The following is a 227,508-nucleotide window of genomic DNA, read 5'->3' on the forward strand; positions in this document are numbered from 1 at the left end:
TCGTGACGGTGCGGCAGCCGAGGAACGCATGGCCCCCCGGCCCCGTGTTGATCGCATACACGCACACATTGTGCTGACCAGGCGACATCGCGATCCGCTCCGCGAAACCGTGCTTCGGACCCGACGCCGGATAGAACGCACCCACATCGGTACGCTCCTTGTCCGCCATGTACGCCGCACTCGTGGAATCCACATACACGTGCACCGAAATCGGCTTCACGGTGTCAGGATCGATCGCCCACCCGCTCACCGTCGCCGCTCCCGTCTCCACGGTCACACCCTCGAAGTTCCCGAACGGCGCACGACCCAGATCCGGCTCCACCGGCGATGCAACGGTCACAGTCTTGCAGCCGAGCAGAGTGTGCCCACCCGCGCCCGTGTTGATCCCGTACGCGCACACGTCCGTCTTTCCCACGGGGAGCGCCACCTTCTCAGAGAAACCGTGCTTCGCTCCATAGGCCGGATACTTCGCTGCGATGTCGGTCCGATCCTTGTTCGCCGTGTACGCCTGACCGTTGGGGCCCACATAGAGGTGCACGACGATGGGCGAAGCAGTGTCGGGGTCGATCGCCCACCCGGTCGCCGTGGCCGTCGCACCGTCCACCGTCACACTCTCGAGTGCGCCGATGGGCGCTCGCCCCATCTCGGCTATGCCGGACACATCGACCTTCTGACATCCCAGCAGGACATTCGCTCCGGGGCCGCTGTTGATCCCGTACACGCAGACGTCATGCACTCCCGGAGCGGCCGGGACCTTCATCGAGAAGCCGTGCTTGTCACCGTACGGCGCGTATTTGGCATCCAGGCCACTGCGCTGCTGGTCCGCCGTGTACGCTGTGCCGACGGCATCCACGTAGACGTGCACCGTAGCGGGAGACGCCGTATCAGGATCGATCGCCCAGCCGGAGACCTCGACGCCATTGTCGACTGCCTTGGCTGGGTCGACGGCCCCGACCGGAGCGCCGCTCATCGCCTCCACGGTCTTGCAGAGGAAGAGCACGTTCGCCCCTGCGCCCACGTTGATACCGTAGACGCAGATATCGACGGGGCCAGGGCCAGGTGCCGGGACCTTCACGTCGAATCCGTGATTGGCGCCGACCTCGGGGTATGCAGCCCCGACGTCAGCGCGGTTCAGATCCGCCGTGAACGCGCTTCCCACCGGTCCGACGTACACGTGGACGGCGATCGGCGCGGTGGTGTTCCGGTCCGCGGCCCATCCGGAGACCTGGAACTGGCCAGGCAGCGCCTGGATGAGCTCGATGTTCCCAAACGGATTGTTCACTGCGCCCTGGGCCGATCCGAACCAGTCCGTGAAGTAGTTGTAGAAGTTCCTGTTGCCATAGGCGGAGCAGGCGTCGCCGTTCCCGTATCCCGCACGGAGAGCGGCCGCGTTCGGCTGATACGGCGTGTAGTAGTAGAGGGCCGACGTCGCCTTGTTGGCGACGTACACCGGCGAACTGCCGCAGTTGCGGTTCGGGTTATAGAGGATGTTCCAGGTGTTGCCTGGCGCGTAGTACGTGAAGTAGCGACCCTCCATGTAGATCTTCATCTGCCGCGCAGCACCGTAGATCTGGTAGAAGAAGCCGACGTAGGCGGGGTTGCAGGCGGCGTCGTCGGGGCACCCCTGGCCGAGTGCGATGTCATACCGCCACGCGCTGGGCCAGGTGTGCGTCACGAGACCCTGCTCCTTCTGGAGCATGACGATCAGCACCTGGGGGTTGATCCCGCACGACTGCGCCACCCGGTAGATGATCCGCGCCGCGCTCTCGTTCGCCGCTCCCGAGTACCCGTTGCAATAGGAATCGGCCGGTCTGCTCGACGAGGTGATGGAGAAGTCCTTCAGGCAGACGATCGGCCTGCCCTTCTCATCCGTCCCACCGAGACAGCGGCTGACCTTGCTGTTGAAGAACGATTGGATCTGTGCCTCGGTCATCGTGTTCTTGTCGGTGAACACGGCATCGCTGATCAGGTTGCCCGGATCGAACCCGTCGAGGGTCATCGGCTTGATACCCGACAGCGCCCCTGTCGTCGGCACGGACGCGGATGGCGCTGCGACCGCGGCCCCCGTGGGGACGAGCACTCCGAGCACGAGAGCGGCGACGGCGATGAGACTCGCCATGGTTCGTCGGGGCACGAAGAAGCGATGCGGACGCGGGGCCTGTCCAGTCATGCGCTCAAGTCTGACGGAAGATTCCCAGGAATGGGCATCTGACACGCATGATCACGCGGAACAGCAGCCCTCAGAGATCAGCGTGCAGTCCCCACACACGCTCGGCCGAGCTCGCCCAGGAGAAGGATCGCGATCGGTCGGCGCCGAGCACGCTGAGCCGTCTCGCACCCGAGCCGAGTGCATCTGCGACGGCATCCGGGATCTCCGACTCGGCCACAACAGCTCCCCCGTCGGCGATCACGTCGCGGTGCACGCCGCTGGCCACGGCGATGACGGGCACGCCGAGCGTCATCGCCTCGACGACGCGCCACGGCCAGGCGGTCTCATCGGCGGTCGCGACGAATGCGGCGGCACCCGCGAAGATCGCGGCTCGGTCCTCGACCGGGAGCGCTCCGCGGATGTGCGCGCGGGACTCTGACAGTCCTGCCGCAGCAGCCTGCTCCGCGAGACGCGGCTCTGAACCCTCTGGCGCGTCCAACACCACAGCGTCCGCGTCGACGGCGGCCGCCGCGGAGAATCCGGCCGTCAGCGACGAGGCCGTCCCCGTGAGCACGATGTACCGCGCGGGGAGCGAGAGCGCTGCGCGCCGTGCCGACGCATCGAGCGGGACGACGAGCGCCCGTGGGGCGGCTCCGGGGATGACCCGGATGCGATCACCGAGCTTGCTGAGCGCCGCGAGCCGCTCGGCGACCGCGTGCGAGGGGACGACGACGGCGTCCGCGTGCTTCACGGCCCTGCGCAGCATCCCCCGCTGCCAGGCGACCGTCGACTTCGACAGCGTCTCGGGCGCCTCCCAGGCGCGCAGATCCCACAGCGTCACCGTGGTCTGGTCGTTGTCGTGCACGCGATCGTGCCGGACGAGCGGAGCCATGAGGGATGCCGAGTGGATGAGGCCTCCGCCGACACCGGGCGCGAGTCCCATCTGCCACGACGCCGCGAGTTCACGGCGCGCGAGGCCGAGCGTGCGCACGTCGGCCATGCCGGCGATGGACACGGTCGATCCCGACGGCACGATCGCCTCCACCCCGCACCCGGAGGGCGCGGTCTCGACCAGACCGGCCGCGAGATCGAGCGCGGCGGCCGCGTGGTCGGCATCGGCGACGTGCACGAGCTGATCCAGAACCACACGCAGCCGAGCACCCATGCCCCCAGGGTAATCGCGGTGCCGCCGGGAACCTGGGAGCCCGGCCCGCATGGCCGCCGATTCCCGGCATCCACTCACGCGTACAGGCGCCTTCGTGCTTGAATGCTCGCATGAGCGACGGGCGTCTTCCGGTACGTCGCCGGTGGCTCCGTTGGACCATCGGCGTTCTCGTGACCCTCCTCCTCCTGGCCGTCGGCTGGGTGACCGTGCGGGGAATCGGGGCCGTGAACGACCTGCAGCAGGTCGCCGCCTCATCCGGTCAGCTGAAGAAGGCGATCGGCGACGGCGACCTCGAGAAGGCGGCGACCGTCTCCCAGCGCATCGCCCACCACGCCGGGTCCGCCCACGACCTCACCTCCGACCCGGTCTGGCATGCTTTCGGATTCGTCCCGTGGATCGGCCCCAACTTCACCGCGGTGAGCGACGTCGCGGAGATCGCCGATGACATCGCGACAGACGCGCTGAACCCCGTGCTGAAAGCGGCAGGGGATCTCGATCTCGCGAGTCTGGGGTTCTCGAACGGGACCATCGATCTGACGCCCTTCGCCAAGATCGAGCCGTCGCTCGCGGAAGCCGACGCGACGCTCGCCTCGGCCGTGACGAGGGCACGCCAGATCGACGCCGACGCGACGCTCCCTCCCCTCGCGGACGCGGTCCGCGAGCTGCGCACCACCGTCACGCAGGCGGCGACCGTCGTGGGGTCGCTGCACGGCGCGTCAGCGCTCCTGCCGAGCATGCTCGGCGGTGAAGGACCGCGAAACTACGTGATCGCGATGCAGAACAACGCCGAGGTCCGCTCCTCCGGAGGCATCATCGGCGCCATCGCGCTCCTGCACGCCGAGGGCGGGAGGATCACCCTGAGCCAGCAGGCGTCGACGCGCGACTTCCCCGCGCTCGATGCCTCGCTCTCCCTCAGCGAGTCGACCGTCGCACTGTTCGAGGATCGCCCGGGGCGCTACCTGCAGAACATCACCAACATCCCCGACTTCACCGAGGCCGCGCCGCTCATCGCCGCCCGCTGGCAGGGACGCTTCGGCACCACGGTGGACGGGGTGATCGCGGTCGACGCCGTCATGACGAAGAATCTCCTCGCCGTGACCGGTCCGATCACGTTCGGGCCCTTCACCGCCGACAAGGACAACGTCGTCAGCCTGCTGCTCTCCGAGATCTACGCCGCCGTGCCGGACCCCGCCGTGCAGGACGAGGTGTTCGCCCAGGCCGCGACCGCGCTGTTCGGCGCGGCGCTCTCGGGAGCGGCTCCGAAGGATCTCGTCGGAGCTCTCGCCACCTCCGCCGACCAGGGCCGGATCCGCGTGTGGAGCGCCCACGAGGACGAGGAGAGGATCCTCGCCTCATCGTCGCTGGGCGGGGCGCTCCCGGTCGACGGCCCCGACGGGACGTATGTCGGGGTGCTCTTCAACGACACCACCGGCGGCAAGATGGACTACTACACGGATGCCGAGATCACCACGTCGATCGGCTCGTGCCAGGGGCGTCCGACCACACGCGTGCAGGTGACGTGGACCAACGACGCGCCGGCGGATGCGGCGACAGCTCTGCCTCCTTATGTGACGGCGGACGGCTTCTACGGCGTCGCCGCAGGATCGGTGCGGACGCTGATCACCGTCTACGGGCCCGAGGGGGCGACACCATCGCGCATCGACCGCGACGGCAAGGATGACCCCGTGCAGACAGCCACCCTCGGCACGCGCTCCGCCGTGCAGCACGAGGTGCTCCTCGCACCCGGCGAGTCGACGACGATCACGGTCGAGTTCCAGGGCGACGGCGCGGGCGCGCGCCTCACCGAGGTGACCCACACCCCCCTCGTGAGGGACCCCGCGATCCATCGTGAGGAACTGCGCTGCGCCTCGTGACATTGCCATGCAGATGATGTAGTGTCGTCTGCACTGGGGAATATCTGGGCTCTATCATCCTGTCGTGGGGACAGGAAGGGCCCACGCAGTCGAATGCAGGGGTGTGTTCGGGTGCGATTCCGCGTGAATTTCTGGGGAGAATCATGCTGAAGAAACTGGCTGCCATCAGCCTTACCGTTGGCGCGCTCGTGCTCACCGCACCGGTCGCCGCCAATGCCGCAACGGCCGCGTCCGACTCGTACGCGAAGCCGCCGAGCGTGAGCGTCGACGATCCGATCGTCGACATCTGCGAGGTCTCGACCATCGTCTTCGGCGCCGGCTACTTCCAGCCGTCCGAGCACGTGGGCGTGTCGGTGTCCGGACTCAACGCCGCCGATTCGGCGGTCTCGGGCAACACCGCTGCCGCAGACGGCAGCCTCGTCCTGACGTTCCGTCCGCCGTCCAACGGCGAGGGCTCCTACGGAGTCTCGTTCTCCGGCTCGCGCTCGTACACCGCGACCATCACGGTCTCGCACGGGCACGATGCCGCAGCGAGCTGCGACCACGATCCGACGGTCGCATCCGCCGGCAGCGAGCTTCCGCTCACCGGTGGTATGGAGCTCGCTCTGACGGGCGGCAGCGTGTCGCCGTGGATCCTCGGCGGCGGAGCAGCAGCTCTCGTCGCAGGTGGAGCGCTCGTCGCTGTGGGAGTCTCCCGCCGCAAGAGCGCCTAGATCTGATCGCCGCCCTGTGCGGTGATCGACTGGACGACGGTGATCCCTCCCCCTCCGATCACCGTCGTCTGGTAAATCCGGTGGTTCACCGGAGGCCCACGACCGCCCCCTTCACTCTCAGGTGGCGGCCGTGGGCTTTTTCATGCCCGCGTGGCACGCGATGCTCCCACTGGTGTCCGTTGCGAAGGACGTCCTTCGGCATCCGCCGCCCCGGTTCTGACTCCGGTCACGTCGCCGACGAGTCGCCCGATGGCACGGCGCGGCATCGCCATCCACGGCGACGACGACGTGGACAGGTCCGATCGCGCAGTCACGGGCGTCGGTGCGTGACGTCGGGCCGCAGCCCGCGTCTCATGTCATGGGGCCGGCGTCGGGGTCTCCGTCGGCGGGTGCAGCGCATCCTGGATCATCTGGTGGATGTAGCCGAAGTCGATGCCCTTCTCGGGCACGCCGTTGTCAGGGGTCAGTTCGATCGTCCTGACCTGCTGCTCCTTCGCCTTCGTCATGAGATCGAAGAACTCGGGCAGCTTGTCCTGGGGCAGGTCGGTGTGCACCAGGGCGGTACCCGCTGCCGCGACCTCGTTGAAGCGCGTGAGCACGGTCTGCGGCGTGAACTGCGCCAGAATCGCCTCCTGCAGCTGTCGCTGCCGGAGCATGCGGTCCCAGTCGCTCGTCGTGTACCGCGAGCGGGCGTACCACTGGGCCGTATCGCCGTCCATGGTCTGCTCGCCCGGCTCGATCCAGCCGATGGCCCACGAGTCCACGTCGTGGGCGCCGGAACCGGGGGGCGGCCCGCCCTTCGGTAGACGCTCGGCGACGGTGATCTTCACTCCGCCCAGCGCATCCACGAGGTTCGCGAACCCCTTCATGTCGAGGAAGACGTAGTACGGGATCTTGATGCCGAGGATGCCCTCAGCCGCATCCTTCGTCGCCTCGATCTCGGGGTTGGAACCCTGCGCCGTCGCGTTCGGGTAGAGGCTCGCGCCCTCGTCCTTGCGGCACACCTGCACGGCGTTCGTGAGCTGGTTGATGCCGGGGCCCCATCCGCACTTCGAGTCGTTGTGCCCCTCGAAGTAGTTGCGGTAGTCGAAGCCGACGAGCTCCGGATCACGCATCGGGCTGTCTTCGGCGAAAGGGAAGTTCGGCATGTCTCGCGGGATGCCGGTGATGGTCACCGCACCGGTGGTCGCGTTCACCGAGACGACCGAGATGCTGTCGAAGCGCATCGAGTCGCGTCCTTCGCCGCTGTCGGCGCCGAGCAGGAGGATGTTGTAGTAGCCGTCGCTGGCGGGGAGACTCGGGCCGCTGCTGCCGAAGATGGTCGAGATCGTGCTGCGCACCGTGCCCACATAGGAGGCGGCCACACCGGTGACCGAGCCGACGAGCCCGAGCAGCAGCAGCGTGACGACGGGAAGCGCGAACTTCGACAGGCCCGGGATCTTCACGAGCCGCACGAGTCTCAGCGTGTCGAAGGTGAGGACGATCCACAGGATGACGTAGCCGACGAGCAGCACCTGCACCACGGTCAGGACGACAGCGGAGAACCATCCGGCGCCGATCGTGAGCCACAGCAGCGTGGGCCGCGCGAAGAGCGCGAGGCCTGCCGCGACGATGACCAGGAACCAGGCAGTGAGAGTGGCCCCCAGACCGAAGCGGCCCAGCCGTCGGCTGCCTGCCAGGAGCTGGGCGGATCCGGGCAGCAGGACGTTGAGAGCGACGAGCCACCAGCCGCGCTTGATCATGGTCCCGGAGTCGGACACGTCGGGATGCCGCAGCGGGCGCGTCTCGATCAGCGGACGCCCGACTGCACGCGGCGCGGCCAGCGTCACAGAGACTCCTTCAGCCGTTCGTTCTTGTCCTCGACCTGCGACTCGAGGTCACGCGCATAGGCCTCGACCCGATCCGCGAGGTCAGCATCAGACGTGCCGAGGATTCGGGCGGCGAGCAGTCCCGCGTTCTTCGCCCCTCCGATGGACACCGTGGCGACGGGGATGCCCGCCGGCATCTGCACGATCGACAGCAGCGAGTCCATGCCGTCGAGATAGGCGAGAGGCACGGGCACGCCGATCACCGGCAGCGGCGTCATCGACGCGAGCATCCCCGGCAGATGGGCGGCTCCCCCGGCTCCCGCGATGATGACGCGGAGACCACGGCCGCGGGCATCTCGCGCGTAGGACATGAGCTTGTCGGGGGTGCGGTGGGCGGAGACCACCTCCACCTCGTGCGGGATCCCGAAGTCGGTGAGCGCCTGAGAGGCGTCGCTCATCACCCGCCAGTCGGAGTCGGAGCCCATGACGACGCCGACGAGAGGAGCGGTGGAGGAGTGCAGTGGCTCAGTCACCAGATCAGGCTAAGGTCTCGCGCTGTGAGAACCCCCCAGCGGCACACCTCGACGCGCACTGTCGTCGAGCGGGCGACCGCTCAGATGAAGTGCGCCGCGGCGGCGCGCGCCACGTAGACCGCGTCGTCGAGATCGTCGCCCGACACGTTCACGTGACCCACCTTGCGCCCAGGGCGGGGCGCCTTGCCGTAGGTGTGGATCTTCGCCGACGGGTGCTCTGTCATGGCGGCGGCGAACCGCTCGTCGAGCGTCCCCTCGGAAGGGCCCCCGAGGAGGTTCACCATGACCGACCAGGCGGCCCTCGGCGAGGTGTCGCCGAGCGGAAGGTCCGCGACGGCACGCAGGTGCTGTTCGAACTGCCCGGTGACGGCGCCGTCCTGGCTCCAGTGCCCGCTGTTGTGCGGACGCATCGCGAGCTCGTTCACGAGGATGCGCTCGTCGTCGGTCTCGAACAGCTCGACAGCGAGCATCCCGGTCACTCCGAGGCCTTCGGCGATCGCACGCCCGATCTCCTCCGCCACCTGGACGAGCCTGTCGGGTGCGGCAGGCGCCGGAGCGATGACCTCGGCGCAGACGCCGTCGCGCTGCACGGTCTCGACGACCGGGTACGCGACGATCTGCCCGCCGGGTCGCCGAGCGACCTGCTGCGCGAGTTCACGGACGAAGCCGACGAGCTCCTCGACCAGCAGCGCCTCCCCCTCTGCCAGTGCATCGAACCAGTCCTGCGCCTCGTCGGCAGCGCGCACCACTCGTACGCCCTTGCCGTCGTAGCCGCCGCGCGGGGTCTTCACGACCCCCTTGCCGTCGTGGGCATCGAGGAAGGTCTTCAGCTCATCGGCATCCCGCACGGCCGCCCAGTCGGGCTGCGGCACGCCGAGCTCGGCCAGACGCGCCCGCATGACGAGCTTGTCCTGGGCGAACTGGAGGGCGTCGGGACCCGGGTGCACGGAGACGCCCTCCGCCACGAGAGCGCGGAGCACATCCTGCGGGACGTGTTCATGGTCGAAGGTGATCACATCGACGTCCTTCGCGAAGGCCCGCACCGCGTCCAGATCGCGGTAGTCGCCTACCGCTGTCGCGGCGAGCTGGGCGGACATGCCGTCGCCCTCAGCGAGCACCCGCAGGTCGAGCCCGAGCTCGACCGCCGGAGCGATCATCATCCTGGCCAGCTGGCCTCCGCCGATCACGCCTACACGCAGCGCCATGTGCCGCCTCCATTCGTCATGACCATTCTCCCGCACTGGTGCGGGAGCGGGTGACACGGTCTCTCAACCGACCGAGACCGCACGGCTTCGTCGGCGGCAGAGACGACTCAGATGCCGAAGGGCGTCTCGGCGCCGGACTGCGCGTCTCTGTGGGCGAGGATCTGACTGACCTCGATCTGGTCGGCCAGAGTCTCGTGGACCAGTGTGACGTTGGGCACGTTCGCCAGACGCAGCGGAGCGTCGACGCCGTTGGTGAGCGTGATCGTCCCTGCGCCCCACATGCGCTGCAGCACCCCGCGCCGAACGCCGATCGAGTATCCGCGTGCATGGGACATCTCGCGCCGGTTCCTGGACCCCACGCCGTTGTTGACGATCACCCTGCGCGTGGTCACCGTGACGGTCCGCGAGTGCCAGATCATGTAGGGGACGATGACCAGAAGAACGATGAACAGCCCCGCCGCCGTCAGCAGCATCCAGTCCTCGAAGGGCGCAGGGAGATTCCCGTAGAAGTACGCCGTGGCGCCGCACGCCGCGATCAGCACCAGCGCCGACCAGAACAGCCGTCGCGCCTGACCACGGAACTTCGCGATGAGGAGCTCTTCCGTGGGCACGCCGGGAGGCGGCATCGTCGGGCGGCCTCCGAGAGTCACGGGCTGGGTCACCCCTCCATTGTGCATGCACCGACTGACAACGGAGCCCGCACTCCGGGCGTGTCAGTCTCGGGCTGGGCGGACATGGACGACATCACCGGCCGAGACGGCGTGCTCGACGCCGTCCGCCAGGACCATGAGGCGCCCGTCCTCGTCGAGCGAGAGCGCGGTGCCCTGGAGGCTCCGATCGCCGGGGAGCGACACCGTCACCTCGGCGCCGATGGTCGCACAGCGAGCGCTCGCGGCGGAGTGGAGTCCGCTGGAGACGGCGTCTCCCGCGTCGATCAGCGCCGTGAGGAGCCGGTCGAGGCCGCGCAGATAGTCGGCGATCAACCGATCGGCATCGGCCTCCGCGCCGAGCACCGCGAACGATGTCGCGGTGGGGACGGGGAGATCGGATGCCGTCATCCCCGTGTTGACACCGGTTCCGACGATCACCGCCTCGGTCGTGGCTTCGGCGAGTATGCCGCAGACCTTGCCTCCGTCGACCAGGATGTCGTTCGGCCACTTCACGGCGACGTCGTGGCCGGGCAACTGCGCGGCGATCGCATCGGACATCGCCACCCCCGCCGCCAGAGGAATCCATCCCCTCGCCTCAGGACGCTGCGGAAGCTCGCGAAGGAGCACGGAGACGGCGATCGCCGCGCCAGGAGGGGCGATCCAGCTGCGGTCGAGGCGGCCCCTGCCCGCGGTCTGGCTCTCGGTCGCGATCACGGAGAGATGAGGCCAGCCTCCGGCATCCGCGGACCGAGCCCTCAGGTCGGCGTTCGTCGACCCCGTCTCGGAGAGGACGAGCAGCCGCGAGGCGACGGCTCCGGTGAGCGGGAGCTGCATGCTCATTCGTCCACGTCGTCTTCGTCGCCCTCTTCGTCGTCATCGTCCTCATCGGGGCGGACCGCACCCATCTCGTGGGCGTGCCAGCGCTCCCACTTCTGCATGAGCTGCTCGACGGCGGCGTGGAACTTCTCCGTGGCGACTCCCTGGGCGGTATCGCCGAAGTAGTGCTGCACCCACATGCGCAGACGCGCGATCGCCGCCTCGTCGGCGTGGACGCGCTCGACCTCGGCGACGATGTCTCGCGCGGCATCCGCGGTCAGCCACTCGCAGTCGGAGAGGTAGCCGTTCGTGTCGACGGACGCCTGCTCGTCGACCGGACGGGTGATCATGAGGGGCTTGCCCACAGCGAGGCGGTCGTAGACCATGGCGGAGATGTCGACGATCGCGACGTCGGCGGCTGCGAGTTGCCAGCCGAGCTCCGGGCCGTCGTCGTACACGTGCTGGGCTGTCGCGTCGGCGGCATTGGCCGCCGCGATCGCTGCGACGATGCGTCGATGCGCGGCGCCGTACCCGTCGTCGATGACGCCGCTCCGCGGGTGGGGGCGGTAGAGCACGCGATGACGGCCGGTGGCGAGCAGCGCGCCGACGAGAGCCTCACCGTGCGACGCGATCGAGCCGTAGTGCGCACTCGGGCGGTCGCCCTCCCAGGTCGGCGCGTAGAGCACGACCGTGCGCTCATCGGGCGTGTACGGCAGTGCCCCGGAGTAGTGATCCGCCTGCGGGCGCCCGATCTCGATCGTGCGCCGGTCGATGTCGTAGTCCCACAGCGTCCGGCTGAGTCGGTCTCTCGCCGCCTGCCCCGCGACGAACGCGTAGTCGTACGCCTTGTACTGGTTCGTCGTCATGTACATCTTGTCGGACTCGCCGTGGTTGATGAAGACGTGCCAGCGCCGGCCGTAGCGGAACATCTGGAAGTTGCGCGTGTTCTGATTCACGTACAGCACGATCCGGATGTCCTGATCGGCGATGTACCTCTCGAGGTCTCGCACCGTCGGCACGAAGGCGACGGGAGGAGCGTCTTCGTCGAGGAGCTTCTCGGCGCCCGTGGCGACCCGGGACAGCACGACGACGGGCCAGCGCTTCGCGAGCTCGGCCAGCGGACGGTACCACTGACGCATCTGGTACATGTTCACGGCGCCGTCTGCGAAGTACACGGCGACCTTGAAGTGCCCGGAAGGGTGTGGGCCGTCTTCTGCGAGGCGGCGACGCACGCGCTGCACGGCCGAGCGTGAGCGGAGTGCGCGTCTGAGCAGTCGGTAGGCCTTCTTCGCGTCGGACACTGCACCCATCCCTCCAGAGTACCGAGTCGGGGTCGCGCGCTCGGCTCCTCGGCGGCTCCCGAGAGGGATAGAGATGGTTCCGTTATCCGAGAATCCGGTTCCACGTCGATCCGCGGACGCGCCGACGTCACCGCCGCCCTCGGTCAGCGAACCCCCGATCGCGTCATGACATGATCATCATGTGCCTGACCACGTAACCACCGAGCATCCCGACGGGGTGTCCTTCGTCATGCCGGTGCTCAACGAGCGGGCCTACCTCGAGCACGCCGTGGCCTCCGTCCTGCAGCAGCAGCTCGACATCCCCGCCGAGCTCGTGCTCGCGCTCGGCCCCTCCACCGACGGGACGACGGAGCTCGCGCAGCGGCTCGCGAGTGAGGACTCCCGCGTCCGTCTCGTGGAGAACCCGGCAGCGCACATCCCGGTGGGACTGAATGCGGCCATCCGAGCCAGCAGGTACGCGACGATCATCAGAGTCGACGCGCACTCCGAGCTCTCCCCCGGCTATGCCGCCCGCGCCATCGACACGCTGGATCGCACCGACTCCGCGAACGTCGGCGGGGTCATGCACGCCGAAGGGCGCACGCCGTTCCAGAAGTCCGTGGCCCGCCTCTACAACTCCCCCGTCGGCCTCGGCGGCGGGGCCTATCACGGCGGATCGCAGGAGGGCGAAGCCGAATCCGCGTATCTCGGCGTCATGCGGCGATCGGTGCTCGAGGAGGTCGGTCTCTTCGACGAGTCGATCAGGCGGGGCGAGGACTGGGAGCTCAACCTCCGCATCCGCCAGGCCGGACACCGCGTGTGGTTCGATCCCGACCTGCCGGTGACCTACTGGCCGCGCGAGAGCTGGCTGCGACTGGCCCGGCAGTTCCGCGCCACCGGCGCGTGGCGCGGCGAGCTCGTGCGCAGGTTCGGTCGGCGCAACGGCATCCGCTTCTTCGCTCCGCCTGCGCTGGTGCTGCTCGTCGCCGTCGCCCTCGTCGTCGGCGTGCTGCAGGCGACCGGCGTCCTCTCCGGCATGGTGTCGCTCGTCGCATCTCTCGTCTATCTGCCCCTCGCGATCTACGTCCTGCTCGACGTCGCGGTCGCCTTCGCTCCCGGGGGCGGCGGTATCCGACAGCGACTCTGGACGCTGCTCGTCATGCCGACCATGCACCTCTCGTGGGGGCTCGGCTTCCTCGGCGGCGTGCTGCGCGGTGCGGGCGACACCGTGGACGCGTCACGGCTGGGCACGAGGAACACCCCGCTGCCCTGACACGGATCAGCGGGTGACGTAGCCCTGATCGAGGATGCGCGACACGACGCGCTCGGCGGCATGGCCGTCGTCCCTGGTGTTGAACTGGGCACGCCAGGCCGCGTACCGCTCCGCGTACGCGGACTCGTGCCCCTTGTCGGCGAGCGCGGCGGCCAGTTCCTCCTGGGTGTGGACCAGCGGCCCCGGCGCCCTCTCCTCGAGATCGAAGTAGAAGCCCCGGAGCTGACCCCGGTAGTGGTCGAGGTCGGGAACCAGGAAGTACATCGGCTTGCCCGTGACGCTGAAGTCGAACATGACCGAGGAGTAGTCGGTGATCAGCGCGTCGGCGGCGAGGAGGAGCTGCGACGTCTCGGGGAATCCGGTCACGTCGATGACCCGTGCTCCGGCGTGATCGCGTCCGGTGTCGATGGTGCGCGAGTGCCCTCGGACGAGCACGACGGCATCCGCCTGGGCGGCGAGGGCCTCGGGGTCGATGAAGTCGACCATCTCCCTGCGGTCGTCGCGCCAGGTGGGTGCGTAGAGGAGCACGCGCTCCCCCTCGGCGATCCCCAGGGCCGCGCGCACGGCCGCAGGATCGCCGGAGACGAGCGCGTCGTTGCGGGGGTAGCCCTCCACCCAGATCGGCCGACCGAAGAACGCGTAGGCCTTGCGGAGGATCCGCTCGGAGTAGGTGTTCTGAGCGAGCAGCACGTCCCAGCGGCGCGACTCCTTCACGACGGCCGCCATGCGCCGAGGGTCGAACCCGGGGCGATGCAGCGCCAGCCTCTTCAGCGGGGTGCCGTGCCATGTCTGGAGGACTCGCTGGCCCGCCTTACGGGCGAAGCGCCGACGCAGCCAGTCGTTCACCACCAGCAGACGTGCGGCCGCCCTGGCTCTCCACCACTCCGGGCTGCCTTCGACGACGGCGATAGCGCCGTCGGGAACCGCGACGGAGAGATCGACGACGCTCCAGTACCGAGCGACCCCCGGCGCCAGGGCGGCGAGCGCCCTGTCGATCGCCTGCGGGTTGCAGCCGACCGTCTTGCCGTAGAAGCTCTCGAAGAACACCGCGTTCTCGGTGCCGCCCGCCTGTGCCACGTAGCGCTCCTCGAGGGTCGACTGCCCTTCTGCGGTCTCGTAGACGGGATCGATCGGAGCGCCGATCGTCACTGCGGCCGCGTGCACCGCGATGCGGAGCCCCGCGAGCAGGGTCGACGGGATCTCCACGGCACCGAGGTCAGCGCCGTCGATCCGCAGCTCGTACTCGCCGCCCGGGAGCGGCAGAGCCGCGCCGCCCCATCTCGATGCGCGCAGCGGGAAGACCGCCTTCCAGGTCTTGCCGCCGCCGGTGAGGCGCGCGTCGACGCGCGCACGGGCGCCGAGGAGCGTCGCGCTCGCCGGGCGAGCGCCTGCACCCGAGATGATCAGCTCTTCGGCCGACTCATCGATCCGGGCCGTGGTCATACTGCTCCCTTCGGCGCGGGGACTCCCCGCGCGCGGATCACGTCGTAGACCCGCTGTGTGTTGCGTCCGTCGCGGAACGCATGCATCTGAGCGCTGAGCGTAGCGGAACGCACGGACCTCGCGGCGAACGTGCCCTCGTCGGACAGCAGCGGCTCCAGCTGCGCGATCAGCTCATCCCAGCTGCGCGCGAAGTCCTCCCCCGCGACCTCGGCGAAGCCTCCGTAGAACCCTCGGGTCCGTGCGTACTCCTCGGCATCCGGCGCGAGGAAGAGCACCGGGGTCGCGAGCAGCCCCACGTCGTAGGCGAGGGACGAGTAGTCGGTCACGAGCACGTCGACCGCGGGGAGTGCGGGGGTGACGTCGGCGAGGACGCCGGCCCCCAGCATCCGCACTCTCCTGCTGGGCAGAGGCGGTGCGTACCCGCCCTCCCCGAGCGGATGCGAGCGCACCAGCAGCACGGAATCGGTTCTCTCGAGGGTCCTGATGATGTCGATCCACTGCGCGGCGCTCGGCACTGCCGGATCTGCCGCGCCGTCGCGCCAGGTCGGGGCGTACAGGATCGTCCTGGCTGCGTCGGGCAGCTCGCCGACGGCGCTCACGAGCAGCGCGGATGCCGCGGCTCGACGCTCGTCGGGGGTCCCCGCAGAGAGCACGTCCACCCGGGGCTCGCCGGTGACGACGACCCGGGCGTCGCCGATCCCGAACGCGGACTCCAGCCGACCGCGCGAGCGATGCGACGCGGCGGGCAGCACGCGGATGCGCTGAGCGGCGCCGCGGTAGAGGATGCCGACCACCCGGCGCAGCAACGACGCTCCAGGGATGTTCGGCACCTGGGTCGTGGCCGGCGAGTCGAGCCCGATGCGCTTGAGCGGGATGCCGTGCCACAGCTGCACGACGAACGCCCCGGCGTTCGCATAGCGGTTCACGTCGCCGAGGCCGTGGGTGACCACGAGCACCCCGGCCCGCGCGGTGGCCCACCATCCGCGGAGTCCGCCCTTGGGAACCGTGCGGATGCCGAGCGCTGCCGCCTCGCGCTCTTCGCGCTCGGACGAGGTCAGCCACAGCGTGTCGTGCCCGTTCGCCTGCGCCAGCCGCTGCAGAGCCAGCGCGCCGTCGCCGATCCCGGCTCCGCAGCCGAAGACCCAGCGCCGACCGCGCGGCACGATCAGCGTGCCGATGCGGCCGGCGGCGTACAGCGGGATCCGGAGCAGCTTGGCCGCATTGCCGGAGCCGAAAGAGAAGGACGCCACCCCGCGAGCCTATCGCGCGGGTGGCGTCCTTCTCTGTGAGGCGGGGTGCTACTTGGCGAGCGTGCCGAGCGTGACGTCGGCCTCGTACTCCTTGCCTCCGCGGACGTAGGTGACCTTCGCGTCACTGCCGGCCGCCGCGGCCCGCACCTGGGCGGTGAGGTCGCTCGCGTTCGTGATCGGCACGCCGTTGAACGCGGTGACGATGTCATCGGCCTTCAGCCCCGCGGCACCCGCGGCACCGCCGTCGGTGACCTCGGCGATGTAGGCGCCCGCCTGAGTGGAGCCCTCGACCGATGCCGCGTCACGGACCGACGCGCCGAGGAGTCCGTGGGTCGCACTGCCGTCCGCGATGATCTCCTTCGAGACGCGCTCGGCGATGTTCGACGGGATGGCGAAACCGATGCCGATGGAACCGGACTCCTCGGAGCTGCCGGAGCTCGCGATCGCCACGTTGATGCCGATCAGCTGACCCTTGCTGTTCACCAGCGCACCGCCCGAGTTGCCGTGGTTGATCGCGGCATCCGTCTGGATCACGGCGATCGAGATCGACTCCGACGTCTGCTGGTTGGTGTTGCCCGGCAGGTCGAACTGGAACGGGCTCGACTGGCCGTCCTGAGGCGTCTGCTGATCCTGCGGCGCATCCTGCGACGACGAGTCCGGCAGAGCCGAGGACGCGATCTGGATGCTACGGTTCAGCGCGCTGACGATGCCGGTCGTGACCGAGTTCGACAGCCCGAGCGGGGCGCCGAGCGCGACCGCGGTGTCTCCGACGTTGAGCTTCGACGAGTCGGCGAACGTGATGGGCGTGAGACCCTTCGCGTCCTTCAGCTTCACGACCGCGAGGTCGTAGATGGGGTCGGTGCCGACGACGGTGGCGTCGTAGATGCGGCCGTCCGATGTCGTGACCCTGATCGTCGGGTCGGCGACGGCCCCGCCCAGGGTGACCACGTGCGTGTTCGTCAGGACATAGCCGTCGTCGCTGATGATGACGCCGGAGCCGCTGCCGGCCTCCTTGGAGCCGGCGACCTCGATCGTGACCACGGAGGGCAGCGCCTCGGTGGCGACGGCCGTGGTCTCGTTGACGGATCCGGGGTTGTTCACCGTGACGGTCTGCGGTCCCTCGGCCGATCCGGTCGAGGGGGTGCTGCCGAGCCCGGTGAAGATCGCGCCGCCTCCGAAGCCGGCGACGCCTCCCACGAGCGCGGCGGCCACGACGATCGCCGCGAACTTCACGCCGCTGCGCGGCTTCTGGTCCTTGGTCTTGGCGGCTCCGGCGGGGTCGCCCGTCGTGAACGCCTGAGGGGCGACGAGCGGGACGGTCGGCTGGGTGCCGTCGTGGATGCCGAACGCGGCTCCGGGCGAGGTCGCCCCGATCTGCGGCTGCGCCTGCTGGCCGCCGTAGAACGGGGGGGCCGTGGATGCCGCGGGGGGGTAGGGTCCTGCCTGCGCCGGCTGGCCGAACGGGGTCGGGACCGACGCCGCAGGGACGACCGGGGCCGACGGAGCGACGGGAGCCGTCTGCGCCGAGGTGAACGTCGAGGGGACCTCGTGTCCCTGTGCGACGGGGGCCGCCGGGGCGTCCACGACGGGCGTGGAGGCGACAGCGGGCGTGTCAGCTGCGGCATCCGACGTCGAACGGTCGACGAACGGGGCGGCATCGGTGGTCGGCACGGCGTCGTTCGACGGGAGTGCCGGGTTGTCCTGGGTGTTGTCTTCGTTCATGGTGTCTGCTCCTTCAGCAACGCCCCTTCAGAGTGCCGCCCGTGTCTGTGCGTTTCTTATGTCGAAGGTGAGTTTCACCTATGGCCTTAGCCTGTTCTTCATGAGTGTCATTCCCGGCGCATGGAGGCGCACGGCAGCGGGCGCAGGACTGCTCGCATCCGACGGAGGCGTCGCGCCCACCATCTTCGCAGAGATGTCTGGACTCGCGGCGAGAACAGGGGCCATCAACCTGGGCCAGGGCTTCCCCGATGAGGACGGTCCCGCCGAGGTACTGGAGGCGGCGAGAGCCGCGATCGCGAACGGCGCCAACCAGTATCCGCCCGGTCGCGGCGTGCCCGATCTGCTCGCGGCGATCAGCGAGCACCAGGAGCGCTTCTACGGGCTTCACGTAGACCCCGCGACCGAGGTGATCGTGACGGCGGGCGCGACGGAGGCGCTCACCGCGACCCTCCTCGCCCTCATCGACGGTCCCGACGACGAGGTCGTCGTCTTCGAGCCGTACTACGACTCCTATGCGGCCGCTGCCGCCCTCGCCGGCGCGAAGCTCGTGACGGTGCCGCTGCGGGCGCCGGACTTCCAGCCCGATCGGGATCAGCTGGCCGCAGCCGTCTCGGATCGCACGCGGATCATCCTCGTGAACGACCCGCACAACCCCACTGGGGCGGTCTTCGGCCCCGACGTGCTCGCCGACATCGTGCGCCTGGCGCACCGGCACGACGCGGTCATCGTGACCGACGAGGTGTACGAGCATCTCTCGTTCCACTCCCCGCACACCCCGATCGCGACGCTGCCGGGAGCGGCAGAGCGCACCCTCACGATCTCCTCGGCGGGCAAGACCTTCTCGACGACGGGATGGAAGATCGGCTGGGTGCACGGCCCCGCCGCGCTCATCACGGCCGTCCTCACCGTCAAGCAGTACCTCACCTACGTGAACGGGTCGCCGTTCCAGCCCGCTGTGGCCGTCGGACTCCGTCTGCCCGACTCCTCCTTCGCCGACGCCGCGGCGACGCTCGAGCGCAAGCACGCGATCCTCGGCGACGGTCTTCGTGCGGCGGGCTTCACGGTGCACGCGCCGCAGGGAGGCTACTTCACGGTGGCCGACGCGACGGCGCTGGGGGGAACGGATGCCGCGGCGTTCTGCCGTGCGCTTCCGGAGCGGGCGGGAGTCGCCGCCATCCCCCTCTCCGCATTCGTCTCCGAGGGGCGCCGTGGGGACTACACGGGCCTGGTCCGCTTCGCCGCGTGCAAGCGGGTCGAGGTCCTGGAAGAGGCCGCGAGGCGGCTGTCTGCGCTCGACGCCTGAGTCAGCGCGGCACCACCCGGTAGCGCCGGACCCGCAGTGACGGGTTCGCCGCCCGCACGCGGTCGATGGCGGAGCGCTCCACCGGGGCGACCGCGATCCCCTCCACGACGCCGACGCCCGCGAGCACCACGCCCTGGGGATCGATGATCTGCGAGTGTCCGACGCCGATCGGCGCAGGGTGGTCGGCGGCGATCACGTAGGCGGTGTTCTCGATCGCCCTCGCCGCGAGCAGCGTCGTCCAATGGTGCTCCTTGAGCGGGCCGCGCACCCACTCCGCCGGGACCACGATCGCGTCGACGCCTGCGTCCATGAGCGTCCGAGCCACCTCGGGGAAGCGCAGGTCGTAGCAGGTCATCAGCCCGAAGCGGATGCCGGCGACCTCGAAGGTCGCCGCCTCCCCCACGTCGCCGGCCTCCACCCAATCCGACTCGGTCTGGCCGAAGGCATCGTAGAGATGCTGCTTGCGGTACGTCGCGAGGACGCCGTCTCCGCGGACCGCGACGACCGTGTTGCGCACTCGCCCCTCGTCCGATGCCCGTTCCGCGAAGCCCGCCACGATCACCACGCCGTGGTCTGCGGCGAGAGCGGTGAGCGTCGAGACGAACTCTCCGTCGAGCTGCTCCGCGTTCTCCGCCAGCGAGGTGTCCATCGGCTCGACGAAGTAGCCGGAGTACTCGGGGAACACGACCAGCGCCGCTCCGCGGCGCGCGGCGTCCGCCGTCATCCGTGCGATCCGCTCGAGATTCTCTTCACGGACGGCCGTGGGCGCGAACTGGCATACGGCGATGGGCACGGCTGCGGTCTCGGACATGCACCCATCCTCCCGCATCCCGGGCCGAACAGCCGGAAAAGGCGAAGGCCCCCTGATCAGATTTCCCTGATCAGGGGGCCTTCTCTTGTTGCGGGGACAGGATTTGAACCTGCGACCTCCGGGTTATGAGCCCGGCGAGCTACCGAACTGCTCCACCCCGCGGCACAAGGGATAGCCTAACACGGATTCTGAGGGTGCGCGAATCGAGGCCGCGAGCACTCCCCCGAGACGCGAATGGGCGCCCCTCGCGGAGCGCCCATTCGTTCATCGGATCGGTGTCACTTGCCCGTGTCGCCATCCAGGGCGAGCAGGGTGTTGACGGCATCCGTCAGCCTCTTGTCGGCCTCGGCGAACGCGGTGAGGTCGCCGGCCTTCAGCGCGGCCTCACGGTCGGCGAGGGCCTGAGCCGCTGCCGAGAGAGCCTCGGCCTCCGCGTCCGACGGAGGAGGCGTCGTTCCGCCCTCGGCGGGAGGAGTCGTACCCCCTTCCTCCGGAGTGGTCGGCGTGACCTGCCCGTCACCACCCGCCGCCCCGGCCTCGCCGCCGAACAGGGCATCCAGCGCCGCTGTCAGCGTGTCCTCGAAGGCGACGTTGCCGCCGAAGGCGACCAGCACCTTCCGGAGCTTCGGAACCTGGGTGTTGTCGGCAGACTGCACGTAGACCGGCTGCACGTACAGCAGGCCGCCTCCGACCGGCAGCGTCAGCAGGTTGCCGTACGCGACCTCCGACTTTCCGATCGTCAGGACGTTCAGCTTCTCGGCGACGACCGGGTCGGAGTCGAAGGTGTTCTGCACCTGGCCAGGACCGGGCACGGTGGTGTCGTCGGTGATCTCGAGCAATCGCAGAGTGCCGTAGCCGTCCGCCCTCTTGCCCTTGTCGCCGCCGGCATCCGAGTCGACCGCCAGATAGCCCATCAGCACGTCTCGCGAGCTGCTCGACCCCGAGGAGGCGGGGATGAACGTGGAGAACATCGAGAACCGCGGCGAATCCTGCCCCGGCATCTTCATGCTCAGGTAGTACGGCGGCTGGAGCATCTCCTTGCTCCGCGGGTCCTTCGGAGTCTGCCAGCGGTTGTCGAGCTGCGCGAAGGAGCCTGCATCGTCGATGTGGTAGATCCCGAGGATGTCGCGCTGCACCTTGAACAGATCGGTCGGGTAGCGCACGTGGCTCATCAGGTCGCCGGACATCTCGCTGATCGGCTTCAGCGTGGACGGGTAGACCTTCTGCCAGGTCTGCAGCACCGGATCGCTCTTGTCCCACGCGTAGAGAGTCACGTGACCGTCGTACGCGTCGACCGTGGCCTTGACCGAGTTGCGGATGTAGTTGATCTCGTCGATCGCCAGCGACGGCGTCGGCGTGCTCGAGTCCGCGATCGCCTTGGAGAGGCTCACGCTGGTCGAGTACGGGTACGACGCGCTGGTCGTGTAGCCGTCGACGATCCACACCACGCGACCGTCCACGACGCTCGGGTACGGGTCGCTGTCGAGCTCGAGGTAGGGGGCGACCTTCTGCACGCGGGTCTTCGGGTCGCGGTCGTAGAGGATCTGCGACTTGTCGTTGACGAGGTTCGAGAACAGGATCTGCTCGGACTGGAACTTCAGCGCGTACAGCAGCTTCGTGAACGTGGAGCCGATCGCCGGCCCCCCGTTGCCGTCGAAGGTCGTCGTCGTGTTGGCATCGCCCTCTGCGCCGCGCGGGTAGTCGATCTCGACCGGGTCGGTGCCCTTGGGCGCGCCGACGATCGAGTACTCCGGCGAGTTCTCGCCGAAGTAGATCCGCGGCTCGTACTTCTCCGAGTCGGTGAGGTCTCCCGAGGTGGGCATGCCGCGCTCGATGAACACCGGCTCCCCCGATGCGGTGCGCTGGTTTCCCGCCATCGCGAGCAGCCCGTAGCCGTGGGTGTACACCGCGACGCGGTTGTTCCAGGTGTCGCTGTCGCCGAGGTTCGCCATGTCGAGATCGCGGACGGCGACCACCGTGTCCTGGGCGACGCCGTTGACCTGGTACCGGTCGACGTCGAGCGTCTGCGGGAACTGGTAGTAGTCGCGCGCCTGGTCCTGCTGGCGGATGACGTCGTTGACGATCTTCGGGTCGATGATGCGGATGGAGGCGGTGGTGTCGGCGTCCTCGCGGAGCTGGCCGGCCTCGGCATCCGTCTTCGCGGTGAAGGGGGTCACCTCGACGTCCGCGACGCCGTAGGCCTCCTTCGTGCCGTCGATGTTGCGCTGGTAGAACTGCGACTGGTACGCGTTCTGGTTCGGCTTGACCTGGAAGGTCGTGACGATCCACGGGTATCCGACGCCCACGACGAGAGACGCGACGAGCAGCAGCGCGGTGCCGGCGAGCGGGAAGCGCCAGCGTCCGATGATGGCGGTGACGAAGAACAGCACGGACACCACGGCCGCGACCACCGCGAGGATGGCGAGTCCGGGGATCGTCGCGTTGACGCCCGTATAGGCCGCTCCGGTGATGCGGTCGTCAGGAGCGACGAGGGTCTTGTACCGGTCGAGCCAGAGGCTCGCCGCCTGCACGAGCAGGTAGAGGCCCGCGATGACGGCGAGCTGGATGCGCGCGGGCTTGGAGATGCGCAGCTCGCCCTGGCCGATGCGCACGGAGCCGTAGAGGTACGACACCAGCGCGGTGACCAGGAGGCAGAGCAGGAGGACAGCCGAGACGAACGCGAGGAGGATCGTGTAGAACGGCATCGCGAACATGTAGAAGCCGGTGTCGAGGCCGAACTGCGGGTCGACCGCGTCGGTCGCCACGCCGTTCGCCCACAGCCACACGGTCTTCCACTGGCTGGCGGCGGAGAAGCCGGCGAACAGGCCGAAGAAGATCGGCATGCCCCACATCGCGAGGCGGCGGAGCGGTTCGATGACCTCCTGGTAGCGGTCGAGCTGAGAGCTCAGCCGCACGTAGACCGGTCGCAGCCGGTAGGCGAGCTGGATCGCGACGAACAGGGGCGCCGCCATGCCCAGGAAGCCGATGACGAACATGAGCACGGTAGCGAACCACTGCGTCGTCAGCACGGTCGTGAATCCCAGCTGGTCGAACCAGAGGAACTCGGTGTACAGCGACGCGAAGACGAAGAAGCCCGCGATCAGCGCGGCGATGATCACCAGCGAGATCCCGACGATTCGTCGTGAGGTTCGAGGCGTGGCCGGATTCGGAGAAGAGGTCGAGGTCACCGTCCCATCCTAGGCATGCCTTACTATGCGGCGGCTCTCTGTCCGATCACGGAGAGGTCACGAGCACTGCGCGATCACTTCGTGCAGGTGGGCAGGGAGTCGACGTCTCCCCCGTCGGCGATGACCTCGAGAGCGCTCAGCGATTCCTCCAGCGTCGAGGTGCTGATCACGGTCAGCCCCGACGGCACGTGGCCCACCACGTCGGCGCAGTTCGACTCGGGGGCCAGGAAGTAGTCGGCGCCGGCATCCCGCGCTCCGTAGAGCTTCTGACGGATGCCGCCGATCGGACCGACCGTGCCGGCGGCGTCGATCGTGCCCGTGCCGGCGACGTCCTTGCCGCCGTTGAGTTCGCCGGGGGTGAGCGTGTCGATGATCCCGAGCGCGAACATCATTCCGGCGCTCGGCCCTCCGACGTTGTCGAGCTGGATCGTCACGTCGATCGGGAAGTGGTACTCGGTGCGCAGCGAGACGCCGATCAGCCAGGTCGTGACGTCGCCCTCGGTGTGCTTCTGCGGAGTGACCTCCACCTGCTTCTCCTCGCCGCCTCTGAGCACGGTCAAGGAGACGGGGGCACCGGCGGCGTCCTGCACGGCCTTGCGCAGCTGCGTGATCGAGGTCACCTCGACGCCGCCGATGGCGCTGATCACGTCGTCGGCCTCGAGCACTCCGTCGGCGGGCGAGTCCGCCGCGGGCTCGACCACGGTCACCTGCGCGCCCGTGTCGTAGCCCAGCTCGCCGAGAGCCGCTGCCGTCGCCTCGTGCTGCGAATCGACCATCATCGCGGAGTTGCGCTCATCGCGCTGCTCGGTCGTGACGCCCTCGGGGAAGACGGAGTCGAGGGGCACGACCGCGCGCGAGGAGTCCGACCAGGCGAGTGCGAGCTCGAACCAGCTGGGCGTGCGCTCACGGTTGCCGACGACCTGGACGGTCGTGAGGTCGAGGCTGCCGGCGGTCTCGAAGGTCTCCGCGCCCTTGACGCTGATGAGCGGCACCTTCTCGCCGTCGGCTCCTGCGGCGGTCCCCAGCGTGTTGTACACCGGGCCGGGTCGCTGGATCACGTACGGCGAGGGCAGGAACGTGAGCACGGCGAGGGAGAGCAGTGCGACGATCAGCGCCCATACGCCCAGTCCGAGCTTCACAGACCGGGTTCGATCCACAGCAATCCTCCGTCGTTCGCGAGCGGCGTACAGCGAACGGGACCGTGCACCTGTCTCGGTGACTAGCGTAGATCCCACGGCTATAGGCGTGCTGAGAGGGCGAGCGAGATGTCAGACAACGATCCGACCCCCGAGGACTTCCAGGAGTTCCTCCGAAGAATGATGTCCGGCCAGGGCGGTGGAGACATCGACCCTGAGGAACTGCGCAACGCCCTCGGCGGCATGGAGGGTCTTCAGCTCGACCCGGCGATGATGCAGACGATCATGTCCCAGCTGCAGGGCGCCTTCAACGGCGACCCCTGGGAGAACGCGCTGCGTCAGGCCCTGCACATCGCGAACCGCGACGGCCTCGGCATCACCGACGGCTCCCGCACGTCTCTCGTCGACTCGTTCGCCCTGGCGAACCTGTGGCTCGGCGAGGTCACGACGATCTCCGAGCTGTCGGAGGCCCCCAGGGCCATGACCCGCGGCGAGTGGGTCGAGGCGACCCTGCCCGTGTGGAAGGAGATCGCCGACCCCGTGTCGACGAGCATCGCCGATGCGCTGACCGGCGCCCTCGACACCCAGGTCCCCGAGGAGATGCGCGGCATCGTGCAGGGCGCGGGAAAGCTCATGCGGGGTCTCGGCGGCTCGGTGTTCGCCGCGCAGTTCGGTCAGGTGCTGGGCAACCTGTCGCTCGAGGTCGTCTCCGGAGGGGACGTCGGCATCCCCGTGCTCCCTGCGGGGACGGCGGCGGTCATCCCGCAGAACCTCACCGCCTTCGGCGAGGGCCTGGAGATCCCCGAGGATCAGATCGCCCTGTACCTCGCCACGCGCGAGCTCGCCTACGCCCGCCTGTACCGGCACGCGAAGTGGCTGCACCTGCACGTCATGGCGCAGATCACCGATTTCGCCCGCGGAGTGTCCGTCGACATGGACGCCCTCGAAGACGTCGCCAGCCGCCTGGACCCGTCCAACCCCGAGGAGCTGCGGGCCGCCATCGAGGGCGGCGCACTGCTGCCCGCGCAGACGGAGGCGCAGCGCGAGGCTCTGGCCCGCCTGGAGAACCTCGTGGCGACGATCGACGGATGGGTCGACGTCGTCACGGCGCAGGCGACCTCACGGCTGCCCGACGGTGCGCGCATCGCCGAGGCGGCGCGGCGTCGTCGCGCGGTGGGCGGTCCCGCCGAGGACGCTCTCGGCGCCCTGGTCGGACTCAAGCTCCGTCCGCGCCGCCTTCGCGAGGCCTCCGCCATGTGGCAGGCGGTGACGGATGCCGTCGGAACGGCCGCCCGCGATGCGCTGTGGGACTACCCGGATCTCATGCCCACCGCCGAGGACATCGACGACCCGAGCGCCCTCGTGTCACGACTGCAGGCGCTCGCCCGCGGCGAGCAGCCAGAGGCCGACGAGTTCGACGAGGCGCTCGCACGCCTCCTCGACGGCGATGACTTCTCCGGCAGCGATCCGGATGCCGGTGCGGAAGACGACGAGCCCGGCCCCGGGGACGAACGACCCGTCTGACCGCCGGCGGATGCCTCCGCCACCCTCCACGGACGAGTTGTCCACCGATGAGTCCGGCCCGCCCCACGGCGGCGCCGGACTCTTCAGAATCGGGGCATGCCTCCGCTGACCTCGAAGACGATCACCCGCCTCGACCCCGCGCTGCCGCTGCTGTGGCGCGACGGGGAGACCCTGCAGTTCGGCGTCGACGGGGAAATCAGGGTGCGGGTCGACGCACCCTGGGTCGAGCTGCTTCTCGCGCGTATGGCGAACGGCTTCCGGCGCGTGTCGTTCGACGTCATCGCCCACGGTGCCGGTGCTCCCCACCGGCAGGCCAGAGCACTGCTGGCGCGGGTGGAACCGCTGCTCGTCGACGAGGAGGTCTCGTACCGAGCGGCCTGGGTCGAGAGCATCGATCACGTCGACGGACGCTCCGAGTACCGGATGAGGGAGGCTCTCGCCGACGAGGGCATCTCCCTGGGGCGCCGCGAGAGCCGTGAGGATGTCGGCGTGATCCTCGTGCAGGGTGCCGCCGCTGCGCTCCAGTTCGCCCGCTACCTGCGCGAGGACACGACGCACCTGCCGGTCGCGTTCGAGCGCGGCAGGACGACGGTGGGGCCCCTCGTGATCCCTGGACGGTCGGCCTGCTTGGCCTGCCGAGACGGCCACGAGCGCGATCGCGACCCCGCGTGGCCGCGGCTGCACACCCAGCTGATCGGTCGCGGCGCCGGCCCGATCTCCGCCGCACGTGTCGCGGAGGCCGCGACGCTGGCCGCCCGCCTGCTCTCCGACGCGGCGGAGGTGGGGACGTACGCGGAGGTCAGCGCGACGCGCGGCCGGTCGTGGCGCTCGGTGTCGTTTCACGAAGATTGCCGGTGCCGCGTGCCGTCGTCCCGATCTCCGCGAGGAACCTCGAGGGAGCCCGTTCACCTCGGCCGGCCGAGCGAGACCAGGACAGCGAGAGCGTTCGCGCGGCCCGCGTGACGCCGACGTACGCGAGTCGGCGCTCCTCGTCGATCGCCTCGAAGCCCGTCGCATACGAGATCGGCAGCGATCCCTCGGCCCAGCCCGCGAGGTGCACGTGGGGCCATTCGAGGCCCTTCGCGGCGTGCAGGGTCGACAGCGTCACCGTGCGCATGGTCGGCTCGTGCTGATCCTTGGCCCTGGCCATCAGCGCGTCGCTGAACCCGCGCAGCGTCGCGTCGGGGCCCGCCTCTTCCGCAAGACGGAGGATCGCACGCCTGGCCTCCCAGCCGTCGCGCTGCGCACCGCCCGCTGCGGGCGGCTCCTCCGTGAGGCCGAGCTCGCGCAGCACCCGCTGCACCCCGGCGAGGAAGGAGTGCTCGGTCGGGGCCACAGCGGCAGCACGGAGGGCGAGGATCGCCTGACGCACCTCGGGCATGTTGAAGAAGCGGGTGCCGCCGAGCACGCTCGTCGCGATGCCCTCCGCGGCGAGCGCCTGCTGGAGCACGGCGGACTGCGCGTGTGCGCGGTAGAGCACAGCGATGTCGGCAGGGGAAGCCCCCGCCTCGATCCGCGCGGAGATCGCCGCGGCGATGCCTGCCGCCTCCTCCCCCTCCGTGTCGAAGGCCGTGACCGTCGGCGGATCCGCGCTGAAAGAATCGCGCGCGGGGACCAGCTCGAGTGCGCCAGGACGCCCGTGCATGAGGGCGTTGGCGGCTTCGAGGATGGGCGCCTGCGATCGGTAGTTCGTCTCCAGGCGCACGACGGTGGCATCGGGATGACGGCGCTCGAACTCCAGGAGGAACCGCTGCTCGGCGCCAGCGAACGAGTAGATCGTCTGGCTCGCGTCGCCGACGACGCAGATGTCGCGCCGGTCTCCGAGCCACAGCTCCAGCAGCCGGTTCTGCAAGGGCGACACGTCCTGGTACTCGTCGACGGTGAAGTGCCGGTACTGCTCGTGCACGGACGCTGCGACCCGCGGCTCGGCCTCGAGCATCCCCGCACAGGCGAGGAGCACGTCCTCGAAGTCGAGCTGGTGACGTTCGTCCTTCAGCGTCTCGTAGGCCCGTTGCAGCTCGACCAGCTGCGTGGCGTCGACGCCGCTCACCGTGCGGCCGAGCGCGGCATGCTGGTCGATCGAGAGCATCGAGACCTTGCGCCACTCGATCTCCGACGCGATGTCCCTGAGCGTCGCCGTGCTGGGGCGCAGCCGCATGGCGTCGGCCGCCTGTCCGAGCATCCGGACCTTGTTGTCGATGATGCCCGGCGCGGGCGCTCCGGCGAGCGTGGGCCAGAAGAAGTTGAGCTGCGCGAGCGCGGCGGCGTGGAAGGTGCGCGCCGCGACGCCCTCGACGCCGAGGGCCCGCAGTCGGCCTCGCAGCTCGCCGGCGGCCTTCGCGGTGAAGGTCACGGCCATCACCCGCGAGGGCGAGTAGGCCCCGGTGTCGACGCCGTGCGCGATGCGGTGCGTGATCACGCGGGTCTTTCCCGTGCCGGCCCCGGCGAGCACCGCGACAGGGCCCCGCAGGACGGATGCCGCCTGCCTCTGCCGTTCGTCGAGTGCCTCCAGCGCGCTCACGCGCGCTCCTCGTACCAGGCGATGATCAGCGCGCGGGCGATGGAGGCCGGCCCCGGCAGGCCGACCGGCCCCTCTCCGGCGAGCGCGGAGCCGATCTCTGCGCGGGAGAACCAGCGCACGTCGATGATCTCCTCGCCGTCTGGACGTGCCGCGCTCTCGTCCACCACGACGGCGCGGAAGCCCAGCATGAGAGAACGAGGGAACGGCCACGGCTGCGAGGAGACGTAGCGCAGCGACGACAGCCGCACGCCGGACTCCTCCTCGATCTCCCGATGAACGGTGGACTCCAGCGACTCCCCCGCCTCGGTGAACCCCGCGAAGCAGGAGTACATGCGTCCGGCCCAGTTGGCGTTGGCGCCCAGCAGCAGCCGCTCGCCGTCAGCGCTCTCGACGGCGACGATCACGGCCGGATCGGTGCGCGGGAAGTGCTCGCGTCCGCACTGCAGGCACCGGCGGGACCAGCCAGCCTGACGCAGCTCGGTGCCTCCACCGCACGCGGGGCAGAAGGGCGCGTCGCGCAGCCATCCGCCGAGGGCGAGCGCCTCGATGAGGAGTTCGGTGTCGTCGGCGCCGAGTCTCGCACCGAGATCGCGGAGTCCCAGCCAGGTCTCGTCCGGCGCCGCGTCGATCGTGTCGGCCTCAGGCCCGAGAGCCGCGAGCAGGATGGCGGCGCCCTCAGAGCTGCGCCCCAGGAGAGCCCAGGTCGCATCCGCGATCGCCGACGGCGCGACGAGGAGCAGACCGTCGCGCTCGACGCGCACCCGCCCCTCACGCACGGCGACCACCCGGTTCGTCTCGTCCGCACGCAGTCTCTCGATGACGTCCGGCTCCGCGCGGAGATCGGCTGCGCGGTCGATGGGCGTGTGCGGAATGGTCATCGACTCCCTCTCTCACGGGCGTGGCGGGGGCGGAACAGCCCCTGAGCCGACCTACCCTGGGGGTATGGGACGCTCTCCTTTCACTCTAGCCGCGGCAGTGACGGCCGCACTGCCCGGAGCGGAGGTGACGGGCGCACGCGCTCTGACCGCCGATGGCGACGGACGGTTCGACTCCGCGGTCGCCTCGCTGCGCGACGGACGCGAGCTCGCGATCCGAGTCGCCGACGACGACGAGGCCGCGACGGAGCTGGCCGCCGAAGCCCTCGCGCTGCGCGCGCTGACCACCGGCGCCCGCGCGATGCTGCCGTTCCGCGCCCCCGAGTACATCGGCGAGACCCGTCTCGACGATGCCAGGGCGCTGGTGACCGAACTCCTCCCGGGTTTCCAGATCGAAGCAGCGCACGTCCCCGCCGGGCGCGGCGCTGCGGAGTCGATGGGCGCCGCGATCGCCGCTGTGCACGCCATGCCGACCTCGGTCGTGCGCGGCGCTGGACTCCTCACCCGCACCTCTCAGGAGAGCCGCGACGAGATCGAGCGGCTCGTCGATGCGGCGGCGGCGACCGGCCGTGTACCCGCGCGGCTGACGGTCCGCTGGCGTGAGGCTGTCGCCGACGACGATCTCTGGCGCTTCGAGTCCACCGTGACCCTCGGCGGCGTGCAGTCCACCTCCTTCCTCTTCGACGACGATGCGGAACGGGGACCCGAGGTCTCCGGCATCGTGGGGTGGCATGCCCTGTCCGTCGGAGACCCCGCCGTCGACCTGGCATGGCTCTCGACGGCGCCGGATGCCGCGGCCGATGTGCAGGCCGCCTACGCCCGCGCGGCCGACCGGACGCCGGATGCCGCACTGGAGGTCAGAGGGCGACTGCTCGCAGAGCTGGAGTTCGCCCGCTGGCTCGTGCACGGCGACTCCCTGCGACGCCCCGACATCGTCGACGACGCGGCCGCCCTTCTCGAGGCCCTGGCCGACGGCCTGCACGCCGATGACCTCACGGTGATCACGGCCCGCAACGAGGGCGTCGACTCCGCCATGGACGCGCTGGACCGCGTGCCCGAGAGCACGGTCGCCGCGGTCGACACCTCGATGCAGACCGATGCCTACAACCCCGACGAGCTCTGGCGCGATGAGGACCTCGACTCCGAGACATCGGAGGCCGCGCACCGTGCCGAGGTCGGCAGCCTGGAGACCGAGGACCTCTCCGCCGTGCGTTCGGTCTCGGCGCAGCCGGAGGACGAAGGACGAACCTCCACCGCCCCGCACGACACCGAAGTGCAGGGTGAGCGCGCCGCGACCGAGGCCGAGCCAGAGGACGAGGCTCAGCGTGCTGCGCGCGCCGCACTCCAGCGCTGGAAGAGCTCCGACTCCGAGTAGACGCGGTCGCCCCTGATCACCAGGTCGTCCGCCACGTAGTAGAGCGCGACGTCGATCTCCTCCAGAGGCACGCCGAATCGGCGATGGTAGGCCAGCCGGTACAGGGCGAGCTGCAGCATCCGCTCCTCGCGCTCCTCCGCCGTGCGCGGCGCCTTGCCCGTCTTCCAGTCGACGATCTCGATGCGGCCTCCGCGATCCTCGCGCCGGTACACCGCGTCCAGCTTGCAGATGACAATATGTCGTGGTTCCGTCGTGGGCGCCGAGCCCGAACCGGCGTCCGAGCGCTCACTGCTCCGCACACCCGACACACCTCGTGGTTCCGTCGTGGGCGCCGAGCCCGAACCGGCGTCCGAGCGCTCACTGCTCCGCACACCCGACGCACCTCGTGGTTCTGTCGTGGGCGCCGAGCCCGAACCGGCATCCGAGCGCTCACTGCTCCGCACACCCGACACACCACGTGGTTCTGTCGTGGGCGCCGAGCCCGAACCGGCATCCGAGCGCTCACTGCTCCGCACACCCGACACACCACGTGGTTCCGTCGAGGGCGCCGAGCCCGAACCGGCGCCCGAGCCCAGGGTGAAGTCGATCTCGATCTCGACGGCGATGGGCTGCAGCGCACCCCACTCGCTGCGTTCGAAGGTCTCCTGCAACGCCGTCAGATCGGCGGCATCCGCTGACGACACGTCTCCGGGCCCCGCCGCGGCATCGTCCTCATCCAGCTCCCAGAGCGCCTCGTCGACCCGCGTGCCGATCCCGACCAGCTCGCTCCGATGCTCGACCCACGCATGGAACAGGGTGCCGAGACGCGTCTGCCGGTACGGCCGTTCGGGCATCGGTCTGACGATCGACGACAGCGTACCCCCGAAGTCCGTCACGTAGTCCTTGAACTTCGACGCCGGCACGCGCGTCGGCGGCGCGGCATCCGTTCCCCGCAGTCGAGCGGCACGCTCCGCGAGCAGCCGCGCCAGTTCGGGCGTCGGCTCCGGGTCGCTCCCCGCGGCCGCGTGCACCGCGGTCGACGCGGCCTCGACGACCGGCCTCCTCGCCCCGAGAGGATCCAGCGGCCACGTGAGGGTGGCGCCCGGACCGTCGTACGGGTTGTCCTCCGGGTCGACGGGCTCGACCGGATCCGTTCCGAGCACCTGCATGGCCTCGAGCAGGTACGGGCTCGGATCACGCGGCTTCTTCTGCCCCGCCCAGTGCGCACCACTGAGCAGCAGATCGGTGCGCGCGCGGGTGACCGCCACGTAGGCGAGACGCCGTTCCTCCTGCTGCTGGTAGTCGCGGTACGCCGCCTTGAACACCGTGAGCGCTCCGGGGGCGTTCTTGCTGGCGCTGGTGAGCGAGGCGACGCCCGCCTTGAGCCTCTTCGCCGGGTCGTCCTCGCCGGCGACGGCCTCGTCCGGATCCCAGGTGAAGCGCGGCAGTGCGTCACGGTCGCCGCGCAGCGCGAACGGAACGACCCCGAAGCCGAACCACCCCGAAGTGTCGGTCGGCCGGCTGGGCAGCTCGTCGGCGACCAGCCGCACGACCGCGACGGCATCCCACTCCAGCCCCTTGGAGCCGTGGATCGTGAGCAGCTGCACCACACCGGGTTCCGGCGGCTCCGGCCGCGGCATCAGCTCGTCCGTGCTCTCGGCCTTGTCCAGCCAGGCCAGCAGGCTCCCGATGGTCCCCCGCTCGTCGGCCGCGAGGAACGCCCGCACCTCGTCGGCGAAGGCGCGCAGCTGCGTCGCCGCGACTCGAGCCGGTCCTCTGGTCTCGTTCGCGGCGAGCTCGATGTCGAGCCGCAGCTCGAGCTCGATGAGTCTGATCAACTCGGAGATCGGCTGCGATGACGCCCGGCGCAGCCGCTCGAGCATCTCCCCCGCCGCCCGGATACGTGAGCGGCCCTCGGCGCTGATGCCGTCCAGCATCCGGTAGTCGTCACGCACGGCCCGTACGACGTCGACCGCGTCGATGATCGAGATCGCCTCGTCGGCGCCGCGCGATGAGCGCAGACGGATGCGGACCTCCTCCGGGAGCGGCCCCATCGCGGTGTCGGTCTCGGAGAGACGGCGGCCGAGGTCGTAGAGGGCGGCCATGTCGGCGACGCCGACGCCGAACCGCGGCCCGGTGAGCAGGCGGATCAGCGCCGACCCCGCGGTCGGGTCGTGCACCACGCGAAGGGTCGAGACGACATCGACGACCTCGGGGGTCGAGAGCAGACCGCCGAGCCCGAGGATGCGATGCGGGATGCCGCGCGCCGCGAGAGCCGCGGCGAAGGTCTGCATGTGCTTCTTCGAGCGGAACAGGATCGCCCCGGTGTGCGGACGTCCGGCGGCATCCTGATCGTGCGCGGCCCGGCGGACGGCGAACCACGCGGCGACGTCGTCCGCCTCGCCGTCGACCGTGAACGCGAAGCGCACCTCGGCCCTGCCGTCTCCGGCGCCGGGCCGAGGGTCGAGCGGCGGGACGTCGAGCCCCGGGCGCTGCAGCGGCACCAGCACCTCGTTGGCGATGTCGAGGATCCGTCTGTCGTTGCGCCAGCTCGTCATCAGACTGTAGGTCTGCGCGCCGTGACCGCCGGAGAAGGCCCCGGAGAACGCGTACAGGTTGTCGGCGCTGGCGCCGCGCCATCCGTAGATCGACTGGTGCGGATCGCCCACCGCCATGACGGCGGAGTCCCGGAACAGCTCGGCGAGGAATCTGGTCTGGATCACCGAGGTGTCCTGATACTCGTCGAGCAGGACGACGCGGTGCTGCTCGCGGAGCTCCTCTCGCACGTCGGGCGCCGACTCGACGATGTCGTACGCGCCGCCGACCTGATCGGCGAAGTCCAGCACGCCGCGGCGCTCCTTCTCGGCGATGTAGTCGCGCACCAGACTGGCGAGCGTCGACAGGCTGAGCAGATTGGCCGTGGCCTTCCCGATGACGTCGTTGCTCGTGTAGGGCTCGAACGCACGGGCCTGTGCGACCGCGATGCGCACGGCCTCGTCGAGATCGACCCGATGATCGAGAACGTCGCCGGCGAGGCGCTGGACGGCGTCGATCACGGTGCCGACGGCGAACTCGATCTCCTCGAGCTCGGCCAGGTCGCTGCGCAGCACGACCTCGCGCGCCAGCATCCAGGATGCCGCCTGGCTGAGCATCGCGACGTCGGAGTCCCGACCGATGCGCGCGGCGTGCTCGCGCACGATGCCGTCGGCGAAGGCGTTGTACGTCGACACGCGAGGGCGGATCATCAGCTCCTCGGCCGTGCGCGGGGCGGCGGTGTCCCACCCCGTGCCGTACGACTCCGCGAGCTCGTCGAGCACGTGCCGGCGCACGAGCTCGCGCTGGCGACCAGCGACCGCCTCGTCGACGCGGCGGAGCGCGCCCGATGAGACGATCTCGGGGAGATGGGGCAGGAGACCCCGACGACCGTACTCGTCGATCACCGCGAGCCTGACGCCGATCCGCTCGGCGAGCTCTCCTGCCGCCTTGCGCGTGAACGTCAGCCCGAGGATCTCATCCCGGCGCACGTGACCGTTCGCGACGAGCCAGACGACGCGCCCCGACATGGTCTCGGTCTTGCCGCTGCCCGCGCCGGCGACGACGAGCGCGGGAGCGGGCGGCGCCTCGATCACGCGCTGCTGCGCAGCGGTGGGCGGTGGCTGCCCGAGCGCCGCGGCGATGTCGGTGGCGGAGAGGCCGAGGGTTCCGGGCCAGGTCGGGGTCATGCGCTCACCGCCGGAACGGTGTGGATGCGGCAGGGCTTGACCCTGTTGCCCTGTGTGTCGGCGCAGTGCGCTTCGACCTGAGCCGTGAAACTCGACGCGGACATGCCACGCGCGGCCTCGGACACCCGCAGGAGGAACGCCTCTCGTCCCTCGTCGTCGAGGGTGTGCTGATGCGCGATGCGGTAGTCGCTCTTGGCCAGCGTCTTCGACACGATGACGAGTCGCGCTCCGGCGAGCGCCGTGGGGTCGGCCCCGTCGATGAGGCCCTGTTGCACCGCGATCTGATAGGCCGCGAGCTGGGCGTGGGCGAGCACTCCGGAGTCGGACTCCGGGTCGTTCTTGCCGGTCTTGAGGTCGACGACGACCACCCTCTCCTTCTCCGCAGCCGCGGTGATCGGCTCCGAACCGCGCCCTCGGGCATGACCGTGGTCTCCGGAGCCGACGGGGTACGCCTCGACCCTGTCGATGAAGCCGTGGATGATCGCCTGCCCGCTCCGGTCCTCCCCAACCTCGTGCACGGCGTGCTCGTCGTCGACGTCGACGGCGAAGCGGAACTCCACCTCGCTCGCGATCGCCCGACCGCCGTCGGCGCGCACGTCGCCGAGATAGGCGTGCAGGCGATCCACGAGAAGATCGGCGCGTCTGCGCTCCTTGCGTCCGATCCACTCGGTCTCGAAGTCGAGCTCCGGCCAGTGCTCCTCCACGATCGCGCGCATCCGCTCGAGGTCTCCGTCCGGCACCTTTTCCATCGCCTCGTGCACGATCGTGCCGATTCCGGCCGTGGGGGGCATCACCGTGTCTCCGCCGAGCGCCGAGACCACCCAGTTCACGCCGCATTCCTCGAACGACTCCATCTTCGACGGCGACACCTTCGCCCCGTCGACGGCGAGATCCCGCAGCGGCGCGTCGGTCGTCGGCGGCGTCACCCCGTACCAGTCGGAGGGGTCTGCGCCGGGCACGCCCTCACGCGCCAGCACGGCGAGCTGCGCAGCGGCCTCGGCTCTCGCAGCGGGAGAGGACGAGGTCGTGAGGATCCGGCGATGACGCGCGACCAGTCCGCGAAGGGTGAGCGGATGCTCCGCCGACGCGTGCAGCTCCGGCGGATCGGGCTTCGGCAGGAACCCGAAGAAAGGGCTCGGCGTCAGGTCGTCGTCGTCGACCGCGGTGATCAGCAGCCGCGTGCGCGCTCGCGACACCGCGCGCACGAACAGCCTCAGCTCGTCGTGCAGGGCCGCACGCCGCCGATCGAGGACGCCAGGCTCGGGGACGACCACTCCGTCGCGCACCGCGGAGAGCGCATCGGCCAGCCGCCAGGTCTGCAGCATCCCTCCGCGCAGCCGCACGTTGGGCCAGATGCCGTCCTGCACACCGGCGACGACGACGGCGTCGAACTCGGTTCCCAGCGCCGTCGCGGGAGTCAGCAGCGTGACGCGACCCGGACGGTCGGGGCTCGACAGCGAGTCCTCAGGCACCTCGCTGTCGAGGATGTCGCGCACGAAGACGTCGGGCTTCTCGTTCGGCGTGCGCTCGACGAACCTCTTGGCCGCATCGAAGAGCGAGACCAGCGCGTCGAGCGCCCGCGCCGTCTCCGCCCCGGACGCCTGCAGCGCCATCTCCCGCCACGCGACCTGCAGACGCCGACCGTCGACGGCGCGTGCCTGGTCCCAGATCCGCCACAGCAGGTCATGGATCGTCTCGCCCCGCTCGGCCGCCGCCGACACCGCGGCGATCGTCTCCGCGAACCGCGAGGCGGTGCGCGACTCGGCCGCATCGATGAGGGTGAAGTGCGCGGGCGCGGCGAACGCCTGGCGCAGGAGCTCGCGCGCCGGAGTGGATCCGCCCTGTTCGAGTTCGATGTGCCGCAGCCGCGCACGCAGGCGACGGAGGCCGATGGCGTCCATCCCGCCGAACGGCGTGCGCAGCGCCTCCTCCAGCATCTGCGGAGTGCGCGCCTCGACGGGCGTGAGGGCGAGCCGCACCGCCTCGACGATGTCGCGCACGATGCTCTCGCTGCCCAGCGGACGCTGCACGCCGGCCGCTCTGGTCGGGATCTCACGCGCGGCGAGCTCGCCCTCGAGGGTCGTCACCTGACGGGTGTCGTGCGCGATGACCGCCATCCTGTCCCAGGGGATGCCGCCTGCGAGGTGCCAGTCGCGCATCACCCCGGCGATCCTGTCGAGCTCCTCGTAGGGCGACGGGGCGATGAACGTGCTCACCGCCTCGGTCGTCTCGTCCGCGCCGACGGGAGCGGGCGCGCGGCGGTGATCCACCCGGCCGGAGGCGCCGATGGCCTGCGTGACCGTGCGGGTCAGCGCGGTGAGCGCCGGCGCCTGCCGGTGCGGACCGTCGAGCACGTGCACGTCGCCCAGTGCGCCGGCGAGCCGAGCGAAGAGCTCGGGGCTGGCGCCCCGGAATGCGCCGGAGGAGATGTCGGGATCGCCGAACGCGAGCACGGCGATGTCCCTGCCTCGGAGCGCCTGGACGACGGCCACCCCGCCGCGGGTGAGCTCCTGCGCGTCGTCGATCAGCACCGCTCGCAGCGATGCGAGGGGGCCGAGGGTCACCGCGTCGGCGGTCCGCAGGATCTCCCCCGCCTCCGCGAGGAGGTCGGCGGCGTCGCGGTGGGCGGCCCTGGCGGCGTCGAGCACCGTGCGGTACTCCACGAGGAAGTCCGCCACGGCCGCCCAGGTCGGATCTCCGGCCGTTCTGAGCTCGTCCGGTGACGCGCCCATCTCGACGCACTCCGCGATGAGCGCGCGCAGCTCGGAGCGGAAGCCCTTCGACGCCCGCACCGACGGGCTGAGGGCGTCGGGCCACGAGATGTGCCCGTCCTCCTCGTCTCCGGCGAGCAGTTCGGCGATGAGCCGGTCCTGGTCGGCGCCCGTGAGCAGCGCCGGGGGCTCCTCGCCCGCCCTGACCATCGCCCCGCGAACGAGCTGGAACGCGAAGGATCCGAGCGACCGGGCCAGAGGACCCGGCGTGGCCTGGCCGATGCGCACCCCGATGCGGTCGCGGAGCGCGGTGGCCGCCTGACGACTCGGCGTGAGGACCAGCACCTCCTCCGGCCGCATCCCCTCGACGTCGAGCAGGTGCACGACGCGGTCGACGAGGGTGCGGGTCTTTCCCGTGCCGGGGGCGCCGATGATCACACCGGACGCCGCCGCAGCAGCGGCGACGACGGCTCGCTGCGCGGCATCCTGAGTCACGGATTCCACGCTACTGGGATGTCCGGACATCGGCCCTCTCGCCCGCGGTGGCGCCCGCGTGCGCTCACGGCGAAACCGGCGGCGCCCGCCGATCCCCGCGACCGCCGCCGGGGTAGAGTTGGGCACAGTCAGCAGCATCAACCACAGGGAGCACGCGTGGAAATCCGCATCGGCATCGTCAACACCGGCCGCGAACTGAACTTCGAGACCTCCGCCAGCGCCGACGAGGTGCGTGCCAAGGTCACCGCAGCCCTCGAGCAGAGCTCCACGCACCTCGACTTCGCAGACGTGAAGGGCAACTCCTACCTCGTCCCGACCGCGAACCTCGCCTACATCGAGCTGGGCACCGAAGAGTCGCGCCGCGTCGGCTTCGTCGCCTGACCCGCGATGTACATCCTCCTCGCACTCATCGGCGCGTGCGTGCTCGGCATCGCCGCGCACTACCTGATCGGCGGACGTGAGCTGCGCGGCGTCGCCGTCACCCCGGCGATCGCGACCGCAGTCGCCGCTCTGGTCTACACGGGTCTGCAGTGGGCCGGTGTCGGCGAAGGCAGCATCTGGCTGTGGCTGGCGAGCGTTCTCGGCTCCGCGGTGATCGCCGCCCTCGCGACGATCGTTCTCGTCCGCGTCCGCACCGGTCGGGACGCCGAGGCCAGGGCCGCGCTCGGCATCTGAACCGGTGGACAGACGCCGGACCCTCTTCCGGATCCGCCTCTGCATCGTCGTGATGATGCTGGGGCTGATCATCAGCGGCGTCACGGCGTTCCCGCTGCGCGAGGAGCTCGGACTCGCGTCGGGCATACTGCGCGACTCCCCCGTCGCCGCATGGTTCCCCGACGCCGTCGCCTGGGTCGAGCGGGTGTCGCAGGCGCTCGTCGACGTCGGCGACCGCTATCCGTTCATGTCGTACGGCACCGATTGGCTGGCGTTCGCGCACTTCGTCATCGCGGTCGTCTTCATCGGCCCGCTGATCGACCCCGTGCGCAACGTCTGGGTCATCCAGTTCGGCGTGATCGCCTGCGCCGGCATCATCCCGCTCGCGCTCATCGCCGGCGGGATCCGGGGCATCCCGCTCGGCTGGCAGCTCATCGACATGTCGTTCGGGGTGATCGGGGTGATCCCGATGGTCATCGCCTGGCGGCTCACCCGTCGGCTGGAGCGCGCCACGGGGTGACGGCACGACGACGACGTCGTCAGGACGCGAGGCCCATCGCGTCCATCCTGCGGGCGTGCGCGCCCATGAGCTCCGTGTAGACGGGCTCGATCCTCTCGTCGTCTGCGGCGGCGAGCCTCTCGGGGCGCAGCGCCGAGCGGCAGACCAGGATCGTGTCCCCGACGAGTCGTCTGGCCCACATCGACAGCAGCGAACGCCACTCCTCGTCGCTCTCGATCGTCTCCTGGATGATCGCGACGATCTCGTGGCGCGCGTCGTCCTCGCTGAGGATCGTCCGCACCTTCTCGCCGATGTCTCCGTAGCTCGACGCCAGCGCGAGGTAGAAGTCGTCCAGCATGCCCGCGGTGATGTAGACGGCCAGCATGGTCTCGCGAGGACGGGCGCCGATCGTCTTGCGACGGAACGCGTCGAGGTTCTCGCGGAACGGGAGCATGAGCTGCGTGGGATCCTCGCCGCGTTCGAAGATGAGGTCCACGATCGCCCGATGCTTCGTGAGGGTCGCCCCCGCGGCGCGGGACAGCGACTCCTTCTCGGAGAGCTCGGGGGTGGCGCGGATCAGACGGGTGAGCGTCTCGAAGTAGCCGAGCTGCAGGTAGGCCGCCTGCCCGAGGAAGCGATTCAATTCGGGGGCGAGCTCGGCGAAGTCGACGCGCGTCGCACCGCCCTGATCGCCCCTGCTGCGCAGCGCGAGGGTGCGACGAGGAGCCCTGCTCCGATTCCAGAACCAATTGACCACGGATGCTCCCCAACCGATCGACTACGGGATCACACTACTCGGGGAGAAGCCATCCCGAGGGTCGGAGCACGCCTCGGGTAGGCTGGTCCCGTCCCCGCCGTCGGAGCGGGGCCCCGCGCCTGTGGCACAAGAGACGGCGTGGATCCGTGACGAGGCGACTCTCCATGTCGCCGGACAGGCATCTGAACACAGTGACAACTTTCTCTGATCTAGGAATCGATCAGGACATCGTCGACGCACTCGCCGCAAAGGGCATCGTCGACGCGTTCCCCATCCAGGAGCAGACCATTCCGCTCGGCCTCCCCGGCCAGGACATCATCGGACAGGCGAAGACCGGAACGGGCAAGACCTTCGGCTTCGGCATCCCCGTCGTCCAGCGACTCGGCCAGAACCCCGAGCACGGCGTCAAGGCGCTCATCGTGGTGCCCACCCGCGAGCTCGCGGTGCAGGTGTACGAGGACATCGATCTGCTCACCAGCAACCGCTCGACCAGCGTCGTGGCCATCTACGGCGGCAAGGCCTACGAGGGTCAGATCGACCAGCTCAAGGCCGGCGCGCAGATCGTGGTCGGCACCCCCGGTCGACTCATCGACCTCGCGGGCCAGCGCCTCCTCGACCTGTCGAACGCGACCGAGGTCGTGCTCGACGAGGCCGACAAGATGCTCGACCTCGGCTTCCTCGCCGACATCGAGAAGATCTTCCAGAAGGTCCCGGCGGTGCGGCACACGCAGCTGTTCTCGGCGACCATGCCCGGGCCGATCGTCGCTCTCGCGCGCCGGTTCATGAACAACCCGATCCACATCCGCGCCACCGATCCCGACGAGGGCCTCACCCAGGCCAACATCAAGCACCTCGTCTACCGCGCGCACTCGCTCGACAAGGACGAGGTCATCGCCCGCATCCTCCAGGCCGAGGGCCGCGGCAAGACCGTGATCTTCACCCGCACCAAGCGTGCGGCGCAGCGTCTGGTCGACGAGCTGGGCGACCGCGGCTTCAACGTCGGCGGCGTGCACGGCGACATGGGTCAGGATCAGCGCGAGCGCTCGATGGCGGCGTTCAAGGCCGGGAAGAAGGACGTGCTCGTCGCGACCGACGTCGCCGCCCGTGGCATCGACGTCGACGACGTGACCCACGTCATCAACCACACGATCCCCGATGAGGACAAGACGTACCTGCACCGCGCCGGTCGTACCGGTCGCGCGGGCAAGACCGGTATCGCGGTCACCTTCGTCGACTGGGAGGACCTGCACAAGTGGGCCCTCATCAACCGGGCGCTCGAGTTCGGTCAGCCGGAACCCGTCGAGACGTACTCGTCGAGCCCGCACCTCTACAGCGACCTCGACATCCCCGCCGGCACCAAGGGCCGCCTGGTGACGGCCCCCAAGGCCGAGAAGCCGGCACGGGCTCCGCGCCCCGAGCGCGCAGCGGATGCCGCGGCCGAGGGCACCGACGAAGGAGGCACCCGCCGCCGCCGTCGTCGCCGCGGCGGTTCCGCGGCCGTCGGGTCGACCTTCGCCGAGGGCGCGACGGAGTCGTCGTCATCCGCGTCCGACTCCGGTCAGGCCGCCGATCGCGGCGCCGAGGGCGCCGGAACTCACGACGGCGCAGGCAAGGAGCATCACGACGGCAAGCCGGCACCCGCTCGTCGCCGCCGTCGCCGCCGCGGTGGTTCCGGTGGAACCGGAGCAGCGCCGGTCACCGGCGCCTGAACGATCTCAGAAGGGGCGGATGCTGCGGCATCCGCCCCTTCGTCGTTCTCCACAGGCCCCGCCGGCGGCGCAGGGGGATACACCCAGGTGACCATCACCACCGAGATGATCATCAGCAGGAACCATGAGCTGAGCTTGCTCAACGACACCGGTTGCCAGGACTCGACCTGATCGGGATAGGCCCAGGCGCCTGCCCAGGTGCCGATGTTCTCCGCGATGTAGATGAAGGCGGAGACGCCCGCGAACACGGCGATCAGGGGAAGTCGCAGTGTGCGACGCCACACGCGCGCATGCATGATCGTCGGCGACCAGAGCAGCACGATGCACACGACGAGCACCCAGCGCAGATCCCAGAACCAGTGGTGGGTGAAGAAGTTCGCGTAGATCGCGACGGCGAGGACCGTCGTCAGCCAGCGGCGGGGGTAACGCGTGAATCCCAGATCGAACAGGCGGTGCACTCTCACCATGTACGACCCCACCGCCGCGTACATGAAGCCGCTGAAGAGGGGAACGCCGCCGATGCGAAGAATCCCGTCCGCGGCATACGCCCATGACCCGACGTCCGTCTTGAAGAGCTCCATCGCGGTGCCGGTCAGGTGGAACAGCACGATCACCCAGAGCTCGCGGCCCGTTTCGAGACGGAACGCGAGCATGGCGATCTGGATCGCCACCGCGGTGAGGGTCAGCGCGTCGTTCCTGGCGAGCGCCGCGTCATCCGGGTACCAGAGCCGTGCGGCGACGATCGCCAGCAGGAGCGCCGCCCCGAAGACGCATGCCCACGCCTGCTTGAGCACGAACACCGAGAACTCGACGACCCCCGCACGGAAGCCGTCGATCGGGGCGCCCTGGAGGATGCGGTGAGCGACCGCGTCGATGCGCTGCTCGAGTGATGTCGCCCGTTGCATGTGTCGAACAGTAGGGGCCGTGCTCGACAAGCGGCCGGGAGAATCCCGACAGGACGCCCAGATTCACGGGTAGCGCGGTGTGGTACCCGTTGCGCGGGCGATGAGCCGCGCCACCATCTCGTCGGAGGTGGTGTTCTCCCCCGGCCGGTTCGGCTTGCCGGTGCCGTGGTAGTCGCTCGACCCGGTCACGATGAGGTCATGAGCTGCGGCGATCTCGTGCAGCATCCTTTTGCCTGCGGCCGTGTTCTCCCGATGATCGATCTCGAAGCCGCCGAGCCCCGCGCCGATCAGACGCTCGATGTAGGGAACGGGCATCATCCGATCTCGTCCGGACGTCACGGGATGCGCGATGATCGCGACCCCTCCCGCCTCCGTGATGAGCCGCACGGCGGTGAGCGGGTCCGGCGCGTAGTGCGGCTCGTAATAGCCCTCCCGCGGGTGCAGGATGCCGTCGAACGCCTCCGTGCGGTCCCGCACGATGCCGCGGGCGACCAGGGCGTCGGCGATGTGCGGCCGCCCCACCGTCGCGTCCGCCGTGGTCTGCGCGAGCACGTCGTCCCAGTGCAGGTCGTAGTCGCGGCCGATGCTGCGGACGATCCTCTCCGCACGGCCGATCCGGTCGTCGCGGATGCGATCGGTCTCGGCGCGGAGGGCCGGATCCGCCGGGTCGAACAGGTAGCCGAGGACATGCACGCTGCGCCACTCGTGCTTGGCCGACAGCTCCATCCCCGGGATGAAGGTCATTCCCAGCGCGACGGCGGCGTCGCCGGCCTCCTGCCACCCGGTCGTGCGGTCGTGATCGGTGAGGGCCGCGGTCCGGACGCCATGGGCGTGGGCCTGTCGCATGACCTCCGCTGGCGCCTCCGTGCCGTCCGACTGATTCGAGTGGAGGTGCAGGTCGGCGGGACCGGCGAACGATGAGGCCATCCTCCGAGCGTACCGAGCCGCGACGGCCCGAGGCTCGCGCCGCGGCAGGGACTTCCCAGACACGGCTCATAGGCTGGGAGGGATGCTTCGACTACTGGGGATCCTGTTCACCGTGCTGCTCGCGATCGCGACGGCGATCGCCGTGTGGCCGCAGTTCTTCCGTCTCGAGCAGACCTTCCCGTTCGCGCAGATCGTCGCCGCTCGCGGCGTCGTGCTCGGGGCGCTGCTGCTCATCGCCGTGCTCTCGCTGCTGCTCCTGTTCGCGCGGCCGCTGCGGGGATTCGCGGCGTCCGTCCTCATCGTCGCGCTGCTGGGCGCCGGCGCGACCGGAGCGATCGGCATGAGCCGGGGCTTCGGCGGCGACACCCTCCCCGCCGCGACGGAGTCGAGCGTGCGGGTCCTGAGCTGGAACACCGCGGGCGAGGTCGTCCCGGCGGAGACGATCGCACGGCAGATCCTCGACAGCGGGGCCGACGTCGTCGCCCTCCCCGAGACCACGGAGGCCGTCGGAGAGCAGATCGCGATCATGCTGCGCGCGCAGGGGCATCCGATGTGGGTGCACAACGTGCAGTACAAGCCCGACGTCGTCGACGGCCCGAAGTCGTGGCAGACGACGGTCCTGGTCTCCCCCGACATGGGCGAGTACTCGGTGATCGAGTCGTCGACAGACGGCACCAGCAACACGGCACAGGTGCCGAGCGTCGTCCTCATGCCCATCGACGGCACAGGGCCGACCATCGTCGCCGTGCATGCGGTCGCTCCGCGCAGGGAGGAGATGGGCCAGTGGCGCAGCGATCTGCAGTGGATCGCCGATCAGTGCCCGCAGGGCGACGTCATCCTCGCCGGCGACTTCAACGCCACGATCGACCACATGGCATCCCTCGGCGCAGGCGGAGGAGACCTGGGCTACTGCCGGGACGCCGCGTCGCGCACCGGCAACGGCTTCAGCGGCACCTGGCCCAGCTCGCTCCCCGAACTGCTGAGCGCGCCCATCGACCACGTCATGGCGTCGCAGAACTGGACGCCCACCGGATCGTCGATCATCGGCGACGCCGCAGGGAGCGATCATCGCGGTCTCGTCGTGCAGCTCGAGCCCGCCGGCTGAGCCGAGACGAATCGCCGCTCTGCACAGCCGAGCGCCCTCGGCCACGAGACGAATCGTCTGCGCCTCCTTCCGGTGACCCGTGCGGCGCGACGAAACAGCCCGCGCAGTGACAGACTTGAGGGATGAACACCGGAGAACGCGACACGATCGCCGAGACCAGCGCCGAGACCGTCGTCGAGAACAGCACCACGAACCGCAAGCAGCCGTTCCCGCAGGGCTTCCTCGACACTATCTCCACCGGATGGGCCGAGCGCCCCGAATCGTTGCCGACCGCGCGGGCGCAAGCTCCGTACGCGGCCGCTCGCCGTGCGGCCGTGTCCGCGGCGTTCCCCGGGAAGCGCCTCGTGATCCCCGCAGGATCCCTCAAGCAGCGCAGCAACGACACGGACTACGTGTTCCGCGCGCACTCCGCGTTCGCGCACCTCACCGGGTGGGCGTCCGACTCCGAGCCCGACTCGGTGCTCGTCTTCGAGCCGACGGATGCCGGCCACGACATCACCCTGTACTTCCGTGAGCGCGCCGACCGCACGACGACGGAGTTCTACGCCGACGCCACGATCGGCGAGTTCTGGATCGGCCCCCGACCGGCCCTCGCCGGTGTCGCCGCCGATCTCGGCATCGCGACCGATCACCTGGACGCGTTCGCCGCCGGAGCGGACGACCTCACGCTCGGCGATTCCGACGAGCTCGACCGCTTCGTCTCCGAGCTCCGCCTCATCAAGGACGAGTTCGAGATCGCCGAGATGCGCCGAGCGGTCGAGATCACGGCGAACGGCTTCGACGACATCATCCGTGCACTCCCCCAGGCCACCGCTCACGCCCGCGGCGAGCGCGTCGTGGAGGGCGTCTTCCACCGCCGTGCGCGCGAGGACGGCAATGGCGAGGGCTACGACACGATCGCCGCATCCGGACCCCACGCCTGCTACCTGCACTGGACCCGCAACGACGGAGCCGTCGTGCCGGGAGACCTGATCCTCGTCGACGCCGGAGTCGAAGCCGACAGCCTCTACACGGCGGACATCACCCGCACGCTGCCCGTCTCCGGAACCTTCAGCGAGGTGCAGCGCCGCGTGTATGAGACGGTGCGCGAGGCGGCCGACGCCGCCTTCGCCGCCGCGCAGATCGGCGTGCCGTTCCGCGAGGTGCACGGCGCGGCCATGAAGGTCATCGCCGCCCGCACCGCCGAGTGGGGCCTGCTCCCCGTGACCGCCGAAGAGGCGCTGGACGCGGATGCCGGTGGCCAGCACCGCCGCTACATGGTCCACGGCACCTCGCACCACCTCGGCATCGACGTGCACGACTGCGCCCAGGCCCGCCGCGAGATGTACTACGACGGCATCCTGGCGCCGGGCATGGTCTTCACGATCGAGCCCGGCCTGTACTTCCAGATCGACGATCTCACGGTGCCCGCCGAGTACCGCGGCATCGGCGCGCGCATCGAGGACGACATCCTCATGACGGAGGACGGACCCGTCAACCTCTCCGCCGACATCCCCCGCACCGCCGACGAGATCGAGGCATGGATCGCGCGCGTCCAGGCCTGAGCACCTGCACCGCACGCGGAAGACCGCCCGGGTTCCGGATGATTCGCGAGAATCTGTCCGGAACCCGGGCGGTCTTCCGCATATCGGAATGGGGTCGGCGACCGGATGCCGTGCGCACAGGACCCTCGAGCGCAGAGGTGGTGGGACTGGTCATTCGGACGGTAGGATGCCCGGATGCTCAGGGCGCCTCGGCGACGATCTCGACCTTGAACCCCGCGGCGTTCTCGATCCATCCGGCGTAGTGGTCGGGACCGCCCGCGTGCGGGTAGCGGTCGGAGTAGAGCGGGGTCCAGCCGCGCCCAGGGGCCTCTCGCATGACGGCATCCACCTCCGCTCTCGTCCCGCCGAGGAAGGCGAGGTGGTTCACTCCCGAGCGGCGCCGGTCGTGCGCGGCATCCGCAAGGTTCGGTGAGGTCGTCAGGGTGATGTAGGCGCCGCCGTCTCCCCAGCTGGCTCCCCCCGGCCACTGCGCCGTCACGGCATAGCCGAGCCGTTCGAGCAGCCACCCCCACGAGGAGATCGCTCCGTCGAGGTCGTCGACCCAGACTTCGATGTGATGCAGTCCGCTCATCGCCGCCTCCTGATCATCGGTGCTCCGCCCCTCAGGCATGCTAGCTCCCCGCGAAGCCCCTCCGAGATCCGGAAGACACCCCGAGATCCGGAGAGATCGGCACGGATCTGCCGGAACCGGGGCGAAGCGCCGCAGTTCAGCCGGGAATCGGACGTCCCGACCCGCGCCAGCACCCCACCCCAGGCCCCGGTCACCAGGCCCCGGAGATCCCTGACCTCCGTCAGACGCTGACCGGCGCCCCGCGTCGGGCGAGCGCCGCGGCCATCTGCTCCACGGCCTGCACGATGATCGGGCGCGGCGTGGCCAGGATGAATCGTAGGAATCCGTCACCCGGCGCCCCGCACGCGATGCCGTCGGTGAGCGCGACCCCCGCGTGCTCGCGGAAGAAGTCGGCGGGCGACCCGTCGATGCCGAGACCGCGCGCATCCAGCCAGGCGATGTAGCTCCCCTCCGCAAGGGTGTAGCCGATCTCGGGGATCTGTGCGGCGAGCAGCTCGCCCAGCAGTCGACGGTTCCCGTCGAGGTAGGCGTGCGTGTCGGCGAGCCACTCCCGCCCGTCGTCGTAGGCCGCGGTGTTCGCGATGATCCCGGGGTTGCTCGCGAGCAGTTCGTTGCGCGTCACGACGGGTGTGGCCCAGACGGCGGCATCCGCGTCGTTGCTGAGGACCACCTGCGCGGCTTTCAGACCGGGCAGGTTCCACGCCTTCGACGCGCTCGTCGACGTGATGGTGTGGTTCGCGGCGGCCTCGCTGATGCTCGCGTACGGGATGTGCACGTGCGGCGCGAACACCAGCGGGGCATGGATCTCGTCGGAGAACACGCGTCCGCCGTGCCGCTCCACGATCTCCGAGATCGCCAGCAGCTCCTCACGCGTGAACACGCGCCCCACGGGGTTGTACGGGTTGCACAGGATGAGCATCCCGCCGCCGTCGGCGAAGGCCCTGTCCAGTCCGTCGAGGTCGAACACGTACCTGCCATCCTGAACCAGCAGCGGGACCTCGATGATCTCGCGGTCGTGCATCGGCGGGATCTTCAGGAACGGCATGTACGCCGGGGTCGGCAGGATGATCTTCGACCCGGGCGCGGTGAAGTGATCGATCGTGGCGCGCATCGCGATGAGCACGTCGCCGACCGGGCGGATGCGCTCTGCGGGGACCTTCCAGCCGTAGGAATCGTCGAGGAAGCGCGCGCACGCGCCCGCCATCGCGTCGACGAGGGCGGGAGTGGGATACCCGACGAGGGCCCCGACCGACCCGGTCAGCGCGTCGCTGATCGCGGGCGCGACACCGAAGTCCATCTCGGCGATGAACGCGCCGATGGCGTCAGGATAGGTCGACCACTTGAAGCTGCCGGTCTGCCGGAGCTGGTCGATGCCGATCGCGTCGTAAGCGTGTGAGGTGCCCATACGCCTCCATGCTCTCAGCGCCCCGCGAACTCCGATACGAATGTGACCAATGATGACCCGATATCGGATGCCTCGCGCCGGTGACCCTTGATCTCGAAGGTGTGCCCGCCGCCCTCGATCCAGACGACGCGCGCGTCCTGACAGGTCGCGACCACCTCGTCGAACTGCGACACCGGCTGGATGAAGGGATCGTTCGTCCCCTCGATGAACAGCTGGGGAACCGCGATAGCCGGCAGATGCTCCGCGCGCGGCTTCTCCGGCTTGCCCGGCGCGTGCAGCGGGTACCCGAGGTAGACGAGACCGTCCACCGTCATCCCTTCCGCGACCGCCATCGACGCCATCCGTCCGCCGTAGGACTTGCCCGCAGCCCAGATCGCCGCCTCGGGGTCCGCCGATCGCGCGAAGGCGACCACCGCGTTCCAGGTCGCGATCGCATGAGCGGCAGGACCGGGCATCCGCCGCCCCTGCTCGACGTAGGGGAAGTTGAAGCGCAGCGTGGAGAATCCCCGCTCGTGCATCCCGGAGGCGAAACCGGTCAGGAACGGATGGTCCTTGCCCGTGCCTGCACCGTGCGCGATGACGACCGTCGCCCCGTTCGTGCCCTGATCCCAGTCGGCCGTCACGGTCGTGGCCCCGGTCGGCAGCTCGACCTCGATCGCGACCGTCACGAGGCCGCGCTCACTGCTTCGGCTCGGCCTGCTCGCCGTCCTGCTGCACGGGAGCCTCGGACGCATCACCCTCGCTCTGCGGCGCCGCGACGGACTCATCCGCGGGTGCGGCCGCTGCCGACTCCGCGGCGGGTGCGGCATCGGCGGGGGCCGCGTCCTGCGGCACCGGGTCGGCGGGCCGCGGCGGGATCACCGGCGCGGCGGACGCCGCGGGGGCCGCACCGGCGACCGGGATCCGCTCGCCGTACCTGGGCGGCTCGTCGAGGTTCACCGGGGGTCGAGCGACGGTCGTCTGACGCACGGCGCCGAGGACCTTGCGCGCCTTGGCGACGGATGCCGGCAGCACGGTGACCTCGTAGTGGTCGGCCGCGAACTGGGTGACGCTCGCGAAGTCGCGCCGGCGGCGGACGATCGCATAGGTCACCAGACTGAGCAGCATCCCGAGTGCGACGCCGATGAAGACGAAGCCGACGAAGAGCTGGATCGGCACGTCGGGGTTGCCGAGCACGAGGATCGCGGAGAGGAAGAGTCCGATGAGCACGCCGTTGATCGCCCCCGAGCGTGCGGCTGCGGCGTAGCCGAGGCGGCCGGTGATGCGCTCGACGGTGCGGACGCTCTGGCCGATGATGGCGATGTCGCGCGCCGGCACCTCCTCGGCGATGAGTTTCGACACCGTCTTCTGCGCGCTCTCGTAGTCGCGCACCGAGGCGACGACCTCGCCGGTGTCGTTGCTGCCTGCCGGACGGTTCAACATGCTCATCCGGCCATTGTTCCATGCCCCTCTGGGCGCTGGCTCTGCGCGGCGAACCGGGGCCGCTCACACGGAGGCGCGCACTACGCTGGACGGGTGAGCACACAACGGGTATTCGCCGCGCGCCTGGCAGGCTGCGCCGTCTTCGACCCCGTGGGCGACCGGCTCGGCAAAGTCCGTGACGTCGTCATCGTGTACCGAAGTACCGCCGCCCCGCGCGTGATCGGTCTCGTGGTGGAGATCCCCGGCCGCAGGCAGGTGTTCCTCTCGATCGGACGCGTCACCTCGATCCGCGCCGGCCAGGTCATCAGCACCGGCCTCATCAACGTGCGCCGGTTCTCCCCGCGCGCCGGCGAGGTGCGCGTGCTCGCCGAGCTGCTGGGCAGACGCGTCAGCCTCGTCGACGGCAGCGGCACCGCCGTGATCGAGGACGTCGCGATCGAACCGAACCGCCTCGGCGAGTGGGCCATCAGCCAGCTGTTCCTCCGCAGGCCGAAGACCAGCGCCTCGCCCTTCGCGAAGGGGCCGACCACGTTCGCCGCCTGGAGCGAGGTGTCGGAGGAACGCGCACCCGGCGAGTCCCAGTCGGCGGAGCAGCTGGTCGCCTCGTACTCCGAGCTGCACGCGGCCGACCTCGCCTCGACGCTGCTCGACCTGCCTCAGCAGCGTCTGATCGAGGTGGCGGAGGAGCTCTCCGACGACCGCCTCGCCGACGCCCTCGAGGAGATGCCCGAAGACGATCAGGTCGACATCCTCGATCGTCTGGGCGACGAGCGCGCCGCCGACGTCCTCGACGAGATGGAGCCCGACGACGCGGCCGACCTCCTCGCTCAGCTCCCGCCCGAGCGTCTGGAGCACCTGCTGGCCCTGATGGAGCCGGAGGAGGCCGAGGACGTCAGGATGCTGCTGCGCTACGGCCCCGACACGGCGGGCGGTCTGATGACCCCCGAGCCGATCATCCTCTCGGCCGACGCGACGGTCGCCGAAGCGCTCGCGCTGATCCGACGTCACGAGCTGCACCCCGCCCTCGCCGCCGCGGTGTTCGTGACCCTCCCGCCGTTCGAGACGCCCACCGGGCGCCTGCTCGGCGTCGTGCACTTCCAGCGCATGCTGCGCTATCCCCCGCACGAGCGCCTCGGCGCGATCGTCGACGACAGCCTCGAACCCGTCCCCGTCACGGCGTCCGCCGCCGAGGTGGCCAGGATGCTCGCCAGCTACGACCTCGTGTCGCTTCCGGTCATCGACGCCGCCCACCGCCTCGTCGGAGCGATCAGCGTCGACGACGTGCTCGACTACCTGCTGCCCGACGACTGGCGCACGCACGACGACGACGAGCAGCCCGCGAAGGAGGTGCGCTGATGGCGAAGAACAACGCCAGGCTCGACGCCCCGCTCGGCCGCGGCGCGGTTCGCCAGAAGCCCGTCTCGCGCGACCGCTTCGGCCGCTTCACCGAATGGATCGCGCGGGCGATGGGCACACCCGCGTTCCTGCTGCTCCTGAGCCTGTTCTGCGTGCTCTGGATCGGCTGGAACACTCTGATGCCCGACAGTGTCCGCTTCGACGACGCCGCACTCGGGTTCACCGCGCTGACCCTGATGCTGTCTCTGCAGGCCTCCTACGCGGCTCCGCTCATCCTGCTCGCGCAGAACCGACAGGACGACCGGGACCGCGTGCAGATCGAGCAGGACCGGCAGCGCGCCGAGCGCAACCTCGCCGACACCGAGTACCTCGCCCGCGAGATCGTCGCGCTGCGCATGTCGCTCGAGGAGCGCAACGCGCAGGCCGTCACGCGCGACGTGCTCCGTCAGGAGCTGAAGGCGCTGCTCGCCGAGCTCGAAGACGCCCCAGACAAGAAGTCATGACCTCCGCCGACGCGATCCGCTCGGCGGTCTCGGCGGTCACCGACCCCGAGCTCCGCCGCCCGATCGGCGACCTCGACATGGTGCGCGACATCTCGCTCGACGGCAGGAGGGCGCACGTCGCCATCGTGCTCACGATCGTGGGCTGCCCCGCCGCAGCGCGGATCGAGTCGGACGTGCGGGCGGCCGCGGCATCCGTCCCCGGCGTCGACGAGGTCGACGTCGAGGTGGGCGTCATGACACCGGCGGAGCGCAAGGCCCTCACCGAGAAGCTCCGCGACGGCAGGCCCGCGAGGCAGATGCCGTTCGGCCCCGACTCCCTGACCAGGGTCATCCTCGTCTCCAGCGGCAAGGGCGGGGTGGGAAAGTCCACCATGACCGCGAACCTCGCCGTGGCCCTCGCCGAGCAGGGGCTCGCCGTCGGACTGGTCGACGCCGATGTGCACGGCTTCTCGATCCCCGGGCTGCTCGGCATCCCCGCCGGCACGCAGCCGACCCGCATCGACGACCTCATGCTCCCCCCTGTGGCGCACGGGGTGAAGACGATCTCGATCGGCATGTTCCTCCGCGACGGAGAGGCCGTGGTCGCCTGGCGCGGACCGATGCTGCACCGCACGGTGCAGCAGTTCCTCACCGACGTCTTCTTCGGCGATCTCGACATCCTGCTGATCGACATGCCCCCCGGTACGGGCGACATCGCGATCTCGATCGGGCAGATCCTGCCCCACGCCGAGGTCCTCGTGGTCACCACACCGCAGGCGGCGGCATCCGACGTCGCCATCCGCAGCGGCCTCGTCGCACGCCAGACCGGACAGCGCGTGATCGGCGTCGTCGAGAACATGGCGGCGTTCACGCTGCCGGACGGCTCCGTGATCGACCTGTTCGGCTCCGGAGGAGGCGCTGCGGTCGCCGATGCCCTCTCGACCGACGGCCAGGTCCCGCTGCTCGCCAGCATCCCGCTCAGCCCTGCGCTGAGGGTCGGCGGCGACGAGGGCGTCCCCGTCGTGATCGGCGATCCGGCGGACGCCGCGGCCATCGCCATCCGCGACCTCGCCCGCTCGCTCACGGAGCAGGGACGCGGACTCGCCGGGCGCTCGCTGCCGATGCGGGTGAGCTGACGAATGAACGGATCCCTCACGGTCGACGAGAGCCTGCTGCGCCGCATGGCACGCGACGCGTCCATCTACTCGCTCACCCGTCCCTGGGCGCTCGTGATGTGGGCGGCCCTCGTCGCGGCCCTGATCACCAGCATCCTGAACCTCGACGCCGCAGGAAGCGGCGCAGGGGCGCTCACCGCCTGGATGCCGGTCGCCGTGACCCTGCTCGGCCTCTACGCCGTCTGGCTGACCGTGGCGTCCGCACGCCGGGCCGTGCGCGCGGCGATGGCCCCGGGGACGGACGTATGGGTGTCCGTCGGCGACGATGCGCTGAGGATCGGCGCCGCCACCCGCACCTCGACGGTGCCGTATGCCGAGTTCCAGAGCGTCCGCGCCGGACGGGACGCCGTGCTGCTGAAGCTGCGCAAGGCGTCAGTGGTCACCGCCGTGCCCCGCGCGCTCCTCACCGACGAGGACATCGCGACCCTCCGCGCGAAGATCGGCTGAGTCAGCGGCGCGCCCTGCGTCGGTCGCGCAGCCGCCGCAGCGGGATGACGATGACGACCAGCACCGCGAAGAGCGGGCAGACGACGGCGCCGAACGCGAGCAGCGTGCCGACCGCGAAGTCGTTCGAACCGGTGCGGCCGAGCCCGATGCTCCCCGAGCCGAACGTGTCTCCCGCGACGAGGTACTCGCCCCCGTAGGTGTCGAGGGAGTCGACGCAGCTCACCCTGTGCGTACCGGCATCCGCGGCGGTGAACTGCGCGAACTGCTCGAAACCCGGCCGCGGATTCATCCACCACACCGTGTCGTCCCAGGTGAGCGCTGGGGGGCCGTGCTGCGTCACGGGGTCTCCATCCGGAGACACGACGGAGCAGTCCACGGTGCCGAACACGACGGACTGCCCGCTCCCCCAGAGGCCTGCGGATTCGCCGGCGGCGAGTTCCACCGTCATGCTGTCGCCCACCGGAGTCGGAACAGCCTCGCCGACGGACCGGGCGATGGGCAGAACCCAGAGCATCCAGATCAGCACACCCGTGATCGCGCACAGCGCCGCCGCGGCGAACGCGACCTGATCCCTGTGCCTCTGCTGCGTCGACCCGTCGCTCACGTGGCTTCGACGTCGAACGGCGGAAGGCTCGTGCGCGAGAACTCCGGCCTCTCGATCGGCGAACGCGGTGCGGCGGGGGTCGGCTCCGCGAGCGCCGCGGATGCCGCAGCCGCCGGGGCGGGACCGTCGTCGAACAGCGCGTCGCGGATGATGCGGCGCGGGTCGTACTGGCGCGGGTCGAGCTTGCGCCAGTCGACGTCGTCGATCTCCGGACCCATCTCCTCGCGCACCCGCGACTTGGTGTCGCGCAGCATCTCGCCGCCGCGACGGACCAGTTTCGCGAACGCCTCGGCGTAGCGGGGCAGGCGGTCAGGACCCACGATGAGAACCGCGATCAGCCCGATCAGCAGAATCTTCTCGAACGAGATCCCGAGTTGCATCTGTCCAGGCTACCGCCGCGCCTGCCTCTTCGATGCACGCCGACCGCATACCCTGGGAGAAGTCACACCTCAGGCGGGAGAACCAGGGCTATGAGCGAGCACGACGCGAACGCGCGTTTCCTCCGCGAATCCATCGTGGAGCCGACATCCATCGCCCGCGCCCGCGCACACGCGGTCGAGCTCGGCGCCGCGCCCATCAGCGCAGCGGTCGGCTCGCAGATCGCCGTGCTCGCCGCGGCCACCGGCGCCCGGTCGATCGTCGAGATCGGGACGGGAGCGGGAGTCTCCGGGCTCTGGCTGCTGCGCGGAGCCCCTCAGGCGGTGCTCACGTCGATCGACAACGAGCCGGAGCACCTCGCCGCGGCGCGTCAGGCGTTCGCCGACGCGCGCATCCCTGCGACCAAGGCGCGATTCATCACCGGACGCGCGGCGGACGTGCTCCCCCGCATGAACGAGGCCTCCTACGACATCGTCCTCGTCGATGCCGACGCGGAGAACGTCATCGACTACGTCGAGCACGGCCTGCGCCTGGTCAGGACGGGCGGCATGGTGCTCGTCCCGCGGATCCTCGCCGGAGGTCGCGTCGCCGACCCCGTGCAGCGCGACGAGGTCACCTCGGCGTACCGCTCGCTCGTCCAGGAGACCCAGGAATCCTCTGCGGTGCTGGCGACGGTCTCTCCCGCGGGCGAGGGTCTGCTGCAGCTCATCAGCATCGAAGCCGACTGAGGCACTCCCGCCGCGCGAGCCTCTTTCCTGCGCGAGACGTCGCCCATCGCGGGTCGCAATGCGCTGAACCCGCCGTTTCCAACGGTTCGACGCGCCGCGCCGCACTCGCGCTGCCCCGAGACGAGGAAGAGGGCGACGGATCCGAAGATCCGTCGCCCTCTTCTCAGAGTTCGAAGTGTGTCAGGCCGGCGTCACGACTGCGGCGAGCACGTCGTGAAGCTCCTTCGCCTCAGCATCGTTCACGGAGACGACAAGGCGTCCGCCTCCCTCGAGCGGGACACGCACGATGATGAGTCGTCCTTCTTTCACGGCCTCCATAGGTCCGTCTCCGGTCCTTGGCTTCATCGCTGCCATCGTGGCTCCTTTTCCTCGGTGGTATGCAATCAGTTTATCGGGTGTCACCGAGCTCGGGATGTCGCCTGTGAAGAAATGCATCAATCATTTACATTCACGGCACCTGCCAGAAGGTGTTCCCGAGCGCGTAGACGTAGTGGATCCAGGCCCATTGACCGGCGAGACAGGCGAGGAGAACCGCCAGACGCCACAGCCGGGATCGCGGTACCGCCACCGCTCCCCACAGCGGGCTCAGCGGGAGAAGCAGCCGGAACGTGCTCGACTGCGGGAAGAAGACCGCGAGGAGATACAGCAGGTAGCTGGCGCTCCAGAGCCTCAGATCGGCGCCCAGCACGCGCACACTGCGCGAGTAGAGGAGCACGATGCCGGCCGCCACCACGAGAAGCGCCAGAGCGATCGGACCCCAGGACTGCGGCATCCCCCACTGCCCGAACCAGAACTGGGATGCCTGAACCCACCCCTCGAAGGGGATGAAGCCCTCGACGCCGCCGATGATCCAGTTCGCGCGCCAGGCGAGTTCGGTCGCGAGATAGGCTCCGGGATCTCCCGTGGCGATGCCCGCGATCACCTGCCAGGCGAAGCCGCATGCCGTCGCGAGGGCGCCCGCCGCGACGATGTGAAGGATCTCCCTGCTCGGCAGCGGGTCGCTCCGGCGATGGATCCACCGCAGGATGCCGTGCAGGCCGAGGTAGAGCGCGAAGGCGAGCACCCCGGGTCGGGTGAAGGCCATCAGCGGGATCAGCAGATACAGCTGCGCATATCGTCGGCGGGCGACAGCGTCGAGCGACAGGAACAGAAGCAGGAGGAACAGCGTCTCGGCGTATCCCACCTGGAACATCGCGGCGATCGGTCCCGCCGCGAAGAAGATCACAGCCCAGGTCGCGGCCGAACGACCGATCCTGTCGCGCAGCAGACGGTGCAGCACGAGGCACGCGAAGTACCCGGCCACCAGCGAGATCAGGAAGGCCCCTGCTCCCCAGGACCCGAACGGAAGGCCCACGATCTTCGCCGCATATGCGTACAGGGGCATGAACGCCCAGGTGTTCTCCGCGACACCGCCGGAATCGGTGAGCGGCAGCGTCGTCGGGTATCCGAAGTCGGCGACCGACCAGTACCACTGCGCATCCCAGCCGAGCACGAAGGTCCCGAGTCCCGGCTGTGCCCCGAAGCGCGACAGAGACGTGGACTGGGTCGCGGCGATGATCAGGAAGGCGGTCGTGACCAGGCGCGCGACCACATAGATCACGGCGATGCGCGCCGCATGCGGGACGTGCGCCCAGCGGCGCGCCGCGATCAGTGCGAGGTGAGCCATGCGCGCAGTCCGCGCTCGACGGCGTCGATCTGGGCGAGCGGCACCCGCTCCTCGTCGTGGTGGGCGAGGTGCGGATCCCCCGGTCCGTAGTTCACGGCAGGGATGCCGAGAGCCGAGAACCGGGCGACGTCGGTCCAGCCGTACTTCGGCTGCGGCACCGCGCCGACCGCCTCGACGAACTGCTTCGCGATCGGTGCGTCCAGACCGGGACGCGCACCTTCGGCGGCATCCGTGATCTCGACGTCGAACCCGGCGAGCACGCTGCGGATGTGCTCCTCGGCCTCAGCGGCCGATGCGCTCGGCGCGAACCGGTAGTTGACCTCGACCTCGCACGCGTCGGGGATGACGTTGCCGGCGACGCCCCCGGCGATGCGCACCGCGCTGAGGCTCTCCCGGTACAGCAGCCCCTCGACCTCGACCTCCCGTGCCCGGTACTCGGCGAGACGGGAGAGGATCGGCGCGGCCTTGTGGATCGCGTTCTCGCCGATCCACGCTCTCGCCGCGTGGGCGCGGACGCCGTGGGTGCGCACGACGGCGCGCAGCGTGCCGTTGCATCCGCCCTCGACCTCGCCGTTCGACGGCTCACCCAGGATCGCGAAGTCGGCGGCGAAGAGCTCGGGGCGATCGGCGGCGAGCAGCGCCAAGCCGTTCTTCGACGCCTCGACCTCCTCGTTGTCGTACCACATCCACGTGATGTCGACGACGGGATCGGACAGCTCGGCGGCGAGCTTCAACTGCACGGCCGTGCCCGCCTTCATGTCGACGGTGCCCCTGCCCCACAGGTAGGGCTGCCCGTCGATCTCGATGTCCTTCGTCGGAACGTTCCCGTTGATCGGCACGGTGTCGATGTGGCCGGCGATCGCCACGCGCTGCGCGCGACCGAGATCGGTGCGGGCGACGATCGTGTTGCCGTGGCGGATCACCTCGAGGTGTCCGTACGCGGAGATCGCCGCCTCGATCTCATCGGCGAGGGTCTTCTCATCGCCCGAGACGCTGGGGATGTCGCAGATCGCGCGAGTGAGTTCGACGGAGGACGCGGTCAGATCGAGCACCATGTCACCAGCCTACTCAGCGCGGCATCTGCGAGAACTCCGAGCGACACATGCGAGAACCGCTCGGCCGATGGACGCTACCGTTGAAGGCATGACTGACGCGCGCACGGTATGGGGTACTGGTCTCACGACGATCGCCGGAGACGGCACCGTTCTGGACGCCTGGTTCCCCGAGGTCGGCACGGGGACGCCGGATGCCGGCGACACCGCGGCCGGACTGATCACTTTCGAGGCGCTGGCGGGTCCGGACGAGCGTCGCAACGTGACCGTCGAGACCGTTCACCTCGTGATCGACCTCGATGCGGCGCCGACCTCGACGGCCGATGCCTACCTGCGCCTGCATGCCCTCTCGCACCTCGTGGTGCGCCCGAACGAGCTCAACCTCGACGGCATCTTCGCCCATCTCCCGAACGTCGCTTGGACCAACGCCGGTCCCGTGCACCCCGACGACGCCAACCGGCTGCGTCCGCTGCTGCAGCGCGCGGGCATCCAGGTCGCCGGGCTCGACAAGTTCCCGCGTCTGACCGACTACGTGCAGCCCGCAGGCGTCCGCATCGCAGATGCCTCCCGCGTGCGCCTCGGCGCGCACCTCTCCCCCGGCACCACCGTGATGCACGAGGGCTTCGTGAACTTCAACGCGGGCACTCTCGGCGCATCGATGGTCGAGGGACGCATCTCGCAGGGCGTCGTCGTCGGCGACGGCAGCGACATCGGCGGAGGCGCGTCGATCATGGGCACGCTCTCCGGCGGCGGCGCGCACCGCGTCTCGATCGGTGCGCGCACCCTGCTCGGTGCGAACGCCGGCATCGGAATCTCCCTCGGCGACGACTGCGTGGTCGAGGCGGGTCTCTACGTCACCGCCGGCACGAAGATCGTCCTCGTCGACGGTCCCGTGACCGCCGACGGCACGAAGAAGACCGTCAAGGGCGCCGACCTCTCCGGTCAGGACGGCCTCCTCTTCCGGCGCAACTCGCTGAGCGGGGCGGTCGAGGCCGTACGCCGCACCGGCGTCGGCGTCACGCTCAACGAGGCCCTGCACGCCTGAAACTCGACGCCCGAGACGACGCGACGCGCTGATACGGCGCGCGCTCAGCTCACGCCGCCCGGTCACTGATAGACTGGGCGGCGTTGCTCGTACCGCCAGTCGAGCGACGTCGTCGTCGTAACGGGGTCTCCGAGGACCGAAGCGAGCAGAGATCTGCTCCCACAACCAGCAATCAGCCTGGCCTTTTCGAACGGCGAACCGATGCGCTGTCTGCGCCGTCGCCCACCTCATACCCACCTTTATCAGGCTCGCCGTCATACGTGCGCCCTACGGAGCTTTCTCTATGTCTTCTTTCCTTGATCTCGGCGTGCCCGCCGAGCTCGCCGCCGTTCTCGCCGCCTCCGGCAAGACCGAGGCGTTCGCCATTCAGCGCGACACCCTTCCCGACTCCCTCGCCGGACGCGACCTGCTCGGCCGCGGACGCACGGGCAGCGGCAAGACCATCGCCTTCGCCCTGCCCCTCGTCGCCCGCCTCGCCGCCTCCGGCGGCAAGCGCCGCTCCGGCCTCCCGCGCGGTCTGGTGCTCGCACCTACCCGCGAGCTCGCCACCCAGATCGCCGCGACCGTCGCCCCGCTCGCCGAGGCCGCCGGCCTCTCCGTCACGACCGTCTTCGGCGGCGTCAGCCAGCGTCCGCAGGAGCAGGCGCTGCGTGGCGGCGTCGACATCGTCGTGGCCTGCCCCGGCCGCCTCGAAGACCTCATGAAGCAGCAGGTCGTGCGCCTCAGCGCGATCGAGGTCACCGTGCTCGACGAGGCCGACCACATGGCCGACCTCGGCTTCCTGCCCGGTGTCACCCGCATCCTCCAGGCGACGCCCGCCGGTGGACAGCGCCTGCTGTTCAGCGCCACGCTGGACCGGGGCATCGACAGCCTCGCCCGCCGCTTCCTCTCGAACCCGGTCAGCCACGAGGTCGACGAGGAGAGCGTGCCGGTCGGCGAGATGACGCACCGCGTGCTCGTCGTCGACTCCACCGAGAACAAGACCACGCTCGTGCGCGACCTCGCGTCGGGCACCGGCCGTCGCATCCTCTTCACCCGCACCAAGCACCAGGCGAAGAAGCTCGCCAAGCAGCTCACCGCCGCGGGCATCCCCGCGGTCGATCTGCACGGAAACCTGTCGCAGAACGCGCGTGAGCGCAACCTGGGCGCGTTCTCCTCCGACCCGGATGACGGCGGCGTGCGCGTGCTCGTCGCGACCGATGTCGCCGCACGCGGCGTGCACGTCGACAACGTCGACCTGGTCGTCCACGTCGACCCGCCCATGGAGCACAAGGCGTACCTGCATCGCTCAGGCCGCACGGCTCGCGCCGGCGCCGCGGGCACCGTCGTGACGGTCGTGCTGCCCGAGCAGCGCCGTGACGTGAAGGACCTCCTGCGCAAGGCCGCGATCACGGCCCCGCTCGAGGAGCTCACGACGGCCGCCGTCACCGAGCTCGTCCCGGAGCGCGCGCCGCATGTGCGCCCCGCACCGGTGCAGCAGCAGCGCCAGGCGCCGAAGCAGCGCCCGGCCGGCGGTGAGAAGAGCGGGGCGGCGAACCCGCCCGCCCGTCGCCGTCGTCGCAGCTCAGGCAGCGGCGCGGGTGGCCAGGGCCAGCCCGCCGGCGCCCGCCAGGGCGGCCAGCGCCAGTCGCAGGGCGGCCAGCGCCGCGGCGGCGCGCCCCGTCAGGGTCGCTGACCCGCACCCTTCCGCATCGACGCCCCATCTGGCCGTCGACGCCCCGCCTGACAGACGTCAGCGCGATGGGGCGTCGATGCGCAGGTGGGGCGTCGGCGTCTGCCCGGGAAAGGGGCACGGGCAGGGCTGTGTCAGTGCTGTACGGCCGCGAGGACGGCCGGGTCCGAGCATCCGGTCACGAACCCGGCGAGCCTGCGCCTGATCTCGAAGCCGAGGACGCGGGCGCCGATCCACTCGGCCACGGGAGCCAGCCAGCGGGGCCGGCAGGAGAAGTTGTACTTCCAGACCGCGAGCGTCCCCTCCGGGACCTCGGTGAAGCGCCATCCGCCTCCGAGCTTCTCGAAGAACCACGGACCGCGCTCCATCACCATGCCGACGTTGGTCGGCGGAGCGTAGGAGACGTAGCGGCTCACCATGCCGAAGCCGAAGCGCTGGCGAGTGAAAGTCCGCACGCCCTTGGCTGCGGCATCCGCTCCGTCGAGGAGATGCTGCTCGCTGATGAAGCGATCCCAGCGTCGCCGGACGGATCCCGTCGTCTGCGACACCGCGAATGCCGTCGCAGGATCGACCGGAACGATCGCCTCCGCGCTGACGACAGGCATCGCGGCCGGAGCCTCAGCGGGTCTGGAACGTGCGCTCGGGAGACCCTGTGTAGAGCTGCTGCGGGCGACCGATCTTCGTCTGCGGGTCGAGCTGGAGCTCGCGCCACTGCGCGAGCCATCCGGGAAGGCGGCCGATCGCGAACAGCACGGTGAACATCCGCGTCGGGAAGCCCATCGCCTTGTAGATCACGCCCGTGTAGAAGTCGACGTTCGGGTAGAGACGCCGCTCCTTGAAGTAGTCGTCGGCGAGGGCGATCTCCTCGAGCTCCTGCGCCAGGTCGAGCAGCGGATCGGTCACGCCGAGCTCGGCGAGAACCTCGCCGGCGGCCTCCTTGACGAGCTTCGCGCGCGGGTCGTAGTTCTTGTAGACCCGGTGCCCGAAGCCCATCAGCTTCACGCCCTCTTCCTTGTTCTTCACCCGGTCGACGAAGCGCGACACGCTCTGGCCGGAGTCGCGGATCTGGCCGAGCATGGTGAGGACGGCCTCGTTCGCTCCGCCGTGCAGCGGGCCGGACAGGGCCTGGATGCCGGCGGAGATCGAGGCGAACTGGTTCGCTCCGGTCGATCCGACGAGGCGGACGGTCGAGGTCGATGCGTTCTGCTCGTGGTCCTCGTGGAGGATGAGCAGCAGCTCGAGGGCCTTCGACATGACCGGGTTGACCTGGTACTCCTCGGAGTGCACCCCGAAGTTGAGCTTGAGGAAGTTCTCGACGAAGCCGAGCGAGTTGTCGGGGTAGAGGAACGCCTGCCCGACGCTCTTCTTGTGCGCGTACGCCGCGATCACGGGCAGCTTGGCGAGCATGCGGACCATGTTCAGCTCGACGTGCTCGGGGTTGTGCGGATCGGTCTGACCTTCGTAGTAGGTCGAGAGGGCGGCCACCGCCGAGGACAGCACGGACATCGGGTGCGCGGTGTGCGGCAGCGCGGAGAAGAAGCGCTTGAGGTCCTCGTGCAGAAGGGTGTGGCGACGGATCTTCTCGTCGAACTCCGCGAGCTCGGATGCCGAGGGGAGCTCGCCGTAGATGAGCAGCCAGGCGACCTCGAGATAGCTGGTCTGCCCCGCGAGCTGCTCGATCGGGTAGCCGCGATAGCGCAGGATGCCCTTGTCGCCGTCGATGAAGGTGATGGCGGACTTCGTGGACGCGGTGTTGACGAATCCGTAGTCGAGTCCGGTGTAGCCCGTCTGGCGGGTCAGGGTCGAGAAATCGATGCTGTCGTGTCCTGCGGTGCCTCGCACCACGGGGAATTCTGCGGTGGTCTCACCGATCGTCAGCTTCGCCGTAGCCTGCTGCTCTGCCCCTGCGCTCACGCGGGCCTCCTCAAGGGTGTTGATCAAGCCGGAAGTGGCGATGTCACGGCGCACAGCGCCAGGTCGGGTCACGACCGAATCGCCTTTACAGCCTAGTAGCCGCCATGACCAACTGTGACATCCGCCAAAAGGACAGCGGACTTCGAGGGAGAACCTACAGATTCTCACCATTCAGGCGACGAGCGGCCTCCAGGATGCGATCCGTCGGAGCCGTCAGCGCCAGCCGGATGTGATCACCGGAGTGGGCGCCGTAGAACGGACCGGGGCCGGCGAGGATGCCGAGACCGGCCAGGCGGTCCATGCTCTCCCAGGCGTCACGCCCCTCGGTCGCCCAGAGGTACAGACCCGCCTCGGATCCGTCGACGCGGAAGCCTGCGGCCACCAGCGCCGGACGAAGCGCGTCACGACGGGTGCGGTACAGCTCCTTCTGCAAGCGGACGTGCTCCTCATCGCCCAGAGCCACGGCCATGGCGTGCTGCACCGGCGCCGGCGGCATGAGACCGAGATGCTTGCGGGCGGTGAGCAGCTCCCCCACGATGCGCGCGCATCCGGCAACGAAGGCCGCTCGGTACCCCGCGAGATTGGACTGCTTGCTCAGGGAGTAGACGCTGAGCAGATTCGCCCGGCTTCCCCCCGTCACACGAGGGTCGAGGATCGAGGGGATCGGCTCGCTCGCCCAGCGTCCGTCCCAGCCGAGCTCCGCGTAGCACTCGTCGCTGGCGAGAACGGCGCCCAGCTCGCGCGCGCGCTCGACGGCGACGCGCAGCTCCTCGACCGTCCAGGTGCGGCCGTCGGGGTTGCCCGGGGAGTTGATCCAGATGAGTTTCGCGCCCTCGGGCCATTCCGCGGGGTCGTCGAGGGCGACAGGGGTCGCTCCGGCCACCCGGGCGCCCACCTCATACGTCGGGTACGCGATGCGCGGATGCACGACGATGTCGCCGTCGCCGAGTCCGAGCAGCGTCGGCAGCAGAGCCACCAGCTCCTTGGAGCCGATCGTCGGGAGGACGTTCGCGACGGTCAGGTCGCTCACTCCGCGGCGTCGGGAGTACCAGTCGACGATCGCCTCGCGCAGCGCGGGGGTGCCGACGGTCTGCGGGTAGGCGTGCGCGTCCGTGGCCTCCGCCAACGCCCTGCGCACGATCTCGGGCGTCGGATCGACCGGGGATCCGATGGAGAGGTCGACGATGCCGCGCGGATGCTGCGCTGCCCTGTCGCGGTAAGGGACGACCGCATCCCAGGGGTAGTCAGCCAGGTCGCGGACGCTCACCGGCTACTCGCCCTGCGGCGGGAGCGCCGAGATGATGGGGTGATCGTGCGCGATGACGCCGACCTTGGCGGCGCCGCCGGGCGAGCCGATCTCGTCGAAGAACTCGACGTTGGCCTTGTAGTAGTCCTGCCACTCCTCGGGGAGGTCGTCCTCGTAGTAGATCGCCTCCACGGGGCACACCGGCTCGCAGGCGCCGCAGTCCACGCACTCGTCGGGGTGGATGTACAGCGAGCGTTCACCCTCGTAGATGCAGTCAACGGGGCACTCGTCGATGCAGGCACGATCCTTCACATCGACGCACGGAAGGGCGATCACATACGTCACGAGATCAGTCTACGCGCGCGCGTCCGCCTCAGGCGCCGGCGCGGCCGCCTCGGTGCGCACCGGGAGGCGCCGGAAAGAGGGCCACGCCACGGTGAGCAGCACCAGACCGGCGACGATGTAGATCCACACCTGTCCGGCGGGCGTGTTCTGGACGACCACGGATCCGCCGGGGCCGACGCCGGAGATCAGCATCAGCATCCCGACCATCCCGAGTCCGGCCGCGACCGTGGCCGCACGGTCATGCGTGAGGGCGCGGATGCCGATCAGGATCGATCCGCAGGCGATCGTGCCGATGATGATCCCGATCGGGACGGGACCCCACATCACGCTGTGGGCGATGGTCCCGGCGACGCCGAAGACACCGCCGACCATCGCCGCGGCGATCCACGACACGATCTTCGAGAGCCACTTCACCCCTCGATCCTACGCGCGCACCCTATGGACGCACGGGGGCGGCTCAGGCGGCGAGGCCCGTGAGGCGCAGCAGCGCGGCGACGAGCGCCGCCGCGAACACCACGACGAGGAACGACTGCCGCAACCACAGCAGCCCGGCGGCGACCAGGAGCGCGGGCACCCGCGCGTCGACGACGACCGCCTGCCCGGCTCCCAGCGTCTGGACCGCGACAAGGGCGGCGAGCAGGGCGACCGTGAGCAGATCGGAGATGCGAGCGGGACGCGGCTCCTCGAGCACCCGGGGAGGCACCAGATACCCCACGGCCTTCAGAGAGAGGCAGATGATGGCGGCGAGCAGGATCGCGCCCCACAGGCTCATGTGCCGGCCTCCGTGCGCGGGGCAGGCGCGCTGAACCAGTTGAACCAGCCGACCAGGATCGCGACGAGGGCGGCGACCAGCACGGGGAGCCCCGGCATGATGAACGGGGTGAGGGATGCCGCGACCACGGCCGCGGCAGCACCGACCGCGATGGCCTGACGCTGCTTCAGCCGGGGCCACAGGAGCGCGAGGAATGCGGCGGCCGCCGCGGCATCCAGCCCCCACCCCCGGGGATCGCCGAGAACGTCGCCGACGAGCGCGCCGATGAGAGTGGTGACGTTCCAGCCGGCGAAGATGCCGATGCCCGTCACCCAGAACCCGATCCGTCGCAGCCGAGGATCGCTCTGCGAGATCGCGACGGCGGTCGATTCGTCGATCGTGAAGTGCGCGGCCGAGGCGCGATGCATCGCTCCCCCGCCGATGATCGGCGACATCCGCATGCCGTAGGCGACGTTGCGCACACCCAGCAGTGCGGCCGAGGCGACTGCGGACGGCAGGGCGGCGAGTCCGCCGGCGGCGAAGACCCCGACGAAGGCGAACTGCGAGCCGCCGGTGAACATCAGCAGGCTCAGCACACAGGCCTGCCAGACATCGAGGCCTGCCGCCACCGCGAGGGCTCCGAACGAGATGCCGTAGGCGCTGGTCGCGAGCACGACCCCGAGCGCCTCCCGCCACACCTCGCGCTCGGCGCTCACGGAGACACCGTTCGATTCGATGAACACATGAACATCATTCTGAACACGCCGGGGTGCATAGTCAAGCGAACGATCGTTTGACATGATGAACACATGGAAGATCTGCGCACCCGCATCGCACGGACCCTGCGTCGAGAGCGGGAGGCCGCGGCGATCTCCGTCTCCGAGCTCGCACGTCGTGCCGGCGTATCGAAGGCCACGGTGTCGCAGCTCGAGAGCGGGGCGGGCAATCCGAGCGTCGAGACGCTGTGGGCGCTCGGAGTGGCGCTCGGGGTGCCGTTCGCCGTGCTCGTCGACCAGCAGTCGCACGCTCCCACCCTGATCCGCGCCGACGACCTCGCCGGGGTGCCGTCATCGGCGGCCGCCTACAGCGCGACGCTGCTCTCGGCGAGCCCGCCCGGTGCGCGCCGGGACATCTACCTGATCAAGGCCGAACCCGGAGACGCAAGGAGGTCCGACCCGCACCACCCCGGCACCATCGAGCACGTCGTCCTCATGACGGGTCGAGCACAGGTCGGGCCGGCCGAGGACCCCGTGCTCCTGAACCCCGGCGACTACCTCACCTACCCCGGTGACGCCCCGCACGTCTTCGAAGCGGTCACCGCGGGCACCAGCGCCGTCCTCATCTCCGAGCTGCGCTGACCCCCGAGTCGTCGCGAAGGGCGGGTGCCTGCACGAGGCACCCGCCCTTCGCGGCGGCAAGCGTGGTTCACGCGAGGCCCGCGACTTGCGATCAGTACCAGTTGGTGGCCTGGGAGTGACCCCAGGCGCTGCACGGAGTGCCGTACACGGAGGAGATGTAGCCGAGACCCCAGGCGATCTGCGTGGCGGCGTTGGTCTGCCAGTCGGAGCCCGCGGAGGCCATCTTGCTCCCGGGTAGGGCCTGCGGGATGCCCGTGGCGCCCGACGGGTTGTGGGCCTGGTAGTTCCAGCTCGACTCCTTGTTCCACAGCGAGCTGAGGCAGGAGAACTGGTCCGCTCCCCAGCCGTACTGGCTCGCGGCCATCGACTGGGCAGTGGCCTTCGCCCCGTCAGGGGTGTTCGCCGCTGCGAGGGCCGCTGCCGCCGCGGCTGCCTGCTCCGCTGCCGCGCGGGCCGCATCCTCCGCAGCCTTCTTCGCCTGGGCCGCAGAGAACGCGGACTGCAGGCTGGCCGTTGCGGCGACGACCTCGTCCGTCTCCTGGACGAGGTCGGCCGAGCGCACGGCGAGGATCATCGGCGGCATGACGTCGCGCTCCTTGAGCGCGTCGATGCCGTCCCGGAGCTCGCTCGTGTCGACGGTCGCATCGATCGGACCGACATCGAGACCCGACGACACGACGTCGGCCGCGAGATTCTCGGCCGCGGTCACGGCACCTCGCGCCTCCACGAGCGACGTGGAGGCCTCGTCGGCGATCTTCGCCAGCGGCACGGTGCCGGCCACCAGCTGGGCCGCTGCCGGGGCCGGTGCGCCGTTCTCGGCTCCGGCCGCCGATGCGGAGGTGAACCCCACCGTCAGGGCGATCCCGAGGATCGCGGCGGTCGCGGCGCCGAAGAGCAGGGTCGGGCGACGAGAGGTGACGGCGGCTCGGGCGGATGCCGCTGCGGCGGCGCGCTGAAGCGCACGGGTGTTCTGAAGCATGAAGAGGTCGACTTTCGGGTCGTCGTACGCCATCGCAGGAGACTCATCGGGAGCTCGTCCCAGGCGCAAGTCTTCGAGTCTGTACGCGCTTCCTGAACGAAAAATCTGTCCGACCTGGACAATTCATGAGAAAAGGGCCCCGTACGCGCCATCTCGGCGGTACGGGGCCCTTTCGTGGAGGTGCTGGCTAGCGACCTCGCAGGCTATTCTCAGGCGTTCGCGTCCTGACGCTTGAGACGAGAGGTCTCACGGCCGCGCACGGTCTGGTCGAGGATCACCTTGCGGATGCGAACGCTCTCCGGAGTCACCTCGACGCATTCGTCGTCACGCGCGAACTCCAGGCTCTCCTCGAGGGTCAGCAGACGCGGAGGCGTCATCGACTCGAAGTTGTCGGCGTTCGCCGAGCGCATGTTGGTGAGCTTCTTCTCCTTGGTGATGTTCACGTCCATGTCGTCTGCACGCGAGTTCTCACCGATGACCATGCCCTCGTAGACCTCCTGCGTGGGCTGCACGAAGAAGGACATGCGCTCCTGCAGCGCGATCATCGCGAACGGCGTCACGACGCCCTGACGGTCGGCGACGATCGAGCCGTTCTGGCGCGTGGTGATCTGTCCGGCCCACGGCTCGTACCCGTGCGAGATCGCGTTCGCGATGCCGGTGCCGCGGGTCGTGGTGAGGAACTCGCTGCGGAAGCCGATGAGGCCGCGCGACGGGACGATGAACTCCATGCGTACCCAGCCGGTGCCGTGGTTGGTCATGTTCTCCATGCGGCCCTTGCGGTTCGCGAGGAGCTGCGTGATCGCACCGAGGTGCTCTTCCGGCGTGTCGATCGTGAGGTGCTCGAACGGCTCGTAGGTCTTGCCGTCGATCTTCTTGGTGACCACCTGCGGCTTGCCGACGGTGAGCTCGAAGCCCTCGCGGCGCATGTTCTCGACGAGGATGGCGAGGGCCAGCTCTCCGCGACCCTGAACCTCCCACGCGTCGGGGCGGCCGATGTCGACGACCTTCAGCGAGACGTTGCCGATCAGCTCCTTGTCGAGGCGGTCCTTCACCATGCGAGCGGTGAGCTTGTGCCCCTTGACCTTGCCCATGAGCGGCGACGTGTTCGTGCCGATGGTCATGGAGATGGCGGGGTCGTCGACCGTGATCGCCGGGAGAGGACGGACGTCATCCGGGTCGGCGATGGTCTCGCCGATGGTGATGTTCTCGAAGCCGGCGATGGCGACGATGTCGCCGGGGCCCGCGGACTCGGCCGGGTAGCGCTCGAGGGCGCGGGTCTTCAGCAGCTCGGTGATGCGGGCGTTGCTGGTGGTGCCGTCGGCGCGCACCCAGGCGACCGTCTGGCCCTTCTTGAGCGTGCCGTTGAAGACGCGCAGGAGGGCGAGGCGGCCGAGGAACGGGCTGGAGTCGAGGTTGGTGACCCAGGCCTGCAGCGGAGCCTCGTCGTCGTACGCCGGAGCCGGCACGTGCTCGAGGATCGCCTCGAACAGCGGCTCGAGGTCGTCGTTGTCGGGCAGCGAGCCGTCGGCGGGACGGTTCTGCGACGCGGCGCCGGCACGACCGGACGCGTACACGACCGGCACGTCGAGCAGGGCGTCGACGTCGAGGTCGGGCACGTCGTCGACGAGGTCGGATGCCAGACCCAGCAGCAGGTCGTGCGCCTCCTCCTCGACCTCCGCGATGCGGGCGTCGGGGCGGTCGGTCTTGTTGACCAGGAGGATGACGGGGAGCTTGGACTCGAGAGCCTTGCGCAGGACGAAGCGGGTCTGCGGCAGCGGTCCCTCGCTCGCGTCGACGAGCAGCACGACGCCGTCGACCATGGACAGGCCGCGCTCGACCTCGCCGCCGAAGTCGGCGTGGCCGGGGGTGTCGATCACGTTGATCGTGATCTCCTTGCCGTCGGCGTGCTTGCCCTTGTACGTGATCGCCGTGTTCTTGGCGAGGATCGTGATGCCCTTCTCACGCTCGAGGTCGTTGGAGTCCATCGCGCGTTCCTCGACGTGCGAGTGCTCGCCGAACGAGCCCGTCTGGCGGAGCATCGCGTCGACGAGGGTGGTCTTGCCGTGGTCGACGTGAGCGACGATTGCGACGTTGCGGAGGTCTGAACGGAGGGCGTGCGCCATGCAGGAATCCTAAGAAGGTGGTGGGAAACGCCGGGAACCCGACGTTCCAGGATACCGTATGCGCGCAGCCGGTTCCTGAGCGCAGGTCGTACGATCGGGTGCGTGACCAGCGTCGACCCGTCCCACACCCCCTCTCGCGCCCGCATCTGGTGGGAGATCGCCATCGTGCTCGGCCTCGGTCTCGGCCAGTCCGCGGTCTACGCGGTCGTGCAGCTGGCCTACCGGCTGACCGACTCCACTCCCCTCGCGGATCAGACGGCGACGCTCAACCCCTCGCGAAGCGACCGTGAGGTCTTCGACCTCGTCTACCAGGTCCTGTCGATCGGATTCTCGCTGGTCCCCGTGATCCTGGTGTGCTTCCTGCTCTGGCAGAGCTCGCGCCCGCATCTGGGTCGGCTCGGCCTCGACGGCACCCGGATCGGACGGGATGCCGGGCGCGGCATCCTGCTCGTGGTGGCGATCGGCGTCCCCGGTCTCGCTCTGTACATCGTCGGGCGCGCGAGCGGACTCTTCGTCGCCGTCGACCCCGGAGGGCTCGACGCCTACTGGTGGACGGTCCCCGTTCTGCTTCTCTCCGCCGCGCGAGCGGCGCTGCAGGAGGAGTTCGTCGTGCTCGGCTACCTCTTCGCTCGGCTGAAGCAGCTCGACTGGGGACCGTGGACGATCATCCTGGCGACCTCGGCCCTGCGCGCCAGCTACCACCTTTACCAGGGGCCGGGCGCCTTCATCGGCAACTTCGCGATGGGCCTGCTGTTCGGCTGGCTGTTCCAGCGCACCGGGCGCCTGCTGCCGTTCCTCGTGGCGCATTTCGCCATCGATGCGACCGTCTTCGTCGGCTACCCCTGGGCGGCCGCCACCTGGCCCGCGCTGTTCGGCCTTCCCGGCTGAGCTCGGGCGTCAGGAGTTCGCGATGAGGACCGATGCGACGACCCAGACGACGATCACTCCGAGGGCGAAGAGCGCCCGCAGGTCCCAGGACCGGACGATCGGAGCATCCGCTTCGAAGGATGCGGTGCGCCACAGCGCGGTGATGTCGGCGAGGTCGTGCTCGCCGCCGCGGGGCGGCGTGGGGTCGTCTTCGCGCATCCTGCTGCGCCGCGGACGGGATCGTGCAGGACCGCCGTAGCAGGAGGTCTTGCTCCCGTCCTCGAAGGTGAACTCGAGCTGCCAGCGCAGATCGATGTCCTTCACACGACTCCAGCCGAACGAGGTGCGCCGCAGCATGTTCTGCACGGAGGCGCCGCGATCGTCGACCTGCACGCGGGACACGAAGCTGATCTCGTACAGGACCCACAGCGCCAGCAGCACCCAGGGTGCGAGCAGCGCCGCTTGCGCCCAGCCTGCGCGGACGACGGCGTCGCCGAGCAGGAAGAGCGCGATCAGCCCCGCGAGGACGAGGGTCACGGGCCCGGAGAGCGGACGGAAGGTCCGCCCGCTCTCCGAACCCGAGGGTGGGTTCGCCGTCACTGACCGGCCAACGGGATGGAGGCGCCGGGGATCGCGTGCAGCAGCTTCTCGGTGTACTCCTGCTGCGGGTTCGCGAAGATCTCGTCGACGGTGCCCTGCTCGACGATGCGACCGCGCTCCATGACGCAGACGAGGTCGCTCGACACACGCACGACCGCGAGGTCGTGGGTGATGAACAGGTAGGTGAGATCCAGCTCCGACTGCAGCTCGGCGAGCAGCTTCAGGATCTGGTCCTGCACCAGCACATCGAGTGCCGAGACGGCCTCGTCGAGCACGACGATGTCGGGCTTGAGCGCCAGCGCGCGGGCGATGGCCACGCGCTGACGCTGACCGCCGGACAACTCGTTCGGATAGCGCGTGATCAGCGCCTGCGGCAGCGAGACCTGATCGAGCAGCTCGAGCACCCGCTCACGTCGGGACGCGGCGTCCCCGATGCGATGGATGTCGAGCGGCTCCGCGATCGTGTTGCCGATGTTGCGCAGCGGGTCCATCGACCCGTAGGGGTCCTGGAACACCGGCTGCATCCGACGACGGAGCGCGAAGGCCTGCGCGGCCGAGAACTTCGACACGTCCTGGCCGTCGACCTCGATCATGCCGCTCGTCGGCTCCTCGAGCTTGAGCACCATCTTCGCGACGGTGGACTTGCCCGAACCGGACTCGCCGACGAGCGCGAGCGTCTTGCCCCGGGGGATCTCGAACGAGACGTCGTCGACCGCACGGAAGGGCTCGCTGCGGAGCAGACCCTGACGGATCTTGTAGTCCTTCGTGAGCCCCGCGACCCGAACCGTCGGCGGGATCGCCGACAGGTCAGCCAGCGTCTCGATCCCGCGATCCTCGACCTGGGCCTGGATGCGCTGGGACGCGACGCTGGGCGCCGCGGCGACGAGCCGCTTCGTGTACGGGTGCTGCGGATTCTGCAGGATGTCCAGGCTCGGACCCGACTCGACGATGTTGCCGTTGTTCATCACGATGATCGTCGAGGCCCGCTCAGCGGCGAGTCCGAGATCGTGGGTGATGAGCAGCACCGCCGTGTCGCGCTCCTCGGTCAGCGAGGCCATGTGATCCAGGATCACCCGCTGCACCGTCACATCCAGAGCCGAGGTCGGCTCGTCTGCGATGAGCAGCTTCGGGTCGGCCGCGAGGCCGATCCCGATGAGCGCTCGCTGGCGCATGCCCCCGGAGAACTGGTGCGGGTACTGGTGCAGTCGGTTCGCGGCATCCGCGAGCCCCGCCTGCTGCAGCACCTCGATCGCACGATCCTTGACCTGCTGGCGCCCCTGGGCGAGGCCGTTGGCCCTGATCGCCTCCTTGACCTGGAAGCCGATGCTCCACACCGGGTTCAGGCTGGCCATCGGGTCCTGTGGGACGAAGCCGATGTCACGGCCTCTGACCTGCTCGATCTCCTCACGGCCGAGGGTCGTCAGCTCACGTCCGGAGAGCGTCACCGATCCCTCGGTGATCCGCCCGGTCCCCGGCAGCAGGTTCACGATCGCGGTGGCGGTCGTGGACTTTCCTGACCCCGACTCCCCCACGATCGCGACGGTCTCGCCGGGGTGGATGTCGAGGTCGATCCCGTGGAGGACCTCGCGCATCCCGTCCTGGCCCTTGAACGCCACCTTCAGTCCGCGAACGCTGAGGATCGGCGGCACGCCTTCCTTGCGGGTCATCGGCTCGCCCTCGCTCTCGGGTCGAGGGCGTCTCGGATGAGCTCGCCCAGCATGATGAACGCGAGCACGGTCACCGTGAGCGCGATCGACGGATAGATCAGCGACATCGGGGCGATGCGCAGCGAGGACTGCGCCTTGCTGATGTCCGCACCCCACGACATGATCCCGTCTCCGAGCCCCACACCGAGGAACGTCAGCGTCGCCTCGGCCACGATCGCCGCCGCGAGCGACAGCGTCGTGAGAACGAGCAGCGGTGCGATCGCGTTCGGGATGACGTGGCCGAGCAGGATGCGGAAGCGGGAGAGCCCGAGCGCGGTGGATGCCGTGACGAACTCCGCTTGCCTCACCCTGAGGATCTCGGCTCTCACGACACGTGCCGTGGACGCCCACGCGAACCCGCCGATGGCGAGGGCGAGGGTGAACACGTTGCGGTACTGCGAGAACACCGTCATCACGATGACGGCCGCGAGCACGTAGGGGATCGAGAAGAAGATGTCGCCGATGCGCGAGAGCAGCGCGTCGAGCCATCCGCCGTAGTAACCGGCGAGGGCGCCCATGATGAGCCCGATGCCGGAGCCGATGATGGTCGACAGCAGACCGACGCTCAGTGACGTGCGCGCCCCCCAGACGATGCGGGCGTAGATGTCGCATCCCTGGAAGGTGAAGCCGAGCGGGTGCCCGGCGGTCGGACCCTCGTTCGAGTTCGCCAACTGGCAGTTGTCGTTCGGCGGGGTCTGCGTGAACAGCGTCGGCCACACCGCCATGAGCAGCACGAGGGCGACGACGGCCAGCGAGATCCAGAACAGCGGACGACGACGCAGGTCGCGCCATCCATCGCGCCAGAGGCTCGCGGGCTTTCCGGACACACGGACTGCGTCCGTGGCGGGCGCCGGCCCGGCGACCGGCGCGATGTAGTGCGAAGAGTTATCGACTGACATAGCGAATCCTCGGGTCGAGAAGTCCGTAGAGCAGGTCCACGACCAGGTTCACCAGGACGTAGATGATGACGAACACGGTCACGAAGGAGACGATGGTTGGCCCCTCGTGCTTGAGCGTCGCGTGGAAGAGGGTGTTGCCGACGCCGGGGATGTTGAAGATGAACTCCGTGACGGTGGCCCCGACCAGCAGCACGCCGAAGTTGGTCGCGGAGTTGGTTATCACCGGGATCAACGAGTTGCGCAGGACGTGCACGGGGATCACTCGACGGCGAGAGAGCCCCTTGCTGTACGCCGTGCGGACCCATTCCTGGTTGAGCGTATCGAGCACCGACCCGCGCATGAGCCTCATGCTCGTCGCGAACAGGCTGAGACCGAGCACGATCGCGGGGAGCCAGAGGTCTCCCCAGTCGTTCTCACCACCGACCGTCGCTTTGAACCACCCCAGCTTGATCGCCAGGAAGTACTGGGCGAGGAACGCCACGACGAAGATCGGCATGGAGAGGAATACCAGCGAGACGATCAGGGCGCCGTGGTCGAAGAGCTTGCCCTTGCGCAGCGCCGAGAACGTGCCGACGACGATCGCGAGGGTGAACTCGATCCCGATCGCCATGATCGCGAGCCGACCGGTGACGGGGAGAGTGCGGGCGAGGACTTCATTCACGGACTGGCCGGAGAAGGTCGTGCCCATGTCTCCCTTGAAGACACCGACGATGTAGTAGTAGTACTGCACCAGGAACGGCTGATCCAGGTGGTACTGCGCGCGGATCGCATCGATCAGCGCCTGTGCCGGAGGCTTGTCGCCGAAGAGCGCGGCGATGGGATCCCCTGGCATCAGGAAGACGAGGGCGTAGATCAGCAGAGTGGACCCGAAGAACACGGGGATCAGCTGAAGCAGGCGCCGGATGATGTACGAGAGCATCGTTCTCCTTTCGTGGAGGTGACGTACCCATAGGACAAGCCACGAGGCGGCGACGTTGAACGTCGCCGCCTCGCGGCCTATTCTCCCATGGGATTACTTCGTCTTGGTGATCTCGTAGTAGAGCGGCACCGAGTTCCAGCCGAAGGTGACGTTCTTCACCGACTCGCCGTAACCGCCGGAGACGTTCGAGTACCACAGCGGGATCGCGGGCAGGTCCTTCAGGAGGATCTCCTGAGCCTCCTGGTAGTCCTTGATCGCGTCAGCGGCGTCGCTGGACGAAGCGCCCTTCTTGAGCAGCGCGTCGAAGTCGGGATTCGCGTAGTCGCCGTCGTTCGAGGAAGCGCCGGTCGAGTACAGCGGGAACAGGAAGTTGTACAGACCCGGGTAGTCGGCCTGCCATCCGGAGCGGTTGGCCGTCTGGATCGTGCGCTTGCCGTCGGCGCCGCGCTCGTTGACCGTGGCGCGCAGGGTCGCGAAGTCGACGAACGGAGCACCGGAGGCCTCGATGCCGAGCGTGTTCTTGATCGAGTTCGAAACGGCGTCGACCCATGCCTGGTGCGAGCTGTCCGAGTTGTACGCGATCTGGAAGGTGCCCGACCACGGCGAGATCTTGTCGGCCTCGGCCCACAGCTTCTTCGCCTCGTCAGGGTTGTACTTCAGCACGTCGGCGCCCTTGAGGGAGTCGCTCCAGCCGTCGAGCACCGGCGAGGTGAAGTCGCTGGCGGGCGTGCGGGTGTCGTTGAAGATCTTGTCGGTGATCTCTTCACGGTTGATCGACATCGAGATGGCGGCGCGACGCAGCTGTCCCTCTTCGCCCGAGAAGTGCGCGATCTGCTCGCCGATGGTGAACGACTGGAAGATCGCGGCCGGCTGGTTGACGGCACGCTCGCCCAGCTCGTCCTGGAACGTGGCGATCGCGGTGTCCGGGATGGCGTCGATCACGTCGAGCTCGCCCGAGAGGAGGTCGGCGTATGCGGCGTCGAGGGAGGAGTAGAACGTGAGCGTGAGCCCGCCGTTCTCGACCGTGCGGTCACCCTTGTAGTCGTCGTTCTTGACGAGCGCGATGCTGACGTCGTGCTGCCACGCGCCCTCGCCGTCGAGCTTGTACGGGCCGTTGCCGATCGGGTTCTCGCCGAACTTCGCCATGTCGTCGAAGGCGACGTCGGGAAGCGGGTAGTACGCCGAGTAGCCGAGGCGCGTCGCGAAGTCCGCAGCGACCGGGCTCGTGAGCTCGATCGTAAACGTGTAGTCGTCGACCTTCTTGAGGCCGGTGAGCTCGGAGTCCTCAGCGTCGCTGAAGCCCACGATGTCGCTGAACCAGGACTGGTTGAGCTGCTTGTTCGAGAACAGGGCGCCGTAGTTCCACGCCTTGATGAAGTTGTCGGCCTTGACCTCGGTGCCGTCCGTGAACTTCTGGCCCTTCTTGAGGGTCACGGTGAGCTGCTCGGGGCTGTCGACCTTGATGTCGTCGGCCATGTCGTTGACCAGCGCGCCCTTGCCGTCGTAGTACGCCAGGCCCGCGAAGATCGCGTCGAGGATCTTGCCGCCGCCGACCTCGTTGGTGTTGGTCGGGATGAGCGGGTTCTCCGGCTCCGAGCCGTTCGCCGTGATGATGGCCGTCGACGAGCCGGACGAGTCGCCCTTGTCGGTCTTGTCCGATCCGCCAGACGCGCAGCCCGCGAGCGCCAGAGCGCTAGTCGCGAACAGCGCGATGCCCGCAAGGGCGATCTTGTTGCGCTTCACTTTATGTCCTCCTGTGGACGATTCATCAGGCTGCGCACGCGTCATCGAGTGCGCAGGGATATCTGAGCGTAACCCGGGGCGCGGCATCCGGTCGCACCAAGTGAATGAACCGTTACTGACTTGCGATCATCTGGATACATCCCCGTCACATGACGACACCGCGGGACACAGCAGAACGGCGCCGTGCTCCCCTCGCGGGTCAGGCACGGCGCCGTTCGGCGTCAGACGGTGCGGGTCAGGCGAAGGCCTCCACCGGCGGGCAGGCGCACACGAGGTTGCGGTCGCCGTACGCCTGGTCGATGCGGCGCACCGGCGGCCAGTACTTGCCGGCGACGAGCGCGTGCACCGGGTATGCGGCCTCCTCGCGGGTGTACGCGTGGGTCCACTCCCCCGAGATCAGCGAGACCGCGGTGTGCGGCGCGTGCACGAGCGGGTTGTCGTCGGCGGGCCAGCGCCCGGCGGCCACGGCATCCGCCTCGGCCTTGATCATGATCATCGCCTCGATGAAGCGCTCGATCTCGCCCAGGTCCTCCGACTCCGTCGGCTCGACCATGAGGGTGCCCGCGACGGGGAACGACATGGTCGGCGCGTGGAAGCCGTAGTCGATGAGCCGCTTGGCGACGTCGTCGACGCTGATGCCCGTGGCCTCCTTGAGGGGGCGCAGGTCGAGGATGCACTCGTGTGCGACCCGGCCGTTCTCCCCCGTGTAGAGCACCGGGTAGTGCTCTCCCAGGCGCGCGGCGATGTAGTTCGCCGACAGCACGGCCGCAGCGGTCGCATCGCGGAGACCGGCGGAGCCCATCATGCGCACGTACGCCCAGGAGATCGGCAGGACACCGGCCGATCCGTAGGGAGCGCCCGACACCGGACCGCCCTCGAACACGAAGCCGCCCGCATGCTCCGCGCGCTGCGCGAGCGGGTGCGACGGCAGGAACGGAGCGAGATGCGCCTTGGCCGCGACGGGTCCGACACCGGGGCCGCCGCCGCCGTGCGGGATCGCGAACGTCTTGTGCAGGTTGAGGTGCGAGACGTCTCCGCCGAGATCGCCGAACCGCGCGTAGCCGAGCAGAGCATTCAGGTTGGCGCCGTCGACGTACACCTGGCCGCCGGCCTCGTGCACAGCCGAGGTGATCTCCACCACGTCGTGCTCGTACACGCCGTGCGTCGACGGGTACGTGATCATCAGCGCCGAGAGCTCCGCGGCGTGTGCGGCGATCTTGGCGCGCAGGTCGGCGAGGTCGACGTTGCCCAGCTCGTCGCACGCGACGACGACGACCTTCATGCCGGCGAGAACGGCGGATGCCGCATTCGTGCCGTGCGCGGACGACGGGATCAGGCACACGGTGCGCTGGTCATCGCCGTTGGCGAGGTGGTAGCCGCGGATCGCGAGGAGTCCGGCGAGCTCGCCCTGAGACCCCGCGTTGGGCTGCAGCGACACCGCGTCGTAGCCGGTGACCTCGGCCAGCCAGCCCTCGAGCTGCGTGATGAGGTCGAGGTAGCCCCCGACGTCGGACAGCGGCGCGAAGGGGTGGATGCCGGCGAACTCGGGCCACGTGATGGCGGCCATCTCCGTGGCCGCGTTGAGCTTCATCGTGCACGAACCGAGCGGGATCATGCCGCGATCGAGCGCGTAGTCGCGGTCGGCGAGACTCTTGAGGTACCGCATCATGGCCGTCTCGCTGCGGTGCGCGTGGAACACCGGGTGCGTGAGGTACTCGTCCTTGCGCAGCTGCCCCTCGGGGAGGCGGCCGTGATCGGATGCGGCGATGTAGCCGAAGGACCGGCCGCTCCCCGCCGCGAAGAATCCCGCGACCCGATCGAGATCGGTGAACGTGGTCGTCTCGTCGACCGAGACGCCGACGGTGTCGCCGTCGACCTCGTGCACGAGGTAGCCCGACTCGTGCGCGAGCGCCGCGATCTCCGAGGCGCGCCCGGGGACGCGGACCCTGAGCGTGTCGAAGAACGCCTCGTGTTCGAGATCGAGACCGAGCTCGATGAGCCACGTCGCGAGCGCGTCCGCCTTGCGGGCGACGTCGGCGGCGATCGCGCGCAGCCCGTCGGGGCCGTGGTAGACGGCGTACATCGACGCCATCACGGCGAGGAGCACCTGCGCCGTGCAGATGTTGCTCGTGGCCTTCTCGCGGCGGATGTGCTGCTCACGGGTCTGCAGCGACAGGCGGTAGGCCGGCTTGCCGTCGGCATCCACCGACACGCCGACGAGGCGACCCGGCAGCTGACGCTCGAGGCCCGCGCGCACCGCCATGTAGCCGGCGTGCGGTCCGCCGAAGCCCATCGGCACTCCGAAGCGCTGCGTCGTGCCGACCGCGACATCGGCGCCGAGCGAGCCCGGCGAGGCGATGAGCGTGAGGGCGAGCAGGTCGGCGGCGACGACGGCCAGACCGCCGGCGAGGTGCGCGGCGTCGATCACAGCGCTCGGATCCCACACGCGACCGGAGGCGGCGGGGTACTGCACGAACACGCCGAACAGCTCGTCCGGCAGCTCCTCCCCCGCGGCGAGGTCGACGGTCACGAGCTCGATGCCGACGGCATCCGCCCTCGTCTTCAGCAGCGACTTGGTCTGCGGGAAGGCGTCGGCGTCGACGACGAAGACGTTCGAGCCCGACTTCGAGGCGCGACGGGCGAGCAGCATGCCCTCGACCACGGCCGTCGACTCGTCGAGCATCGACGCGTTGGCGGTGGTGAGGCCGGTGAGCTCGGAGACCATCGTCTGGAAGTTGATGAGCGCCTCGAGACGCCCCTGGGAGATCTCGGGCTGGTACGGCGTGTAGGCCGTGTACCACGAGGGGTTCTCGAGCACGTTGCGCTGGATCACGCTGGGCGTGATCGTGCCGTAGTACCCGAGGCCGATCATCGGCCGGTTCACCGTGTTGCGCGATGCGAGAGCACGCAGCTCGGCGAGAGCCTCGGTCTCGCTCGCGGCGCGCGGGATCACGCTCTCGCCGCGCGCAGGAGTGAAGATCGATGCGGGGACGGCCTGGCGCATCAACGCCTCGACGGGGCTCCCGCCATCGAGCGCGGACTCGACGCCCAGCGCATCGAGCATGATGCGCTGAGCGGATGCCGGGGTTCCGATGTGACGATCGGCGAAGGAGACCACTGGTCGATCAGCCCTCCGTGTGCGCGACGTAGGCGTCGCGGTCGAGCAGTCCGTCGAGCGCGCCGTCGGCGACCTCGACCCTGACGAGCCATGCGTCCTCGAAGGGCGAGGAGTTCAGCAGGGCCGGGTCGTCGACGACGGCCTGATTGATCTCCGTGATCGTGCCGGCGACGGGTGCGTAGAGCTCGGAGACGGACTTCGTCGACTCCGCTTCGCCGAACACGGCGCCGCGGGCGAACGTCGTGCCGACGGCCGGGAGCTCCACGAACACGATGTCGCCGAGGGCATCAGCGGCGAAGTCGGTGATGCCGACGGTCGCCACGGAGCCGTCGAGGGCGACCCACTCGTGCTCTTCGCTGTACTTGAGTGCGGTGAGATCGGTCATTTGGTCCTCCGGTAGAAAGGCAGGGCGGTCACGGTCGCGGGGATCCTGGTCCCCCGCACATCCAGGAATACTGCTGTTCCCTCTTCCGCGGAAGAAGGAGCGACGAAAGCCATCGCGATCGGGTGGCCGAGCGTCGGGCTGAGGGCGCCGCTGGTGATCTCGCCGAGCGGCGATCCGTCCTCGGTGACGACGGCGTATCCGGCACGGCCCGCGCGCTTGCCCTCGGCGGTCAGACCGACGAGCACGGGGGCGCCCGCTGCGGCATCCACGCCGTCCTTGCCGACGAAGCTCTCCTTGGCGGTGACGACCACGCGGCCGAGACCCGCCTGGGCCGGCTTGGTGTCGAGGGTGAGCTCATGCCCGTAGAGCGGCATGCCCGCCTCGAGACGCAGCGTGTCGCGGGCCGCGAGGCCTGCGGGGACGAGCCCGTGCGGCGCGCCGGCGGCGAGCACCGCGTCCCACAGAGCCGTGGCGTCGGGGCCCGCGACGAGAAGTTCGAAGCCGTCCTCACCGGTGTAGCCGGTGCGAGCGAGGAGGACGGCCGCGCCGTTGAAGGTGGCGCTCGCCCAGGCGTAGTACTTCTGCTCCGCCCAGGGCACGGAGACGTCGTCGATGCCCTCGGTCGCGGCGAGGATGCTCTCGGCGGCAGGTCCCTGCACGGCGATGAGCGCATAGGCGTCGGAGACGTCTTCGACGACGACCTCGTGTCCGGCGACCCGCTCCCGCAGCGCCGCACGCACGGCGTCGCGGTTGCCGGCGTTGGAGATGATGAGGAAGTCATCCTCGCCCAGCCGGTAGACGATGACGTCGTCGATGATGCCGCCGGTCTCGGCGAGCAGCAGCGAGTACTTCGCCTTGCCGATCGCGAGCGCCGAGAGACGTCCGGCCAGCGCGTAGTCGAGATACTCGGCCGCACCGGCGCCGACGATCGTGAACTCGGCCATGTGCGAGATGTCGAAGATCCCGGCGGCCTCGCGAACGGCGTGGTGCTCGGCCAGATCGGACGTGTAGCGCACCGGCATCTGCCAGCCGCCGAAGTCGGTGAACGATGCCCCGAGCGCCTCGTGGCGCTCGCGGAGCGGTGTGTAGCGGGGGTCGGACATGGAGTTCTCCCGGGCTGGAACGGGCGGAACGGCGGCATCGCCGTTCCTCGGAACTCCCCCTCTGTCATGGGCCTGAGAGCTTCACCCGTGGGGGCTTTCACCGTCGGCGGATCGCGAGATCGCTTTTCAGAGTGGCCGGACTCGCGCGGTACGCGTACCTGAGAGATTGGCGGGGAGGCTTGCTCCTTCGGTGCCCGGCTGCGTTCGCCGGGGCTCTCCCGCGTGGGTCATACGGCCTGTGTTCGGTTGTGGGTTCAGTCTAGCGGCTCCGAGGGGTCCGCTCCCGTCGCACTTTGCGTCGCGCGGAGTGGTCCGGGCGAGGAAGAGTGCGACGGGAGCGGATGCCGTCAGCTCAGGCTGCGCCGACGACGCGCGAGGAGCACTCCGCCGAGCGCGAGCAGGGCGGCTCCGGCCGACATCGCGATGACGGGCACGGTCGCGCCGGTCGCCGCGAGGCCGTCCCCTGCGGTGTCCGCCCCGGGGACGACGACGGTTCCCCCGCCGGGGCCGACCGGGGCGTACGCTGCCGCCGCCGCGGCGAGCTCGGCCGCTGCGGCATCGATCGACGACTGCGGCACGTTCAGCCGCGTCGACAGCGCACGCGCCGCCTCGTCCGCGGTCCGCAGGCGCCGAGCCGCGGCACGGTCGTCGCCCACAGCCGAGGCGACGCTCTTCCTCGTCGACTCGATGGTCGCCGCGAGCACGGACCGATCGACGGCCACCAGCTGAGCCTGCAGCAGGCCGTCGAGTCGGCCGATCTCCGCCGTGGCGGCATCCACCTCGTCCTGGGTGCTGGCCGCTCGGGCGTCAACCGGAGCGAGGATGCCGAACTGCACCCGCAGCGCGACGATCAGGTCGCGAGCGGTCGCGGCATCCGATACCGCGAACCCGAAGTCGTCCCGCTCCGGAGCAGTGACGTCTCCGAGCACCCGTTCGACGCGGGAGACGAGCGGTTCCGCTGCCGCGATGGCCGCGTCGAAGCCGGTGCGATCGAGTGCGCCCGCCGTGAAGCGGAAGACCCGCGGGGCGCTCGCGTTCGCGTAGGAGTCGTAGGCGACGACCGTCGCCTCGTACTCGGCGCCGAGGGTCAGAGTGCGGTCGATCGCACCGCCGACCTTGCCGCCGGCGCGCAGAGCGAGCGGGATCCGCAGCACCGCGGGCCGCGGGGACTGGGTGTACTGGGCGTTGATCCGGTCTCCGGCGGAGAGGAACTCGGCCGTGCTTCCGGTCGCCAGGTTCCTCAGCGTCACGGCGTAACTCTTGACGTACTGGTCGTCGGCGGCCTGGGGCAGGTTCAGCACCAGGCCTGTCGCCGTCGTGCGGACGGTCGGCTGCGCAGCTGCTCCCCACGCGGGTGCGGTCGTGTTGCGATTCGCCGCGGTGTAGATGAAGCGCTCCTTGACGGCCGCGGGGGTGGCGCCGCGCCCGATCACCCAGGTGGGCCCCGCGATGGTGCCCGTCGAGGCGAAGGGCGGGTTCTTCTGGAAGCCCCATCTGCCCTGATCGTCGTAGGTGCGCCCCTCATCGGCCGCGTAGTTGATGCGGTCGATCTCGACGCGATCCGCGTAGACCTCGACGAGCACGGACTGCGCCGAGGGGATCGTGTACTCCTTGGCGAGCCCCGCACCGAAGGACTGGTACATCGTGTCGGTCTCCTCGTACGACATCGAGCCGTCGTTCACCGATGTGAACGCGTCCTGATGGATCGAGCGCTCATCGGTGATGTTCAGGTGCGAGTGCCCGGAGAAGAACACCACCTGGGGGAAGTCGGACAGGTTGGACTTCAGCCCGGGGTTGGACGACTGCGCGCCGTCCCACACGGTTCCGGGGAGCGGACGATGGCCGAAGACGAACACCGGCGAGCCCTGGGTCGCCGGGTCGGCGCTGATCGCGCTCAGACGCCCGTAGAGCCACGACGCCTGGGTCGCGTTCCACGCCTCCGTGTTCACGACGAACGCGGGGAAGCCGCCGATCTCCGTCTCGTAGTAGCCGGCTCCCGTGTGCGGGAACCAGTCGCGCGGGTACTGCCCCGCCATGCGGTCGACGAGGTCGTCATGATTGCCGAAGCTCATCAGCACGCGGGTGTCGCTCATCCCGGTGCGCGCGAGATTCTGCTCGAGCATCGCGCGGGGGAAGCGGTGATCGGCGGCCGTGTCGTGGTTGTTGTCGTTGATCTGGTCGCCGTTGGAGATGATCGCGTCGGGGTGCGGAGCGATGCGCTGCAGCGCGTCGAAGTACGTCTGCCACTTGGCGACGAGGTCGGGCGCGTCGGAGGAGAGGTGGATGTCGCTCATCACGGCGAACTGGGCGAGCGGCTCCTCCGCTGTCTTGATGACGTATCCGCGGCTGAGCGGAGCGCTCTGCGCGGCGCCCGCGAAGGCGACCGCCGTGAGGGTCGCGGATGCGGACACCTCGACCGGTCCGACATACAGTGCGCTGGATGCCGTCGGCTCCGTACCGTCGAGCGTGTAGCGGATCGTCGTGCCGGGCTCCGCCGTCAGCGTCACGAGTTGTGTGCCGATGTGGCGGCCGGCCGGCAGATCGGCGCTCGGCGCGCCGACGGCGGCGACGGATACGGCAGACGCGGACGCCGCCCCGGTGAGAGCGGGGAGGCCCGCGAAGAGCACCGCTCCCCCCAGGGCGAGGACGGCAAGACGGCGGGTGGGCATGGCGCTCCGTTCGATCGGGGTCGCCCCGCGGGGGCGGGACACGATCGACGGTGCCGGTATCAGGGCAACGACTTGTATATACAGCTTGAACGAACGCTGAATACATCGGCATACTCGTCGCCGTCAGGACGCGAATACCCCGACTCCCCGGTGAACAGGAGGTCACGGCATGCCGCACGGTGGCGGCAGTCGGATCCGACCACCGCCACCACGTCGAGCTCAGCCCTTGACGGCTCCGGCGACGAGACCGCTCGTCATCCGGCCCTGCACGATCACGAAGAAGATGATCACCGGGATCGCCACGATCGCGGACGCCGCCATCACCTGGCCCCAGTCGATCGCCTGCGTCGCACTCTGCTGCACGAAACCCCGCAGCCACAGCGGGAGCGTGCGGTTGTTCTCCATGATCACGAGCGCCACCGTGAACTCGTTCCAGCACTGCAGGAAGGCGAAGACCCCGGAGGCGACCAGCCCCGGCGCCAGCAGCGGAAGCGTGATCCGCATGAACGCCTGGGTGCGGCTCAGCCCGTCGATCATGGCCGCCTCCTCGAGCTCTGCCGGCACGCCGACCACGAACCCTCTCAGCATCCAGATCGTGAACGGCACGACGGCCGCGACGTACAGGATGCTGAGCCCGAAGACGTTGCTCAGCAGCCCCATCGCGGACATCATCTTGTACTGCGCGATGAACAGCCCTTCGGCGGGGAGCATCTGGATGAGCAGGATCGTGACGATGAAGCTCACCCTCCCCCGGAACCGGAACCGGCTGATCGCGATGGACGCGAGGAACGCGAACACGAGACAGACCGCGACCGAGAGCAGCGTCACCCCGACGCTCACTCCGAGGGCGGCGAAGAAGGAGGGGGTGAGCACCCGCTCGAAGTTCTTCAGACTCCCCCCGATGGGGAAGAAGGTCGGCGTCGCCACCTCCAACGTCACCGAGGACAGCATGGAGGAGTTCACCATCCAGTACACCGGGAACGCCCACATGACGGCGAGCACGAGCGCGAGGATGCTGAGCAGCCACACGCCCGGCCGGAACCGACGGCGCCTGCGCACGGCCACCCGAGACGGCGAGACGGCGACGCCCGATTCGGCGCGTCGCTCCGCGACCGCTGTCATCATGATGTCTCCTCCTTGATGAGGCTGCGCACGTAGAACCAGCTCAGCGCGATCGTGATCGCGAGCACGAAGATCGACATCGCCGCCCCCGCGCCGTAGTCGAATCCGGCCACGCCGGTCTTGTAGATGTAGGTGCCGAGCAGGTCGTAGTCGGTGGACTTCGGCCCGGCGTCCTGCAGGAGGGTGATCTGCGCGAACACCCGGAGATCCCAGATCAGGTTCAGCAACAGCACGATCGCGATGACGGGCTTGAGCACGGGGAACATCACGTAGCGGAACCGCTGCCACGCGCCGGCGCCGTCGAGCTGGCTCGCCTCGAGCACCTCTCCGCTGACCTGGGTCAGACCGGCGTAGGCCGAGAAGGCGACGAACGGGACGGACATCCAGATGATGATGATCCCGGCGACCATGAAGAACAGCGCCGGAGTCGTGCCGATCCAGTTGAACTGTCCGACGTCGACCCCCGGGATGAGGTTCAGCAGGTAGTTGACGACGCCGCGGCGCCGGTCGAACAGCCAGATCCACACAGTCATGGCCGCGATCACGGGCATGGCCCAGGCCAGCAGGAGTGCGATCTGCAGGATGAAGCGGACGGCGGCGGGCACCTTCGTCATGAGGAGCGCCATGAGGACGCCCACGACCACGGTGATCGCCGCGGTGACGATGCAGAAGACGACCGAGCGCAGCGTCACCTCCCAGAACGTGGCATTCTGCGCGATGGAGATGTAGTTGGCGAACCAGACGAAGTCCGGGGCCTTGCCGCCCAGCTGCTGGAGCGCCCCGTACTTCTGGAACGAGGTGATGATCTGCCAGACGACGGGGTAGCCCATGCCGAGGAGGAGGACGAGCGACGCTCCGAGGATCAGGACGTAGGGGGCCCAGTTCCGGCGGCGCGCCGGGGGGACGTCGACGGATGCCGTCGACGGAGAAGGTGCGGTGAGGGTCATGAGATCACGAATCCGAGGATCAGAATGCGGCGGGGCTGGACCGAAGTCCAGCCCCGCCGCAGGCGTCAGCCGTTGATGATCGCATCGATCTTGGCGTCGTACTCCTTCGCCAAGGCCTTCACGTCGCCGCCCTCGGCGATCTTGCCGAAGAACTCCTCGAGGATCTTCTGCCCCTCGACCGCCGCCCAGCCGGGCGCCGCCGGGGTGAGCTTCGAGTTCAGCGCGGAGTCGACCAGAGCCTTCGCGAACTGGTCGTCGCCGAGGTCGCCGACGAAGTCGGTGTTGGCCGGACCGAGGCCGTTCTTGGCCAGCAGCTTCTGGTAGTCGTCGGAGAAGATGATGCGCAGCAGCTCCTTGGCGCCGGCCTGCTTCGTGCTCTTCGCCGAGATGGCGATGTTGGATCCGCCCGCGAACACGGGTGCGGGCTCGCCCGCCGTCGTGCCGGGAAGCGGGAAGACGCCGAAGACCTCGTCGTTCCACTCGCGCTTCTCGTTGCCCTTGTCGTCGTCGCCGACGTAGTCGCCGATCGACCAGTGCGCCCATCCCGGAGCGATGATGGTCGCGGCAGAGGGCGCCGCGCCGTCCTTGTCGTTGTTGATGTTGACCCACGGGGTCGAGTCATCCTCGGTCGCCGGCGCGTTCGAGGCGTCCTCGAACAGGGTCTGGAACTGCTCGAGTCCGGTGATCGTCTTGGCGTCGGAGAGCGTCGAGACCCACTTGTCGCCGTCCTTCTTCGCCAGCTCGCCGCCGTTCGCGAACACCCACGACACGCCGTTGCGCCAGTCCTGACCGCCGATGTAGAACCCGGACTGTCCGGGCGTCTTGAGCTTCGCGACGTCGGCGTTGAACTCCTCGAGCGTGGTGGGGACCTCGAGACCCGCGGCCTGCCAGATGTCCTTGCGGTAGGTGACGTAGCGCGAGCCGAAGTAGTAGGGCAGCGCGTACTGCTTGCCGTCGACCTCGCCGACCTCGACGAAGGAGTGGAGCAGCTTGTCGCCGCCGAGGTCCTCGTAGATCGGGCTCAGGTCGGAGAAGGCGCCGGCCGTGGTGAAGGTCGGCGACCACGTGTTGCCGATCTCGGTGACGTCGGGGGTGTTCTTCGCGTCGGGGAGCTGGTTCGTCAGCTTCGTGAGGGCGTCGGTCCAGTCCTGCTGCTGGATCTTCAGCGTGCCGCCGGTCGCCTGCTTGTACTGGTCGACGAGGTACTCGCGCGCCTCGTCCGGCGTGTCACCGCCCATGACCCAGAACGTGATGTCCTGGCCTTTGGCTCCCTCGGCATCGAAGCCGGCTGGAGCATCGCCGGAGGGCGTGTCTCCCCCGCCGGCGCAGCCGGTCAGGGTGAGGGCGAGAGCCGAGGCCCCCGCGAGAGCGGTGAGCGCGAGTCTGCGCTTCCCATTTCGGATCATTCTGGTGTTTCCTCTCGGTGCTGCACTGCAGGAGGGATCTCCGGATGGAGTCGAACCCCGGGTGAGGTCCATTGAACAAACCGCGAAAGGTTTGTTAGGACAGCAACCTAACAAACCCTGCTCGGGGTGACAACCCTCGACGCCGACCGGAGGTAACGTTTCGGCCTCGACCCTCGAATCCGTCATGATTCCCCCCTAAAGGTCGAAAGGACACTAAGATCGACAGCGGAGGTTAAGGTAACTATGACTCAAAGCATCCGCGTGGCGGTCTCGACCGTCATCCTCACGCTGCGGCGCGCGGAGTCGGGCGCCGCCGTGCTCGCCCTTCCGCTCGTGCTGCGGACGCGCGAGCCCTTCGCGGACCAGTGGGCGCTCCCCGGCGGATGGCTCACGGCAGCGGAGTCCCCCGTCGATGCATCCGCCCGCACACTCGCCGAGACGACGGGCCTCTCTCCGAGCTACCTCGAGCAGCTCTACGCGTTCGGAGCGGTCGACCGCTCCCCCACCAGGGTCGTCTCCCTCGTCTACTGGGCGCTGTTGCGACAGGACGACGTCGATGCCCAGATCGCCGCTCACCGCGCCTCGGGTCTCGCCCCCGAGAACGTGCGCTGGTTCGAGATCGACGCCCTGCCCGAGCTGGCTTTCGACCACGCGAAGATCATCGAGTACGCGCTCTGGCGACTCCGCAACAAGGTCGGCTACAGCCGCGTCGCCCACGGATTCCTCCCCGCCGAGTTCACCCTCGCCGATCTGCGCGAGGCGTACGAGGCGATCCTCGGCAGGTCCCTCGACCCGGCGAACTTCCGTCGCCAGGTCGAGGCCTCAGGCAACCTGCTCCCCACCGACCGCTTCCGCACCGGAAGTCACCGCCCCGCACGTCTCTACCGCTACAACACCGATGTCGCGCTGGCCGATCGCGGCCCGCTCGGCCCCGAGGAAACGAGCATCCGATGAGCATCACCTTCATCCCCGTCACCCGCCTCGACCCGTCGGTCGACCACCAGCTCCAGGAGATCGTGAGCGGGGCGTCCACAGACGCCACCTGCAGCACCGATCTCGCGGCCGGCCCCTGGGACTTCGACACCCGTCCCGGCTACGGCCCCGGCTCCTCGATGGGCGACGTGATCCCCACCGGCGCGCCCCGGCAGGGTGAACTGCCGGTCGAGTACCGCGAAGCGGACGAAGACGAGCTCGACGCCCGCATCCGCGTCGCGAAGGAGACGCTGGGAGACCGGGTCGTCGTGCTCGGCCACTTCTACCAGCGCGAGGAGGTCGTGCGCCACGCCGACTACGTGGGCGACTCGTTCCAGCTCGCCACCGCCGCGAAGGGCCGGACGGATGCCGAGGCGATCGTCTTCTGCGGCGTGCACTTCATGGCCGAGACCGCCGACCTGCTCTCCACACCCGACCAGGCCGTCATCCTGCCGAACCTCGCCGCCGGGTGCTCCATGGCCGACATGGCCGACATCGACCAGGTCGAGGACTGCTGGGAGCAGCTCGCCGAGATCTACGGCGACATGGACGCGGTCGACGACGACGGGCGCGTCCCGGTGATCCCCGTCACGTACATGAACTCCTCTGCGGCGATCAAGGGCTTCGTCGGCCGTCATGGCGGCATCGTGTGCACCTCGTCGAACGCGGCGACTGTGCTGGAGTGGGCGTTCGAGCGCGGGAGGCGCGTGCTGTTCTTCCCCGATCAGCACCTCGGCCGCAACACCGCCAAGGCGATGGGCGTTCCGCTGGATCGGATGCCGATGTGGAATCCGCGCAGGGTGCTCGGCGGCTCGACCGCCGACGAGCTGGCCGATGCGCAGGTCATCCTGTGGCACGGGTTCTGCTCCGTGCACCGCCGGTTCACCGTCGCGCAGATCGACCAGGCCCGCGCCGAGCACCCCGGTGTGCGCGTGATCGTGCACCCCGAGTGCCCGATGGAGGTCGTCGACGCCGCCGACGAGGCCGGTTCCACCGACTACATCCGCAAGGCGATCGAGGCGGCGACCGAGCCCACGACCTTCGCCGTCGGCACCGAGATCAACCTGGTGCGGCGCTTGGCGGCCCAGTATCCGCAGCACGAGATCTTCTGCCTCGACCCTGTCGTGTGCCCGTGCTCGACGATGTACCGCATCCACCCCGGCTATCTGGCCTGGGTGCTGGAGGAGCTCGTCGCCGGACGCACGCCCAACCGGATCACGGTGTCTGACGATGTGGCGGCTCCCGCCCGTGTGGCGCTCGAACGGATGCTCGCGGCGAAGCCCCCGGTCGCGGCGGGCGTGAGATGAACGTCATCGTCGTCGGCTCGGGCATCGCCGGGCTGACCGCGGCGCTGCACGCGCACGAGGCCGGGCATCGGGTCTCGCTCGTGACCAAGGGGGCGCTCGGCGACGGCTGCACCGGGTTCGCGCAGGGCGGGGTCGCGGGCGTCTACGGACCTGAGGATTCGGCCGCTCGGCACGCCGCCGACACGATGGCCGCGGGCGCGGGGCTGTCGGATGCCGCCGCCGTCGACGTGCTCGTCGACGGCGCGGCCGCGCGCATCGCCGAGCTGATCGCACGCGGCGTCGCGTTCGACCGCGCACCCGACGGGCGGCTCCTGCTCGGACGGGAGGCCGCGCACAGCCATGCGCGCATCGTCCACGCGGGCGGAGACGCCACGGGCGCCGCGATCTCCCTGGCACTGGTCGCCGCGGTGCGGCGCACGAGCATCGACGTCACGGAGCACGCCTTCCTCGTCGACCTCCTGATGCGCGACGGATCGGTGCGCGGCATCCGCACTCTCGTCGACGGACGTCTGGCGGAGCGCGAGGCGGATGCCGTCGTCCTCGCGACCGGAGGAGCCGGGCACCTCTACGCGCACACGACGAACCCGCTCGGAACCACCGGCGACGGGATCGCCGCGGCGCTCCGGGCCGGCGCCGCGGTCGCCGATCTGGAGTTCGTGCAGTTCCACCCCACGATCCTCGTGTCGGAGCCCGCTTTCCTCGTCTCCGAGGCCGTGCGCGGTGAGGGCGCGACACTGATCGACGACGAGGGCCGCCGCTTCGTGTTCGACACGCACCCCGACGGCGAACTCGCGCCCCGCGACGTGGTCTCTCGCGCGATCGCCAGGCAGGCGGCGGCGCAGGGTTCCCCGGTCCGGCTGGACGCGACCATGCTGGGCGCGGCACGGCTGGCGGAGCGCTTCCCCACCATCGACCGGGTGACCCGCGAGCGAGGATTCGACTGGGCAGGAGGGCCGATCCCCGTGACCCCGGCCGCCCACTACCTGATGGGCGGCGTCGTCACGGATCTCGACGGCCGGACGACCCTTCCCGGACTCTTCGCCATCGGAGAGACCGCGCGCACCGGTGTGCACGGCGCCAACCGCCTCGCGAGCAACTCGCTGCTGGAGGGCGCCGTCTTCGGGGCCAGGGCAGCCGCGGCTCTCTCGAACCCGCACCCGCCGTTCCGGTCGCGAAACCGGTCGGCTTCCCCGCTCCTCGCCGACCAGGTTCGCGACCGCAGCGACCAGGTTCGCCACCGGGGCGGTCACGAGAGCTTCACCCGCGCGGCGCTCCAGCGGCTCATGTGGGACGGCGTGGGCCTCCTCCGCACAGAGGACGGGCTCGCGCGCGCCATCGACGTCATCCTGGCCTGGCAGGCGGATGCCGTCGCCCCCGCCACCGTCGCCGAGCACGAGGACGCGAATCTCCTCCTCCTCGCCGCCGAGACGGCCTCCGCCGCACGGAACCGCACCGCGAGCGTCGGCGCCCACTACCTCGAAGCCCCTCGTCTGGAGAGAGTCTGATGCTCACCGCAGCCACCGTCACCCGTGTCGTCGCCGCCGCTCTCGACGAGGACGCCCCCTGGGGCGACCTCACCAGCACGACCCTGCTACCAGCCGACGCGACGGCGACAGCCGACCTCGTCGCGCGCGAGAGCGGGGTGTTCAGCGGCGGCGAGGTCTTCACCGCCGCGTTCGCCCTCACCGACCCGTCCCTCGTCATCGACGTGCACGTCGGCGACGGCGACGAGTTCCGCCCCGGAGATGTCCTCGCCTCCGTCACGGGATCCGCACGGAGCATCCTCACCGCCGAGCGCATCGCACTGAACTTCACGCAGCGCATGAGCGGCATCGCGACTCTCACGGCGGCATACGTCCGCGTCGTGGAGGGAACCGGCGTCCGCATCGCCGACACGCGCAAGACGACACCGGGACTCCGCGCGTTCGAGCGGCACGCCGTGGTCTCGGGCGGCGGCCGCAACCACCGGTTCTCCCTGTCGGACGCCGTGATGGCGAAGGACAACCACCTCGCCGTGCTGCAGCGCGCGGGCGGCGACCTCGCCGGGAGGCTTCGCGACGCCTTCGCGCACCTCCCCCACACGACGCACATCGTGGTCGAGGTCGACCGGCTCGATCAGATCCCGGCCGTGCTCGACGGCGGCGCCCACACCGTGCTGCTGGACAACTTCTCGCTCGACGACCTGCGGGCGGGCGTCGCGCTCATCGGCGATCGCGCACAGGTCGAGGCCTCCGGCGGTGTCAGCCTCGACACCGTCGCGGCCATCGCGGCCACCGGCGTCGACGTGATCTCCGTCGGCGCCCTGACGCACTCCGCCCGCGCCCTCGACCTCGGACTGGACGTCAGGATCGACTGATGCTGTACCTGGATCACGCCGCCACCTCGCCGGTGCGACCGGAGGTGCTCGAGGCGATGCGCCCGTACCTGACCGGGGTCTTCGGCAATCCCTCGAGCCACCACACGGTCGGCGAGGCCGCGGCGAGCGCGCTCGACGACGCCCGCCGACGCGTGGCGCAGGTGCTCGGTATGCGCACGGGAGACGTCGTCTTCACGAGCGGCGGCACCGAGGCGAACAACCTCGCGCTCAAGGGGATCGTGCTCCCCTCCCCGCGGAGGCATCTGGTCGTCTCCCCCATCGAGCACGAATCGATCCTCGAGTCGGCCGACTACCTGCGCCGCTTCCACGGCATCGAGGTGACCTCCCCTGCCGTCGACTCGGCAGGGCGGATCACGCCGGATGCCGTCGCCGCCGTGCTCCGCGACGACACCGCGCTGGTCGCTCTCGGCCACGCGAACAACGAGATCGGCACGGTGCAGGACGTCCTCGCGATCGCGGCCGTGGTCGACCAGGCCGGCGCCGTGCTGCACGTCGACGCCGTGCAGTCCGTCGGGTGGCTGCCGCTCGACGGTCTCGGTGCGGGCTCCATCGCGATCGCCGGCCACAAGCTCGGCGCCCCGAAGGGCATCGGAGCGATGGCCGTGCGCGGACGGATCCCGCTGGAGCCGCTGCTGCACGGCGGCGGACAGGAGCGCGGGCGCCGCTCCGGCACCGAGAACGTCGCGGGCGCGGTGGCTCTGGCGACCGCCCTGGAACTCGCCGACGCGGAGCGCTCCGAGGTCACGGCCGGAGTCGGTGCATTCACGCGGCGCTTCATCGCCGGAGTGCTCGCCTCCGTTCCGCAGGCCGCTCTGACCGGAGACCCGGTGCACCGGCTTCCCGGCACCGCGAGCTTCACCTTCGCCGGGGTCAGCGGAGAGGCGGTGCTGCTGGAGCTGGAGCGCCGCGGAGTCGTGTCGTCGAGCGGTTCGGCCTGCGCCGCCGGAAGCGACGACCCCTCGCACGTGCTGCTGGCCTGCGGCATCGCGCCCGAGGTCGCGCAGACCTCGGTGCGCTTCACGTTCGGGCGAGAGGCTCTCCCCGACGATGCCGCAGAGCAGCTCGCGGCTCTCGTCGCGGAGTCCGTGCGCTCCGTCACCGGTCGCTGAGCCGCCTCCGGCCCATCCGCTCGCCATAGACTCGGCTGGTGACTGCATCCGCTCCGCTCGTGACCGTGATCGTCCCCGGGCGCGACATCGCCGCGTTCGCTCCGGCCGCTCTCGACTCCCTGCGTGCGCAGACGGAATCACGGTGGCGGGCGATCCTGATCGACGACGGATCGACCGACGAGACCGCGGCGATCTTCGCGGATGCCGCCTCCTCAGACCCGCGATTCCGGATGCTCCGGCATGAGGCCTCTCTCGGCCTCGGCGCCGCACGGAACGTCGGGCTGTCCCTCGTCGACACCGAGTATCTCGGGTTCCTCGACGGTGACGACGAACTCGCCCCCACCGCTCTCGCGCGACTCACCGGCACGCTCGCGGAGACGGGGAGCGACTTCGCGGCCGCTGCCTACGTGCGCTCGCGCTTCGACGGCGAGCGCTACGTCGCCGGGCGCGTGCAGCCGTGGGTCTCCGCCGCGACCGACCCCGCACGCCTCGGCACGACGATCGTCGAGCACCCGCGGGCATCCGCGAACATCGTCGCCTGGTCGAAGGTGAGCCGCGCCGCGTTCTGGGCCGATCTGCGCTTCCCCGAGGGCGTCGCCTACGAGGATCAGATCGTCGCGCAGCAGATGTACACGCGCGCCCGTGCCTTCGACGTGATCCCCGACGCCGTCGTGCGCTGGCGGCTCCGCGCCGACGGCTCCTCGATCACGCAGGGAAAGGCGCAGCTGCCCGTCCTGCTCGACTACCTCACCGCGCTGCGCGGGGGCATCCGGGTTCTGCGCGATGCCGGGGCCCACGCCGCGGTCACGGCTAGACTCGAGCTCATCCTCACCATGGACGTGCCGCCGCTCCAGGAGATCGCCGGCGCCCATCCGGACCCCGCGTACGCTGCGGCGGTCTCGGCGTTCATCGCCGAACTGCGGTCACTGCCCGAGTTCGCAGACGCCCACCCCGACCCCGACCTCGTCGCCGCGCTCGCCTGGTGACGCCGGTCCACCCCGGGAAGACGCAGACCGTCACTCCTCGTACGGCGTGTCACGCCGTGGACACGCCGCCCAGCCGCTGAACGATCCGCGTCTTCCCACCTCAGGAGACACATGAACACCTATCTCGACTCCCTCTTCGGCCTCGACGGCCGCACCGCCATCGTCACCGGCGGCAGCTCCGGCATCGGCCGGGGCATCGCCACCGCGCTCGCTGGAGCGGGTGCCGCGACCGTCATCGTGGCCCGCGGGGCCGACCGCGTCGAGCAGACCGTGCGCGAGCTCGCCGACGCCGGCGGCCGCGCCGCCGGCGTGGTCGGCGATCTGAGCACTCGCGCCGGCATCCGCGCGGTCGCCGAGGCCGCCGCCGAACCCTTCGGCGAACCGGACGTCCTCGTGAACTCCGCGGGGATCAACATCCGTCCGACCTTCGCCGACATCACCGAGGAGGACTGGGACGCGACCATGACCGTGAACGCCCTCGCTCCGTTCCTGCTCGGCCAGCGCTACGGGGTCGGCATGGCCGAGCGCGGCTACGGACGCCTCATCCACATCAGCTCGCAGCAGGCGCATCGCGCCTTCGTCGGCAGCGGCATCTACGGCGTCTCCAAGGGAGCTGTGGAGTCGCTCATGCGCTCGGAGGCGGAGGCGTGGGGCGGCACCGGGGTCACCAGCAACACCCTCGTGCCCGGTTTCGTGCTCACGCCCCTCAACGCGCGGCTGCAGGAGGACCCTGTGCAGATCGCCGCCCTCGCATCGCGGACCATGATCGGCCGCAACGGCCTCCCCTCCGACTTCGCGGCGGCGGCGGTCTTCCTCGCCGGCGCGGGTTCGGCCTATGTCACCGGGCACTCGCTGTTCGTCGACGGCGGTCTCTCGGTGCACTGAGCGCCGCTACGCCTCGTTCGGATACACCCGCTCCTCGGCGATCGTCGCGTCGAGGAGCGGGACCGGAGAGGTGAGCGCGGCGACGGCATCCTCCCCCGCCGAATCCGCCGGCGCCCTGTCTGCACGACGATCGGCGAACGCGGCGGCGAGCCCTCCGGTGACGGACTGCTCGACCTCCGTCTCGGTGTCGAGCACCAGCGAGGCGGCGACCTGCTGCGCAGCGAGCTCGGCGTACAGCCCGCCGAGGGCGAGCAGCTCCGCGTGGGTGCCGGACTCCACGATGCGCCCCGCCTCGAGCACGTGGATGACGTCGGCCCCCATCACCGTCGACAGCCGGTGGGCGATCGTGAGCGTGGTGCGGCCCTTGGCCGCTTCGTCGAGAGCCTCCTGCACGACGCGCTCCGACACCGTGTCGAGCGCTGAGGTCGCCTCGTCGAGCAGGAGCACCGGCGGATCCTTCAGCAGCACCCTGGCGATGGCGATGCGCTGCTTCTCGCCGCCGGAGAGCCGGTACCCGCGCTCGCCGACGATCGTGTCGTAGCCGTTCTCGAAGCCGGAGATGATGTGGTGGATGTTGGCCGCGGTGCACGCCGCGACGAGCTCGTCCTCCGTGGCGTCGGGCTTCGCGTAGAGCAGGTTCTCGCGGATCGTCGCGTGGAAGAGGTAGGTCTCCTGCGAGACGATGCCCACCTGGTCGATGATCGACTCCTGCGTCAGGGTGCGGACATCGGCTCCGGCGAACAGCACGGCGCCGCCGTGCGCCTCATACAGCCGCGGTGCGAGGTAGAGGATCGTGGTCTTGCCCGCACCGGACGGGCCGACGAAGGCGACGTGCTTTCCCGGCTCGGCGACGAAGGACACGCCCTGAAGCGTCGGACGCGCATCGGGGGCGGCATCCGGATACCAGAAGACGACGTCGGCGAACTCGATCCGGCCCCGCGGCCCTGGGGCCTCGGCGACCGTGATCGCCCCCGGTGCATCCTGGATCTCCGGCACGAGGTCGAGGTACTCGAAGATGCGCGCGAAGAGGGCGGACGAGGTCTGCAGATCGAGGGAGACCCGCATGAGCCCCATCAGCGGCATCAGCAGGCGCGCCTGCACTGTGGTGAACGCCACGACCGTTCCGGCGGTGATGGCACCGGTGCCCCCGGCGATCAGATAGCCCGAGACGAGGTAGATGATCGCCGGGACGGATGACATCAGCACCTGGACGACCGCGAAGAAGCCCTGACCGCTCATCGCCCGTCGCACCTGCAGCATCACCTGGTTGCGGTTCTCGGCCTGATAGCGAGCGGACTCGGTGCGCTGCCTGTTGAAGGACTTGGAGAGGAGGATCCCCGAGACGCTCAGCGTCTCCTGCGTGATCGAGGTGAGCTCCGACAGCGACTCCTGCGTCTCGCCCGCGATGCGCGCCCGCAGCTGGCCGACGCGGCGCTGGACCAGGATGAGGAACGGCATCATCACGACGGCGATGAGCGTCAGCCGCCAGTCGATGAGGATCATTGCGACGAGGGACGCCACGACCGTCACCGTGTTGCCGAGGATGCTGGTGACGGTGTTCGTCAGCACTCCGGAGACGCCGCCGACGTCGTTCTGCAGCCGCGACTGGATCACGCCCGTCTTGGTGCGCGTGAAGAACCCGAGCTCCATCGCCTGCAGGTGCTCGAACAGCTTCACCCGCAGATCGCCGGTCACGCTGTTGCCGACGGTCGACGTCAGCCACGTCTGCGCGACGCCGAGCACCGCCGACAGCAGGAACAGCCCGATCGTCGCGAGCACGAGCCACAGCAGCAGATCGAGCTGCGGTCCGCCGCCGGACACCGGGAACAGCGCGTCGTCGAAGATCCGCTGCACGAGGAGCGGAGGGACGACGGCGATGGCGGCGCCGACGATCACGAGCGAGGCCGTGAAGCCGATGCGCCAGAGGTAGGGGTGGAAGAGGGCGATCACCCGCGAGCCGAGCCCCTCGATGCGGGGAGCGGCGGCGTTGATGCGCCGCTGCGCCGCCGCGTCGACCCCGTGGAATCCTCCGCGCTGGCCGCCGCCCATGCCCATGCTCATCACGCCAGCGTACCCAGCCCCGCCGACACCGGCTCCGCATCCGCTGAGGGCGGATTCCTGTGAGTTCGGAATGAAATGTCCGAGGCAGCCGTTACGCTGAGTGACTCTCGTGCACTCGCACGCTTCCCCCTTTCCTCGATGCCTTCTGGAGGCCGCCCATGTCTGCCGTCGATACCGGCTCCATCTCGACGACCCCGGCCCCCTCGACAGGCCTGATCCCGCGCAGGGACATGCGCGTGATCTGGGTCCTGCTGACGGCCGCGTTCGTCACGATCCTCAACGAGACCACGATGGGCATGGCGATCCCGCATCTCATCGACGACCTCGGGATCACCCCGATCGCCGCGCAGTGGGTCACCAGCGCCTTCATGCTGACGATGGCCGTCGTCATCCCGACGACCGGCTTCCTGCTGCAGCGCTTCACGACCCGCCAGGTGTTCCTGGCCGCCCTCGCGCTGTTCTCCGCCGGCACCCTGCTCGCCGCGTTCGCGCTGGGGTTCGAGATGCTGCTGGTCGCGCGTGTGGTGCAGGCGGGCGGCACCGCGATGATGATGCCGCTGCTCATGACCACGATGATGAACCTCGTGCCGAACGAGTCGCGCGGCCGCATGATGGGCCGCGTGAGCATCGTGATCTCACTGGCTCCGTCGATCGGTCCGACGATGTCGGGCTTCCTACTCGACCACTTCGGCTGGCGCTCGATCTTCGTCGTCGTGCTGCCGATCGCACTGGTCGCGATGTTCGTCGGATGGCGTTGGCTGACCAACGTCGGCGAGACGACGAACGCACCGCTCGACGTGCTCTCGATCATCCTGTCGGCCTTCGGCTTCGGCGGCATCGTCTACGGTCTCAGCCAGATCGGCGCCCTCGGCGAAGGCGGGGCCAACCCGGCGCCGCTGGTGATCGCCCTGGTCGTCGGCGTCATCGCACTGGGTGCGTTCCTGTGGCGTCAGGTGATCCTGCAGCGCAAGGACGATGCGCTGCTCGATCTGCGCGTCTTCCGCTCGCTCGGCTTCTCGCTGTCCATGGCGCAGATGTTCCTGCTCTCGCTGGCGTTCTTCGGAACCATCACGCTCGTCCCGCTCTACCTGCAGAAGGCGCTCATGCTGCCGACCACCGAGGCCGGCCTCATCATCCTCCCCGGCGCCCTGGCGATGGGCCTGCTCGGACCGATCATCGGCCGCATCTACGATGCGCGCGGCACACGGATCCTGCTGATCCCCGGTGCGATCCTCGCCGCGGCGACGCTGTGGTTCTACACGACCCTCAGCACGACCACCCCGGTGTGGGTGGTGCTGCTCTCGCAGATCACGCTGTCGATCGGTCTCGCGCTGTCGTTCACTCCGCTGTTCACGGCATCCCTCGCCTCGCTCACGCCGAAGTTCTACTCCTACGGGAGCGCCGTGATCGGCACCGTGCAGCAGGTCGCCGGCGCAGCGGGCATCGCGGTCATGGTCGCGGTGTACACCGTGGTCGTGAACGCGAACGGCGGATCCGACGTCCCGGCGGCTGTCGCCTCCGGGTCGCAGGTCGCATTCCTCATCGGCGCGGTCATCGCCACGCTCACCGTGGTGGGCGCGTTCTTCATCCGCAAGCCGGAAGACGACGGCAGCACCCCGCAGCACGCCGGACACTGACCGGCGAGGCGTCTGCCGCTACTCGGCCTTCTCCACAGGGGGCGCCGGGAAGTGGCAGACGCCGCCGCTGCAGTAACCCGCGGCGTCGTCGCCGAGCAGGTTGAGGGTACCGAGAAGAGAGTGGAGCGTCTCAGGCGCATCCGCGCCGACGCCGTCCCCCTGTGTCGTCGTCATCCTTCGATGGTACGCCTGCTGCGCGGGGATGGCTCCGTCTTCGACGCCCCTCCGCACTGAATCGGAGCACACGACGCGCCCGGGACGAGGAGGCGACGAGACCGCCAGCGGATCGACAGGGCTCACCCCCTACGGTTGAGGGATGCTCAGGTCACTCGTCGCCCGCCTCTTCTGGGTGTTCAGCCGCTGGACGCTCGCCTCGGAGCCGGCGCCGACACGGCCCACCGTGCTCATCGGCGCTCCGCACACCTCCAACTGGGACTTCGTGCTGATGCTCGCCATCGCGTGGCGCCTCGGCATCGACGTGCACTGGCTGGGCAAGAAGAGCCTCTTCCGCGGCTGGCGCGGGCCGATCATGCGTGGGATCGGCGGCATCCCCGTCGACCGGGCCGATCCTGCGAGGGTCGTGAACGACGTGGTGAGCCAGGTCAACGACGGCGCCGTCTTCGGGCTCGTCGTCACCCCGGACGGGACCCGCGGCGGCAACGAGTACTGGAAGAGCGGCTTCTACCGCATCGCCGTCCAGACGGGGATGCCGGTGACGCTCGGCTTCGTCGACCGCACGACGATGACCACGGGGCTGGGCCCGACGATCGACCTCACCGGAGACGTCGCCGCCGACATGGACCGCATCCGCGCGTTCTACGCCGACAAGGCAGGGGTCCGCCCCGAGCGCCGCACCGAGCCGCGGCTTCGCGAAGAGGGCTCCGCGCCCACGACGCTCTAGACGGCTCACTGCGCGCCCCGCGAGACTGGGGTCATGAGCACTGATCCCGAGGTGGACGACCTCGCCGACGGACGCGACGAGACACCCAACGAGCGCGCCGATCGCAACTGGGACGAGCTGATGCAGGAGCTGCGGGTCATGCAGACCGGCACGCAGATCCTCACCGGCTTCCTGCTCGCCGTCGCGTTCCAGCAGCGCTTCACCGAGATGGACGCCGCACAGCACGTGCTGTACATCGCGCTCGTCGCCCTCGCCGCCGTCGCGACCCTGCTCTCGCTGACCCCGGTCGGCATGCATCGCGCCCTGTTCGGCCGGAGGCGCAAGCCCGAGCTGGTGCGGATCGCCGCGCGCATCGTGACTCTCGACCTCTTCGTGATCGGTCTCCTCACCGTGGGCGTGACGACGCTGATCGTCGACTTCACCGTCGGCAGGTCGGCCGGTGCGCTCACCCTCGTCTGCTCCGTGGCGCTCGTCGGAGCGCTGTGGGCGGGGCTGTGGCGGATGCTCGCCGCTCGTCGGGCGGGCTGAGGTGTGAGGACCCTCCGAATCCGCGATCGAGGGTTGCAGCATCCCATCGGGTGAGGAAGCGTGGCCCGGACATGTCGTGACCTCGGCATGCCCCAACCGGAAAGGAGAGCACCCATGCTCACCCTCACCGACAACGCCACCGCGATCGTGACGACCCTGGTCAGCCGTCAGAGCGACGCGGCCGATGCGGGTCTCCGCATCCACTCCACCGCCTCCGAGACAGCAGGCGGCGCGCGACTGGCCGTGCAGGTCACCGCGCATCCAGAGCCCAGCGATCACGTCCTCGAGGCGTCCGGGGTGCGGCTCTTCATCGACGAGCCCGCGTCGGCGGTGCTCGATGACAAGATCCTCGATGCGGGAGTCGACGAGGCGGGATCCGTCTCGTTCACGGTGCTCCCCCAGACCGTCTGACCTCGCGGTCGGAACAGCGGATGCCGCGGCCCCCCGGGTCGCGGCATCCGTGCTGTCCGGCGGCGGTGGAACGGTTCCGGTCAGATCACGCCGTCGATCCGGAGCGGCGCCCGACACGCGGCGCGGGACGGCTGATCCGGATCAGCCGAGTCCGACGACGAGGTTGATGATCGACGCGAGGATGACGGTGCCGAACAGGTAGCCGAGCACGGTCTGCGCGATCACGACCCGGCGGAACTCGTTGCGGGTGAGGTTCGTGTCGGACACCTGGTACGTCATCCCCAGCCCGACGGAGAAGTAGACGAAGTCGGTGTACTCCGGGTCCTCCTCCTGGTTGAAGTCGATCCCTCCCACCGGCTCGGAGTAGTACATTCGGGCGTACCTCAGCACGTACTCGGTGTGGATGAGCGCCCAGGATGCGGCGACGCTGAGCACGGCGATGCCCGCGAGCAGATACTCCTCGACGCCCGGGGTCTTCTGCGCCTGCACGAGCACGACGAGCACGGCGCCCAGGCTGACGAGGCTCCCGAGGATCGAGATCAGTCGCGCCACTCGGCGACCGGGGGCCTCCAGCGTCGCGTGCGCCCTCGTGTCGGCGGCATCCATCCTCCAGATGAGCAGCAGCACCCAGATCACGTTCGTCAGTGCGAAGACGCCCCACCCGGTCAGGATGCCCGCGGCGACGCCCAGCAACGGCCCCACGGCGATACCTGCGGCGAGTCCGCCGATGATCGAGAGGAGAGCGCGCAGGCGGACGAATGCGCGCGCCGAGGGTGTGGCCATGCCTGGATGCTATCGGGCGAGCCGCATGGCGGGTCGGAGTGCATCGGCGATCCGGCGCGACCCGGACGACGGGGTGCCGGTCACAGCTCGGTGACCCGGCCCTCCTCGACGCGCCAGCGGCGGTCGGTCCGCACGGTGTCGAGCATCCGTCGATCGTGGGTGACGAGCAGCAGGGTGCCCTCATACGAGTCGAGGGCCTGCTCCAGCTGCTCGATGGCCGCGAGATCGAGGTGGTTCGTCGGCTCGTCGAGCACGAGCAGGTTGGTGCCGCGCGCCTGCAGGAGCGCGAGCCCCGCACGCGTGCGCTCTCCGGGCGACAGCTCGTCGACCGGCCGGTTGACATGGTCGGCCCTGAGTCCGAACTTCGCGAGCAGGGTGCGCACCTCGCCGGTCGCGTACTCCGGCACCAAGTCCTCGAATGCTCCCGCGAGCGGTCGGGCCCCGGCGAGGAGGGAGCGCGCCTGGTCGATCTCGCCGATCTGCACGCTCGCCCCGAGGCTCGCGGTGCCTTCATCGGGGAGCTGCTGGCCGAGCAGCGCGCGCAGCAGGGTGGACTTGCCCGCACCGTTGGGTCCGGTGATGCCGATGCGCTCCCCCGCGTTCACCTGGAGCGACACCGGGCCGAGGGTGAAGGAGCCCTGACGGAGAATCGCGGCGCTCAGGGTCGACACGACCGCGCTCGATCGCGGTGCGGCGGCGATGCTGAACTCGAGCTGCCACTCCTTGCGCGGTTCCTCGACCTCCTCCAGCCGGGCGATCCTGCTCTCCATCTGACGCACCTTCTGCGCCTGCTTCTCGCTCGACTCGGTGGAGGCCTTGCGGCGGATCTTGTCGTTGTCCGGCGATTTCCTCATGGCGTTTCGCACACCCTGGCTCGACCATTCCCGCTGCGTGCGCGCGCGGGACACGAGGTCGGCCTTCTTCTCCGCGAACTCGTCGTACTTCTCGCGCAGGTGCCGACGCACGGTCGCCCGCTCCTCCAGGTACGCGTCGTAGCCGCCGCTGTACACGCGGTTCGTGCCCTGCGCGAGGTCGAGCTCCAGCACGCGCGTCACACAGCGGGAGAGGAACTCGCGGTCGTGGCTGACGAGCACCACTCCACCGCGGAGTCCGCGCACGAACGTCTCCAGACGCTCCAGACCGTCGAGGTCGAGGTCGTTGGTGGGCTCATCGAGCAGCACGATGTCGAATCGCGAGAGGAGGAGGGCGGCGAGCCCCACTCTCGCCGCCTGCCCTCCGGACAGGGAGGTCATCAGCGCGTCCCCGGCGGCGTCGCCGAGGTCGAGTCCCAGTTCGGCGAGCACGGCGGGGACGCGCTCCTCGAGGTCCGCGGCTCCGCTCGCCAGCCAGCGGTCGAGCGCCGCCGAGTAGACATCGGCCGGGTCTGCTCCCGGGCGCGCGAGCGAGGGGTCGCCGAGAGCGGCGGCTGCGGCATCCATCTCCGCCGTCGCGGTCGCGCACCCCGTGCGGCGCGCGATGTACGCCGACACCGTCTCCCCCGCGATGCGCTCGTGCTCCTGCGGCAGCCAGCCGACGAACGCGTCGGCCGGCGCCAGTGCGATGCTCCCCGCCTGAGGTTCGTCGAGCCCGGCGAGCAGGCGGAGGAGGGTGGACTTTCCCGCGCCGTTCGCGCCCACCACGCCGACCACGTCGCCGGGAGCGACGGTGAGATCGAGGGAGTCGAAGAGGGTGCGGTGACCGTACCCTCCGGCCAGGTCCTGGGCCACCAGTGTCGCGGTCATCAGACAATCCTGTCATCGACGCAGGTCGGCGGATGACACGGCGTCCCGCTCACTCGCGCTGCCGGCTGTGGTCCTTCAGGTCGGGTGCCGATCGCAGGATGTCGGCGATCTCCTCCTCCGGCCTCGGAGCGACGTTCTCGTCGATCTCCAGCTCCGGGACGGTCGGCTCGCCTGGCGCGGGGACATGCCCGTGAGGGGCATGCTCATCGTGGTCGGGCACGGCTGCTCCTTCGGTCGGTGACACGCACAGCGTACGCCGACCGCGTCGCTGCGGCACCGTCGCGACGCGTACGCTGGGGAGTCGACCGCGATCCTCGCGGGAAAGGAACGGCTCTCCGTGAACATCACCCAGCTTCGACGTTTCGTCGCCGTCGCCGAGGAGCTGCACTTCCCCCGCGCCGCAGAGTCCCTCGGCATCCCGCTCGCCGCGCTCTACTCGACGATCGAGAAGCTGGAGGACGAGGTGGGGCATCCTCTCGTCACGCGTGGAGGCGAGACGAAGGTCACCCCCGCCGGGCTGCTCCTGCTCGATGAGGCGAGGGAGCGGATCGCCGCGGAGCCGGCTCCCGCCGCGAAGCCTGCCGCCCCGGCCGGCGGCAAGGCCAAGGCCTCCAAGGGCAGGGGCCGCGCACCGGTGGTCAAGGGTCAGCCCAAGCCCTACAAGAAGCGCCAGGGGCGCTGACGCTCGCTAGCGCAGCGCGGGCGCGATCAGCATAGGGCGAACTCAGTCCCAGTCGAGGTACTCCTCGATGACCACGGCGGTCTCGATCGGGTGGTGCATCGGGAAGAGGTGGTCTCCGCCGATGGTCTTGATGCTCGACCGGTCGGGGATCGTCGAGTGCAGGCGCTCGGCGTTCGCCGGCGGGTTCACGTCGTCATCGGTTCCCTGCACGATGAGCACGGGGATCGCCGGCGCGATCTCGACGTCGGCCTCCTCGACGCCGAGCAGCAGGAGGCCGTTCGCGCGGTCGGGGTGCGCCGCGACGAGTGCGCGCGCCACAGTGCCGCCGAAGCCGTGCCCGCCGATCCACGTGTCCTGAAGACCCACATGATCGATGACGGCGAGAGCATCCTCGACGCGCTCCTCGAACGAGGCGCCGGCCGTGTCGGCCCTGTGTCCGATGCGCAGCACGTGGAACCCTGCCTCCTCGGCGAGGTAGTGCGCGACGACGCCGAGGACATCGGCGGCGAGGCCGTGCTCCTGGATCAACACGAGCTTGACCGGACCGTCTCCCTCATCGACGAAGGGGATCGCGCGTCCGTCGGGCTCGAAGATCTGGGTGTCGGTCATCTGCGTGTGGCTCCTCGTACGTCGGCAGGGGTCCCCTCCAGCGTACGCGAGGCGTACCGGCGTCGCGCCCAGCGACCCCATCCGAACGAGGAGTCACCGTAGTGATAGGCGTAGCCGAGTGACCCGACCACCACCACCGGCAGGAGCACCGGCGCGAGGGCCAACGAGGATTCCGTGTGCACGATCGCTTCTCCCGGATCGCGCTCCCCCGGTCGATACTGCGCATGCACCGAACCGTCGGGGCCCACTGCCCCGTCGAGCTCGACATCGTCGAGACGCAGTGACCCGTCGTCGCTCGTCCAGGTGCCGATGCTCTGACACCCTCGGTAGGTCGGCGCGCACGACTCCTCGACGAAGATTCCATTGTGGACCGGCGCGAACGACATGCCGATCCAGTGCACCCAGAGAAGGACGAACACTCCCGCAGCCGCGACGAAGAACGCGATGACGATCATCCTTCCCAGCTGAGCCACAGCACCCGTGATCCCGCGACGCCGGCGCACGCGTACGCGCGGTGTCGACGGGATGGAGGGGTCGGAACTCTGCGACGCTGCCAGGCCGGCCGCCGGCGCATGAGCGTGGGCAGTCCGCCCGAGTGTTCGCGACAGGACAGCGATGATGATGCCGAGGAGGAGACAGAGGACGTTGGCGCTGACCGCGAGTTCCATGAGGGGCGAGAACGATCCGTCGTTGCGAAACCACAGCACCACGGGCGCGAGGACCGTTCCGGCCACAAGGCAGACCATCGTGAGCCACGAGACTCGCGGACCGCCCCACCCGAGAAGCATGCGGACTATCACGATCGCCATCACCGTGCAGACGGCCGTCACGAGCACGAGGACTGCCTCGGTGGCCCCGTCGACCGGCACGACGCCACGCCTGGAGAGTCCCAGCGCCGCGAGGCCCGCGAGCAGGGGCAGCATCGGCACGATTGTCTCGAGCACCTCACTGGGCACATTGCTCCGCCGGAGCGGAGGATGCATCTCCGCGCGCCACTGGCGCCGTGTGCGCGTCATCACTCCGTGACCTCGTCCGCGGAGGGTGAACGGCTCGTGCACGCGCGAGGACAGGGGCGAGACACCGTCGAGGAGAGCGCGACCACGGGCATGCACTCAGCCTGGAGGCGCGACATCAGCGTCGCCGGCTGCACGGGTTCTCGCCTTCTGCTCCGATCGTGATGATGCATGCAGGCTCGATCGCTCCTTCTCGGTCTCATCGTCGTATGCGTCGCCATCATCGTCGCGCAGGTACGCCGTCCCATACACGTCGCAACCGAGGATCGCGAGCTGTCCGATGAGATCAGCGGTCAGCACGAATCCGCCCTGTGCGCTGTCGGAGTCCCCCGACCACCACAGGACGGTCTCCGCATCCTTCTGCACCTCGGCGATGGCACCGCCCCTCGGGACGAGCAGTGCGACGAGAGCCGACAAGGCCGCGAGGCCCGACTTGTCGCGTTCGTCCACGTTGTCGACGTCGGAGCGGACGCTGACGGACCAGAACGTGCGCTGATGGTGCGGGCTCTGCTGCCTCAGCCTGCTTCCCGGGGGTGGAACGGGCTTCTCGTCTCCTACGTCGTGCGACCTGGACGGAAGCATCCCCAGCAGGTCGCTGATCTCCGCGACTGAACGTCGACCGCCGTAGATCGAGAACGTCGCGCGGTCATCTCTGATCATCATTCCCCCCTCAGCGCTAGGCATACGACCTCGGGTGCGGTTGCACTATCCCGCTCTTCACGATCGGCCGTTCCACGACACTAGCGTCGGTCGTGAGATGTTGACGCCACCCCTTACTCGCCTCAGATCCGAGGAAGAAGTCCACACCTCCGCGCCCCTACCTCCTGCGGCGAGTAGGCGAGACTCTCCGCCACAGCGCAAGCTGCACCGGGATTCCCACTGCGCACGCGAGTGAGATCGCGAAGAGCAAAAGCGATCCCCATCGGTTCTCTGCGTCCGCCTCGGCCGTGCGCACCACGGGCGGGTCATTCGCGTTGAACACATCGGTAGCGCGATAGTAGGCGTCCACCGTGCCGTCGTCGCCAGGCTTCCCATCCAACACTGCGGACTCGAACGCGAGGTCTCCGGTGTCGCTGACCCACTTTCCGATACTCCGGCACAGTGAGCTCCGCGGTTTCGGTTCGCAGCGGTCTTCAGAGAACGTTCCCCATTGGACAGGCTCGGAACGATCCATCGTCATGGAGATCGCGACGAAGAACGTCGACACCGCGACCAGGCCGAGGACGGCGATGGCGAAGGCGCGCCTCAGCGCCTGCCACACGCAGCCACATCCCTGTTCGTCGAGCGGGAGCTCCACGCAGCCTGAGCCGCCGTCACCCCCACGGTCCCAGCCCGGCGCGAACGCCGCCGCCCAGAATCGATCCACGCGAAGCGGTCGTCCTCCAGCACGTCGCTCCGTGTCAGAGGGACGTAGATGTCGACGCGGGGGTCTGCCATGTGGTCAGTATGGCAGCCGGATCGGCGAGTGGCGCCGCCGCGCTCAGCTCCTGCGCGAAGCAGGACGCGCCTCGGCCGATGAAGCACTTCTCCTCGCCCGGGCTTAGAGCACGCGCCCATCCGCCTGATCCGGCTGGCACCGGGGGCAACGCTGCGCGGATGCTCCTCCGAAGACGTGGTCGACGATCGTGGTGCCGCACACAGGGCATGCCAGTCCGCCGCGCCCGTGAACGGACATGGCTTGGATCTTGGCGGGTTTGAGGGCGTCCGGAGGCAGCCCCCGGCGGTCGGCGAGCGCTCCGCGCATGATATCGACGGTGGCGGCGAACAGTCTCTCTCTGGCCTCGGAATCCAGCACCGCAGCGTGCACGACCGGAGAGAGGCGCGCCCGGTGCAGGATCTCATCGGAGTACGCGTTGCCGATTCCCGCGATGGACGTCTGCTCCTGCAGCAGCGCCTTGATCTGCTTCTTGCGGGTGCCGAGTGCGCGCTCGAAGCCCTCGAGGGAGAAGTCGACTGAGAGCGGGTCCGGGCCGAGCGCCGCGATGCCCGCGACGTCCGAAGGGGCGTCCACGATCGCAGCTGTGACAGCGAGGAAGTCGCCCGCGTCGACGATCCGCATCACTGCACCGTCATCGAGGGTGACTCTTGCGGCCTCCGGAACGGGCTCGTCGACGGCGACATCTCCTGCCGCCTTCCACCGGATCCAGCCGTTGCGGCCGAACCCGATGATCATCCACCCCGCCGAGGTGTCGATCCCGAGATGCTTCCCAAAGCGCCGCAGACCGGAGATCCGCGCGCCGATGAGCGACGCAGGCGGGCGTTCGCGAGTCTTGACGATGCGGAACTCGCCGATGTCGATCTCAGCGATGACACAGTCTCGGACCCGCTCATCGAGGAACTCGACGAGCGCCTGCACCTCTGGAGATTCCGGCATGCGTCCATCGTGGCACCGGCATCCGACATACGGCGAGGCCCATCGACGCTGACGGCGGTCGATCCCTCAGGGCGATGGCGTCAGCCCACACGGGATACGACTCGCCGCGAGTACTCAGTTGTTGAAGCGGAACTCCACGACGTCGCCGTCCTGCATGACGTAGTCCTTGCCTTCGAGGCGGGCCTTGCCCTTGGCGCGGGCCTCGATGACCGACCCCGTCTCGACGAGGTCGTCGAACGAGACGATCTCCGCCTTGATGAAGCCCTTCTCGAAGTCGGTGTGGATGACTCCGGCGGCCTGCGGGGCCTTCCAGCCCTTGCCGATGGTCCAGGCGCGCGCTTCCTTGGGACCCGCCGTCAGGTACGTCTGCAGGCCGAGGGTGTCGAAGCCGATGCGGGCGAGCTGGTCGAGACCCGACTCGTCCTGTCCCGTCGAGGCCAGCAGCTCGGCGGCATCCTCGGGGTCGAGGTCGATGAGCTCGGACTCGATCTTCGCGTCCAGGAAGATCGCCTTCGCGGGGGCGACCAGCGCGGCCAGCTCCTCCTTGCGAGCTGCGTCCGTCAGCACGCCCTCGTCGACGTTGAAGACGAAGATGACGGGCTTCGAGGTCAGCAGGCCGAGCTCGCGGATCGGGGCGAGATCGAGGCCGGACACCGAGAGCAGCACGCCGCGCTCGAGAGCTTCCTTCGCCGCCTGCGCGGTCTCGAGCACGATCGGCTCGATCTTCTTGCCGCGGACTTCCTTCTCGTAGCGGGTGATCGCCCTGTCCACGGTCTCGAGGTCGGCGAGCATGAGCTCCGCGTTGATCGTCTCCATGTCGGACGCCGGGTTCACCGCGCCGTCCACGTGCACGACGTCGTCATCGGCGAAGCCGCGGACGACCTGGGCGATCGCGTCGGCCTCGCGGATGTTCGCGAGGAACTTGTTGCCCAGACCCTCGCCCTCGCTCGCGCCCCGGACGATGCCGGCGATGTCGACGAACGACACCGCGGCGGGGAGGATGCGCTCACTGCCGAAGATCTCCGCGAGCTTGTCGAGACGCGAGTCGGGCAGGTTCACCACACCGACGTTGGGCTCGATCGTCGCGAACGGATAGTTCGCCGCGAGCACGTCGTTCTTGGTGAGAGCGTTGAAGAGGGTGGACTTGCCGACGTTGGGCAGGCCGACGATTCCGATTGTAAGAGCCACGGAAGTCGAGTCTACCGGGGGCGGATGCCGCGAACCTGCGCCCGGTAGACGCCCTCCCGGATCCGGATCTCCGCTCGAGATCCGGAAGGTTCGCGCGCGACGATCCGGATCCCGGTCGGCTGGCCGGGTCTCGGAGCCCCCAGTCGGCAGGATCCCGGTCGGCTGGCCGGGTCTCGGAGCCCCCAGTCGGCAGGATCCCGGCGGCCTCAGCTTCTGATCGCGCGGAACGCCCGCGTCACGTACGGCAGATCGATCACGGCATCCCCGTGGAGTCCCAGCTCGTCGAACAGGGCGTCCATCTCGCCGTGGACACGCGCCTTCTCCTCATCGGATGCCGTGATGATGTAGCTGCGCGACGAGGCCATGCTGTGCAGCTGCTCCCGGGTGATGGGCCGCACCCATTCCCAGGTCTCCTCCTCGAGCTCCCCGAAGGGCATTGCGATAGAGGGGCCTCCCTCGGCCATCATGATCTCGGCGTTGCTGCCGTGCATGATCTCGGTGAGACGACGCACCCAGTCGGCGCGCTCGTCGCGAAGGTTCCAGATCAGCCCCAGCACTCCCCCGGACTTCACGACGCGCCCGACCTCTGCGGAGGCCGTCACGGGGTCGACCCAGTGCCACGCCTGGCCGAGAACGACGGCGTCGAGCCCCGCATCCGGCAGCGGCAGGGACTCGGCGGTGCCCACGAAGGTCGGCACGCCGGGCACGGCATCGCGCAGGGCGGAGAGCATCGCAGGATCCGGGTCGATCGCCACGATCTCGGCATCCGGGGCCGCGGCGAGCACTCGGGTGAGCTTGCCCGTGCCCGCCCCGACGTCGGCGATGCGCGTGGAGCCCGCGGGCATCGGCTCGAGCATCCAGGCGACCGCCTCGAACGGATAGTCGGGTCTCCCCGCCTCGTAGTTCCCCGCCTCTGCTCCGAACGACGTCGCCATATCCTCAGCCATATCGCCAGCCTACGGCGAGTCTTCCGGACCCGCTCGGAGGGCGGGGTGAAAGTGGAGAGGTGCCCCTGGACTTCACCGCGATCGACTTCGAGACGGCGAACTCCAGCCCCGCCTCGGCCTGCTCCGTCGGACTCGTCCGCGTTCGCGACGGCCGCGTCGTCGCCACCGCGGGCTGGCTGATCCAACCGCCCGCAGGCCACGACGAGTTCCAGGAGTGGAACGTCAAGATCCACGGCATCCGTCCCCACGACGTGCGGGATGCCGCCACCTGGTCCGAGCAGTTCGACCGCCTGTGCGCGTTCGCCGGCGCCGACGTGCTGGTCGCGCACAACGCCGGATTCGATCTGAACGTGCTGCGCCGCGCCTCGGAGGCGACGGGCGAGATCTGCCCGCCGTACCGCTCGCTGTGCAGCCTGCAGGTGGCGCGGAAGACGTACGAGCTCGACTCCTACCGTCTGCCCAAGGCCGCTGCCGCCGCAGGTTTCTCGGAGTTCTCGCACCACGATGCGCTGGCCGATGCCCGGGCCTGCGCAGAGATCGTGATCGACTCCGCCCGACGTGCCGAGGTGTCGGACGTGTTCGGTCTCGCCAGGGCTCTGGGGCTCCGCGTCACGGAGCCCGTCGCCGCAGCGGAGGAACGCGCCGTCGCCTGACATCCCGCCGATGTCAGTGGTCGAGGGCATCATCGGATCCATGGATCCTCTGACGATCGTCCTCCTCCTCATCGCCCTCGCGGCCGGTGCCGCCCTGGGCTGGTACCTGCGCGCGGGCCGAGGAGCGGCCGAGCTGGCCAGAGCGCAGGCCGAGCTCGCCGCCGCGCGCGACGACCGCGACCGACAGTACGACCTGTATCGGGATGCTGTCGAGCACGCCCGTGAGGAGCAGCGGGCCGAGGCGATCCGCGTGCAGCAGCAGAATGCCGTCCTGACGGCGCTCGCACCCGTGCGCGAGAGCCTCCAGCAGATGCAGCACAAGGTCGCGACGATCGAGCAGGAGCGCCATGCGCAGTTCGGGTCGCTCGCCGAACAGCTGCGTCGCGCGCAGGAGTCCGATGAGGCGCTGCGCGCGACGACCGAGTCGCTCGCCGGAGCGCTGAAGTCGACGGCGACCAGGGGCGTGTGGGGTGAGACGCAGCTGCGGCGCGTCGTCGAGGCCGCGGGCCTCACCCGGCACGTCGACTTCGATCTGCAGTCGACCATCTCCTCGGATCGCGGCGTCGGCCGGCCCGACATGGTGATCAGGCTCGCGGGTGGCGCGTCGATCCCCGTCGACGCGAAGGTCCCCCTCGACGCCTATCTCGAGGCATCGGCGCTGCCGGCGGGCGATGCGTACGAGGCGGAGCGGCGCATGCTCATGCAGAAGCACGTGAAAGCGGTGCGCGCACACATCGACGCGCTCACCAAGAAGGCCTACTGGTCGGGCCTCGAGTCGAGTCCCGAGTTCGTGATCTGCTTCCTGCCGAGCGAGTCGCTGCTCGCCGCGGCGATCGACGAGGATCCGACACTGCTCGACTACGCGTTCAGCCGCCGGGTGGCGCTGGCCTCGCCCGTCAATCTCTGGGCTGTGCTCAAGACGGTCGCCTACACCTGGACCCAGCAGGAGGTGTCGACCGAGGCTCGCACTCTGCTCGCCCTCGGCACGCAGCTGTACGACCGCCTCGGCGTGCTGGCCGGCCATGCCGACGACCTCCGCCGCGCCCTGGAGCGAACGGTCGACAGCTACAACCGCTTCGCCGGGTCGCTGGAGAACCGCGTGCTCGTGACGGCCCGGCAGTTCCCCGGCATCGACTCGTCGGCGCTCGACGCGTCGCCGCAGGTGATCGGAGGCAGCGCGCGCCGATTCACAGCGGCCGAGCTCGTCAGCGACGTGGATGCCGTCGAGCCCGTGCGGGCCGAGCTGGGCGACGTGCGTCAGCGGCTCGAAGGCGACTGAGGTCGTCGAGACGACCGAATCCGACCGGAGTCCGCTCCGATCAGAGACCGCTCCGATCAGAGACCTGATCAGACGACGCCAGGTACCTCATCAGGCGACGCCAGGTACCTCATTAGGCGACGCCAGAGACCTGATCAGGCGACGCCAGAGACCTGATCAGGCGACGCCAGCAGCTAGATCAGGCGACGCCGGGGACGCCCGAGAGCAGGAGGATCACCAGTCCGCTGGTGGCGAGGAACGCGCCGATCATCCACCAGGCGCTGACCTCGTGTCCCTCGTCTCGACGCACGCGGAAGAGCACATCGGCACGCCGTGCCGGGTCGACCGCGTGGACCGTGGCGGCGGAGGCGGCTGCAGCCTTGGCTGCCGCGTCGATCTCGTCGACGTTCACCCGGAGGATGCGCCCGGTGTTCGTCGTGACGAACTTGGTCGGCGCGGCCTTCGAATCGCTCGTGTGCTGCGTTGCCATCTGCTTCGCCCTCCTGTGTCTGCGGTGCCTGCGGCTCCGTCGACGGTGAGAAACCCAGAGACAATTGTCACACGACGCGCACGGAAACCACGGCTCAGCGCTCCGGGCAGGGGTTCCGTCTCGATAACGATGCCGCGCGCACCGCAGCTCTCACGATGCCGCGCGTCGCCGTCAGCGCAGGATCAGAGCCACTTCGAGACGAGGTGCTCCGAGGCGATCCGCCGCAGGGTGCCCGATGCGCCGCGCAGCACGACGCTCTCGGTGTAGATGTAACCGCCCTCGCGACGCACACCCGCGACGAGCTGACCGTCGGTCACGCCCGTCGCCACGAAGATTGTATTGTCCCCCCGGACGAGGTCGTCGGCCTCATAGACCTTGTCCATGTCGAGACCGGCGTCGATGCCGCGCTGACGCTCGTCGTCATCACGAGGCCACAGGCGGCCCTGGATGTGACCGCCGAGCGCCTTGATCGCGCACGCGGTCACGATGCCCTCGGGGCTGCCGCCGACGCCGACGCACATGTCGGTGCGCGCGCCGTGGCGTGCGGCGTTGATGCCGCCCGCGACATCGCCGTCGCTCATCAGACGGGTGCCGGCTCCGGCATCCCTGATCTCCTGGATGAGCTGCTCGTGGCGCGGACGGTTCAGCACGGAGACGACGATCTCGTCGACCGGCTTGCCCAGCGCGGCCGAGAGACGACGGATGTTCTCGCCGATCGGGAGGCGGATGTCGACGACGCCGACGCCCGCGGGACCGGTGACGAGCTTGTCCATGTAGAAGACGCTGGACGCGTCGAGCATCGTTCCACGGTCGGACACGGCGATCACCGACAGCGCGTTCTGGCGGCCGGCTGCTGTCAGGGAGGTGCCGTCGATCGGGTCGACCGCGATGTCGCAGAGCGGCCCGGTGCCCGTGCCGACGACCTCGCCGTTGAAGAGCATCGGGGCGTTGTCCTTCTCGCCCTCGCCGATGACGACCTGCCCCTGGAAGGCGACGGTTCCGAGGAAGGCGCGCATGGCGTCGACGGCCGCACCGTCGGCGGCCTCCTTCGCGCCACGGCCGATGAACGGCACCGCACGGATCGCGGCCGCCTCGGTCGCGCGCACCAGCTCCATTGCGAGGTTGCGGTCGGGACGAAGAGGGCTCAGATCACCAGTCAGACTCACCATGCGGCAAGAGTAGCCAGAATCCCGGTGGCAATCGCCTCCTTTCGGGCGAAATCGCATGAAGGAATCGTGATTCTTAACCGTGCGGCAGAGAGTCCCCCTCCGGAGCGTCATCCCGACGGCATCCCCTCCCCTTCCCGGCTAGAGTGACTGCTGTCCCGGCTCACCTATCGCAGGAGTTCTCATGCCCGTCGCCACCCCGGACCAGTACGCAGAAATGCTCGACCGCGCGAAGGCCGGCGGCTTCGCGTACCCCGCATTCAACGTCTCGAGCTCGCAGACGATCAACTCCGTCCTCCAGGGCCTGACCGAGGCCGGTTCCGACGGCATCATCCAGGTCACCACGGGCGGCGCCGACTACTTCGCCGGCCACACGGTCAAGGCCCGCGCCACCGGTGCTCTCGCCTTCGCCCGGTACGCGACCGAGGTCGCCAAGAACTACCCCGTCACCGTCGCGCTGCACACCGACCACTGCCCGAAGGACGCCCTCGCCGGCTTCGTCGAGCCGCTGATCGCCGCTTCCGAAGAAGAGGTGAAGGCCGGCCGCAACCCGATCTTCCAGTCGCACATGTGGGACGGCTCGGCCGTTCCCCTCGCGGAGAACATCGAGATCGCCAAGGACCTCCTCCCCCGCATGAAGGCGATCAACGCCATCCTCGAGGTCGAGATCGGCGTCGTCGGCGGCGAGGAGGACGGCGTGCAGCACGAGGGCTCGAACGAAGCCCTCTACACGACCTTCGCCGACGTCGACCAGGCCGTCCAGGCCCTGGGCCTCGGCGAGCAGGGCCGCTACATCGCCGCCCTCACCTTCGGCAACGTGCACGGCGTGTACAAGCCGGGCGGCGTGAAGCTGCGCCCGGAGCTCCTCGGCGAGATCCAGGCCGAGGTCGCCGCGAAGTACAACACGGCTGCCAAGCCCCTCGACCTCGTCTTCCACGGCGGCTCCGGCTCAACCGACGAGGAGATCGCCCTCGCGGTCGCCAACGGCGTCATCAAGATGAACATCGACACCGACACGCAGTACGCGTACACGCGTGCGATCGCCGACTACATGTTCAAGAACTACGACGGCGTCCTGAAGGTCGACGGCGAGGTCGGTAACAAGAAGCTGTACGACCCGCGCGCCTGGGGCAAGATCGCGGAGACCGCGATGGCCGCCCGCGTCGTCGAGTCGACCCGTCAGCTCGGCTCCTACGGACAGTCGAAGAGCTGACAGACGAGCATCGTCACGGAGAATGCCCCGGCCGGGAACGGCCGGGGCATTCTCCGTCTGAGCGGGGTTCTTCCCGGACAGCGGCGAGCCCCGCCGTCGGCGGCGCCGCGCACGGGCTGCGGGTCACGGACCCCGGTAGATGTCCAGGATGCTCGGGGCGTCATCGGGGCGGTGGACCACGACGATCTCGTCGCCGGCCTCGATCCTGCCGTTCTTCACCACGCGGAGGTAGGGACCGAGACGACGCGCATCCGAGAAGCGCTTCACCCAGCCGCGTTCGGCATCGCCGCCAACGCGGCGGGCGAACGTCTGGCACGGCGTGCGCGGCATGGTGACCTCGACGATCACGGTCGAGCCGATCCGCCACTGCTCGCCCACCAGGGCCGCGTTCACATCGATGCCCTCGACCCGCAGGTTCTCCCCGAACCACCCAGGAGGAGTGTCGCGTCCGAGCTCGGCCGCCCAGTAGGCGGCATCCTCCTCGGAGTACGCGTACAGCGCCTTGTCCGGTCCGCCGTGATGTCTGCGATCGGCCTGCACGTCGGCGTAGACGCCGTAGGAGCCGACCTTCACCGGCCCCTCGACCGCCCTCTTGTCGATCGCGGTGATCCCGACGGTGCCGACATCCGGTAGCAGCTGATGGACAGCGCAGACGGCGACGAGACGACTCATCGCGTCGTCATGCTCTCGAGGTACGCGATGAACGCCGGGTCTCCCATCAGGGGGATCGCCGCGAAGACGGAGGTCACCAGCAGCGTCACCGCGGCGCCGACGAGCGGCACCCACCAGGTGAGCTTGCCCTGGCGCAGCCTCCGCAGCGAGATCACGGCGGTGAGGCACCATCCGATGACGAGCACGATCGCGGCGACCGTGCCCCAGATCCTGCCCTGGTCGTAGTTCGTGAACTCCCCGTCGATCCCCATCATCTTCATGACCTCGGTCATGACCCTGCCGAAGTCGAGGTACGACAGGCCTGCGGTGATGACGTTGACGAGGCCGTAGGCGAGCAGCACGACGGTCGCGAACCGGTCGACGGGGCGACGGGGCGCTGCTGCGGGCGCGGCCTCGGAGACGACAGGAGCGACGGGCTCGACGGACTCGACCTCGCCCAGCGGCGGGAGGCCGGCGGCTCTGCGCTGTTCTTCCGGAGTCGCGAGTTCGCCGTACTGTGGCCGCTGATCGATCATCACGCCATGCTAACCGCCCTGGCCCGGAGCGGCGTCCAGGCGGAGACGAGCGCTGCTCCCCTGGCGCCGTGCCGCGAGAAAAGGCCCTGAACATGATGGCGGCCCCGGCGGAGTGGGGACTCCTCGGGGCCGCGGACTCAGAGCACTGGGGACGCTCTTCATCCAAGTGGGCTGCAGAACGCTGGGGACGTTCCACCTCCTGTAGCGTCGTTGCACTGACGACTACAACTCTGATCATAGGAAAGCGCATGCCATTGCGCTAGATGCAGTTCTTCAAATAGTGAACCGACGGTCAGATACTGAACTCCGCGCCCGGGCCGCCACCGTCCAGAGCATCTGCTCCGAGCTGGAGCGAGAGCCGTCTCGCGGCCCGCCGCAGCGCGGTCACCAGCGTCATGTCGACGACCGCGAGCTCCGAGGGCAGCGAGATCGCCAGAGAAGCCGTGACGTTCGGCGCGATGACCGGGACGGCGACGCACGTGGCGCCGATCGCGTACTCCTCGCGGTCGACCGCGAACCCGGGTGAGTGCTCCAGCTGGGCGAGGAGCGTCGCACGGTCGCTGATGGTTCGCGGCGTGAGCTCCTCCAGTCGGTGCCTGGCGAGGTAGTCTGCACGCTGCTCCTCCGACAGATCGGCCAGGATCTGCTTGCCCAGCGCCGTCGCGTGCGCGCTCGACTGCAGCCCGACCCACAGTTCGACCCGGGGGTTCTGCACTGCATCGACGATGTCGACGAGGTGCATCTCCCCGTCGGCGTAGCGGGAGAGGTACGCCGTCGCACCGACCTCCTCGGTCACGTCTCGCAGCGCCGCGCGGACCCTGGCGAGGAACACGCCCCTGGCGTCGAGCTCCGTCTGGAAGGCGGGGAACCGACTCCCCAGCACGAGCCCGTCGGGCTCGCTGGACAGATAACCCTCGTGCACCAGGGTGCGGACCAGGTTGTACGTGGTACCCGGCGTGAGGCCGGTGATCGCGGCGAGCATCTTCGCCGGGAGAGGACGGGGCGAGTTCGCGACGATGTCGACGAGGCGAAGGGCGCGCTGCACCGAGCCGATGAGGGTGGGTTCCGCCTCCGCGGCGCTCACTCCTATGCGCCCCCGGAGGCCCGCCCGCCGAGGGCGCGCGCGTCGCGCTGCCCCGTGGCGTCCTGCCTCAGCTCCTTGGGCAGCGAGAACATGAGGTCCTCCTCAGCCGTGCGCACCTCTTCGACGTCGTGGTAGCCGGCGCCGTCGAGAGCATCCAGCACCTCGCGCACGAGCACCTCGGGCACGGATGCTCCGCTGGTCACGCCGACCGTGGCGACGCCGTCGAGCCACTCCTGCTTGACCTCCTCCGCGTAGTCCACGCGGTAGGCGGCCTTGGCGCCGTACTCGAGCGCGACCTCGACGAGACGTACCGAGTTCGACGAGTTCGAGGAGCCGACCACGATCACGAGGTCGGCGTTCGCCGCGACCTTCTTGATCGCGACCTGACGGTTCTGCGTGGCGTAGCAGATGTCATCGGACGGCGGGTTGTGCAGCTCGGGGAAGCGCAGACGGAGTCGGTTCACCGTCTCCATCGTCTCGTCGACGGAGAGCGTGGTCTGCGACAGCCAGACGACCTTCGACGGATCCTTGACCTGGACGGTGTCGGCTTCCTCCGGGGAGTTCACGACCGTGACGTGCTCGGGAGCCTCGCCCGCCGTGCCCTCGACCTCTTCATGCCCCTCGTGCCCGATGAGCAGGATCTCGAAGTCGTCCCGTGCGAAGCGCACGGCCTCGCGGTGCACCTTGGTCACCAGGGGGCAGGTCGCGTCGATCGCGTGGAGTCCTCGATCCGACGCCGCGTTCACCACTGCCGGCGAGACGCCGTGGGCGCTGAAGACGACGTGTGCGCCCTCAGGCACCTCGTCGACCTCTTCGACGAAGATCGCCCCCTTGGCCTCCAGCTCGGTGACGACGTGGATGTTGTGCACGATCTGCTTGCGCACGTAGACCGGCGCCCCGTAGCGCTCCAGCGCCTTCTCCACCGCCACCACCGCACGATCGACGCCGGCGCAGTAGCCGCGGGGTGCGGCGAGCAGAACCCGCTTCTGTCCCTGGACCGGGTTATCCTGAAGCCGCCCGGCCGCCGCACGCACTCGTGGGATACGCGGGGCAGGCAGATGCACGGCAGTCGAAGTCACTCTGGAATTCTACCGCCGCAAAGCTGGACAGAGCCGGGTAGGACGGGAGCACATGACGGTCTTCGAAGCCGAGACGGCGCCGGGCGAGGCGCCGCCCGCCGATGCTGTCGCGCCGCGCGATTCGACGGCGGACGCTCCGACCTCGGTCGCGCGGCTGAATGCGACCATCCGCGACTTCGTCGCCAGGTGGAACACGGTCTGGGTCGAAGGCGAGATCACCTCCTGGAACGTGCGTGCGGGCAACGTGTTCGCCCGCCTCAAGGACACGCGCTCGGATGCCCAGATCTCGATCAGGATCTGGTCGAGCGTGCGCGCGCGCATCCCTAACGACCTCGGCGTCGGCGATCACGTCGTCGCCGCGGTGAAGTCCGACTACTTCGTCAAGAGCGGCGACTTCAGCTTCGCCGTCTCGGCCATGAAGCACGTCGGCCTCGGCGATCAACTCGAGCGCCTGGAGAAGCTGCGCGCTCAGCTGCGTCAGGAGGGCCTGTTCGACGTCGCGCGGAAGAAGCGCCTCCCCTTCCTCCCGCACGTGATCGGACTCATCACCGGCGAGCGCTCGGATGCCGAGAAGGATGTGCATCGCAACGCCGAGCTGCGGTGGCCGCAGGTGCGGTTCCGCACCGAGTACGCCGCCGTGCAGGGTGACCGCTGCGTACCCGACACTCTCGCCGCACTCGCCCGGCTGGATGCCGACCCCGAGGTCGACGTCATCATCATCGCCCGCGGGGGCGGCGATCCGCAGACCCTGCTCGGCTTCAGCGACGAGCGCCTCGTGCGCGCCGTGGCCGCTGCATCCACTCCGATCGTGAGCGCGATCGGTCACGAGAACGACCATCCCCTGCTCGACGACGTCGCCGACCTGCGAGCCTCCACTCCGACGGACGCGGCGAAGCGCGTGGTGCCCGATGTGGGAGAGCAGCGCGCGCTCATCGGGCAGCTGCGTTCACGCGCGACGACCCGGCTCACGCAGCGCATCGGCCATGACATCGCGCAGCTGCAGCAGCTGCGGTCGCGCCCGGCGCTGCGCTCCCCCGATCCGATCATCGACAACCGCGCTCAGGAGCTGTGGCTGCTGCAGTCCAGGGGACGCGACACGATCTCCCGCCAGCTCGACGCCGCAGGACGGAAGACCAGCGAGCTGCGTGCCTCCCTGCGCGCACTCTCGCCCGCGGCGACGTTGGCCCGCGGCTACGCGATCGCCCACCTCGACGGCGGTGTGATCCTGCGCGACGCCGCCGACGCCCCCGCGGGCACTCCGCTGACGATCACCGTCGACCGGGGATCGGTCGCCGCGGTGTCCGACGGCGAGATCTCCGAAGCACCCTGACGACGACCGGGCCCGAGGGGAGTGTCCTCGGGCACCGCGTAGGATGGTGGGGTGAGCGCGCAGAACGACACCCCGGTTGAGACGCTGTCGTTCGAGGCCGCACGCGACGAGCTCGTGAGGGTCGTCTCCGAACTCGAGCAGGGCGCACCGACCCTCGAGCAGTCACTGGCCCTGTGGGAGCGCGGCGAAGCTCTCGCCGCCCGCTGCGAGGAGTGGCTGCTGGGCGCGAAGCGCCGCCTGGACGCCGCCCGTGCCACGGCATCCGAAGAGGACGAATCGTGAACAAGCCCGCCCCCATCGTCGCCGAGCTCGGACGCCCGGAGACTCCCGAGGAGACCGCGGCGCGCAAGGCAGAGTCCAGCAGGGCCTACCGCTCCAGCCAGAACGTGCGCAGCCTGGTCGCCGCCCTCATCGTGACGCTGGCGGTCGTCGCCGTCATCGTCTTCGCGGTACCGCGGGGCGAGCCGGCATCCGCCCCCAAGGTCGACATCGCCGGTATCGCCGCCGATGTGGAATCCACCATGAAGCGCCCCGTCATCCTCCCCGATACCGGCACCTTCTGGCGCGTCAACGCGGCGGAGCTGACCAGCGGATCCACGGTCGTGTGGGACGTCACTCTCGCTCCGAAGGGCGACGAGGAGCGCGGATACATCAAGATCGCGCAGGCCTTCGACGCCGAGTCCAGCTGGGCCCCGCAGCGTCTGAACGGCACGGCTCCCACAGACACCACCACGATCGGCGGTGTCGAGTGGGATGTCTACCGGGTCGGCGACGCCGGTGCGAAGCAGAACATCACCTACGCGATCGGCACCCAGGCCGGATCCGACTACGTGCTCCTGTACGGGTCACGCTCGGCCGATTCGACGGCCGAGCTCGCCGAATCCCTCATCCCGCAGATCCACGCCCTCTCGGAGGCCTCATGACCACGGCTCTCACCCCCGCCGCCGCCTGGAAGCAGATGCAGGAGGGCAACCAGCGCTTCGTCGCCGACGAGCCCCGCCATCCCAACCAGGACGTCGCTCGGAGGAAGGACCTGGCCGCGGCGCAGAACCCGGTGGCTACCCTCTTCGGATGCTCGGACTCCCGCCTCGCGGCCGAGATCATCTTCGACCTCGGCCTCGGCGACCTGTTCGTCGTGCGCAATGCGGGCCAGGTCATCGGCGAGTCGATCGTCGCGAGCCTGGAGTATGCGGTGGCCGTGCTGAACGTGCCCCTGATCGTGGTCCTCGCGCACGACTCCTGCGGTGCGGTGCGGGCGGCGATCGACGGCACCGCCATCGACGCCGCTCCCCTGCCTCCGCACATCTGGAAGCTCATCGCCCCGATCGTCCCCGCAGCCCGCAAGGTGCTCGTCGAGAACGGCGGCACCACGGTCGCCGACATCGACTCGGAACTGGTCGGCCGGGAGCACCTGCGCAACACCGTCAGCGACCTGCTGCAGTCGTCGGAGCTCATCTCCAACGCCGTCGCAGAGGGCCGCCTGGGCATCGTCGGCGCCAACTACCGACTGGCCGAGGGCACCGCCGTCCCGGTCATCACCGTCGGCATCGACGCCACAGACCCCCGATAGAAGCACCAGACACACATCCAGGGGAACGACCCCGAAACCAAGGAGGGTTCGGAATGACCGACACCGACCAGCGCAGCGGCGAGAACTCGCAGGGCTACCGCATCGAGCACGACACCATGGGCGAGGTGCGGGTGCCCGTGAACGCGCTCTACGGTGCGCAGACCCAGCGAGCCGTGGAGAACTTCCCGATCTCGGGCAAGGGCCTGGAGTCGACGCAGATCGCCGCCCTCGCGCGCATCAAGAAGGCCGCAGCCCTCGCCAACAAGGAGCTCGGCACGCTCGACGGCGCCATCGCCGACGCGATCGCCCAGGCCGCGGACCAGGTCGCCGCCGGCATCCACGACGGCGAGTTCCCGGTCGACACCTACCAGACCGGCTCCGGCACGTCGTCGAACATGAACATGAACGAGGTGCTCGCGACCCTCGCGACGCGCATCCTCGGCGCGACCGTGCACCCCAACGACCACGTGAACGCGTCGCAGTCCTCGAACGACGTTTTCCCGACGTCCGTGCACATCGCCGTCACCCAGGCGCTCATCGACACGCTCATCCCCGCACTCGACCACCTCGCCGTGGCTCTCGAGGCCAAGGCCGAGCTGTGGAAGGACGCCGTCAAGTCCGGCCGCACGCACCTCATGGACGCCACGCCCGTGACGCTCGGCCAGGAGTTCGGTGGCTACGCGCGTCAGATCCGCCTCGGCATCGAGCGCGTGCAGTCTGCTCTCCCCCGCGTCGCGGAGGTCCCGCTCGGCGGCACCGCTGTCGGCACCGGCATCAACACGCCGCTCGGATTCCCGCAGAAGGTCATCGCGCTGCTCGCGGCCGAGACCGAGCTGCCCATCACCGAGGCGAAGGACCACTTCGAGGCGCAGGCCAACCGCGACGGCCTCGTCGAGGCATCCGGCGCCCTGCGCACCATCGCGGTCTCGCTGACCAAGATCAACAACGACCTGCGCTGGATGGGCTCCGGCCCCAACACCGGTCTGGGCGAGCTGCACATCCCCGACCTGCAGCCCGGCTCCTCGATCATGCCCGGCAAGGTCAACCCGGTCGTCCCGGAGGCCGTGCTCATGGTGTGCGCCAGGGTCATCGGCAACGACGCGACCGTGGCCTGGGCCGGCGCCTCCGGCTCGTTCGAGCTGAACGTCGCGATCCCAGTCATGGGCACGGCGCTGCTCGAGTCGATCCGCCTCCTCTCGAACGCCTCGCGCGTGCTCGCCGACAAGACCGTCGACGGCCTGCAGGCGAACCTGGAGCGCGCGGCGGCGTTCGCCGGCATGAGCCCGTCGATCGTGACGCCGCTCAACAAGCTCATCGGCTACGAGGCCGCGGCGAAGATCGCGAAGCACTCGGTCGCCAAGGGCATCACGGTGCGCGACGCCGTGATCGACCTCGGCTACGTCGAGCGCGGAGAGCTCACCCTCGAGCAGCTCGACGAGAAGCTCGATCTGCTGAGCATGACGCACGCCGGCTGAGCCGGTCGTCGAAAGACGGATGCCGCGGGGACCTGGTCCCCGCGGCATCCGTCTTTCTGCGTCTGTCAGCTGAGCTCGCTGCCTTCCAGCAGCTCGGTCACGAGTGCGGCGATCGCCGAGCGCTCGGAGCGGGTCAGGGTGACGTGGGCGAACAGGTCGTGCCCCTTGAGCGTCTCGATGACGCTGGCGATGCCGTCGTGACGGCCCACGCGCAGGTTGTCTCGCTGTCCGACGTCGTGGGTCAGGATGACCCGCGAGTTCTGACCCATGCGGCTCAGGACGGTCAGCAGCACGTTGCGCTCCAGGGACTGCGCCTCGTCGACGATCACGAACGCGTCGTGCAGCGAGCGCCCGCGGATGTGCGTCAGCGGGAGCACCTCGAGGATGCCGCGCTCGACGACCTCCTCCATGACGTTGCCCGAGACGACGGAACCGAGGGTGTCGAACACCGCCTGGCCCCACGGTCCCATCTTCTCGTCGCGGTCGCCCGGGAGGTACCCCAGATCCTGCCCGCCGACGGCGAACAGCGGCCGGAAGACGATGATCTTCTTCTGCTGCTGGCGCTCCAGCACGGCCTCCAGCCCGGCGCAGAGCGCCAGGGCCGACTTGCCGGTGCCCGCACGTCCGCCGAGGGAGACGATGCCGATGTCGGGGTCGAGCAGGAGGTCGATCGCGATGCGCTGCTCGGCGGAGCGGCCGTGCATGCCGAAGATGTCCCGATCGCCGCGGACGAGCCGGTACTCGCCGTCGCGGGTGACCCGCCCGAGCGCGGATCCCCGCTCCGAGTGGATGATGAGGCCGGTGTTGACCGGCAGCCCCCTGGCGTCTTCGCTGAGGCCGACCTCGCTCTCGTAGAGGTCGCTGATCTCGTCTCCGGAGAGGTCGAGGGTCGTGATTCCCGTCCATCCGGAGTCGACGGCCTGCTCGGCGAGGTACTCTTCGGCGCGCAGGCCGAGCGATGCCGCCTTCACGCGCATGGGGAGGTCCTTCGACACGATCGTGACGTCCTGCCCGTCTGCGGCGAGGTGCATGGCCACGGAGAGGATGCGGGTGTCGTTGTCGCTCAGCCGGATCCCGGCGGGGAGCACCGATGAGTCGGTGTTGGCGAGCTCGACGCGGAGCGTACCGCCGTCGCCCACCTCGACCGGGAAGTCGAGTCGTCCGTGCTCGACCCGCAGATCGTCGAGGTGGCGCAGCGCCTGACGGGCGAAGTAGCCGATCTCGGGGTCGTGGCGCTTGCCTTCCAGTTCGCTGATCACGACCACCGGGAGAACGACGGAGTGTTCGGCGAAGCGGAAGAACGCCTGCGGATCGCTCAGCAGCACGGACGTGTCGAGCACGTAGGTGCGGAGGTCCTGATCAGGGCCCTGCGGCGACGCCCCTCGCGTCGTCTTGCGGGTGGACTGCTGCTGCGCGGTGCCTGTGGGCTGCTGCGCTGTACGTGAGGTCACGACCACTCCCGACCCGGGGATTCCCGGCTTTGCGAACGAGTCGACCAGGGGGTCACGAGTCGAGAACCTGAGGCCGACCCGACCGGGCGCCTTGCCCGATGCCTAGAAGGTACGACCAGGCGCGGACATTTCCGCGCGACGACACGCCATCGATTCGTTACGCGCTGATGAACGTCTCGTTGCCGAAGGATGCCAGGGTGTCGTCGAGGAGATGCAGGGTCGCGTCGTCCGTCCCGGCGTGCGGGGCCAGACGCACCGATGCGCCGCGGGCGGTGACGACGAGCCCGGCGTTCGCGAACGCCGCCGCGAGCCGCGCGGGTTCCTCGGGCGCCAGCGTCACGATCCCCGCGCGGGCGGTGCGCTCACGGGGAGAGCTCACCGCGATGCCGTGCCGGTCGGCGATCTCCAGGACCGCATCGACCCGCTCCGCGAGGCGCTCCTCGATCGACGAGACGCCGGCGTCGCGCACATCGCGGACGCCGATCGCCAGCCGCCCGGCCGCCAGCGTGTCCGGACGGCTGACCGTGTACGCCTGCCCCGACGCCGCCGGCCCCGGCAGCTCGTCGATGACGAGTCCGGATGCCGCGGTGCCGGTGATCCCGCTGAGGACGGGAACGATGCGCTCCCGCGCCCGCGCGGAGAACCACGCGAAGCCGGTGCCGCGTCCCGCCCTGAGCCATTTGTATCCGTGACCGACGACGACGTCGGCCGCCGCATAGTCGGCCTCCACGAGGCCGAAGGACTGCACGGCGTCGAGGATCAGCAGACGGTCGGGTCCGATCAGCTCGCGCAGGGCGGCGATGTCGACTCTGTAGCCCGTGCGGAAGTCGACGTGACTCACCGCGACCGCCGACACCTCGTCGTCGAGCGCTCCGGCGACGGCATCCGGGGTCACGCGCCCGTCCTCCGGGGAGATCCATCGCGGCACGAGGGTGCCGTGAGAGGCCTGGGCCGCGCGCTCGAGCGTGAGGCTGACGCTCGGGAACTCCCCTGTCGCCGCGACGACCGCGCCCGAGAGTCCGTACAGCGCCTGCATGAGACCGTGCGTCGACGAGCCCTGCAGGGTCACGTCGGCGGCGTCTGCGCCGAGGAGCTCGGCGACGAGCTCCTGCGCCTGCCCGAGGCGCTCTTCCACCAGAGCGAGAGACGACGGACGTCCGCTGCCGAGCAGATCGGCGTCGGCGAAGACCTCCTCGCGAACCGAGGGTGACAGCGGCCCGAAGGCCGCCCAGTTCAGATAGCCGGGTTCGGCGTCGAAGGTCGCGAGGTAGTCGTCGAAAGTGCTCACCGCGTCATTCTGGCACGCCGGATCAGCGGCCGAAGCGGCGGTCGCGGTCGGCGTAATCGCGGATCGCGCGGAGGAAGTCGACCTGGCGCAGGTCAGGGCCGAGAGCCTCCACGAAATAGAACTCGCTGTGCGCGCTCTGCCAGAGCAGGAAGTCGCTCAGCCGCTGCTCACCGCTCGTGCGGATCACGAGGTCGGGGTCGGGCTGGCCACCCGTGTAGAGGTGCTCGCCGATCATCTCCGGGGTGAGGTGGGCCGCGAGGTCCTCCATCGTCCCGCCGGAGGCCTCGTGCTTCACCAGGATGCTGCGCACGGCGTCGACGATCTCGTTGCGTCCGCCGTAGCCGACAGCGAGGTTCACGTGGAGCCCGGTGTGGTCACGCGTGCGCTCCTCGGCATCCGCCAGCACCCGTGCGAGCTCCTTCGGGAGGATGTCGGAGCGCCCGACGTGCTTGACCCGCCAGTTGCCCTCGCGGGAGAGCGCCTCGGCGAGCTCCGCGATGATCTCGATCAGGTCGGCGAGCTCCGCGGAGTCGCGCTTGCGGAGGTTGTCGCTCGAGAGGAGGTACAGCGAGACCACCCGGATACCGAGCTCATCGCACCAGCCGAGGAACTCCCGCATCTTGGCGGCGCCGGCGCGGTGGCCCTCCGCCGGCGTCGTGTAGCCCAGCTGTCTCGCCCACCGACGGTTGCCGTCGATCATCATGGCGACGTGGTGCGGCATGGACGCGCGGTTCAGGTGGCGGCGCAGTCGGCTGGTGTAGAGCCGGTACAGCGGACCTCGCCCCTGACTCTCCCGTGACATCACTCCCCTACGCTACCGCGCCGGAGGGCCCTGAGCCGGAGCGGAAGCTGTGGATATGTACGCCTCACGGCATGCGGCCCGGCCTAGAGTGAGCACGTGAGCACACCCGAGCCCTCGCTTCCCGACGTCCCGCAGCTGCCGCTCCTCGACGCGGCGGCGAAGGACGCCGCGGTCGAGATCAAGCCGACCTGGCGCGGCTGGATCCACGCCGGCGTCTTCCCGATCGCGATCGTCGCGGGCATCGTCCTCATCGCGCTCACGGTCGGAACTCCCGGCAAGTGGGCATCCGCGGTGTTCATGGCGACCTCGCTGCTGCTGTTCGGCAACTCGGCGCTGTACCACCGCTTCAATTGGCGCCCCGCCGTCAAGATCATCCTCAAGCGCATCGATCACGTGAACATCGTGCTGCTGATCTCCGGGACGTACACTCCGCTCGCCGTGCTCGCACTCCCCCCGGAGAAGGGCACGCTGCTGCTCGTGTTCGTGTGGAGCGGCGCACTGCTCGTCATCCTGTTCCGGGTGTTCTGGCTCAATGCCCCCCGCTGGCTCTATGTGGCGCTCTACCTGGCGCTGGGCTGGGCCGCGGTGATGTACATGGGCGATCTGTTCCGCGCGAATGTCGCGATGGTGGTGCTGGTGATCGTCGGAGGACTGCTCTACACGGTCGGCGCGGTCATCTACGCGATGAAGAAGCCCAACCCGTGGCCGGGGCGCTTCGGCTTCCACGAGATCTTCCACGTGTGCACGGTGCTCGCGTTCCTGTGCCACTGGGCGGCGTGCCTGCTCATCGCGCTGGCCCCGCTGAGCCCCTCGCTGGGCATCCCTGGCTGATCGCCCGGAGGGGCCGTTCTCAGCGCCTCAGCGGATCGTCGTCGCCCTCGTCGACGATCGGGAGGTCGGCGTCGGTCTCGGTGGCCCTGTCGGCCGCGAGCGCAGCCTCTTCGGCATCCAGCTCCTCCCTGACCTCCTCGCGGTACCGCACCCGCCGGATGCGGCGGTTCATGTCGAGGATGAGCAGGATCACCGCGATGAGGATGATCACGACCGCGGCGAAGCCGACGAAGCCGGGGGTGACCAACTCCGGCTTCACCGTCATCGTGGGCGTCGGCATCGGGGTGTCGGTCAGAGCGAGCATGTGTCGGCCTTTCATGCGCAGGTCGCATAACCTGGAACCACCAGCCTAACGACCGGAAGACCCCACCCGTGACGACCGCACAAGAGCTCGACGAACGCTATGGCCGCACCCGCAGGAAGCGGATGCCGTGGATCATCGCGATCGTCGTCGCCGTCCTCGCGGTCGGCGCGTTCGGATGGATGACCGCTGTGCGCGAGATGCAGTCGGTGGATGCCGACGATCTGGGCTTCGACCTCGTCGACCAGCACAGCGTGAACGTGCGGTTCCAGCTCACCGGAGTGCAGGGGAAAGCCGTCACGTGCATCGTCGAGGCGCTCGACGAGGAGTTCGGCGTCGTGGGCTGGAAGGTCGTGGAGATCCCCGCAGGGGACGACCATTCCCAGGCGCTGTCCGCCACCGTGCCGACCGTGTCGAAGGCCACCACAGGTTTGGTGAACACCTGCTGGGTCGCCTAGACTCGACGCAGACAGACGACGCCCTGGCACCGTGCCGGGGCGTCTTGGCATATCCCCCGCAGGTGCGGCCGGGATACCGAACGAAGGAGCTTCGTCATGTCTACCGATGCTCAGGTTCCCTTCCTCACGCAGGAAGCATACGACCGGCTCGTCGCTGAGCTGGAGCACCTGTCCACCACCGGCCGCGACGAGATCGCCAAGCGCATCGAGGCCGCACGCGAAGAGGGCGATCTCAAGGAGAACGGCGGGTACCACGCCGCCAAAGACGAGCAGGGCAAGCAGGAGGCGCGCATCCGCACGCTGGAGAGCCTCCTCAAGACCGCGAAGGTCGGCGAGGCTCCCGCGAGCCGCGGCATCGTCGAGCCGGGCACGGTCGTCACCGCGATCGTCGCCGGCGGCGAAGAGGTCTTCCTCCTCGGCAGCCGTGAGATCGCGGTGGGCAGCGACCTCGACGTGTACAGCGAGGCGAGCCCCCTCGGACAGGCGATCCTCGGCCTCAAGGTCGGCGAGAAGTCGTCCTACGAGGCGCCGAACGGCCGATCGATCTCGGTCGAGATCGTGGACGTCGAGACCTACACGGGCTGATCGCGTCCCGCATCACACGAAGAAGCCCCGTCCTCACGGACGGGGCTTCTTCGTGTGATGCGCTCAGTCGGGGACGACGATGGGCTCGAAGCCCGCACGGCGCAGCGTGTCGAGCGTGTGCTCGGAGTGCTCCGCGCCACGCGTCTCGACGCTGAGCTCGAGGAACACCTCGCTGATCTGCAGGCCGTGCCCGTGCCGGGTGTGCATCGCCTCGATGACGTTGGCTCCGGCCTCGGCGATGAGCTCCGACACGCGGGCGAGCTGACCGGGCCGGTCGGGCAGAGGAATGCGGATGGTGAGGTACCGACCGGATGCCGCGAGCCCGTGCGACACGACGCGCTGCAGCAGCAGCGGATCGATGTTGCCCCCGGAGATCACCGCCATGGTCGTGCCGGTCGCCGTGACCTTGCCGGCGAGGATCGCGGCCACTCCTGCGGCTCCGGCGGGCTCCGCGACGACCTTCGCCTGCTCGAGCAGCACGAGGATCGCACGCGCCAGGTCGTCATCCGTGACGGTCACCACCTCGTCGACGAGGTCCTTGATGATGTCGAACGGGATCGCCCCTGGGCGCGCCACGAGGATGCCGTCGGCGATCGTGGGCCGTGTCTCGATGTCGACGGGGTGTCCGGCCACGAGCGACGGCGGGATCGCGGCCGCGTTCTCGGCCTGGACGCCGATGATGCGCACCGTGCGTCCGAGCTCGGCGGCACGGGCCTTGACCGCGGCGGCGACGCCGGCGATCAGCCCGCCCCCACCGATGCCGAGGAGGATGGTGTCGACCTCGGGAGCGTCTTCGAGGAGCTCGAGTCCGAGCGTGCCCTGGCCGATCACGATGTCACGGTGGTCGAAGGGGTGGATCAGCACGGCGCCGGTGCGTTCGGCGAACTCCGCCGCGAGACGGAGCGAGGTCGCGACCGTCTCCCCCTCCAGCACGACGTCAGCACCGTAGCCCCTGGTCGCGAGCAGCTTGGGGACCGGAACCCCCAGGGGCATGAAGATCGTGGCGGGGATGCCGAGCGACTGCGCGGCCAGAGCGACGCCCTGGGCGTGATTGCCGGCGGATGCCGCCACGACGCCGCGTGCGCGCTCCTCAGGGCTCAGCCGCGACAGCCGGTAGGCGGCCCCGCGGATCTTGAAGGATCCGGTGCGCTGCAGGTTCTCCATCTTCAGCAGCACCGGCGCGCCCAGAATGTCCGACAGCGCACGGGACGGCAGCGTCGGCGTGTGCGAAATCACCTCAGCCAGGCTCTGAGCCGCGTGCTCGAACTCGGTCAGGCTGGGGACTGCGCTCATCGATTGCTCCTTCTCCGCTGCCGCGGGACTGTACTCCAGATAAGGTCCGCATCGGGCTGGGCGCCGGTGCGCCAGGATCCGGTGCTGACGGTGACGGCCGCGACGTTGACGAACGCCGCGAGGGGAACCGCGAACAGCGCCCCGGGGATGCCGCCGATCATCGACCCGCCGGCGACGACGAGCACGACCGCGAGCGGGTGCACCTTCACCGCGGAGCCCATCATGATCGGCTGCAGGATGTGACCCTCGACCTGCTGGACGAGGAGCACGACGCCGAGCATCGCCAGGGCGATCCACGGTCCGTTGTAGACGAGGGCGAGCAGGACGGCGATCGCACCCGTGACGACCGCTCCGACGATCGGCACGAACGAGCCGAGGAACACCAGCACGGCGACGGGGATCGCGAGCGGGACGCCGAGCAGCAGCGCGCCGAGCCCGATACCCACGGCGTCGATGGCGGCGACGAAGAGCTGCGTGCGGGCGTAGTTGACGATCGTCGCCCACCCGTTGCGGGCGGCGCCGTCCGCGGCGGGGCGAGCGGCCCGCGGGAACAGCCGCAGCGTCCACTTCCAGATGCCCCCGCCGTCGGCGAGCAGGCAGATCAGGATGAACAGTGCCAGCACGGCACCGGTGACGACGTGCGCGGCGGTCGTGCCGACCGTGAGCGCGCCGTTGAGAAGCAGGTCGGCCTGGTCGTTGAAGAAGCCGCCGGCCTTGTCGAGATAGCCGTCGATCTCTTTCTGCGTGAGGTTGAGTGGATCGCCCATCAGGAACTTCTGGAGATCATCGACCGCCTGGGAGCTGCGGTCCTGCACGTCCTGCAGCTGGGCTTTGATCTGCCAGACCACCAGCGTGATGAGGGCCGCGACGATGCCGAGAGTGCCCACGAGCGAGACGGTCACCGCCGCCCAGCGGGGGAACCCCTTGCGCAGCATCCATTCGAACGCCGGCCAGAGCAGGGCGGTGACGAGGATGCCGACCATGAGCGGGATCACCAGGAGCTTCAGCTGGATGACGATCCAGATGAACCCGGCGACCACGGCCGCGATCAGCAGGATGCGCCAGGCGAAGCCCGCCGTGATGCGCAACCCGATCGGGACGGCCTCATCGGCCTCTGTGGTGACTGTGCGGTCGGTCGAGACCGGGCGCGGGCGGAAGAGATCCCTCAGCCTCGGACGCTGCTCTTCACTCATCGCCCAAGTCTACGGGGATCACGCGCCGACGAACGTCGGAGCGGCCGGTGTCGGCGCCCGGCGTTACGCTGGCGACGTGACAGACACCCTCAGCGCCGCCCAGGCCAGACGGATCGCTCTCGCCGCGCAGGGCTTCACGCGCTCGCGCCCGGCATCCGTCTCCGCCCGCCACCTGCACACCGTCATGGGGCGGCTCGGCGCGCTGCAGATCGACTCGGTCAACGTGTTCGCACGGTCGCACTACATGCCGCTGTTCTCGCGCCTCGGGGCGTACGATCCGGCGCTGCTCGATCGGGTCTTCCTGTCTCGCACGACCCACTACGTCGAGTACCTCGCTCACGAGGCCACCTTCATGCCGATCGAGGACTGGCCGCTGTGGCGCTTCCGGCGCGAGTACTTCCGGAAGCGGCTCTCGAACCCCGATTCCTGGGCTGCCGGCAATGCCCGAACGCTCGCGTGGGTGCAGGACGAGCTGCGGGCACGCGGTCCGCTGCGGCCAGCTGACATCAGGGCCGACGCTCCGCGCGAACGCGGCACCTGGTGGGACTGGGACGAGGTGAAGCTCGCCCTCGAGCACCTCTGGCGCACCGGCGACGTCGCCATCAGCGGTCGCAAGGGCTTCGAGCGCACCTACGCGCTGGCCGAGCAGGTCGTACCAGCGGGCATCCTGTCGCAGGAGATCGCGGTGTCCGATGCGATCCGCGAGCTCACGCGTCGCGCCGCCCGCTCCTCGGGAATCGCGACGGCGTCCGACCTCGCCGACTACTACCGCATCCGTGATCGGTCCGCGATCAGCACCGCGATCGCCGACCTGACGGATGCCGGTGAGCTGGTGCCCGTGCACGTGAAGGGGTGGGAGCGGCAGGGGCGCCCGCTCCCCGCGTGGCGCCATGCCGACGCCGTTCTGCCGCGGCGGGTGGATGCCGCGGCGCTGCTGACGCCGTTCGACCCGGTCGTGTGGTTCCGGGACAGGGCTCTGCGGGCGTTCGACCTCGACTACCGGATCGAGATCTATGTGCCGGCCGAGAAACGACGCTTCGGGTACTACTCCCTGCCCGTGCTCGTCGGAGACAGGATCGTCGCTCGCGTCGATCTCAAGGCCGATCGCGCCGCCTCGACGCTGCAGGTGCAGTCGGCCTGGTGGGAGCCGCAGGCCCGGCCAGCGGAAGACGCGGAGCGCATCGCGGCCGAGCTCGCCCTCGCTGCCGCATGGCAGGGCCTGGAGCACGTGTCGGTGTCGGGCTGGGGAACCGCCGCCGACGCCCTGCACAGGGAACTCGATGCGAGACGTGACGCCTCGGTGACGCGCCACGTGCACGCCAGGGAGAGCGCTGCGTGAGCAGACGTGCGGGGTGGATCATCGGCGCCGTGGTCGCGATGCTGGTGATCGCGGCCGCGGCGGCGTGGATCTGGCTGGCGACGAGCGCTCCGCCCGCCGCTCGCCCCACCCCGAGCGCTGCGGCGACCACTGCCGCCCCTGCCGCCGAGCGGGCCCAGGCCGCGCTCGACGGCCTGCTCACGGCGTGCGCCGACAGCACGGCGAGCGAGCCACCGGAGCACTGCGGCATCCGCATCCCCTGGGGCACCGAGTTCTCCACGGTGAGCAGCATCCGCTATCGCGTCGAGAAGCTGCCCGCGCTCGTGCTGGACGGAGACTCCTTCACGGCGAGCGGCGGAGCGCTCGTCGCAACGGTCAGCGGAACCGGGCAGGACGGTGCCGCGCGCACCGAGACCTATCGCACAGACGACTGGGCGGTGCGCGGCGACGCGAAGGTCACCGACAGCGCCGTCGACCTCTCCGTGTGGTGAGGCGTCGGATGCCGCACGGCACCGCATCTGGTGAGCCGTCAGATCCGGCGGGACAACACCGCCCCGTGAAGCGCCACAGTCTGGCGAGGCGTCAGATCCCAGCGAGGCGTCAGAACTGCACGCGCGGAGGCTCGGAGATCGCTCCGCTGTCGGCCACCTCGAAGAACTCGCGCTCGGTGAAGCCGAGGCCTTTGGCGAAGAGGTTGTTCGGGAACACCTTGATCTTGGTGTTCAGCTCGCGCACCCCGCCGTTGTAGAAGCGTCGCGCGGCCTGGATCTTGTCTTCCGTGTCGACGAGCGACTGCTGCACCTGGAGGAAGTTCTGGCTGGCCTGCAGCTGCGGGTACGCCTCGGCGACCGCGAACAGGCTGCGCAGCGCCTGCTGCAGGTGGCCTTCGGCGATGCCGGCTTCGCCCGGTCCGCCCGCCGACAGCGTCTCCGCACGCGCACGGGTGACGTTCTCGAAGACGGCCTTCTCGTGAGACGCGTAGCCCTTGACGGTCTCGATGAGGTTGGGGATGAGATCCGCGCGTCTCTTGAGCTGCACCGTGATGCCGCTCCAGGCCTCATCGACGCGGACGTTGAGCTGCACCAGCGAGTTGTACGTCGCCCAGAGATAGATTCCGATGAGCAGAACCAGACCGACGATGATCAGTACCGGTACGAGCCATTCCATCAGAGCCCCACCCTTCCTCGTTTTGTCCCCATCCTATCGACGCTCTCTGCGCGTCGACTGGGTACGCCGCGCGGTGGGGTCAGGCGCCGAGCACGCGGTCGAGGTAGCGGTTGGCGAAGCGCCGCTCGGGGTCGAGGCGGTCACGCAGTGCCGTGAAGTCGTTGAATCGCGGGTAGCTCTCGCGCAGCTGATCCGCGGTGCGCGTGTGCAGCTTGCCCCAGTGCGGACGCCCTCCGTACTCGACCATGATCTGCTCGACCGCCTCGAAGTACGGGGTCGGGTCGGCGCGCCAGTAGCGGTGCACGGCGATGTAGCCGGACGCGCGTCCGTGGGCGGTCGACAGCCAGCGGTCGTCCTCCTGGGCGAAGCGCACCTCGATGGGGAACTCGATCCGCCATCCGCGCTCCCGGATCAGCTCCTGCACGGCACGGAAGGCCGGAACCACGTTCTCGACCGGCAGCGCGTACTCCATCTCGCGGAAGCGCACCGTGCGGCTCTGCGTGAGCACGCGGTGCGAGAGATCGGTGTACGTGCGGTCGCCCGTGAGCTTCACCGCGAGCCTGCTGAACGGCGGCGTGATCGAGGGCACGGCCTGACCGGCCGCGCAGACCACGCGGTACACGCCGTTGGAGAGCAGGGTCTCGTCGATCCACCGCCCGACGGGAGGGAGCGGCTCACGGCGCGTCGACTCGGGAAGCCGCGTCTGCCTCTTGGTGAGGGCGACGTCCGTGTGCGGGAACCAGTAGAACTCGAAGTGATCGGATGAGGCGGCGCGCTCGTCGATCGTGGCGAGCACGTCGTCCAGCGGAGCCGGCTCGTCGATCGCGGTCATGACGAACGCGGGCACGCACTGCAGCGTGACCTCGACGAGGATGCCGAGTGCGCCGAGCCCGAGGGCCACGGCGGGGAGCATCTCGGCGTTCTGCTGCTCGTCGATGCGGAGGAACTCTCCGGCGGCGGTGATCATCGTGACGCCGACCACCTGGGTGGCGAGTCCGCCGTATCCGACGCCGGTTCCATGGGTGCCGGTCGAGATGGCTCCGGAGATCGACTGCCGGTCGATGTCCCCCAGGTTCTGCATCGCGAGCCCGTAGGGCGCGAGCAGCGCGGGAATCCGGTGCAGTCTGGTGCCCGCGAGCAGCGTAACGCGACCGGTCGCGGCATCCGCCGACACCAGTCCTTGCAGGTCGTCGAGCTCCAGCAGCACCCCGGGAGCGACGGCGATGCCGGTGAAGCTGTGGCCTGCCCCCACCGCCTTCACCGTCAGGCCCTGCGAGACCGCAGCGGTGACCGCGCGCTGCACACCCTCGGGAGAGCGCGGACGCTCCACTCTGAGGGGCTTCACGGATGCCGAGCGCGCCCAGTTCTGCCAGGTGCCGCCGATTCTCGTCACAGGAACGCCTTTCCCTCTCCCCGGTACGTGGGCAGCTCGTCGATGATCTCGTCGCCGGAGACGAGGTGGTACGCGTCGATGCGCTCCGCGGCTTCTCCGCTCTTGGAGTGGCGGAACCAGACGCGGTCGCCGACGCCGAGAGTCGTCGCCGCTCTCCCCTGCAACGGTGTCTGCACCTCTCCCGCGGCCTCGCGCGGCATCGTGCGCAGACCCTCCGGCCACACGGGAAGCGGCTGGCGGGACGCCACGGGCGGCCCGGAGGCGATCCATCCGCCGCCCAGCACGGTCGCGATGTCGGCGGTCGGTCTGCGCACCACGTCGAACGCGAAGGCTGCCGCCGGGGCAGGGCGGAAGGAGCGGTACCCGTCGAACAGGTGCCCGCCGAGCAGACCGCTGCCCGCACTCGCCTCCGTGAGCGACTCGTCGCTGCCCGTGAACTCGAGTGAGCCGGTGCCGCCGCCGTTGAGGAACTCGAGCGGCGCGATGGGAGCGGTCGCGGCGACGATCTCCGCCCTGCGCTCGCGGAGCTCCGATCGGGACCGCGCCTGCACCGCGCGGATGAGCGGAGCATCCGGCCCTGCGGCGTCTCCCTGACCGGCGATCTGCGCGTCGTACATCTGCAGCCCCACGAGCCGGAAGCCCGGACGGGCGACGACCTTGCGAGCGAACGCGGCGACCTCGCCGGCGGTGAACAGTCCGGAGCGGCGCACGCCGATGTGCCCGAGCAGCGGTGAGCGCAGCGAAGCGTCGACGTCGATCGCGACCCTGATCTCCGGACGGCTCCCGGGTCCTGCGACGCTGTCGATGACATCGAGGTGCACCGGGTCGTCGATCATGAGGGTGATGCGCGCGGCGGCCTGCTCGTCGGCGAACAGCCGCTGCAGCGCCGCGCGGTCGACGGTCGGATAGCCGAGGACGATGTCGTCGTGCGTGTCGGCGAGCCAGAGAGCCTCCGGCAGCGTGAACGCCAGGATCCCGTGGAACCCCGGAAGCGCCAGCACCGCGTCGAGAACCGCGCGCACGCGCACCGACTTCGAGGCGACGCGGATCGGCAGACCGCCCGAGCGCACGAGGAGATCGAGCGCGTTGTGGCGCAGTGCCTCTCGGTCGATCACGGCGACGGGCGCCGGCAGATGTCCGGTGGCCGCGGAGAGCCGTGGCCAGTATCGGGCGGGTTCCTCCCACTCGGGCGCGACCGGTGTGGGGCTCAGTTCTTCGGTGAGGTCGAGCACTCCCCCACCCTACGGCTTCTCGGACTCGGATTCACAGAATCGGGAACCCGGTCGCACCCCGGTCGCGCTTGTAGGCTGGCGACGGGCCCCCGTAGCCCAATGGCAGAGGCAGGCGACTTAAAATCGCTTCAGTGTCGGTTCGAGTCCGACCGGGGGTACCACCGGATCGCTCAGATCGGGAGCGGCGTTCCCGTGAGCCCCTCGGCTGCCGCCACCAGTCTCGCCGCGACGTCCAGATCACGGGCGCTGCGGGGTATCCGGACACGCGTCGTCGGACCCACCAGACCGAGTGCACCGCCGGGACCGTAGTAGGCCCCCTGCTCCGCCGAAGGATCAGCCGCCGCGAAGAGCAGAGGCTCTGCACCGGTCTCCACGGACTGCGATGGCAGGATCGTGCGGCGGATCGGCGGCAGCTGCTCGGCCCGTCCGAGATTACGTCCGGCGGTCTGGAGGTTGGTGCGGGTGTAGCCGGGGTGGGCGATCGTGGACAGCAGAGGCAGTCCCCCGCGCGTCGCGATGGCCGCGAGGTGCCTGCCGAAGTAGAGATCGGCGAGCTTGGACTGGGCGTAAGCGGCCGTCCGGCTGTACCTCCTCTCCCACTGCAGATCTCCGAATCGGATCCGCCCGAAGTTCGCAGTGCCGCTGGACATCGTTGCAACCCGGGGCGACTCGGATGCGAGCAGAACCGGCATCAGCAGCGCCGTGAGCGCGAACGGGCCGAGGAAGTTGGTGCCGAACTGGAGCTCGAACCCGTCGGCGGTCGTCATCCTCTGCGGCGGAATCATGACCCCGGCGTTGTTGACCAGAGTGTGCACAGGGCGATCCTCCGAGCGGATTCCGTCGGCGAAAGCCCGGATGCTGCGGAGGTCCGCGAGGTCGAGCCGACGCACCTCGACGTCTGCGTCCGGGTGACTCCTGAGGATTTCGGCTTTCGCAGCCTCTCCCTTCTCCAGGGACCTCACGGCCATGATCACCTCGGCTCCGGCCACCGCGAGTCGCGCGGCCGCCTCTCTGCCGGTGCCGCTGTTCGAGCCGGTTACGACGATGCGTCGTCCGGTCTGATCGGGAACGGTGTACATGTCAGCCTTCTCCTGGAGATAATAGGACCAGTGGTCTGTTCAGAACAGTAACGGACCACCGGTCTGTTATCAAGGGAATGTTCATGTCAGAGCCCACGAGATTCGCCCGAGCCCGTACTGAGCAGCAGCGGGAGGAACGACGCGAGAGCATCCTCGACACCGCCGCCACCCTGCTGCAGGATTCGCGGATCGCCGAGCTGACCCTGAACGAGCTCGCGAGGCGCGTCGGTCTCGCCAAGTCCAACGTCCTCCGATACTTCGAATCCCGTGAGGCAGTGCTGCTGGAGCTCATGGCGCGCGAGTACGACGCATGGCTGGACGTCCTCGACCGCGAACTCGACTCCACAGCGACGGCCGATGTCGACAGGGTCGCCGAGGCGGTCGCTCGTACGGCGTCCGAACGTCCGCTCCTGTGCGAGCTCCTCTCGAACGCCTCGATCGTGCTCGAGCACAACGTGTCGGCCGACGTCGCAGCCGCATACAAGCGGGGTGCGCTCGCGGGGGCGATCCGCCTCGGCTCCCTGCTCACCGGCGCCCCCGCAGATGAGCGGTCCGCCCTGCTCGCCGGCGCCGTGAACCTCGCGGTAGGCGGCGTCTGGGGAATGTGCCGTCCGTCCCGCGGCATGCTCGCCGCCTACGAGGTACATCCTGAGCTCGCCGCCTACCGCCTCGACCTCCGCACGACGCTCCAGGAGCTCGTCGCCACGCTCCTCACGGGGGCGGCATCACGCCGTTCGCGCTGACCCGCGACCGGAGCGATCCCGCCCGATCGGCACGATGTTGGGCTTCCCCGTGATGGGATCGGGCACCACCACACAAGGCAGCCCGAAGATCTCCTCCACGAGTTCTGCGGTCACGATCTCCGACGGCGCCCCCTCCGCGACCACCGCGCCGTCTTTCATGGCGATCAGGTGGGTCGCATAGCGCGCCGCGTGATTGAGATCATGCAGGACGGCAACCAGAGTGCTCCCCCGCTCGTGCAGATCGGTGAACAGCTCGAGCAGCTCGATCTGATGAGCGATGTCGAGGAAGGTCGTCGGTTCGTCCAGGAGCAGCAGCGGCGTCTGCTGTGCGAGCGCCATGGCGACCCACACGCGCTGACGCTGGCCACCGGAGAGCTCGTCGACGAGCCGGCCGGCGAGGTCGTCGACCTCCGTCGCCTCCATCGCCTCGGCGACTGCATGCTCGTCTTCCTGGGACCACGGCCGGAGCAGCGACTGATGCGGATAGCGACCGCGCGCCACGAGATCGGCCACGCGGATGCCGTCGGGGGCGAGGGAACTCTGCGGCAGGAGCCCCACACGCCGTGCGACCTCTTTCGCCCGGTACTCGTGGATCGATTTCCCGTCCAGGACGACGGCGCCCGCGCTCGGTGCGATCAGCCGTGACAGCGCCCGCAGCAGCGTGGACTTGCCGCAGGCGTTCGGCCCGACGATGACCGTGAACGAATCGTCCGGGACCTCGACCGACAGGTCGGTGGAGATCACACGGCGGTCGTACCCGATCGTCACCCTCGAGGCGTGAAGACGACTGTACCGGGATGCGTTCATCGACGCGCTCCTTCCTTGATGAGCAGCCAGGCGAAGTAGCTTCCGCCCACGACGACGGTGACCAGCCCGACGGTGATGTCGAGCCGCTGCCCGATCACGTCGGCGGCGAGCAGGAGCACCGCACCCATGATGCCCGCGCTGACGAGGTCGAGACCCGGTGTGCGCGCCACGCGCCGAGCGAGCTGCGGCGCCACGAGGGCGATGAACGCGATGGGCCCCGCAGCCGCGGTGACCACCGCGGTGAGCGCGACCCCGAGGACCGTCATGGTCAGTCGGGTGCGTTCGACATCGATCCCAAGCGCCCTGGCCGCATCGTCGCCGAGCTCGAGCTGGGCGAATCCGCGCCGCGTGACGGCGACGAGCGGCAGGAGGGCGGCGAGCACCACCGCGAAGGGCACCAGCTGCTCGTACCCGAGGCCGGAGAACGACCCGAAGCCCCATGCGATCGCGGCGCGCGCCTGCTGGGCTCCGGTGCTGATCAGCAGGTAGCTGTTGATCCCGACAAGGAACGCGGAGACCCCGATGCCGACGATGATGAACCGGAACCCCTGGACGCCCCGACGATACGCGAGCAGGTACACGAGCAGTGCCGTGAGGACACCTCCGAGGACCGCTCCCATGGAGATCAGCGTGTACGACACGCTGCCGAACACGAGCATGACGATGAGGGCTCCCGTATAGGAGCCGGCGTCGAAACCGATGACGTCGGGACTGCCGAGCGGGTTGCGCGTGAGGGATTGGAAGATCGCCCCGCTGATCCCGAGAGCGAGGCCGCCGAGCACAGCGAACAGCACCCGGGGAAGCCTCCACTCGATGACGAGCTTCCGGACGTTCTCCTCGCCTCCGCCGAAGAACGCGGAGAGCACCTGCGAGAGATCGAGTCGATAGGTGCCGATCGCGAGTGCCACGGCTCCGAGCACGAGCAGCAGGACGAGGAGGACGGTGCGCACGACGACCGTACGCAGCTCGACTCGCCAGACCGCCTCTCCGACACGGACGGAGAGCACGCGAGGCGGATCAAGAGCGACTGCCGATCTCACAGCCCGCTCACCCGCTTCCTGCGAGCGAGGAGGATCAGAACCGGAGCGCCAAGAACGGCCGTCACGATGCTCACCTGCAGCTCGCCCGTGGGGAGGACGATACGCCCGACCACGTCGGAGAGCAGCAGCATGCTGGGCGCGACGATCGCCGAGTAGAGGATGATCCATCGCTGATCGGGACCGGTGAACCAGCGGACCGCGTGCGGCACCATGAGGCCGACGAACGCGATGGGGCCCGCGAGCGCGGTCGCTCCGCCCGCGAGGATCGTGACGCCGACGATCGAGAGCACCCGGGTGCGAACGAGCCCTGCCCCCAGCGTGCGCCCGAGGTCGTCGCCGAGCGCGATCGCGTTGAGCGGGCGGGCGAGCAGGAACGACATCACCAGCCCGACCACAAGGAACGGGCCGATGATCACGACCGCACTGTCATCGCGTCCACCCAGACTTCCCATCCCCCAGAAGCGGAGCATGCTGAACACCTCCATGTTCTTCAGCATGATGATGGAGGTCACCCCGCTGAGCACGGCGCCGATCGCGACTCCGGCGAGTGTCATCCGCCCGGCAGAGGGCCCGCCTCGCCCCGCCGCTCCGATCAGGTACACGATGAGAGTCACCAGGAGAGCACCCGCGAGGGCGAACCACACATAGGCCTGGGGCCCGCGCACCCCGAAGAGGCCGACACCGATCGTCACCGCGAACGTCGCTCCGGCGTTCACCCCGAGGATTCCAGGATCGGCGAGAGGATTGCGGGTGAACGCCTGGATCAGGGCGCCGCACACACCGAGCGCCGGCCCGACGACCAGGCCGACGATCGTGCGCGGAAGGCGAGCGTCGCGCACGATCGCCTGCGCATCGGATCCGTCGAAATCGAACAGCGCCGCGATCACGGTGCCAGGGGCGAGCGCCTTGGCACCGACCATCAGGCTCAGGAGAACGGCGACGCCGAGCACCAGCACTGCGACCACCACACCGCCGGCGCGCGCCGCCGCACCTCGGGACGTCGTGAGACGCTCCGTCTCACGCTCCGACACCATCGTCATCCGGTCAGTTCGATGCGGGGAGGGCGTCGGCGAGCGCGTCGGCGACGTCATCGATCGTCGAGGGGATGCTCAGGACGCTCGGCGCCGTTGTCGCCCAGGCGAGACGCTGATCGGTGAAGAAGTAGTAGGAACCGGCGGCGATCGGCGCCCAGCGCGAGACGAGCGGGTCGGAGATCGTGTGCTCGACGTCGTCGGTCGTGTTGGCCCATCCGATGTGGAACTGCGAGTCGATGTCGCCGAGCTTCTCGAGGCTGACGTCGGCGTAGAACTCCTTGGTGGTGCCTGACAGATCGGCCACGTCAGGGGAGCCGGTGAAGCCCAGCTGTTCGATGAGAGGGACGCGAGGATCGCGAGGCAGGTAGAGTCCCAGCGAGGTCTCCCCCTCTCCGAGGAACCATCCGTAGCTGAAGACGACTCCACGGAACTCCGGGTGCGCCTCGGCCGCGGCGGCGATCGCTGCGTCCGCGTCGTCGAGGAGCTTCTGCGCCTCGTCCTCCTTGTCGAGCACCGTGCCGATCGTGAGCGTGAGGTCCTCTCGATCCGAGGCCCAGGTCGATGTCGCGAACGCGATGGTCGGCGCGATCTCGCTCAGTCGCTTGTAGTCGGTCTCACTGATCCCCGAGTGGTTGGCGAGGATCACGTCGGGGGCGAGCGCGAGGATCTGCTCGAAGTCGTACTCACCGGCGTCCGTGAACTCGATGATCTCGGGGAGCTCGCCGCCGAGATCATCGACCCTGTCGGCGAACCAGGGGAGGTAGGCGTCGACGTTTCCCCAGCTGAAATCCTCGACGCCGACCGGCACCTCGCCCAGAGCGGCGACGACATCCTGCGAGTACCAGCCGAGCGTGACGATGCGCTCGGGTTTCGACGCGATCTCGGTCTCGCCATAGGCATGCTGGACCTCGACCGGATACGCGCCGGACGCCTGCTGCGCGGTCCCGCCATCGGTGTCCTGCGCCGCCGCGCAGGAAGCCAGCGACGAGGCGACGACGGTGAGCGCGATGAGCGCGATGGCCGCGCGCGAGGCGCGCCGGAACGGACGGGACATGGGACTCCTCGGGTGGAATGCACAGGTGACGAGCCCCAAACATAGTGAAGGCTTACCTAAATCGCTACCATCATGAAAAGACATGGATCATCGCATTCATCGCACGCGTTGTCCGTTGAGTATTATTCGAAGCCTGGATCTGCGTTGGAGAACGAACGACTGTGCCTGGTAGGACATACGAGAATCTCGCCGCGTACCGAGAGACGGTGCTCCCCGATCAGTACTTCGAGCCGCATACTCACGACGCCGATCAACTGGCATGGATCCCGGGCGGAGTCCGGGTCAGCGTCGGAGACTCCCAGTGGCATCTGCACGGCGACCATCTCGCGTGGATCCCCGCTCTGTCCGAGCACGAGATGCAGATGGCAGGGGTCGAGGAGATGTTCAGCCTGTACCTCGACCCGTCTCTTCGAGCACCGCAGGAGCGCTGGAGCCGCCCTCTGGTCCTCCCCGCCGACCCGATCGTCACCGCGATCGTGGAGAGTCTCTGTACGAGGGACGTCGATCAGGCGCGGCTGGATGCATCGATCACCCTGCTCCGCGAGGTCCTCTCGTCGACGACGGAGACCTATGATGCACTCGCCGTACCAGCCGAACCGCGCGCCCGCAGAATCGCGGAGACGATCCTCGACGACCCGCAGGACGGGAGAGAACTCGAGGCCTGGGCCGCAGAGTTCGGAGTCAGCACCAAGACCCTGCTGCGTGCCTTCGTCGCGGACTCCGGCCTCACCTTCAGCCAGTGGCGCACCCGTGCTCGCATCTACGCCTCCGAGCGCCTCCTGAGCGATGGTCATTCGGTGCAGGAGACATCCGAGCTCATCGGGTACTCGACCGCCACCGGCTTCATAAAGTCGTTCCGTCAGGTGTTCGGATCGACGCCGGCCGCGTACATCAGAGCGAAGCGTCGTGTACGAGGAATTCCTGTCACACGACGCCTACCGTCCTGACGATACGACGGCGATCAGCCCTGCGTCGGACGTCGGCGAAGACGACGAACGCCCCGAATCCTGATGGATCGGGGCGTTCGTCCGCTCGCGCCTACTTCACTGCGGCGGGCTCGGCCTTCTTGTCTTCGGTCTTCTTGGGCTCGGCCGTCGCGACCGGAGCCTTCGCGGCGGCTGCATCGGCCGCCGGACGCAATCGCTTCAGTGTCGGTTCGAGTCCGACCGGGGGTACTCTCGCTCCCTCGCAGCGTCGAGCACGGCAGCATCGGCGAACGCCGCGGTCTGGGCTCTCGACTCCCGGACCCTGCGGAGGACCAGCACGATGAGCGCCACGGCGATCGCGGCGTACACGACGTAGTCGAGGTATCCGAGGTAGCTCTCGAGCTTCTCGTGCTGCGTGCCGAGGGCGGCTCCGACGCCGATGAGCATCGCATTCCAGAGGCCGCTGCCGACGATCGTGTACACGCTGAAGCGCACCAGCCCCATGCGCGAGGCACCGGCCGGTATCGAGATCAGGCTCCGGATGCCGGGGACCATCCGGCCGACCAGGACCGTCCACCCGCCGCTGCGCGCGAACCAGTGCACGCCGCGGTCGAGGTCGGATCTGCTGACCAGTCGCGTCGCCGCGAGGAATCGCACGGCACGCTCCATCCCGATCGCGCGTCCGAGTCCATAGAGCAGCAGAGCGCCGATCCACGACGCGAGCGTGCTCCAGAAGATGAGCCAGCCGAGGTGCAGTTCGCCGCTCTGGCTCAGGTATCCCGCAAACGGCAGGATCACCTCGCTCGGGATGGGAGGGATCAGCACCTCCACGAACACCAGCACCCCCACCCCGACGTCTCCGAGGGCGGTAAGGACATCGGCGGCGAAACCGGTCAGTCCGGTGAAACCGTGTTCGGCGGCTGTCGCGACGGCAGCGGCGGGGCTCATCAAGGGCTCGTCTCTGTCAGGGGCTGTGCGGATATCGGAGAAGGCTCGGCGGAGTCATCCGTTCGGGCGTTCATCTGCCGAACAGGTCGCCGATACCCGGGATGCCGAGGTTCCCCAGCTGCTCTCCCCACCCCGAGGCCGTCTCACCGAGACCGGATACCATGTCCCCGACCGAGCCTGCGACGTCCTCCGCGCCGCCCGTGAGCGACTCGACATCGAACCCGCCCACGAGCGCCTCGACGTCCAGACCGGCGGCGAGCGACTCGAAGTCGACGCCGAAGCCCGCCGCCTGGTCCAGGAGCGGAGCCGCGACGGTGCTGAGCACGGCGCCACCGGCGACCACCCCGAGCACGCCGACCGCAGCGCCTCCCGCGAGCGCCGCGCCCCCGGCGCCCCCACCGCGGACACGCGAGAGGAGCCCGCGCATGCGGCCGGGGTTCATGGCCTCCGCGCGGCCGGCAGCGCGCGACAGATCCTCCGACGAGGAGGAGCGCGGACGCTCGCCCGGCGGGAGCTCCTCGCGCATCCGCGCGGCGACATGCTCGCGCTGCTGCGGGGTCAGCCGCGCGAAGGCGTCGCGGTGGATCCTCTCGACCTGCTCGGGGTCGGCCGTGCGGAGAAGGTAGTCGTAGCGGGCGATCGCCGCTCGATCCGACTCGGAGACCGAGGCCGCAGAACGCGCCCGCCCGGAGGTCGTCGGCGCGCCGGCCGGCGGGGGCGAGTACCGGTCGGCGGACGCTGGACGCGCCTCCTGGGGTGCGGGCCGATGGGAGGAGGGCTCGGACGACCCTCGCACGACGTCGGCGGCCCGACGCCCCAGGTCGCCCCACTCGGTCGAGCGGGACGCACCGCCGTATTCACCGCGTGTCGAACCGGTGGTCTTGTCGAGGGCCTCCGTGGCCAGGCCGAGGAGACGGGAGAGCTTTCCCATGGTGATCCCTTCGTGGAGCGAAGCGGACCGGCGGGGAGCCACCACGTCGGGACGACGGCAGGGGGTACCACGGCGGTCCGCCAGGCGGACGCCAAGGTCTCCTCCACCCTCACGGGCCGGCGGGCCGGGACACGATGACATGTCCGTAGTGACGACTGCGCCGCAGACGGGAGTACTCCCCTTGCTCTCCCGAGACTATCCGGCGGAGTTATGCGTCTCCTCCGAGGCACGCACGAACGCGAAAGGCCCTCCCCGAGCGGGAAGGGACTTTCGTTGCGAGACGAGGCGGACTACTTGGCGGCGACCTTCTCGGCGGCGGGCTTCTTCGCAGCGGCCTTCTTCGCCGGAGCCTTCTCGGCGACCTCGGCCTTGTCTGCAGCGGCCTTGTCTGCTGCGGATGCCTTGGCGGCCGGCGCAGTCTTCGCGGCGGCCGGAGCGGCTGCATCAGCCGCCGGACGCGGACGAGCGGCGAACTCCTCGAAGACGTAGCGCGGGTTCTGGACCGTCTCGAGGTTCACGAGGTCACGACCCAGCCACAGGTTGTTCCACCAGCCCCAGAGGACCCGCCACTTGCGCTCCCACGTGGGCATCGCGAGACCGTGGTAGCCGCGGTGCGCGACCCACGCCACGAAGCCCTTGAGGGCGAGCTTGCCGGACTGGAAGACGCCGTTGTAGAGACCGAGGCCGGCGACGGCGCCCAGGTTCTTGTGGAAGTACTCCTTCGGGTCCTCTCCGCGCAGCACGGCGACGAGGTTCTTCGCGAGGAGCTTGGCCTGGCGCACGGCGTGCTGGGCGTTCGGCACGCAGAAGCCGCCGACGCCACCACCGGACAGGTCGGGAACGGCCGAGACGTCACCGGCGGCCCAGGCGCCTTCGACGAAGGCCTCCGGGGTTCCGACGCGCAGGTCGGCGCGGGTCTGGATGCGACCGCGCTCCTCGACGGGAAGGTCTCCGCCGCGCACGACGGTCGGGTTGGCCATGACGCCGGCGGTCCAGACGATGACGTCGGTCGGGATGACCTCGCCCGTCGAGAGCTCGACGTTGCCGTCGATCGCGCTCGTGAGCTGCGTGTCGAGGTGCACGTTGGCACCGCGCTTGGCGAGGTCCTTGAGCACCCACTCGCTCGTCTGCAGCGAGACCTCGGGCATGATGCGACCCATCGCCTCGATGAGGTGGAAGTGCGTGTCGTCGAAGCTCAGCTGCGGGTACTTGCCCACCAGAGACGAGGCCAGCGAACGGAGCTCTGCGAACACCTCGATGCCGGCGAAGCCGCCGCCGACGACGACGACCGTGAGGAGACGGTCGCGCTCGGGCCCTGCGGGCAGCGACGCGGCCTTGTCGAAGTTGGACATCACGCGGTCGCGGATCGCGACGGCCTCTTCGATCGTCTTGAGGCCGATCGCGTTGTCGGCGATGCCGGGGATCGGGAACGTGCGCGACACGGCGCCCGCGGTGACGACGATCTGGTCGTACGCGAACTCGTACGGCTCGCCGAGCGGCGGGGTGATCGTGGCGACCTTGTTGGCGTGGTCGATGTTCGTCACCTTGGCGGTGAGGACGTTCGTGCGCTTCAGGTGACGACGGTGCGCGACGACCGAGTGGCGTGCCTCGATCGAGCCCGCGGCGACCTCGGGGAGGAACGGCTGGTACGTCATGTACGGCAGCGGGTCGACCATGGTCACGTCGGCTTCGCCCTTGCGAAGGTGCTTCTCCAGCTTCCACGCCGTGTAGAAGCCTGCGTAGCCGCCGCCGACGATCAGAATCTTGGGCACAGTGCTGTTCTGAGGCACAGGGGGACAACTCCTCGGAGTCAGGAATGTGGCGTGCGAGCGCGCGCCGATCGGATGCGCCGGGCAGCTGCGGTGACGCCAAGCGCTATCAGGATACCAGGGACTGTGAGCGCGACGAGCGGCAGGGTACCGTAGCGCAGTGAATCGGCGCTGGGAAGCAGCGGAGAACCCGGTTCCGTCGGCGAATCCGCCGCCGGAAGAGGCGGCACGGCGACCGGCGTGGAGGTGGGAACCGGGGCGGGCTGGGTCTGCGCGCGACGGAACAGCTTGACCCATCCGGCGAGGTCGCCCATGGGGTTCTCGGTGACGGAGGGGACGTCGGCGGTGACCGCGCCCTCGGCGTTCAGGAGTCCGTATCCGTAGAGGGGGTCGGGAGCCTTCGTCATGCCGGGAGCGGGAACCGCCGTCTTGATGATGCGGTTGATGACGTTGGCCGCGGACATGTCGGGATGCGCGGATCGGACGAGCGCGGCGACGCCGGCGACGATCGGAGCGGCGCCGCTGGTGCCGCTCCACGAGGCGAGCGTGCCGTCCGCCGACATGCCGATCAGGCCCTCGCTGGGCGCGGCGACGCCGATCGTGATGCCCTGGGTCGACGCCTCGACGCTCGCCGAGCCGGTCTGGTCGACGCCGCCGACCGTCAGCACCCCTGGGATGGTCGCGGGTGCGCCGATGATGTTGGTGCCGCTCCCCCGGTTGCCCGCGGCGACGACCACCACCACGTCATGCTCGAACGCGTAGAGGAATGCGTCGTCCCAGCTCCGGTCCCAGTCCAGCGTGTTCGTCGTGAACGAGAGGTTGATCACGTCGGCCCCGTTGTCGACCGCCCAGCGCATCGCCTTGGCGACCTGCTCGGTGAACGGGACGGATGCCGATGCGCCGAAGCCGACGGAGATCGAGAGGAGCTTCGCCTCGGGCGCGACGCCGATCATGCCCTTTCCGTCAGGGGCTCCGCGCCCCGCGGCGAGGGAGGCGACCCAGGACCCGTGGTTGCCGTCGATCGCGCCGATCGGGGTCCGTCCGTCCGGGGTCCCGCTGCCCGACACGTCGGTGCCGCCCGCGACGGCGCCGTCGAAGATGCCGGGGACCTTGCCGATGCCGGTGTCGATCACCGCGATCGTCGCGCCGGAGCCGCGGGTCGTCTGCCAGGCCTCGCGGATGCGTGCGCCGTCGAGCCAGTACTCGGTCGCCCGTACGGGATCCGAGGGGTCGTCGGGAACGGGCGCGGGCGTCGCCGCCGCTCCGGCGAGCAGGACGGATGCCGCGATCACCGCAACCGCGACGGCGCTGCGCAGCATCCGGCGTCGGCTCATGCCACGGGTTCCTCGCGCACGGCGGCCCCCGGGTCGTCGCACCGGCAGTTCTGCGGAGACCAGGTCGAGCGGGCGAGCGCCTCGTCGCCGATGGGGTTCACGCCGGGGCCCGCCGCGAGAGCGTGACCCGCGAGCGCATGCAGGCACTTGACCCTCGTGGGCATGCCGCCGGCGGAGATGCCGTCGATCTCCGGCACGTCGCCGAACTGCGCGCGATCGGCGAGATACGCCTGGTGCGCCGTCAGATACGCGGCGGCGATGTCGTCGTCTTCGGAGAGGAGCGCGGCGAGCTCCGGCATCACCTGCGTGGCCTCGAGCGTCGACATCGCGGCCGTCGCCGCGGGGTGCGTCAGATAGTAGAACGTGGGGAACGGGGTGCCGTCCGGCAGCCGCGGAGTGGTGGCGACCACGGTCGGGTTGCCGCAGGCGCAGCGGGCGGCGATGCCGACGACGCCGCGCGCGGGGCGTCCCAGCTGTGCGGACACCACGGCGAGCTCGGCGGGCGTGGGTGCGGGGAACGGCGGGGTGGTCACCCCACCAGCGTAGGGGAGGCCGCCGGGAGGATGCTCGGAGCGACCTGCTCCGGGCGCGTCACTGAGCGGGGACGGCCGTCTGGCTGAGTCCGGCGGCCGTCAGGGTGCGCAGCATCTGCGGCATCCAGTCGGCCGGATCCTCCTCGAGCGTGTCGCTCACCGGCTTCTGCTCCTGTGGCAGCGCCGCGGGGTCGAGGTCGTTGTCGATGAGGTACACGATCTCGCCCGGCTTGACGTAGTACAGCCGCTCTCGGGCCTGCGTGGTGATGTAGGCCGGGTCGGTCCAGCGATCGCGCTCCGCCTCGAGAGAGGAGATCTTCTCCTGCGAGACCTGGATCGACGACTCCAGGGCGGCGATCTTCTGACGCTGGTCGATGAAGGTGCCGAGAGTCGGCACGAGCACCCAGGCGCCGAGGACGACCAGGGAGAGCATGATCACCGAGAAGGCGGACAGCCGGATGCCGGAGGCCCATTCCCTGACGTCGACGCTGCGACCCGCTGCGCCCCCTGTCGAAGAGGAGGTCCGCGCGGAGGGCTTCTTCCGAGGGCTTGGTGCCGTCCGCTGCGCGGAGGTCGACGGCCGCGGAGACGGAGAAGGGGGAGCCGGACGTCTCGCCAAGGCTCCCCCTCTCGTCTGCCGCCTCAGGGCGGCATGGTCAATCGTGCGTGCGCGTCAGCCGATCAGGCCGAGAACCGCGGGAACGCCGAGCGACCCGCGAAGACCGCGGCGTCGCCGAGCTCCTCTTCGATACGCAGAAGCTGATTGTACTTCGCGACGCGCTCGGAACGAGCAGGCGCACCCGTCTTGATCTGACCGGCGTTCGTGGCGACCGCGAGGTCGGCGATCGTGGTGTCCTCGGTCTCGCCGGAGCGGTGCGAGAGCATCGCCGTGTAGCCGGAGCGCTGCGCGAGGCTGACCGCGTCGAACGTCTCGGTCAGGGTGCCGATCTGGTTCACCTTGACGAGCAGCGAGTTGGCGACGCCGCGCTTGATGCCGTCGGCGAGGCGCTGCGGGTTGGTGACGAACAGGTCGTCGCCGACCAGCTGCACCTTCGAGCCGAGCGCGTCGGTGAGGAGCTTCCAGTTGTCCCAGTCGTCCTCGGCGAGAGCATCCTCGATCGTGACGATCGGGAAGTCGTTGACCAGGCCCTGGTAGTACTCGATCAGCTCGGGGCCGGTCCAGTCCTTGTTGTCGAGACGGTACACGCCGTCGGAGAAGAACTCCGTGGCGGCCACGTCGAGGCCGAGGGCGATGTCCTTGCCCGGGGTGAAGCCGGCCTTCTCGATCGCCTTGATGAGGAACTCGAGGCCCTCGCGGTTGCTGGGGAGGTCGGGGGCGAAGCCGCCCTCGTCGCCGAGGCCGGTCGCGTAGCCAGCGGCCTTCAGCTCGCTGCGGAGCACGTGGTAGGTCTCGACGCCCCAGCGCAGCGACTCGGAGTAGGTCTCGGCGCCGATCGGGGCGAGGAAGAACTCCTGCATGTCGATGCCGTTGTCGGCGTGCTCGCCGCCGTTGATGACGTTGAACAGCGGAACGGGCAGCACGTGCGCGTTCGGGCCGCCCAGGTAGCGGAACAGCGGCAGGTCGGCGGAGTCGGCCGCGGCCTTGGCGACCGCGAGGCTCACGCCGAGGATCGCGTTCGCGCCGGTGCGCTGCTTGTTCTCGGTGCCGTCGGTCTCGTTGAGGATCTCGTCGACGATGCGCTGCTCGCTCGCCTCGACGCCCTCGATGGCCGGGCCCAGCTCGTCGATGACGGCGGAGACGGCCTTCAGGACGCCCTTGCCCCCGTAGCGGGACTTGTCGCCGTCGCGGAGCTCGTACGCCTCGAACGCGCCGGTGGATGCGCCCGAGGGGACAGCCGCCCGCTGGACGACGCCGTCGTCGAGGAGCACCTCCACCTCGACGGTCGGGTTTCCGCGCGAGTCGAGAATCTCGCGTGCGCCTACAGCCTCGATCAGTGCCACAGAAGTGCTCCTTGTTCAGAAAAGGGGTTTGTGGTGGAGCGACGTCGATCCGTGGCCAGTCTAGCCGTGCCGAAAGTCACCGCACGAGAGCGATGGCCACCCCGTCCCAGCCCTTGACGCCGACCGTCTGCAGCGCGGTCGCGTCGAACCGGGGGTCCTCCCCCAGCATCCGCAGTCCCTCCCGCGTCCCGACGACCTTCGGATCGGTCGCGTCCTCGCGGACGATCTCGCCCTCGCGCCCGATGTTGTCGAGCACGATCACGGTGCCGGGGTGGCCGAGTCTCGCGGCCCAGTCGAGGTAGATCGTGTTCGACTCCTTGTCGGCGTCGATGAACACGAGGTCGAAGCCGCCGACGAGGGTGGGCAGCACGTCGACTCCCCTGCCGATGCGGATGTCCACGCGCTCGCCGACCCCCGCGGCGTCGATGCTTGCCCTGGCCACGGCGGCGTTGTCCGCCTCGGCCTCGATCGTCACGACGCGCCCCTCCGCGCCGACCGCTCGCGCCAGCCAGATCGTGGAGTACCCGCCGAGGGTGCCGATCTCGAGCACGCGCCTCGCGCCGCTCATGCGTGCGAGCAGATTCAGCAGCTTGCCCCCGACCGGTGCGACCTCGATCTCGGGGAGGCCCGCCGCGTGCTGAGCGTCCAGCGCCGCGTCCAGGCCGGGATCATGACCGACCAGGGTGTCGGCGAGGAAGACATCGGCAGCGGCCCAGGCCGAGGGTGTGGAGTCCATGCCCTCAGCCAACCCCGCGCCGCGAGTCCGGTCAAGGGGCGTCCGGCAGCGGCGGCGCCGCGGCCTCGGCCGGACGCGCGGGAGCGGCGAGCTCCGGCTGCACGCGGAACTGCCCCGTGAGCGCGAGCACCGCGACGATCACCGCGACGACGATCCACCCAGCGACGCCGAGCGGACCGGCCAGCGCCATGTCGGGCTGAGTCGCCGCGACGAGCACGATGAGTCCGGCAGCGGCGTTGAGAGAGCCGTGGGCGATGACGGCGGGCCAGACCGAGGCCGAGCGCAACCGCAGCCAGCCGAGCAGGATGCCCCAGGCCACGCAGCCCCCGACCATGAAGAGGACCCCGGTGACGTCCGTGCGGCCGAAGTTGTAGCCGAGCAGGATGACCGGGCTGTGCCAGAGACCCCAGATCGCACCGCTCAGAAGGAGCGCGGGCCAGGTTCCCATCGGCCGGAGCGCGGGCACCAGCCATCCGCGCCAGCCGAGCTCCTCGCCGAACGCGAAGACGCTGTTCAGGATGGCGCCGACGGGGATCATGGCGATCTGCGCGGCGACGACCACCCCGACCGGAGGCAGTGGCGTCCCCGGCGGCAGAGCGCTCTCGAGCTGCGCGGCGAACCCGGAGAACGCGAAGTCGAGCTGGACGAAGCCGAGCGCCGCGGAGAGCAGGATGCTGAGGGCCACGATGATCGCCGGGGCGAGCCAGCCGAGCACGATGAGCCAGACGACGCGCTTCGCCGGGCGCAGCGGCCAGAGGCCGAGGAACCGCAGCCGTCCGCCTCTCGGCGGCACGCGCATCGCGAACACGACGATGAGAGCGGCGATGGTCGGGGTGAGCATCATCACCGGGAGCAGCACTCCGGAGAGGGGCTCGGCGAGTCCGTCGCCGAGCCACAGCGGCAGGCACACCAGCCAGGCCAGCGCACAGGCCAGGACGGTGAAGGCGATGACGGCAGCCCACGGCACGCGGCCAGCCCGAGGTGCGATCCGGTCGGTCATGATGCCGTGTCCCCTGTTCTGTCACCCCGCGGCGTCGCGGCTCCTCGTTCGACGTAGGCCTGCAGCAGCGCCGCGGCCTCCTCGGCGCCGTCGATCGTGACGATGAACGGCCGCTTGTCGCGTCGGCTGATCTCGATGGCCGCCCCGCGGCGCATGACGATGCCCGTCCTGCCGTCCACCGCGATGCGCCAGCCCCAGCCGCCGAACTCGCCGAAGGGCGAGATGTCGACGGCGCGGGCCGACTCGATCTCTCGGAGGGGGATGCTGATCCGCGGCCAGCCGACAAGCGCCCTGGCGGAGAAACCCTCCGGCGTGACCCGCACGCGGAAGGCGGTGGCTGTGGCCATCGCGATCACGATGACGACCAGGGAGAGCGCGACCACCCACCCGCCTTCGACACCCGTGCCGAGCATGAACGCGGCGAGTACGGCGATGCCGAGCAGCAGCACGGAGACGGCGATGAGCGCGACGCGCGGCATCGAGGCCGTGCCGAGCCACACGACCCGCTCCCCGTCTGCGACGTGGACGGCGTGGCGGGGCTCGAGCGTGCGGCCCTGTTCGGCGCGCACGCGGGGCTGAACCGCCCAGGCGACCGCGCCGACGACGAGCAGCGCGGCGAAGGACAGCGCCATGACTCCCCCGATGCCCGGCGTCTTCGCCGCATCGGCGAGGCCGCGCTGCATTCCGAGCGATCCGAGGCTCATGCCGGCGGCGAACGCGGCCATGCCTGCGGCGAGCGCACCCATCAGCCTGGCGGCGCCGCCCCAGTGCGCCCCGACGGCGGAGAGCGTCGTCACGGCCATGAGCACGGGCAGCGCGAGTCCGATCCCGAGCAGCAGCCAGAGGTACGTCGTCGGAGGGCCGAACCCGTCCGCGCCGCTGACGCCCCAGTGCGTCACGACCGGGTCGGGCAACGAGGGCAGCCACGCGATCACCACGACGGCCGCCGCAGCGGTCAGCACGACGGGAACGAGCACGGCGACGAGGAAGAACGTCAGACGCGCGCGCCGGAGCAGCGTCGGGGGCGTGCGGGTCAGGTCGTGGGTGGTCATGGCGAGACCTCCTGGTTCTCGTCGGGAGTGCGGTGATCGGTGCGATCACCACGGTGCGAGTGCACGATGCCGGCGAGCGTCTCGGCGGAGACGCCGAGTGCGGCGGCCCTGCGCACGAGGACGTCGATGTCGTGGGCGAGTTCGGCGAGCGGGGCGGCGGACGCGGCGATCACGGCGCCCCGGCCACGGCGGAGATCGATGAGGCCCTCATCGCGCAGCCGCTGGTAGGCGTGGAGCACGGTGTGCTGATTGATCTCCAGCGCACCCGCCACATCGCGCGCCGGCGGCAGGCGATCACCGGGGGCGAGGGCGCCGGAGAGGATGTCGGCGCGGATCGATGCCGCGACCTGGTCGTACAGGGGCCGCGCGCTGTCCGCATCGACTCTGAGCAGCATCTCTCACCTCCCTCTATCGTGTTCTAGTAATTCTAGGAGAACTAGAACAACTGTGGCAACCCTCCAGAGAGCTTTGTGCCAACTCGGACCCTCGTCCAGACTGACGTCATGCGCATCACTCCTCGCCGTCTCGCACTGGGCATGAGCCTGTGGATCCCGAACCTCTTCAGCGGCATCCGCATCCGCCGATTCAGCGAGGACTGGACGCACGCCACGGTCGAGCTGCACGTGAACGTGTTCACCCGCAACTACGTCAAGACCGCGTTCGGCGGGTCGATGTCGGCGATGACCGACCCCTACTTCTTCATGCTCGTGATGCACCAGCTCGGCCGCGACTACGTCGTGTGGGACACCCGCGGCGAGATCGAGTTCCTCAAGCCGGGTCGCGGGGTGCTCACCGCCGAGTTCGAGGTGTCGAGGAAGCACGCGGAGGAGATCCGCGAGAAGGCGAAGGGCGGCGCGAAGGTGCTCGAGTGGTTCGAGACCGTCATCACCGACCGCGAGGGCGACGTCGTCGCCAGGGTCCGCCGCGAGGTCTACATCCGCGAGAAGAAGCGGGTCACCGCGGCGCGTTCCTGACGCCCTCGCCCGCCGCCGACGCCGCAGGGACCAGCGTGGAGGCGCGGGCCACCAGCGTCGGAGCCAGCCGCACCGTCTCATGCGACGCGGTCGCGCCCGAGACGAGCCCGAGCACGAGCTCGAGCGCCGTCCGCCCGCTCTCCTCGAACGGCTGCCGCACGGTCGTCAGCCCGAGCGCCGCGGCCACCTCGCCGTCGTCGTAGCCGACCACCGCCAGGCGGTCGTGCTCCGGCCGCGCACGCTGCGCGCTCAGGATCGCGGCGGCGAACTGGTCGTGGTTCGCGACGATCGCCGTGGCATCGGCGGCGAGCGCCGCCCGGAAGACGCGGTCGTCGATCGACGCCGGGTGGGAGACGGCGAGTCTGGTCACCGCCACGTGCTCTTCGAGGCCGTCGATGCGCAGCATCCCCGCCGAGACGTAGGCCTCGGACCGCTGCGGCTCGTGCACGAACAGGACCCGACGATGGCCGAGCTCCGCGAGGTGACGGCCGATCTGCGCGCCTCCGTCGCGGTCGTCCACGAGCACGACGGGTCCGCCCACATCGGCGCGCGTGGGGACGACGTCGACGTACACGACGGGGATGCGCGCCGCGCGACTCGCACGCCTCGCCGCACCTCCGAGCGGCACGCCCATCACCACGAGCCCCGACACGTCGGTGCGGGTGGGCAGGACGTCGAGCAGCGGCTCGTCGGCGGATGCCGCGGAGTCGAGGTCGTACGGGATGATGTCGACCGCGGCATCCCTGGCCCGCCGCAGCATGCCGGACAGCCTGCGCAGATACGAGGGATAGGTCGTGAACGGCGCGGCGACGGCGATCCGGGCGGCGCCCACCCGGCGCCCGGCCGTCATCCGATAGCCGAGGGCGGTGGCGGCCGCGACGATGCGCTCCCTGGTCTCCGGACGCACCCGGTGCGGGGCGCTGACAGCGAGCGACACGGTCGAGATGCTCACCCCGGCCCGCTCGGCGACGTCGTAGATCGTGACCCGTCCAGGGCGTGCGCGCATGTTCCGGCCTCCGCACTTCATCGAAGTTCTTCGATTCCTCAGACTAGTCCGCAGCCGTCGAAGGAGATGCCCGATGCCGAGAAGCCCCCGCTACCGCAGACCGACGCTCGACAGCGCCGTCGCCGCGTACGAGAAGAGGATCGCTCCCCTGCTCGCGCCCGAACCGGCCGATCCCTCCGGGCGCCGACGGGTCGCCCAGGAGAACGACACGGCGGTGAGCGCGGCGCTGGGGATCGAGCCGATCGCCGTGGCGACGGAGGACAGCACCGTCTCCGTGGACGAGCACCCCGACGTGCGGGTGCGCGTGTACTGGCCGGGCTCCGTGCCCGCGCCGCGGGGTGCGGGACTGCCGATCCTCGTGTACTTCTACGGCGGGGGCTTCACGATCGCCGGCATCGACTGGGTGTCGTGGGACGCGCGGTTCCGCCAGCGTGCACGGGATGCCGGGATCATCATCGTGGCGGCGGACTACTCCCACGCGCCGGAGCAGCGCTTCCCCGCGCAGCCCGAGCAGTGCTGGAGCGCCTTCGAATGGGCGTACGCGCACGCTGAGGAGCTGGGCGGGTCGCGGGAACGTCTCGCGGTGGGCGGCGCGTCGTCCGGCGGCGACCTCGCGGCAGCCGTGACCCTCATGAACCGCGACCGCGAGAACAGGCCGATCGCGATGCAGGTGCTGGAGAACCCCGCGCTCGACCTCACGATCGGCCACGCGGACATGCGTGGCATCAGCGCGGGGATGCCGGGCGTGATCGTGCGCACGGCCGGACAGGCCCTCGTGCGGCAGTACGTCGGCGACGACCGCGCACTGGCCCGGCACCCGTACGCGTCCCCGCTGCTCGCCGACAGCCATGAGGGTCTCCCGCCCGCGCTCATCCTGACCTCCGAGCTGGATCCGCTCCGCGGTGACGGAGAGGCCTACGCGCGTGCGCTCTCCGCCGCCGACGTCCCGGTGACGGCGATCCGGTTCATCGGACAGACCCACGGATCCCTGGGGTCCACGGGGTACGTGCCGGCCGCGGATGCCGCGCACCGCATCCTCGTCGGGGAGCTGCGCACCCTGCATGATCGGGGGCGCGCATGACCGGATCCGAGCACGGCATCCCTCCGCTCGCGGCCGCCGTCCGGGAGTGGATCCGTCGCGCCGAGGAGCTCTCCGCCGCGATCCCCGGCCTCGACTCCGACGACCCCGCCGCGCGACGCCTCGCCGCGTGGGAGCTCAGCGACCTGCTCGCGCTCGAGTTCACCGAGCCCGCCGGAGACGGCGTGCGCGTCGACGAGACGATGGTGGCCGGCGGTGACGGGCTTCTCCGTGCACGCCGGTTCCGCCCGGAGAGCGCGAGCGGACTCCTGCCGACCATGCTCTGGCTGCACGGCGGCGGCTGGGTGGGCGGGACCATCGACGAGATCGTCAACGAACGGCTCTGCGCCGACCGCGCTCTCCGCTCGGGAGTGCAGCTCGTCTCCCTCGAGTACCGTCTCGCGCCCGAGCATCCGTTCCCCGCCGCGGTGGAGGATGCGGTCGCCGCGCTCGCCGATCTGCGCATCCGCGCCGACGAACTCGGCATCGACCCCTCCCGGCTCGGCATCGGCGGCAACTCGGCGGGAGCGACGATCGCGGCGTCGACGGCGCTGCGCGAACGGGACGCAGGGCGCGCGCTGCACCATCAGACCCTCGAGGTGCTGCCGGCCACCCTGCGGCCGACCGGCGGCTCCTTCACGAGATACCGCCGCGCCTCTGGGATGGAGGGCGCAGAGGTCCTCGCCGACGTCTACCGAGCCGGGGTGCCCTTCGCCGAGGCCTCCCCCCTCGAAGCGGCCGACCATCGGGGCCTGCCCCCTGCGCTGATCCTCGTCGCGGAGTTCGACCCGCTCCGCGACGGCGCCGTCGCCTACGCCGAGGCGCTGCGCGCCGCCGGGGTCCCCGTCACGCTCCGCATCGGCGAGGGGCATGTGCACGGCTCCCCCGGTGTCACCCGATGGCAGGGAGCACGCGACTGGCGCGATGCGCTCACCGCCGAACTCGCCGCCGCCTACGCGCCGCTCTCCGTCTCAACCACCGCCCGACCCTGACCCGACCTGACCCGACCCCTCACCCGCTCTGGAGACGATGATGTCCACCCACGCAGTCGACCCCGTGTTCCCCTCCCCTCCCGTCCCCCCGCTCGCGGAGGACGCCATCCCCGGCGAGCGCCAGACCCTCTGGTTCTGGATCGCCTTCGTGCTCACCTGGCTCGCGACCGGCATCGCCCAGGGCGTGGCCGGCGTCGCCGTGCCGCAGCTGCTGAAGGAGTGGAATCCCGACCAGGCGACGGGCGACCTCAGCATCGTGCTGACGGTCGGCGGCGCGGCGATCCTCGTCACGACCCCGATCTTCGGACGCCTCAGCGACCGCTCCATGTCGCGGCTCGGCATCCGCCGCCCGTGGATCCTCTACGGCGTGCTCGTCGCGGCCGTCGGCTACATCGTCCAGGCCTTCGCGACCTCGCTGTTCCTGCTGGGCCTCGGAGTCGTCCTCGTTCTCATCGGCTGGGGCGCCGTGTCCATGACCGTGCACACCCTGTTCGCCGATCAGATCCGCCGCCGGATCCGCGCGATCATGTCGGCGGTCACCGGGGCCGCGACGACGATCGGCATCCTCGGCGGCGTCGCGCTGGCCGGCGCGGTCGCCGGCACCGGTCAGGTCGGCATGTTCCTGATCCCCGGCGGGCTCGCGTCCGTGCTCGCGATCGCGCTGTTCTTCGCCCTGCGCGACCTGCACCGCACCGTTCCCGCCCCGCCGATGGACTGGCGCGGCGTGCGGGAGACGTTCTGGCTGAGTCCGCGTCGTTACCCGGACTTCGCGTGGGCCTGGGTCTGCCGCTTCTTCATGACCGCCTCGATCGTGTCTGTCACGAGCTACCTCTACCTCACGATCTCCAGCCGTTTCGGCATAGACGACCCCGCCGAGATCGCGGGCGTGCAGACCCAGGCGACGGCCGCCTTCACCCTCATGAACCTCGTGATGGCGTTCGTGTTCGGCGTGATCTCCGATCGCACGGGTCGGCGCAAGCCGACGGTCGTGATCGGCGCGCTGACCAGCGCGGTGGGTCTCGTGTTCGCCGTCTCGTTCGGGGACATCGCGTTCTTCCTCATCGGTATCGCGATCGTCGGCGCGGGGCAGGGCGCGTACATCGCGGCCGACGTCGCCCTGATGACGGAGTGCCTGCCGTCGACGGAGGACGCGGGCAAGGACCTCGGCATCGTCGCGCTCGCCTACCTGCTCCCCGGTATCCTCGTGCCCGTGTTCGGTTTCTTCGTGACGCGCATCGGCTCCCCCACAGGGGAGAACTTCGTGGCCCTCTATGTCGGCGCCGTCGCGATGGCGCTCCTCGCCGCGTTCGCGGTCACCCGGGTGAAGGCGGTGCGATGAGCGGTCACGGGCGGATGCCGCGCGCGGCGCGCGGCGAGTACCGCCGCCTCCGCGCGGCCTCGGACATGCCGCCGGCGACGCACCCCGACGTCCATCGCGACATCGACATCCCGGTCGTCGCCGACTACGGGGTCGAGCTCCTCACCGACCACTGGTGGGCCGACGGCGCCGGCGATCGGACACTGCTCATCCGCACGCCCTACGGCCGGGACGGCGCCGCGGGGGTCGCCCGCTTCATCGCCGAGCGCGGGCACCACGTCGTGGTCCAGAGCTGCCGGGGCACCTTCGGCTCCGGGGGCCGCTTCACCCCCCTGCACGACGAGGTCGCCGACGGCCAGTCCACGATGCGGTGGCTGCGCGCGCAGCCCTGGTCGAGAGGGCGCGTGCACTCCTGGGGCGGCAGCTACTTCGGCGTGACGCAGTGGGCGTACTGCGATGGAGACCTCCGCCCCGACGCCATGGGCATCGCCGTCTCGGCACGACGCTTCGACGACGCGATCCTCTACCCCGGAGGCGGATTCTCGATCGACACGCCGCTCACCTGGGCCTATGCCCTCGGCATCCAGGAGCGCCCCCTGCTCGCGCGCCTCTGGGCGCTGCTGCGCGCGCGGAGGGCCTTCGCACGCGGTGCGCTCACCGTGCCACCGCGCGATGCGGTCCGCGTCGCTCTCGGCGAGGACCCGCCGTTCTTCCGCGACTGGGTCGAGCACAGCGACGCCGGCGACCCGTGGTGGGAGCCGATGCACTTCGCCTCGGACCCGCAGACGGTGCCGCCGGTCACGCTGATGGCCGGGTGGCAGGATCTCTTCCTCGTCGGCCAGCTGCACGACCATGCGGCGCTGACGGATGCCGGGGTCCCCGTTCGGCTCGTCGTGGGCGACTGGATCCACGGTGCACCGGAGACCACGGTGCTCGGGGTGCGCGAGGCGCTGCGACAGTTCGAGGGCACGGGAACGACCACGGGAGCCCGGGTGGAGATCAGCGGGGGCGGCGGATGGCGCGAGCTCGCCTCCTGGCCCCCTCACTGCACACCGCAGCGGCTCGAGCTGACCGGAGACGGCGGGCTCGCCGCCGCCGACGCGACCCGGGTCCCGACCACGATGTCGTACCGCTACGACCCGTCCGATCCGACTCCGGACGCCGGTGGTCGCACGCTCAACCCGTTCGGGGCCGGCCGTCGCGAGCAGCGTCGACGCGAGGCCCGCGACGATGTGCTGGTCTTCACCGGCGAACTCCTCGCCGAGCCGCTCACCGTGATCGGAGAGCCGTCGATCGAGCTGACGCTGTCATCGTCGAATCCGCGGGCCGACCTCTTCGTGCGGCTGTGCGAGGTCGACGCGAAGGGCGCTTCGCTGGCGATCACCGACGGCTACGTCCGGCTCGCCCCGGAGTCCGACTCCGGGACGGCGGCGGGTGAGCCACGGCGCATCCGACTCCCCCTCGCCCCTCTCGCGCACCGTTTCGCCGCGGGGCATCGCCTGCGCGTGCAGGTCTCGTCGGGCGCCCACCCCCTGCACCTGCGCAACCCGGGCACCGACGACCCCGTGCGCGATCACTCGCGACTCGTCCCGAGCACGCAGACGCTCGCGCTCGGCGGCGACTCCCCCGCCGTCCTCTCCCTCCCCCTCGTCGTCGAGGAGGACACCGATCGTTCACCGGTCCGTGGCACGATGACGGAGTGCCCCTCGCCCGCCGCCTGACCCTCCGCGACGCCGTCGCCATCGGCCTCGGGTCGATGATCGGCGCCGGTGTCTTCTCGGTGTGGGGACCGGCATCCGCGGCCGCCGGGGGCGGACTGCTCATCGCGCTCGCGATCGCCGCCTTCGTCGCGTTCTGCAACGCCACGGCATCCGCCCAGCTCGCCGCCGCGCACCCTGTCGCCGGCGGCGCGTACGCGTACGCGCGCGCCGAGATCGGTCCGTGGTGGGGCTTCGTCGCCGGCTGGGGCTTCGTGATCGGCAAGATCGCGAGCTGCGCGGCGATGGCGATGACGTTCGCGGCGTACGCGGCTCCGGAGGGCTGGCGGGTGCCCGTCGCCGTCCTCGCCGTCGGCGCCCTGTGCGCGGTGAACTGCCTCGGCGTCACCCGGACGGCCCTGGTCACCCGCATCCTCGTCGTCGTCTCGCTGCTCGGCCTCGCGGTCGTCGTCGCGGCCGGGTTCTCGTCCGCACCGACAGCCGCCCCGGTTCCGCTCCCCGACGCGACCGCCTACGGGGTGCTGCAGGGCGCCGGGCTGCTGTTCTTCGCCTTCGCAGGGTACGCGCGCATCGCGACCATGGGCGAGGAGGTCGTCGACCCGGCTCGCACGATCCCCCGCGCCATCGTGCTCGCCCTCGGCGGAGCCGTGCTCGTCTACGCGCTGGTCGCCGTCGTGACGCTGCTGGTGCTCGGAGCGGATGCCGCGACGACGGCCGCCCCGCTCGCTGAGATCGTCTCCCGATCCGGCTGGGACGGCGCGGTGCCACTCGTGCGGGTCGCCGCGGCGACGGCCTCCCTCGGCGCGCTCCTCGCGCTCCTCACCGGCATCGGGCGCACGACCCTCGCGATGGCCAGGGAGGCGGACCTGCCGCGATTCCTGTCGGCGGTCGACGAGCGCTGGCACGTCCCCCGGCGGGCGGAGATCGTCGTCGGGGCGGTCGTGATCGTCATCGTGCTCGTCGCCGACCTCCGCGGGGCGATCGGCTTCTCCTCGTTCGGGGTGCTCCTGTACTACCTGATCGCGAACGCCGCGGCGTTCCGGCAGCACGGCGCAGCTCGACGCTATCCGCGCTGGCTGCAGGTCGCCGGCGCGCTGGGCTGCCTCGTCCTCGTGAACTCCCTGCCGGTCGTGGCCTCGCTCATCGGCACGGGCGTCGTGCTCGTCGGCGTCGGATACCGGATGCTGCGGCTGCGGCTCGCCCGCGCCTGATCAGTCCGCCGCATCGGCCCGGTACGTGCGCGGGGCGATCCCGAGCACGCTGCGGAAGTCACGGGTGAGGTGCGCGTGATCGGCGTATCCGAGCTCGGCGGCGAGTGCTGCCAGATCCGCACCGGGGTCGACCCGCAGTCGCTCGGCGGCGTCCTGCAGCCTCCTCCGGCGGATCATCGCCGCGGGAGAGAGTCCGACGTAGCGGTGCGCGAGACGTTGCAGGGTGCGCACGGACACCGCGAGACGTGTCGCCGCCTCCTCCGGCGAGGTCGCCGCGCTCTCGCCCAGGAGCACGTCGACGAGGGCGTTCGCCTGCAGGGCCACGTCTCCCGGCTCCCCCACGTGCGCGGCGATCCACGCGGAGAACGCGTCGACCGCCCGCTCGCGATGCCCCTCCCCCGACGACATCGCCGCGACGACGGCGGCGCGCAGCTCCGGCTCGTCGAGGATCCACTCCCCGTCGACCAGGGACGACGGATCGTCGACGAGCGCCGCGACCGCGGCCGGCCGCAGCATCGCTCCGACCGCCCAGCTCGTGCCGCGGAGGTCGCGGTGCGAGGAGCGCGTCGTCGCCCCGGAGAGGGTGACGGCGTCGGGCTCGACCACGAGATTGAGGGCCGGGTATCCGACGACCTCCTGCCGTGAGGACCGCCCCGGCTCGACGTCCCACTCGGGGACCCAGAACCACACCACGAGCTCGCGCGCGGCATCCGTCGGAGGCAGCCGGTGGAACTGCGGCAGCCTCGCCGGATAGAGCACGCCGCGCGTGGGATTCACCATCGCCCCAGCGTACGGTCCACCGCCGACACGGCACCCGTCGAGGTTGTCGCGGATGTTCAAGCCCGCGGCGTCCTCCCCTTCCTACGCTGTCCCCATGACGAACAGCACACCTGCCGGCGCGACCGGCGAGCACACGACAGACGGGCGCCCGCACGGCGCGACCTCGCTGACCCCCTTCCTCGCGATCGCCGGGGCGAAGGAGGCGATTGACTTCTACCGCGACGTGTTCGGCGCGCGTGTGATCGACGTGACGGAGTTCGGCGGGGTGGTCGCCCACGCCGACCTCGACTTCGGCGCAGGGCACCTGCAGCTGGGAGAGCCGAGCCCCGATTACCACCTCGTCCCCGCCCCCGCCGGGGAGGACGACTGCTACTCGATGGGCCTGTACGTGCCCGACGTCGACGCGGTCGTCGAGCGCGCCGTGGCCGCGGGCGCCGTCGTGCGCGAGGCGCCGTCGGACTTCGTGTCCGGAGACCGGTTCGCGAGCATCCGCGACCCCTTCGGCGTGCGCTGGTCGGTGATGACGCGGGTGGAGGACATCTCCGAGGAGGAGAGCGCGCGCCGCGTCGCCGAGTGGGCGGCGTCGTTCAGCGCCGCACCGGCGGAGTGAGCCGCTCGACGGAACGGCACAGGACGGGCAGCAGCGCCTCGGCCGTTCGACGGTAGCCCAGAGCGCTGGGGTGGAACCGGTCGAGGCTGAACATCTCCTCCGGCTCGTCGAGGAACATCGGTCCGACCGCGCGGCGCAGGTCGACGGCCTCTGCCCCCGCCTGCGCCGCCGTCTCGGCCTGCACCTCCGCCAGACGGCGGGACATGCTCGCGGCGAGGCGGCGCAGCGGCTGCGGGACCGCGCGCAGGGCGCCGAGGTCCGGGCAGGTCCCGACGACGACCTCGGCACCCTGGGCGCGGAGTCTCCGGATCGCGTCGTCGAGGTGCTGGGCGGAGACGGACGTCGGGATGCGATGGGTGACGTCGTTGCCGCCGACCACGATCACCGCGACGTGCGGCCGATACCCCTCCGGCACGGCGTCGAGCTGGGAGGCGAGATCGGGCGACTCCGCGCCGACGACCGCGACCGTGCGCAGTCGGACGGGACGGTGCATCCGCGCCGCCAGCCCCTTCGCGAGCCGGCCCCCGAGCGTCTGCTTGCGTCGCTCCGCGCCGAGACCGGCGGCCAGGGAGTCGCCGAGCAGCAGCAGCTCGATCGGCTCGCCCTCGAACGCGCGACGCCAGACGCGGTCCGCGTCGAGCGACTCCTCGCCGAGCGGTTTGCCGATCCGACGGCGGGCGATCGCCGCCTGCCTCGTCAGCAGAAGGCGGATGCCGAAGACGGATGCCGTCGCACCGATCCCGAGCGCGGCGAGGAGACGATAGCGGCCCACGCCACGATTCGACCCGACCGCCGTGAACGCCGGGTGAACGGGTGGCCCGAGACCGTCCGCGGAGCCGATGTCGTGGCAGGAGACGAGCGTGTCGACGCGCTCCGCTCGCTCGACGACCGGCGTCACCCGGTCGTCGAGCGAGGAGCGCAGCGACGAGACGACACGCCCCGCACCCGCTCAGCTGAGCGGCTTGAGCTCCAGCTCCGCCGCACCGGGGGTGACGGTCGCGAAGGCGGTGTAGCCGTCGGCGGCCGAGCGCTCGAGCAGCGCCTTGAGGTTCTTCGTGCGGCGCTCCAACCGCACGCGCGCGCCGTCGGCGACGAGCGCGGCCTTGTGCGCGACGAGCTCCGCGACCGGCACGTCGGCGTCGTGGATGAGCACCACGGCCCGTGCCGCGGCATCCGCGTCGGCGGTCACGAGGTCGACGAGCCGCTCGAAGCCGAGCGAGAACCCGACGGCCGCGACCTGCTGGCCGAGGAAGCGCCCGATCATGCCGTCGTAGCGCCCGCCTCCGCCCAGCGAGTAGTCCACGGAGGGGTGCGCCAGCTCGAAGATCGTGCCGGTGTAGTAGCCCATGCCCCGGACGAGGAACGGATCGAAGACGAGCGGGATGTCGGTGCGGCCGGTGCCGGCGGCGACGGCCTCTCCGATGCCGACGAGGTGCGCGACGATCTCCTCCGGCGCGTCCTCCGGGAGGGCTTTGCGGATCTGCCGCTCGCCGAACGGGTTGTACTCCATCGTCTGCGGACGCCGCAGGAACGCCTCGAAGGCGTCCACCGCCTGCGCCGCGGCGCCGCGCTCGCGGAGCTCCGCGGCCACGCCGTCCGGACCGATCTTGTCGAGCTTGTCGATCGTGATCAGCACCCCCGGACGCTCCTCGGCGCCGAAGCCGAAGGTCTCCAGCATCCAGTCGAGCACCCGCCGGTCGTTGATGCGCACGGTCGCGCCTTCGAGTCCCAGCGCGTCCAGCGCGTCGAGCGAGGCCACCATGAGCTCCGCCTCGGCCCGCGAGGACTCGTCGCCCATGATGTCGATGTCGCACTGCACGAACTGGCGGTAGCGACCCTTCTGCGGACGCTCGGCGCGCCACACAGGGCCGATCTGGATCGAGCGGAAGACGCCGGGCAGCTGACCGCGGTTGCTCGCGTAGAAGCGGGCCAGCGGAACGGTGAGGTCGTAGCGGAGCCCGAGGTCGGCGAGGGCCGCCGTGTCGTCGGCCGCCTCGCGGATCGCCTCCGCGTCGAGTCCCCGGCGCAGGACGTTGTAGGCGAGCTTCTCGTTGTCGCCGCCGATGCCCGCATGCAGACGCGAGTACTCCTCGAGGGCCGGGGTCTCGATCTCGTCGAAGCCGTGCGCGCGATAGCGGTCGCGGATGACGGAGAGGACGCGCTCGCGGCGCGCCTTGTCGGCGGGGAGGATGTCGCGCATGCCGCGCGGCGGGTTCACAGTAGCCACGCCTCCATCTTTCCAGGTTGACGGAGCGACTCGATGACTCAGCGGTCGGACTCGGCGGCGCGGACCTCGTCTTCGAGAGCTCGGAGGCGCTCGCGGAGCGCCCGTTCGGCATCCCACCCGCTGTCGCGCGCGAGCGCCACGAGCGAGAGGAGCGCGTCGCCCAGCTCGGCCTCGGACGCCGGGGTCTGCGCGGGCTCCGGCACCACGGCGCCGACGCCATCGGCGCGGCCGACGACCTTCTGCGCCAGCGCGAGAGCCGGCATGCCGCGGGGGATGCCGTCGAGCACGCTCCGCCTGGTGCGCTTCTCGGCGGCCTTCGCGGCGTTCCAGTGCACCAGCACCTCCTCCGGCGTCTCGGCCGTCTCACCGGCGAAGACATGAGGATGCCGCCGCACCATCTTCTCGTTGAGCGTGCGGGCGACGTCGTCCACGTCGAAGGGGTCGTCCGGGTCCTGCGCGGCGATCGCCGAGTGGAACAGCACCTGCCAGAGCAGGTCGCCCAGCTCCTCACGAAGATCGGCGCGCGATCCGCTCTCGACGGCGTCGATCACCTCGTGCGACTCCTCGATCAGGTACGGCACGAGGTCGCGGTGGGTGATCCGCTGCGACCACACGCACCGCTCGCGCACGGCCCGCATGGTCTCGGCGACCTCGCGCAGCGGGTCCTGGTCGGCAGTCGTCATGCGGGCTCCTTCGTGGTCATGAGGACGCGGCGGACACGCGACGGTACCAGCCGGAGCGCAGGGACACCACGACCGCCGAGAGCAGGAGGGCGATGAGCGAGCCGACGAGCACGCCCAGGATCGCCTGATCGCGGATGCCGTCGTCCGCCGCGAAGGCGAGGTTCGCGAGCAGCAGCGACACGGTGAAGCCGATGCCGCCCAGCGCGCCGGCCGCGAGCAGGTCGGCGAACGGGAGGGCGGGTGCGGCGCCGCGCGGACGGATGCGCATGGCGATCCAGCCGAAGAGGGAGATGCCCACGATCTTGCCGACGGGAAGCGCGATCACGATGCCCCAGAACGCCGGCGACAGCTCGGTCGGAGACACCGCCGGGATCACCACGAACGCCGCGACGAAGGCGAAGAGCGGCAGGATCGCACCGTTCACGGTCGGCTCGAGGGCGTGGCGCACGCGCCCCGCAGGAACCGGGGCCATCACGAGCCCCAGCAGCACGCCGGCGATCGTGGCGTGGATGCCGGACGCGGCGACGAGTCCCCAGGCCATGATGCCGACCACGGCCATCGCCAGCGCGATCGCCGGATGCCCCGTAGCGTGCAGCAGTCGGCTCAGCGCCCAGAAGGCGACCACCGCGACCACGGCGAGCACGAGCAGCAGCCATTGCACATCGTGCGCGAACAGCACCGCGATGAAGATGATGCCGATGATGTCGTCGAGGATCGCGAGGGCGAGGAGGAACACCCGCACGCCCGACGGCAGCCCTCGACCGAACATCGCGAGGACGCCGAGGGCGAAGGCGATGTCGGTCGCCGTCGGCACGGGCCAGCCCGATGCGGTGCTCGCGTCGCCGGCGATCAGGAGGTAGACGATGATCGGGACCAGCACGCCTCCTGTAGCGGCGATCGCGGGCTGGAGCGCCTTGCGCGGGGAGTCGAGCTCGCCGTGCGTGAGCTCGTGTCGCAGCTCGATCGCGACGACGAGGAAGAAGACGGCGAGCAGCCCGTCCGACACCCAGTGCGCGATGGAGAGATCGAGCGCGGTGCCGGGCACGGCGATGTGGATGTCCAGGACGGCGGCGATCCCGTCGTGCGTGGGCAGGTTGGCGAGCAGGATCCCGAGGCCCGCTGCGATCAGCAGGAGGACGGCGGGGAACTGCTGACCGCGGAGGGGGTTCGCCGAGATGCGCATTCCCACCATGCTACGTGCGGCCGCGTCCGCAGCGGCCGCACGAGACGCGGGGACCGATCGGACCGGCGCCGTTCATGAAGAGTTCGTTACGACGCGTCATGCGGGCGGAGCACCCTTCCGCTCCCGGCTACTCTCGAAGGGTGACCCCCGCACAGTCTTTTCCCGAGCCCACGAACACCGAAGCGATCCGCGTCATCGGCCGGTTCGAAGCAGGCCGCGGCATCCCGGACGCCATGCGATCCGACGTGAGGATGCTGGGCGCGCTGCTCGGCCAGGTGCTGCGCGAAGCCGGAGGTGACGACCTGTTCGAGGATGTCGAGCGCCTCCGTCTCGCCACCATCCAGGCGTACGACGAGGAGACCCCCGACGCCTTCGACAGGGCGGCGGCAATCGCCGAGTCCTTCACGGTGCAGCGCGCCGACGAGGTGGCCCGCGCCTTCACCTGCTACTTCCACCTGGTCAACCTCGCCGAGGAGCACCAGCGCGTGCGCGTGCTGCGCGAGCGCGCGGGTCAGCCTGGCCGAGAGGATGCCGCCGACACCGTCGCCACCGCCTACGCGCGACTGAAGGGCGAGGTCGGCGAGGACGAGGCGCGCCGTCGGCTGCAGGGTCTACGCTTCCACCCCGTCTTCACCGCCCACCCCACGGAGGCCCGTCGCCGCGCGGTGTCGTCGAGCATCCGACGCCTGTCGGAGCTGCTGACCCAGCACGACGCGGCGAGCGCGGGCGGGGCCGAGGAGCACCGTGCGCGACGCCGGATGCTGGAGGAGATCGACACCCTGTGGCGCACCGCTCCGCTGCGCGCGCAGAAGCCGTCGCCCACCGACGAGGTGCGCACGGTCATGGGCGTCTTCGACGAGACGCTGTTCACGACGGTGCCCCACGTGTACCGCACCATCGACGACGCGCTGCGCGGCGAGGAGTCGGGCGCGAGCGCCCCCGTCGTGCCGGCCTTCGTGCGCATCGGCTCCTGGGTCGGCGGCGACCGCGACGGCAACCCCTTCGTCACGGCATCCGTGACGCGCGAGGCTTCGCAGATCGCCTCGGATCACGTGCTGCGCGGACTCGAGCGCGCCCTGGAGCGCATCGGCCGCACGCTCACCCTCGACGCGGAGGACACGCCACCGAGCTCCGAGGTCATCACGCTGTGGGAGGCGTACGCCGCGAGGGAGCCGCGGGAGGCAGCCGAGCTGGCGACCCGCTCCCCTGGCGAGCCGCACCGTCGGGTGATCCTCGTGCTCGCCCGGCGGGTCGCGGCGACCCGCCGCGGCGACGAGCTCCGCTACTCCGGCCCGGACGAGCTACTCGCCGACCTCCGCGCCGTGCAGGGATCGCTGGCGGAGGCCGGCGCCCGTCGGCACGCCTTCGGCGGCGTCCAGCATCTGATCTGGCAGGTGGAGACCTACGGGTTCCACCTCACCGAGCTGGAGGTGCGCCAGCACTCACAGGTGCACGCGAAGGCTCTTGCAGAGATCGAGAGCGGCGAGCCCGTCAGCGCGCAGACCGAAGAGGTGCTGGAGGTCTTCCGCGCCATCGCCGAGATCCAGCGCGATCGCGGGCTCCGCGCCGCCGGACGCTACGTCGTCTCCTTCACGCAGGCGGCCTCCGACCTGGCGGCCGTGCACCGTCTCGCCCGGCACGCGCTCGGCGATGATGCCCCCGTGCTCGACGTCGTCCCGCTGTTCGAGACGTTCGCCGACCTGCAGGCCGCCCCCGGCATCCTCGCCGAGGCCGTCGAGTTCCCCGAGTTCCGTGCGCGCATGGCCGCGACCGGCAACCGGCTGGAGGTCATGCTCGGCTACTCCGACTCCTCGAAGGACGTCGGCCCCGTGGCCGCCAACCTCGCGCTCTACGAGGCGCAGGAGAAGATCTCCCAGTGGGCGCGGGATGCCGACATCGAGCTGACCCTCTTCCACGGACGCGGCGGCGCGCTCGGACGCGGCGGGGGGCCGGCGAACTCGGCGATCCTCGCGCAGCCGCCGCACTCCGTCGACGGCCGGTTCAAGCTCACCGAGCAGGGCGAGGTCATCTTCGCCCGCTACGGCGAACCGGCGATCGCGATGCGCCACATCGACCAGGTGGCCGCCGCGACGCTGCTCGCCTCCTCGCCCACGGTCGAGGAGCGCACGAGCAGCGCGGCCGCACGCTACGCGGACATCGCCCGCACCATGGACGTGTCCTCGCGGGAGCGCTTCTTCTCGCTGGTCAAGGCGGAGGGCTTCGCGCCCTGGTTCGCCACGGTCACCCCGATGGAGGAGATCGGACTGCTCGCCCTCGGGTCCCGCCCGGCCCGTCGCGGGCTCTCGGTCGAATCCCTCGAGGACCTCCGTGCGATCCCGTGGGTGTTCGCGTGGACCCAGGCGCGCATCAACCTCGCCGGCTGGTTCGGCCTCGGCACCGCGCTCGACGCCGTCGGAGACGAGGCGCTGCTGGTCGAGGCCTACCGCGAATGGCCGCTGCTGCGCACCATGATCGACAACGTGGCGATGAGCCTTGCGAAGACCGACGAGCGCATCGCCCGCCAGTACCTCGCCCTCGGCGATCGCGACGACCTCGCGGCTCTCGTGCTCGACGAGCTCGCTCTCACCCGGCAGTGGGTCATCCGCCTCACCGGCGGTGAGGGCCTCCTCGTGAACAAGCCCGTGCTGCAGCGCGCCGTGCAGCTGCGCAGCCCCTACGTCGACGCTCTCTCGCTGCTGCAGCTGCGCGCCCTCCGCGCTCTGCGCTCCGCACAGGACGCGACGGGTTCGGGTATCGACGAGGAGCAGCGCCGGCTGCTCCTGCTGTCGGTCAGCGGCGTCGCCGCCGGCCTGCAGAACACCGGGTGAGCGGCGCACGCACGTCGCAGAGGACGGCCCGCTCCGCGCGGCCGGTAGAGTGAAAACTCCGCCTGATCCGGCGAAGCACTCACGCGACACGATCGCCCGCGCTCAAATCCCCCTTTCAGAAAGCATTCGCGTGACCGCAACGACGACCCCTGACTTCCATCCGCTCGCCGACTCCGTGCAGCCCGTCTTCGACACGGTGCTCGCCCGCAGCCCGCACGAGCCGGAGTTCCACCAGGCCGTGCACGAGGTGCTGCACTCGATCGCTCCCGTGCTCGAGCAGCACCCGGAGTACATCGACGGCGGCATCCTGGAGCGACTGGTCGAGCCGGAGCGCCAGATCATGTTCCGCGTTCCGTGGGTCGACGACGCCGGACGTCTGCAGGTCAACCGCGGTTACCGCATCCAGTTCTCCTCGGTGCTCGGCCCCTACAAGGGCGGCCTGCGCTTCCACCCGTCGGTGAACCTCTCGATCATCAAGTTCCTCGGCTTCGAGCAGATCTTCAAGAACGCGCTCACCGGTCAGGGCATCGGCGGCGGCAAGGGCGGATCGGACTTCGACCCGCACGGCCGGTCCGATGCCGAGGTCATGCGCTTCTGCCAGTCGTTCATGAACGAGCTGTACCGCCACCTCGGCGAGCACACCGACGTCCCCGCGGGCGACATCGGCGTCGGCGGCCGCGAGATCGGTTACCTCTTCGGCCAGTACCGCAAGGTCACCAACCGGCACGAGTCGGGCATGTTCACCGGCAAGGGCACCGGCTGGGGCGGCGCCGAGGTGCGCACGGAGGCCACCGGCTACGGCGCGGTGTTCTTCGCTCAGGAGATGCTCGCCGTGCACGGCGAGACGCTCGCCGGAAAGCGCGTCGGCATCTCGGGCTCGGGCAACGTCGCGATCTACGCGATCCAGAAGGCGACCCAGCTCGGCGCGACCGCCGTCACGGCATCCGACTCCTCCGGCTACGTCGTCGACGACGCCGGCATCGACCTCGACCTGCTCCGTCAGCTCAAGGAGGTCGAACGCGCCCGCATCGTGGAGTACGCGAACCGCCGTCCGAGCGCCCGCTTCGTCGAGGGCGGCAGCGTCTGGGAGGTGCCGGTCGACATCGCGGTGCCGTCCGCCACGCAGAACGAGGTGAGCCTGGCCGATGCCGAGGCGCTCATCGCCAACGGCGTGCGCGCCGTCTCCGAGGGCGCGAACATGCCCTGCGTCCCCGACGCGGTCGACGCCTTCCAGAGGGCGGGCGTGCTCTTCGCCCCAGGAAAGGCCGCGAACGCCGGCGGCGTCGCGACCTCGGCGCTGGAGATGAGCCAGAACGCGTCGCGTCAGCGCTGGAGCTTCGGCGACAGCGAGAACAAGCTCCGCGAGATCATGGCCGACATCCACTCCGCGGCCTTCGACGCCGCCGAGCGCCACGGCCGTCCTGGTGACTACGTCGCCGGGGCCAACATCGCCGGCTTCGAGCGCGTCGCCGCCGCGATGCTCGCCCAGGGCGTCATCTGACCCCTTACGGCATGAAGAAGGCCGCCTCCCGCGTGAGCGAGGGGCGGCCTTCTTCATGACCGGATGCCGTCAGCTCTCGTCGACCGGCACCTTGACGACCTTGTTGTAGCCCGTCACGGCCTGGTTCTCGTCGAACGCGACGACCTTCTTGCGGAAGCCCCTCGTGATGACGGCGAGGTAGATCACGCCGAGGACCGTCCAGACGAGCCCGCCGCGCAGCGCATCCTCGTGCAGGTTCGCCCACAGGAGGCCGGTGAGCACCATGCCGATCGCGGGCATCACGATGTAGTTGAAGATGTCGCCCGGCGTCTTCCGGCGGCCCTTGCGGATCGCGAACCAGGCGATCACCGAGATGTTCACGAAGGTGAACGCGATCAGCGCACCGAAGTTGATCCACGCGGCGATCAGCTCGAGGGTGAAGGGGATGGCCAGCAGGCAGATCGCGCCGACGAGCACGATGTTGAAGGTCGGCGTGTGCGTGCGCGGGTTGATGTATCCGAAGAAGCGCTGCGGGAGGACGTTGTTGCGTCCCATCACGAGCAGCATGCGGGAGACCGACGCGTGCGATGCGAGACCCGAGGCGAGCGTGGCCGCGAAGCCCGCCGCCGTCAGGACCGCCATCAGGACGTCGCCGCCGACGAGCTTGCCGATGATCGGCAGCGTCGAGTCCTCGACGTACTGCATGTCGCCACCGGGGGCGAACTCGTTCCAGTCGGGGAAGCGCAGCTGCGTGACGTACGAGGCGACGAGGAAGATCGCACCGCCGAGCAGCACGGTGAGCAGGATCGCCTTCGGCATGATCTTGGGATCCTTCGCCTCCTCCGCGTACATCGTCACCGCGTCGAAGCCGATGAACGAGAAGCACACGATCGTGGCGCCCATGAGGACCGCACCCATCGTGACGCCGTCGTGGATGAACGGTGCGGCCGAGGCGAGGGTGGCAGCGCCCTCACCGCGCATCAGCTGTGCGACGACCATCACGACGAACACCGCCATGACGATGATCGAGAACACCAGCAGGATCATGTTCGCGTTCGAGGTGCCGCGCATCGTCATGTAGATGACCGAGGTGACCAGGATGCAGTAGAGCACGACCCAGATCCAGCCCGGGATGTCGGGGAAGAGCGCCTCGAGGTAGCTGCGGAGGATGAGGCAGTTCACCATCGGCAGCAGGACGTAGTCGATCAGCGAGGTCCAGCCGACCATGAAGCCGAGGTTCGGGTGGATCGATTCGCGCACGTAGGTGTACGCCGATCCGGCGCTCGGGATCGCGCTGGAGATCTTGCCGTAGCTGATCGCCGTGAAGACCATCACCACCAGGGCGACGAGGTACGCCGCGGGCACCACGTCGTTCGTGTCGCGGGCGACCATACCGAACGTGTCGAAGACGACGGTGGGCGTCATGTAGCCGAGTCCGAGTCCGACGATCGCCCACAGGCCGAGGTTCCGCTTCAGGGTGCCACCGCCCTGGGCGAGCGGCTTGGTCTTTGTCGCCATATGTTCACTCCTTAGGGAACAACGCAAGGGGTCGGAGTCCGGGTCGTCCGACGTTGAGGATCAGTATGTACCCATCCATTCCTCAGCGCGACCCCCAGAACTGATTCGAAACACGCAGTTAACATGACAGAACGGCACGGGATTCGAAGGGGCGCGTCGACGACTACCAGCCTTCGCGCAGCACCCTGTCCAGCATCCGGACCACATGGTCGGCGCTCGCGGCCGTCAGACACAGCGGCGGCTTGATCTTGAGGACGTTCGAGCGCTCCGAGGTCGTGAGCACGATCACGCCCAGCTCGCGGAGCCTCTCGCAGATCGCGGCGGCCTCCGCGGCGGCCGGCTCCATCGTCTCCCGGTCTCGGACCAGCTCGACCCCGAGATAGAGCCCCTCCCCGTGCACCGGTCCGACGAGCGGATGCCGGTCGCCGAGGTCTCTGAGCGCCGAGGCGAGCCGCTCTCCGATCTCCAGGGCGTTGCGCTGCAGATCGTCCTCGACCATCGCGTCGAGCACGGCGATGCCGACCCGACAGCTCAGCGTGCTGCCGCCGGCGGAGGAGAAGAACTGCCCCTGCGCGGCCAGGGCGTCGGCGATCGCGGCGGAGGTGATCACCCCGCCGATCGGGAACCCGTTGCCCATGGGCTTGGCGATCGTGACGATGTCGGGGAGCACGCCGGAGCGTTCGAACCCCCAGAAATGGCGGCCCGTGCGGCCGAATCCGACCTGCACCTCATCGGCGATGCACAGACCACCGGCGTCGCGGACGAGCTCGTAGGCGCCGGCCAGATACCCGTCCGGCAGGAGCACCCCTCCCGCATTGCCGAGGATCGACTCGCACAGGAACCCCGCGACGTCCCTCCCCTCGGCGGCGAGCATCTCGATGTCGGCGGCGAGATCCGCGAGATAGCGTTCGGCCGTGCCGTCGCCACGGTAGGTGCCGCGGAAGACGTTCGGCACGTCGGCGACGTGCACCCACTCCGGGCGGGTGCCGACGGCATCCGGGTTGTCGTATGCGCTCGTCGTCACGGCATCGCTGGCCATGGTCCAGCCGTGATACGCCTCGCGCAGCGCCACGATCGACCGCCGCCCCGTCGCGGCCTGAGCCAGGCGCAGCGCGAGGTCGACCGCCTCCGACCCGCTGTTCACCAGCAGGACCGTGTCGAGCCCGCTCCCCTGCGGCATGAGCGCGAGCAGTCTCTCGCTGTACTCGGCGAGCTCGCGGAACAGGAAGCGCGAGTTCGTGCCGAGCGTGCGCAGCTGCCTGTTCGCCGCCTCGGCGACGCGCGGATGACCATGGCCGAGGCCCGCCACGTTGTTCACCATGTCGATGTAGGCGCGGCCCGTGGTGTCGACCAGGTGGTGCCGCCATCCGCGTTCGATCTGCGGAGGATGCTCGTAATAGCGCTCCTGCGCGCTGGCGAACAGTCGTTCCCTGCGGCGCAGCTCGGCGGCGGACTCGTCGTGCTGCACGAGAGACGCGAGCCCGAGCAGCGGGGCGGGGTCGGCGGTGAGACGGCTCCACGCCGCGACGCGGTCGGGAGCGACGAGCGCGGCTCCCGCCGAGGCCTCGGCTGGAGGCTCCGGCACATCCTCGCGCCGCGCGCCGATCACGATCGTTCGCGCGCTAGCGGAGGCCGCGAGCGCGCCGATGCGCTCCCCCGCCCGCACCTCGCGAGGCACGAGCCCGTCGATCCGCGCGCCTCGGATGCCGAGCACCCATCCGTCTTCGAGCACGATCCGCGCTCCGCCCTCGTGCGCATGGAGCCGGCCGCCGAGCGGCGCGGCGAGGGCGAGCTCTGCACCGGCCGCGACGTGGACCTCGGTCTCGATCGGCCAGGTCGCGGCGGCATCAGCCGTGTCGATCTCGGTGCGGGTCAGGCGGAACACTCCGTACGGGAGCACCGCGGCCGACGCCCCCGATGCGAACGCCGCGGCGGCGAGAGCGGCCTCGGCATCCGGATCGAGCCAGAGTCCGGACTCCAGCTCCGCCGACTCCACTCCGGGGTCGAGCACGGCGACAGGGCCGGACAGCTCGGGGAGCAGCGACGCGAGCGGAGCAGCATCCGTCGCCGCCTCGAACCGCGGCGCATCGAACCCCAGACGCGCCCGCACGTGCTCGACGACCTCCGGCAGCGGGATGAGGGTCGCGGCGTCGAAGATCGCCTGTTCACCTGCGATGCGCTCCCTCGCGTAGTCGTTGTCTCCGTCGATCTCGAGCTGACGCCACCCGCTGGCGACGAGCAGGCACGCACGGAGCACGACGAGCGGCCACACGGCGCGCGCCTCAGCGTCCGTGAGCGGAGCCTGGTCATGGAACGCCGCGATCGTCTCGAGCACCCGCAGCGGACGGTCCGGCTCGTGATGCAGCATCGACGACGCGCACACGGCGAGCTCCGCGACCCTCCAGCCGAGAGCGAGGTCGCCGAGATCGAGGACGGTGCCCGGGTGCAGGCGCGAATCCGCGCCGCGGATCCCCGTGACGTTGTCGTCGGTGAGGTCGCCGTGGATCGGCTGCACCGCGAGCGCGGGCCCGATCTCGGCGACGACGGCCTGCGCCTCGTCGGCGGCCGCACGGACCCGAGCGCGGAGCTCCGGGTCGGTGATCGACGACTCCAGCGCGACGGTCTCCACATAGGCGACGCGCATGTCCCACATGTGCGCCCTGTCGAGGCCGGGATGCCGGAGAGCGGAGAGGGCCGTCACGGAGGCCGCGGCCAACGCCCCGAATTCGGCCAGCACGACCGGAGCGAAATACCCCGCATCGACCATCGGCTCGCCCGCGGCGAACTCGCTGCGGCGCACCGCGAAGCCCCGCCAGCGCTGCGTGAGCTCGCCGTCGAGCCCTGGCAGCACGGCGGGCACCGAGACGCCGACGCGACGGTAGGCGTCCAGCGCCGCGTGCTGCGCGTCCCGCGCCTCGTCGCCGAAGACCGGGTTGTCGACGCGGAGCACGCTGCGCGCCCCTCCGGCCTCGGTCAGCACGAAGTTGCGGTCCTGATTGCTGCCGAGCTCGCTCGCCGTGGCGTCGATGCCGTAGCACTCGCGCGCGATCGTGGCGGCATCCTGCTCTGTGACGGCGGGCCTGACCAGGCCTCCGCCCTGTTCCGCGCTCATGCGTCGCGGACCTCGGTGTCGTCAGCGTGCCGTGCGAGGGAGCTGCCGTAGCGCTCCGTGAGCTGCACCATGAGATCGGGGGTGTCGCGGTCGACCCCGAAGACGTGGCCAGGGAAGTCCAGCTCGGGCTGGGCGGCGGCGATCTCCGCCTCGCGGTCGGGCGAGAGCAGCTGGACCGGATCGCCCACCGCGACCCAGCCGATCGGGACGACGGCGCCCGCGGGGAGGACCGCCCTGCGGTGCACGATCGCGTTGACTCGCACCTCGCAGCGGTCGCCGATCAGCGCGCCGTTGAAGATGCGGGCCCCCGAGGCGAGGAAGACCTCCTCGCCGACCGTGGCGCCGGCGATGCTCGCGAGCGTGCCGACGAGGGTGTGCGCCCCGATGTGCACCGCGTTCGCGGCGGTCGCCCTGATGAGCGCGTTCTCCATCACGATCACGTGCTCGCCGAGCGTGATCGGGCCGCCCTCCGCGGTGATCACGGCTCCGTGCAGCACTTGGCAGTTCGGGCCGATCTCGACGTCTCCGGAGATCACGGCTGTGGGAGCGACGACGGCGGTGTCATGGATCCGGGGCCGAGCCCCGAGGTGCTCGTACAACATGCCGCCAGACTAGTGCGACGGACGGACGGACGTGCACGATTCCCCCGCAACCGGGGTGCGGCAGGTGGGTTTCACCTCGCTCCCCCGAGCACGGCTTCGGAGCGGCAGATCGACACCCCGTCGGCATCCCGTTCGCCCTCGGCGTGTCGCGCCCCTGCTCCGAAGTTGTGCTCCGCTGGTCCCGGGCGGGGGTGACGGTGGGAGAGGGGTTCGCGGTGGAGGTCGACAGCCACGGGCAGACGGGAGCCTTCCGGGTCAGCGTCGCACCGACAGGCTGACGACTACTCCCGCGACGACCCCACGCGAGGCCGCATCATCGCCGCGACGACGGCGGCGACGACCGCGGGCAGGAAGGCGAACCCCACGGTGGGTGCGCCGAGGAAGGCGACGCCGAGGAGCAGCCCCGCCGAGACGAGACTCACGACCGGCCACCACCTCCCGCGGACCAGGGCGGGGGCCAGCGCGATGACGACCGGGATCGCCACGACGAGCAGCATGATCGGACCGTTGTACTGCCAGATGCTCAGGGTGCTGGCGCTCTCGTTCCCCGCGGAGTCCGTGCGCACCACGGTGTAGCTGGGCAGGAAGAGCACGAGCGCCCCGGCGACGGCCGCCAGCACCGTCGACAGCACCTGCAGCGCGCGCTTGACGCTCAGCCGCCCCATGTCAGTCCCGCTGACCGGCCGCGACCGGCTCGGGGAAGAGCGCGGTGAACAGCTGCGCCACCCACTCCAGCAGGGCCTTGTCGGCGAGCGGCTCCAGCCCGACGCCGACGGCGGCGGGCACGGTCGGCATGGGCACGACCAGCGCCTCTCCCCCGCCGACGAGCTTCGCCTTCGGGTAGAGCCGCTGCATCCGCACCTTGATCGAGTCCTCGAAGCGCGCCGGGGCGATCCGCAGGTTCGACCCCATCGTGACGACATCCGTCAGCCCGGTCCTCGCGGCACGACGGCGCAGGCGGGCGATGGCGATCAGCCCCTCGACCTCCTCGGGCAGAGTTCCGTAGCGGTCGGTGAGCTCGGCGATGACGAGGTCGATCGCCTCGTCCTTCGCCGTCGCGGCCGAGGCCGCCGAGAGCTTCTGATACGCCTCCAGGCGCAGTCGCTCGCTGTCGATGTAGAACTCGGGGATCCGCGCGTCGAGCGGGAGCTCGAGCCGCAGCTCCTGCCCGCTCTCGACCTCCTCGCCGCGGAACGTGGACACGGCCTCGCCGATCATGCGCAGGTACAGATCGAAGCCGACGCCCGCGATGTGCCCGGCCTGCTCCGCGCCGAGCATGTTGCCCGCGCCGCGCAGCTCGAGGTCCTTGAGGGCGACCTGCATGCCGGAGCCGAGGTCGTTGTTCACGGCGATGGTCTGCAGCCGGTCGGCCGCCGTCTCGGACAGCGGCTTCATGTCGTCGTAGAGGAAGTAGGCGTAGGCGCGCTCGCGGCCGCGGCCGACGCGTCCCCGGAGCTGGTGCAGCTGGCTCAGACCGTACTTGTCGGCACGGTCGATGATGATCGTGTTGGCGTTGGAGATGTCGAGACCGGTCTCGATGATCGTCGTCGAGACGAGCACGTCGAACTTGCGCTCCCAGAAGTCGTCGACGACCTGCTCCAGCTGGTGCTCCCCCATCTGCCCGTGCGCCACGGCGATGCGGGCCTCCGGCACGAGCTCGGCGAGCTCCGCCGCGACGCGCTGGATCGACTGCACCCGGTTGTGCACGAAGAACACCTGACCCTCGCGGAGGATCTCCCGGCGGATCGCGGCCGCCATCTGCTTGTCGCTGCGGGGCCCGACGAAGGAGAGGATCGGATGCCGGTCCTCCGGCGGCGTCGCGAGGGTCGACATCTCGCGGATGCCGGTGACGGCCATCTCGAGCGTGCGCGGGATCGGCGTGGCGCTCATCGCGAGGATGTCGACGTTCGTCTTCATCTTCTTCAGCGCGTCCTTGTGCTCGACGCCGAAGCGCTGCTCCTCGTCGATGATCATCAGGCCGAGGTCCTTGAACATCACCTGGTCGGTGAGGATGCGGTGCGTGCCGATGACCATGTCGACGGTGCCGTCGAGGAGGCCGTCGAGCGTGAGCCGGGCCTCTTTGTCGGTCTGGAACCGCGACAGCGGACGCACCTTGACCGGGAATCCGGCGAAGCGCTCGGTGAACGTCTCCAGGTGCTGCTTGACCAGCAGGGTCGTCGGCACGAGCATGGCGACCTGCTTGCCGTCCTGGATCGCCTTGAACGCCGCACGCACCGCGACCTCGGTCTTGCCGAAGCCGACGTCGCCCGACAGCAGCCGGTCCATCGGGATGGGCCGCTCCATGTCGGCCTTGATCTCGTCGATCGTCTGCAGCTGGTCAGGAGTCTCCGCGAACGGGAACGCCTCCTCCAGCTCACGCTGCCAGGGCGTGTCGGGGCCGAACGCGTGCCCCTTGGCCCCCATGCGCGCCGAGTACAGCTTGACGAGCTCGACCGCGATGTCGCGCACGGCCTTGCGCGCCTTGCCCTTCGCCGCAGCCCAGTCGCTGCCGCCCATCTTCGACAGCGTCGGGGCCTCGCCGCCGACGTACTTCGAGAGCGAGTCGAGCTGGTCGGTCGGGACGAAGAGCTTGTCGCCCGGGTAGCCGCGCTTGGACGGCGAGTACTCCAGCACGAGGTAGTCGCGCACCGACTTCGTGGCGTTGCGGCCTCCGGTGGAGACCTCCCGCTGCGTCATCTCCACGAAGCGGCCGATGCCGTGGGTCGAGTGCACGACGAAGTCGCCCGGCTTGAGCTGCAGCGGATCGACGACGTTCTTGCGCCGCGAGGCGAGCTTCTTGACGACGCGCTGGTCGCCGCCGATGGTGCGGCCGTAGAACTCGTTGTCCGTGAGGACGGCGAGTTTCGCCTCCGGCACCTGGAACCCGGCCTCCACCGACCCCGTGACAAGGGTCGCGACCCCTCCGTCCGGCAGGCCGGTGAGGGAGTCGACGACGCGGGCGGCGATGCCGCGGTCGGAGAGCACGTCGCGTGCGCGGTCGACGAGACCTGCGCCGGTCGCGATGACGACCACGCGCCATCCCTCCGAGACCCGGGCGTCGACGAAGGAGATCGCGCCGTCGACGTTGCCGTGGAAGGACGGGATCACCACGGCATCCGCGGTGTCGACGTCGGCGTCGCCGATCGAGAACGGGCTCAGCCGCCACAGGACGCCGCCGCGGTCGCGCACGACCTCGCGGAGCTCGGCGATGGTGAGGAAGTCGCCCGCGCCCAGGTCGATGGGGGCGGAGGCGCCGGAGGTCGCCGCGCTCCACGCGGCGTCGAGGAACTCGCGGTTGGTGTCGCCGAGCGTGATCGCGCGTGCGGTCGAGCGCTCCGGGTCGATGATCGCCGTGACGCTGCCCTCCGGCAGGTACTCGACAAGCGACTTGAGCGGACCCGCGACAGCCGGCAGCAGCGACTCCATGCCCTCGACAGGGATGCCCTCGGCCATCTTCTCGAGCATGCCCGCGATGGCGGGGAACGCATCCTTGAGCGCACGCGCGTTGTCGCGCACGTCCTGCGTGAGGAGGAGCTCTCGGCTCGGCTGCAGGTCGACGAGATCGACGTCTCCCGGCAGCGAGCGCTGGTCGGCGACGGAGAACGCGCGGATCTGGTCGATCTCGTCGCCGAAGAACTCGACGCGGTACGGATGCTCGGAGATCGGCGGGAACACGTCGAGGATGCCGCCGCGCACGGCGAACTCGCCTCGGCGCGACACCATGTCGACGCGCGAGTAGGCGCGCTCGACGAGCTGCTCCGCGACCGTGTCGAGCTCGTTGCCCCTGCTGCCGACCCTGAGCTCGAGAGGGGCGATCTCGCCGAGGTTGCCGGCGATCGGCTGGAGTGCCGCGCGCACGGAGGCGACGACGATCAGGGGGTGATCCCCCGTCCACTCGGCGATGCGGCGAAGGGCCTGGAGGCGCTGGCCCACCGTGTCGGGGCTGGGGCTCAGCCGCTCATGCGGCAGGGTCTCCCACGCGGGGAAGGTGAGCACCTCGGCGTCCGGCAGGTAGGCGCCGAGAGCGGCGGCCAGGCTCTCCGCACGACGCCCCGTGGGCACCACGGCGAGCGCCGCCGCCGTCTGGCCCGCCGCACGACGCTTCTCGAGCAGCCCGGCGAGCACCGGGGCATCGAGTCCATCGACGAGGCCGAGATCGGCGTCGGTCTGCGCCCAGCTGAGGGCGTCACGATACAGAGACGCCTCTTCCAAGGCGCGCAGAATCCCCGGAACAGTCACCGGACAAGCTTAGACCGGGGCCTCCGACATCGGGTCGGCCCCGCTGCGCCGCGGGGAGACATCGCGGGGCATGACGTGCCCGCCGCCTAGGCTGGGCGCATGTCCACGCCCCGAGAAGGTTCGCCGACACCTCATGCTCCAGGCCCCGGCGCATCGTCGCTCGGACGGATCTCCCTGCGGCTCGGCATCGCCACGCTGATCTGCGGCGTCCTCGCCGGCCTGCTCTGGCTTCCGCTCGACGGGACCTGGTACGGCGCGCTTCCGGCGATCGGGTTCCCGCTCGGAGCCGCCGCCATCGTCACCGGCATCATCGCGATCGCCTCGAATCGCGGGCGGCGACAGGGAGTGCTCGCCCTCGTGCTCGCCGTGGTCTCCGGGCCCGCGGCCTTCATCCTGCAGCTCGCTTCGTACATGATCGGATACGCGATCATCCGAGCCGGCTGACGCTCTCCCTGACCCCGACGGATCCGGGCGCGCCCCGGACGGATCGCGAGGTGAAGGCGAGCACCTCGGCATGCGCGGTCGGCTCGCCCGACGGCATCCCTCAGCCTGTTAGGGCCCCCGATCGCCGTTGGGCCCCTCGATCGTGCGCCGCCCGCAGCGGATCCGATGCCGTCCGCCCCGTTCCGTGCCACGCGGAGGCCGCGCGCATAGGATGCCGGGATGGAACCGGTCACCCTCACCGCCGATCGTCTCGTCCTGCGCACGCCCACGGAGGCGGATGCCGAGGCGATCGACCGCGCCTGCCAGGACCCGGAGATCCCGCGGTGGACGACCGTGCCGAGCCCGTACACGCGCGAGCACGCGGACGGGTTCATCCGGATGATCGCCGACGGCTGGGCGGAGGAGACGGGCGCCGTATGGGGCATCCGCGCGGACGACACGTTCCTCGGCGTCATCAGCCTCGACGGATTCACGCCGCAGGTCGGCGGCGCGCACGCCGAACTCGGCTATTGGATGACGCCGGAGGCCCGCGGTCGCGGATTCCTCGTCGAGGCGGGTCGCGCCGTGGTCGAGTGGGGCTTCGCCGAGCTCGGACTCGCCCGCATCCAGTGGCAGGCGGTCGTCGGCAACATCCCCTCCGCACGTGCGGCCAGGGCGCTCGGCTTCCGCTACGAGGGCCTGCGCCGCCAGGCCCTGACCAGCCCGCGCGGACGGGACGACGGCTGGACCGCCGGCCTCCTCCCCTCCGACGACCGCGTGCCCGTGCCCTGGCCGATCCTCTGACGATGCCGGCCGCGACGGGTCGCTGAATGCCGCATCACTGCCCCCGTATCCGGCAGATGCTGACCCCTCACGCTCCGGAGACCCGCTCGTACAGCGTGACGACGCACGCGCTGCCGAGGCCGAGGTTGTGCTGGAGCGCGAGAGTGACGTCGTCGACCTGACGGTCACCGGCCGCGCCCCGGAGCTGCCACACCAGCTCTGCGCACTGCGCGAGCCCGGTCGCCCCGAGCGGATGCCCCTTCGACAGCAGTCCGCCCGAGGGATTCGTCACGACCTGACCCCCGTAGGTGTTCTGCCCGTCCAGGATGAAGCGCTCGCTGGTGCCCTCGGGCGTGAGGCGCAGCGCCTCGTAGGCGAGCACCTCGTTCGTCGTGAAGCAGTCGTGCAGCTCCACGACCCGCAGGTCGCGCGGATCGACGCCGGCCTCCTCGTACACGGCATCCGCGGCCCGCTGCGCGATCGATGCACCGACGAGCGCCATCGCGTCTCCGCCGAACGTGTCGGCTCTGTCGCTCGTCATCGCCTGGGCTCTGATGCGCACCGAGGCGTCGAGTCCGTGCGCCCGCGCGAACTCCTCGGTGCACAGTACGGCGGCCGCCGCACCGCAGGTCGGCGGGCAGCACTGGAGTCGTGTGAGAGGCCCGTACACGTGCGGGGAGGCGAGCACCTCCTCCACCGTGATCGGATCGCGGAACACGGCGTAGGGGTTCGCGGCGGCGTGCCGACGGGACTTGACCGTGACGTGCGCGAAGACGGCGGGATCCATCGCGTACCTCTCCGCGTACGCCGCCCCGGCGTCGCCGAAGAACTGCGCGGCCGGTGGCGCATCGGAGGCGCCGCGATGCGCCACCCGCGACTCGGTGAACCGCCACAGCGAGTCCGGGCGGTCGTCGTACATGCTGCCGATCGCGCCACGGGCCATCTGCTCGAACCCCACGACGAGCACGCAGTCGGCGGTGCCCGAAAGGATCGCCTGGCGCCCCAGCCACAGCGCGCTCGATCCGCTCGCGCAGTAGTTGTTGACGTTGAACACGGGGACCCCCGTCGTCCCCACCCCGTAGACGGCCGTCTGCCCGGCCGCCGTGTCGGCGTAGACGTACCCCGCGTACACCGCGTCCACCGCGTCGAGGCCGATGCCGGCATCCGCCAGCGCCTCCCGGATCGCCCGCTCCCCCATCACGTCGTACGACGCGGTGCGCGAGGGCGTGACGAACGGGATCATCCCGACGCCGGCGACGACGACGCTCATGACGCGACCCGCAGTCCGCGGCGGAGCGCCGGCTTGTCGATCTTGCCGACCGGGTTCTTGGGGAGCTCGTCGAGGATCGAGATGCGAGCGGGGCACTTGAACGCCGCCAGGATGCTGCGCGCATGCGCGTCGAGCTCGTCCGGCGTGGACGCGGCGTCCGCGCTCAACGACACGAAGGCGACGGGGATCTCGCCCAGCACGGGATCCGGTGCGCCGACGACGGCGGCCTCCCGCACGTCCGGATGCGTGTAGAGCGCGTTCTCGATCTCCTTGGGATAGAGGTTCTCTCCCCCGCGGATGATCATGTCCTTGATGCGGTCGACGATCTGCAGGTAGCCGTCCTCATCGAACCGGCCGAGGTCGCCGGTGCGCAGCCATCCGTCCACCACGGTCCGCTCGGTCTCCTCCGGACGCCCCAGATACCCGGCCATGACGACGGGGCCGGCGATCACCACCTCGCCGACCTCGCCCGACGTGAGGGGCCGGCCGTCCTCTCCGATCACGGCGACGCGCTGGCCGGGAAGCGGGAGACCGACGGTTCCGGGCTTGCGGGTTCCGTGCAGCGGATTGATGGTCGAGGCGCAGGTCGTCTCGGAGAGACCGTAGCCCTCCACGATCGTGACGTCGAACCGCTTCTCGAAGCGCTCGATCGATTCGGCCGGCATCGGCGCCGCGCCGCACACGGCGAAGCGCAGCGACGAGGTGTCCGGCCGCACGTCGTCGGGCAGAGAGGAGAGCAGCGCGTAGATCGCCGGTACGGCGGAGAAGTAGGTGGGGCGCAGCCGCTCGACGTCGGCGAAGAACCTGTCGCGTGAGAAGCGCCCGGTGATGCTGACCTGACCCCCTGCGCGCAGCGGGGTCAGCGTGCCGAGCACGATGCCGTTCGCGTGGAACAGCGGGAGCACGAGGAGGCTGTGGTCAGCGGGTCCGAGCTCGAACCACTCCACGAACGACGCGGTCATCGCGTCGAGGTTGGCGTGGGTGAGCATGACGCCCTTCGGGCTCCCGGTCGTCCCGCTCGTGTAGATGAGGAGCGCGAGATCGTCGGTCGTCGTCAGAGGATGTCCGAGGATGCGGTCTCCCGCTGCGAGCTCGTCGAGGAGGACGGACGGTGCGCCGAGATCGCGCGTGCCGTCTTCCGCGACGACCAGCACCGCGCCGGCATCCGCGACCTGATACGCCGCCTCCGTCTGCCCGAGGACCGGATTGATCGGCGTGACCGCCGCTCCCAGCCGCCACGCGGCGAACAGCGCGACGATCAGCTCGACCCGGTTGGGCAGTGCCAGGGCGATGACGCTGCCGGCGCGAACGCCGCGCGCGTGCAGCGCTCCTGCCGCGGCCTCGACCCTGGCGAGGAGGTCGGCGTTGCTGAGCTCGACGGCGTCGTCGCGCAGGCTGGGCGCTGCCGGGGCCTCGGCGGCGCGAACGGCGGGCAGTGCGGCGAAGTGCATGGGTGCTCCAGAGGGATCGAGGTGCGTGCGGCGGGGCGCCGCGCCGGGGAGGCGCGGCGCCCCTGTGGGGGGGTCACACCCGGGTGACCACGGGTTCGGCGACGAGGCCGAAGGCGCGCAGCTGCCCCAGCAGCTCGTGGTGCCCGAACGCCTGGCACGCCGAGGCGAATCCGACCCGGCGGGGCGCCTCCTGGATCAGCGAGAACGCGGCGAAGGCCTGCAGCAGTCCGGTCTGCTTGTAGTTGCTGTTGCCGTGGATCACCACGTGCGACCGACCGAGCGGACCGGACGCGTGCACCGAGTCGACCGACCTGTTGTAACGCGGGTTCTCGCGAGGCGGCATGCTCGCCTGGAGGCCCGCGGCGATGTCGGCCAGCGCCTTCTCCTGCGCCTCCGGCTCGAGCGGCTTGATCTGCTCCTCGAACATCTGCACCGTCAGTCCGACGTTCTCCATCACGGCGCGGTTGAGCACGCCGCCGAAAGAGCGGACGCTGGACACCCGCGGGTCGTGCTGGAACCAGATCGGATGCGACATCCCGCCCCACGGCACCGCGACGGCCTGCTCGTGGTAGCCGGGCACCGTCACGTCGAACCTCGAGAGGTGGTCCCACGCGACGAGCTGGTTCTGCTCGAGGTAGTACCAGTCGGCCTTGAGGATCGTGAAGATGGTCTGCGTCGACGCGAACGTCGGCAGCCCCTTCCAGAACACGAGGATGTCGAGGGTGTCGTATCCCCCGGGCTCGAGGGCGATGTTGGCCGCGATCTCGCTCGTCGTGTACATGTGCGCGATGCCGGGAGACAGCAGCAGTCCCTTCGCGGCGAACTGCGCCCCCCACGTGTCGCGCGCGGCCATCACCCAGTCCTGTTCGCCGGTGGTGTCGGTGTAGTGCGCGCCGATCTGCAGGGCGGCCTCGACGACCTCCGGGCCGAACTTGATGAACGGTCCCACCGTGTTGCAGATCACCTTGGCGCCGTCGAATGCGTCCGCCAGCGCCGCGGCGTCGTTCTCGACGCCGACGATCTCGTAGTCGGCCGTCTCGATCCCCGGGATCTTCTCCACGACCTCGCGGACGCGTTCTGCGTCACGCCCCGCGGCCACGAAGGGCACGCCGAGTTCGCGCAGGTACTCGCAGATCAACCGGCCTGTGTATCCGCTGACGCCGTAGACGACGACGGGCTTGTCCGTGCTCATGGTGTTCTCCTCACATCCCCATCGCGCCGTCGATCGACAGCGTCGTCCCGTTGACGAAAGCCGAGTCCGAGGACAGCAGGAACGCGATCCCCGAGGCGATGTCGTCCTCCGTCGCGAGGCGCCCCGACGGCGTGAGACCGACCACGGCGGTCACGGCGTCCTGCGCCGAGGGGAACAGCCCCAGCCGTTCCATGTCCCCGGCCAGCTGCGCGCCCATCGCGTTGGGGACGAGCCCTGGGCAGACCGTGTTCACGCGCACGCCGTAGCCGAGACGGCCCGACTCCGCGGCGGCGACCTTGGTGAGCCGCTCGACGGCGGACTTGGATGCAGAGTACGCCGCGATGCCGGGGAAGGCGATGGTCGCCGCCACCGAGGCGATGTTCACGATCGCGCCGCCCGCGCCCGAGCCGTCGTCCTGACGCATGCTGCGGAAGGCGTGCTTGATGCCGAGCGCCGTGCCCAGGACGTTCACGTCGAGGATCCTGCGCATGTTCGCGGCGTCGAGGTCGACGAAGAGGTCGGAGATCTCGATGCCCGCGTTGTTCACGAGGGCGTCGAGTCCGCCGAGGGCGTCCAGCGCCTGCGCGGTGGCGGCGGTCCAGGAGGCGTCATCCGTCACGTCGAGGGCCACGAACGTCGCCTGACGTCCGTCTGCCGTGAGCGCCGCGGCGGCTGCCGTGCCGGCCGACTCGTCGACGTCGGCGAGGACGACGGCTGCTCCCCTCTCGGCGAGGACCTGCGCCGTGCGCAGCCCCAGCCCTCTCGCGCCGCCGGTGATCAGGGCACGCGTCCCCGTGAGATCAGTGGTCATGTCGATCCGTTCCTTTCGTCGTTGAAAGCGATGGGGACAGCAGATCAGAAATTTGGACACTTGACAAGGAAAATCTGGACATCTGCCCAAAAACGCCGATCGGCGCCCTCCGCAGGGCGTATGATCGCTTCACCGAGACCGGAGGAGGCGTGATGGGCGATGCGGCTGTGCGCGCGGAGCGGGCGGGTACCGACAAGTTCGCCGCGCGTCGACGCGAGCTGGCGGATGCCGCGCTGACGGCCATCGCCGAGCGCGGATTCGCCCGCACCGGCCTGCGCGATGTGGCCGCCCAGAGCGAGCTGTCGCACGGGCTGCTGCACTACTACTTCGAGGACAAAGATGATCTGATCGGCCAGGCGATCTGGCAGTACAAGTCGGAGTGCGCACGGCGCTACGACCCCATCGTCGAGTCGTCGAGGAGCGGAGCCGAGCTCGCCGAGCGGTTCGGCGCAGAGATGGCGTCCACGCTGCGCGACGAGGCCGACATGCACCGGCTCTGGTACGACCTGCGCAATCAGGCCCTGTTCGACGCGGGCTTCCGCGACACCATCATCGCGATCGACGGGCTGCTCAGCGACATGGTGTGGGCCGTCGTCCAGCGCTTCTCCGAACTCGAGGGACGCGCGCCCGTCGTCGACCCGTCGTCGGCCTACGCGCTGTTCGACGGGATCTTCCTCAACGCGCTCATCGCCTATCTGCGCGGAGACCTGGATGCCGTCGAGCACCTGCGCGCCGCCAGCATCCGCCTGCTGCTGAGCGCCGTCTGAGCGTCGCCCCTAGCCGGATGTCGGATGCCGGTGTCAGGATGAGTCCATGCCGGAGATGCCCGAGGTCCAGGGACTGACGACGTTCCTCGCCGAGCGCACCGTCGGGCGCACCATCACCCGCGCCACGGTGGCGGCGATCTCGGCGCTGAAGACCTACGATCCGCCCATCCACGCACTCCAGGGCGCGGAGATCACGGCGGCGTCCCGCCACGGCAAGTTCGTCGTGCTGACCTGCCGCGACGACCTGCACCTCGCATTCCACCTCGCCAAGGCCGGGTGGCTGCGCTGGTACGACGCCCTCCCGACCACGCTGATCAAGCCGGGCAAGTCGCCCATCGCGCTGCGCATCGCCCTCGACGACGGCAGCGGGTTCGATCTCACCGAGGCCGGCACCAAGAAGTCGCTCGCGGTCTACGTCGTGCGGGATCCGCAGGACGTCCCCGGCATCGCCCGGCTCGGCCCTGATCCGCTGGACCCGTCGTTCACCCGCGAGGTCTTCGCCGGCCTGCTCGCGGGGAAGCGGATGCAGATCAAAGGCCTCCTGCGCGATCAGGCCGTGATCGCCGGCATCGGCAACGCCTACTCCGACGAGATCCTGCACGCCGCGCGCATGTCTCCGTACGCGATCTCCGCGAAGCTCGACGACGACGAGATCGACCGGCTGTTCGCCGCGACGCACGCGACGCTGACGGATGCGGTGACCGCGGCCTCCGGCAAGCCTCCCGCCGATCTGAAGGATGCCAAGCGCCGCGGCATGCAGGTGCACGCCCGCCGCGGGGAGGCGTGCCCCGTGTGCGGCGACATCGTGCGGAGCGTGTTCTTCGCCGATCGCTCGATGGAGTACTGCCCGACGTGTCAGACGGGCGGCAAGCCGCTCGCCGATCGCCGCCTGTCGCGGCTGCTCAAGTAGCACCGCGTTCCCTTTCATGTCGCGGAATGAATCTCTGTCAGACGCGTTGAGTACACTCAGAGCATCAACGTGCTCCGGGGTCGGTGTGAATCCGAACCGGCGGTGACAGTCCGCGAGCGTCTCGGTTCCACCGGGATGCCGATCCGGTGGAAATCCGGAACCGACGGTGATGCGAGAGTCATCTCGCTAGTCCGGAAGGGAGGCAGCACGGCGCGGTCGCGCGCGCGTTCTGCATCCCCCGGAGCCTCAGAGGAGGACGACGGATGGCAGTGACCGAGGCTGAGCGCCGCGCGATGGGTCGCGCGCTCGAACTCGCAGCGCGGGGGCCGCGGGGCGTGAACCCGCAGGTGGGCGCCGTCATCCTCTCCCCCGACGGCGACGTCCTCGCCGAGGGCTGGCACCACGGCGCCGGCACCCCGCACGCGGAGGTCGATGCGCTCTCGAAGCTCGCGCCCGGCGCCGCCCGCGGAGCGACGGCCGTGGTCACCCTCGAGCCGTGCAATCACACCGGCCGCACCGGCCCGTGCGCCCTCGCCCTGATCGACGCCGGCGCCGCCCGCGTGGTGTACGCCCTCGACGATCCCGGCGCGGTCTCGGGCGGAGGCGCTGAGCGGCTGCGGAACGCCGGCGTCCACGTCGAGTCCGGCGAGCAGGCGGATGCCGCGCACGCCCTGATCGACGGCTGGCTCACCGCGCAGCGCCTCGGGCGACCGCACGTCACCGTGAAGTGGGCGCAGAGCCTCGACGGACGCGCCGCAGCGGACGACGGCTCCAGCCAGTGGATCACAGGGCCCGCGGCCCGCGCCGACGTGCATCGACGGCGCGCGGCGGCCGACGCCATCGTCGTCGGCACCGGCACCGTGCTCGCCGACGACCCCGCTCTCACCGCCCGTGACGGCGATGCACTGCATCCGCACCAGCCTGTCCCCGTCGTGATCGGCTCGAGGCCGACCCCTGACGACGCCGCGGTGCGCCGGCATCCGCACCCCCCCGTCTTCTACGACACCCGAGACCTGCGGGCCGTCGTCGCCGATCTGCACGCACGCGGAGTCCAGAGCGTGTTCGTCGAGGGCGGCCCGACCCTCGCGAGCGCTTTCATCGCCGCGGGTCTCGCCGACCGGGTGCTCGCGTACGTGGCCCCGGTGCTGCTCGGCGGCCGGCGCCTCGCCCTCACCGACATCGGCGTGCCGTCGATCGACGCGGCCGTGCGCCTCGACATCGACGAGTGGCTGCCGCTCGGAACCGACCTGCTCGCGATCGCACACCCCGCGACCGCGACCGACGCTCACGACGAAGGAGCTGCCTGATGTTCACCGGAATCATCGAGGAGATCGGCGAGATCACCGCCATCGCGCCAGCGGGCGACGGCTGGCGGCTCACGGTGCGCGCCCCGAAGGCCGCGGCGGATGCCGTGCACGGCGAGTCGATCGCGGTGTCCGGCGTGTGCCTGACCGTGGTGGGCTCGACCGCCGACACCTTCGACACCGACGTGATGAAGCAGACCCTCGACGTGGCGGCCATCGGCGGCGCGACCGTGGGCACCCGCGTCAACATCGAGAAGGCGATGCCCGTGGGCGCCCGCCTCGGCGGCCACATCGTGCAGGGCCACGTCGACGGCACGGGAGCCGTGCTGGAGGTGCGCCCCGGCGCGCAGTGGAGCGTGCTGCGGATCAGCCTCCCCGCCGACCTCGCCCCGCTGGTCGTGGACAAGGGCTCCCTCTCGGTCGACGGCACGTCTCTGACGGTGAGCGCCGTGAGCGCCCCGTCCGAGGCCGACGCGTGGTTCGAGGTCTCCCTCATCCCGGAGACCCTCGCCGCCACCACGCTGGGCGCGCGCGCGGTCGGCGACCGCGTCAACCTCGAGACCGACGTCCTCGCCCGACACGTCGAACGTCTGCTCGCCTTCCGCGAGCTCGGCGTCGCACAGGAAGGAGGCTCGCGATGAGCCTGTCCACCATCCCCGAAGCGCTCGACGCGCTCCGCGCCGGCCGGCCGGTGCTGGTCGCCGACGACGAGAACCGCGAGAACGAGGGCGACGTCATCCTCTCCGCCGAGCTCGCGACACCCGAGTGGGTCGCCTGGACCGTGCGCTGGTCATCGGGATTCATCTGCGCGCCCATGCCCACCGATCTCGCCGACAGCCTGAACCTGCAGCCCATGGTCGCCACCAGCGAGGACGCGCGCTCGACCGCGTACACGGTCAGCGTGGATGCCGCGTCCGGCGTCACCACCGGCATCAGCGCGCACGACCGCGCGCACACCCTGAACGTGCTGGCGAACCCCTCGTCGACCGCGGGCGATCTGATCCGCCCCGGTCACGTGCTGCCGCTCCGCGCGGTCGACGGCGGCGTGCGCGAACGCAGCGGCCACACCGAGGCGGCCGTCGAGCTCATGAAGCTGGCGGGGCTGCGTCCGGTCGGCGCGATCGCCGAGGTCGTCGCCGAAGACGGCAGCATGATGCGGATGCCGGGTCTCCTCGAGCTCGGCGAGCGCGACGGCGTCCCCGTCATCACGATCGAGCAGCTGATCGCGCACCTCAACGAGATCGACCCCGACGGCGCCGTCGCCTCCCCCGGCAGGAGGGTGAGCCTGAGGGCCGATGCGACGGTTCCGACCTCGCACGGCACGTTCCGCTTCCTCGCGTACAAGGACAGAGTCAGCGGCACCGACCACATCGCCGTCGTCTCGGGAGAGCCGACCGAGACCGCTCTGGTGCGCGTGCACTCCGAGTGCCTCACCGGCGAGGCGTTCGGCTCGCTGAAGTGCGAGTGCGGGCCTCAGCTGGACGCGGCGCTCGACGCGATCGAGCAGGAGGGCGGCATCGTCATCTACATGCGCGGTCACGAGGGACGCGGCATCGGGCTCATCAACAAGCTCCGGGCGTACAGCCTGCAGGAGGAGGGGCTCGACACGGTCGACGCGAACCTCGCCCTCGGCCTCCCCGCCGACGCCCGCGAATACGCGGCGGCGGCGGGCATCCTCGCCGATCTCGGCGTGTCGAAGGTGCGCCTGCTGACGAACAACACCGACAAGGTCAAGCAGCTGCGCGAGCTCGGGCTCGACGTCGTGGAGCAGGTGCCGCTGATCGTCGGCGTCGGGCCGAACAACCACCAGTACCTCGAGACCAAGCGTGACCGGATGGGTCACATCATCGGAGAGGCGGAGCTCGCAGAGGCTCTCGCCGACGGAAAGGACGACGAATGAGCGGCGCAGGCGCACCCCAGGCCGGGAGCATCGACGGGCGGGGACTCGACGTCGTGATCATCGCCGGCACCTGGCACGACACCATCACGAACGGCCTGATCGCCGGAGCGGAGCGCGTCCTGAACGAGGCGCAGGCGACGCATCGCCTGGTGCGCGTGCCCGGTTCGTTCGAGCTCGCGGTGGCCGCGCAGGCGGCGTTCGCCGGCGGAGCGGATGCGGTGGTCGCGCTCGGCGTGATCATCCGCGGCGGCACCCCGCACTTCGAGTACGTCTCGGCGGCCACGACCGACGGCCTCACCCGGGTGTCGCTCGACGCGGGCAAGCCGGTCGGCTTCGGCGTGCTGACCCTCGACGACGAGAAGCAGGGTCTCGACCGTGCCGGCCTCGAGGGCTCCAAGGAGGACAAGGGCGCAGAGGCCGCGGATGCCGCGCTGCGCACCGCGCTCCTCATCAGGGAGCTGCGGGGCTGACGGGCGACGGGGTCGCGCGATCGGACCGAGCGCGCGACCCTCGTCGTTCAACGGACGACCCTCGGAATCGCGCTCGAAGGCGTGAGCACTGAGGGTCGCCTTTCTGGCGCGGAATACCGGTTCCGGCGTACGGTGAGCGCATGGAGATCCTGCGCCACATCGTCCTGTTCGTTCACCTCATCGGATTCGCCGTGCTCTTCGGCTCCTGGGCTGTGCAGGCGTTCGGCGGCACGCGCGAGTTCACGCGGCTGATGAGCGTCGGAATGACGATCGCCGCGGTCGCCGGTCTCGCACTCGCCGCGCCGTGGGGTCTGCCGGAGGGCGCCGAGATGAACTACGTGAAGATCGGCACCAAGCTGGTCATCCTGCTGATCATCGGAGCCCTGCTCGGCATCGGCACGGCCCGCCAAAAGCGCGGCGACGCCATCGCCCCCGCCGTGTTCTGGCTCGTCGGCATCCTGACCGCCGTCAACGCCGGCATCGCGGCCATCTGGCGCTGAGCCCCGACGGCGCGACCCGCGGCATCCGGAGCGGGCGCTCCGCCCTGCGCTCCAGAACTCCGGAGATCCGGGGCGGGCTCCAGGCGTGAACGGGCGCTGTGCTCCGGAGAACCGAGCTTCTCCGGAGTTCCGAACGGCCAGTCCGCGCGGCTCGGCGCAGGGGCCTAGCGCCTCCGCGGCGGCGCCGTGCTGCCCCGAACCACGAGCTCGGTGCCGACGAGCGGAGTGTGCCGTCGCTCCCCGCTGTCGAGCTCCGCGAGGAGGGCGTCGACGGCGAGTGCCCCGACGCGCTCCGGATGCTGCTGCACGGTCGTCAGAGGAGGCCACAGCTGCGCGGCGTCCGGCAGCCCGTCGAACCCGACGATGCTGACGTCTCCCGGCACGTCGCGGCCGATCTCACGGAAAGCCCGCAGCACGCCGATCGCCATCTGGTCGTTCGCCGCGAAGACCGCGGTGACTCCGTCGACCTCCCGGAGGCGGAGACCCGCCGCGTAGCCGGACTGCGCGCTCCAGTCGCCGACCAGGGCGCCGGGGACCTGGAGTCCGCGCGACTCGAGGGTCGCCTGCCAGGCCTCCCTTCGACGCTCTGCGGAGTAGGACCTCTCCGGACCCGCGACATGCCAGACCGTGTCGTGCCCGAGATCGAGGAGATGCTCGGTGGCCAGGCGTGCGCCCTGAGCCTGATCGGTGTCGACGAAGGGATGCTCGACCGTGCGGTTCGAGTCGACGAACACGACGGGCAGCGCATCGGGGATCTCCACGTCGGCCTCGTCGAGCTGGTGGGCCTCGATGACGATGATGATGCCGTCGACGGCGTGCTCCTCCAGGCGACGGAAGGCGCCGGCGACGGTGTCGCGCGCGCTGGACTCGACCGGGATGAGGGTGAGGGCGTATCCGAGCTGGGCGGCGCGCACCGCGATCGCGTCGAGCGTTCGCTGGTTGCCGTACGAGCTGAACGAGAACATCACGACGCCGATGGTGCGGAATCTGCCCGACCGCAGTGCGCGCGCTGCGCTGTTCGGCCGGTATCCGAGGCGCTGCATCGCCGCCTCCACGCGCTCTCTGGTCGCCGCGCCGACGTAGCCGCGCGCGTTGACGACGCGCGAGACGGTCTGACCGGACACTCCGGCCTCGCGTGCGACATCCTCCATGGAAGGTTCACGGCGCCGATGCGGCGACTCTGCCGTTTCTGCTGAGGACACGATCACATCCATTCATGTGTTGACGTTGACACACTAACAGTCCATCGCATATGTTGACGTTGACACATGGCGCACCCGACGCCCGAATCAGAGAAGGTCTCGTCGATGAGGACAGAAATCACCGCGGCACGAGGTGCGCTGAGCATCCCCCGCCGCGAGAAGCGCAATTGGAACGGCTGGGCGTTCGTCGGCCCCTTCATGGTCGTCTTCGCCCTGGTGTTCCTCACGCCGCTCGCCTACGCGCTCTACCTGAGCTTCTTCCAGGAGAAGCTCATCGGCGGCACGGCCTTCGTCGGCCTGGACAACTACGTGCGTGCGCTCACCGACCCGCAGTTCTGGGAGGCGTTCGGCCGCGTCCTGCTGTTCCTCGTCGTGCAGGTGCCGATCATGCTCGCGCTGGCGCTCGGCGCGGCGCTCGCCCTCGACAGCGCGCGACTGCGGGGAGCATCCTTCTTCCGCATCCTGATCTTCCTGCCCTACGCCGTGCCCGCCGTCGTCGCCGTCCTCATGTGGGGCTACATCTACGGCGACCAGTTCGGCCTCGCCGGCAACGTCAACGACCTCCTCGGATTCGATGCGCTCACGCCGTTCGCCAAGGAGTGGATGCTGGCCTCGATCGGCAACATCGTGACCTGGGAGTTCGTGGGCTACAACATGCTGATCTTCTACTCCTCGCTGAAGACCATCCCCACTGACATGTACGAGGCCGCCTCCCTCGACGGGGCCGGCGCCTGGCGCACGATCTTCTCCATCAAGATCCCCTCCGTGCGCGGGGCGGTCGTCATCGCGACGATCTTCTCGATCATCGGCAGCTTCCAGCTCTTCAACGAGCCCAACATCCTGCGGCCGCTCGCGCCGAACGTGATCACCACGTACTACACGCCCAACATGTACGCGTACAACCTGTCCTTCGCCGGGCAGCAGTTCAACTACGCGGCGACGATCGCCATCATCATGGGCGTCATCACCGCCGTCATCGCCTACGTCGTGCAACTGCGCGGCTCGAAGTCGGAGGTGCGCTGACATGGCTCTCCCCCTCGCCCGCTCGCGGACCCGTCGGAACGACCCCCTGAACCCGCGCAAGTCCAACACGCTCCTCATCGTGATGATCGTGTACGGCCTGTACACGATCGTCCCCCTGGTCTGGCTGCTCTTCAGCTCCACCAAGACCCAGTCGGGCCTCTTCAGCTCCTTCGGGCTGTGGTTCGCCGACGACTTCGCGTTCTTCGACAACCTCGCGGCGACCTTCACGTACCGCGACGGCATCTTCCTGCGCTGGCTCGGCAACACGCTGCTGTACGTCGTGGTGGGGGCCGGCGGCGCGACGCTGCTCGCGACGATGGCGGGGTACGGTCTCGCCAAGTACCGCTTCCCCGGCCGCCGTGCCGTGTTCGCCGTCGTGCTCGGCGCGGTCGCCGTTCCCGGCACGGCCCTCGCGGTGCCGACCTTCCTGCTGTTCAGCGAGCTCGGGCTCACGAACACGCCGTGGGCCGTGATCATCCCCTCCCTGATCAGCCCGTTCGGCCTCTACCTCATCTGGGTCTTCGCCTCGGAGTCGGTGCCGACCGAACTGCTGGAGGCGGCGCGCATCGACGGCGCCGGGGAGTTCCGCACCTTCTTCACGATCTCGCTGCGCCTGCTGGCGCCCGGCATCGTGACGGTGGCGCTGTTCACGGTCGTCGCGACCTGGAACAACTACTTCCTGCCCCTGATCATGCTCTCCGACCCCGCCTGGTATCCGCTCACCGTCGGCCTCAACCAGTGGAGCTCCCAGGCGATCGGCGCGGGCTCCCAGCCCATCTACAACCTCGTGATCATGGGCTCCCTGCTCACGATCGTCCCGATCGTCATCGCCTTCCTGCTGCTGCAGCGTTTCTGGCAGTCAGGTCTCACCGCGGGAAGCGTCAAGCAGTAGCCTCCCGTCCCCCTCCCTGCAACACCCGGTCCAGAGCCGGACCACCTCCCGAAAGGACACAGCAATGAAGCACCTTCCCTCACCCGCGGTGCGGCGCGCCCTCGCCGTGCTCGCGGCCGGCACCGTCGCCGCCATCGCCCTCGCCGGCTGCTCAGCCGGCGGCACCTCCGACGGCGGCGGCAGCGCCGCAGGCGATGGCACGTTCGACTCCGTCAAGGCCGCACTCGAGAAGGGCGGCGAGATCACCTACTGGTCGTGGACGCCCTCCGCCGAGGCCCAGGTCGAGGCGTTCGAGAAGGCCTACCCCAACGTCAAGGTCAACCTGGTCAACGCCGGAACGAACAACGACGAGTACACCAAGCTGCAGAACGCCATCAAGGCCGGATCCGGCGCCCCCGACGTCGTGCAGATCGAGTACCAGGCGTTCCCGCAGTTCTCGCTGACGGACTCGTTCGTCGACCTCGCGCAGTACGGCTTCGCCGATTTCGAGGACGACTACACGGCATCCACCTGGGGCTCCGTGACCAGCGACAAGGCGATCTACGGCCTCCCGCAGGACTCCGGCCCCATGGCCCTGTTCTACAACAAGTCCGTCTTCGACGCCGCCGGCATCGCCGTCCCCACCACGTGGGACGAGTACTACGAGGCCGCCAAGGCGATCCACGCGGCGAACCCGAACGCGTACATCACCAACGACACCGGCGACGCCGGCTTCGCGACCTCGATGATCTGGCAGGCCGGCGGCACGCCGTTCCAGACAGAGGGCACCGATGTCACGATCGACCTCCAGGACGCCGGGTCGAAGAAGTGGACCGAGAACTGGAACCGCCTCGTCTCCGAGGGCCTCGTCGCCCCCACCTCCAGCTGGAGCGACGAGTGGTTCCGCGGCCTGGGCGACGGCAGCATCGCGACCCTCATCATCGGCGCCTGGATGCCGGGCAACCTCATCTCCGGCGCCCCTGACGGCTCGGGAGACTGGCGCGTCGCCCCGATGCCGACCTACGACGGCTCCCCCGCCAGCGCGGAGAACGGCGGCGGCGGTCAGGCCGTGACCACCCAGAGCAAGAACCCGGCCCTCGCCGCGGGCTTCCTGTGGTGGCTGAACAACTCCGAGGACAGCATCAAGATCTTCCTCGAGTCCGGCGGGTTCCCGTCGACCAACGCCGAGCTCTCCAGCGACGAGTTCCTCAGCGAGGCGCCGGAGTACTTCGGCGGCCAGAAGATCAACGAGGTGCTCGCGGATGCCGCGAAGAGCGTCGTCAAGGGATGGCACTACCTGCCCTACCAGGTCTACGCGAACAGCATCTTCGGCGACACCGTCGGCCAGTCGTACCAGAACGGCACGGACCTGAACGAGGGCCTCACCGCCTGGCAGGACGCGCTGGTCGAGTACGGCAACGCCCAGGGCTTCTCCGTCAACAAGTAACACCCGGGGCGGGCGCGCCGCACGGCGCGCCCGCCCTCTCATCGAAAGCACTTCATCGTGACCAGCTTCTCCATCGGCGACGACCACTTCCTCCGCGCCGGCCGCCCGCACCAGGTGATCTCCGGCGCCATCCACTACTTCCGCGTGCACCCGGACCAGTGGCAGGACCGCATCCGCAAGGCGCGGCTGATGGGGCTGAACACGATCGAGACCTACGTCGCCTGGAACGCCCATGAGCCGCGGCGCGGCGACTGGGACGCGACGGGCTGGAACGATCTCGGCGGATTCCTCGACCTCGTGCACGCCGAGGGCCTGGACGCCATCGTCCGCCCCGGCCCCTACATCTGCGCCGAGTGGCACAACGGCGGACTCCCCGTCTGGCTCACCGCCGACGGCACCGCGCTGCGGTCGTCCGACCCGGCCTACCTCGCGGACGTGAGCGCGTACCTGCGCCGCGTGTACGAGATCGTCGCTCCCCGGCAGATCGACCGCGGCGGACCCGTCGTCCTCGTCCAGATCGAGAACGAGTACGGCGCCTACGGCTCGGACAAGGAGTACCTCCGCGCTCTCGTCGAGGTCACGAGGGATGCCGGAATCACCGTCCCGCTGACGACCGTCGATCAGCCCACGGCCCAGATGCTGGAGGACGGCAGCCTGCCCGGGCTGCACAAGACCGCGTCGTTCGGCTCGCGCAGCGTCGAGCGGCTCGCCACCCTCCGTCGGCATCAGCCGACCGGACCGCTCATGTGCTCCGAGTTCTGGGACGGCTGGTTCGACTGGTGGGGCGGCGTGCACCACGTGACGAGCACGGAGGCCGCTGCGTCCGACCTCGACGCGCTCCTCTCGGCCGGGGCATCCGTGAACATCTACATGTTCCACGGCGGCACGAACTTCGGCCTCACCAACGGGGCCAACGACAAGGGGCGCTACCTCCCCCTCGTCACCTCCTACGACTACGACGCGCCGCTCGACGAGGCCGGACAGCCCACCGCGAAGTTCTTCGCCTTCCGTGACGTCATCGCGAAGCACGCGCCGGTGCCCGACGAGTTGCCCGCGGCGCGCCGCGACGCTCCGACGTTCTCGGTCGCCCTCGACCCCGCCGGCTCCTGGACGGATGCTCCGGCATCCGCCGTCCGCACCGACGCCCCCGCATCCTTCGAGGAGCTCTCGCACCTCAGCGCGCTCGTGCGGTACGACGTCGACCTCCCCGAGGGGCGCGGCGGCGTGCTCCGTCTCGACGACGTGCGCGACCTCGCCTGGGTGAGCGTCGACGGCGTGCCCGTCGGCACGCTCGCCCGCACCCGCCACGACCAGACCATCGCGATCCCCGACGGACGCGTGCTCAGCATCCTCGTCGAGGACCAGGGTCGGGTGAACTACGACCACCGCCTCGGCGAGCGGAAGGGCCTCATCGGCGCCGTGACGCTGGAGGGGGCGCCCCTCGTCGGCTGGGCGTCCACGCCGCTGGACGTGGCGCAGATCGCCGCGCACCTGCCCCTGACCACGAGCACGAGCACGGCCGGACCTTCGGCGTGGACCGCGGTGTTCGACCTCGATGAGCCAGCCGATCTCTTCATCGACACCGCGGCGTGGAGCAAGGGGTACGCGTTCCTCAACGGATTCTTCCTCGGGCGGTACTGGCGCAACGGCCCCCAGCGGACGCTCTATGCGCCGTCGCCCGCGACGCGCTCCGGGGAGAACCGACTCGTCGTGCTCGAGCTGGAGCAGCTGCTCTCCCCCACCGCCGGCTTCCTGCCCGGCCTCTCGCTCGGCGTCACCGAGGAGTGAGCGGCCGGTCACCCAGCCCACGCTCAGGAAAGCGTATACTCCGACGTGCTCCGCACGGAGCGATGATCGGAGGAACATCTTGAGCACATCCACCGCGCCGGCGAACCCCCGCTCACGGGTCATCACCGCGAGCCTCGTCGGAACGACCATCGAGTTCTACGACTTCTACGCCTATGCGACGGCCGCCGTGCTCGTGTTCCCCGTGCTGTTCTTCCCGACCGGGAACGACACGACCTCCCTGCTGTCCTCCTTCGCGGTGTTCGGCGCGGCCATGGTCGCCCGCCCCATCGGCGCGGTCGTGTTCGGTCATTTCGGCGACAAGTTCGGCCGCAAGGCGACGCTCGTGGCCTCGCTCCTCACGATGGGCATCGCGACGTTCGTGATCGGGCTGCTCCCCACCTTCCAGCAGATCGGCTGGTGGGCGGCGCTCCTGCTGCTGCTCCTGCGTCTCGCGCAGGGCTTCGCACTCGGCGGCGAGTGGTCGGGAGCCGCGCTGGTCGCGACCGAGAACGCCCCGGCGGGCAAGCGCGCCTGGTACGGCACGTTCCCGCAGCTGGGCGCCCCGCTGGGCTTCATCATCGCCAACTTCCTGTTCCTCGGCATCAACTGGATGCTGCCGCACTCCGAGAACCCGGCGCTGAAATCCGAGGCGTTCCTCTCCTGGGGCTGGCGCATCCCGTTCCTGTTCTCGGCCGTCATGGTCATCATCGGCCTGTGGGTGCGCCTGAAGCTCGTCGAGTCGGACACCTTCAAGAAGGCCGAGAAGAAGGGCGCGATCCGCAAGCTCCCGCTCGCGACCGTGTTCCGCCACCACTGGAAGCAGCTCATCCTCGGCACGTTCATCATGCTGGCGACGTACGTGCTGTTCTACCTGATGACGAACTTCACCCTCGCCTACGGCACCAAGGCGGCTGATCTGGAGACGGCATCCGCAGCCGCGCAGGCCGCAGCGGAGGCGACGGGCAAACCGTTCGACGCCACCGCGTTCGCCGCGCAGTTCTACCCCGGCCTGGGCTTCGGCTACACGGACTTCGTGCTGATGCAGATCATCGGCGTCGTGTTCTTCGGCATCTTCACGCTGCTGTCGGGGCCGATCGCCGACGCCGTCGGCCGCCGCAAGCTGCTGCTCTGGGTCACCGGTGTCATCATCGTCTTCGGCCTCACGTTCAACGCCTTCCTGCTGCCCGCTCTCGATCCGAAGTTCACCGGCGCGCTGACCCAGGCCTTCCTCGTGTTCGGCTTCATGCTCATGGGGGCGACCTTCGGCCCGATGGGCGCTCTCCTTCCCGAGCTGTTCCCGACGAACGTCCGCTACACGGGTTCCGCGATCTCGTACAACGTGTCGTCGATCCTGGGCGCCGCTGTGGCGCCGCTGATCGCGCTCAAACTCTGGGAGTGGGCGGGCGGCGCGCCGTGGCTCGTCGGCCTGTACCTCTCCGCGATGGGCGTGCTGACGTTCATCGCCCTGATCCTCTCCCCCGAGACCAAGGATCACGACTACGACGCCGATCTGGGCGTCGTCGCCCAGCCCTGAGCAGGGCGGGCGAAGAGAGGGCGGCGCACCGCACGGGTGCGCCGCCCTCCGTCGTCCGTCTCAGTAGTCCGCGGTGATCGTCCGCGCGGCGCCGTCGAGCACCATCGTCCCGCCGTAGGGCAGGATCCACTGCGGACGCGTGTGGCCGAACGGGACGCCGACGCAGACGACGGCGTCGGGGTTGTATCGACCGACCACGTCGATCACGACGTCGCGCTGAGCGTCGCGCAGCGCCTTCGCCTCACCGGGCGTCGGCCGGAACTCGAAGTCGCTCACGGGAGGGCGCGCCATGACCACGCCCGCGGCGGCGTCGAGGATGCCGAGCTCGCCGAGGCAGCGCAGCCAGCGCGCCACCCAGCCGGCCGGCGGGCGCTCCTCGCTCGTCTCCAGCAGCAGGATCGCGCCCTCGAGCTCGTGCGGCTGCGGCAGACGCCCGAGGAACGCGAGACCGTCGATCGACTCCAGGCAGCCGCCCCAGGTCCGCCCCGCCACCCGCGCGGCGGGGCCCGCCCAGGTCCACGGATCGGTGGGCACGCGATCTCCGTACTCGGTGAGCGCGCGCGGATCGGCCCAGCGCCGCCCCACGTCCTCCGACTCCCCCGGCTCGGTGATCTCGAGCGTCCCGCCGTCGAGGAGCAGGGCGCGCAGCGCACGCAGGTGCACGTCGTCGACGGCGGGGCCGGGGCCGAGGTGCACCGCGGTCGAGCCGCCGTAGTAGCCGCTGACGCCGTGGGTCCACAGCCAGTTCAGGATGTTCGTGTTGTCGCTGTATCCGACGAACGGCTTCGGATCCGCTGTCGCGAGCGCGGCGTCGAGGTGCGGCACCACCAGAATCTGATCGTCTCCGCCGATCGTCGCGAGGATCGCGCGGATGCTCGGGTCGGCGAACGCCGCGTTGACGTCGGCCGCCCTCGCCTCGGGCGTCGCGTCGAGGAGCCTCGTCGTCGGATACTCCACCGGGACGAGCCCGGTGAGGGCCGCGAGACGGCTCATCGCCTGCTCGTGCAGGGCGGGCGCGACCGCGGGTGCGGCGAAGGCCGGGGACAGCACGGCGACCCTGTCGCCGGACGTGAGCTTCGGAGCGGACAGCATCCGCCCAGTCTGTCTCAGCACGGCGGCCTCCGCACTCCGGCGGGCTTCTTCTGGCCAAGAGCGGCCTGATCGACTATTCTTGGACCCGAGCCACGTCGCACTGTGCGTGCCCGCCTCGAGTCTTCTCGGCGAACGCCTGCGATCGTTAAGTTCTTCTTACAGATCACGTGCAGAACTGCTCGATGGACGCCGTCGCAGACGCGCCGACAGACTGCATTCCTGAGAGACCACTCTCGCCCCCGACCCGATGGGGGACCGCCTCACAGGAAGCGCGATCAATGGTGAATCGATCTCGGAAAGTGCTGTTCGGAGGGCTCGCGCTCGTCGTCGCCCTCGTGGTGACCGGGTGCAATGCGAACTCCGGACCCACGGAGTCCACGTCCGACGGCACGGCGACGGCGATGGAGTCCGTCCCCACCGGCGGCACCCTGCACTACCTCTCCCGTCGTGCGAACGAGTCGTGGGAGACCGCGAACGCGCAGATGGTGCCCACGAGCCGCCTGCGCTGGGTCCACCGCGGACTCACCTCGTGGCAGACGTTCCCCGACAAGGAGACGATCCTCACCCCCGACCTGGCGACGGACACCGGCACCACCGACGACGGCGGGAAGACCTGGACCTTCACGCTCCAGGACGATCTCCTCTTCTCCGACGGCACCCCGATCACCGCCGCGGACGTCAAGTACGGCGTCGAGCGCTCGTTCGCTCCGATGTTCCAGGGCGGCCTCGGCTACCACAAGACCCTGCTCGTCGGCGCGGAGGACTACGAGGGCCCCTACGACGGCGAGGAGCTGGACTCGATCGAGGTCGTCGACGACCAGACGATCGTGTTCCACCTCAACCGTCCGTTCGGCAACTGGCCGTGGATCGTGAGCATGCCCGCGTTCGCGCCGGTGCCGGCCGCCGCCGACACGGAGCCGGAGACCTACGGCGAGCACCCCGTCGCCAGCGGCCCGTACATGATCACCGAGTACTCCAAGGGCTCGCAGGCCGTGCTGGAGCGCAACCCGCACTGGGACGAGAAGACCGACGACGTGCGATTCGCGGGCCCCGACAAGATCGTCGTCGACATGGGTCTGAACAACGACACGATCGTGCAGCGCCTCATCGATGACAAGGGCGATGACAAGGACGCGATCAGCAACGCCCTGATCTCGCCGTCCCAGTTCCAGCGCATCGAGTCCGACCCTTCGATCTCGGACCGCCTCGCCAACGGCCCCTCCGGCTACTTCCGCTACCTCGCACTGAACATGAAGAGCCCCGAGCTGGCGGATGTGCGCGTCCGCCAGGCGATCAACTTCGCCCTCAACAAGGCCGAGGTGCAGAGCGTCTACGGAGGACCGAAGTTCGGCGGGCAGATCAGCTCCACGATCATGACGCCCGGCATGCCGGGCTACGAGGAGTTCGACCTCTACGACGGCGGCGACAAGGGCGACGTCGACAAGGCCAAGAAGCTCCTGGCGGATGCCGGCGTCACCGACCTCACGCTGAGCCTCACCTACCCGACCGACGTCAGCGCGATCGAGGAGAAGGAGGCCCTCAGCATCAAGAACTCCCTCGAGAAGGCCGGGATCACGGTCGAACTGAACGGCCTCGACTCCGACACCTGGTACGAGCTCGTCTCCTCCGGGGGCGGCGACTACGACATGACGACGAGCGGATGGGGAGCCGACTTCCCGAGCGGCATGAGCACGATCCAGCCGCTGTTCGCATCCAGCGAGATCGGGAACGGCGGAGGGAACGCCTCGAACTACTCGAACCCGGATGTCGACGCCGCGATCGACGCCGCGATCTCCGAGCCCGACCTCGACAAGGCCGGAGAGATGTGGGCCGCGATCGACAGGCAGATCATGGAGGATGCTCCGATCGTCCCGATCCTGGTGCAGCGCACCCAGGCTCTCGCCGGATCGAACATCGTGAACTACTTCATCCCCGCCTACCCGCCGTTCGCGAACGAGCTGGTCGTCGGCATCTCCGAGTGAGCACCATGACCCTGGTCGACACGAAGCGCGCGGAGGGCCGACGCCCGTCGGTCCTCCGCCGCTTCACCCGGAAGCGCTCGGCGGTGATCGGACTCGTGATGCTCGCGATCCCGCTCCTCGCCGGGCTGCTCGCGCCGGTTCTCGTCGCGCTCGAGGGGCAGGACCCGTACTCGTTCCACACGGATCTCCTCGACCCGAACGGCGGTCGGCCGCTCGGCCCCCTCGGCGGCGTGAGCGCCGAGCACTGGCTCGGCGTCGCCCCGGTGACCGGCATCGACCTGTTCGCGCAGATCGTCTACGGCATCCGCTCCTCGCTGTTCATCGCCTTCGCTGCCAGCATCATCTCGATCGTCTTCGCGGCTGCACTCGGCACCGCGATGGGCTACTTCGGCGGCTGGCTCAACGCGGTCGCCGGACGGGTGATCGACTTCATGTTCGGCTTCCCCGGGCTGATGTTCGTGATCGCCGTGATGGTGATCGTCCCCCCGGAGTTCCCCCGGGAGCTGGTGCTCGTGTTCGTGCTCGCGTTCTTCGGCTGGACTGTGCCGGCCCGGATCATCGGCGCCCAGGCCGGAGCCGTGAACGCCCGCGCGTTCGTCGAGGCCGCACGCTCCACCGGTGCGCCGCCCTGGCAGATCATCCGCCGGGAGATGCTCCCCCACCTCCTCGGACTCGTCGTCGTGCTGTTCGCGATGTCCCTCCCGGCGAACGTCAGCATGGTCGCCGGTCTGTCCTTCCTCGGCGTCGGCCTGCGCGGCGACGTCCCCGACCTCGGCAAGCTGCTGTCCGACTCCCTCCCCTGGATCTACAGCGGCGCCGACGTCTGGTACATGGTCTTCCCCGGCGCTGTGGTGTTCTGCATCGTGTTCGGGGCCACTCTCGCCGGAGACGCGCTCCGCGACGTCCTCGATGTGCGCACGGAGGACGCATCATGATCGGCTACATCTCCCGCCGCCTGTTCACCGCGGTGTTCATGCTCCTCGCGATCGCCTTCGTGACGATCGCCCTCTTCTTCGGCGCATCGCGCGACCCCGCTCGCGCCATGTGCGGCAAGCCCTGCCCCGCCGACACCCTCGCCAAGGTCAGCGCCTACATGCAGACCGACAAGGGCGTCCTCTGGCAGTACGTCGAGTTCGTGAAGGGGCTGTTCGTCGGCCGCACCTACGGCTCCGGTTCGCAGCAGGTGCACTGCGCCGCCCCCTGCTTCGGGTACTCGTTCCCCAACCAGAGCGACGTGACGACGCTCATCGTCGAGCGCCTTCCCGTGACGCTGTCGCTGACGTTCGGCGCCGCGGTGCTCTGCCTCCTCGTCGGCGTCGGCCTCGGCGCGGCATCCGCCATCCGCAAGGGCGGCCTCATCGACAGGTTCTCCGCCGGCTTCGCGATGTTCGGCCTCGCCGTGCCGACGTTCCTCGTGGGCCTGCTGGTGGTGCAGGTGTTCGGATTCATGCTGAACGCGCTCCCCTACTCGGGGTTCGTCCCGATCTCGGAGTCGCCGTGGGAGTGGGCCTGGCATCTGATCGGTCCGTGGATGGTGCTGTCGATCATCCTGGCGGCCGGCTACATCAGGGTGACGCGCACCCAGCTGCTCGGCGAGCTGTCCTCCGACCACCTGGTCGCGATGACCGCGCGGGGCGCATCACCCCGCCGTGTGAACGCGCACGCCGTCCGCGGCGTGATGATCCCGATCGTGGCGATGTTCGCCCTCGACGTCGCCGCGCTGCTGGGCGGCTCGGTGATCGCCGAGAAGGTGTTCAGCCTGCACGGCCTCGGCGACCTCCTGCTCGCGGGGGTGAACGAGTCCGATCTCAGTCTGGTGGTCGGGGTCACCCTGTTCTCCGCCTTCCTCATCATCATCGGCAACCTCCTCGCCGACATGCTCATGCCGCTTCTCGACCCGAGGATCCGCCGTGCCTGAACCCGTGCTCCAGATCGACGACCTCTCCATCTCCTTCGCCCTGGGCGGCGCCGACGTCGACGTCGTCCGCGGCCTCTCTGTCTCGGTCGAGAAGGGCCGCACGCTCGCCGTGGTGGGCGAGTCCGGCTCGGGCAAGACCATCACGGGCCGCTCGATCATGCGGCTCCTGCCTCCGGCGGCGAGCGCGCGCGGCAGCATCCGCGTCGCCGGTCGCGAGATGCTCACCGCCGAGGAGAGGGCGCTGCGTCGGATCCGCGGAGCCGACGTCGCGATGGTCTTCCAGGACTCGCTCTCCGCGCTGAGCCCCTACCTCAGCATCGGGGCGCAGATCGTGCAGGCGGTGCGGCTCCACGACTCCTCCGTCTCCCGCCGCACCGCGCTCGCTCGCGCCGTGGAGATGCTGGACCGCGTCGGCATCCCGAACCCCGCCGAGAGCGCCCGACGCTACCCGCACGAGTTCTCCGGCGGCATGCGCCAGCGCGCCGTGATCGCGATGGCGCTGGTGAACCGCCCCGCCCTGCTGATCGCCGACGAGCCGACCACGGCGCTCGACGTCACCGTGCAGGCGCAGATCCTCGCGCTGCTGCGCGGCCTGCAGGACGAGTACGGCATGGCGATGCTGCTGATCAGCCACGACTTCGGGGTCGTCGCGAGCGCCGCCGACGATGTGCTCGTGCTCTACGCAGGGCGCGAGGCCGAGTACGGGACCCTGCGCGACATCTTCGAACGGCCGGCCCATCCGTACACCGCGGGGCTCAGGGCCGCGACCCCGCGTCTCGACGCCGAGGGCGAGCGGGCGCGGCTCCGCGCGATCCCCGGAGTCCCCACGTCGCTGCGGGACGCAGGGGCCGGGTGCGCCTTCGCTCCCCGATGCGCCTTCGCCGCGCGCCTCGACGGACGCTGCGAGACCGAACTGCCGGCGCCGACCGTGCGGGGCGCGCGCACCGACGGCCTGCACCGCGCCGCGTGCCACCTCGATCGTCTCCCCGACCTGCAGGAGGCCGCCCGATGAGCGAACCGATCCTCGTGATGACGGACGTCACCAAGCGCTACCGCACGGGCGGCGTGTTCGCCAGGAACCGCAAGACCGTGCTCGCGGTCGACGGCGTCACCCTGCACGTCGGCCGCGGCGAGGCGCTGGGGCTGGTGGGCGAGTCGGGGTCGGGCAAGTCGACCCTGGCGCGGATGGCGAACGGACTGATCGCTCCGACCTCCGGCTCCGTCGTCACCGACGGGCAGGACATCGCGCAGCTCAGCGCGAAGGGCCTCCGCGGTCTGCGGCGCAACGTCGCGATGGTGTTCCAGGATCCGCTGGCCTCGTTGAATCCGCGGCAGACCGTGCGACAGACGCTCGAGAACGTGTTCCGCGCGCACGGCGAGACGACCTCGACAGCGGAGCTGATCGACCTGCTCGCCTCGGTGGGGCTGGGCTCCGACTACCTCGAGCGCTACCCGCACGAGGCCTCGGGCGGACAGCTGCAGCGCGTCGCGGTCGCCAGGGCGCTCGCGCTCAAGCCCGCCCTGATCATCGCGGACGAGCCGACCTCGGCGCTCGACGTCTCGGTGCGCGCGCAGATCCTCAACCTGCTCGCCGACCTGCAGCGCGATCAGGGGATCTCGTTCCTGCACGTCAGCCACGACCTCGCCGTGATCCGCCTCTACAGTGATCGCGTCGCGGTCATGAACCGCGGGCGGATCGTCGAGACGGGGCAGTCGGACGACATCTTCCGCTCGCCGCAGCATCCGTACACGCAGTCCCTCGTCGACGCGACACCGGAGGCGGAGCTCCCGACTCATGACGACGCCCCCGTGCGCACGATCGAGCGCACGTGCGACGATCGTGACCATGACTCACCGAATGACCACGACGCCGTGGTTCGGCCAGAAGCCGGCCCGGCACGAGACAGAAAGAGGACACGTGGGTACTGACCTGTTCGTCCGAGAGTTCGGACGGGATGCCGAAGAGGCTCCCGTCATCCTGATCCTGCACGGCGCCGTCGAGTCCGGCGCCTGCTACGGGGATGCGGTACGCCGCTGGGGGGACGACTTCCACATCGTCGCCCCCGATGCGCGGGGTCACGGCCGCTCGCCCGGACGCCTCCCCGAGCACGAGGGCGTGCCGTCGACCGACGTGATGGTGCAGGACGCGATCGACATCCTGGAGGACATCCTCGAGGAGACGGGACGGCGGACGCTGATCGTCGGGCACTCGATGGGCGCGCGCATCGCCGCCTTCGTCGCGGCCGACGCGCCTCATCTGGTGGCCGGGGTGGTGCTGGAGGATCCGCCGTGGTGGGTGCCGGAGGCCGGCCCCAACCCGTGGCTCAGCGTGGAGCAGACCGAGAAGGACCCGTTCGACTTCGCCGACACCGCGACCGTCGACGAGCTCGTCGAGATGCAGCGCGCCCAGAAGCCGCACTGGCCCGAGGAGGAGCTGCGGCCCCTCGCCGAGGCCATGAAGGCGGTCGACATCGCCTACATGGAACAGCGCGTGCACGAGAAGCGCCGCATCTGGACCCCCACGGCCCGCCAGATCACCGTCGGACCGACCGGGGTGCCCGCGCTGCTGGTCACCGGGACCGGCGACGTGATCGTCGACAAGCACTCCCGTGAGCGCCTCACCGCGGTCGCTCCCGGGTTCGACATCGTCGTGATCGACGGGGCGCACCACTGCGTCCGCCGCGACAAGCCGGTCGAGTACCACCGGCACGTCGACGCGTTCCTGCGCGAGAACGCTCCGTCGACGGGGTCGGTCACTCCACGCTGAACGTGTCGGAACGCGCGAGCGGACCGTGGATCTCCGAGTCGGGCTCGGCGAGCACGGTCCGCATCGCGTCGAGGCCCGCGCGCACCACCGGGTGCCCCTGATTGTCGCGACGTGTGGTCATGATGACCTTGCGCAGCGGGGCGATCCCCTGCGTGGGCAGGATCGTCACCCACTCTGCGTCCCGCGCGGACAGTGCGGACTCCGGCACCAGGCACACCCCGGCTTCGGCGGCGACGAGCGAGACCGCGGCGCGGTAGTCGTCAGACACGTGCGTGATCGTCGGGTGGAACCCCAGCTCCGCGCACGCCTGCAGCACCATGGTGCGCGAGGGGTTTCCGGGAGAGGGCATGATCCAGCCGTCCTCGATGAGCTGCGTCAGCTCCACGCCGTCGGATGAGGCGAGCGGGTGGCTGTGCGGGACCGCCGCCTTGAACCGCTCGATGTAGAGCGGGAACTTGACGATGTCGGGGGAATCGCGCTCGGGGTCGGACTCGTACTCCAGGCTGACGGTGGCGTCGATGTCTCCGCGCATGAGCATGCGGTGGCTCATGTGCGCCTCGGCGTCGACGACCTTGACGTCGATGCCAGGGGCGTTGCGGCGCAGCTCCACGATCGCGGGGGCGACGACCCAGCTGATCGCGGTCGGGAACGCGCCGATGCGCAGCTGCCCGAGGAGGCCGCCGGAGTGCGCGGCGAGCTCCGCCTCGGCGATCTTGAGGCGCGAGTTGATCTCCTCCGCGTGCTCGGCGAGGATGCGTCCGGCGGGCGTCAGCGCGAGCTTGCGCCCCGTGCGCACCATGAGCGGCTGACCCACCTCCCGTTCGAGCGCGGCGAGCTGCTGGGAGACGGCGGATGCCGTGAGGTGCAGTGCGGCCGCCGTGGCGGTGACGGAGTCCGAGAGCACGAAGGCGCGCAGGACGAGCAGACGTCGGGGGTCGATCGTGGCCACGGGGACTCCATCGGCGGGTGGTGGCCGGTCGCCGTTCCGTGCGGGTTCACGCGGCTTCCGGATGCCTCATCCTATCGAGGCGAAGGCTCGGCGCCCGGTGCGCGGCCGCCCTGTCGGAGGGGTCGGACCTGTCGTCAATTCGTGTTGACATTCGTCGTCTCTTCGATCAGGATGGACGTCAATGATTGTTGACGGAAAGGTCGTGGATCATGGTGAAGGCGTCAGCCGTCTCCGAAGACGGGGCAGAACCCCTGGCCGAGCTGCACCGCCTGGCGGGGCTCCGCCTCGACATCGCGCGCGCCGAGGAGGCGCAGGTGCGCAAGGCCCGCAATCTCGGCTACTCCTGGCAGGCGATCGCGAGCGCGCTGGGCGTCACGAAGCAGGCCGCGCACCGCCGCTTCGGCCGCAGCTGAGCCGGTCACACAGCCCATACACAGAAACCGCATCGACACGAAGTACGGTCGAAGTACCCACCCCTCTCAGATCGAGGTTCCGCATGTCCAGCACGGCGACGACACGCCGACGCGGACGCGGCGCGCCGCAAGACGGTCCCCGCGCCACGTTCCGCCAGCTCCTCCCCTTCCTCTTCGAGCACAAGCGCACGCTGATCGTCGTCGCCGTGCTCAGCGTCTTCGGCGCCGCGACCTCGCTCGTCCAGCCGCTCCTCGTCGGCCAGGTCATCGAGGCCGTGCAGTCGAACAGCGGCCTCGGCATCCTGATCTGGCTGCTCATCGGGTTCGTCGTCGTCTCCTCGATCATCTCGGGCTACCAGCACTACCTCCTCCAGCGCACGGGCACCGCGGTCGTCCACTCGAGCCGCCGCAAGCTCATCGCCCGCATCCTGCACCTGCCGATCAGCGAGTTCGACGCCCGCCGCACCGGGGATCTCGTCTCGCGCGTCGGCACCGACACCACACTCCTCTACGCCGTGCTGACGCAGGGACTCGCGGATGCCGTCGGGAGCGCGATCCTGTTCGTCGGCGCCCTGATCGCGATGCTGCTGATCGATCCCCTGCTCCTGCTGCTCATCGTGATCGTGATCGGCGTGTCCGTCATCGTCGTCGTGGCCCTGAGCGGACGGATCCGCACCGCGTCCACCGCCCAGCAGGTCAAGGTGGGCGAGCTCGCCTCCGGCGTCGAGCGTGCGGTGGGGTCGATCCGCACCGTGCGCGCCTCCGGCGCCACCGAGCGCGAGACCGAGAACGTGTCCGCACTCGCCGCCGACGCGTACGGCATCGGCGTGCGGATCGCGAAGATCTCCTCGCTCGTCGTGCCGATCGCCGGCATCGCCCTGCAGCTGTCGCTGCTCGTCGTGCTGGGAGTCGGCGGCTTCCGCGTCGCGGCGGGCACGATCACGATCGCCTCCCTGATCACGTTCATCATGTTCCTCTTCATGCTGGTCATGCCTCTCGCCACCACGTTCGGCGCGATCACGTCGGTGAACCAGGCGCTGGGCGCGCTCGGACGCATCCAGGAGGTCCTCGACCTGCCGACCGAGACGCAGGACGACGAGGCCATCGCGGCATCCGTCCCCCGCGAAGAGGCGGATGCCGCCGCGCCCGCCGTCGAGTTCCGCGACGTGCGCTTCCGTTACCCGGAGAACGTCGTCGCCGCTCGGGAGAAGGCCGCGCGCGAGGCGCGGACCCTGCTCGCCGACGCGCACCTGGAGTCGGCGGACGACCCGACGCCCTCGCCCTCTCGCGAGGTCCTCCGCGGCGTGTCCTTCACGGTGCCCCGCGGCGCCCGTGTCGCCCTCGTGGGCCCGAGCGGCGCAGGCAAGAGCACCATCCTCTCGCTGCTGGAGCGCTTCTACGACCCCACCGGAGGGTCGATCCGACTCCACGGACACGACGCCCGCACCTATCCGCGCGACGAGCTGCGCGCGCAGTTCGGCTATGTCGAGCAGGACGCCCCGACCCTCGCCGGAACGCTGGCGGACAACCTGCGCCTCGCGGCTCCGACGGCATCAGACGCCGACTGCGAGCGCGTGCTGCGCGCGGTCAACCTCGGTGAAGTGCTGGAGCGCGATCCCCTCGGTCTCGACGCCCCCGTCGGTGAGGACGGCGTGATGCTCTCCGGCGGCGAGCGCCAGCGTCTCGCCATCGCGCGGGCGCTGCTCACCGACGCGCCGATCCTGCTCCTGGACGAGTCGACCTCGTCGCTCGACGGCGTGAACGAGCAGCGCATGCGCGAGGCCATCGACGCGGTCTCGACGGACCGCACCCTGGTCGTGATCGCGCACCGACTGTCGACCGTCGTCGACAGCGATCAGATCATCGTGCTGCAGGACGGAGTGGTCGCCGGCACCGGCACGCACGCCGAGCTGGTCGAGTCGACTCCCCTGTACCGCGACCTCGCCCGTCACCAGCTGCTGGCCTGAGTCCGGCCGGCGCACGCCGCCGAACGCGGACCGCCGCGTCGGTCGGTGCCCAGCCGGACAGCTCGGCCGGTCGACTCAGCTCCCGGAAGGAGCGGCGACCTGCCAGGCCGTCACGTGCACGGTCGCACCGGGGATGATGTCGAGTGAGATGTCCGTGGCGGACCGCAGCTCTCCCGGACGCACGGCGATCCACACGCTGCGGGCGGCGAGCTGGCCGTTCACCGAGTTCGCGTCCCAGCCGATGACGGCGGAGGCCGCCTCGCCGGGCTGGAGGGTGACGGGTGCGGGTCCAGGGTCCTGCGCCATGAACGCGCCCCCCTGCTCGACGATCACGTCGAGCAGATGCCCGTTCTGGTCGCCGTACGCGACATCGGGATAGCCCTCGACGACGCACGGCTCCTCGGAGACGTTCACGAGCTGGATCCACTGACCACGATGCCCTGTCGCGCCGTCGGTCCCCGGGGCGGTCAAGAACGTGTCCTCCGCTGTGCACGCGCCGTCGGGGGCCGCCCCCTCGGCCGGGGCTGCTGCCGGCACCGGCTCGCCCGGCGCATCGGGGTCTCGCGGAGCGGCGCCATCGGGATCGGCCAGCTCCTGAGCCTCGACCTCGGCCGCCGCCTGGTCCTGCCTCAGCTGCTCCTGCGCCGCGTTGCTCCCGGCCTCGGCCGCGACGGGCAGCGCGACCAGCGCGACCGCGACGACGGCCGCCAGCACCACGCTCCGCGACCGGAGACGTTCGGCAGGGGTGGCATCCGCCTCCCGCCCCCGCCCTGCCTTGAGGAAGACCAGAGCGGGGAGCCAGCCGACCAGCGCCGCCCACCAGGTGGTCGACATCGTGAACCCCGTGCTCCCCGCGGCGCCCCTGATGCCCGACCAGCTGATCGCCGACGCGACGCTGCCCAGATCCAGGGCGGCGCCGATCGCGAAGGCCGTCAGCACCGCGGCGAGCCAGGCCGCCGCGAAGGCGGTGCGTCCCGTCGCCGTCGACTCCCTGCTCGTCGAGAACCAGGAGGCGAGCAGCGCGAACCCGCCGACGAGAACGATGAGCGTCAGCATGTGCTCGACGATCGCCCAGCCCACGGGGCTCCCGAACATGCCCCATCGCATCGGCGACGGGAGCAGCTGTCCGAGCGTCGCCAGGCTCCCGCCCTCCCCGGACAGGACGTACGGCAGCCAGCCGCAGAAGAACCACAGGACGGCGAAGACGCCGCCCCCGATCAGACCTCGACGCATCGCACGTCCCCCCGGCAGCACCGCACGGACCGCGGATATCACGACCCTATCGCCGTGAACTCCCCGGTCCGGGGATTCCGCATGCGCGAAAGGCGGGATGCCGGAGACCACTCAGCCATGGGTTCGTCTCGAGCATCCCGCCTTGGCGGAAAGGAGGGCGCCGTATCCCCCGATGGCGGCGCCCCGTCTGTGTCAGGCGTTCGACAGCCTGTAGCGCAGCGATGCCAGCTCGGCGCGCAGCGCAGCGGGCAGCTTGTCGCCGAAGGTGTCGTAGAACGCCTCCGTGAGGTCGGCCTCGGTCTTCCACGCCTCGGCGTCGACCGAGAACAGCTCCTCGAGGTCCGCCTCGGGGACGTCGAGTCCGTCGAGGTTGAGGTCCTCCGTGCGGGGCAGGCGGCCGATGGGGCTGTCGACCGCGGTGACCTCACCGGAGATGCGGCGGATGATCCAGTCGATGACGCGCGAGTTGTCGCCGAATCCGGGCCACAGGAACCGGCCGTCGGAGCCGCGGCGGAACCAGTTGACCTGGAAGATCCGCGGCGCGCGGTCGAAGCGGAGTGTGCGTCCGACCTTCAGCCAGTGCCCGAAGTAGTCGGCCATGTTGTATCCGCAGAACGGGAGCATCGCGAACGGGTCGCGGCGCAGCTCGCCCACCGTGCCCTCGGCGGCGGCCGTGCGCTCGGACGAGATGTTCGATCCGAGGAACACGCCGTGCGTCCAGTCGGTCGCCTCGACGACGAGCGGGACGTTGCTCGCGCGGCGTCCGCCGAAGAGGATGACGTCGAGCGGCACCGCCGCCTCCCAGTCCTCAGAGATCTGCGGGCACTGCGCGGCCGACACCGTGAAGCGCGAGTTCGGGTGCGCAGCGGGACGTCCGGAGTCGGGCGTCCACTCGTTGCCCTCCCAGTCGATGAGGTTCGCCGGCGCCTCGTCGGTCAGACCCTCCCACCACACGTCGCCGTCGGGGCGGAGCGCCACGTTCGTGAAGATCGTGTTGCCCCAGAGGGTCTCGACCGCGGTGACGTTGGTCGACTCGCCGGTTCCTGGTGCGACGCCGAAGAAGCCGGCCTCGGGGTTGATGGCCCACATGCGGCCGTCCTCACCCGGGCGAATCCACGCGATGTCATCGCCGAGGGTCTCGACCTTCCAGCCGGGGATCGTCGGGCGGAGCATCGCGAGGTTCGTCTTGCCGCAGGCCGAGGGGAACGCCGCGGCCACGTGGTACGCCGTGCCCGCGGGGTCGATCACGCGGATGAGCAGCATGTGCTCGGCGAGCCAGCCCTCGTCGCGAGCGATCACCGAGGCGATGCGCAGGGCGAAGCACTTCTTCGCGAGGATCGCGTTGCCGCCGTAGCCCGAGCCGAACGAGTAGACCTCGAGCGTGTCGGGGAAGTGCACGATGTACTTCTCCTCGTTGCACGGCCACTCGACGTCGGCCTGGCCCGGCTCGAGCGGGGCTCCGACCGAGTGGACCGTCTTGACCCACGGCGCGCCCTCGGCGATCTGGCGGGTGACGGCGTCGCCGACGCGCGTCATGATGCCGATCGAGGCGACGGCGTAGGCGCTGTCGGTGACCTGGACGCCGATGTGCGACAGCGGGCCGCCGACCGGGCCCATCGAGAACGGCACGACGTACATGGTGCGACCGCGCATCGATCCCTCGAAGATCTCGGTCATCTTCTCGCGCATCTCCGCGGGGGCGGCCCAGTTGTTCGTGGGGCCGGCATCCTCTTCGCGCTCGGAGGAGATGAACGTGCGGCCCTCGGTGCGGGCGACGTCGCTGGGGTGCGAGCGGGCGAGGTAGGAGCCCGGGCGCCACTCGGGGTTGAGCTTGATGATCTTGCCCTCGTCGACCAGTCCGCGCAGCAGCCGGTCGTTCTCGGCGCGCGAGCCGTCGACCCAGTGGATGCTGTCGGGCTGCGTGAGAGCGGCGATCTCGTCGACCCAGGCGGTCAGCTCCGCCATCGCGGGGGTGTCGTAGGTCGGCGCCGTCCCGAACGTGCGCGCGGGGGCGACGGATGCTGCTCGAGGGGTGAAGACTTCGGCGATGGCCATGACTGCTGCTCCTTTGAGTGGGGGGCGTTGCATCCATCTTCTTCTGGGTTGAGGGCGATTTTCTGACGAATCGGTCGATAAGAATCTCAATTCTTTCGATAGGATCAAGGAATGGCGACCTCCGGCATCCACCTCACGACCCTCGGCCACCGCATCCGTCACCACCGGCTGGAGAACGGCTACACCCTCGATGAGCTCGGCGCCCTGGTCGGCGTCGCCGGCTCCCAGCTGAGCCTCATCGAGAACGGCAAGCGCGAGCCGAAGCTCTCCCTGCTGCAGGCGATCGCGCAGGCCACCCGCACCGAGGTCACCGACCTCATCTCGGGAGAGCCGCCGAACCGCCGCGCCGCCCTGGAGATCGAGCTCGAGCGCGCGCAGGAGAGCCCGGTTTTCCGCCAGCTGGGCATCGCACCCGTCCGCGTCACGAAGGGCATGAGCGACGAGACGATCGAGTCGCTGCTGGGACTGCACCGCGAGCTGCAGCGCCGCGAGCGCGAGGCCATCGCCACCCCCGAGGAGGCCCGCCGAGCGAACACCGAGCTGCGCCTGCGCATGCGCGCCCAGCACAACTACCTCGCCGACATCGAGAAGCTCGCCGAGAAGCATCTGCGGGCCGCAGGGCACGTGCAGGGCGCGCTCACCCACCGCACGGTGAGCATCATGGCCGAGAAGCTCGGGTTCGAGCTCATCTACGTGACCGATCTCCCCCACTCGACGAGGTCGGTCACCGACCTCGAGAACGGACGGATCTACCTGCCCCCGGCGTCCATCCCCGGCGGTCACGGCCTGCGGTCGATGGCTCTGCAGGCGATGGCCCACCGACTGCTCGGCCACACGCCCCCCACCGACTACGCGGACTTCCTGCAGCAGCGCCTGGAGATCAACTACTTCGCGGCATGCTGCCTCATGCCGGAGACGGCATCCGTCGCCTTCCTGCAGCAGGCGAAGAAGGACCGCAACCTCGCGGTCGAGGACTTCCGCGACGCGTTCGGCGTCACGCACGAGGCGGCGGGCATGCGGATGACGAACCTGCTCACGCAGCACCTGGGGATGCCGCTGCACTTCCTGCGCGTCGCGGCGAACGGCGCGATCACCCGCGTCTACGAGAACGACGACCTGCCGCTGCCCATGGACGTCACCGGCGCCGTCGAGGGGCAGCGCGTGTGCCGCAAGTTCCAGGCGCGCGGTGCGTTCACGCAGCAGAACCGCACCACGGAGCACCACCAGTACACCGACACCCCCTCCGGGACGTTCTGGTGCTCCACGCAGACCGGCTCAGCGACCGACGGCGAGTTCTCGGTGACGGTCGGCGTGCCGTTCGACGACGCGCGCTGGTGGCGCGGACGTGAGACCGCAGACCGCGCCGTCTCGACCTGCCCCGACGAGGCGTGCTGCCGCCGGCCCCCGTCCGACCTCGCTGAGCGCTGGAGCGGCAAGGCGTGGCCGAGCGCCCGCGTGCACACGCACATGTTCTCGCCGCTCCCCCGCGGCGCCTTCCCCGGTGTCGACGACAACGAGGTCTACAACTTCCTCGGGCGGCACGCCGACGAGTGAGGTGCGTCGCGCTGCCGTTCCGGAGTCACGCTACTGAACCCCGAAGACGCTGCTCTCCCCCAGCTCGCGCTGCTCATCCCTGAAGACCTCGCGCTGCTCATCCCTGAAGACGCTGCTGCGACTTCTACCGCGTGAGCAGCGAACGGCAGCGCGAACCCCGGCGCACGACGACGCGACAGACCGACGGCACGTCGCGGAACGGACCCGGGCGCGAACCGGCGAAGAGGTCAACGGGCGACGAAGTCGCCGTACCGGGTGAGCGCCGCGTCGACGGCATCCGGGTCCAGCGCGGCGTCGAAGGGCTCGGCGATCGGCGCATCGCGGTGCCGCCCCACGGCGGCGGAGTGGGTCCATGCTCCGGCGATGCGCCCGCCCGCGAGCAGGCTCGCCCTCACCATCCCGTTCTTGCCTGGGCCGATGCGGGCCATGGCGTCGGCATCGGCGACAGGGGTGCGGTCGGCGTAGGAGATGTAGTACTCGTCGAACATCGGCAGTGCACGAAGCTCAGCGTCATCGATGCCGCGACCACGGCGCGGCCGCACGGCGGAGACGAAGAGCCCCTCCTCGACCTCGGTGACGCGATGCCGGGCGCGTTCGACCGCTTCGCGGGCCGCGCCGAGGGTCAGCCCCGACCACCACGCGAAGTCCGCGGCGCCCGCGGGGCCGTGGCCGTCGATGTAGCGCACGAAGAACTCCGCCAGCGGGTCGTCCGGCGCGACGGCATCGGGCAGGTGCTCATCGGCCAGCACGAACAGCTGCTCACGCCCGACCGCTCCGTCGCGCGCGACGACCGGCCCCTGCACGAGGACGCCGTCGACGCACAGCGCGCCGATGATGTGCACCCCGCGCTGCGCCGACGGGTCGATGCCCAGCGCCGCGATGTCGTCGAGCAGCTGCGCCCGCGTTCTGCCGCCGTCGGCGAGGCGCTCTCGAAGCGCCCCTCCGACGCGGGCGAGCATCTCCCCGTCGATGCCGAGTTCCCGGTGCCTGCCCGCGACCTGCTTGCGCTGCCGCTCGCCGGTGACCGAGAGCACCCAGCGCAGGTCGGCGGCGGGGATGATGTGCAGCGTTCCCCGCATCGTCCACGACCGCACGAGCTCGCCGCGCGCGAAGGCCCTGTCGACCGCGGAGAGCGAGGGAGCCCCGCTCGTGCGGATGCCGAGAGCCCACCGACCGGCGAGGAACTCCTGACCCTGCACCGCGAGCATATGCGAGGCGGCATCCGTCACGGTGCGCGCGGGCGCGGTGAGCCTGTGGGAGCGGAGCCGTTCGGACAGCAGGGCGCTGGGCGTCATGCCCCCATACTGCCGTGCGGCGCCGACATCCGCCCGCTCAGCCCTCGAGCGTCACCGTGCGGCGCGCCGGCAGCACGACAGGGTGCGACCCCGCCATCGTCTCCAGCACGCGGATCACCTGGCAGGAGTACCCGAACTCGTTGTCGTACCAGACGTAGAGGATCAGCGTGTCCTCGTCGGCGATCGTGGCGAGGCCGTCGACGATCCCGGCGCGGTGCGAGCCCACGAAGTCGGTCGAGACCACCTCTGGCGACTCCACGTAGTCGATCTGCTGGCGCAGGCGCGAGTGCAGGGAGACGCGTCGGAGGTAGTCGTTGACCTGGTCCTTCGTGGCGGGGCGCGCGATCGTGAGGTGGAGCACCGCGAGCGACACGTCGGGGGTGGGAACGCGGATGGAGCTGCCCGTGAGCTTGCCCTCCAGCTGCGGCAGCGCCTTGGCGACGGCCTTCGCGGCCCCGGTCTCCGTGATGACCATGTTGAGCACGGCGGAGCGGCCTCGGCGGTCGCCCTTGTGGAAGTTGTCGATGAGGTTCTGATCGTTCGTGAACGAGTGGACCGTCTCGACGTGCCCCTTGACCACGCCGTAGGCCTCGTCGATCGCGGCGAGCACCGGCGTGATCGCGTTGGTGGTGCAGGATGCGGCGGACAGGATGCGGTCTGCCTCGTCGATGACGCCGTCGTTGATGCCGTGCACGATGTTCTTGAGCGGGCTCTTCCCCGGTGCGGTGAGCAGCACGCGTGCGACGCCCGTGGAGTTCAGGTGCTGCGAGAGACCGGCCTCGTCGCGCCAGCGTCCGGTGTTGTCGACGACGATCGCGTCGTGGATGCCGTACGCCGTGTAGTCGATGGCGCCGGGGTCGTCGGAGTAGATCACCTGGATGCGGGTGCCGTTGGCGATGATCTGCTCGGCCTCCTCGTCCACCGTGACGGAGCCGGCGAAGCGCCCGTGCACCGAGTCGTGCAGGAGCAGCGAGGCGCGCTTGACGAGGTCGTTCTCCGAACCGCGGCGCACGACGATGGCGCGCAGGCGGAGCCCGCTGCCGCCGCCGGTGTGGGCGATGAGGATGCGGGCGAGCAGGCGCCCGATGCGGCCGAAGCCGTACAGCACGACATCGGTGGGCTCTGCGGCGACGGCGCCGACCGCGGGGGCGAGCACCTCTTCGAGGTAGGCGCTGAGCTCTTGGCCGCTGTCCGCGTGCCCCTCGGCGAGACGGGCGACGTCGAGGGAGGAGGCGCCGGGGGTCAGCGCGTGCACGGCCTCCAGCACGGCGAGCGTGTCGTCGAGGGAGAGCGGGGCGTGGCCGAGCCGCTCGACGCGGTCGTGCACCTCGACGATGCCCGTGGCCGAGAGCCCGAGCAGGCGGTGCCCGTGCAGAGACGTGATCACGTCGTGCTCGCGCTTGAGCGCGCCGATGAGGGGGATCATCCGCTCGGCGAGTTCTTCTCGGGCGGTCCAGTCGTCGCGCTGTGCGTCGGTCATCTGCATCCTTGCATCTGTGTGGGCGCGCCGAGGGGTCGCCGGCGCGCGGAATTGCCGGGTGAGCTTCGGGGGTGATACCAGGGTACGCGCCGCCGACACGCCCTCGCGAATCCTCTCGCGCTGCGGAATCTTTTCGTCTACGCTGGTGGAATAATGAGTACGACAGTCGCCGGCGACGACGCCGATCTGATCATCCGCGGTGGACGCATCCGCACCTTCGACGCCGCGGGCACGACGGCATCCGCCCTGGCCGTCCGCGGGGGACGCATCGTCGCGCTCGACGCGGATGCCGAGGCCCTGCGAGCCTCCTCGACCGTCGAGCTCGACGGCCGCACCGTCGTCCCCGGCATCAACGACGCCCACCTGCACGCCGCCTGGCTGGGAGCCCGCTGGCCGCACCTCTTCTTCTCCGACACGCCGCCGGAGCATCAGCCGTCCGGCGCCCTCGTGTCGACCGCCGCCGAGCGCCGCGCCGCCCTGCGGCACGCGTGGAGCCTGCTCGCCGAACTCGGCATCACGAGCTACACCGAGCCGGGCATCGGCCCCGGCGAGGACGACGGCGAGACCGGATGCTTCGGCTCCGACATGCTCGACGCCTACGTCGCCCTGCACCGCGAGGGCGCGCAGACCTCACGGGTCACCCTGCTGCGGCTCTTCGGCACGATCGACGGCGAGAGCACGCTCGCGGACTTCGAACGCGGCATCCGCTCCCCCGCGCCGGAGACCGACGCGCGATGGCTCTCGATCCCCGGCGTCAAGATCTTCGCCGACGGCATCCCCCCGATGGCCACCGCGTGGGTGTGCGAACCCTACGCCGACGGATCGACGGGCCACCTCCTCACCCGCGGCGACGATCCGCTCGCGGCCTTCCGCCGCATGATCGAGCTCGCGGCGGGCGACGGCCTGCAAGTCGCCGTGCATGCCACGGGCGACCGGTCGATCGAGGAGTTCCTGCGCGTCCTCGAAGCGCTGCCCGCCCCGCCGAAGGCACCGCACTACGTCGTGCACGGCGACCTCGCGACGCACGATCAGATCGCGCGTCTGCGCGCCGTGGGCGCTGGCTTCGCCGTGCAGCCGATGATCGCCGCGCACACGCACGCCTGGGCGGGAGCGCAGCTGGGCCCCGAGCGTCTGGCCGCGGCGTGGCCGCTCGCCGAGATGCTGTCGTCGGGCGTGCTCACGACGATCACCAGCGACGCGCCCATCGCCTCCCCCGACTGGCGCCTCGGCCTCGACGCCGCGCTCGATCTGCTCGGCTCGGACGACATCGCGACCCGCACGGCGCTGCTGCGCCGGATGACGACGGATGCCGCGCGCCAGGACGGCGCCGCCGAGTGGAAGGGCTCACTCGAACCGGGGAAGGTCGCCGACCTCACCGTCCTCGACGAGGATCCCCTCGAGCCCGGCCGCGCCTTCGCGTCGATCGGAGTCGCCAGGACCATCGTCGAAGGACGCACGGTCTTCGCGCGCGACTGAGGTCGTGCGCACCTCCCCACGGCTGAGCGCGCGCCCCTCACCGCGTTTCGACTCGCTCCGCTCGCTCAACGAGCCGCGAAAGCGACCGACGAATCCCGCAGAGACGCACACCGAGAAACCCCGCGACTGAAGTCGCGCGCCCCTCACCGCGTTTCGACTCGCTCCGCTCGCTCAACGACCCGCGAAAGGAGACCCGGTCGTTGAGCGAGGTGCGCAGCGACGAGACGACGCGCCAGCGACGACGACACCCGCCCCAGGAAAACGGCGGGCGACACGCTCTCGCGTGCCGCCCGCCTCTCTGATCCCCCTCGGACCAGCTCAGCTCCCCTCTCGGGGAAGACTCACACCGCGGTGGCGACGAGCACGCGCGGGCTGGCGGGGAGCGCGATCTTCTCGCGCACCTGCCATCCGGCATCCGCCAGCCATCCGCGCACCTCGGACTCGGGGTACACGACCGTGCCGTCGATCACGAGGTACTCGCCCGCGTGCAGTGCGTCGATGCCCCGCTGCTCGTCGTCGTCGTCGAGGAAGAAGTCCAGCACCGTCAGCGTCGCCCCCGTCCGCGCGGCGGCACGCAGGTTGCGGAAGATCTGCGCGTTCTCCTCGGCGCTGAAGCGGTGGATCACGTGGTTCGCGAACACGGCGTCGTACTCGCCCTGCGGCGTCGCCGTCGCCGTGTCGCCGACCTCGACCACGGCCCGGTCGGCGACCCCTGCCTCTTCGATCGCCTCGGCGATGCCGCCCTCGAATCCGGGAGCGTAGACGAACGTCGTGTGGAGCTCGGGGTTCTGCGCCATGACCGCGAGTGCGAAGCCGGCGGAGAGGCCGCCGAAGTCGAGGGCCTTCGCGGCTCCGGCGAGGTCGACCAGACGGCCGAACTCCTGCGCGTGCAGGGCGTTGTAGGTCATCACGCCGGCCATGAACGTCGCCCAGCGCGCATCGTCCATCTGCAGGTCGCCCGGCTCGGTCGTGTCGACCGTGTGCGAGAACTGCAGCCAGTGCGGGTAGCTGATCTCGCCGAGGAACGTGAGGAAGGGCGCCAGGTCGATCGCCGAGTCCGCCCCGGTGAGGTAGGCCGCGGCATCCGGCTCCACGCGGTAGACCCCGTCGGCGCGCGTGAGCAGCCCCTTCGCGGCCATCGCATCCGCGAGGATGCGGGCGATGCGCTCGCTCACGCCGCAGCGCTCTGCGATCGCGGAGACCGTGTCGGCGCCGTCAGCGACGGCGGCGAAGAGTCCGATCCGGCTCGCCTCGAAGAGCTGCTTCGAGGCCATGTAGCCCGTCGCGATGTCCAGGATCCGTGCGGCGTCGGGGGTGTTCGTCATGGTGAGTGCCTTTCGTGAGGATGCGCAGGATGCGCTCGGGAGCAATGGAATGTCTACAGTTGTAGGAATTTGAGGATCGGGAAAGCCCCGAACGCGATCCGCACGCGTCAGTCCGCGAGGAAGTCGCGCACGGCGGCGCGGAACTCCGGCGCATGCAGTGCGGCGAGATGGTCACCGGGCACCCGGACCGCACCGGCATCCGGCAGCAGCGCGGCGAGGTCGTCGATGCCCGCGGCCATACCGTCCTCGGCGCCGCCGATCAGCAGGACGGACTGCGTCGGGCCCCCGCTCGCGGGGGTGAACGGCTCGGCGGCCAGCCCCTCGATCAGATCGAGCAGCTCACCGGCGCGATTGCCGGGGAGGGAGACCATGTGCAGGATCATCCCCGTCAGCGGATCCGCCGGAGACGCTCCCCCGTCGAGGGCCGAACGCGCGGCCGCGAGATCCACCGAGGCGAAGGGCTCTCCAGCGGCGAGTCCGCCGAGCACGAGCCGTCGGACCCGCACGGACGGATGCCGCGCGAGATCCCATGCCAGCCGTGCCCCGAGCGAGTAGCCGACGAGATCGACCTCCTCCTCGCCCACCGCGGACGCGATGGCGTCGAGCACCCGCGACGTCGGCGCCGTCCCCGACGCCGGGCTGGAGCCGTGCGCCGGCAGATCGACGACGAGGGCCGGTCGGTCGCCGAGCACGCCCTGCCACTCGGCATCCGGCCAGTCCAGGGCTCCGGACGACGCGAGGCCGTGCAGGAACACCACAGGGCGACCTGAGCCGGGACGGCGGTGAACGGAAAGGGTAGGAGTCACGGCGCGCCGTCCTCTCGGATCAGGCGCGTCGCCGCCGTCGGAGCGGCGTTCGCTCCGACTAGCGCAACCGCGCCAGGAACTGGTCGATGTAGGCCTGGTAGTCGGCGACCCGGTCGCCGTCGGGGTACATGAGGTTGATGACGGTCGCGCCGACGGCGACGGAGATGTACTCGTTCGCCGCGGCCGTGTAGTCCTGCTCCCGGATCGCCCCCTCGTCGCGCGCCGCCTCCATGCGGGCGATCAACGAGGTGCGCCAGTTCGCGAGGTGGCTGCGGTACAGCTCCGCCAGCGACTCGTTCGACATCGCGTACTCCCACAGCGCGAGCAGCACCCGACCGGCCGCGATCTGCTCCGCATCCCGAGGGATCGTCGCCTCCAGCCACCCGCGCAGAGCATCCTCCGCCGACGCCGACTCCGCGGTGTCCGCGGCGACGCCCTCGGCCATCTGCTGCAGGATCGTCTCGAACGTCGCCGCGACGATGCTCTCCTTGCCGGGGAAGTAGTGCTTCAGCGCCCCGTTCGCGAAGCCCGCCTCCGCGGCGATGCTGCGCATGGTGGCAGCCTCGAAGCCCCCCTTGAGGATGATGCTCTTCGCCACCTCGACGATGTCCCGCCGACGCTGGTCGTGATCGATGATCTTCGGCATGGCGTCCTTTCAGCCTGGTGCTACCGTACAGCCGCATCGCGCACCTCCCGGAGAGCCAGCCATCGGGCACGCCGTTCGCGCTGCGCGGCGGGGTCGGCGACCGGCGACGCCAGCCGCAGACGCTCGGAGTACGGATGCTGCGGGTGACGCGTGACCTGCTCGCCCTCGCCGATCTCCACGAGCTCGCCGCGGTACATCACGGCGACGCGGTGGCAGACGCGACGCACCACGCCGAGGTCGTGCGACACGAAGAGGTAGGCGACGCCCGTGTCGCGCTGCAGTTCGATGAACAGGTCGAGGATCGTCGCCTGGGTGGTGAGGTCGAGCGCGCTCACCGGCTCATCGCACACGATCAGCCGCGGGCCGCGCACGAGCGCCCTGGCGATCGCGACGCGCTGCCGCTGCCCCCCGGAGAACTCGCTCGGGTAGCGTTCCATCGCGGTGCTCGGCAGCCGCACGCGGTCGAGCATCTCGCGCACCTTCGCCGCCGCCCCGTTCGCGCCGATCCCGGTCGTGAGCAACGGCTCGGCGAGGATGTCGCCGATCGTCATGGCCGGGTTGAGCGAGCCGTACGGGTCCTGGAAGACGACCTGGATGTCGTCGGCCAGCGCGCGGCGACCGCGCCCTCCGAGTCCGCCGATCTCGCGGCCGTCGAAGCAGATGCTCCCCGAGGTCACCGGGGCCAGACCCAGGATCGCCTTCCCGAGCGTGGACTTGCCCGATCCGGACTCCCCCACCAGCCCCAGGCACTCCCCCGGAGCGATGTCGAGGGACACGCCGTGCAGGGCGCGGAAGGCGCTGCGCCCTCGGCCGTACTCGACGACGAGATCGTTCACTTCCAGCAGAGCGCTCATGCGGACACCTCCGTGGATCCGAATTTCGGATGGATGCAGGAATCTCGGACGATCTCGGCCGGATTCTCCGAGAAACGCGCGAGCGCCCGACTTTCGGAGGAGGGATGCTGCGGAGTCATGCGGACACCTCCGTGGTGCGTGCGGCGTCGAGCGCCGCGCGCCCCTCCGCGTCGTCGAGGGATGCGGCGATCAGCTCCCGCGTGTACTCCTCGGCCGGATGCGCGAACAGGTCGTCGACCTGACCGGACTCGACGATGTCCCCTCCGCGCATCACGATCACCCGATCGCAGATGTCGGCGACGACACCGAAGTTGTGGGTCACGATCAGCAGCGCCATGCCGTACTCGGCCTGCAGTTCGCGCAGCAGCTCGAGCACCTCGGCCTGCACCGTCACGTCGAGCGCGGTGGTCGGCTCGTCGGCCACGAGGAGCGAGGGCTTGCCCGCGATCGCGCCGGCGATGAGCACGCGCTGCGCCATGCCGCCGGAGACCTGATGCGGATAGCTGCGCATGACCCGGTCGGGATCGGTGAGGCCGACCCTGATGAGCATGGCCCTGGCCCGCTCCTTCGCCGCCGCCCTGCTCAGGCCGTGGGTGCGGCGCAGCGGCTCGACGAGCTGGTGGCCGATCGTGTACGAGGGATCGAGGTTGCTCATCGGCTCCTGCGGCACGTAGCCGATCTCGCGGCCGAGCAGCGCCTGACGTTGTTTCGCCGTCGCATGGCTGACGTCCTCGCCGCCGATCCAGATCGCATCGGCCTCCGCCCGACCGGTCGACGGCAGCAGGTCCAGCACGGAGAACACCGTCTGCGACTTGCCCGAGCCGGACTCGCCGACGATCCCGACGACCTCGCCGGGGGCGACGTCGAGCGTCACACCGTGCACGACCTCGGTCTCGCCGGTCGGCGTCGCGTGCACGACGCGCAGGTTCTCGACGCGCAGCGCGGAGTCGGCCGCCTGGTGACGTGCGGTTCCGGTGGCCGGCGTGGAAGGGCGCGCCGCGGCATCCGCTCTGCGCCTCGCCACCCGGGGGGTGCGGACCTGCACGAGCTCGGCGAGCGTCGATCCCATGATCGCGAGCACCGCGATCGTCACGCCGAGCGCCGTCGACGGCCACAGCAGCATGAGCGGATAGGTGAGCATGAGACGGAAGCCCTCGAGCATCATGGCTCCCCAGCTGGGGACGTTCGAGTCGCCGATGCCGAGGAACTGCAGGCCGGCCTGCATGCCCATCGCGATGCCCGCGGTCAGGGCGGTCTGGATGATGACGGGCGGGTACACGGCCTTGATCGCGTGACGGAAGATGATGCGCCCGTCGGAGAGGCCGGAGACTCTGGCCGCGTCGATGTAGGTCTCCCCGCGCACGGCGAGGGTCTGCGACCGCGAGATGCGGAAGTAGCCGGGCACCATGAAGACGCCGACCGTCGCCATCAGGACCTCGAAGTTGTTGCGGCTGCCCGCGGCCACGACGAGGAGGATGATCATGCCGGGGATCGACTGCAGCGCATCGCTGATCCACGTCGCCACCCGGTCGAGCACGCCGCCGAAGTAGCCGGCGGCGACGCCCGACGGCACGCCGATCACGAGGGCGACGACGATCGTGATGAGCGCGCCCCAGATCGTGGTGCGGGTTCCGTAGATCAGCCGGCTCAGGATGTCGCGGCCGGTGGAGTCCCCGCCGAGCAGGTGCTCCGGCCCAGGGGGCGCCTTGGCCGCGGCGAGGTCGACGAGGTTCGGGTCCATCGGCGCGAGCAGCGGCGCGAACACTCCGACGAGCACGATGAGGAGGAAGATCGCGAGCGGGATGTAGCCGCCCGGATGCCTCAGGAAGCGGCGGAACAGACTCGACCGGCGCTTCTGGGCGGCGCGGTCGAACGCCACGCGGATGTCGGTCGTTGTCATGCGACGCGCACCTTCGGGTTGATCCAGCCGAGCACGAGGTCGAGCAGGAGGTTGATCAGGATGACGAACACGATCGAGATGACCGTGATGCCGAGGAGCATCGGGATGTCGCCGTTCTGCGAGGACTGGTTGGTGAGCTGACCGAGTCCGGGAAGGCTGAAGATCTGCTCGACGACGATCGCCCCCGAGAGCAGGCCGACGAACATGAGCGCGATGACGGTGAGCGCCGACGGAGAGGCGTTGCGCAGGATGTGCAGGTTCACCCGCGCCGGGGAGAGTCCGCGGCTGCGGAGCGTGCGCACCCAGTCCTGGCGGGTCTGGGCGATCACCGCGTTGCGCAGCTGCTCGGACACCGCGACGATGCCGCCGAGGGCGAGCGAGATCGCGGGGAGCGTGATGGACCGCAGCCACCCGTCGACCGATTGGGTCGGCGTCACGTAGCCCACGGCGGGGAACCACTTCAGCTGCACGGCGAACCACATCACCAGCACGAGGCTGATCCAGAATCCGGGGAGGGCGAAGAGGACGACCGAGACGCCCTTGATGACGCGGTCGAACCAGGTGCCAGGGCGGAGACCCGTGATCATGCCGAACACGACGCCGACGACCGCGGTGATCAGGGTCGCGAAGGTCACGACGGACAGGGTCACCGGGACCTTGATGGCCAGCTGCGCGCCGACCGGCTGGAAGTTGCGCCAGGAGGTGCCGAAGTCGAGCAGCACCGCGTGCGACAGCCAGTCCCAGAACTGCACGAGCAGGGGCCGGTCCAGGCCGATCTTCTGCGCCAGCGCCTCCTGCTGCGCCGGGCTCGCCGTGGTGCCGAGCAGAGCCGCGGTGGGATCGCTGATCGCCAGGTGGGCGAGGAAGAACGTGCCGATCGACACCGCGACCAGCAGCAGGATGCCTGACAGCACGCGCTTCGCCGTGAACAGGAGCATGGGGACCTCTCGGGGGTCGGAGGGGGATCGATCGGCATCCGGTCGTTGAGCGACGAGCGCAGCGAGGAGACGAAACGCTGCTCGCCCTCGATCGCTCAACGACCGGACATGAGGGCGTCAGCCCTTGGTGATGTACCGCAGCGTCGGGAACATCATCCCGACGACCGGCTGGAGCGTGATGCCGGGGGCGCTGTAGTACGTGTTGTTCGCCTGGTACCAGACCGACCACCACGCCTGGTCGACCAGGCCCTTGTTCAGCTCCTTGACCGCGGCGGTCTGGGCGTCGCCGCGCTCCGTCTGCACCTTCTCCACGAGGGGCGCGAGCACCTCGTTGTCGGCGTAGTCCGGTGCGGGGTTGAACCACTGCACGCTGGTCACCTGGCGGGCCACGGTGGCGAGCTGGTTGCCGTCCATCGCGAGGAACGAGATGAACATCGGGTAGTTCGGGGCGTTCAGCTGGTAATCCGGCATCTGCATGTTGTCCCACGTGACCTTCACGCCGAGCTCGGTGAGCGCCTGCTCCGCCGCGGGCTTCCATTGCTCGAAGATCGGCGACATCGGCATCGAGATCGAGAAGCCGTCGGGGTAGCCCGCGTCGGCGAGGAGAGCCTTCGCCTTGTCCATGTTGTACGCGTAGGTGTCGTTGAGCGCGGGGTCGTTGATGTCTCCGCCGTCGGGGAACACCTGATTCGTCGCGACCCCGGCACCGCTGCCGACGGCTCCGAGGATCGCGGCGCCGTCGAACGCGTAGTTGAGCGCCTGTCGGACCTCGAGCTTGCCGAGGGGCTCGCTCTTGGCGCCGGTGTGATCGGTGATCACGAGGCCGGCCCAGCCGGACACGCGGGATGCCGTGTTCCAGCCCTGCTCGTCGGCCTGCGCCTGGTTCGCGACGTCGCCGTACTGCACGTTGATCTGACCGCTCAGCATCGCGTTGTGACGAGCGGTGGCGTCCATGATCGGGAAGATCGCGAGCTCGGAGAACGGGTAGGACTTGGCGTCCCAGTGGTCGGCCACCTTCGTGAAGTGGTACTCGGCCCCGGCGACGCTCGTCGTGCTGTCGAGCGTGTACGGCCCCGATCCGACGGGCTCCTTGCCCAGCGTGCCGGCGTCGATCGCGGAAGGCGATGCGACGTAGCTCCGCCCGAGCCCCATGAAGTAGAGGATCGTGTCGTCGCGCTGGGTGAGGTTGATCGTGAGGGTGTCGTCGTCGACCTTCTCGAAGGAGGCGACGTTGACGTAGGCCTCCCCCGATCTCGCGCCCGCCTTGAGGTAGTCGAGGCTCTTGATGACGGCATCCACGTCCACCGGGGTGCCGTCGCTGAACGTCGCGTCCGTGCGGATGTCGAGGTCGATGCTCATGTCGTCGTCGGCGACGGTCCAATCGGTGGCGAGCGACGGGATCGGGTTCCCGTCGGCGTCGAGGGCGATGAGGGCGTCGTAGACGGCGGACAGGTAGGGGCCGTCGAAGCCGATGTCGGCCAGCGACGGATCCCACGAGGTGACATCGAGGAAGTTCCCGATGTTCAGCGCGTCTGGTCCGGCGGCGCCGCTGTCGCCGGACGGTGCGGGTGCGGTTCCGCCGCTGCAGCTGGTGAGCGCGAGGGTCGCGGCCACAGCCGCGGCGAGCGCGAGGGGCATTCGTTTCATGGTTCCTTCTCTCGGGTGCAGGGAGTGGTGAAGAAGGTACGAAGGGCCTCTGGCCGGGGAGCCGGATCCGACGCCACTTCGATGTGTCGTGCTGGTTAGTCTACATGCGTGGAAAAAGAGCGCAAGGGGCGATTTCGCGACGCGGGCGCCCTGACATGTCGCCGGGCGCGCCAGGCTTGCCCAGGAGCGCAGGAGTTCATCCGCCGGACAGGGAATCGTGCGAGCATCCCCCGCGTTCCTCCCCACGAACCCTCCACGAAAGGCACTCGATGACAGACCGCCCCCGGCCGTCGGCCTGGCCGCCGCTCCTCCTCGCGATCGCCCTCGAGGTGACGGCGACGCTCTCGCTGCGCGCCGCCGAGGGGTTCGCGCACCCTCTGTGGCTGATCCTGGTCGTCATCGGATACTCCGGGTCGCTCTGGCTGCTGTCTGTCGTCCTCGATCGAGGGATGCCGGTCGGCGTCGCCTACGGCATCTGGTCGGCGATCGGCGTCGTGCTGACCGCCATCCTGGGCGCCGTCCTGTTCGGCGAACTGCTCGGCCCCGTGCAGATCGTCGGCGTCGGCGTGATCGTGGCCGGAGTGCTGCTCGTGGAGCTCGGCTCTCGCGCCGGTCACACCGCGGAGGTCTCGTCGTGACCTGGGTGCTGCTCGCGCTCGCGATCGCCAGCGAGGTCACCGCGACCCTGAGCCTCCGCGCCTCGGAGGGCCTGCGGCGCAAGCGCTGGATCCCCGTGATCGTCGTCGGATACCTCGCCGCGTTCAGCCTCCTCGGCGCGATCCTCGCGATGGGCATGCCCGTCGGCGTCGCCTACGGCGTATGGGCCGCTGCGGGCGTGGCCATCACCGCGGTCCTCGGCCGCGTGATCTTCAAGGACCACTTCTCGCTCCTGATGGGAATCGGCG

General features: G+C 69.8%; 206 protein-coding genes, 2 tRNA genes and 2 riboswitches (1 of these 210 cut by a window edge). Of the genes, 84 read left to right on the forward strand and 124 right to left on the reverse strand.

The genetic code is table 11. The features are described 5' to 3' along the window. On the reverse strand, positions 1-1,933 hold a 1,933-nt coding region (locus tag ACFVRO_RS14390; protein ID WP_386954482.1), incomplete at its 3' end, for a hypothetical protein. 307 nt (positions 1,934-2,240) lie between these two features. Next, on the reverse strand, positions 2,241-3,314 hold the full coding sequence (locus ACFVRO_RS14395; RefSeq protein WP_386953438.1) for a glycosyltransferase: 1,074 nt from the start codon (positions 3,312-3,314) through the stop codon (positions 2,241-2,243). A 110-nt stretch (positions 3,315-3,424) separates the two neighbouring features. Here ACFVRO_RS14395 and ACFVRO_RS14400 point away from each other — a divergent pair, with 110 nt between their 5' ends. Continuing rightward, on the forward strand, positions 3,425-5,188 hold the full coding sequence (locus tag ACFVRO_RS14400) for a DUF4012 domain-containing protein (RefSeq protein ID WP_386953441.1): 1,764 nt from the start codon (positions 3,425-3,427) through the stop codon (positions 5,186-5,188). A gap of 143 nt (positions 5,189-5,331) precedes the next feature. After that, complete coding sequence (locus tag ACFVRO_RS14405) at positions 5,332-5,901, forward strand: hypothetical protein (protein ID WP_105672499.1); 570 nt, start codon at positions 5,332-5,334, stop codon at positions 5,899-5,901. Between the two features lie 356 nt (positions 5,902-6,257). On the opposite strand, the gene ACFVRO_RS14410 is transcribed toward ACFVRO_RS14405, so the two are convergent. The 6 genes from ACFVRO_RS14410 to ACFVRO_RS14435 all read right to left on the reverse strand — a co-directional run bounded on the left by ACFVRO_RS14410 (position 6,258) and on the right by ACFVRO_RS14435 (position 12,223). After that, positions 6,258-7,730 carry an LCP family protein gene (locus ACFVRO_RS14410; RefSeq protein ID WP_386953444.1) on the reverse strand — a complete coding sequence of 491 codons (1,473 nt, stop codon included), beginning with the start codon at positions 7,728-7,730 and terminating at the stop codon, positions 6,258-6,260. Beyond that, a complete protein-coding gene (gene purE / locus ACFVRO_RS14415; protein WP_386954485.1) occupies positions 7,727-8,194 on the reverse strand; it encodes a 5-(carboxyamino)imidazole ribonucleotide mutase in 468 nt (155 codons plus the stop codon). Before purE ends, ACFVRO_RS14410 begins: the two co-directional genes overlap by 4 nt. A gap of 128 nt (positions 8,195-8,322) precedes the next feature. Further along, positions 8,323-9,447 (reverse strand): 5-(carboxyamino)imidazole ribonucleotide synthase, encoded by a 1,125-nt coding sequence (locus ACFVRO_RS14420; protein WP_386953447.1) that lies wholly within the window; start codon positions 9,445-9,447, stop codon positions 8,323-8,325. Between the two features lie 107 nt (positions 9,448-9,554). Next, positions 9,555-10,073 (reverse strand): PH domain-containing protein, encoded by a 519-nt coding sequence (locus ACFVRO_RS14425; RefSeq protein ID WP_386954487.1) that lies wholly within the window; start codon positions 10,071-10,073, stop codon positions 9,555-9,557. An 87-nt stretch (positions 10,074-10,160) separates the two neighbouring features. Next, positions 10,161-10,937, reverse strand: coding sequence for a biotin--[acetyl-CoA-carboxylase] ligase (locus ACFVRO_RS14430; RefSeq protein ID WP_386953450.1), 777 nt, complete (start codon positions 10,935-10,937; stop codon positions 10,161-10,163). After that, the gene (locus tag ACFVRO_RS14435; RefSeq protein ID WP_386953453.1) at positions 10,934-12,223 is read right to left on the reverse strand and encodes a CDP-glycerol glycerophosphotransferase family protein; all 1,290 of its coding nucleotides are present in this window, start codon (positions 12,221-12,223) and stop codon (positions 10,934-10,936) included. The genes ACFVRO_RS14430 and ACFVRO_RS14435 overlap by 4 nt, the downstream gene beginning before the upstream one ends. Before the next feature lie 172 nt (positions 12,224-12,395). On the opposite strand from ACFVRO_RS14435, the gene ACFVRO_RS14440 reads away from it, so the two are divergent. Further along, positions 12,396-13,466 (forward strand): glycosyltransferase family 2 protein, encoded by a 1,071-nt coding sequence (locus ACFVRO_RS14440; RefSeq protein WP_386953455.1) that lies wholly within the window; start codon positions 12,396-12,398, stop codon positions 13,464-13,466. Between the two features lie 6 nt (positions 13,467-13,472). Here the strand turns inward: ACFVRO_RS14440 and ACFVRO_RS14445 are convergent, their stop codons facing one another. Genes ACFVRO_RS14445 through ACFVRO_RS14455 form a run of 3 tightly spaced genes read right to left on the reverse strand, consistent with a single transcriptional unit; the run spans position 13,473 to position 17,881 of the window. Beyond that, positions 13,473-14,909, reverse strand: a complete 1,437-nt coding sequence (locus ACFVRO_RS14445) for a CDP-glycerol glycerophosphotransferase family protein (protein WP_386953457.1) — start codon at positions 14,907-14,909, stop codon at positions 13,473-13,475. Next, positions 14,906-16,159, reverse strand: a complete 1,254-nt coding sequence (locus tag ACFVRO_RS14450) for a CDP-glycerol glycerophosphotransferase family protein (RefSeq protein WP_386953459.1) — start codon at positions 16,157-16,159, stop codon at positions 14,906-14,908. The genes ACFVRO_RS14445 and ACFVRO_RS14450 overlap by 4 nt, the downstream gene beginning before the upstream one ends. Positions 16,160-16,207: 48 nt before the next feature. Continuing rightward, positions 16,208-17,881 (reverse strand): trypsin-like peptidase domain-containing protein, encoded by a 1,674-nt coding sequence (locus ACFVRO_RS14455; RefSeq protein ID WP_386953462.1) that lies wholly within the window; start codon positions 17,879-17,881, stop codon positions 16,208-16,210. Positions 17,882-17,981: 100 nt separating this feature from the next. Here ACFVRO_RS14455 and ACFVRO_RS14460 point away from each other — a divergent pair, with 100 nt between their 5' ends. Beyond that, a complete protein-coding gene (locus ACFVRO_RS14460; RefSeq protein WP_386953465.1) occupies positions 17,982-19,184 on the forward strand; it encodes an aminotransferase class I/II-fold pyridoxal phosphate-dependent enzyme in 1,203 nt (400 codons plus the stop codon). 1 nt (position 19,185) lies between these two features. Here the strand turns inward: ACFVRO_RS14460 and ACFVRO_RS14465 are convergent, their stop codons facing one another. The 4 genes from ACFVRO_RS14465 to ACFVRO_RS14480 form a co-directional block, all read right to left on the reverse strand. Further along, positions 19,186-19,995 (reverse strand): carbon-nitrogen hydrolase family protein, encoded by an 810-nt coding sequence (locus ACFVRO_RS14465; protein ID WP_386953468.1) that lies wholly within the window; start codon positions 19,993-19,995, stop codon positions 19,186-19,188. Positions 19,996-20,083: 88 nt separating this feature from the next. Continuing rightward, positions 20,084-20,157 (reverse strand) — tRNA-Met (locus tag ACFVRO_RS14470). 116 nt (positions 20,158-20,273) lie between these two features. Next, positions 20,274-23,183: a UPF0182 family protein gene (locus tag ACFVRO_RS14475; protein ID WP_386953470.1), complete on the reverse strand. Its 2,910-nt coding sequence runs from the start codon at positions 23,181-23,183 to the stop codon at positions 20,274-20,276. A 74-nt stretch (positions 23,184-23,257) separates the two neighbouring features. Beyond that, entirely contained in the window at positions 23,258-24,340 is a 1,083-nt protein-coding gene (locus ACFVRO_RS14480; protein WP_386953473.1) for a PDZ domain-containing protein, read from the reverse strand. A gap of 108 nt (positions 24,341-24,448) precedes the next feature. On the opposite strand from ACFVRO_RS14480, the gene ACFVRO_RS14485 reads away from it, so the two are divergent. Further along, positions 24,449-25,843, forward strand: a complete 1,395-nt coding sequence (locus ACFVRO_RS14485; RefSeq protein ID WP_386953476.1) for a zinc-dependent metalloprotease — start codon at positions 24,449-24,451, stop codon at positions 25,841-25,843. 799 nt (positions 25,844-26,642) lie between these two features. Here ACFVRO_RS14485 and ACFVRO_RS14490 read toward each other — a convergent pair. Both ACFVRO_RS14490 and nudC read right to left on the reverse strand, forming a co-directional pair. Further along, complete coding sequence (locus ACFVRO_RS14490) at positions 26,643-28,364, reverse strand: ATP-dependent helicase (RefSeq protein ID WP_386953479.1); 1,722 nt, start codon at positions 28,362-28,364, stop codon at positions 26,643-26,645. After that, positions 28,361-29,242, reverse strand: coding sequence for an NAD(+) diphosphatase (gene nudC / locus ACFVRO_RS14495; protein ID WP_386953482.1), 882 nt, complete (start codon positions 29,240-29,242; stop codon positions 28,361-28,363). Before nudC ends, ACFVRO_RS14490 begins: the two co-directional genes overlap by 4 nt. A 97-nt stretch (positions 29,243-29,339) precedes the next feature. Between nudC and ACFVRO_RS14500 the strand changes: the two genes are divergently transcribed. Next, on the forward strand, positions 29,340-30,614 hold the full coding sequence (locus tag ACFVRO_RS14500; protein ID WP_386953485.1) for a phosphotransferase: 1,275 nt from the start codon (positions 29,340-29,342) through the stop codon (positions 30,612-30,614). On the opposite strand, the gene ACFVRO_RS14505 is transcribed toward ACFVRO_RS14500, so the two are convergent. Beyond that, positions 30,560-34,315: a UvrD-helicase domain-containing protein gene (locus tag ACFVRO_RS14505; RefSeq protein WP_386953488.1), complete on the reverse strand. Its 3,756-nt coding sequence runs from the start codon at positions 34,313-34,315 to the stop codon at positions 30,560-30,562. The genes ACFVRO_RS14500 and ACFVRO_RS14505 overlap by 55 nt on opposite strands. Beyond that, positions 34,312-37,521, reverse strand: a complete 3,210-nt coding sequence (locus ACFVRO_RS14510) for an ATP-dependent helicase (RefSeq protein WP_386953491.1) — start codon at positions 37,519-37,521, stop codon at positions 34,312-34,314. The genes ACFVRO_RS14505 and ACFVRO_RS14510 overlap by 4 nt, the downstream gene beginning before the upstream one ends. 156 nt (positions 37,522-37,677) lie before the next feature. Here ACFVRO_RS14510 and ACFVRO_RS14515 point away from each other — a divergent pair, with 156 nt between their 5' ends. From ACFVRO_RS14515 to ACFVRO_RS14525, 3 genes are read left to right on the forward strand one after another with little or no spacing between them, the layout of a single operon-like run. Then, positions 37,678-37,902, forward strand: a complete 225-nt coding sequence (locus ACFVRO_RS14515) for a DUF3107 domain-containing protein (RefSeq protein ID WP_045259005.1) — start codon at positions 37,678-37,680, stop codon at positions 37,900-37,902. Between the two features lie 6 nt (positions 37,903-37,908). After that, positions 37,909-38,196, forward strand: a complete 288-nt coding sequence (locus ACFVRO_RS14520; protein WP_105672517.1) for a hypothetical protein — start codon at positions 37,909-37,911, stop codon at positions 38,194-38,196. A 4-nt stretch (positions 38,197-38,200) separates the two neighbouring features. Further along, positions 38,201-38,695, forward strand: a complete 495-nt coding sequence (locus ACFVRO_RS14525) for a hypothetical protein (RefSeq protein WP_386953493.1) — start codon at positions 38,201-38,203, stop codon at positions 38,693-38,695. A 19-nt stretch (positions 38,696-38,714) separates the two neighbouring features. Here the strand turns inward: ACFVRO_RS14525 and ACFVRO_RS14530 are convergent, their stop codons facing one another. Beyond that, positions 38,715-39,431: a ferritin-like fold-containing protein gene (locus ACFVRO_RS14530; RefSeq protein ID WP_386953496.1), complete on the reverse strand. Its 717-nt coding sequence runs from the start codon at positions 39,429-39,431 to the stop codon at positions 38,715-38,717. 191 nt (positions 39,432-39,622) lie between these two features. Between ACFVRO_RS14530 and ACFVRO_RS14535 the strand changes: the two genes are divergently transcribed. Beyond that, positions 39,623-41,140, forward strand: coding sequence for a DEAD/DEAH box helicase (locus ACFVRO_RS14535; protein ID WP_341939730.1), 1,518 nt, complete (start codon positions 39,623-39,625; stop codon positions 41,138-41,140). Here ACFVRO_RS14535 and ACFVRO_RS14540 read toward each other — a convergent pair. Then, positions 41,050-42,045, reverse strand: a complete 996-nt coding sequence (locus ACFVRO_RS14540; RefSeq protein ID WP_386953498.1) for a DUF817 domain-containing protein — start codon at positions 42,043-42,045, stop codon at positions 41,050-41,052. The two genes, ACFVRO_RS14535 and ACFVRO_RS14540, sit on opposite strands and share 91 nt — an antisense overlap. Positions 42,046-42,108: 63 nt before the next feature. Then, complete coding sequence (locus ACFVRO_RS14545) at positions 42,109-42,972, reverse strand: PHP domain-containing protein (protein ID WP_386953500.1); 864 nt, start codon at positions 42,970-42,972, stop codon at positions 42,109-42,111. An 82-nt stretch (positions 42,973-43,054) separates the two neighbouring features. Here ACFVRO_RS14545 and ACFVRO_RS14550 point away from each other — a divergent pair, with 82 nt between their 5' ends. Both ACFVRO_RS14550 and ACFVRO_RS14555 read left to right on the forward strand, forming a co-directional pair. Beyond that, positions 43,055-44,077: an endonuclease/exonuclease/phosphatase family protein gene (locus ACFVRO_RS14550; RefSeq protein ID WP_386953503.1), complete on the forward strand. Its 1,023-nt coding sequence runs from the start codon at positions 43,055-43,057 to the stop codon at positions 44,075-44,077. Positions 44,078-44,199: 122 nt separating this feature from the next. After that, complete coding sequence (locus ACFVRO_RS14555) at positions 44,200-45,621, forward strand: aminopeptidase P family protein (protein WP_386953505.1); 1,422 nt, start codon at positions 44,200-44,202, stop codon at positions 45,619-45,621. Positions 45,622-45,799: 178 nt separating this feature from the next. On the opposite strand, the gene ACFVRO_RS14560 is transcribed toward ACFVRO_RS14555, so the two are convergent. The 4 genes from ACFVRO_RS14560 to ACFVRO_RS14575 all read right to left on the reverse strand — a co-directional run bounded on the left by ACFVRO_RS14560 (position 45,800) and on the right by ACFVRO_RS14575 (position 49,025). Then, positions 45,800-46,192, reverse strand: a complete 393-nt coding sequence (locus ACFVRO_RS14560) for a VOC family protein (protein ID WP_105672621.1) — start codon at positions 46,190-46,192, stop codon at positions 45,800-45,802. A gap of 220 nt (positions 46,193-46,412) precedes the next feature. Beyond that, a complete protein-coding gene (locus tag ACFVRO_RS14565; RefSeq protein ID WP_386953508.1) occupies positions 46,413-47,597 on the reverse strand; it encodes a MalY/PatB family protein in 1,185 nt (394 codons plus the stop codon). Positions 47,598-47,611: 14 nt separating this feature from the next. After that, complete coding sequence (locus ACFVRO_RS14570; RefSeq protein ID WP_386953511.1) at positions 47,612-48,265, reverse strand: alpha/beta family hydrolase; 654 nt, start codon at positions 48,263-48,265, stop codon at positions 47,612-47,614. 10 nt (positions 48,266-48,275) lie between these two features. Continuing rightward, positions 48,276-49,025 carry a general stress protein gene (locus tag ACFVRO_RS14575; protein WP_386953513.1) on the reverse strand — a complete coding sequence of 250 codons (750 nt, stop codon included), beginning with the start codon at positions 49,023-49,025 and terminating at the stop codon, positions 48,276-48,278. 87 nt (positions 49,026-49,112) lie between these two features. On the opposite strand from ACFVRO_RS14575, the gene ACFVRO_RS14580 reads away from it, so the two are divergent. Genes ACFVRO_RS14580 through ACFVRO_RS14595 form a run of 4 tightly spaced genes read left to right on the forward strand, consistent with a single transcriptional unit; the run spans position 49,113 to position 52,479 of the window. Then, complete coding sequence (locus ACFVRO_RS14580) at positions 49,113-50,375, forward strand: magnesium transporter MgtE N-terminal domain-containing protein (RefSeq protein ID WP_386953516.1); 1,263 nt, start codon at positions 49,113-49,115, stop codon at positions 50,373-50,375. Beyond that, positions 50,375-50,878: a DUF1003 domain-containing protein gene (locus ACFVRO_RS14585; RefSeq protein ID WP_386953519.1), complete on the forward strand. Its 504-nt coding sequence runs from the start codon at positions 50,375-50,377 to the stop codon at positions 50,876-50,878. Before ACFVRO_RS14580 ends, ACFVRO_RS14585 begins: the two co-directional genes overlap by 1 nt. Further along, positions 50,875-51,993, forward strand: coding sequence for an Mrp/NBP35 family ATP-binding protein (locus ACFVRO_RS14590; RefSeq protein WP_386953521.1), 1,119 nt, complete (start codon positions 50,875-50,877; stop codon positions 51,991-51,993). Before ACFVRO_RS14585 ends, ACFVRO_RS14590 begins: the two co-directional genes overlap by 4 nt. Before the next feature lie 3 nt (positions 51,994-51,996). Then, positions 51,997-52,479: a YcxB family protein gene (locus ACFVRO_RS14595; protein ID WP_386953524.1), complete on the forward strand. Its 483-nt coding sequence runs from the start codon at positions 51,997-51,999 to the stop codon at positions 52,477-52,479. A gap of 1 nt (position 52,480) precedes the next feature. On the opposite strand, the gene ACFVRO_RS14600 is transcribed toward ACFVRO_RS14595, so the two are convergent. Continuing rightward, positions 52,481-53,083, reverse strand: a complete 603-nt coding sequence (locus ACFVRO_RS14600; RefSeq protein WP_386953525.1) for a hypothetical protein — start codon at positions 53,081-53,083, stop codon at positions 52,481-52,483. Then, positions 53,080-53,463, reverse strand: a complete 384-nt coding sequence (locus ACFVRO_RS14605; protein ID WP_386953527.1) for a twin-arginine translocase TatA/TatE family subunit — start codon at positions 53,461-53,463, stop codon at positions 53,080-53,082. Before ACFVRO_RS14605 ends, ACFVRO_RS14600 begins: the two co-directional genes overlap by 4 nt. A gap of 90 nt (positions 53,464-53,553) precedes the next feature. Here ACFVRO_RS14605 and ACFVRO_RS14610 point away from each other — a divergent pair, with 90 nt between their 5' ends. After that, entirely contained in the window at positions 53,554-54,189 is a 636-nt protein-coding gene (locus ACFVRO_RS14610; RefSeq protein ID WP_386953530.1) for an O-methyltransferase, read from the forward strand. A 180-nt stretch (positions 54,190-54,369) separates the two neighbouring features. Here the strand turns inward: ACFVRO_RS14610 and ACFVRO_RS14615 are convergent, their stop codons facing one another. The 3 genes from ACFVRO_RS14615 to dapE form a co-directional block, all read right to left on the reverse strand. Beyond that, positions 54,370-54,543: a DUF3117 domain-containing protein gene (locus tag ACFVRO_RS14615; RefSeq protein ID WP_067122349.1), complete on the reverse strand. Its 174-nt coding sequence runs from the start codon at positions 54,541-54,543 to the stop codon at positions 54,370-54,372. Between the two features lie 94 nt (positions 54,544-54,637). Continuing rightward, entirely contained in the window at positions 54,638-55,855 is a 1,218-nt protein-coding gene (locus ACFVRO_RS14620) for a hypothetical protein (RefSeq protein ID WP_386953532.1), read from the reverse strand. Then, positions 55,837-56,910, reverse strand: a complete 1,074-nt coding sequence (dapE, locus tag ACFVRO_RS14625) for a succinyl-diaminopimelate desuccinylase (protein WP_386953535.1) — start codon at positions 56,908-56,910, stop codon at positions 55,837-55,839. The genes ACFVRO_RS14620 and dapE overlap by 19 nt, the downstream gene beginning before the upstream one ends. Before the next feature lie 88 nt (positions 56,911-56,998). Here dapE and dapD point away from each other — a divergent pair, with 88 nt between their 5' ends. Beyond that, positions 56,999-57,952 carry a 2,3,4,5-tetrahydropyridine-2,6-dicarboxylate N-succinyltransferase gene (gene dapD, locus ACFVRO_RS14630; RefSeq protein WP_105672533.1) on the forward strand — a complete coding sequence of 318 codons (954 nt, stop codon included), beginning with the start codon at positions 56,999-57,001 and terminating at the stop codon, positions 57,950-57,952. A gap of 283 nt (positions 57,953-58,235) precedes the next feature. After that, complete coding sequence (locus ACFVRO_RS14635) at positions 58,236-59,627, forward strand: DEAD/DEAH box helicase (RefSeq protein ID WP_386953537.1); 1,392 nt, start codon at positions 58,236-58,238, stop codon at positions 59,625-59,627. A 131-nt stretch (positions 59,628-59,758) separates the two neighbouring features. On the opposite strand, the gene ACFVRO_RS14640 is transcribed toward ACFVRO_RS14635, so the two are convergent. The 7 genes from ACFVRO_RS14640 to ACFVRO_RS14670 form a co-directional block, all read right to left on the reverse strand. Then, entirely contained in the window at positions 59,759-60,229 is a 471-nt protein-coding gene (locus ACFVRO_RS14640; RefSeq protein WP_386953540.1) for an SRPBCC family protein, read from the reverse strand. 13 nt (positions 60,230-60,242) lie between these two features. Beyond that, a complete protein-coding gene (locus tag ACFVRO_RS14645) occupies positions 60,243-61,538 on the reverse strand; it encodes a citrate synthase (RefSeq protein ID WP_105672536.1) in 1,296 nt (431 codons plus the stop codon). Positions 61,539-61,692: 154 nt separating this feature from the next. Then, positions 61,693-62,805 (reverse strand): succinyldiaminopimelate transaminase, encoded by a 1,113-nt coding sequence (dapC, locus tag ACFVRO_RS14650; protein WP_386953542.1) that lies wholly within the window; start codon positions 62,803-62,805, stop codon positions 61,693-61,695. Between the two features lie 3 nt (positions 62,806-62,808). Beyond that, complete coding sequence (gene fdxA / locus ACFVRO_RS14655) at positions 62,809-63,129, reverse strand: ferredoxin (protein WP_091231642.1); 321 nt, start codon at positions 63,127-63,129, stop codon at positions 62,809-62,811. Between the two features lie 9 nt (positions 63,130-63,138). After that, a complete protein-coding gene (locus ACFVRO_RS14660) occupies positions 63,139-63,543 on the reverse strand; it encodes a histidinol dehydrogenase (RefSeq protein WP_223586732.1) in 405 nt (134 codons plus the stop codon). 43 nt (positions 63,544-63,586) lie between these two features. Then, entirely contained in the window at positions 63,587-63,901 is a 315-nt protein-coding gene (locus ACFVRO_RS14665) for an AzlD domain-containing protein (RefSeq protein ID WP_386953545.1), read from the reverse strand. After that, positions 63,898-64,596: an AzlC family ABC transporter permease gene (locus ACFVRO_RS14670; RefSeq protein WP_386953547.1), complete on the reverse strand. Its 699-nt coding sequence runs from the start codon at positions 64,594-64,596 to the stop codon at positions 63,898-63,900. The genes ACFVRO_RS14665 and ACFVRO_RS14670 overlap by 4 nt, the downstream gene beginning before the upstream one ends. Positions 64,597-64,689: 93 nt before the next feature. Between ACFVRO_RS14670 and ACFVRO_RS14675 the strand changes: the two genes are divergently transcribed. Continuing rightward, the gene (locus ACFVRO_RS14675; protein WP_386953549.1) at positions 64,690-65,238 is read left to right on the forward strand and encodes a helix-turn-helix domain-containing protein; all 549 of its coding nucleotides are present in this window, start codon (positions 64,690-64,692) and stop codon (positions 65,236-65,238) included. Positions 65,239-65,329: 91 nt separating this feature from the next. Here the strand turns inward: ACFVRO_RS14675 and ACFVRO_RS14680 are convergent, their stop codons facing one another. Further along, positions 65,330-66,250, reverse strand: coding sequence for a phospholipase (locus ACFVRO_RS14680; RefSeq protein WP_386953552.1), 921 nt, complete (start codon positions 66,248-66,250; stop codon positions 65,330-65,332). A 176-nt stretch (positions 66,251-66,426) separates the two neighbouring features. After that, positions 66,427-68,340 carry a translational GTPase TypA gene (gene typA / locus ACFVRO_RS14685; protein ID WP_223586736.1) on the reverse strand — a complete coding sequence of 638 codons (1,914 nt, stop codon included), beginning with the start codon at positions 68,338-68,340 and terminating at the stop codon, positions 66,427-66,429. 102 nt (positions 68,341-68,442) lie between these two features. On the opposite strand from typA, the gene ACFVRO_RS14690 reads away from it, so the two are divergent. Further along, positions 68,443-69,228, forward strand: coding sequence for a CPBP family intramembrane glutamic endopeptidase (locus ACFVRO_RS14690; protein WP_386953555.1), 786 nt, complete (start codon positions 68,443-68,445; stop codon positions 69,226-69,228). A gap of 9 nt (positions 69,229-69,237) precedes the next feature. Here ACFVRO_RS14690 and ACFVRO_RS14695 read toward each other — a convergent pair whose 3' ends face one another. The 12 genes from ACFVRO_RS14695 to ACFVRO_RS14750 all read right to left on the reverse strand — a co-directional run bounded on the left by ACFVRO_RS14695 (position 69,238) and on the right by ACFVRO_RS14750 (position 85,824). Then, a complete protein-coding gene (locus ACFVRO_RS14695; RefSeq protein ID WP_386953558.1) occupies positions 69,238-69,744 on the reverse strand; it encodes a PH domain-containing protein in 507 nt (168 codons plus the stop codon). A gap of 59 nt (positions 69,745-69,803) precedes the next feature. Then, positions 69,804-71,474 carry a dipeptide ABC transporter ATP-binding protein gene (locus tag ACFVRO_RS14700; RefSeq protein WP_386953561.1) on the reverse strand — a complete coding sequence of 557 codons (1,671 nt, stop codon included), beginning with the start codon at positions 71,472-71,474 and terminating at the stop codon, positions 69,804-69,806. Beyond that, positions 71,471-72,412: an ABC transporter permease gene (locus ACFVRO_RS14705; RefSeq protein ID WP_386953564.1), complete on the reverse strand. Its 942-nt coding sequence runs from the start codon at positions 72,410-72,412 to the stop codon at positions 71,471-71,473. The genes ACFVRO_RS14700 and ACFVRO_RS14705 overlap by 4 nt, the downstream gene beginning before the upstream one ends. Next, positions 72,399-73,331: an ABC transporter permease gene (locus ACFVRO_RS14710; protein WP_105672544.1), complete on the reverse strand. Its 933-nt coding sequence runs from the start codon at positions 73,329-73,331 to the stop codon at positions 72,399-72,401. Before ACFVRO_RS14710 ends, ACFVRO_RS14705 begins: the two co-directional genes overlap by 14 nt. A gap of 93 nt (positions 73,332-73,424) precedes the next feature. Next, entirely contained in the window at positions 73,425-75,074 is a 1,650-nt protein-coding gene (locus ACFVRO_RS14715) for an ABC transporter substrate-binding protein (RefSeq protein WP_386953567.1), read from the reverse strand. Between the two features lie 235 nt (positions 75,075-75,309). Next, positions 75,310-78,138: an aminomethyl-transferring glycine dehydrogenase gene (gene gcvP / locus ACFVRO_RS14720; protein ID WP_386954490.1), complete on the reverse strand. Its 2,829-nt coding sequence runs from the start codon at positions 78,136-78,138 to the stop codon at positions 75,310-75,312. Between the two features lie 61 nt (positions 78,139-78,199). Beyond that, positions 78,200-78,577, reverse strand: coding sequence for a glycine cleavage system protein GcvH (gene gcvH, locus ACFVRO_RS14725; protein WP_386953570.1), 378 nt, complete (start codon positions 78,575-78,577; stop codon positions 78,200-78,202). Next, positions 78,574-79,680: a glycine cleavage system aminomethyltransferase GcvT gene (gene gcvT, locus ACFVRO_RS14730; RefSeq protein WP_386953572.1), complete on the reverse strand. Its 1,107-nt coding sequence runs from the start codon at positions 79,678-79,680 to the stop codon at positions 78,574-78,576. Before gcvT ends, gcvH begins: the two co-directional genes overlap by 4 nt. A gap of 136 nt (positions 79,681-79,816) precedes the next feature. Then, positions 79,817-79,911: riboswitch (glycine riboswitch) on the reverse strand. Positions 79,912-80,027: 116 nt separating this feature from the next. Continuing rightward, entirely contained in the window at positions 80,028-82,349 is a 2,322-nt protein-coding gene (locus ACFVRO_RS14735) for a chitobiase/beta-hexosaminidase C-terminal domain-containing protein (protein WP_386953575.1), read from the reverse strand. Positions 82,350-82,568: 219 nt separating this feature from the next. Next, complete coding sequence (locus ACFVRO_RS14740) at positions 82,569-83,474, reverse strand: carbohydrate ABC transporter permease (protein WP_386953578.1); 906 nt, start codon at positions 83,472-83,474, stop codon at positions 82,569-82,571. After that, positions 83,471-84,418, reverse strand: a complete 948-nt coding sequence (locus tag ACFVRO_RS14745) for a carbohydrate ABC transporter permease (RefSeq protein WP_386953579.1) — start codon at positions 84,416-84,418, stop codon at positions 83,471-83,473. The genes ACFVRO_RS14740 and ACFVRO_RS14745 overlap by 4 nt, the downstream gene beginning before the upstream one ends. A 65-nt stretch (positions 84,419-84,483) precedes the next feature. Next, entirely contained in the window at positions 84,484-85,824 is a 1,341-nt protein-coding gene (locus tag ACFVRO_RS14750; protein ID WP_223586746.1) for an extracellular solute-binding protein, read from the reverse strand. Positions 85,825-86,067: 243 nt separating this feature from the next. Here ACFVRO_RS14750 and ACFVRO_RS14755 point away from each other — a divergent pair, with 243 nt between their 5' ends. The 7 genes from ACFVRO_RS14755 (at position 86,068) to ACFVRO_RS14785 (ending at position 93,460) form a co-directional block, all read left to right on the forward strand. Further along, positions 86,068-86,778 carry an NUDIX domain-containing protein gene (locus ACFVRO_RS14755; RefSeq protein ID WP_105672553.1) on the forward strand — a complete coding sequence of 237 codons (711 nt, stop codon included), beginning with the start codon at positions 86,068-86,070 and terminating at the stop codon, positions 86,776-86,778. Next, positions 86,775-88,103, forward strand: a complete 1,329-nt coding sequence (gene nadA, locus ACFVRO_RS14760; protein WP_386953581.1) for a quinolinate synthase NadA — start codon at positions 86,775-86,777, stop codon at positions 88,101-88,103. Before ACFVRO_RS14755 ends, nadA begins: the two co-directional genes overlap by 4 nt. Further along, positions 88,100-89,608, forward strand: coding sequence for an L-aspartate oxidase (gene nadB / locus ACFVRO_RS14765; protein ID WP_386953583.1), 1,509 nt, complete (start codon positions 88,100-88,102; stop codon positions 89,606-89,608). The genes nadA and nadB overlap by 4 nt, the downstream gene beginning before the upstream one ends. Further along, positions 89,608-90,459, forward strand: coding sequence for a carboxylating nicotinate-nucleotide diphosphorylase (nadC, locus tag ACFVRO_RS14770; RefSeq protein ID WP_386953586.1), 852 nt, complete (start codon positions 89,608-89,610; stop codon positions 90,457-90,459). The genes nadB and nadC overlap by 1 nt, the downstream gene beginning before the upstream one ends. Next, a complete protein-coding gene (locus ACFVRO_RS14775) occupies positions 90,459-91,589 on the forward strand; it encodes a cysteine desulfurase family protein (RefSeq protein ID WP_386953589.1) in 1,131 nt (376 codons plus the stop codon). The genes nadC and ACFVRO_RS14775 overlap by 1 nt, the downstream gene beginning before the upstream one ends. Positions 91,590-91,627: 38 nt before the next feature. Further along, complete coding sequence (locus tag ACFVRO_RS14780) at positions 91,628-92,575, forward strand: glycosyltransferase family 2 protein (protein ID WP_386953591.1); 948 nt, start codon at positions 91,628-91,630, stop codon at positions 92,573-92,575. 111 nt (positions 92,576-92,686) lie between these two features. Continuing rightward, positions 92,687-93,460, forward strand: coding sequence for an SDR family NAD(P)-dependent oxidoreductase (locus ACFVRO_RS14785; RefSeq protein WP_386953593.1), 774 nt, complete (start codon positions 92,687-92,689; stop codon positions 93,458-93,460). A gap of 6 nt (positions 93,461-93,466) precedes the next feature. On the opposite strand, the gene ACFVRO_RS14790 is transcribed toward ACFVRO_RS14785, so the two are convergent. Then, a complete protein-coding gene (locus ACFVRO_RS14790) occupies positions 93,467-95,521 on the reverse strand; it encodes an ABC transporter ATP-binding protein (protein ID WP_386953596.1) in 2,055 nt (684 codons plus the stop codon). Positions 95,522-95,679: 158 nt separating this feature from the next. On the opposite strand from ACFVRO_RS14790, the gene ACFVRO_RS14795 reads away from it, so the two are divergent. Further along, entirely contained in the window at positions 95,680-97,158 is a 1,479-nt protein-coding gene (locus ACFVRO_RS14795) for a DHA2 family efflux MFS transporter permease subunit (protein ID WP_386953599.1), read from the forward strand. Positions 97,159-97,176: 18 nt separating this feature from the next. Here ACFVRO_RS14795 and ACFVRO_RS14800 read toward each other — a convergent pair whose 3' ends face one another. Then, positions 97,177-97,332, reverse strand: coding sequence for a hypothetical protein (locus tag ACFVRO_RS14800; protein WP_386953601.1), 156 nt, complete (start codon positions 97,330-97,332; stop codon positions 97,177-97,179). A gap of 142 nt (positions 97,333-97,474) precedes the next feature. Here ACFVRO_RS14800 and ACFVRO_RS14805 point away from each other — a divergent pair, with 142 nt between their 5' ends. The 3 genes from ACFVRO_RS14805 to ACFVRO_RS14815 all read left to right on the forward strand — a co-directional run bounded on the left by ACFVRO_RS14805 (position 97,475) and on the right by ACFVRO_RS14815 (position 98,998). Then, positions 97,475-98,059 (forward strand): 1-acyl-sn-glycerol-3-phosphate acyltransferase, encoded by a 585-nt coding sequence (locus ACFVRO_RS14805; RefSeq protein WP_386953603.1) that lies wholly within the window; start codon positions 97,475-97,477, stop codon positions 98,057-98,059. A gap of 33 nt (positions 98,060-98,092) precedes the next feature. After that, the gene (locus ACFVRO_RS14810) at positions 98,093-98,587 is read left to right on the forward strand and encodes a DUF6328 family protein (protein ID WP_386953605.1); all 495 of its coding nucleotides are present in this window, start codon (positions 98,093-98,095) and stop codon (positions 98,585-98,587) included. Positions 98,588-98,701: 114 nt separating this feature from the next. Then, complete coding sequence (locus ACFVRO_RS14815) at positions 98,702-98,998, forward strand: Fe-S cluster assembly protein HesB (protein ID WP_386953608.1); 297 nt, start codon at positions 98,702-98,704, stop codon at positions 98,996-98,998. A gap of 141 nt (positions 98,999-99,139) precedes the next feature. Here the strand turns inward: ACFVRO_RS14815 and ACFVRO_RS14820 are convergent, their stop codons facing one another. From ACFVRO_RS14820 to ACFVRO_RS14830, 3 genes are all read right to left on the reverse strand, one after another. After that, a complete protein-coding gene (locus tag ACFVRO_RS14820; protein ID WP_223586754.1) occupies positions 99,140-99,781 on the reverse strand; it encodes a DUF1345 domain-containing protein in 642 nt (213 codons plus the stop codon). Positions 99,782-99,861: 80 nt separating this feature from the next. Continuing rightward, positions 99,862-101,523 (reverse strand): ABC-F family ATP-binding cassette domain-containing protein, encoded by a 1,662-nt coding sequence (locus ACFVRO_RS14825; protein WP_386953611.1) that lies wholly within the window; start codon positions 101,521-101,523, stop codon positions 99,862-99,864. A 49-nt stretch (positions 101,524-101,572) separates the two neighbouring features. Further along, complete coding sequence (locus tag ACFVRO_RS14830; RefSeq protein WP_386953614.1) at positions 101,573-101,743, reverse strand: hypothetical protein; 171 nt, start codon at positions 101,741-101,743, stop codon at positions 101,573-101,575. A gap of 117 nt (positions 101,744-101,860) precedes the next feature. Here ACFVRO_RS14830 and ACFVRO_RS14835 point away from each other — a divergent pair, with 117 nt between their 5' ends. Then, a complete protein-coding gene (locus tag ACFVRO_RS14835; RefSeq protein WP_386953617.1) occupies positions 101,861-102,205 on the forward strand; it encodes a LysR family transcriptional regulator in 345 nt (114 codons plus the stop codon). Between the two features lie 42 nt (positions 102,206-102,247). Here ACFVRO_RS14835 and ACFVRO_RS14840 read toward each other — a convergent pair whose 3' ends face one another. The 7 genes from ACFVRO_RS14840 to ACFVRO_RS14870 form a co-directional block, all read right to left on the reverse strand. Beyond that, positions 102,248-102,814, reverse strand: coding sequence for an alpha/beta fold hydrolase (locus ACFVRO_RS14840; RefSeq protein ID WP_386953618.1), 567 nt, complete (start codon positions 102,812-102,814; stop codon positions 102,248-102,250). Next, complete coding sequence (locus tag ACFVRO_RS14845) at positions 102,811-103,737, reverse strand: hypothetical protein (protein ID WP_386953621.1); 927 nt, start codon at positions 103,735-103,737, stop codon at positions 102,811-102,813. The genes ACFVRO_RS14840 and ACFVRO_RS14845 overlap by 4 nt, the downstream gene beginning before the upstream one ends. 189 nt (positions 103,738-103,926) lie before the next feature. After that, positions 103,927-104,487 carry a hypothetical protein gene (locus ACFVRO_RS14850; RefSeq protein WP_386953624.1) on the reverse strand — a complete coding sequence of 187 codons (561 nt, stop codon included), beginning with the start codon at positions 104,485-104,487 and terminating at the stop codon, positions 103,927-103,929. A 157-nt stretch (positions 104,488-104,644) separates the two neighbouring features. Next, positions 104,645-105,193: a hypothetical protein gene (locus ACFVRO_RS14855; RefSeq protein ID WP_386953626.1), complete on the reverse strand. Its 549-nt coding sequence runs from the start codon at positions 105,191-105,193 to the stop codon at positions 104,645-104,647. A gap of 174 nt (positions 105,194-105,367) precedes the next feature. Next, the gene (locus ACFVRO_RS14860; protein WP_386953629.1) at positions 105,368-106,201 is read right to left on the reverse strand and encodes a DNA-formamidopyrimidine glycosylase family protein; all 834 of its coding nucleotides are present in this window, start codon (positions 106,199-106,201) and stop codon (positions 105,368-105,370) included. 114 nt (positions 106,202-106,315) lie between these two features. Beyond that, complete coding sequence (ychF, locus tag ACFVRO_RS14865) at positions 106,316-107,389, reverse strand: redox-regulated ATPase YchF (RefSeq protein ID WP_105672571.1); 1,074 nt, start codon at positions 107,387-107,389, stop codon at positions 106,316-106,318. A 206-nt stretch (positions 107,390-107,595) separates the two neighbouring features. Next, entirely contained in the window at positions 107,596-108,336 is a 741-nt protein-coding gene (locus ACFVRO_RS14870) for a class I SAM-dependent methyltransferase (protein ID WP_386953631.1), read from the reverse strand. Positions 108,337-108,395: 59 nt separating this feature from the next. Here ACFVRO_RS14870 and ACFVRO_RS14875 point away from each other — a divergent pair, with 59 nt between their 5' ends. Together ACFVRO_RS14875 and ACFVRO_RS14880 are read left to right on the forward strand one after the other, a co-directional pair. Beyond that, on the forward strand, positions 108,396-108,989 hold the full coding sequence (locus tag ACFVRO_RS14875; RefSeq protein ID WP_386953633.1) for a 3'-5' exonuclease: 594 nt from the start codon (positions 108,396-108,398) through the stop codon (positions 108,987-108,989). 40 nt (positions 108,990-109,029) lie between these two features. Next, the gene (locus ACFVRO_RS14880) at positions 109,030-110,268 is read left to right on the forward strand and encodes a DNA recombination protein RmuC (RefSeq protein ID WP_386953636.1); all 1,239 of its coding nucleotides are present in this window, start codon (positions 109,030-109,032) and stop codon (positions 110,266-110,268) included. Positions 110,269-110,446: 178 nt separating this feature from the next. Here the strand turns inward: ACFVRO_RS14880 and ACFVRO_RS14885 are convergent, their stop codons facing one another. Beyond that, positions 110,447-110,737, reverse strand: a complete 291-nt coding sequence (locus tag ACFVRO_RS14885) for a hypothetical protein (RefSeq protein WP_105672574.1) — start codon at positions 110,735-110,737, stop codon at positions 110,447-110,449. Between the two features lie 182 nt (positions 110,738-110,919). Next, positions 110,920-111,906 (reverse strand): class II fructose-bisphosphatase, encoded by a 987-nt coding sequence (gene glpX, locus ACFVRO_RS14890; RefSeq protein WP_105672575.1) that lies wholly within the window; start codon positions 111,904-111,906, stop codon positions 110,920-110,922. A 181-nt stretch (positions 111,907-112,087) separates the two neighbouring features. Here glpX and fbaA point away from each other — a divergent pair, with 181 nt between their 5' ends. Next, positions 112,088-113,116, forward strand: coding sequence for a class II fructose-bisphosphate aldolase (fbaA, locus tag ACFVRO_RS14895; protein WP_105672576.1), 1,029 nt, complete (start codon positions 112,088-112,090; stop codon positions 113,114-113,116). Between the two features lie 123 nt (positions 113,117-113,239). Here the strand turns inward: fbaA and ACFVRO_RS14900 are convergent, their stop codons facing one another. From ACFVRO_RS14900 to ACFVRO_RS14915, 4 genes are all read right to left on the reverse strand, one after another. Then, entirely contained in the window at positions 113,240-113,788 is a 549-nt protein-coding gene (locus ACFVRO_RS14900; protein WP_386953638.1) for an MOSC domain-containing protein, read from the reverse strand. Next, the gene (locus tag ACFVRO_RS14905) at positions 113,785-114,303 is read right to left on the reverse strand and encodes a DUF6264 family protein (protein WP_386953641.1); all 519 of its coding nucleotides are present in this window, start codon (positions 114,301-114,303) and stop codon (positions 113,785-113,787) included. Before ACFVRO_RS14905 ends, ACFVRO_RS14900 begins: the two co-directional genes overlap by 4 nt. Before the next feature lie 292 nt (positions 114,304-114,595). Further along, positions 114,596-115,387 carry an IclR family transcriptional regulator gene (locus ACFVRO_RS14910; protein ID WP_386953643.1) on the reverse strand — a complete coding sequence of 264 codons (792 nt, stop codon included), beginning with the start codon at positions 115,385-115,387 and terminating at the stop codon, positions 114,596-114,598. A 2-nt stretch (positions 115,388-115,389) separates the two neighbouring features. Continuing rightward, the gene (locus ACFVRO_RS14915; RefSeq protein WP_308116192.1) at positions 115,390-116,430 is read right to left on the reverse strand and encodes a 4-hydroxy-3-methylbut-2-enyl diphosphate reductase; all 1,041 of its coding nucleotides are present in this window, start codon (positions 116,428-116,430) and stop codon (positions 115,390-115,392) included. Positions 116,431-116,518: 88 nt separating this feature from the next. Between ACFVRO_RS14915 and xseA the strand changes: the two genes are divergently transcribed. From xseA to ACFVRO_RS14940, 5 genes are read left to right on the forward strand one after another with little or no spacing between them, the layout of a single operon-like run. Beyond that, the gene (xseA, locus tag ACFVRO_RS14920) at positions 116,519-117,796 is read left to right on the forward strand and encodes an exodeoxyribonuclease VII large subunit (RefSeq protein WP_386953645.1); all 1,278 of its coding nucleotides are present in this window, start codon (positions 116,519-116,521) and stop codon (positions 117,794-117,796) included. A gap of 51 nt (positions 117,797-117,847) precedes the next feature. Beyond that, the gene (locus tag ACFVRO_RS14925) at positions 117,848-118,078 is read left to right on the forward strand and encodes an exodeoxyribonuclease VII small subunit (RefSeq protein ID WP_105672581.1); all 231 of its coding nucleotides are present in this window, start codon (positions 117,848-117,850) and stop codon (positions 118,076-118,078) included. Beyond that, positions 118,075-118,719 (forward strand): DUF4245 family protein, encoded by a 645-nt coding sequence (locus tag ACFVRO_RS14930; protein WP_386953648.1) that lies wholly within the window; start codon positions 118,075-118,077, stop codon positions 118,717-118,719. Before ACFVRO_RS14925 ends, ACFVRO_RS14930 begins: the two co-directional genes overlap by 4 nt. After that, entirely contained in the window at positions 118,716-119,366 is a 651-nt protein-coding gene (locus tag ACFVRO_RS14935) for a carbonic anhydrase (RefSeq protein WP_105672583.1), read from the forward strand. The genes ACFVRO_RS14930 and ACFVRO_RS14935 overlap by 4 nt, the downstream gene beginning before the upstream one ends. Before the next feature lie 53 nt (positions 119,367-119,419). Next, positions 119,420-120,841 carry an aspartate ammonia-lyase gene (locus ACFVRO_RS14940; protein ID WP_105672584.1) on the forward strand — a complete coding sequence of 474 codons (1,422 nt, stop codon included), beginning with the start codon at positions 119,420-119,422 and terminating at the stop codon, positions 120,839-120,841. A gap of 65 nt (positions 120,842-120,906) precedes the next feature. On the opposite strand, the gene ACFVRO_RS14945 is transcribed toward ACFVRO_RS14940, so the two are convergent. The 3 genes from ACFVRO_RS14945 to ACFVRO_RS14955 form a co-directional block, all read right to left on the reverse strand. Further along, positions 120,907-122,292 (reverse strand): PhoH family protein, encoded by a 1,386-nt coding sequence (locus ACFVRO_RS14945; RefSeq protein WP_374197879.1) that lies wholly within the window; start codon positions 122,290-122,292, stop codon positions 120,907-120,909. A gap of 157 nt (positions 122,293-122,449) precedes the next feature. After that, positions 122,450-123,580: an aminotransferase class V-fold PLP-dependent enzyme gene (locus ACFVRO_RS14950; RefSeq protein ID WP_386953651.1), complete on the reverse strand. Its 1,131-nt coding sequence runs from the start codon at positions 123,578-123,580 to the stop codon at positions 122,450-122,452. Between the two features lie 22 nt (positions 123,581-123,602). Further along, positions 123,603-124,382 carry an isoprenyl transferase gene (locus ACFVRO_RS14955; protein WP_105672586.1) on the reverse strand — a complete coding sequence of 260 codons (780 nt, stop codon included), beginning with the start codon at positions 124,380-124,382 and terminating at the stop codon, positions 123,603-123,605. 96 nt (positions 124,383-124,478) lie between these two features. Between ACFVRO_RS14955 and ACFVRO_RS14960 the strand changes: the two genes are divergently transcribed. Further along, positions 124,479-125,213, forward strand: coding sequence for a hemolysin III family protein (locus ACFVRO_RS14960; RefSeq protein WP_386953654.1), 735 nt, complete (start codon positions 124,479-124,481; stop codon positions 125,211-125,213). Between the two features lie 19 nt (positions 125,214-125,232). On the opposite strand, the gene ACFVRO_RS14965 is transcribed toward ACFVRO_RS14960, so the two are convergent. Beyond that, on the reverse strand, positions 125,233-125,517 hold the full coding sequence (locus tag ACFVRO_RS14965) for a hypothetical protein (protein ID WP_223586764.1): 285 nt from the start codon (positions 125,515-125,517) through the stop codon (positions 125,233-125,235). Between the two features lie 68 nt (positions 125,518-125,585). On the opposite strand from ACFVRO_RS14965, the gene ACFVRO_RS14970 reads away from it, so the two are divergent. Next, the gene (locus ACFVRO_RS14970; protein ID WP_344011569.1) at positions 125,586-125,972 is read left to right on the forward strand and encodes a DUF4307 domain-containing protein; all 387 of its coding nucleotides are present in this window, start codon (positions 125,586-125,588) and stop codon (positions 125,970-125,972) included. Between the two features lie 96 nt (positions 125,973-126,068). Continuing rightward, a complete protein-coding gene (gene greA / locus ACFVRO_RS14975) occupies positions 126,069-126,557 on the forward strand; it encodes a transcription elongation factor GreA (RefSeq protein ID WP_105672589.1) in 489 nt (162 codons plus the stop codon). Between the two features lie 63 nt (positions 126,558-126,620). Here greA and ilvA read toward each other — a convergent pair whose 3' ends face one another. Continuing rightward, a complete protein-coding gene (gene ilvA / locus ACFVRO_RS14980) occupies positions 126,621-127,850 on the reverse strand; it encodes a threonine ammonia-lyase (protein WP_105672590.1) in 1,230 nt (409 codons plus the stop codon). Continuing rightward, entirely contained in the window at positions 127,847-129,043 is a 1,197-nt protein-coding gene (locus ACFVRO_RS14985; protein ID WP_386953657.1) for an AI-2E family transporter, read from the reverse strand. Before ACFVRO_RS14985 ends, ilvA begins: the two co-directional genes overlap by 4 nt. A gap of 76 nt (positions 129,044-129,119) precedes the next feature. Here ACFVRO_RS14985 and ACFVRO_RS14990 point away from each other — a divergent pair, with 76 nt between their 5' ends. After that, on the forward strand, positions 129,120-130,382 hold the full coding sequence (locus tag ACFVRO_RS14990) for a winged helix-turn-helix domain-containing protein (protein WP_386953660.1): 1,263 nt from the start codon (positions 129,120-129,122) through the stop codon (positions 130,380-130,382). Continuing rightward, positions 130,379-130,852 carry a hypothetical protein gene (locus tag ACFVRO_RS14995; RefSeq protein WP_386953663.1) on the forward strand — a complete coding sequence of 158 codons (474 nt, stop codon included), beginning with the start codon at positions 130,379-130,381 and terminating at the stop codon, positions 130,850-130,852. Before ACFVRO_RS14990 ends, ACFVRO_RS14995 begins: the two co-directional genes overlap by 4 nt. 109 nt (positions 130,853-130,961) lie before the next feature. Here ACFVRO_RS14995 and ACFVRO_RS15000 read toward each other — a convergent pair whose 3' ends face one another. The 3 genes from ACFVRO_RS15000 to ACFVRO_RS15010 all read right to left on the reverse strand — a co-directional run bounded on the left by ACFVRO_RS15000 (position 130,962) and on the right by ACFVRO_RS15010 (position 134,153). Beyond that, positions 130,962-131,528, reverse strand: a complete 567-nt coding sequence (locus tag ACFVRO_RS15000; RefSeq protein WP_105672593.1) for a LemA family protein — start codon at positions 131,526-131,528, stop codon at positions 130,962-130,964. 79 nt (positions 131,529-131,607) lie between these two features. After that, a complete protein-coding gene (locus ACFVRO_RS15005; RefSeq protein WP_386953666.1) occupies positions 131,608-132,921 on the reverse strand; it encodes a D-arabinono-1,4-lactone oxidase in 1,314 nt (437 codons plus the stop codon). Further along, positions 132,918-134,153: an alanine racemase gene (locus tag ACFVRO_RS15010; RefSeq protein ID WP_386953669.1), complete on the reverse strand. Its 1,236-nt coding sequence runs from the start codon at positions 134,151-134,153 to the stop codon at positions 132,918-132,920. Before ACFVRO_RS15010 ends, ACFVRO_RS15005 begins: the two co-directional genes overlap by 4 nt. A gap of 85 nt (positions 134,154-134,238) precedes the next feature. Here ACFVRO_RS15010 and ACFVRO_RS15015 point away from each other — a divergent pair. Continuing rightward, positions 134,239-134,314: transfer RNA gene (locus tag ACFVRO_RS15015), tRNA-Leu, on the forward strand. A gap of 9 nt (positions 134,315-134,323) precedes the next feature. Here the strand turns inward: ACFVRO_RS15015 and ACFVRO_RS15020 are convergent. Next, on the reverse strand, positions 134,324-135,232 hold the full coding sequence (locus ACFVRO_RS15020) for an SDR family oxidoreductase (RefSeq protein ID WP_386953671.1): 909 nt from the start codon (positions 135,230-135,232) through the stop codon (positions 134,324-134,326). An 83-nt stretch (positions 135,233-135,315) separates the two neighbouring features. Here ACFVRO_RS15020 and ACFVRO_RS15025 point away from each other — a divergent pair, with 83 nt between their 5' ends. Beyond that, a complete protein-coding gene (locus tag ACFVRO_RS15025; protein WP_386953674.1) occupies positions 135,316-135,975 on the forward strand; it encodes a TetR family transcriptional regulator in 660 nt (219 codons plus the stop codon). Here the strand turns inward: ACFVRO_RS15025 and ACFVRO_RS15030 are convergent. The 4 genes from ACFVRO_RS15030 to ACFVRO_RS15045 are packed head-to-tail and all read right to left on the reverse strand — an operon-like array spanning position 135,958 to position 139,910. Next, on the reverse strand, positions 135,958-136,782 hold the full coding sequence (locus ACFVRO_RS15030) for an ABC transporter ATP-binding protein (protein WP_386953677.1): 825 nt from the start codon (positions 136,780-136,782) through the stop codon (positions 135,958-135,960). The genes ACFVRO_RS15025 and ACFVRO_RS15030 overlap by 18 nt on opposite strands. Next, positions 136,779-137,789, reverse strand: coding sequence for a FecCD family ABC transporter permease (locus tag ACFVRO_RS15035; RefSeq protein WP_386953680.1), 1,011 nt, complete (start codon positions 137,787-137,789; stop codon positions 136,779-136,781). Before ACFVRO_RS15035 ends, ACFVRO_RS15030 begins: the two co-directional genes overlap by 4 nt. 29 nt (positions 137,790-137,818) lie before the next feature. Next, entirely contained in the window at positions 137,819-138,862 is a 1,044-nt protein-coding gene (locus tag ACFVRO_RS15040) for a FecCD family ABC transporter permease (protein WP_386953682.1), read from the reverse strand. 4 nt (positions 138,863-138,866) lie between these two features. Further along, on the reverse strand, positions 138,867-139,910 hold the full coding sequence (locus tag ACFVRO_RS15045) for an ABC transporter substrate-binding protein (protein ID WP_386953685.1): 1,044 nt from the start codon (positions 139,908-139,910) through the stop codon (positions 138,867-138,869). A 161-nt stretch (positions 139,911-140,071) separates the two neighbouring features. Here ACFVRO_RS15045 and ACFVRO_RS15050 point away from each other — a divergent pair, with 161 nt between their 5' ends. Continuing rightward, complete coding sequence (locus ACFVRO_RS15050) at positions 140,072-140,857, forward strand: AraC family transcriptional regulator (RefSeq protein WP_386953688.1); 786 nt, start codon at positions 140,072-140,074, stop codon at positions 140,855-140,857. 198 nt (positions 140,858-141,055) lie between these two features. Here the strand turns inward: ACFVRO_RS15050 and ACFVRO_RS15055 are convergent, their stop codons facing one another. From ACFVRO_RS15055 to ACFVRO_RS15105, 11 genes are all read right to left on the reverse strand, one after another. Then, on the reverse strand, positions 141,056-141,784 hold the full coding sequence (locus ACFVRO_RS15055) for a DedA family protein (protein WP_386953691.1): 729 nt from the start codon (positions 141,782-141,784) through the stop codon (positions 141,056-141,058). A gap of 70 nt (positions 141,785-141,854) precedes the next feature. Next, positions 141,855-142,715, reverse strand: a complete 861-nt coding sequence (locus ACFVRO_RS15060; RefSeq protein WP_386953694.1) for a cation-transporting ATPase — start codon at positions 142,713-142,715, stop codon at positions 141,855-141,857. A gap of 290 nt (positions 142,716-143,005) precedes the next feature. Further along, positions 143,006-144,487, reverse strand: coding sequence for an NAD(P)/FAD-dependent oxidoreductase (locus ACFVRO_RS15065; protein WP_386953697.1), 1,482 nt, complete (start codon positions 144,485-144,487; stop codon positions 143,006-143,008). Positions 144,488-144,525: 38 nt separating this feature from the next. Beyond that, positions 144,526-145,818, reverse strand: a complete 1,293-nt coding sequence (locus ACFVRO_RS15070) for a S8 family serine peptidase (RefSeq protein ID WP_386953700.1) — start codon at positions 145,816-145,818, stop codon at positions 144,526-144,528. Continuing rightward, positions 145,815-146,351 carry a DUF501 domain-containing protein gene (locus ACFVRO_RS15075; protein ID WP_386953703.1) on the reverse strand — a complete coding sequence of 179 codons (537 nt, stop codon included), beginning with the start codon at positions 146,349-146,351 and terminating at the stop codon, positions 145,815-145,817. Before ACFVRO_RS15075 ends, ACFVRO_RS15070 begins: the two co-directional genes overlap by 4 nt. A 58-nt stretch (positions 146,352-146,409) precedes the next feature. Beyond that, positions 146,410-146,784 (reverse strand): septum formation initiator family protein, encoded by a 375-nt coding sequence (locus ACFVRO_RS15080; protein ID WP_341942587.1) that lies wholly within the window; start codon positions 146,782-146,784, stop codon positions 146,410-146,412. 248 nt (positions 146,785-147,032) lie between these two features. Further along, positions 147,033-148,313 carry a phosphopyruvate hydratase gene (gene eno, locus ACFVRO_RS15085; protein ID WP_105672602.1) on the reverse strand — a complete coding sequence of 427 codons (1,281 nt, stop codon included), beginning with the start codon at positions 148,311-148,313 and terminating at the stop codon, positions 147,033-147,035. A gap of 76 nt (positions 148,314-148,389) precedes the next feature. Next, positions 148,390-149,049, reverse strand: coding sequence for an O-methyltransferase (locus tag ACFVRO_RS15090; protein ID WP_386953706.1), 660 nt, complete (start codon positions 149,047-149,049; stop codon positions 148,390-148,392). Positions 149,050-149,080: 31 nt separating this feature from the next. Further along, a complete protein-coding gene (locus ACFVRO_RS15095) occupies positions 149,081-150,049 on the reverse strand; it encodes a CPBP family intramembrane glutamic endopeptidase (RefSeq protein WP_386953708.1) in 969 nt (322 codons plus the stop codon). Further along, on the reverse strand, positions 150,046-151,101 hold the full coding sequence (locus ACFVRO_RS15100; protein WP_386953711.1) for a DUF1648 domain-containing protein: 1,056 nt from the start codon (positions 151,099-151,101) through the stop codon (positions 150,046-150,048). The genes ACFVRO_RS15095 and ACFVRO_RS15100 overlap by 4 nt, the downstream gene beginning before the upstream one ends. Continuing rightward, entirely contained in the window at positions 151,098-151,496 is a 399-nt protein-coding gene (locus ACFVRO_RS15105; RefSeq protein ID WP_386953713.1) for a GntR family transcriptional regulator, read from the reverse strand. The genes ACFVRO_RS15100 and ACFVRO_RS15105 overlap by 4 nt, the downstream gene beginning before the upstream one ends. A 108-nt stretch (positions 151,497-151,604) precedes the next feature. Here ACFVRO_RS15105 and ACFVRO_RS15110 point away from each other — a divergent pair, with 108 nt between their 5' ends. Continuing rightward, the gene (locus ACFVRO_RS15110; RefSeq protein WP_386953715.1) at positions 151,605-152,075 is read left to right on the forward strand and encodes a PaaI family thioesterase; all 471 of its coding nucleotides are present in this window, start codon (positions 151,605-151,607) and stop codon (positions 152,073-152,075) included. On the opposite strand, the gene ACFVRO_RS15115 is transcribed toward ACFVRO_RS15110, so the two are convergent. Further along, positions 152,056-153,081 (reverse strand): LacI family DNA-binding transcriptional regulator, encoded by a 1,026-nt coding sequence (locus ACFVRO_RS15115; protein ID WP_386953718.1) that lies wholly within the window; start codon positions 153,079-153,081, stop codon positions 152,056-152,058. The two genes, ACFVRO_RS15110 and ACFVRO_RS15115, sit on opposite strands and share 20 nt — an antisense overlap. A 73-nt stretch (positions 153,082-153,154) precedes the next feature. On the opposite strand from ACFVRO_RS15115, the gene ACFVRO_RS15120 reads away from it, so the two are divergent. The 5 genes from ACFVRO_RS15120 to ACFVRO_RS15140 are packed head-to-tail and all read left to right on the forward strand — an operon-like array spanning position 153,155 to position 159,398. Then, the gene (locus tag ACFVRO_RS15120; RefSeq protein ID WP_386953721.1) at positions 153,155-154,162 is read left to right on the forward strand and encodes an alpha/beta hydrolase; all 1,008 of its coding nucleotides are present in this window, start codon (positions 153,155-153,157) and stop codon (positions 154,160-154,162) included. Further along, complete coding sequence (locus ACFVRO_RS15125; RefSeq protein WP_386953724.1) at positions 154,159-155,151, forward strand: alpha/beta hydrolase; 993 nt, start codon at positions 154,159-154,161, stop codon at positions 155,149-155,151. Before ACFVRO_RS15120 ends, ACFVRO_RS15125 begins: the two co-directional genes overlap by 4 nt. Positions 155,152-155,191: 40 nt before the next feature. Continuing rightward, positions 155,192-156,490, forward strand: coding sequence for an MFS transporter (locus ACFVRO_RS15130; protein ID WP_386953726.1), 1,299 nt, complete (start codon positions 155,192-155,194; stop codon positions 156,488-156,490). After that, a complete protein-coding gene (locus ACFVRO_RS15135) occupies positions 156,487-158,190 on the forward strand; it encodes a CocE/NonD family hydrolase (RefSeq protein ID WP_386953728.1) in 1,704 nt (567 codons plus the stop codon). Before ACFVRO_RS15130 ends, ACFVRO_RS15135 begins: the two co-directional genes overlap by 4 nt. After that, on the forward strand, positions 158,169-159,398 hold the full coding sequence (locus tag ACFVRO_RS15140; protein WP_386953731.1) for an APC family permease: 1,230 nt from the start codon (positions 158,169-158,171) through the stop codon (positions 159,396-159,398). Before ACFVRO_RS15135 ends, ACFVRO_RS15140 begins: the two co-directional genes overlap by 22 nt. On the opposite strand, the gene ACFVRO_RS15145 is transcribed toward ACFVRO_RS15140, so the two are convergent. Then, positions 159,399-160,178 carry a helix-turn-helix domain-containing protein gene (locus tag ACFVRO_RS15145; RefSeq protein ID WP_386953734.1) on the reverse strand — a complete coding sequence of 260 codons (780 nt, stop codon included), beginning with the start codon at positions 160,176-160,178 and terminating at the stop codon, positions 159,399-159,401. Positions 160,179-160,272: 94 nt separating this feature from the next. On the opposite strand from ACFVRO_RS15145, the gene ACFVRO_RS15150 reads away from it, so the two are divergent. Continuing rightward, positions 160,273-160,788 (forward strand): VOC family protein, encoded by a 516-nt coding sequence (locus ACFVRO_RS15150; protein ID WP_386953736.1) that lies wholly within the window; start codon positions 160,273-160,275, stop codon positions 160,786-160,788. On the opposite strand, the gene ACFVRO_RS15155 is transcribed toward ACFVRO_RS15150, so the two are convergent. The 4 genes from ACFVRO_RS15155 to ACFVRO_RS15170 form a co-directional block, all read right to left on the reverse strand. After that, a complete protein-coding gene (locus ACFVRO_RS15155; RefSeq protein WP_374197890.1) occupies positions 160,766-161,560 on the reverse strand; it encodes an SGNH/GDSL hydrolase family protein in 795 nt (264 codons plus the stop codon). The genes ACFVRO_RS15150 and ACFVRO_RS15155 overlap by 23 nt on opposite strands. 177 nt (positions 161,561-161,737) lie before the next feature. Continuing rightward, the gene (gene hisS, locus ACFVRO_RS15160) at positions 161,738-162,988 is read right to left on the reverse strand and encodes a histidine--tRNA ligase (RefSeq protein ID WP_386954492.1); all 1,251 of its coding nucleotides are present in this window, start codon (positions 162,986-162,988) and stop codon (positions 161,738-161,740) included. A 65-nt stretch (positions 162,989-163,053) separates the two neighbouring features. After that, complete coding sequence (locus ACFVRO_RS15165) at positions 163,054-163,698, reverse strand: MazG family protein (RefSeq protein WP_386953737.1); 645 nt, start codon at positions 163,696-163,698, stop codon at positions 163,054-163,056. 16 nt (positions 163,699-163,714) lie between these two features. Further along, positions 163,715-164,881, reverse strand: a complete 1,167-nt coding sequence (locus tag ACFVRO_RS15170) for a Na+/H+ antiporter NhaA (protein WP_386953740.1) — start codon at positions 164,879-164,881, stop codon at positions 163,715-163,717. A gap of 140 nt (positions 164,882-165,021) precedes the next feature. Here ACFVRO_RS15170 and ACFVRO_RS15175 point away from each other — a divergent pair, with 140 nt between their 5' ends. Together ACFVRO_RS15175 and gdhA are read left to right on the forward strand one after the other, a co-directional pair. Next, positions 165,022-167,709, forward strand: coding sequence for a phosphoenolpyruvate carboxylase (locus tag ACFVRO_RS15175; RefSeq protein WP_386953743.1), 2,688 nt, complete (start codon positions 165,022-165,024; stop codon positions 167,707-167,709). 130 nt (positions 167,710-167,839) lie between these two features. Continuing rightward, on the forward strand, positions 167,840-169,210 hold the full coding sequence (gene gdhA, locus ACFVRO_RS15180; RefSeq protein WP_386953746.1) for an NADP-specific glutamate dehydrogenase: 1,371 nt from the start codon (positions 167,840-167,842) through the stop codon (positions 169,208-169,210). A gap of 69 nt (positions 169,211-169,279) precedes the next feature. Here the strand turns inward: gdhA and ACFVRO_RS15185 are convergent, their stop codons facing one another. The 5 genes from ACFVRO_RS15185 to mfd form a co-directional block, all read right to left on the reverse strand. Continuing rightward, entirely contained in the window at positions 169,280-170,707 is a 1,428-nt protein-coding gene (locus ACFVRO_RS15185; protein WP_386953748.1) for an APC family permease, read from the reverse strand. A 163-nt stretch (positions 170,708-170,870) separates the two neighbouring features. After that, positions 170,871-173,819, reverse strand: a complete 2,949-nt coding sequence (locus ACFVRO_RS15190; RefSeq protein WP_386953751.1) for an aminotransferase — start codon at positions 173,817-173,819, stop codon at positions 170,871-170,873. Continuing rightward, positions 173,816-174,421 (reverse strand): gamma carbonic anhydrase family protein, encoded by a 606-nt coding sequence (locus ACFVRO_RS15195; RefSeq protein ID WP_105676176.1) that lies wholly within the window; start codon positions 174,419-174,421, stop codon positions 173,816-173,818. The genes ACFVRO_RS15190 and ACFVRO_RS15195 overlap by 4 nt, the downstream gene beginning before the upstream one ends. 281 nt (positions 174,422-174,702) lie before the next feature. Then, the gene (locus tag ACFVRO_RS15200; protein ID WP_386953753.1) at positions 174,703-175,086 is read right to left on the reverse strand and encodes a hypothetical protein; all 384 of its coding nucleotides are present in this window, start codon (positions 175,084-175,086) and stop codon (positions 174,703-174,705) included. A gap of 1 nt (position 175,087) precedes the next feature. Next, positions 175,088-178,660 (reverse strand): transcription-repair coupling factor, encoded by a 3,573-nt coding sequence (gene mfd, locus ACFVRO_RS15205; RefSeq protein ID WP_386953756.1) that lies wholly within the window; start codon positions 178,658-178,660, stop codon positions 175,088-175,090. A 99-nt stretch (positions 178,661-178,759) separates the two neighbouring features. Between mfd and ACFVRO_RS15210 the strand changes: the two genes are divergently transcribed. Further along, positions 178,760-179,104: a hypothetical protein gene (locus ACFVRO_RS15210; protein WP_386953759.1), complete on the forward strand. Its 345-nt coding sequence runs from the start codon at positions 178,760-178,762 to the stop codon at positions 179,102-179,104. Positions 179,105-179,323: 219 nt separating this feature from the next. Next, a complete protein-coding gene (locus tag ACFVRO_RS15215) occupies positions 179,324-179,887 on the forward strand; it encodes a GNAT family N-acetyltransferase (RefSeq protein ID WP_386953761.1) in 564 nt (187 codons plus the stop codon). Between the two features lie 67 nt (positions 179,888-179,954). Here ACFVRO_RS15215 and ACFVRO_RS15220 read toward each other — a convergent pair whose 3' ends face one another. The 4 genes from ACFVRO_RS15220 to ACFVRO_RS15235 form a co-directional block, all read right to left on the reverse strand. Next, complete coding sequence (locus ACFVRO_RS15220) at positions 179,955-181,136, reverse strand: lipid-transfer protein (RefSeq protein ID WP_386953762.1); 1,182 nt, start codon at positions 181,134-181,136, stop codon at positions 179,955-179,957. After that, on the reverse strand, positions 181,133-182,587 hold the full coding sequence (locus ACFVRO_RS15225; protein ID WP_386953765.1) for a class I adenylate-forming enzyme family protein: 1,455 nt from the start codon (positions 182,585-182,587) through the stop codon (positions 181,133-181,135). The genes ACFVRO_RS15220 and ACFVRO_RS15225 overlap by 4 nt, the downstream gene beginning before the upstream one ends. Before the next feature lie 73 nt (positions 182,588-182,660). Then, the gene (locus ACFVRO_RS15230; protein WP_386953768.1) at positions 182,661-183,779 is read right to left on the reverse strand and encodes a DUF5938 domain-containing protein; all 1,119 of its coding nucleotides are present in this window, start codon (positions 183,777-183,779) and stop codon (positions 182,661-182,663) included. A gap of 10 nt (positions 183,780-183,789) precedes the next feature. After that, positions 183,790-184,590 carry an SDR family NAD(P)-dependent oxidoreductase gene (locus ACFVRO_RS15235; protein WP_386953771.1) on the reverse strand — a complete coding sequence of 267 codons (801 nt, stop codon included), beginning with the start codon at positions 184,588-184,590 and terminating at the stop codon, positions 183,790-183,792. A gap of 152 nt (positions 184,591-184,742) precedes the next feature. Between ACFVRO_RS15235 and ACFVRO_RS15240 the strand changes: the two genes are divergently transcribed. The 7 genes from ACFVRO_RS15240 to ACFVRO_RS15270 all read left to right on the forward strand — a co-directional run bounded on the left by ACFVRO_RS15240 (position 184,743) and on the right by ACFVRO_RS15270 (position 190,441). Next, positions 184,743-185,357 (forward strand): TetR/AcrR family transcriptional regulator, encoded by a 615-nt coding sequence (locus ACFVRO_RS15240; RefSeq protein ID WP_223586795.1) that lies wholly within the window; start codon positions 184,743-184,745, stop codon positions 185,355-185,357. Positions 185,358-185,403: 46 nt separating this feature from the next. Next, entirely contained in the window at positions 185,404-186,267 is an 864-nt protein-coding gene (locus ACFVRO_RS15245; RefSeq protein WP_386953773.1) for an Fpg/Nei family DNA glycosylase, read from the forward strand. A 67-nt stretch (positions 186,268-186,334) separates the two neighbouring features. Beyond that, a riboswitch (FMN riboswitch) is annotated at positions 186,335-186,478 on the forward strand. 52 nt (positions 186,479-186,530) lie between these two features. Continuing rightward, positions 186,531-187,574, forward strand: a complete 1,044-nt coding sequence (gene ribD / locus ACFVRO_RS15250; RefSeq protein WP_386953776.1) for a bifunctional diaminohydroxyphosphoribosylaminopyrimidine deaminase/5-amino-6-(5-phosphoribosylamino)uracil reductase RibD — start codon at positions 186,531-186,533, stop codon at positions 187,572-187,574. After that, complete coding sequence (locus ACFVRO_RS15255; protein ID WP_386953779.1) at positions 187,574-188,212, forward strand: riboflavin synthase; 639 nt, start codon at positions 187,574-187,576, stop codon at positions 188,210-188,212. The genes ribD and ACFVRO_RS15255 overlap by 1 nt, the downstream gene beginning before the upstream one ends. After that, positions 188,209-189,471, forward strand: a complete 1,263-nt coding sequence (gene ribA, locus ACFVRO_RS15260; protein ID WP_341939832.1) for a GTP cyclohydrolase II — start codon at positions 188,209-188,211, stop codon at positions 189,469-189,471. Before ACFVRO_RS15255 ends, ribA begins: the two co-directional genes overlap by 4 nt. Further along, positions 189,468-189,941 carry a 6,7-dimethyl-8-ribityllumazine synthase gene (gene ribH, locus ACFVRO_RS15265; RefSeq protein WP_386953781.1) on the forward strand — a complete coding sequence of 158 codons (474 nt, stop codon included), beginning with the start codon at positions 189,468-189,470 and terminating at the stop codon, positions 189,939-189,941. Before ribA ends, ribH begins: the two co-directional genes overlap by 4 nt. 140 nt (positions 189,942-190,081) lie before the next feature. Beyond that, on the forward strand, positions 190,082-190,441 hold the full coding sequence (locus ACFVRO_RS15270; protein ID WP_341939834.1) for a Fe-S protein: 360 nt from the start codon (positions 190,082-190,084) through the stop codon (positions 190,439-190,441). A gap of 164 nt (positions 190,442-190,605) precedes the next feature. Here the strand turns inward: ACFVRO_RS15270 and ACFVRO_RS15275 are convergent, their stop codons facing one another. Then, positions 190,606-191,592: a LacI family DNA-binding transcriptional regulator gene (locus ACFVRO_RS15275; RefSeq protein WP_386953784.1), complete on the reverse strand. Its 987-nt coding sequence runs from the start codon at positions 191,590-191,592 to the stop codon at positions 190,606-190,608. A gap of 156 nt (positions 191,593-191,748) precedes the next feature. On the opposite strand from ACFVRO_RS15275, the gene ACFVRO_RS15280 reads away from it, so the two are divergent. The 5 genes from ACFVRO_RS15280 to ACFVRO_RS15300 all read left to right on the forward strand — a co-directional run bounded on the left by ACFVRO_RS15280 (position 191,749) and on the right by ACFVRO_RS15300 (position 198,306). Then, a complete protein-coding gene (locus ACFVRO_RS15280; protein ID WP_386953787.1) occupies positions 191,749-192,666 on the forward strand; it encodes a carbohydrate ABC transporter permease in 918 nt (305 codons plus the stop codon). Between the two features lies 1 nt (position 192,667). Beyond that, positions 192,668-193,558, forward strand: coding sequence for a carbohydrate ABC transporter permease (locus ACFVRO_RS15285; protein ID WP_386953790.1), 891 nt, complete (start codon positions 192,668-192,670; stop codon positions 193,556-193,558). Positions 193,559-193,622: 64 nt separating this feature from the next. After that, positions 193,623-194,984 (forward strand): ABC transporter substrate-binding protein, encoded by a 1,362-nt coding sequence (locus ACFVRO_RS15290; RefSeq protein WP_386953792.1) that lies wholly within the window; start codon positions 193,623-193,625, stop codon positions 194,982-194,984. 57 nt (positions 194,985-195,041) lie between these two features. Continuing rightward, a complete protein-coding gene (locus ACFVRO_RS15295; RefSeq protein ID WP_386953793.1) occupies positions 195,042-196,772 on the forward strand; it encodes a beta-galactosidase family protein in 1,731 nt (576 codons plus the stop codon). Positions 196,773-196,851: 79 nt separating this feature from the next. Further along, positions 196,852-198,306: an MFS transporter gene (locus tag ACFVRO_RS15300; RefSeq protein ID WP_105676145.1), complete on the forward strand. Its 1,455-nt coding sequence runs from the start codon at positions 196,852-196,854 to the stop codon at positions 198,304-198,306. Positions 198,307-198,366: 60 nt separating this feature from the next. On the opposite strand, the gene ACFVRO_RS15305 is transcribed toward ACFVRO_RS15300, so the two are convergent. Then, positions 198,367-199,398, reverse strand: a complete 1,032-nt coding sequence (locus ACFVRO_RS15305; RefSeq protein ID WP_386953795.1) for a S66 peptidase family protein — start codon at positions 199,396-199,398, stop codon at positions 198,367-198,369. Positions 199,399-199,697: 299 nt separating this feature from the next. Between ACFVRO_RS15305 and ACFVRO_RS15310 the strand changes: the two genes are divergently transcribed. From ACFVRO_RS15310 to ACFVRO_RS15335, 6 genes are read left to right on the forward strand one after another with little or no spacing between them, the layout of a single operon-like run. Then, a complete protein-coding gene (locus ACFVRO_RS15310; RefSeq protein ID WP_386953798.1) occupies positions 199,698-201,380 on the forward strand; it encodes an ABC transporter substrate-binding protein in 1,683 nt (560 codons plus the stop codon). Between the two features lie 5 nt (positions 201,381-201,385). Beyond that, positions 201,386-202,315, forward strand: a complete 930-nt coding sequence (locus tag ACFVRO_RS15315; protein WP_223587476.1) for an ABC transporter permease — start codon at positions 201,386-201,388, stop codon at positions 202,313-202,315. Next, complete coding sequence (locus ACFVRO_RS15320; RefSeq protein WP_105676139.1) at positions 202,312-203,298, forward strand: ABC transporter permease; 987 nt, start codon at positions 202,312-202,314, stop codon at positions 203,296-203,298. The genes ACFVRO_RS15315 and ACFVRO_RS15320 overlap by 4 nt, the downstream gene beginning before the upstream one ends. Next, on the forward strand, positions 203,291-204,310 hold the full coding sequence (locus ACFVRO_RS15325; protein WP_386953800.1) for an ABC transporter ATP-binding protein: 1,020 nt from the start codon (positions 203,291-203,293) through the stop codon (positions 204,308-204,310). Before ACFVRO_RS15320 ends, ACFVRO_RS15325 begins: the two co-directional genes overlap by 8 nt. Continuing rightward, positions 204,307-205,227 (forward strand): ATP-binding cassette domain-containing protein, encoded by a 921-nt coding sequence (locus ACFVRO_RS15330; RefSeq protein ID WP_386953803.1) that lies wholly within the window; start codon positions 204,307-204,309, stop codon positions 205,225-205,227. Before ACFVRO_RS15325 ends, ACFVRO_RS15330 begins: the two co-directional genes overlap by 4 nt. After that, a complete protein-coding gene (locus ACFVRO_RS15335) occupies positions 205,217-206,065 on the forward strand; it encodes an alpha/beta fold hydrolase (protein WP_386953805.1) in 849 nt (282 codons plus the stop codon). Before ACFVRO_RS15330 ends, ACFVRO_RS15335 begins: the two co-directional genes overlap by 11 nt. Here the strand turns inward: ACFVRO_RS15335 and ACFVRO_RS15340 are convergent. After that, positions 206,052-207,014, reverse strand: a complete 963-nt coding sequence (locus ACFVRO_RS15340; RefSeq protein ID WP_223586806.1) for a LysR family transcriptional regulator — start codon at positions 207,012-207,014, stop codon at positions 206,052-206,054. The two genes, ACFVRO_RS15335 and ACFVRO_RS15340, sit on opposite strands and share 14 nt — an antisense overlap. Before the next feature lie 209 nt (positions 207,015-207,223). Here ACFVRO_RS15340 and ACFVRO_RS15345 point away from each other — a divergent pair, with 209 nt between their 5' ends. Together ACFVRO_RS15345 and ACFVRO_RS15350 are read left to right on the forward strand one after the other, a co-directional pair. Continuing rightward, a complete protein-coding gene (locus ACFVRO_RS15345) occupies positions 207,224-207,427 on the forward strand; it encodes an AsnC family protein (RefSeq protein WP_223586807.1) in 204 nt (67 codons plus the stop codon). A gap of 83 nt (positions 207,428-207,510) precedes the next feature. Beyond that, positions 207,511-209,394 (forward strand): ABC transporter ATP-binding protein, encoded by a 1,884-nt coding sequence (locus ACFVRO_RS15350; protein ID WP_386953807.1) that lies wholly within the window; start codon positions 207,511-207,513, stop codon positions 209,392-209,394. A gap of 75 nt (positions 209,395-209,469) precedes the next feature. On the opposite strand, the gene ACFVRO_RS15355 is transcribed toward ACFVRO_RS15350, so the two are convergent. Both ACFVRO_RS15355 and ACFVRO_RS15360 read right to left on the reverse strand, forming a co-directional pair. Then, on the reverse strand, positions 209,470-210,669 hold the full coding sequence (locus ACFVRO_RS15355) for a DUF4232 domain-containing protein (protein ID WP_386953810.1): 1,200 nt from the start codon (positions 210,667-210,669) through the stop codon (positions 209,470-209,472). Between the two features lie 150 nt (positions 210,670-210,819). After that, positions 210,820-212,682 (reverse strand): phosphoenolpyruvate carboxykinase (GTP), encoded by a 1,863-nt coding sequence (locus tag ACFVRO_RS15360; protein WP_181155939.1) that lies wholly within the window; start codon positions 212,680-212,682, stop codon positions 210,820-210,822. Between the two features lie 111 nt (positions 212,683-212,793). On the opposite strand from ACFVRO_RS15360, the gene ACFVRO_RS15365 reads away from it, so the two are divergent. Then, positions 212,794-214,236, forward strand: a complete 1,443-nt coding sequence (locus ACFVRO_RS15365) for an XRE family transcriptional regulator (RefSeq protein ID WP_105676123.1) — start codon at positions 212,794-212,796, stop codon at positions 214,234-214,236. A gap of 227 nt (positions 214,237-214,463) precedes the next feature. On the opposite strand, the gene ACFVRO_RS15370 is transcribed toward ACFVRO_RS15365, so the two are convergent. Both ACFVRO_RS15370 and ACFVRO_RS15375 read right to left on the reverse strand, forming a co-directional pair. Further along, entirely contained in the window at positions 214,464-215,531 is a 1,068-nt protein-coding gene (locus ACFVRO_RS15370) for a winged helix DNA-binding domain-containing protein (RefSeq protein ID WP_386953812.1), read from the reverse strand. Between the two features lie 37 nt (positions 215,532-215,568). Further along, positions 215,569-217,017: a glyceraldehyde-3-phosphate dehydrogenase gene (locus tag ACFVRO_RS15375; RefSeq protein WP_386953815.1), complete on the reverse strand. Its 1,449-nt coding sequence runs from the start codon at positions 217,015-217,017 to the stop codon at positions 215,569-215,571. Positions 217,018-217,164: 147 nt separating this feature from the next. On the opposite strand from ACFVRO_RS15375, the gene ACFVRO_RS15380 reads away from it, so the two are divergent. After that, the gene (locus ACFVRO_RS15380) at positions 217,165-218,487 is read left to right on the forward strand and encodes an amidohydrolase (protein WP_386953818.1); all 1,323 of its coding nucleotides are present in this window, start codon (positions 217,165-217,167) and stop codon (positions 218,485-218,487) included. Positions 218,488-218,828: 341 nt separating this feature from the next. On the opposite strand, the gene ACFVRO_RS15385 is transcribed toward ACFVRO_RS15380, so the two are convergent. The 7 genes from ACFVRO_RS15385 to ACFVRO_RS15415 all read right to left on the reverse strand — a co-directional run bounded on the left by ACFVRO_RS15385 (position 218,829) and on the right by ACFVRO_RS15415 (position 226,603). Next, positions 218,829-219,812 carry a methyltransferase dimerization domain-containing protein gene (locus ACFVRO_RS15385; RefSeq protein ID WP_386953821.1) on the reverse strand — a complete coding sequence of 328 codons (984 nt, stop codon included), beginning with the start codon at positions 219,810-219,812 and terminating at the stop codon, positions 218,829-218,831. 107 nt (positions 219,813-219,919) lie between these two features. After that, positions 219,920-220,570, reverse strand: coding sequence for an alpha/beta fold hydrolase (locus tag ACFVRO_RS15390; protein ID WP_386953823.1), 651 nt, complete (start codon positions 220,568-220,570; stop codon positions 219,920-219,922). Positions 220,571-220,676: 106 nt separating this feature from the next. After that, a complete protein-coding gene (locus ACFVRO_RS15395) occupies positions 220,677-221,264 on the reverse strand; it encodes a TetR/AcrR family transcriptional regulator (protein ID WP_105676111.1) in 588 nt (195 codons plus the stop codon). Positions 221,265-221,284: 20 nt separating this feature from the next. After that, positions 221,285-222,118 carry an ATP-binding cassette domain-containing protein gene (locus ACFVRO_RS15400; RefSeq protein WP_386953825.1) on the reverse strand — a complete coding sequence of 278 codons (834 nt, stop codon included), beginning with the start codon at positions 222,116-222,118 and terminating at the stop codon, positions 221,285-221,287. A 115-nt stretch (positions 222,119-222,233) separates the two neighbouring features. Continuing rightward, positions 222,234-224,018, reverse strand: coding sequence for a dipeptide/oligopeptide/nickel ABC transporter permease/ATP-binding protein (locus ACFVRO_RS15405; RefSeq protein ID WP_386953828.1), 1,785 nt, complete (start codon positions 224,016-224,018; stop codon positions 222,234-222,236). Beyond that, a complete protein-coding gene (locus tag ACFVRO_RS15410) occupies positions 224,015-224,956 on the reverse strand; it encodes an ABC transporter permease (protein ID WP_105676105.1) in 942 nt (313 codons plus the stop codon). Before ACFVRO_RS15410 ends, ACFVRO_RS15405 begins: the two co-directional genes overlap by 4 nt. Positions 224,957-225,073: 117 nt before the next feature. Beyond that, positions 225,074-226,603 carry an ABC transporter substrate-binding protein gene (locus tag ACFVRO_RS15415; RefSeq protein WP_386953831.1) on the reverse strand — a complete coding sequence of 510 codons (1,530 nt, stop codon included), beginning with the start codon at positions 226,601-226,603 and terminating at the stop codon, positions 225,074-225,076. Between the two features lie 269 nt (positions 226,604-226,872). On the opposite strand from ACFVRO_RS15415, the gene ACFVRO_RS15420 reads away from it, so the two are divergent. Beyond that, positions 226,873-227,241, forward strand: a complete 369-nt coding sequence (locus ACFVRO_RS15420) for a multidrug efflux SMR transporter (RefSeq protein ID WP_105676103.1) — start codon at positions 226,873-226,875, stop codon at positions 227,239-227,241. Continuing rightward, positions 227,238-227,508 carry the 5' portion of a DMT family transporter gene (locus ACFVRO_RS15425; protein ID WP_386953833.1) on the forward strand. Its footprint extends 53 nt past the window's final position, so only the first 271 of its 324 coding nucleotides appear in the window; the start codon lies at positions 227,238-227,240; the stop codon falls past the right edge of the window. The genes ACFVRO_RS15420 and ACFVRO_RS15425 overlap by 4 nt, the downstream gene beginning before the upstream one ends.

The organism is Microbacterium sp. NPDC057944 (genome assembly GCF_042887445.1).
Classification (GTDB): Bacteria; Actinomycetota; Actinomycetes; order Actinomycetales; family Microbacteriaceae; genus Microbacterium; species Microbacterium natoriense.

Excerpts from the sequence above, each read along its gene's own strand:
- ACFVRO_RS14665 (WP_386953545.1), bottom strand. The coding sequence starts at position 63,901 with ATGAGCCTGTGGGGCGCGATCCTGCTCGCCGCCATCATCTGCCTCTCT.
- ACFVRO_RS15045 (WP_386953685.1), bottom strand. The coding sequence starts at position 139,910 with ATGTCCCGTCCGTTCCGGCGCGCCTCGCGCGCGGCCATCGCGCTCATC.
- ACFVRO_RS14585 (WP_386953519.1), top strand. The coding sequence starts at position 50,375 with ATGGCGAAGAACAACGCCAGGCTCGACGCCCCGCTCGGCCGCGGCGCG.
- gcvH (WP_386953570.1), bottom strand. The coding sequence starts at position 78,577 with ATGACCGATCTCACCGCACTCAAGTACAGCGAAGAGCACGAGTGGGTC.
- ACFVRO_RS14820 (WP_223586754.1), bottom strand. The coding sequence starts at position 99,781 with ATGGCCACACCCTCGGCGCGCGCATTCGTCCGCCTGCGCGCTCTCCTC.
- glpX (WP_105672575.1), bottom strand. The coding sequence starts at position 111,906 with ATGGTGAGTCTGACTGGTGATCTGAGCCCTCTTCGTCCCGACCGCAAC.
- ACFVRO_RS15365 (WP_105676123.1), top strand. The coding sequence starts at position 212,794 with ATGGCGACCTCCGGCATCCACCTCACGACCCTCGGCCACCGCATCCGT.
- ACFVRO_RS15415 (WP_386953831.1), bottom strand. The coding sequence starts at position 226,603 with ATGAAACGAATGCCCCTCGCGCTCGCCGCGGCTGTGGCCGCGACCCTC.
- ACFVRO_RS15095 (WP_386953708.1), bottom strand. The coding sequence starts at position 150,049 with ATGACCGACCGGATCGCACCTCGGGCTGGCCGCGTGCCGTGGGCTGCC.
- ACFVRO_RS14935 (WP_105672583.1), top strand. The coding sequence starts at position 118,716 with ATGACCACGGCTCTCACCCCCGCCGCCGCCTGGAAGCAGATGCAGGAG.
- ACFVRO_RS14435 (WP_386953453.1), bottom strand. The coding sequence starts at position 12,223 with ATGGGTGCAGTGTCCGACGCGAAGAAGGCCTACCGACTGCTCAGACGC.
- ACFVRO_RS14755 (WP_105672553.1), top strand. The coding sequence starts at position 86,068 with ATGACTCAAAGCATCCGCGTGGCGGTCTCGACCGTCATCCTCACGCTG.
- ACFVRO_RS14885 (WP_105672574.1), bottom strand. The coding sequence starts at position 110,737 with ATGGCAACGCAGCACACGAGCGATTCGAAGGCCGCGCCGACCAAGTTC.
- ACFVRO_RS14560 (WP_105672621.1), bottom strand. The coding sequence starts at position 46,192 with ATGAGCGGACTGCATCACATCGAAGTCTGGGTCGACGACCTCGACGGA.
- ACFVRO_RS15215 (WP_386953761.1), top strand. The coding sequence starts at position 179,324 with ATGGAACCGGTCACCCTCACCGCCGATCGTCTCGTCCTGCGCACGCCC.
- ACFVRO_RS15280 (WP_386953787.1), top strand. The coding sequence starts at position 191,749 with ATGAGGACAGAAATCACCGCGGCACGAGGTGCGCTGAGCATCCCCCGC.
- ACFVRO_RS14455 (WP_386953462.1), bottom strand. The coding sequence starts at position 17,881 with ATGAACGAAGACAACACCCAGGACAACCCGGCACTCCCGTCGAACGAC.
- ACFVRO_RS14815 (WP_386953608.1), top strand. The coding sequence starts at position 98,702 with ATGCTCACCCTCACCGACAACGCCACCGCGATCGTGACGACCCTGGTC.
- ACFVRO_RS14420 (WP_386953447.1), bottom strand. The coding sequence starts at position 9,447 with ATGGCGCTGCGTGTAGGCGTGATCGGCGGAGGCCAGCTGGCCAGGATG.
- ACFVRO_RS15135 (WP_386953728.1), top strand. The coding sequence starts at position 156,487 with ATGAGCGGTCACGGGCGGATGCCGCGCGCGGCGCGCGGCGAGTACCGC.
- ACFVRO_RS14905 (WP_386953641.1), bottom strand. The coding sequence starts at position 114,303 with ATGATCGATCAGCGGCCACAGTACGGCGAACTCGCGACTCCGGAAGAA.
- ACFVRO_RS15170 (WP_386953740.1), bottom strand. The coding sequence starts at position 164,881 with ATGCGCATCTCGGCGAACCCCCTCCGCGGTCAGCAGTTCCCCGCCGTC.
- ACFVRO_RS14615 (WP_067122349.1), bottom strand. The coding sequence starts at position 54,543 with ATGGCAGCGATGAAGCCAAGGACCGGAGACGGACCTATGGAGGCCGTG.
- ACFVRO_RS14620 (WP_386953532.1), bottom strand. The coding sequence starts at position 55,855 with ATGGCTCACCTCGCACTGATCGCGGCGCGCCGCTGGGCGCACGTCCCG.
- ACFVRO_RS15055 (WP_386953691.1), bottom strand. The coding sequence starts at position 141,784 with ATGAGCCCCGCCGCTGCCGTCGCGACAGCCGCCGAACACGGTTTCACC.
- dapD (WP_105672533.1), top strand. The coding sequence starts at position 56,999 with ATGACTGACGCGCGCACGGTATGGGGTACTGGTCTCACGACGATCGCC.
- ACFVRO_RS15220 (WP_386953762.1), bottom strand. The coding sequence starts at position 181,136 with ATGAGCGTCGTCGTCGCCGGCGTCGGGATGATCCCGTTCGTCACGCCC.
- ACFVRO_RS15195 (WP_105676176.1), bottom strand. The coding sequence starts at position 174,421 with ATGTTGTACGAGCACCTCGGGGCTCGGCCCCGGATCCATGACACCGCC.
- ACFVRO_RS15345 (WP_223586807.1), top strand. The coding sequence starts at position 207,224 with ATGGTGAAGGCGTCAGCCGTCTCCGAAGACGGGGCAGAACCCCTGGCC.
- ACFVRO_RS15000 (WP_105672593.1), bottom strand. The coding sequence starts at position 131,528 with ATGGAATGGCTCGTACCGGTACTGATCATCGTCGGTCTGGTTCTGCTC.
- fbaA (WP_105672576.1), top strand. The coding sequence starts at position 112,088 with ATGCCCGTCGCCACCCCGGACCAGTACGCAGAAATGCTCGACCGCGCG.
- ACFVRO_RS15235 (WP_386953771.1), bottom strand. The coding sequence starts at position 184,590 with ATGACCACTGATCTCACGGGGACGCGTGCCCTGATCACCGGCGGCGCG.
- ACFVRO_RS15105 (WP_386953713.1), bottom strand. The coding sequence starts at position 151,496 with ATGCTGCTCAGAGTCGATGCGGACAGCGCGCGGCCCCTGTACGACCAG.
- ACFVRO_RS14735 (WP_386953575.1), bottom strand. The coding sequence starts at position 82,349 with ATGCCCACCCGCCGTCTTGCCGTCCTCGCCCTGGGGGGAGCGGTGCTC.
- ACFVRO_RS15255 (WP_386953779.1), top strand. The coding sequence starts at position 187,574 with ATGTTCACCGGAATCATCGAGGAGATCGGCGAGATCACCGCCATCGCG.
- ACFVRO_RS14805 (WP_386953603.1), top strand. The coding sequence starts at position 97,475 with ATGCTCAGGTCACTCGTCGCCCGCCTCTTCTGGGTGTTCAGCCGCTGG.
- ACFVRO_RS14505 (WP_386953488.1), bottom strand. The coding sequence starts at position 34,315 with ATGACCCCGACCTGGCCCGGAACCCTCGGCCTCTCCGCCACCGACATC.
- typA (WP_223586736.1), bottom strand. The coding sequence starts at position 68,340 with ATGGCGCACGCCCTCCGTTCAGACCTCCGCAACGTCGCAATCGTCGCT.
- ACFVRO_RS15305 (WP_386953795.1), bottom strand. The coding sequence starts at position 199,398 with ATGCTGTCCGCTCCGAAGCTCACGTCCGGCGACAGGGTCGCCGTGCTG.
- ACFVRO_RS15240 (WP_223586795.1), top strand. The coding sequence starts at position 184,743 with ATGGGCGATGCGGCTGTGCGCGCGGAGCGGGCGGGTACCGACAAGTTC.
- ACFVRO_RS14775 (WP_386953589.1), top strand. The coding sequence starts at position 90,459 with ATGCTGTACCTGGATCACGCCGCCACCTCGCCGGTGCGACCGGAGGTG.
- ACFVRO_RS14575 (WP_386953513.1), bottom strand. The coding sequence starts at position 49,025 with ATGAGCATGTTGAACCGTCCGGCAGGCAGCAACGACACCGGCGAGGTC.
- ACFVRO_RS15270 (WP_341939834.1), top strand. The coding sequence starts at position 190,082 with ATGGAGATCCTGCGCCACATCGTCCTGTTCGTTCACCTCATCGGATTC.
- ACFVRO_RS14520 (WP_105672517.1), top strand. The coding sequence starts at position 37,909 with ATGTACATCCTCCTCGCACTCATCGGCGCGTGCGTGCTCGGCATCGCC.
- ACFVRO_RS14425 (WP_386954487.1), bottom strand. The coding sequence starts at position 10,073 with ATGCCGCCTCCCGGCGTGCCCACGGAAGAGCTCCTCATCGCGAAGTTC.
- ACFVRO_RS14750 (WP_223586746.1), bottom strand. The coding sequence starts at position 85,824 with ATGATCCGAAATGGGAAGCGCAGACTCGCGCTCACCGCTCTCGCGGGG.
- ACFVRO_RS14565 (WP_386953508.1), bottom strand. The coding sequence starts at position 47,597 with ATGGGCACCTCACACGCTTACGACGCGATCGGCATCGACCAGCTCCGG.
- ACFVRO_RS14550 (WP_386953503.1), top strand. The coding sequence starts at position 43,055 with ATGCTTCGACTACTGGGGATCCTGTTCACCGTGCTGCTCGCGATCGCG.
- dapE (WP_386953535.1), bottom strand. The coding sequence starts at position 56,910 with ATGGTGCTCGATCTGACCGCGTCCTCCGTCGAACTCACTCGCGCGATC.
- ACFVRO_RS14485 (WP_386953476.1), top strand. The coding sequence starts at position 24,449 with ATGTCAGACAACGATCCGACCCCCGAGGACTTCCAGGAGTTCCTCCGA.
- ACFVRO_RS14880 (WP_386953636.1), top strand. The coding sequence starts at position 109,030 with ATGGATCCTCTGACGATCGTCCTCCTCCTCATCGCCCTCGCGGCCGGT.
- ACFVRO_RS14810 (WP_386953605.1), top strand. The coding sequence starts at position 98,093 with ATGAGCACTGATCCCGAGGTGGACGACCTCGCCGACGGACGCGACGAG.
- ACFVRO_RS14545 (WP_386953500.1), bottom strand. The coding sequence starts at position 42,972 with ATGGCCTCATCGTTCGCCGGTCCCGCCGACCTGCACCTCCACTCGAAT.
- ACFVRO_RS14955 (WP_105672586.1), bottom strand. The coding sequence starts at position 124,382 with ATGTCACGGGAGAGTCAGGGGCGAGGTCCGCTGTACCGGCTCTACACC.
- xseA (WP_386953645.1), top strand. The coding sequence starts at position 116,519 with ATGACGGTCTTCGAAGCCGAGACGGCGCCGGGCGAGGCGCCGCCCGCC.
- nudC (WP_386953482.1), bottom strand. The coding sequence starts at position 29,242 with ATGACCATTCCGCACACGCCCATCGACCGCGCAGCCGATCTCCGCGCG.
- ACFVRO_RS14985 (WP_386953657.1), bottom strand. The coding sequence starts at position 129,043 with ATGAGTGAAGAGCAGCGTCCGAGGCTGAGGGATCTCTTCCGCCCGCGC.
- ACFVRO_RS15285 (WP_386953790.1), top strand. The coding sequence starts at position 192,668 with ATGGCTCTCCCCCTCGCCCGCTCGCGGACCCGTCGGAACGACCCCCTG.
- ACFVRO_RS14430 (WP_386953450.1), bottom strand. The coding sequence starts at position 10,937 with ATGAGCATGCAGCTCCCGCTCACCGGAGCCGTCGCCTCGCGGCTGCTC.
- ACFVRO_RS14680 (WP_386953552.1), bottom strand. The coding sequence starts at position 66,250 with ATGGCGTACGACGACCCGAAAGTCGACCTCTTCATGCTTCAGAACACC.
- ACFVRO_RS14870 (WP_386953631.1), bottom strand. The coding sequence starts at position 108,336 with ATGGCTGAGGATATGGCGACGTCGTTCGGAGCAGAGGCGGGGAACTAC.
- ACFVRO_RS15025 (WP_386953674.1), top strand. The coding sequence starts at position 135,316 with ATGTCAGAGCCCACGAGATTCGCCCGAGCCCGTACTGAGCAGCAGCGG.
- ACFVRO_RS14555 (WP_386953505.1), top strand. The coding sequence starts at position 44,200 with ATGAACACCGGAGAACGCGACACGATCGCCGAGACCAGCGCCGAGACC.
- ACFVRO_RS14635 (WP_386953537.1), top strand. The coding sequence starts at position 58,236 with ATGTCTTCTTTCCTTGATCTCGGCGTGCCCGCCGAGCTCGCCGCCGTT.
- ACFVRO_RS15040 (WP_386953682.1), bottom strand. The coding sequence starts at position 138,862 with ATGACGATGGTGTCGGAGCGTGAGACGGAGCGTCTCACGACGTCCCGA.
- ACFVRO_RS14825 (WP_386953611.1), bottom strand. The coding sequence starts at position 101,523 with ATGACCGCGACACTGGTGGCCCAGGACCTGGCCGGAGGGTACGGTCAC.
- ACFVRO_RS14840 (WP_386953618.1), bottom strand. The coding sequence starts at position 102,814 with ATGACCGACACCCAGATCTTCGAGCCCGACGGACGCGCGATCCCCTTC.
- ribA (WP_341939832.1), top strand. The coding sequence starts at position 188,209 with ATGAGCCTGTCCACCATCCCCGAAGCGCTCGACGCGCTCCGCGCCGGC.
- nadB (WP_386953583.1), top strand. The coding sequence starts at position 88,100 with ATGAACGTCATCGTCGTCGGCTCGGGCATCGCCGGGCTGACCGCGGCG.
- ilvA (WP_105672590.1), bottom strand. The coding sequence starts at position 127,850 with ATGAGCGCAGTCCCCAGCCTGACCGAGTTCGAGCACGCGGCTCAGAGC.
- ACFVRO_RS14465 (WP_386953468.1), bottom strand. The coding sequence starts at position 19,995 with ATGTCCGAGACCGCAGCCGTGCCCATCGCCGTATGCCAGTTCGCGCCC.
- ACFVRO_RS15320 (WP_105676139.1), top strand. The coding sequence starts at position 202,312 with ATGATCGGCTACATCTCCCGCCGCCTGTTCACCGCGGTGTTCATGCTC.
- ACFVRO_RS15165 (WP_386953737.1), bottom strand. The coding sequence starts at position 163,698 with ATGACGACTGCCGACCAGGACCCGCTGCGCGAGGTCGCCGAGACCATG.
- ACFVRO_RS15080 (WP_341942587.1), bottom strand. The coding sequence starts at position 146,784 with ATGCTCTCCCTGGTCGTCCTCGGCGCCTGGGTGCTCGTGCCGACTCTC.
- ACFVRO_RS15275 (WP_386953784.1), bottom strand. The coding sequence starts at position 191,592 with ATGGAGGATGTCGCACGCGAGGCCGGAGTGTCCGGTCAGACCGTCTCG.
- ACFVRO_RS14605 (WP_386953527.1), bottom strand. The coding sequence starts at position 53,463 with ATGCAACTCGGGATCTCGTTCGAGAAGATTCTGCTGATCGGGCTGATC.
- ACFVRO_RS15420 (WP_105676103.1), top strand. The coding sequence starts at position 226,873 with ATGACAGACCGCCCCCGGCCGTCGGCCTGGCCGCCGCTCCTCCTCGCG.
- hisS (WP_386954492.1), bottom strand. The coding sequence starts at position 162,988 with ATGCGCGACATCCTCCCCGCCGACAAGGCGCGCCGCGAGCGCGTCCTC.
- ACFVRO_RS14595 (WP_386953524.1), top strand. The coding sequence starts at position 51,997 with ATGAACGGATCCCTCACGGTCGACGAGAGCCTGCTGCGCCGCATGGCA.
- ACFVRO_RS15380 (WP_386953818.1), top strand. The coding sequence starts at position 217,165 with ATGAGTACGACAGTCGCCGGCGACGACGCCGATCTGATCATCCGCGGT.
- ACFVRO_RS15090 (WP_386953706.1), bottom strand. The coding sequence starts at position 149,049 with ATGGACTCCACACCCTCGGCCTGGGCCGCTGCCGATGTCTTCCTCGCC.
- ACFVRO_RS15370 (WP_386953812.1), bottom strand. The coding sequence starts at position 215,531 with ATGACGCCCAGCGCCCTGCTGTCCGAACGGCTCCGCTCCCACAGGCTC.
- ACFVRO_RS15395 (WP_105676111.1), bottom strand. The coding sequence starts at position 221,264 with ATGCCGAAGATCATCGATCACGACCAGCGTCGGCGGGACATCGTCGAG.
- ACFVRO_RS15210 (WP_386953759.1), top strand. The coding sequence starts at position 178,760 with ATGTCCACGCCCCGAGAAGGTTCGCCGACACCTCATGCTCCAGGCCCC.
- ACFVRO_RS14860 (WP_386953629.1), bottom strand. The coding sequence starts at position 106,201 with ATGCCGGAATCTCCAGAGGTGCAGGCGCTCGTCGAGTTCCTCGATGAG.
- ACFVRO_RS15200 (WP_386953753.1), bottom strand. The coding sequence starts at position 175,086 with ATGGGGCGGCTGAGCGTCAAGCGCGCGCTGCAGGTGCTGTCGACGGTG.
- ACFVRO_RS15190 (WP_386953751.1), bottom strand. The coding sequence starts at position 173,819 with ATGAGCGCGGAACAGGGCGGAGGCCTGGTCAGGCCCGCCGTCACAGAG.
- ACFVRO_RS15060 (WP_386953694.1), bottom strand. The coding sequence starts at position 142,715 with ATGGGAAAGCTCTCCCGTCTCCTCGGCCTGGCCACGGAGGCCCTCGAC.
- ACFVRO_RS14900 (WP_386953638.1), bottom strand. The coding sequence starts at position 113,788 with ATGAGTCGTCTCGTCGCCGTCTGCGCTGTCCATCAGCTGCTACCGGAT.
- purE (WP_386954485.1), bottom strand. The coding sequence starts at position 8,194 with ATGGGCTCCGACTCCGACTGGCGGGTGATGAGCGACGCCTCTCAGGCG.
- ACFVRO_RS14965 (WP_223586764.1), bottom strand. The coding sequence starts at position 125,517 with ATGCTCGCTCTGACCGACACCCCGATGCCGACGCCCACGATGACGGTG.
- ACFVRO_RS15110 (WP_386953715.1), top strand. The coding sequence starts at position 151,605 with ATGCGCATCACTCCTCGCCGTCTCGCACTGGGCATGAGCCTGTGGATC.
- ACFVRO_RS15400 (WP_386953825.1), bottom strand. The coding sequence starts at position 222,118 with ATGAGCGCTCTGCTGGAAGTGAACGATCTCGTCGTCGAGTACGGCCGA.
- ACFVRO_RS14460 (WP_386953465.1), top strand. The coding sequence starts at position 17,982 with ATGAGTGTCATTCCCGGCGCATGGAGGCGCACGGCAGCGGGCGCAGGA.
- ACFVRO_RS15120 (WP_386953721.1), top strand. The coding sequence starts at position 153,155 with ATGCCGAGAAGCCCCCGCTACCGCAGACCGACGCTCGACAGCGCCGTC.
- ACFVRO_RS15330 (WP_386953803.1), top strand. The coding sequence starts at position 204,307 with ATGAGCGAACCGATCCTCGTGATGACGGACGTCACCAAGCGCTACCGC.
- gcvP (WP_386954490.1), bottom strand. The coding sequence starts at position 78,138 with ATGCTCGATGCGCTGGGCGTCGAGTCCGCGCTCGATGGCGGGAGCCCC.
- nadA (WP_386953581.1), top strand. The coding sequence starts at position 86,775 with ATGAGCATCACCTTCATCCCCGTCACCCGCCTCGACCCGTCGGTCGAC.
- ribD (WP_386953776.1), top strand. The coding sequence starts at position 186,531 with ATGGCAGTGACCGAGGCTGAGCGCCGCGCGATGGGTCGCGCGCTCGAA.
- ACFVRO_RS14405 (WP_105672499.1), top strand. The coding sequence starts at position 5,332 with ATGCTGAAGAAACTGGCTGCCATCAGCCTTACCGTTGGCGCGCTCGTG.
- greA (WP_105672589.1), top strand. The coding sequence starts at position 126,069 with ATGTCTACCGATGCTCAGGTTCCCTTCCTCACGCAGGAAGCATACGAC.
- ACFVRO_RS15020 (WP_386953671.1), bottom strand. The coding sequence starts at position 135,232 with ATGTACACCGTTCCCGATCAGACCGGACGACGCATCGTCGTAACCGGC.
- ACFVRO_RS14700 (WP_386953561.1), bottom strand. The coding sequence starts at position 71,474 with ATGACCCGCAAGGAAGGCGTGCCGCCGATCCTCAGCGTTCGCGGACTG.
- ACFVRO_RS15385 (WP_386953821.1), bottom strand. The coding sequence starts at position 219,812 with ATGACGAACACCCCCGACGCCGCACGGATCCTGGACATCGCGACGGGC.
- ACFVRO_RS14710 (WP_105672544.1), bottom strand. The coding sequence starts at position 73,331 with ATGCTCTCGTACATCATCCGGCGCCTGCTTCAGCTGATCCCCGTGTTC.
- ACFVRO_RS14675 (WP_386953549.1), top strand. The coding sequence starts at position 64,690 with ATGGAAGATCTGCGCACCCGCATCGCACGGACCCTGCGTCGAGAGCGG.
- nadC (WP_386953586.1), top strand. The coding sequence starts at position 89,608 with ATGCTCACCGCAGCCACCGTCACCCGTGTCGTCGCCGCCGCTCTCGAC.
- ACFVRO_RS15360 (WP_181155939.1), bottom strand. The coding sequence starts at position 212,682 with ATGGCCATCGCCGAAGTCTTCACCCCTCGAGCAGCATCCGTCGCCCCC.
- ACFVRO_RS14540 (WP_386953498.1), bottom strand. The coding sequence starts at position 42,045 with ATGCAACGGGCGACATCACTCGAGCAGCGCATCGACGCGGTCGCTCAC.
- ACFVRO_RS15070 (WP_386953700.1), bottom strand. The coding sequence starts at position 145,818 with ATGAGCCGACGCCGGATGCTGCGCAGCGCCGTCGCGGTTGCGGTGATC.
- ACFVRO_RS15315 (WP_223587476.1), top strand. The coding sequence starts at position 201,386 with ATGACCCTGGTCGACACGAAGCGCGCGGAGGGCCGACGCCCGTCGGTC.
- ACFVRO_RS14740 (WP_386953578.1), bottom strand. The coding sequence starts at position 83,474 with ATGATGACAGCGGTCGCGGAGCGACGCGCCGAATCGGGCGTCGCCGTC.
- ACFVRO_RS15185 (WP_386953748.1), bottom strand. The coding sequence starts at position 170,707 with ATGGCGACAAAGACCAAGCCGCTCGCCCAGGGCGGTGGCACCCTGAAG.
- ACFVRO_RS15230 (WP_386953768.1), bottom strand. The coding sequence starts at position 183,779 with ATGAGCACGGACAAGCCCGTCGTCGTCTACGGCGTCAGCGGATACACA.
- ACFVRO_RS14400 (WP_386953441.1), top strand. The coding sequence starts at position 3,425 with ATGAGCGACGGGCGTCTTCCGGTACGTCGCCGGTGGCTCCGTTGGACC.
- ACFVRO_RS14640 (WP_386953540.1), bottom strand. The coding sequence starts at position 60,229 with ATGCCTGTCGTCAGCGCGGAGGCGATCGTTCCGGTCGATCCTGCGACG.
- ACFVRO_RS14745 (WP_386953579.1), bottom strand. The coding sequence starts at position 84,418 with ATGACCCTCACCGCACCTTCTCCGTCGACGGCATCCGTCGACGTCCCC.
- ACFVRO_RS14610 (WP_386953530.1), top strand. The coding sequence starts at position 53,554 with ATGAGCGAGCACGACGCGAACGCGCGTTTCCTCCGCGAATCCATCGTG.
- ACFVRO_RS15115 (WP_386953718.1), bottom strand. The coding sequence starts at position 153,081 with ATGCGCGCACGCCCTGGACGGGTCACGATCTACGACGTCGCCGAGCGG.
- ribH (WP_386953781.1), top strand. The coding sequence starts at position 189,468 with ATGAGCGGCGCAGGCGCACCCCAGGCCGGGAGCATCGACGGGCGGGGA.
- ACFVRO_RS14395 (WP_386953438.1), bottom strand. The coding sequence starts at position 3,314 with ATGGGTGCTCGGCTGCGTGTGGTTCTGGATCAGCTCGTGCACGTCGCC.
- ACFVRO_RS15290 (WP_386953792.1), top strand. The coding sequence starts at position 193,623 with ATGAAGCACCTTCCCTCACCCGCGGTGCGGCGCGCCCTCGCCGTGCTC.
- ACFVRO_RS14795 (WP_386953599.1), top strand. The coding sequence starts at position 95,680 with ATGTCTGCCGTCGATACCGGCTCCATCTCGACGACCCCGGCCCCCTCG.
- ACFVRO_RS15410 (WP_105676105.1), bottom strand. The coding sequence starts at position 224,956 with ATGCTCCTGTTCACGGCGAAGCGCGTGCTGTCAGGCATCCTGCTGCTG.
- ACFVRO_RS15145 (WP_386953734.1), bottom strand. The coding sequence starts at position 160,178 with ATGGTGAATCCCACGCGCGGCGTGCTCTATCCGGCGAGGCTGCCGCAG.
- ACFVRO_RS15130 (WP_386953726.1), top strand. The coding sequence starts at position 155,192 with ATGTCCACCCACGCAGTCGACCCCGTGTTCCCCTCCCCTCCCGTCCCC.
- ACFVRO_RS15125 (WP_386953724.1), top strand. The coding sequence starts at position 154,159 with ATGACCGGATCCGAGCACGGCATCCCTCCGCTCGCGGCCGCCGTCCGG.
- ACFVRO_RS14705 (WP_386953564.1), bottom strand. The coding sequence starts at position 72,412 with ATGTCAGTCGATAACTCTTCGCACTACATCGCGCCGGTCGCCGGGCCG.
- ACFVRO_RS15030 (WP_386953677.1), bottom strand. The coding sequence starts at position 136,782 with ATGAACGCATCCCGGTACAGTCGTCTTCACGCCTCGAGGGTGACGATC.
- ACFVRO_RS14845 (WP_386953621.1), bottom strand. The coding sequence starts at position 103,737 with ATGCTGCCCCTGCTCGCGGGCCTCGCGGCGCTGGGACTCTCCAGGCGT.
- ACFVRO_RS14800 (WP_386953601.1), bottom strand. The coding sequence starts at position 97,332 with ATGACGACGACACAGGGGGACGGCGTCGGCGCGGATGCGCCTGAGACG.
- ACFVRO_RS14785 (WP_386953593.1), top strand. The coding sequence starts at position 92,687 with ATGAACACCTATCTCGACTCCCTCTTCGGCCTCGACGGCCGCACCGCC.
- ACFVRO_RS14850 (WP_386953624.1), bottom strand. The coding sequence starts at position 104,487 with ATGATCAGAGATGACCGCGCGACGTTCTCGATCTACGGCGGTCGACGT.
- ACFVRO_RS15100 (WP_386953711.1), bottom strand. The coding sequence starts at position 151,101 with ATGACCACCCACGACCTGACCCGCACGCCCCCGACGCTGCTCCGGCGC.
- ACFVRO_RS14590 (WP_386953521.1), top strand. The coding sequence starts at position 50,875 with ATGACCTCCGCCGACGCGATCCGCTCGGCGGTCTCGGCGGTCACCGAC.
- ACFVRO_RS15350 (WP_386953807.1), top strand. The coding sequence starts at position 207,511 with ATGTCCAGCACGGCGACGACACGCCGACGCGGACGCGGCGCGCCGCAA.
- ACFVRO_RS15405 (WP_386953828.1), bottom strand. The coding sequence starts at position 224,018 with ATGACAACGACCGACATCCGCGTGGCGTTCGACCGCGCCGCCCAGAAG.
- gcvT (WP_386953572.1), bottom strand. The coding sequence starts at position 79,680 with ATGTCCGACCCCCGCTACACACCGCTCCGCGAGCGCCACGAGGCGCTC.
- ACFVRO_RS15225 (WP_386953765.1), bottom strand. The coding sequence starts at position 182,587 with ATGCACTTCGCCGCACTGCCCGCCGTTCGCGCCGCCGAGGCCCCGGCA.
- ACFVRO_RS15150 (WP_386953736.1), top strand. The coding sequence starts at position 160,273 with ATGACGAACAGCACACCTGCCGGCGCGACCGGCGAGCACACGACAGAC.
- ACFVRO_RS14940 (WP_105672584.1), top strand. The coding sequence starts at position 119,420 with ATGACCGACACCGACCAGCGCAGCGGCGAGAACTCGCAGGGCTACCGC.
- ACFVRO_RS14790 (WP_386953596.1), bottom strand. The coding sequence starts at position 95,521 with ATGAGCATGGGCATGGGCGGCGGCCAGCGCGGAGGATTCCACGGGGTC.
- ACFVRO_RS14445 (WP_386953457.1), bottom strand. The coding sequence starts at position 14,909 with ATGACCACGGCCCGGATCGATGAGTCGGCCGAAGAGCTGATCATCTCG.
- ACFVRO_RS15375 (WP_386953815.1), bottom strand. The coding sequence starts at position 217,017 with ATGCAGATGACCGACGCACAGCGCGACGACTGGACCGCCCGAGAAGAA.
- ACFVRO_RS15245 (WP_386953773.1), top strand. The coding sequence starts at position 185,404 with ATGCCGGAGATGCCCGAGGTCCAGGGACTGACGACGTTCCTCGCCGAG.